At 72.5% G+C, this 230,686-nt stretch carries 186 protein-coding genes, 1 tRNA gene, 5 pseudogenes and 1 riboswitch (2 of these 193 only partly in view); of the genes and pseudogenes, 69 read left to right on the plus strand and 123 right to left on the minus strand.

Annotated features, from left to right (window positions below):
• The 4 genes in view from tal to pgl are tightly spaced (at most 4 nt apart) and all read left to right on the plus strand, a layout consistent with a single transcriptional unit that may run on beyond the window.
• Positions 1–331 carry the 3' portion of a transaldolase gene (gene tal, locus ACU6P3_RS07205; RefSeq protein ID WP_030753143.1) on the plus strand. It extends 788 nt beyond the left edge of the window, so only the last 331 of its 1,119 coding nucleotides appear in the window; its start codon lies off the left edge, out of view; its stop codon occupies positions 329–331.
• 4 nt (positions 332–335) lie between these two features.
• Positions 336–1,868, plus strand: coding sequence for a glucose-6-phosphate dehydrogenase (zwf, locus tag ACU6P3_RS07210; protein WP_344273850.1), 1,533 nt, complete (start codon positions 336–338; stop codon positions 1,866–1,868).
• Positions 1,865–2,902: a glucose-6-phosphate dehydrogenase assembly protein OpcA gene (gene opcA / locus ACU6P3_RS07215; RefSeq protein WP_447196397.1), complete on the plus strand. Its 1,038-nt coding sequence runs from the start codon at positions 1,865–1,867 to the stop codon at positions 2,900–2,902. The genes zwf and opcA overlap by 4 nt, the downstream gene beginning before the upstream one ends.
• Complete coding sequence (pgl, locus tag ACU6P3_RS07220; protein WP_447196398.1) at positions 2,899–3,681, plus strand: 6-phosphogluconolactonase; 783 nt, start codon at positions 2,899–2,901, stop codon at positions 3,679–3,681. The genes opcA and pgl overlap by 4 nt, the downstream gene beginning before the upstream one ends.
• A 113-nt stretch (positions 3,682–3,794) precedes the next feature.
• On the opposite strand, the gene ACU6P3_RS07225 is transcribed toward pgl, so the two are convergent.
• From ACU6P3_RS07225 to uvrA, 16 genes are all read right to left on the minus strand, one after another.
• On the minus strand, positions 3,795–4,634 hold the full coding sequence (locus ACU6P3_RS07225) for a poly-gamma-glutamate hydrolase family protein (protein ID WP_344273859.1): 840 nt from the start codon (positions 4,632–4,634) through the stop codon (positions 3,795–3,797).
• A 7-nt stretch (positions 4,635–4,641) separates the two neighbouring features.
• A complete protein-coding gene (locus ACU6P3_RS07230) occupies positions 4,642–6,240 on the minus strand; it encodes a PH domain-containing protein (protein WP_447196399.1) in 1,599 nt (532 codons plus the stop codon).
• Positions 6,237–6,734: a PH domain-containing protein gene (locus tag ACU6P3_RS07235; RefSeq protein ID WP_447196400.1), complete on the minus strand. Its 498-nt coding sequence runs from the start codon at positions 6,732–6,734 to the stop codon at positions 6,237–6,239. Before ACU6P3_RS07235 ends, ACU6P3_RS07230 begins: the two co-directional genes overlap by 4 nt.
• Positions 6,735–6,738: 4 nt before the next feature.
• Entirely contained in the window at positions 6,739–8,391 is a 1,653-nt protein-coding gene (gene pgi, locus ACU6P3_RS07240) for a glucose-6-phosphate isomerase (protein WP_447196401.1), read from the minus strand.
• 250 nt (positions 8,392–8,641) lie between these two features.
• On the minus strand, positions 8,642–8,977 hold the full coding sequence (locus tag ACU6P3_RS07245) for an RNA polymerase-binding protein RbpA (protein ID WP_078854845.1): 336 nt from the start codon (positions 8,975–8,977) through the stop codon (positions 8,642–8,644).
• 172 nt (positions 8,978–9,149) lie between these two features.
• Positions 9,150–9,380, minus strand: coding sequence for a preprotein translocase subunit SecG (gene secG, locus ACU6P3_RS07250; RefSeq protein WP_030753123.1), 231 nt, complete (start codon positions 9,378–9,380; stop codon positions 9,150–9,152).
• A gap of 229 nt (positions 9,381–9,609) precedes the next feature.
• Positions 9,610–10,386: a triose-phosphate isomerase gene (gene tpiA, locus ACU6P3_RS07255; RefSeq protein WP_352086174.1), complete on the minus strand. Its 777-nt coding sequence runs from the start codon at positions 10,384–10,386 to the stop codon at positions 9,610–9,612.
• 7 nt (positions 10,387–10,393) lie between these two features.
• Positions 10,394–11,605, minus strand: coding sequence for a phosphoglycerate kinase (locus ACU6P3_RS07260; RefSeq protein WP_447196402.1), 1,212 nt, complete (start codon positions 11,603–11,605; stop codon positions 10,394–10,396).
• A 108-nt stretch (positions 11,606–11,713) separates the two neighbouring features.
• Complete coding sequence (gap, locus tag ACU6P3_RS07265) at positions 11,714–12,718, minus strand: type I glyceraldehyde-3-phosphate dehydrogenase (RefSeq protein ID WP_030753115.1); 1,005 nt, start codon at positions 12,716–12,718, stop codon at positions 11,714–11,716.
• A 308-nt stretch (positions 12,719–13,026) separates the two neighbouring features.
• Positions 13,027–14,016 carry a DNA-binding protein WhiA gene (gene whiA / locus ACU6P3_RS07270; RefSeq protein ID WP_030753113.1) on the minus strand — a complete coding sequence of 330 codons (990 nt, stop codon included), beginning with the start codon at positions 14,014–14,016 and terminating at the stop codon, positions 13,027–13,029.
• On the minus strand, positions 14,007–15,047 hold the full coding sequence (locus ACU6P3_RS07275; RefSeq protein WP_447196403.1) for a gluconeogenesis factor YvcK family protein: 1,041 nt from the start codon (positions 15,045–15,047) through the stop codon (positions 14,007–14,009). Before ACU6P3_RS07275 ends, whiA begins: the two co-directional genes overlap by 10 nt.
• The gene (gene rapZ, locus ACU6P3_RS07280) at positions 15,044–15,994 is read right to left on the minus strand and encodes an RNase adapter RapZ (protein WP_030753106.1); all 951 of its coding nucleotides are present in this window, start codon (positions 15,992–15,994) and stop codon (positions 15,044–15,046) included. The genes ACU6P3_RS07275 and rapZ overlap by 4 nt, the downstream gene beginning before the upstream one ends.
• Positions 15,987–18,173, minus strand: a complete 2,187-nt coding sequence (gene uvrC, locus ACU6P3_RS07285) for an excinuclease ABC subunit UvrC (protein WP_447196404.1) — start codon at positions 18,171–18,173, stop codon at positions 15,987–15,989. Before uvrC ends, rapZ begins: the two co-directional genes overlap by 8 nt.
• Before the next feature lie 69 nt (positions 18,174–18,242).
• Positions 18,243–18,671, minus strand: a complete 429-nt coding sequence (locus ACU6P3_RS07290; protein WP_447196405.1) for a Rieske (2Fe-2S) protein — start codon at positions 18,669–18,671, stop codon at positions 18,243–18,245.
• Positions 18,672–18,795: 124 nt separating this feature from the next.
• Positions 18,796–19,647 carry an alpha/beta fold hydrolase gene (locus ACU6P3_RS07295; RefSeq protein WP_447196406.1) on the minus strand — a complete coding sequence of 284 codons (852 nt, stop codon included), beginning with the start codon at positions 19,645–19,647 and terminating at the stop codon, positions 18,796–18,798.
• Positions 19,648–19,783: 136 nt separating this feature from the next.
• The gene (uvrA, locus tag ACU6P3_RS07300) at positions 19,784–22,813 is read right to left on the minus strand and encodes an excinuclease ABC subunit UvrA (protein WP_447196407.1); all 3,030 of its coding nucleotides are present in this window, start codon (positions 22,811–22,813) and stop codon (positions 19,784–19,786) included.
• Between the two features lie 230 nt (positions 22,814–23,043).
• Here uvrA and ACU6P3_RS07305 point away from each other — a divergent pair, with 230 nt between their 5' ends.
• Positions 23,044–23,739, plus strand: coding sequence for a maleylpyruvate isomerase family mycothiol-dependent enzyme (locus ACU6P3_RS07305; RefSeq protein ID WP_447196408.1), 696 nt, complete (start codon positions 23,044–23,046; stop codon positions 23,737–23,739).
• Positions 23,740–23,749: 10 nt separating this feature from the next.
• Entirely contained in the window at positions 23,750–24,403 is a 654-nt protein-coding gene (locus ACU6P3_RS07310; RefSeq protein ID WP_447196409.1) for an MBL fold metallo-hydrolase, read from the plus strand.
• 142 nt (positions 24,404–24,545) lie between these two features.
• Here ACU6P3_RS07310 and ACU6P3_RS07315 read toward each other — a convergent pair whose 3' ends face one another.
• The 5 genes from ACU6P3_RS07315 to ACU6P3_RS07335 all read right to left on the minus strand — a co-directional run bounded on the left by ACU6P3_RS07315 (position 24,546) and on the right by ACU6P3_RS07335 (position 31,937).
• Complete coding sequence (locus ACU6P3_RS07315; RefSeq protein ID WP_447196410.1) at positions 24,546–25,535, minus strand: TerC family protein; 990 nt, start codon at positions 25,533–25,535, stop codon at positions 24,546–24,548.
• Between the two features lie 225 nt (positions 25,536–25,760).
• Positions 25,761–27,677 carry a TerD family protein gene (locus ACU6P3_RS07320; RefSeq protein ID WP_447196411.1) on the minus strand — a complete coding sequence of 639 codons (1,917 nt, stop codon included), beginning with the start codon at positions 27,675–27,677 and terminating at the stop codon, positions 25,761–25,763.
• Positions 27,678–27,885: 208 nt separating this feature from the next.
• Positions 27,886–28,500, minus strand: coding sequence for a TerD family protein (locus ACU6P3_RS07325; RefSeq protein ID WP_051765768.1), 615 nt, complete (start codon positions 28,498–28,500; stop codon positions 27,886–27,888).
• 155 nt (positions 28,501–28,655) lie between these two features.
• Positions 28,656–30,806, minus strand: a complete 2,151-nt coding sequence (gene uvrB / locus ACU6P3_RS07330; RefSeq protein WP_030753080.1) for an excinuclease ABC subunit UvrB — start codon at positions 30,804–30,806, stop codon at positions 28,656–28,658.
• Between the two features lie 204 nt (positions 30,807–31,010).
• Entirely contained in the window at positions 31,011–31,937 is a 927-nt protein-coding gene (locus ACU6P3_RS07335; RefSeq protein ID WP_447196412.1) for an MHYT domain-containing protein, read from the minus strand.
• A 308-nt stretch (positions 31,938–32,245) separates the two neighbouring features.
• Here ACU6P3_RS07335 and ACU6P3_RS07340 point away from each other — a divergent pair, with 308 nt between their 5' ends.
• The 5 genes from ACU6P3_RS07340 to ACU6P3_RS07360 all read left to right on the plus strand — a co-directional run bounded on the left by ACU6P3_RS07340 (position 32,246) and on the right by ACU6P3_RS07360 (position 37,456).
• A complete protein-coding gene (locus tag ACU6P3_RS07340) occupies positions 32,246–33,169 on the plus strand; it encodes a glycerophosphodiester phosphodiesterase (RefSeq protein ID WP_447196413.1) in 924 nt (307 codons plus the stop codon).
• A 58-nt stretch (positions 33,170–33,227) separates the two neighbouring features.
• Positions 33,228–33,785 (plus strand): methylated-DNA--[protein]-cysteine S-methyltransferase, encoded by a 558-nt coding sequence (locus ACU6P3_RS07345; protein WP_447196414.1) that lies wholly within the window; start codon positions 33,228–33,230, stop codon positions 33,783–33,785.
• 296 nt (positions 33,786–34,081) lie between these two features.
• Entirely contained in the window at positions 34,082–35,311 is a 1,230-nt protein-coding gene (fdhA, locus tag ACU6P3_RS07350) for a formaldehyde dehydrogenase, glutathione-independent (RefSeq protein WP_447196415.1), read from the plus strand.
• Between the two features lie 139 nt (positions 35,312–35,450).
• Positions 35,451–36,362 (plus strand): pseudouridine-5'-phosphate glycosidase, encoded by a 912-nt coding sequence (locus ACU6P3_RS07355; RefSeq protein ID WP_447196416.1) that lies wholly within the window; start codon positions 35,451–35,453, stop codon positions 36,360–36,362.
• Positions 36,363–36,553: 191 nt separating this feature from the next.
• Entirely contained in the window at positions 36,554–37,456 is a 903-nt protein-coding gene (locus ACU6P3_RS07360; RefSeq protein ID WP_447197795.1) for a carbohydrate kinase family protein, read from the plus strand.
• A gap of 27 nt (positions 37,457–37,483) precedes the next feature.
• Here ACU6P3_RS07360 and ACU6P3_RS07365 read toward each other — a convergent pair whose 3' ends face one another.
• The 3 genes from ACU6P3_RS07365 to ACU6P3_RS07375 form a co-directional block, all read right to left on the minus strand.
• Entirely contained in the window at positions 37,484–38,128 is a 645-nt protein-coding gene (locus tag ACU6P3_RS07365; protein ID WP_447196417.1) for a nucleoside/nucleotide kinase family protein, read from the minus strand.
• Positions 38,129–38,231: 103 nt separating this feature from the next.
• Entirely contained in the window at positions 38,232–40,907 is a 2,676-nt protein-coding gene (locus tag ACU6P3_RS07370; RefSeq protein WP_447196418.1) for an ATP-binding SpoIIE family protein phosphatase, read from the minus strand.
• A 438-nt stretch (positions 40,908–41,345) separates the two neighbouring features.
• The gene (locus ACU6P3_RS07375) at positions 41,346–42,074 is read right to left on the minus strand and encodes a winged helix-turn-helix transcriptional regulator (RefSeq protein WP_447196419.1); all 729 of its coding nucleotides are present in this window, start codon (positions 42,072–42,074) and stop codon (positions 41,346–41,348) included.
• Between the two features lie 84 nt (positions 42,075–42,158).
• On the opposite strand from ACU6P3_RS07375, the gene ACU6P3_RS07380 reads away from it, so the two are divergent.
• Entirely contained in the window at positions 42,159–43,370 is a 1,212-nt protein-coding gene (locus ACU6P3_RS07380; RefSeq protein ID WP_447196420.1) for a pyridoxal phosphate-dependent aminotransferase, read from the plus strand.
• A gap of 82 nt (positions 43,371–43,452) precedes the next feature.
• Here the strand turns inward: ACU6P3_RS07380 and ACU6P3_RS07385 are convergent, their stop codons facing one another.
• Positions 43,453–44,802 (minus strand): cytochrome P450 family protein, encoded by a 1,350-nt coding sequence (locus ACU6P3_RS07385; RefSeq protein WP_447196421.1) that lies wholly within the window; start codon positions 44,800–44,802, stop codon positions 43,453–43,455.
• A 314-nt stretch (positions 44,803–45,116) separates the two neighbouring features.
• Here ACU6P3_RS07385 and ACU6P3_RS07390 point away from each other — a divergent pair, with 314 nt between their 5' ends.
• Together ACU6P3_RS07390 and ACU6P3_RS07395 are read left to right on the plus strand one after the other, a co-directional pair.
• Positions 45,117–46,262 (plus strand): S1 family peptidase, encoded by a 1,146-nt coding sequence (locus tag ACU6P3_RS07390; protein ID WP_447196422.1) that lies wholly within the window; start codon positions 45,117–45,119, stop codon positions 46,260–46,262.
• A gap of 370 nt (positions 46,263–46,632) precedes the next feature.
• On the plus strand, positions 46,633–48,282 hold the full coding sequence (locus tag ACU6P3_RS07395) for a translation initiation factor 2 (RefSeq protein ID WP_447197796.1): 1,650 nt from the start codon (positions 46,633–46,635) through the stop codon (positions 48,280–48,282).
• A gap of 135 nt (positions 48,283–48,417) precedes the next feature.
• Here ACU6P3_RS07395 and ACU6P3_RS07400 read toward each other — a convergent pair whose 3' ends face one another.
• From ACU6P3_RS07400 to ACU6P3_RS07415, 4 genes are all read right to left on the minus strand, one after another.
• Positions 48,418–51,024 carry an NB-ARC domain-containing protein gene (locus tag ACU6P3_RS07400; protein ID WP_447196423.1) on the minus strand — a complete coding sequence of 869 codons (2,607 nt, stop codon included), beginning with the start codon at positions 51,022–51,024 and terminating at the stop codon, positions 48,418–48,420.
• Between the two features lie 46 nt (positions 51,025–51,070).
• Positions 51,071–52,318 (minus strand): SWIM zinc finger family protein, encoded by a 1,248-nt coding sequence (locus ACU6P3_RS07405; RefSeq protein ID WP_447196424.1) that lies wholly within the window; start codon positions 52,316–52,318, stop codon positions 51,071–51,073.
• Positions 52,315–55,437, minus strand: coding sequence for an SCO1167/SCO6262 family helicase (locus ACU6P3_RS07410; protein ID WP_447196425.1), 3,123 nt, complete (start codon positions 55,435–55,437; stop codon positions 52,315–52,317). The genes ACU6P3_RS07405 and ACU6P3_RS07410 overlap by 4 nt, the downstream gene beginning before the upstream one ends.
• Positions 55,438–55,752: 315 nt before the next feature.
• Positions 55,753–56,820: a slipin family protein gene (locus ACU6P3_RS07415; RefSeq protein WP_447196426.1), complete on the minus strand. Its 1,068-nt coding sequence runs from the start codon at positions 56,818–56,820 to the stop codon at positions 55,753–55,755.
• A gap of 383 nt (positions 56,821–57,203) precedes the next feature.
• Between ACU6P3_RS07415 and ACU6P3_RS07420 the strand changes: the two genes are divergently transcribed.
• On the plus strand, positions 57,204–57,599 hold the full coding sequence (locus ACU6P3_RS07420) for a hypothetical protein (protein WP_447196427.1): 396 nt from the start codon (positions 57,204–57,206) through the stop codon (positions 57,597–57,599).
• 77 nt (positions 57,600–57,676) lie between these two features.
• On the opposite strand, the gene ACU6P3_RS07425 is transcribed toward ACU6P3_RS07420, so the two are convergent.
• Both ACU6P3_RS07425 and ACU6P3_RS07430 read right to left on the minus strand, forming a co-directional pair.
• Positions 57,677–58,372, minus strand: coding sequence for a class I SAM-dependent methyltransferase (locus tag ACU6P3_RS07425; protein WP_447196428.1), 696 nt, complete (start codon positions 58,370–58,372; stop codon positions 57,677–57,679).
• 139 nt (positions 58,373–58,511) lie between these two features.
• The gene (locus ACU6P3_RS07430) at positions 58,512–59,459 is read right to left on the minus strand and encodes a polyphosphate kinase 2 family protein (RefSeq protein WP_447197797.1); all 948 of its coding nucleotides are present in this window, start codon (positions 59,457–59,459) and stop codon (positions 58,512–58,514) included.
• Between the two features lie 230 nt (positions 59,460–59,689).
• Here ACU6P3_RS07430 and ACU6P3_RS07435 point away from each other — a divergent pair, with 230 nt between their 5' ends.
• Positions 59,690–60,082 carry a DUF6343 family protein gene (locus tag ACU6P3_RS07435; RefSeq protein ID WP_447196429.1) on the plus strand — a complete coding sequence of 131 codons (393 nt, stop codon included), beginning with the start codon at positions 59,690–59,692 and terminating at the stop codon, positions 60,080–60,082.
• 38 nt (positions 60,083–60,120) lie between these two features.
• On the opposite strand, the gene ACU6P3_RS07440 is transcribed toward ACU6P3_RS07435, so the two are convergent.
• The 4 genes from ACU6P3_RS07440 to rpsA all read right to left on the minus strand — a co-directional run bounded on the left by ACU6P3_RS07440 (position 60,121) and on the right by rpsA (position 63,923).
• Entirely contained in the window at positions 60,121–60,498 is a 378-nt protein-coding gene (locus ACU6P3_RS07440) for a tetratricopeptide repeat protein (protein WP_030753018.1), read from the minus strand.
• A gap of 101 nt (positions 60,499–60,599) precedes the next feature.
• Entirely contained in the window at positions 60,600–61,220 is a 621-nt protein-coding gene (gene coaE, locus ACU6P3_RS07445; protein WP_447196430.1) for a dephospho-CoA kinase, read from the minus strand.
• A gap of 31 nt (positions 61,221–61,251) precedes the next feature.
• Positions 61,252–62,196 (minus strand): PAC2 family protein, encoded by a 945-nt coding sequence (locus tag ACU6P3_RS07450; protein WP_447196431.1) that lies wholly within the window; start codon positions 62,194–62,196, stop codon positions 61,252–61,254.
• Between the two features lie 221 nt (positions 62,197–62,417).
• Entirely contained in the window at positions 62,418–63,923 is a 1,506-nt protein-coding gene (rpsA, locus tag ACU6P3_RS07455; protein ID WP_030745545.1) for a 30S ribosomal protein S1, read from the minus strand.
• A 371-nt stretch (positions 63,924–64,294) separates the two neighbouring features.
• Between rpsA and ACU6P3_RS07460 the strand changes: the two genes are divergently transcribed.
• Positions 64,295–65,257 carry a class I SAM-dependent methyltransferase gene (locus tag ACU6P3_RS07460; protein WP_447196432.1) on the plus strand — a complete coding sequence of 321 codons (963 nt, stop codon included), beginning with the start codon at positions 64,295–64,297 and terminating at the stop codon, positions 65,255–65,257.
• Positions 65,258–65,261: 4 nt separating this feature from the next.
• Complete coding sequence (locus ACU6P3_RS07465; RefSeq protein WP_447196433.1) at positions 65,262–68,054, plus strand: ATP-dependent RNA helicase; 2,793 nt, start codon at positions 65,262–65,264, stop codon at positions 68,052–68,054.
• A 179-nt stretch (positions 68,055–68,233) separates the two neighbouring features.
• On the opposite strand, the gene ACU6P3_RS07470 is transcribed toward ACU6P3_RS07465, so the two are convergent.
• Together ACU6P3_RS07470 and polA are read right to left on the minus strand one after the other, a co-directional pair.
• Positions 68,234–70,042 (minus strand): lytic transglycosylase domain-containing protein, encoded by a 1,809-nt coding sequence (locus tag ACU6P3_RS07470; RefSeq protein ID WP_447196434.1) that lies wholly within the window; start codon positions 70,040–70,042, stop codon positions 68,234–68,236.
• A gap of 248 nt (positions 70,043–70,290) precedes the next feature.
• A complete protein-coding gene (polA, locus tag ACU6P3_RS07475; protein ID WP_447196435.1) occupies positions 70,291–72,999 on the minus strand; it encodes a DNA polymerase I in 2,709 nt (902 codons plus the stop codon).
• Between the two features lie 239 nt (positions 73,000–73,238).
• On the opposite strand from polA, the gene ACU6P3_RS07480 reads away from it, so the two are divergent.
• The 7 genes and pseudogenes from ACU6P3_RS07480 to ACU6P3_RS07510 all read left to right on the plus strand — a co-directional run bounded on the left by ACU6P3_RS07480 (position 73,239) and on the right by ACU6P3_RS07510 (position 82,767).
• Positions 73,239–75,527: an FdhF/YdeP family oxidoreductase gene (locus ACU6P3_RS07480; RefSeq protein WP_447196436.1), complete on the plus strand. Its 2,289-nt coding sequence runs from the start codon at positions 73,239–73,241 to the stop codon at positions 75,525–75,527.
• 237 nt (positions 75,528–75,764) lie between these two features.
• Positions 75,765–76,241, plus strand: a pseudogene (locus ACU6P3_RS07485) (hotdog fold thioesterase); the annotation flags it as partial.
• An 826-nt stretch (positions 76,242–77,067) separates the two neighbouring features.
• Positions 77,068–78,303 (plus strand): branched-chain amino acid ABC transporter substrate-binding protein, encoded by a 1,236-nt coding sequence (locus ACU6P3_RS07490; RefSeq protein ID WP_030745563.1) that lies wholly within the window; start codon positions 77,068–77,070, stop codon positions 78,301–78,303.
• Between the two features lie 105 nt (positions 78,304–78,408).
• Positions 78,409–79,338: a branched-chain amino acid ABC transporter permease gene (locus ACU6P3_RS07495; RefSeq protein WP_447196437.1), complete on the plus strand. Its 930-nt coding sequence runs from the start codon at positions 78,409–78,411 to the stop codon at positions 79,336–79,338.
• A gap of 5 nt (positions 79,339–79,343) precedes the next feature.
• Positions 79,344–81,116 (plus strand): branched-chain amino acid ABC transporter permease, encoded by a 1,773-nt coding sequence (locus tag ACU6P3_RS07500; protein ID WP_447196438.1) that lies wholly within the window; start codon positions 79,344–79,346, stop codon positions 81,114–81,116.
• 5 nt (positions 81,117–81,121) lie between these two features.
• Positions 81,122–82,054 (plus strand): ABC transporter ATP-binding protein, encoded by a 933-nt coding sequence (locus tag ACU6P3_RS07505; RefSeq protein ID WP_447196439.1) that lies wholly within the window; start codon positions 81,122–81,124, stop codon positions 82,052–82,054.
• Positions 82,051–82,767, plus strand: coding sequence for an ABC transporter ATP-binding protein (locus ACU6P3_RS07510; RefSeq protein ID WP_447196440.1), 717 nt, complete (start codon positions 82,051–82,053; stop codon positions 82,765–82,767). Before ACU6P3_RS07505 ends, ACU6P3_RS07510 begins: the two co-directional genes overlap by 4 nt.
• Before the next feature lie 94 nt (positions 82,768–82,861).
• On the opposite strand, the gene ACU6P3_RS07515 is transcribed toward ACU6P3_RS07510, so the two are convergent.
• On the minus strand, positions 82,862–83,548 hold the full coding sequence (locus ACU6P3_RS07515) for an ANTAR domain-containing response regulator (protein WP_447196441.1): 687 nt from the start codon (positions 83,546–83,548) through the stop codon (positions 82,862–82,864).
• A 98-nt stretch (positions 83,549–83,646) separates the two neighbouring features.
• Here ACU6P3_RS07515 and ACU6P3_RS07520 point away from each other — a divergent pair.
• A tRNA-Leu gene (locus tag ACU6P3_RS07520) sits at positions 83,647–83,721 on the plus strand.
• A 108-nt stretch (positions 83,722–83,829) separates the two neighbouring features.
• Complete coding sequence (locus tag ACU6P3_RS07525; protein ID WP_447196442.1) at positions 83,830–84,612, plus strand: transcriptional regulator; 783 nt, start codon at positions 83,830–83,832, stop codon at positions 84,610–84,612.
• 109 nt (positions 84,613–84,721) lie between these two features.
• Here ACU6P3_RS07525 and ACU6P3_RS07530 read toward each other — a convergent pair whose 3' ends face one another.
• Positions 84,722–85,474: an SIMPL domain-containing protein gene (locus ACU6P3_RS07530; RefSeq protein ID WP_447197798.1), complete on the minus strand. Its 753-nt coding sequence runs from the start codon at positions 85,472–85,474 to the stop codon at positions 84,722–84,724.
• A gap of 372 nt (positions 85,475–85,846) precedes the next feature.
• Here ACU6P3_RS07530 and ACU6P3_RS07535 point away from each other — a divergent pair, with 372 nt between their 5' ends.
• Positions 85,847–87,661 (plus strand): bifunctional metallophosphatase/5'-nucleotidase, encoded by a 1,815-nt coding sequence (locus ACU6P3_RS07535; RefSeq protein ID WP_447196443.1) that lies wholly within the window; start codon positions 85,847–85,849, stop codon positions 87,659–87,661.
• A 62-nt stretch (positions 87,662–87,723) separates the two neighbouring features.
• Here ACU6P3_RS07535 and ACU6P3_RS07540 read toward each other — a convergent pair whose 3' ends face one another.
• From ACU6P3_RS07540 to ACU6P3_RS07555, 4 genes are all read right to left on the minus strand, one after another.
• Positions 87,724–89,133, minus strand: a complete 1,410-nt coding sequence (locus ACU6P3_RS07540) for a lysine N(6)-hydroxylase/L-ornithine N(5)-oxygenase family protein (protein WP_447196444.1) — start codon at positions 89,131–89,133, stop codon at positions 87,724–87,726.
• 530 nt (positions 89,134–89,663) lie between these two features.
• A complete protein-coding gene (pepN, locus tag ACU6P3_RS07545) occupies positions 89,664–92,243 on the minus strand; it encodes an aminopeptidase N (protein ID WP_447196445.1) in 2,580 nt (859 codons plus the stop codon).
• A 307-nt stretch (positions 92,244–92,550) separates the two neighbouring features.
• Complete coding sequence (locus ACU6P3_RS07550; protein ID WP_447196446.1) at positions 92,551–92,931, minus strand: chorismate mutase; 381 nt, start codon at positions 92,929–92,931, stop codon at positions 92,551–92,553.
• Positions 92,918–93,856: a helix-turn-helix domain-containing protein gene (locus ACU6P3_RS07555; protein WP_447196447.1), complete on the minus strand. Its 939-nt coding sequence runs from the start codon at positions 93,854–93,856 to the stop codon at positions 92,918–92,920. The genes ACU6P3_RS07550 and ACU6P3_RS07555 overlap by 14 nt, the downstream gene beginning before the upstream one ends.
• A gap of 274 nt (positions 93,857–94,130) precedes the next feature.
• On the opposite strand from ACU6P3_RS07555, the gene ACU6P3_RS07560 reads away from it, so the two are divergent.
• Positions 94,131–95,972: a glycoside hydrolase family 35 protein gene (locus tag ACU6P3_RS07560; protein WP_447196448.1), complete on the plus strand. Its 1,842-nt coding sequence runs from the start codon at positions 94,131–94,133 to the stop codon at positions 95,970–95,972.
• 228 nt (positions 95,973–96,200) lie between these two features.
• Here ACU6P3_RS07560 and ACU6P3_RS07565 read toward each other — a convergent pair whose 3' ends face one another.
• Positions 96,201–97,013: a S1 family peptidase gene (locus ACU6P3_RS07565; protein ID WP_447196449.1), complete on the minus strand. Its 813-nt coding sequence runs from the start codon at positions 97,011–97,013 to the stop codon at positions 96,201–96,203.
• A gap of 502 nt (positions 97,014–97,515) precedes the next feature.
• On the opposite strand from ACU6P3_RS07565, the gene ACU6P3_RS07570 reads away from it, so the two are divergent.
• Positions 97,516–98,526, plus strand: coding sequence for a hypothetical protein (locus ACU6P3_RS07570; RefSeq protein ID WP_447196450.1), 1,011 nt, complete (start codon positions 97,516–97,518; stop codon positions 98,524–98,526).
• A gap of 132 nt (positions 98,527–98,658) precedes the next feature.
• The gene (locus ACU6P3_RS07575) at positions 98,659–100,290 is read left to right on the plus strand and encodes an ankyrin repeat domain-containing protein (protein ID WP_447196451.1); all 1,632 of its coding nucleotides are present in this window, start codon (positions 98,659–98,661) and stop codon (positions 100,288–100,290) included.
• 104 nt (positions 100,291–100,394) lie between these two features.
• On the opposite strand, the gene ACU6P3_RS07580 is transcribed toward ACU6P3_RS07575, so the two are convergent.
• The 8 genes from ACU6P3_RS07580 to ACU6P3_RS07615 all read right to left on the minus strand — a co-directional run bounded on the left by ACU6P3_RS07580 (position 100,395) and on the right by ACU6P3_RS07615 (position 111,895).
• Entirely contained in the window at positions 100,395–100,781 is a 387-nt protein-coding gene (locus tag ACU6P3_RS07580) for a barstar family protein (protein WP_447196452.1), read from the minus strand.
• A gap of 30 nt (positions 100,782–100,811) precedes the next feature.
• Positions 100,812–101,201: a guanyl-specific ribonuclease gene (locus tag ACU6P3_RS07585; protein ID WP_447196453.1), complete on the minus strand. Its 390-nt coding sequence runs from the start codon at positions 101,199–101,201 to the stop codon at positions 100,812–100,814.
• A gap of 169 nt (positions 101,202–101,370) precedes the next feature.
• Positions 101,371–102,921 (minus strand): DEAD/DEAH box helicase, encoded by a 1,551-nt coding sequence (locus tag ACU6P3_RS07590; RefSeq protein WP_447196454.1) that lies wholly within the window; start codon positions 102,919–102,921, stop codon positions 101,371–101,373.
• Positions 102,922–103,012: 91 nt separating this feature from the next.
• Positions 103,013–103,216 carry a cold-shock protein gene (locus ACU6P3_RS07595; RefSeq protein ID WP_015031667.1) on the minus strand — a complete coding sequence of 68 codons (204 nt, stop codon included), beginning with the start codon at positions 103,214–103,216 and terminating at the stop codon, positions 103,013–103,015.
• A 303-nt stretch (positions 103,217–103,519) separates the two neighbouring features.
• Complete coding sequence (locus tag ACU6P3_RS07600; RefSeq protein ID WP_447196455.1) at positions 103,520–104,263, minus strand: vWA domain-containing protein; 744 nt, start codon at positions 104,261–104,263, stop codon at positions 103,520–103,522.
• Positions 104,264–104,563: 300 nt separating this feature from the next.
• Entirely contained in the window at positions 104,564–106,024 is a 1,461-nt protein-coding gene (locus tag ACU6P3_RS07605; protein WP_447196456.1) for a glutamate synthase subunit beta, read from the minus strand.
• Positions 106,017–110,576, minus strand: coding sequence for a glutamate synthase large subunit (gene gltB / locus ACU6P3_RS07610; protein ID WP_447196457.1), 4,560 nt, complete (start codon positions 110,574–110,576; stop codon positions 106,017–106,019). The genes ACU6P3_RS07605 and gltB overlap by 8 nt, the downstream gene beginning before the upstream one ends.
• A gap of 590 nt (positions 110,577–111,166) precedes the next feature.
• The gene (locus ACU6P3_RS07615; protein ID WP_447196458.1) at positions 111,167–111,895 is read right to left on the minus strand and encodes a VIT1/CCC1 transporter family protein; all 729 of its coding nucleotides are present in this window, start codon (positions 111,893–111,895) and stop codon (positions 111,167–111,169) included.
• Positions 111,896–112,255: 360 nt separating this feature from the next.
• Here ACU6P3_RS07615 and ACU6P3_RS07620 point away from each other — a divergent pair.
• The 5 genes and pseudogenes from ACU6P3_RS07620 to ACU6P3_RS07640 all read left to right on the plus strand — a co-directional run.
• Positions 112,256–113,224, plus strand: a pseudogene (locus ACU6P3_RS07620) (ADP-ribosylglycohydrolase family protein); the annotation flags it as partial.
• Positions 113,225–113,800: 576 nt separating this feature from the next.
• A pseudogene (locus ACU6P3_RS07625) lies at positions 113,801–114,961 on the plus strand (ADP-ribosylglycohydrolase family protein); the annotation flags it as partial.
• A 58-nt stretch (positions 114,962–115,019) separates the two neighbouring features.
• Positions 115,020–116,288 carry an ADP-ribosylglycohydrolase family protein gene (locus ACU6P3_RS07630; protein WP_447197799.1) on the plus strand — a complete coding sequence of 423 codons (1,269 nt, stop codon included), beginning with the start codon at positions 115,020–115,022 and terminating at the stop codon, positions 116,286–116,288.
• Positions 116,285–117,169, plus strand: a complete 885-nt coding sequence (gene rbsK / locus ACU6P3_RS07635; protein ID WP_447196459.1) for a ribokinase — start codon at positions 116,285–116,287, stop codon at positions 117,167–117,169. Before ACU6P3_RS07630 ends, rbsK begins: the two co-directional genes overlap by 4 nt.
• Positions 117,166–117,966 carry an HpcH/HpaI aldolase/citrate lyase family protein gene (locus ACU6P3_RS07640; protein WP_447196460.1) on the plus strand — a complete coding sequence of 267 codons (801 nt, stop codon included), beginning with the start codon at positions 117,166–117,168 and terminating at the stop codon, positions 117,964–117,966. Before rbsK ends, ACU6P3_RS07640 begins: the two co-directional genes overlap by 4 nt.
• Before the next feature lie 296 nt (positions 117,967–118,262).
• On the opposite strand, the gene lgt is transcribed toward ACU6P3_RS07640, so the two are convergent.
• The 11 genes and pseudogenes from lgt to hisI all read right to left on the minus strand — a co-directional run bounded on the left by lgt (position 118,263) and on the right by hisI (position 127,774).
• Positions 118,263–119,318, minus strand: coding sequence for a prolipoprotein diacylglyceryl transferase (lgt, locus tag ACU6P3_RS07645; RefSeq protein WP_447196461.1), 1,056 nt, complete (start codon positions 119,316–119,318; stop codon positions 118,263–118,265).
• Between the two features lie 122 nt (positions 119,319–119,440).
• Positions 119,441–120,280, minus strand: coding sequence for a DsbA family protein (locus ACU6P3_RS07650; protein WP_447196462.1), 840 nt, complete (start codon positions 120,278–120,280; stop codon positions 119,441–119,443).
• 76 nt (positions 120,281–120,356) lie between these two features.
• The gene (trpA, locus tag ACU6P3_RS07655) at positions 120,357–121,169 is read right to left on the minus strand and encodes a tryptophan synthase subunit alpha (protein ID WP_447196463.1); all 813 of its coding nucleotides are present in this window, start codon (positions 121,167–121,169) and stop codon (positions 120,357–120,359) included.
• Positions 121,166–122,419: a tryptophan synthase subunit beta gene (gene trpB / locus ACU6P3_RS07660; protein ID WP_447196464.1), complete on the minus strand. Its 1,254-nt coding sequence runs from the start codon at positions 122,417–122,419 to the stop codon at positions 121,166–121,168. Before trpB ends, trpA begins: the two co-directional genes overlap by 4 nt.
• 217 nt (positions 122,420–122,636) lie before the next feature.
• The gene (gene trpM / locus ACU6P3_RS07665; RefSeq protein ID WP_447196465.1) at positions 122,637–122,873 is read right to left on the minus strand and encodes a tryptophan biosynthesis modulator TrpM; all 237 of its coding nucleotides are present in this window, start codon (positions 122,871–122,873) and stop codon (positions 122,637–122,639) included.
• A gap of 7 nt (positions 122,874–122,880) precedes the next feature.
• Positions 122,881–123,690, minus strand: coding sequence for an indole-3-glycerol phosphate synthase TrpC (gene trpC, locus ACU6P3_RS07670; protein ID WP_447196466.1), 810 nt, complete (start codon positions 123,688–123,690; stop codon positions 122,881–122,883).
• 197 nt (positions 123,691–123,887) lie between these two features.
• On the minus strand, positions 123,888–124,430 hold the full coding sequence (locus tag ACU6P3_RS07675) for a DUF2752 domain-containing protein (protein WP_447197800.1): 543 nt from the start codon (positions 124,428–124,430) through the stop codon (positions 123,888–123,890).
• A 152-nt stretch (positions 124,431–124,582) separates the two neighbouring features.
• Positions 124,583–124,822 (minus strand): annotated as a pseudogene (locus tag ACU6P3_RS07680) (HGxxPAAW family protein); the annotation flags it as partial.
• Positions 124,823–124,985: 163 nt separating this feature from the next.
• Positions 124,986–125,696, minus strand: coding sequence for a TIGR02234 family membrane protein (locus ACU6P3_RS07685; RefSeq protein ID WP_447196467.1), 711 nt, complete (start codon positions 125,694–125,696; stop codon positions 124,986–124,988).
• A gap of 72 nt (positions 125,697–125,768) precedes the next feature.
• The gene (locus tag ACU6P3_RS07690) at positions 125,769–127,280 is read right to left on the minus strand and encodes an anthranilate synthase component I (protein WP_447196468.1); all 1,512 of its coding nucleotides are present in this window, start codon (positions 127,278–127,280) and stop codon (positions 125,769–125,771) included.
• A 38-nt stretch (positions 127,281–127,318) separates the two neighbouring features.
• Complete coding sequence (gene hisI, locus ACU6P3_RS07695; RefSeq protein ID WP_447196469.1) at positions 127,319–127,774, minus strand: phosphoribosyl-AMP cyclohydrolase; 456 nt, start codon at positions 127,772–127,774, stop codon at positions 127,319–127,321.
• Positions 127,775–127,857: 83 nt separating this feature from the next.
• Between hisI and ACU6P3_RS07700 the strand changes: the two genes are divergently transcribed.
• Positions 127,858–128,490: a TIGR03085 family metal-binding protein gene (locus ACU6P3_RS07700; protein ID WP_447196470.1), complete on the plus strand. Its 633-nt coding sequence runs from the start codon at positions 127,858–127,860 to the stop codon at positions 128,488–128,490.
• Positions 128,491–128,655: 165 nt separating this feature from the next.
• Here the strand turns inward: ACU6P3_RS07700 and ACU6P3_RS07705 are convergent, their stop codons facing one another.
• From ACU6P3_RS07705 to hisD, 9 genes are all read right to left on the minus strand, one after another.
• A complete protein-coding gene (locus ACU6P3_RS07705; protein WP_447196471.1) occupies positions 128,656–129,612 on the minus strand; it encodes an alpha/beta hydrolase family protein in 957 nt (318 codons plus the stop codon).
• 273 nt (positions 129,613–129,885) lie between these two features.
• The gene (gene hisF / locus ACU6P3_RS07710; protein ID WP_447196472.1) at positions 129,886–130,653 is read right to left on the minus strand and encodes an imidazole glycerol phosphate synthase subunit HisF; all 768 of its coding nucleotides are present in this window, start codon (positions 130,651–130,653) and stop codon (positions 129,886–129,888) included.
• Complete coding sequence (locus ACU6P3_RS07715; RefSeq protein ID WP_030745690.1) at positions 130,650–131,087, minus strand: RidA family protein; 438 nt, start codon at positions 131,085–131,087, stop codon at positions 130,650–130,652. Before ACU6P3_RS07715 ends, hisF begins: the two co-directional genes overlap by 4 nt.
• Complete coding sequence (gene priA / locus ACU6P3_RS07720) at positions 131,084–131,908, minus strand: bifunctional 1-(5-phosphoribosyl)-5-((5-phosphoribosylamino)methylideneamino)imidazole-4-carboxamide isomerase/phosphoribosylanthranilate isomerase PriA (RefSeq protein ID WP_447196473.1); 825 nt, start codon at positions 131,906–131,908, stop codon at positions 131,084–131,086. Before priA ends, ACU6P3_RS07715 begins: the two co-directional genes overlap by 4 nt.
• Positions 131,908–132,543: an imidazole glycerol phosphate synthase subunit HisH gene (hisH, locus tag ACU6P3_RS07725; protein WP_344281450.1), complete on the minus strand. Its 636-nt coding sequence runs from the start codon at positions 132,541–132,543 to the stop codon at positions 131,908–131,910. The genes priA and hisH overlap by 1 nt, the downstream gene beginning before the upstream one ends.
• On the minus strand, positions 132,540–132,707 hold the full coding sequence (locus tag ACU6P3_RS07730) for a CG2302 family histidine operon protein (RefSeq protein ID WP_030745698.1): 168 nt from the start codon (positions 132,705–132,707) through the stop codon (positions 132,540–132,542). The genes hisH and ACU6P3_RS07730 overlap by 4 nt, the downstream gene beginning before the upstream one ends.
• A complete protein-coding gene (gene hisB, locus ACU6P3_RS07735; RefSeq protein ID WP_447197801.1) occupies positions 132,704–133,297 on the minus strand; it encodes an imidazoleglycerol-phosphate dehydratase HisB in 594 nt (197 codons plus the stop codon). The genes ACU6P3_RS07730 and hisB overlap by 4 nt, the downstream gene beginning before the upstream one ends.
• A 5-nt stretch (positions 133,298–133,302) precedes the next feature.
• Positions 133,303–134,400, minus strand: a complete 1,098-nt coding sequence (locus ACU6P3_RS07740) for a histidinol-phosphate transaminase (protein WP_030745704.1) — start codon at positions 134,398–134,400, stop codon at positions 133,303–133,305.
• Between the two features lie 74 nt (positions 134,401–134,474).
• The gene (gene hisD, locus ACU6P3_RS07745) at positions 134,475–135,797 is read right to left on the minus strand and encodes a histidinol dehydrogenase (protein ID WP_447196474.1); all 1,323 of its coding nucleotides are present in this window, start codon (positions 135,795–135,797) and stop codon (positions 134,475–134,477) included.
• A 328-nt stretch (positions 135,798–136,125) separates the two neighbouring features.
• Here hisD and ACU6P3_RS07750 point away from each other — a divergent pair, with 328 nt between their 5' ends.
• The 4 genes from ACU6P3_RS07750 (at position 136,126) to ybaK (ending at position 140,551) form a co-directional block, all read left to right on the plus strand.
• Positions 136,126–137,901 (plus strand): oxidoreductase, encoded by a 1,776-nt coding sequence (locus ACU6P3_RS07750; protein ID WP_447196475.1) that lies wholly within the window; start codon positions 136,126–136,128, stop codon positions 137,899–137,901.
• A gap of 266 nt (positions 137,902–138,167) precedes the next feature.
• Positions 138,168–139,196: a hypothetical protein gene (locus tag ACU6P3_RS07755; protein WP_447196476.1), complete on the plus strand. Its 1,029-nt coding sequence runs from the start codon at positions 138,168–138,170 to the stop codon at positions 139,194–139,196.
• A gap of 5 nt (positions 139,197–139,201) precedes the next feature.
• Entirely contained in the window at positions 139,202–139,942 is a 741-nt protein-coding gene (locus ACU6P3_RS07760) for an LON peptidase substrate-binding domain-containing protein (RefSeq protein WP_447196477.1), read from the plus strand.
• Positions 139,943–140,035: 93 nt separating this feature from the next.
• Entirely contained in the window at positions 140,036–140,551 is a 516-nt protein-coding gene (gene ybaK, locus ACU6P3_RS07765) for a Cys-tRNA(Pro) deacylase (RefSeq protein ID WP_447196478.1), read from the plus strand.
• Positions 140,552–140,605: 54 nt separating this feature from the next.
• Here the strand turns inward: ybaK and ACU6P3_RS07770 are convergent, their stop codons facing one another.
• The 4 genes from ACU6P3_RS07770 to ACU6P3_RS07785 all read right to left on the minus strand — a co-directional run bounded on the left by ACU6P3_RS07770 (position 140,606) and on the right by ACU6P3_RS07785 (position 144,811).
• The gene (locus ACU6P3_RS07770; RefSeq protein WP_447196479.1) at positions 140,606–141,268 is read right to left on the minus strand and encodes a DUF2567 domain-containing protein; all 663 of its coding nucleotides are present in this window, start codon (positions 141,266–141,268) and stop codon (positions 140,606–140,608) included.
• A 34-nt stretch (positions 141,269–141,302) separates the two neighbouring features.
• Positions 141,303–142,142: an ABC transporter permease gene (locus ACU6P3_RS07775; protein ID WP_447196480.1), complete on the minus strand. Its 840-nt coding sequence runs from the start codon at positions 142,140–142,142 to the stop codon at positions 141,303–141,305.
• A 142-nt stretch (positions 142,143–142,284) separates the two neighbouring features.
• Positions 142,285–143,265: an ABC transporter ATP-binding protein gene (locus ACU6P3_RS07780; protein WP_447196481.1), complete on the minus strand. Its 981-nt coding sequence runs from the start codon at positions 143,263–143,265 to the stop codon at positions 142,285–142,287.
• A 166-nt stretch (positions 143,266–143,431) separates the two neighbouring features.
• Positions 143,432–144,811, minus strand: coding sequence for an NYN domain-containing protein (locus tag ACU6P3_RS07785; protein WP_447196482.1), 1,380 nt, complete (start codon positions 144,809–144,811; stop codon positions 143,432–143,434).
• Positions 144,812–145,062: 251 nt separating this feature from the next.
• Between ACU6P3_RS07785 and ACU6P3_RS07790 the strand changes: the two genes are divergently transcribed.
• Positions 145,063–145,242 (plus strand): hypothetical protein, encoded by a 180-nt coding sequence (locus tag ACU6P3_RS07790; RefSeq protein WP_030745733.1) that lies wholly within the window; start codon positions 145,063–145,065, stop codon positions 145,240–145,242.
• A gap of 138 nt (positions 145,243–145,380) precedes the next feature.
• Here ACU6P3_RS07790 and dnaE read toward each other — a convergent pair whose 3' ends face one another.
• Entirely contained in the window at positions 145,381–148,923 is a 3,543-nt protein-coding gene (dnaE, locus tag ACU6P3_RS07795) for a DNA polymerase III subunit alpha (protein ID WP_447196483.1), read from the minus strand.
• Between the two features lie 407 nt (positions 148,924–149,330).
• Here dnaE and ACU6P3_RS07800 point away from each other — a divergent pair, with 407 nt between their 5' ends.
• The 5 genes from ACU6P3_RS07800 (at position 149,331) to ACU6P3_RS07820 (ending at position 153,281) form a co-directional block, all read left to right on the plus strand.
• Complete coding sequence (locus tag ACU6P3_RS07800) at positions 149,331–150,671, plus strand: DUF2252 domain-containing protein (RefSeq protein WP_447196484.1); 1,341 nt, start codon at positions 149,331–149,333, stop codon at positions 150,669–150,671.
• Between the two features lie 101 nt (positions 150,672–150,772).
• Positions 150,773–151,462: a hypothetical protein gene (locus ACU6P3_RS07805; protein ID WP_447196485.1), complete on the plus strand. Its 690-nt coding sequence runs from the start codon at positions 150,773–150,775 to the stop codon at positions 151,460–151,462.
• A gap of 126 nt (positions 151,463–151,588) precedes the next feature.
• Positions 151,589–152,404: a thioredoxin domain-containing protein gene (locus ACU6P3_RS07810; protein WP_447196486.1), complete on the plus strand. Its 816-nt coding sequence runs from the start codon at positions 151,589–151,591 to the stop codon at positions 152,402–152,404.
• Between the two features lie 206 nt (positions 152,405–152,610).
• A complete protein-coding gene (locus ACU6P3_RS07815) occupies positions 152,611–152,922 on the plus strand; it encodes a protein kinase family protein (RefSeq protein WP_447196487.1) in 312 nt (103 codons plus the stop codon).
• Positions 152,883–153,281 (plus strand): protein kinase domain-containing protein, encoded by a 399-nt coding sequence (locus ACU6P3_RS07820; RefSeq protein ID WP_447197802.1) that lies wholly within the window; start codon positions 152,883–152,885, stop codon positions 153,279–153,281. The genes ACU6P3_RS07815 and ACU6P3_RS07820 overlap by 40 nt, the downstream gene beginning before the upstream one ends.
• Here ACU6P3_RS07820 and ACU6P3_RS07825 read toward each other — a convergent pair.
• Positions 153,196–153,765: a dienelactone hydrolase family protein gene (locus ACU6P3_RS07825; protein WP_447196488.1), complete on the minus strand. Its 570-nt coding sequence runs from the start codon at positions 153,763–153,765 to the stop codon at positions 153,196–153,198. The two genes, ACU6P3_RS07820 and ACU6P3_RS07825, sit on opposite strands and share 86 nt — an antisense overlap.
• 165 nt (positions 153,766–153,930) lie before the next feature.
• On the opposite strand from ACU6P3_RS07825, the gene ACU6P3_RS07830 reads away from it, so the two are divergent.
• Positions 153,931–155,040 carry a mechanosensitive ion channel family protein gene (locus ACU6P3_RS07830; protein WP_447196489.1) on the plus strand — a complete coding sequence of 370 codons (1,110 nt, stop codon included), beginning with the start codon at positions 153,931–153,933 and terminating at the stop codon, positions 155,038–155,040.
• 56 nt (positions 155,041–155,096) lie between these two features.
• On the opposite strand, the gene ACU6P3_RS07835 is transcribed toward ACU6P3_RS07830, so the two are convergent.
• The 8 genes from ACU6P3_RS07835 to ACU6P3_RS07870 form a co-directional block, all read right to left on the minus strand.
• Positions 155,097–156,683, minus strand: a complete 1,587-nt coding sequence (locus tag ACU6P3_RS07835) for a Na+/H+ antiporter (protein ID WP_447196490.1) — start codon at positions 156,681–156,683, stop codon at positions 155,097–155,099.
• Positions 156,684–156,980: 297 nt separating this feature from the next.
• Positions 156,981–157,523: a GNAT family N-acetyltransferase gene (locus tag ACU6P3_RS07840; protein ID WP_447196491.1), complete on the minus strand. Its 543-nt coding sequence runs from the start codon at positions 157,521–157,523 to the stop codon at positions 156,981–156,983.
• Positions 157,520–158,461, minus strand: a complete 942-nt coding sequence (locus ACU6P3_RS07845) for an RluA family pseudouridine synthase (RefSeq protein WP_447196492.1) — start codon at positions 158,459–158,461, stop codon at positions 157,520–157,522. Before ACU6P3_RS07845 ends, ACU6P3_RS07840 begins: the two co-directional genes overlap by 4 nt.
• A gap of 127 nt (positions 158,462–158,588) precedes the next feature.
• Positions 158,589–159,284 (minus strand): signal peptidase II, encoded by a 696-nt coding sequence (gene lspA, locus ACU6P3_RS07850; RefSeq protein WP_447196493.1) that lies wholly within the window; start codon positions 159,282–159,284, stop codon positions 158,589–158,591.
• Positions 159,285–159,342: 58 nt separating this feature from the next.
• Positions 159,343–160,464 carry a TraR/DksA family transcriptional regulator gene (locus ACU6P3_RS07855; protein ID WP_447196494.1) on the minus strand — a complete coding sequence of 374 codons (1,122 nt, stop codon included), beginning with the start codon at positions 160,462–160,464 and terminating at the stop codon, positions 159,343–159,345.
• A 273-nt stretch (positions 160,465–160,737) separates the two neighbouring features.
• Positions 160,738–161,811 carry an alkene reductase gene (locus tag ACU6P3_RS07860; protein WP_447196495.1) on the minus strand — a complete coding sequence of 358 codons (1,074 nt, stop codon included), beginning with the start codon at positions 161,809–161,811 and terminating at the stop codon, positions 160,738–160,740.
• A gap of 320 nt (positions 161,812–162,131) precedes the next feature.
• Entirely contained in the window at positions 162,132–162,611 is a 480-nt protein-coding gene (locus ACU6P3_RS07865) for a MarR family winged helix-turn-helix transcriptional regulator (RefSeq protein ID WP_447196496.1), read from the minus strand.
• Between the two features lie 32 nt (positions 162,612–162,643).
• Positions 162,644–163,558 (minus strand): NADP-dependent oxidoreductase, encoded by a 915-nt coding sequence (locus tag ACU6P3_RS07870; RefSeq protein WP_447196497.1) that lies wholly within the window; start codon positions 163,556–163,558, stop codon positions 162,644–162,646.
• Between the two features lie 503 nt (positions 163,559–164,061).
• On the opposite strand from ACU6P3_RS07870, the gene ileS reads away from it, so the two are divergent.
• A complete protein-coding gene (gene ileS, locus ACU6P3_RS07875) occupies positions 164,062–167,214 on the plus strand; it encodes an isoleucine--tRNA ligase (protein WP_447196498.1) in 3,153 nt (1,050 codons plus the stop codon).
• A gap of 170 nt (positions 167,215–167,384) precedes the next feature.
• Here the strand turns inward: ileS and ACU6P3_RS07880 are convergent, their stop codons facing one another.
• The 16 genes and pseudogenes from ACU6P3_RS07880 to rsmH form a co-directional block, all read right to left on the minus strand.
• Positions 167,385–168,605 carry a DivIVA domain-containing protein gene (locus ACU6P3_RS07880; RefSeq protein WP_447196499.1) on the minus strand — a complete coding sequence of 407 codons (1,221 nt, stop codon included), beginning with the start codon at positions 168,603–168,605 and terminating at the stop codon, positions 167,385–167,387.
• A gap of 49 nt (positions 168,606–168,654) precedes the next feature.
• Positions 168,655–168,951, minus strand: a complete 297-nt coding sequence (locus tag ACU6P3_RS07885) for a YggT family protein (protein ID WP_030745779.1) — start codon at positions 168,949–168,951, stop codon at positions 168,655–168,657.
• 89 nt (positions 168,952–169,040) lie between these two features.
• On the minus strand, positions 169,041–169,652 hold the full coding sequence (locus ACU6P3_RS07890; protein ID WP_030745782.1) for a cell division protein SepF: 612 nt from the start codon (positions 169,650–169,652) through the stop codon (positions 169,041–169,043).
• Positions 169,653–169,776: 124 nt separating this feature from the next.
• A complete protein-coding gene (locus ACU6P3_RS07895) occupies positions 169,777–170,499 on the minus strand; it encodes a YggS family pyridoxal phosphate-dependent enzyme (RefSeq protein ID WP_447196500.1) in 723 nt (240 codons plus the stop codon).
• A 3-nt stretch (positions 170,500–170,502) separates the two neighbouring features.
• On the minus strand, positions 170,503–171,222 hold the full coding sequence (gene pgeF, locus ACU6P3_RS07900) for a peptidoglycan editing factor PgeF (protein ID WP_447196501.1): 720 nt from the start codon (positions 171,220–171,222) through the stop codon (positions 170,503–170,505).
• A 17-nt stretch (positions 171,223–171,239) separates the two neighbouring features.
• Positions 171,240–172,451, minus strand: coding sequence for a cell division protein FtsZ (ftsZ, locus tag ACU6P3_RS07905; RefSeq protein ID WP_447196502.1), 1,212 nt, complete (start codon positions 172,449–172,451; stop codon positions 171,240–171,242).
• A gap of 275 nt (positions 172,452–172,726) precedes the next feature.
• Positions 172,727–173,515: a cell division protein FtsQ/DivIB gene (locus tag ACU6P3_RS07910; RefSeq protein WP_447196503.1), complete on the minus strand. Its 789-nt coding sequence runs from the start codon at positions 173,513–173,515 to the stop codon at positions 172,727–172,729.
• Between the two features lie 14 nt (positions 173,516–173,529).
• Entirely contained in the window at positions 173,530–174,624 is a 1,095-nt protein-coding gene (gene murG / locus ACU6P3_RS07915; RefSeq protein WP_447196504.1) for an undecaprenyldiphospho-muramoylpentapeptide beta-N-acetylglucosaminyltransferase, read from the minus strand.
• Between the two features lie 6 nt (positions 174,625–174,630).
• A complete protein-coding gene (ftsW, locus tag ACU6P3_RS07920) occupies positions 174,631–176,118 on the minus strand; it encodes a putative lipid II flippase FtsW (RefSeq protein WP_447197803.1) in 1,488 nt (495 codons plus the stop codon).
• A gap of 403 nt (positions 176,119–176,521) precedes the next feature.
• Complete coding sequence (gene murD / locus ACU6P3_RS07925) at positions 176,522–177,931, minus strand: UDP-N-acetylmuramoyl-L-alanine--D-glutamate ligase (protein WP_447196505.1); 1,410 nt, start codon at positions 177,929–177,931, stop codon at positions 176,522–176,524.
• Positions 177,928–178,998: a phospho-N-acetylmuramoyl-pentapeptide-transferase gene (mraY, locus tag ACU6P3_RS07930; RefSeq protein WP_030745806.1), complete on the minus strand. Its 1,071-nt coding sequence runs from the start codon at positions 178,996–178,998 to the stop codon at positions 177,928–177,930. The genes murD and mraY overlap by 4 nt, the downstream gene beginning before the upstream one ends.
• A complete protein-coding gene (locus tag ACU6P3_RS07935) occupies positions 178,995–180,425 on the minus strand; it encodes a UDP-N-acetylmuramoyl-tripeptide--D-alanyl-D-alanine ligase (protein ID WP_344285565.1) in 1,431 nt (476 codons plus the stop codon). The genes mraY and ACU6P3_RS07935 overlap by 4 nt, the downstream gene beginning before the upstream one ends.
• Positions 180,426–180,579: 154 nt before the next feature.
• Positions 180,580–182,280: pseudogene (locus ACU6P3_RS07940) on the minus strand (UDP-N-acetylmuramoyl-L-alanyl-D-glutamate--2,6-diaminopimelate ligase); the annotation flags it as partial.
• 18 nt (positions 182,281–182,298) lie between these two features.
• Complete coding sequence (locus tag ACU6P3_RS07945; protein ID WP_447196506.1) at positions 182,299–184,299, minus strand: peptidoglycan D,D-transpeptidase FtsI family protein; 2,001 nt, start codon at positions 184,297–184,299, stop codon at positions 182,299–182,301.
• 4 nt (positions 184,300–184,303) lie between these two features.
• Positions 184,304–184,813 carry a cell division protein FtsL gene (gene ftsL, locus ACU6P3_RS07950; RefSeq protein WP_447196507.1) on the minus strand — a complete coding sequence of 170 codons (510 nt, stop codon included), beginning with the start codon at positions 184,811–184,813 and terminating at the stop codon, positions 184,304–184,306.
• Positions 184,810–185,766, minus strand: a complete 957-nt coding sequence (rsmH, locus tag ACU6P3_RS07955) for a 16S rRNA (cytosine(1402)-N(4))-methyltransferase RsmH (protein WP_447196508.1) — start codon at positions 185,764–185,766, stop codon at positions 184,810–184,812. Before rsmH ends, ftsL begins: the two co-directional genes overlap by 4 nt.
• A 640-nt stretch (positions 185,767–186,406) precedes the next feature.
• On the opposite strand from rsmH, the gene ACU6P3_RS07960 reads away from it, so the two are divergent.
• From ACU6P3_RS07960 to ACU6P3_RS07975, 4 genes are all read left to right on the plus strand, one after another.
• Entirely contained in the window at positions 186,407–186,970 is a 564-nt protein-coding gene (locus ACU6P3_RS07960) for a beta-class carbonic anhydrase (RefSeq protein WP_447196509.1), read from the plus strand.
• Between the two features lie 388 nt (positions 186,971–187,358).
• The gene (locus tag ACU6P3_RS07965) at positions 187,359–188,402 is read left to right on the plus strand and encodes an AAA family ATPase (protein ID WP_030745826.1); all 1,044 of its coding nucleotides are present in this window, start codon (positions 187,359–187,361) and stop codon (positions 188,400–188,402) included.
• Positions 188,402–189,835 carry a DUF58 domain-containing protein gene (locus ACU6P3_RS07970; protein ID WP_447196510.1) on the plus strand — a complete coding sequence of 478 codons (1,434 nt, stop codon included), beginning with the start codon at positions 188,402–188,404 and terminating at the stop codon, positions 189,833–189,835. Before ACU6P3_RS07965 ends, ACU6P3_RS07970 begins: the two co-directional genes overlap by 1 nt.
• Entirely contained in the window at positions 189,832–192,237 is a 2,406-nt protein-coding gene (locus ACU6P3_RS07975) for a transglutaminase TgpA family protein (protein ID WP_447196511.1), read from the plus strand. Before ACU6P3_RS07970 ends, ACU6P3_RS07975 begins: the two co-directional genes overlap by 4 nt.
• Positions 192,238–192,472: 235 nt before the next feature.
• Here the strand turns inward: ACU6P3_RS07975 and ACU6P3_RS07980 are convergent, their stop codons facing one another.
• From ACU6P3_RS07980 to ACU6P3_RS07990, 3 genes are all read right to left on the minus strand, one after another.
• Entirely contained in the window at positions 192,473–192,871 is a 399-nt protein-coding gene (locus tag ACU6P3_RS07980) for an SCO2097 family morphological protein (RefSeq protein ID WP_030745834.1), read from the minus strand.
• Positions 192,872–193,223: 352 nt separating this feature from the next.
• Positions 193,224–193,952 carry a methyltransferase gene (locus ACU6P3_RS07985; RefSeq protein WP_447197804.1) on the minus strand — a complete coding sequence of 243 codons (729 nt, stop codon included), beginning with the start codon at positions 193,950–193,952 and terminating at the stop codon, positions 193,224–193,226.
• Between the two features lie 321 nt (positions 193,953–194,273).
• Positions 194,274–194,846, minus strand: coding sequence for an SAV_6107 family HEPN domain-containing protein (locus tag ACU6P3_RS07990; RefSeq protein ID WP_447196512.1), 573 nt, complete (start codon positions 194,844–194,846; stop codon positions 194,274–194,276).
• Between the two features lie 370 nt (positions 194,847–195,216).
• On the opposite strand from ACU6P3_RS07990, the gene ACU6P3_RS07995 reads away from it, so the two are divergent.
• From ACU6P3_RS07995 to ACU6P3_RS08010, 4 genes are all read left to right on the plus strand, one after another.
• Entirely contained in the window at positions 195,217–195,990 is a 774-nt protein-coding gene (locus ACU6P3_RS07995; protein ID WP_447197805.1) for an ATP-binding cassette domain-containing protein, read from the plus strand.
• A complete protein-coding gene (locus tag ACU6P3_RS08000) occupies positions 195,962–198,226 on the plus strand; it encodes a YhgE/Pip family protein (protein ID WP_447196513.1) in 2,265 nt (754 codons plus the stop codon). Before ACU6P3_RS07995 ends, ACU6P3_RS08000 begins: the two co-directional genes overlap by 29 nt.
• 55 nt (positions 198,227–198,281) lie before the next feature.
• Complete coding sequence (locus ACU6P3_RS08005) at positions 198,282–198,890, plus strand: TetR/AcrR family transcriptional regulator (RefSeq protein ID WP_447196514.1); 609 nt, start codon at positions 198,282–198,284, stop codon at positions 198,888–198,890.
• Between the two features lie 282 nt (positions 198,891–199,172).
• Positions 199,173–200,756, plus strand: coding sequence for a phytoene desaturase family protein (locus ACU6P3_RS08010; protein WP_447196515.1), 1,584 nt, complete (start codon positions 199,173–199,175; stop codon positions 200,754–200,756).
• A gap of 169 nt (positions 200,757–200,925) precedes the next feature.
• On the opposite strand, the gene ACU6P3_RS08015 is transcribed toward ACU6P3_RS08010, so the two are convergent.
• From ACU6P3_RS08015 to thiO, 5 genes are all read right to left on the minus strand, one after another.
• Positions 200,926–202,080: a hypothetical protein gene (locus ACU6P3_RS08015; RefSeq protein WP_447196516.1), complete on the minus strand. Its 1,155-nt coding sequence runs from the start codon at positions 202,078–202,080 to the stop codon at positions 200,926–200,928.
• Positions 202,081–202,132: 52 nt separating this feature from the next.
• Positions 202,133–203,050, minus strand: coding sequence for a methylenetetrahydrofolate reductase [NAD(P)H] (metF, locus tag ACU6P3_RS08020; protein WP_051764925.1), 918 nt, complete (start codon positions 203,048–203,050; stop codon positions 202,133–202,135).
• Positions 203,051–203,246: 196 nt separating this feature from the next.
• Positions 203,247–204,041 (minus strand): thiazole synthase, encoded by a 795-nt coding sequence (locus tag ACU6P3_RS08025; protein ID WP_447196517.1) that lies wholly within the window; start codon positions 204,039–204,041, stop codon positions 203,247–203,249.
• Positions 204,042–204,047: 6 nt separating this feature from the next.
• Positions 204,048–204,257 (minus strand): sulfur carrier protein ThiS, encoded by a 210-nt coding sequence (gene thiS / locus ACU6P3_RS08030; protein ID WP_030745861.1) that lies wholly within the window; start codon positions 204,255–204,257, stop codon positions 204,048–204,050.
• Positions 204,254–205,621, minus strand: a complete 1,368-nt coding sequence (thiO, locus tag ACU6P3_RS08035) for a glycine oxidase ThiO (protein WP_447196518.1) — start codon at positions 205,619–205,621, stop codon at positions 204,254–204,256. Before thiO ends, thiS begins: the two co-directional genes overlap by 4 nt.
• Positions 205,619–205,732: riboswitch (TPP riboswitch) on the minus strand. (Overlaps the previous gene by 3 nt.)
• A 51-nt stretch (positions 205,733–205,783) precedes the next feature.
• Between thiO and ACU6P3_RS08040 the strand changes: the two genes are divergently transcribed.
• The 6 genes from ACU6P3_RS08040 (at position 205,784) to ACU6P3_RS08065 (ending at position 211,773) form a co-directional block, all read left to right on the plus strand.
• Positions 205,784–206,125, plus strand: coding sequence for an avidin-fold protein (locus tag ACU6P3_RS08040; protein WP_447196519.1), 342 nt, complete (start codon positions 205,784–205,786; stop codon positions 206,123–206,125).
• 108 nt (positions 206,126–206,233) lie between these two features.
• Positions 206,234–207,415, plus strand: coding sequence for an NAD(P)/FAD-dependent oxidoreductase (locus tag ACU6P3_RS08045; RefSeq protein WP_447197806.1), 1,182 nt, complete (start codon positions 206,234–206,236; stop codon positions 207,413–207,415).
• A gap of 158 nt (positions 207,416–207,573) precedes the next feature.
• The gene (locus tag ACU6P3_RS08050) at positions 207,574–207,939 is read left to right on the plus strand and encodes an Rv2175c family DNA-binding protein (RefSeq protein ID WP_030745870.1); all 366 of its coding nucleotides are present in this window, start codon (positions 207,574–207,576) and stop codon (positions 207,937–207,939) included.
• 87 nt (positions 207,940–208,026) lie between these two features.
• A complete protein-coding gene (gene thiE, locus ACU6P3_RS08055; RefSeq protein ID WP_447196520.1) occupies positions 208,027–208,728 on the plus strand; it encodes a thiamine phosphate synthase in 702 nt (233 codons plus the stop codon).
• Between the two features lie 217 nt (positions 208,729–208,945).
• On the plus strand, positions 208,946–210,913 hold the full coding sequence (gene pknB / locus ACU6P3_RS08060; RefSeq protein WP_447196521.1) for a Stk1 family PASTA domain-containing Ser/Thr kinase: 1,968 nt from the start codon (positions 208,946–208,948) through the stop codon (positions 210,911–210,913).
• 5 nt (positions 210,914–210,918) lie between these two features.
• Positions 210,919–211,773 carry a deoxyribonuclease IV gene (locus ACU6P3_RS08065; protein WP_447196522.1) on the plus strand — a complete coding sequence of 285 codons (855 nt, stop codon included), beginning with the start codon at positions 210,919–210,921 and terminating at the stop codon, positions 211,771–211,773.
• Between the two features lie 42 nt (positions 211,774–211,815).
• Here the strand turns inward: ACU6P3_RS08065 and ACU6P3_RS08070 are convergent, their stop codons facing one another.
• Complete coding sequence (locus tag ACU6P3_RS08070) at positions 211,816–212,448, minus strand: sulfite oxidase-like oxidoreductase (protein WP_447196523.1); 633 nt, start codon at positions 212,446–212,448, stop codon at positions 211,816–211,818.
• Between the two features lie 153 nt (positions 212,449–212,601).
• Here ACU6P3_RS08070 and bfr point away from each other — a divergent pair, with 153 nt between their 5' ends.
• Positions 212,602–213,081, plus strand: a complete 480-nt coding sequence (gene bfr, locus ACU6P3_RS08075; RefSeq protein WP_344283961.1) for a bacterioferritin — start codon at positions 212,602–212,604, stop codon at positions 213,079–213,081.
• 39 nt (positions 213,082–213,120) lie between these two features.
• Here the strand turns inward: bfr and ACU6P3_RS08080 are convergent, their stop codons facing one another.
• Both ACU6P3_RS08080 and ACU6P3_RS08085 read right to left on the minus strand, forming a co-directional pair.
• Positions 213,121–213,480: a (2Fe-2S)-binding protein gene (locus ACU6P3_RS08080; protein ID WP_447196524.1), complete on the minus strand. Its 360-nt coding sequence runs from the start codon at positions 213,478–213,480 to the stop codon at positions 213,121–213,123.
• A 193-nt stretch (positions 213,481–213,673) separates the two neighbouring features.
• Positions 213,674–215,026, minus strand: coding sequence for a class II 3-deoxy-7-phosphoheptulonate synthase (locus tag ACU6P3_RS08085; RefSeq protein ID WP_447196525.1), 1,353 nt, complete (start codon positions 215,024–215,026; stop codon positions 213,674–213,676).
• Positions 215,027–215,264: 238 nt separating this feature from the next.
• Here ACU6P3_RS08085 and ACU6P3_RS33595 point away from each other — a divergent pair, with 238 nt between their 5' ends.
• Together ACU6P3_RS33595 and ACU6P3_RS08090 are read left to right on the plus strand one after the other, a co-directional pair.
• Complete coding sequence (locus tag ACU6P3_RS33595; RefSeq protein ID WP_502996313.1) at positions 215,265–215,321, plus strand: trp operon leader peptide; 57 nt, start codon at positions 215,265–215,267, stop codon at positions 215,319–215,321.
• Between the two features lie 222 nt (positions 215,322–215,543).
• Positions 215,544–217,421: an anthranilate synthase family protein gene (locus tag ACU6P3_RS08090; RefSeq protein WP_447197807.1), complete on the plus strand. Its 1,878-nt coding sequence runs from the start codon at positions 215,544–215,546 to the stop codon at positions 217,419–217,421.
• A gap of 310 nt (positions 217,422–217,731) precedes the next feature.
• On the opposite strand, the gene ACU6P3_RS08095 is transcribed toward ACU6P3_RS08090, so the two are convergent.
• The 3 genes from ACU6P3_RS08095 to ACU6P3_RS08105 form a co-directional block, all read right to left on the minus strand.
• On the minus strand, positions 217,732–218,442 hold the full coding sequence (locus ACU6P3_RS08095; protein WP_447196526.1) for a response regulator: 711 nt from the start codon (positions 218,440–218,442) through the stop codon (positions 217,732–217,734).
• Positions 218,439–219,629 carry a MacS family sensor histidine kinase gene (macS, locus tag ACU6P3_RS08100; RefSeq protein ID WP_447196527.1) on the minus strand — a complete coding sequence of 397 codons (1,191 nt, stop codon included), beginning with the start codon at positions 219,627–219,629 and terminating at the stop codon, positions 218,439–218,441. Before macS ends, ACU6P3_RS08095 begins: the two co-directional genes overlap by 4 nt.
• A gap of 72 nt (positions 219,630–219,701) precedes the next feature.
• Positions 219,702–220,433, minus strand: a complete 732-nt coding sequence (locus ACU6P3_RS08105) for a lysophospholipid acyltransferase family protein (protein ID WP_234314726.1) — start codon at positions 220,431–220,433, stop codon at positions 219,702–219,704.
• 271 nt (positions 220,434–220,704) lie between these two features.
• On the opposite strand from ACU6P3_RS08105, the gene ACU6P3_RS08110 reads away from it, so the two are divergent.
• Positions 220,705–221,484 carry an alpha/beta hydrolase gene (locus ACU6P3_RS08110; RefSeq protein WP_447196528.1) on the plus strand — a complete coding sequence of 260 codons (780 nt, stop codon included), beginning with the start codon at positions 220,705–220,707 and terminating at the stop codon, positions 221,482–221,484.
• Positions 221,393–222,145 (plus strand): hypothetical protein, encoded by a 753-nt coding sequence (locus ACU6P3_RS08115; RefSeq protein WP_447196529.1) that lies wholly within the window; start codon positions 221,393–221,395, stop codon positions 222,143–222,145. Before ACU6P3_RS08110 ends, ACU6P3_RS08115 begins: the two co-directional genes overlap by 92 nt.
• A gap of 275 nt (positions 222,146–222,420) precedes the next feature.
• Here ACU6P3_RS08115 and ACU6P3_RS08120 read toward each other — a convergent pair whose 3' ends face one another.
• From ACU6P3_RS08120 to ACU6P3_RS08145, 6 genes are all read right to left on the minus strand, one after another.
• Positions 222,421–223,173 carry an endonuclease/exonuclease/phosphatase family protein gene (locus tag ACU6P3_RS08120; RefSeq protein WP_447196530.1) on the minus strand — a complete coding sequence of 251 codons (753 nt, stop codon included), beginning with the start codon at positions 223,171–223,173 and terminating at the stop codon, positions 222,421–222,423.
• 219 nt (positions 223,174–223,392) lie between these two features.
• Positions 223,393–224,334, minus strand: a complete 942-nt coding sequence (locus ACU6P3_RS08125) for an ROK family glucokinase (protein ID WP_447196531.1) — start codon at positions 224,332–224,334, stop codon at positions 223,393–223,395.
• 64 nt (positions 224,335–224,398) lie between these two features.
• Positions 224,399–225,007, minus strand: coding sequence for a DUF5304 domain-containing protein (locus ACU6P3_RS08130; protein WP_447196532.1), 609 nt, complete (start codon positions 225,005–225,007; stop codon positions 224,399–224,401).
• A 124-nt stretch (positions 225,008–225,131) separates the two neighbouring features.
• Positions 225,132–226,433 carry an ArsA family ATPase gene (locus ACU6P3_RS08135; RefSeq protein ID WP_447196533.1) on the minus strand — a complete coding sequence of 434 codons (1,302 nt, stop codon included), beginning with the start codon at positions 226,431–226,433 and terminating at the stop codon, positions 225,132–225,134.
• A 5-nt stretch (positions 226,434–226,438) separates the two neighbouring features.
• A complete protein-coding gene (locus ACU6P3_RS08140; protein WP_030745932.1) occupies positions 226,439–226,888 on the minus strand; it encodes an SRPBCC family protein in 450 nt (149 codons plus the stop codon).
• Positions 226,889–227,142: 254 nt separating this feature from the next.
• Positions 227,143–227,910 carry a metallophosphoesterase family protein gene (locus tag ACU6P3_RS08145; protein WP_447196534.1) on the minus strand — a complete coding sequence of 256 codons (768 nt, stop codon included), beginning with the start codon at positions 227,908–227,910 and terminating at the stop codon, positions 227,143–227,145.
• A 372-nt stretch (positions 227,911–228,282) separates the two neighbouring features.
• Between ACU6P3_RS08145 and ACU6P3_RS08150 the strand changes: the two genes are divergently transcribed.
• Positions 228,283–230,133: an AMP-dependent synthetase/ligase gene (locus ACU6P3_RS08150; RefSeq protein ID WP_447196535.1), complete on the plus strand. Its 1,851-nt coding sequence runs from the start codon at positions 228,283–228,285 to the stop codon at positions 230,131–230,133.
• A gap of 345 nt (positions 230,134–230,478) precedes the next feature.
• Here the strand turns inward: ACU6P3_RS08150 and ACU6P3_RS08155 are convergent, their stop codons facing one another.
• Positions 230,479–230,686 carry the 3' portion of a MerR family transcriptional regulator gene (locus ACU6P3_RS08155; RefSeq protein WP_447196536.1) on the minus strand. Its footprint extends 164 nt past the window's final position, so the window shows 208 of its 372 coding nt (coding positions 165–372); the start codon falls outside the window, past its right edge; the stop codon is at positions 230,479–230,481.

Below are 230,686 nucleotides of genomic sequence, written 5' to 3' on the forward strand. Positions count from 1 at the left end.
CCCGCTGTGGGCCTCGACCGGCGTGAAGGACCCGGCGTACAAGGACACCCTGTACGTCGACGAACTGGTCGCCTCCAACACGGTGAACACGATGCCGGAGGCCACCCTGGAGGCCACCGCCGACCACGGCACCATCACCGGTGACACCGTGCGCGGCACGTACGACCAGGCGCGCGCCGACCTCGAGGCGATCGCGAAGCTCGGGATCTCGTACGACGACGTCGTCCAGCTGCTGGAGGACGAGGGCGTCGAGAAGTTCGAGGCGTCCTGGACCGACCTGCTCAAGTCGACCGAGGCGGAGCTCAAGCGCCTCGCCCCTTCGGAGGGCTGAAACCTTGACCGCAACCCACGGAGCGAACCCGCTCCGTGACGCCGCGGACCGACGGCTCCCGCGTATCGCGGGGCCGTCGGGCCTGGTCATCTTTGGCGTCACGGGCGATTTGTCCCGGAAAAAGCTGATGCCCGCCGTCTATGACCTCGCCAACCGCGGTCTGCTGCCGCCGGGCTTCTCCCTCGTCGGCTTCGCCCGTCGCGAGTGGCAGGACGAGGACTTCGCGCAGGAGGTCCACGACGCCGTCAAGGAACACGCCAGGACCCCCTTCCGGGAGGAGGTCTGGCAGCAGCTCATCCAGGGGATGCGCTTCGTCCAGGGCGACTTCGGCGACGACCAGGCCTTCGAGAACCTGCGCGCGACGATCGAGGACCTCGACAAGTCGCAGGGCACGGGCGGCAACTTCGCGTTCTACCTCTCCGTTCCGCCGAAGTTCTTCCCCGAGGTCGTGCAGCAGCTCAAGAAGCACGGGCTGGCGGACCAGCACGACGGCTCCTGGCGGCGCGCGGTCATCGAGAAGCCCTTCGGCCACGACCTGAAGTCGGCCGAGGAGCTCAACGCGATCGTGCACGAGGTCTTCGCCCCGGACCAGGTCTTCCGGATCGACCACTACCTGGGCAAGGAGACCGTCCAGAACATCCTGGCGCTGCGCTTCGCCAACACGCTCTTCGAGCCGATCTGGAACCGGTCCTACGTGGACCACGTCCAGATCACGATGGCCGAGGACATCGGGATCGGCGGGCGCGCCGGTTACTACGACGGGATCGGCGCCGCCCGTGACGTCATCCAGAACCACCTCCTCCAGTTGCTCGCGCTGACCGCCATGGAGGAGCCCGCCTCCTTCGACGCCGACGCGCTGGCCGCGGAGAAGACCAAGGTGCTGGGCGCGGTGAAGCTGCCCAAGGACCTCGCCGAGGGGACGGTCCGCGCGCAGTACGCGGCGGGCTGGCAGGGCGGTGAGAAGGCCGTCGGCTACCTCGAGGAAGACGGCATCGACGCCAAGTCGAAGACCGACACCTACGCGGCGGTGAAGCTGCAGATCGACAACCGCCGCTGGGCGGGCGTCCCGTTCTACCTCCGTACCGGCAAGCGGCTCGGCCGGCGTGTCACCGAGATCGCGGTCGTCTTCCAGCGCGCGCCGCACTCCCCCTTCGATCACACGGCGACCGAGGAGCTGGGGCAGAACGCCCTGGTCATCCGGGTCCAGCCGGACGAGGGCGTGACCCTGCGGTTCGGCTCCAAGGTGCCCGGCACCTCCATGGAGGTGCGGGACGTGTCGATGGACTTCGCCTATGGCGAGTCCTTCACGGAGTCCAGCCCCGAGGCGTACGAGCGGCTCATCCTCGATGTCCTGCTCGGCGACTCGAACCTCTTCCCGCGCGTGGAGGAGGTCGAGCTGTCCTGGAAGATCCTCGACCCGATCGAGGAGTTCTGGGAGAAGAACGGCAGGCCCGCCCAGTACGAGGCCGGGACCTGGGGCCCGGCCGAGGCGGACGAGATGCTCGCACGAGACGGACGGAGCTGGCGCCGGCCATGAAGATCGACCTTACGGACACCACGTCCAGCAAGATCAACAAGGCGTTGGTGCAGGGCCGCAGGACGATCGGGACGCCCGCCGTCGGCATGGTCCTGACCCTGGTCATCGTCACCGACGAGGAGAACGCCTACGACGCGCTCAAGGCGGCCGACGACGCCTCCCGCGAGCACCCGTCGAGGAAGCTCGTGGTCGTCAAGCGGGTCTCGCGCTCGCCGCGGGACCGCGCCCAGGCCCGGCTCGACGCCGAGGTGCGGGTCGGCACGGACGCGGGCACCGGCGAGACGGTCGTCCTGCGCCTGTACGGGGACATCGTGGACCACGCCCAGTCCGTGGTGCTCCCGCTGCTGCTGCCGGACGCCCCGGTGGTGGTGTGGTGGCCGGTGAACGCGCCGACCGACCCGGCCAGGGACGCGCTGGGCAAGCTGGCACAGCGCCGGGTGACGGACACGTACGCGGCCGAGCACCCGGTCGAGGAGCTGACGGCCCGCGCCGACGTCTACACCCCGGGCGACACGGACCTGGCCTGGACCCGGATCACGCCGTGGCGCTCGATGCTCGCGGCGGCCCTGGACCAGGTGGACTGCGCGGTGACCTCGGTCGAGGTCGAGGGCGAGGAGTTCAACCCGAGCTGTGAGCTGCTCGCCATGTGGCTCGCGGACCGGCTGAGCGTGCCGGTCAAGCGCGCGGTCTCGGCCGGCCCCGGGCTGACGGCCGTACGGATGGAGACCACCTGCGGCCCGATCGAGCTGGACCGCGCGGACGGCTCGCTGGCGACGCTCTCCGTCGAGGGTCAGCCGGACCGGGGGGTGGCGCTCAAGCGGCGGGAGACGGCCGAGCTGATCGCGGAGGAGCTGCGCCGGCTCGATCCGGACGACATCTACGCGTCGGCGCTGCGGTTCGGGGTGCACCGGCTGGGCAGCGGGTCGCCGACGAAGGCGGCCGCGGGCGTGTCCGCCGGAGCGAACGGCACGTCCGAGGCGGCGGCCGAGCGGCCCACCCCGGCCACGGTCGCCAAGAAGGCGGAGTCGAAGTGAGCACTCCGCAACTGGTCGTCCACCGTGACAAGGAGCTGATGGCGCAGGCCGCGGCGGCCCGGCTGATCACGAAGATCGTGGACGCCCAGGCCGCCCGCGGCAGCGCCTCGGTGGTGCTGACGGGCGGGCGCAACGGCAACGGGGTGCTGGCCGCGCTGGCCGCGGCGCCCGCCCGGGACGCCGTGGACTGGTCGCGGCTCGACCTGTGGTGGGGCGACGAGCGGTTCCTGCCGGAGGGCGATCCGGAACGGAACGTCACCCAGGCGCGGCGGGCGCTGCTCGACTCCGTACCACTGGATCCGGCGCGGGTGCACGCGATGGCCGCCTCCGACGGGCCGTACGGCAGCGACGTGGAGGCGGCCGCCGCCGCGTACGCCGCGGAGCTGGCCGCCGCCGCGCGGCCGGAGGACCATGCCCAGGTGCCGTCCTTCGACGTGCTGATGCTGGGGGTCGGGCCCGACACCCATGTCGCCTCGCTCTTCCCGGAGCTGCCCGGAGTGCGGGAGACCGAACGCACGGTGGTGGCCGTGCACGGCGCGCCGAAACCGCCGCCGCTGCGTATCTCGTTGACGCTTCCCGCGATCCGCGCGGCGCACGAGGTCTGGCTGCTGGCGGCGGGCGAGGACAAGGCCAAGGCGGCGGAGATGGCGCTGTCGGGCGCGGGCGAGATCCAGGCACCGGCCGCGGGGGCCCAGGGGCGCGCGCGCACGCTGTGGCTGCTGGACGCGGCGGCCGCCTCGGCGTTGCCCCGTGACCTCTACCCCCCGGCCTCCGCCTGACCCGGGCCCCGGCCGGGCGAAGCCCCGGTCCGCCCCCGTAGCCGCGGGCGGACCGGGGCTTCGCGTCGTCGGCCGGGTGCCGCGCTTCTCGTCCGGGCGGCCGGGCCGGGCCGTCAGAGAATGGTCTGGGAGGCGCTCGTCTCCAGGCGTGCGACGGCCGTGCGCGCCGCGGCCACGAACCGGTCGAAGACCTCGTTGGTCGAGCCGGGCCGTCCCAGCCGGGTGAACGTACCGAACATGCTCCTGCGCAGTTCCGTCGTGATCTCCAGCTGACCGCCCTGTCCCAGGACCGTCCGATTGGCGATGTTCTGCGGATCCACCCCCGCGAGAGCACTGATCCGGGCCCCGTCGACCGTCTGGAACCCCGCGTCCTGGAACGCCGCGATCAGCCGGGACTTGAACTCCTCGTTACGGCCGCCCACGACGACGGCCTCGGGTCTGGACCCGGCGACGCCGGCCTGGGCCGCCGTGCACCCGTGCAGGCTCAGCACGTTGAGGCTGCCGCCCGCCATCGAGAGGGCGACCCGGTCGTCGCAGTGGGACGACGTGACGTGCATCGAGCCGTTGTCGCTGGAGAGCAGGCCCTCGAACATCCAGTAGTCGTGGACCGGGCCGCCCGCCGGGGTGACCTCGAACGTCGCCGGGTGGTAACCGGCGATCCCCAGGCACAGCTCCGAGGTGCCCGGTTCTATCCCGCCGCCGTGCAGGGCCATGATGGTCGTGCGGTGGAACGGGGCGACCGCGCTCGTGCTGTTGTCCGCCCTCTCGTGCCGCTTGTACCGCCGGCCGAAGTCGATGCCCTCCCGGCCTGCGAGCTTGGTGTAGAGGTCCGTGTTGGAGGCGTAGAGGTCGTCGGCCGCGAGAGCGGGCGCGGCGCCCGGCCCGAGCAGGGATCCGCTCACCGCGGCGGTGGCGAGAGCGGTGAGCACCGTACGACGGCGTGTAGTTGTCATACGGCAATCAACCATACGAACGGGACTGGGTACCAGACCGGACCAGGAAGGGCGCCAGCAGGCCCGGCACCGCCGACTCCGCGAAGGCGAGGCCCTCGCCTTCCGCCGCGTCGTGCACGCTGTACCCGCCCGAACCGGCCGCCGTCGTCGCCGTCAGCGTCAGCAGGCCCGCGCGGCGCTGGAAGACGGACTGCCTCACCCGCCAGCCGACCACACCGCCGCGCTGGAGGGCGACCGTCGTCCGGGCCAGCGTGCCCGAGCGCGTCACCAGGTACCGGCCGCTGAGGCCATGGCCCAGGTTGCGGTACGCGTCGAGGGCGAGCAGGACAGCGACCGGCAGCAGGACCACGGCACCGGCCGCCGCGACGTACAGCAGGACATCGGTCAGCAACAGGCCGAGCACCGTCAGGACCGCCACCGGCGCCAGCGCGTACCCGAGGGCCCAGCGCAGCCGCCGGCCCCGCGCCGCGCGCGGGTGCGGTATCAGGGTGGCGCCGCGCGTCGGGGAGACCGGCTCGCGCAGCACCCGGGCCGCGACCGTGTCCGCCAGCGTCCGGGGCGCGGCGGGCAGCAGCGCCTTGGCCTCCGTCCGCTCGTCCTCGTCCTCGTGGGCGAGGCCGGTGGCGACCGCGTCGACCCGGGCGGCACCGACCATGCGGACGCCGAGCGGCTCGACCACTTCGACACCCCGCAGCCGGCGCTCCTCGATGGAGACGGAGCGAGACGTCAGCAGCCCTCGACGGACGCGCAGGGTGCCGCCGGCCTCGCGCTCCAGCCGGTAGTTCCACCACATCTCGATCCAGAGGCCGAGCGCGCCCACGGCCCCCGCGAGACCCATGCCTGCCAGCAGTATCAGGCTGCCCCCGAGCACCGTGGTGGCACGGAAGAAGTCCCCCAGCCAGTCGAACAGCCGACTCTGCGCGCCGAACCACTCGCTGACCTGCAGCACTCCGCCGACCGCCGACGCGCCCAGCACCGGAGCGAGGAACGAGAGCGGCGCGTACCGGATCCACTTCCGGTCGAACGCGGCCAGGGCCCCCTCTCCGTACGCCCCGGACTCCTCGGTCGCGCGGGACAGCAGCTCGCGGCGGAGCCTTTCGCCCTCGGCCCGGGTGACCGGGTCGAGCTCCAGCGTGGACTCCCCGCCGGTCTGCTCGCCGGTGCCTATGCGGACCTTGACCAGTCCGAGGATCCTCAGCAGCACGTTGGCGGTCAGGTCCACGCTGCGGATCCGCTCGCGGGCCAGCGACCGGCGCTTGAGCAGGAACAGGCCCGTGTGCAGCTCGGCCCGCTCGGGTCCGACGCGGTAGTGCGTCCGGCGCCAGCGGACGTAGTCGCCGCCCGTGCCGACGCCGATCACCAGGCCGGCTCCGGCCAGCACCCAGGCGAGCACCTCGCCGAGCGGCATGCCGCCGCCCGCCATGCCGACCGCCGTCGGTACTCCGGCGCCGAGGACGACCCCCGCCGTGACGACCGCCGTGACCAGCAGGGTGCGCCGGTCCAGGCTTCGCCACCCCTCCTCGGGCGCTCCGTACGCACCTTTGTCCGGTCCGCTCTCCGGCACCTCGGCGGTGGACCCGGCGGAAGAGGGTGCGGGCTCGCTCATGTGGCGTCCCCCGGGGTGGCCTGGGTGATCCGGGTCAGCTGCTCGGCCAGTTGGGACGCCTGTTCGCGCGGAAGTCCCTTCATCCTGACCGCGCCCTTGGCCGAGGCGGTCGTGACGGTGACCGAGGAGAGCTTGAACATCTGCTCCAGCGGGCCGCGCACGGTGTCCACGGTCTGTATCCGGGACATCGGCGCGATCCGCCACTCCTGGCGGAAGAAGCCGGTGCGGACGTAGACCGCCTCGTCCGTCACCTCCCATCGGTGGACCGCGTACCACCACCGGGGTATCAGGGCGGCGCAGGCCAGCCCCAGCACGGCCAGGAGGGCGGCGGGGCCCAGCAACCAGAATCTGGCGGGGGCGATGAGCGCCCCCAGCAGACCGAGGGTGAACACCGGCCCCGCGGCCCACAGCAGCCACTGGGTGCGCCACCAGGCGATGGCACGCCGGTCCAGCGTGTTACGCGGCGGCCGGAGCCGCCATTCCCCCTGGGACATCGGTTCAGCGTCCTCGGATCTCTCGATAGGTGCTGACGAGCGCCGCGGTCGAGCTGTCGAGCCCCTCGCCCGCGGAGTCGCCGGTGAGGACCGGTTCGACCTCCTTGGCGAGGACCTTGCCCAGTTCGACCCCCCACTGGTCGAAGGAGTCGATGTTCCACACCGCGCCCTGGACGAACACCTTGTGCTCGTACAGCGCGATCAGCTGCCCCAGCACGGACGGGGTGAGCTCCGAGGCGAGGATCGTGGTCGTCGGGTGGTTGCCCCGGAAGGTCTTGTGCGGCACCAGTTCCTCCGCGACGCCCTCCGCGCGCACCTCGTCCGGTGTCTTGCCGAAGGCCAGTGCCTGGGTCTGGGCGAAGAAGTTGGCCATCAGCAGGTCGTGCTGCGCGACGAGCCCGGGCTGCAGGTCGGCCACCGGCCGCGCGAAGCCGATGAAGTCGGCCGGGATCACCTTGGTGCCCTGGTGGATGAGCTGGTAGTAGGCGTGCTGTCCGTTGGTCCCCGGCGTTCCCCACACGACGGGGCCGGTCTGCCATGCCACGGGGCTTCCGTCCCGCTCGACGGACTTGCCGTTGGACTCCATGTCCAACTGCTGCAAGTACGCGGTGAACTTGGACAGGTAGTGGCTGTAGGGCAGGACCGCGTGCGTCTGGGCGTCGAAGAAGCTCCCGTACCAGATCCCCAGCAGGCCGAGCAGCAGCGGCGCGTTCTCCTCCGGCGGCGCGGTGCGGAAGTGCTCGTCGACGAGGCGGAAGCCGTCCAGCATCTCCCGGAACCGGCCGGGGCCGATCGCGATCATCAGCGACAGCCCGATCGCCGAGTCGAACGAATAGCGGCCGCCGACCCAGTCCCAGAACTCGAACATGTTCGCAGGGTCGATGCCGAACTCCGCGACCTTCTCGCTGTTCGTGGACAGCGCCACGAAATGCCGGGCGACCGCCTCCTGGCCGGCCCCCAGGCCGGTCAGCAGCCAGTTACGGGCGGAGGTCGCGTTGGTGATCGTCTCGATCGTGGTGAACGTCTTGGAGGCCACGATGAACAGGGTCTCGGCCGGGTCCAGGTCCCGGACCGCCTCGTGCAGGTCGGCGCCGTCGACGTTGGAGACGAATCGCACCGTGAGGTCGCGGTCGGTGAAGGACCGCAGCACCTCGTAGGCCATCGCCGGGCCGAGGTCGGAGCCACCGATGCCGATGTTGACCACCGTGCGGATGCGCTTGCCGGTGTGGCCCGCCCACTCACCGGACCTGATCCGGTCGGCGAAGGCGCTCATCTTGTCGAGCACGGCGTGCACCCGCGGCACGACGTTCTCACCGTCCACCTCGACGACCGTGTCCCGCGCCGCCCGCAGCGCCGTGTGCAGCACGGCGCGGTTCTCGGTGGTGTTGATCCTCTCGCCCCGGAACATGGCGTCCCGCAGGCCGAACACGTCGGTGGCCGCGGCCAGTTCGCGCAGCAGCGTCAGCGTCCGGTCCGTGACCAGGTGCTTGGAGTAGTCCAGGTAGAGGTCCCCGACCTGGAGGGTGTAGTCGGTACCGCGCCCGGGGTCGGCGGCGAACAGCTCCCGGAGGTGTGTGTCACCCAGCTGCTCACGGTGTTCACCGAGCGCGCTCCACTCGGGCGTCCGATGAAGCCTGGTACGGCGTGTCGCGTTCATCTCGCCATCTTCTTTCTCGTACCTGCGTGCGTGCCCTGCTGCCCGACCAACCTAGTTGATCAGGGGTGCCGGGGAGGCGACGGCCGCCCAGGTCTCCTGGAGACCGTACGGGGCGGCACTGACAACGCCGGACCCGCGGTCGCGAGGCCGAGAGACGGGGAGCGCCGCCGGGGGCAGTGGGGACACCCTCGGAGGCGGGGAAGAAACGGTACGGCCGGACACCTGTCAGATGTCCGGCCGGAAACGTTGTCTACAGTTCGCCACGGAGTTTGGCGAGTGCCTCGGCGAGGATGGCCTCGCCGTCCGCGTCGCTGCGACGCTCGCGCACATAGGCGAGATGTGTCTTGTACGGCTCCGTGCGCGGCGGGTCGGGCGGGTTGTCCCGGTCCTGGCCGGCCGGGAATCCGCAGCGCGGGCAGTCCCACGTCTCCGGAACCTGTGCGTCACTGGCGAAGCTCGGCACCGTCTCGTGCCCGTTCGAGCACCAGAAGGAGATGCGCAGGCGGGGCGCTGACTCGCCACGCTCGGCCTCACCCATCGGCCCCGCTCCGACCCGGCTTCCCCGGATCGCGTTGCCACTTGCCACGGTCGTAACTCCCTGCGTGATGGTGCCGCAAAGCATCGAGTAGGCAGCTCCGCTGCCGGGCGCTCAAGTCTACGTAAGGCCCAACGCGCTTCCAGTGAAGGGAGTTACCCCCTTCGGCCCGGTGCGGAACCCCATGATAGGCCGCCCCCGCAGCGCCGTAGCGTACGGGCGCTCAGCTGTCCAGCTTCAGCAGCAGACCGAGCACGACGATGCACGCGAACCACAGCAGGCCGACCACCACGGTGATGCGGTCAAGGTTACGCTCGGCGACCGACGAACCACCGACGGACGACTGCATTCCGCCACCGAACATGTCGGAGAGGCCGCCGCCCTTCCCCTTGTGCATCAGCACCAGCAGCATCAGCAGCAGGCTGAAGACGATGAGGGCGATCGAGAACCCCATAACCACGGCTGGACCAACTTCCTCGGACTGCCAGCACCGACAGGACCGACAGGACGGATAGGGACATACGACAGGCACCGACGGGTACCGACGAGACGGGTGTCGACGACGAGTACGGACAACGGGGGCCGCCGCCACCTCCCGGCCGGCCCGGCCATCGAGGCCCGGCTCGCCGGACGGTGCCCACGCGGCCCCCGCCAGGGTACGACGGATCCGTGCTACCGCATACTCACTGGTCGCGGAAGCGCACGATCTTGACGAACTCGTCGGCGTCCAGCGCCGCACCGCCCACGAGGGCGCCGTCCACGTCGGGCTGCGCCATGATCGCGGCGACGTTCCCGGACTTGACCGAGCCGCCGTACTGGATGCGGACCTTGTCGGCCAGCTCCTGCGAGTACAGCTCCGCCAGCCGTCCGCGGATGGCCCCGCAGACCTCCTGCGCGTCCTCCGGGGTGGCGACCTCGCCGGTGCCGATGGCCCACACCGGCTCATAGGCGATCACGATGGACTCGGCCTGCTCGGCGGGCACGTCCTTCAGCCCGCCGTCGAGCTGGCCCAGGGTGTACGAGACCTGCTCACCGGCCTTGCGGACGTCCAGCCCCTCGCCGACGCACAGGATCGGAGTCAGGCCGTGCCGGAAGGCGGCCTTCACCTTCGCGTTGCACAGCTCGTCCGTCTCGGCGTGGTACTGCCGCCGCTCGGAGTGGCCGACGGCCACGTAGGCGCACTTCAGCTTGGCCAGCATGGGGCCCGAGATCTCGCCGGTGTAGGCGCCGGAGTCCTGCGCCGAGATGTCCTGGGCGCCGTACTTGATCTTGAGTTTGTCGCCGTCGACCAGGGTCTGCACGGACCGCAGGTCGGTGAAGGGGGTCAGGACGGCGACCTCGACGGCGTCGTAGTCCTTGTCCGCCAGGGCGAAGGCGAGCTTCTGGACGTGCGCGATGGCCTCGAGGTGGTTGAGGTTCATCTTCCAGTTGCCCGCCATCAGCGGGGTACGCGTACTCATGGGTGGGTCAGTCCTCCAGTGCGGCGAGCCCGGGAAGCGTCTTGCCCTCGAGGTATTCGAGGCTCGCGCCACCACCGGTCGAAATATGGCCGAATGCCTTCTCGTCGAAGCCCAGGGTGCGGACGGCGGCGGCGGAGTCGCCGCCGCCGACCACCGAGAAGCCCGTGGAGTCGACGAGCGCCTGGGCGACGGCCCTGGTGCCCTCGGCGTAGTCGGGGTGCTCGAAGACGCCCATCGGACCGTTCCAGAACACGGTCCGCGCGTCGGCGAGCTTCGAGGCGTACAGGCGGCCGGTCTCGGGGCCGATGTCCAGGCCCATCCGTCCGGCCGGGATGGCGTCGGCGGCGACCACCGCGGAGTCGGCGGGAGCCTTGGTCTTGAGGTCCGGGAACTCCTCGGCGACGCTCACGTCGACCGGGAGCACGAACTCCACACCGGTCTCCTCGGCCCGCTTCAGGTACTCCTGGACGGCCGGGATCTGGTCCTCCTGGAGCAGCGAGGTGCCGATCTCGTACCCCTTCGCCTTCAGGAAGGTGTACGCCATGCCGCCGCCGATCAGGATGCGGTCGGCCTTGCCCAGCAGGTGGTCGATGACGCCGAGCTTGTCGGAGACCTTGGCGCCGCCGAGCACCACCGCGTACGGCCGCCGGACGTCGTCCGTGAGCTTCCTGAGGACGCCGACCTCGGCGGCGATCAGACCGCCCGCGGCGTGCGGCAGGCGGGCCGGCAGGTCGAAGACCGAGGCGTGCTTGCGGTGGACGGCGCCGAAGCCGTCGCCCACGTACAGATCGGCGAGCTCCGCGAGCTGGTCCGCGAACGCCCCGCGCTCCGCGTCGTCCTTCGAGGTCTCGCCCGCGTTGAAGCGGAGGTTCTCGACGACGGCGACCTGTCCGTCGGCCAGCTCGGAGGCGACGGCCCGGGCGGAGTCGCCCACGGTGTCGGTCGCGAACGCCACCTCGGCGCCCAGGAGTTCACCGAGCCGGGCGGCGGCGGGCGCCAGGGAGAAGGCGGGGTCCGGGGCGCCCTTGGGGCGGCCCAGGTGGGAGGCGACGATCACGCGGGCGCCGGCCTCGGCGAGCCGGGCGATCGTCGGCTGGACGGCGCGGATCCGGCCGTCGTCGGTGATGGTCGTGCCGTCGAGCGGCACGTTGAGGTCGGCGCGGACGAACACGCGTTTGCCGGCGACCCCTTCGGCGAGAAGTTCGTCGATCGTCTTCATCTGCTGGGCTCCTTGGGAAGTCTGGACAGGCGAACAGGGCTCGAACCGCGCCGCATGTGCGCCGGCCGAGCCCTGTCCCTCATGTCGAGTTGCCTACCGGCCCCGGTCTCAGAGCCGGCCACCGACGAAGACGGTGAGGTCGACCAGACGGTTGGAGTAGCCCCACTCGTTGTCGTACCAGCCGACGATCTTCACGCTCTTGCCCTGAACCATGGTCAGGGAGGAGTCGAACGTGCAGGAAGCGGGCCAGTTGACGATGTCCGAGGAGACGATCTGGTCCTCGGTGTAGTCCAGGATGCCCTTGAGCTGGTTCTCCGCGGCCTTCTGGAACGCGGTGTTGACCTCGTCCTTGGTGACCTCGCGCTCCAGCTCGACGACCAGGTCGGTGACCGAGCCGGTGGGGACCGGAACGCGCATCGCGATGCCGTCGAGCTTGCCCGCCAGCTCCGGGATCACCAGGGCGGTGGCCTTCGCGGCACCGGTGGTGGTCGGGATGATGTTCTCGGCGGCGGCACGGGCGCGGCGCAGGTCCTTGTGCGGGAAGTCCAGGATGCGCTGGTCGTTGGTGTACGCGTGGACCGTCGTCATCAGGCCCTTGGCGATGCCGAAGTTCTCCAGGAGGACCTTGGCCATCGGCGCCACACAGTTGGTGGTGCAGGACGCGTTCGAGATGACGTGGTGGCTGTCCGCGTCGTACTTGTCCTGGTTGACGCCCATCACGATGGTGATGTCCTCGTCCTTGGCCGGAGCCGAGATGAGGACCTTCTTGGCGCCACCGGCGATGTGCTTCTCGGCGTCGGCCTTCTTGGTGAAGATACCGGTCGACTCGACGACGATGTCGACGCCCAGCTCCCCCCAGGGGATGTCGGCCGGGTCGCGCTCGGACAGCACCTTGATCGTGTGGCCGTCGACCGTGATCGTGTCGGCGGTGTGCGACACGTCGGCCTTGAGGCGCCCCAGGATGGTGTCGTACTTCAGCAGATGGGCGGTGGTCGCGGTGTCACCCAGGTCGTTGACAGCCACGATCTCGATGTCAGCACCCTGCTCCAGCAGCGCGCGGAAGTAGTTACGACCGATGCGGCCAAAGCCGTTGATGCCTACGCGGATCGTCACGAACCGATCTCCTCGTTAGGTACGCCGGGTTTCGACGCCGGCGAGTTGTATTGGGATGTCCCCGACCGGTTACGACCCTACATCTCCACCGGCCGCCGGGTGACATCGAGCGGCCCTCCGCATCGAAGGCCGTGCCGACCCGATGACGACGGCTGTCCGGACCGGCGCCGAGGCGTTCGTACCCGTCGGCGGCAGGCCGCGCTCCGGCGTCGCGCTGGGCGGCCGGGCGCCGCCGGGCGGAGTGTCGGGACGGGGCGTCGGGGCCACCGCTGTCAACGGGCGTGCGGACCGACGGCCGGCCCTGCCGCTCAGCCGACGAGGCCGTCGGCCAGTTCCTCGGTGAGGTTGGACTCCGTCCCCGGAATGCCCAGGTCCTGCGCCCTCTTGTCGGCCATGGCCAGCAGCCGGCGGATCCGGCCCGCGACCGCGTCCTTGGTGAGCGGCGGGTCGGCGAGCGCGCCCAGTTCCTCCAGCGACGCCTGCTTGTGCTCCATGCGCAGCCGGCCCGCCGCGGCGAGGTGCTCCGGCACCTCCTCGCCGAGGATCTCCAGCGCGCGCTGCACGCGGGCGCCCGCCGCCACCGCCGCCCGGGCCGAGCGGCGCAGATTCGCGTCGTCGAAGTTGGCGAGGCGGTTGGCGGTGGCCCGCACCTCGCGGCGCATCCGCCGCTCCTCCCAGGCCAGGACCGAGTCGTGCGCGCCCAGCCGGGTCAGCAGTGCCCCGATCGCGTCCCCGTCCCTGACGACCACGCGGTCCACGCCCCGTACCTCCCGGGCCTTGGCGGCGATCTGGAGTCTGCGGGCCGCGCCCACCAGCGCCAGCGCGGCCTCGGGACCGGGGCAGGTGACCTCCAGCGACGAGGAACGACCGGGTTCCGTCAGCGAGCCGTGCGACAGGAACGCGCCGCGCCAGGCCGCCTCGGCGTCGCAGGTGGCGCCGGAGACGACCTGCGGCGGCAGCCCCCGGATGGGCCGGCCCCGGCCGTCGACCAGACCGGTCTGCCGGGCCAGCTGGTCACCGCCGGTGATCACCCGTACGACGTAACGGCTACCGCGCCGCAGTCCGCCCGGGGCCATCACGACCAGCTCGGAATTGTGCCCGAAGATCTCCAGAATGTCCTTGCGGAGCCGACGGGCGGCGATGCTGGTGTCCAGCTCGGCCTCGATCACGATGCGGCCGCTGACCAGGTGCAGCCCGCCCGCGAACCGAAGAATCGCCGAGACCTCCGCCTTCCTGCAACACGTCCGGGTGACGGGGAGCCGGGCGATCTCGTCCTTCACCGCTGGCGTCATCGCCATGGGCCGATCCTTCCATGCATCCGAAAAATACGGTCGTACGCGGCTGCCAACAGCTCCGGATCGTGGACCGGGGAGCCGTCGGGCGCTGCCACCGGCGCCAGCTCGACCGCGGCACCGAACCGTTCGGCGGCATCGGCGAGGGACTCGCGGTCGGGCACGGCGGCCAGATCGGCCAGCACCACGTCCAGGGCGAGTTTAGGGGCGTGTCGCCCCAAAACCTCCAAATGACGCTGCGGTGAGAAGCCACTGGTTTCACCGGGCTGCGGCGCGAGGTTCAGCGACAGGACCCGGCGCGCCTTGGTCTCCACCAGCGCTTCGAGCAGCTCGGGCACCAGCAGGTGCGGGATCACCGACGAGAACCAGGAACCGGGGCCGAGCACCACCCAGTCGGCGTCCATGACCGCCTCGACCGCCTCGGGCACGGCCGGCGGGTCGTGCGGCACGAGGTGCACCGACTGCACCTCCCCGGGCGTGAGGGCGACGGTCGCCTGGCCGCGGACCGTCTCCACCTCCTCCGGGCGCCCGGGGTCGTGCCCCCGGACCAGCGCCTGGAGCTCCAGGGGCACGGCGGACATCGGCAGCACCCGGCCGTGCGCGCCGAGGAGCCTGCCGACCAGGTCGAGGGCCTGGACATGGTCCCCGAGCTGCTCCCAGAGCGCGACGATCAGCAGATTGCCGACCGCGTGCTCGTGCAGCTCGCCCTGGGACTGGAAACGGTGCTGGATCACCCGCGCCCAGGTCTGGCCCCAGTCGTCGTCACCACAGAGCGCCGCCAGGGCCTTGCGCAGATCGCCGGGCGGCAGCACGCCGAGCTCCTCCCGGAGCCGGCCGCTGGAGCCGCCGTCGTCGGCGACCGTGACCACGGCGGTCAGGTCACCGGTGATCCGGCGCAGCGCGGTCAGGGACGCGGACAGGCCCATGCCGCCGCCGAGGGCGACCACCTTGGGCTGGGCGCCGCGACCACGGCCCCGCGCGGACACCGCGGGCACGCCCCGGCGCACACGGCGCATACGGAAGGTGCGTCCGCTCACTCGCGCCCCATGTCCCGGTGCACGACCACGGTCTCGATGCCTTCGGTGGCGAGGCGCGCGGCGAGCTTCTCGGACATGGCGACCGAACGGTGTTTGCCGCCCGTACAGCCCACGGCGACGGTCACGTAGCGCTTGCCCTCCCGGCGGTAGCCGGCGGCGATCAGCTGGAGGAGTTCGGTGTAGCGGTCGAGGAACTCCTTGGCGCCCGGCTGGTTGAAGACGTAACCGGCCACCTCCTCGTTGAGTCCGGTGAAGGGACGCAGCTCGGGGACCCAGTGCGGGTTGGGCAGGAAGCGGCAGTCGACCACCAGGTCGGCGTCGACCGGCAGGCCGTACTTGTAGCCGAAGGACATGACCGTGGCGCGCAGCTCCGGCTTCTCGTCGCCCGCGAACTGCGCGTCCATCTTGGCGCGCAGCTCGTGGACGTTCAGGCTGGAGGTGTCGATCACCAGGTCGGCGTCGCCGCGCAGCTCCCGCAGCAGGTCGCGCTCGGCCTCGATGCCGTCGACGATCCGGCCGTCCCCCTGGAGCGGGTGCGGGCGGCGTACGGACTCGAAGCGGCGGACCAGGGCCTCGTCGGAGGACTCCAGGAAGACGATCCGCCGGGTGACCTCCTTCGCGTCCAGGTCGGCGAGGGACTCCCGGAGGTTGTCGAAGAACCGTCTGCCCCGGACGTCGACCACCACGGCGATGCGTGCCACGTTGCCCTGCGAGCGGGCGCCGAGCTCCACCATGGTGGGGATCAGCGCGGGCGGCAGGTTGTCCACGACGAACCAGCCGAGGTCTTCCAGGCATTTGGCCGCCGTGCTGCGGCCGGCGCCCGACATCCCGGAGATGATCACCAGCTCGGGGATGGCCGCCTCGACGGACTCGCCGGCCTCCTTCGTGGTGCCCGAACCCGTACCCGTACTCACGTGCCCTGCTCCGTCCCGGTCGTGCTCAGTCATGCGTCGTTCCCCCGTCGTCTTCCATGATCTCTCCTGTCGCCGTGTTCACGGCGGGCGCCGCCGGGGCGGCCCGGGCCAGGGCCAGGGCGACGGACTCGGCCGTCTTGCGGCCCACCCCCGGCACCTCGCAGATCTGGTCGATTGTCGCCTGCCGCAGCCGCTTGACCGAGCCGAAATGCTTGATGAGCGCCTGTTTCCTGGTCTCGCCGAGCCCGGTGACATCGTCCAGCGGGCTCGTCCTGACCCGCTTGGCCCGCTTGGCGCGCTGGTACGTGATGGCGAAGCGGTGCGCCTCGTCCCGGACTCGCTGGAGGAGGTAGAGGCCCTCGCTGGAGCGGGGCAGCACCACCGGGTCGTCCTCCTCCGGCAGCCAGACCTCCTCCAGCCGCTTGGCGAGGCCGCAGACCGCGACGTCGTCGATGCCGAGCTCGTCCAGGGCGCGCCGGGCGGCGGCGACCTGCGGCTGCCCGCCGTCGACGACGACCAGCTGGGGTGGATAGGCGAAGCGCTTGGGACGGCCGTCGTCATCGAGCGGCGAGACCGGTCCGCCGGGCGCCTCCGGCCCGGCGGGCGCGGCTCCAGCGGCGGGGTGATCCGCGCTCCGGGCGTCCCCGGGAGGCTGCGCTGTGGGGCCGGTCCCGCCCCCGGCGCCGACCTCGAGCCCGGCCCCGGCCCCCGCTCCGGCGTCACGGCCCGCCGCACGGGCGCTTCCCGCCATGGCCGCGACCTCCTCAGCCGGCTCGGGGCCGCCCTGGGCCTCGGCCCACTCCCCGGTCCGCTCCTTCTCCTGGAGATAGCGCCTGAACCGCCGGCTGATCACCTCGTGCATCGAGCGGACGTCGTCCTGCCCCTCGAAGGTCTTGATCTGGAAGCGGCGGTATTCACTCTTACGGGAGAGGCCGTCCTCGAAGACCACCATCGACGCGACGACGTCCTGCCCCTGGAGGTGCGAGATGTCGAAGCACTCGATCCGCAGCGGGGCGCTGTCCAGGCCCAGCGCCTCCGCGATCTCCTCCAGTGCCCGGGAGCGGGTGGTGAGGTCGCTGGCGCGCTTGGTCTTGTGCAGGACGAGCGCCTGCCGCGCATTGCGCCCGACGGTCTCCATCAGGTCCTTCTTGTCGCCGCGCTGCGGGATCCGCAGCGAGACCTGGGAGCCCCGGCGGTCGCTCAGCCACTGGGCGACCGCGTCCGTTTCCTCCGGCAGGGCCGGGACGAGGACCTCCTTGGGAACGGCGTCGCCGCTCTCCTCCCCGTACAGCTGCTGGAGCGCGTGCTCGACCAGGCCCGAGGTCTCGACCGCCTCGACCTTGTCGGTGACCCAGCCGCGCTGTCCGCGCACCCGGCCGCCGCGCACGTGGAAGATCTGGACGGCCGCTTCCAGCTCGTCCTCGGCGACGGCGATCAGGTCGGCGTCGGTGGCGTCGGCCAGCACGACCGCGTTCTTCTCCATCGCGCGGCGCAGCGCGCCTATGTCGTCGCGCAGCCTGGCGGCCCTCTCGTACTCCATGTCCTCGGCCGCCTCGGTCATCCGCTTCTCCAGCCTGCGGATGTAGGCGCCGGTGCGGCCGGCCATGAAGTCGCAGAACTCCTCGGCGAGTTCGCGGTGTTCCTCGGGCGTGACACGGCCGACGCAGGGGGCCGAGCACTTGCCGATGTAGCCCAGGAGGCAGGGGCGCCCGGTCCGCTCCGCGTTCTTGAACACCCCGGCGGAGCAGGTCCGTACGGGAAACACACGGAGCATCAGGTCGACCGTCTCGCGGATGGCCCAGGCGTGGGCGTACGGCCCGAAGTAGCGCACGCCCTTCTTCTTCGCGCCGCGCATGACCTGGACCCGGGGGAACTCCTCGTTCAGCGTGACCGCGAGGGAGGGATAGCTCTTGTCGTCGCGGTACTTGACGTTGAAGCGGGGGTCGAACTCCTTGATCCAGGAATACTCCAGCTGGAGCGCCTCGACCTCGGTGGAGACCACGGTCCATTCGACGGAGGCCGCCGTGGTGACCATGGATCGCGTGCGCGGGTGCAGACCCGCCAGGTCCTGGAAGTAGTTGGCGAGCCGCTGGCGGAGGCTCTTCGCCTTTCCTACGTAGATCACCCGGCGGTGGTCGTCGCGGAACTTGTAGACCCCCGGCGAGTCGGGGATCTGTCCCGGCTTGGGGCGGTAACTGGAGGGGTCGGCCATGTGGTCCACCCTACTTGCGGGGACCGACAGTCCGGCCGTACGGGACCGGCCCGCCCGGCCCGGGCGCCGTCAGCCCTGGGGCCCCGCGATGAGCCTGCCGCCCTTCGCGGTGACCGGCACCGCGGGCAGCGGTACGGTCGCCGGGCCGCGCAGCGCCTTGCCGGTGGTGACGTCGAACTTGCTGCCGTGGCACGGGCAGTCGCCCACGGTGCCCTCCAGCTTCTCCAGCAGGCAGCCGGCGTGGGTGCACTGCGCGCTGAACGCCTTGTACTCGCCCTCGGCCGGGCAGCTCACGACCAGGCGCTCTTCCCGGTAGAGCTTGGCGCCCCCGACCGGCACCGCGTCGGCCGCACCGAGGTCGACCGGCGCGGTGGGCGTGGGGGTCTCGGCGTGGCCGAGCTTGGACTCGGTGGAGCAGGCGGCCGCCGCCAGCCCCGCCGTACCGGCGAGCGCGGCACCCTTCAGCACGGTACGGCGCGGGGCGGAAGGGCCGGGCATGGGTGTCTCCACAGGTCGGAGCGGTCGGCGTGACGCGACGCCGGTGACATTCGCGACGATACCGGGGCCGTTCCGGCGCCCGACGGCCGGTCCCCCGGGCGAGGGGCTCGTGAACGAGGGGTTCTCAGGCGAGGAAGGCACCGACCGCCGACCGGAAGCCCTCCGGGTCCTCGGTCCAGGGCAGGTGACCGGCCCCGGCGAGCGTCGTCCGGCGTACCCGGGGAAGTACGCGCTCCAGGGAGTCGACCGCCCGCCGGGGCCGGATGTCCCGCTCCCCGTCGACGATCAGTACGGACACCTCCAGCGCGGCGCACCGCTCCCGCAGCAGGCCGGCCGAGCCCTGCCGCAGCTCCGCGCCGATGGTGGCGTTGCACTCGGCGTTCACCCCGAACCACGGAGTCGCCATGGCCTCGGCGTGCTCCCGGGCGAGGTCGCGGTCGGCGAAGTCCACCGACCACTGGAGGACCGCCAGCTCACGGTCCTCCGTCTCCGTACGGTCCGTGCCGCGGGCGCGCAGTTCTTCCCAGCGGGCCCGGTCCTCCCCCAGCACCCGGAAGAACGCGTCCTGGTACCGCGGGTGCCAGGTGGCGTCGTCGTCGATGCCCGTTCCGGAGACGAGGACGAGCCGGCTGACGCGCCCGGGATGGGCCAGGGCATAGCCGAGCGCCAGCCGAGCGCCCCAGGAATGGCCGAGCAGGGCCACCCGGTCCAGGCCGAAGTGGCGCCGTACGGCGTCCAGGTCGGCCACCGAACGGTCCACGCTGTACGGTCCGCGGCGCTGTGAGCGGCCGCAGCCGCGCTGGTCCCAGTGGTACACGCGGCGGCCCGTGAGCAGGGCGGCCGGTGCCTGGAGGGTGTCCCAGAGACCCGGACCTCCGTGGCAGAAGAGGACGGGCTCGCCCGGCCCGTCCGTTCCCCCGCGCCTGGTCCAGAGCCGGGTCCCGTCGTCGGCGAGCACCGCCGTCTCGTCGTCCATCCCGGCATTGTGCCGGGGCCGCGCCCAACGGCGGACGGAATTCCACGAGGCCGGGCGGACGGCCGGAAGCACGGACGGCCGCCCGCCGGGAATCCCGGGGCGGCCGTCGTCACGACGCCACTGCCTGCCGTGCCGGTCAGGAGCGACGGCGTGCGGCCGCCTTCTTGGAGACCGCTTTCTTGAGAGTCGGCTGCCCGGCCACGGCTTCCTCGGCCACCGTTGCCCTGACCGCCGTCTTCTTCGCCGCTGCCTTCCTGGTGACCGTCTTCCTGGCGGCCGCCTTCCGGGGCACGGCCTTCACCTGAGACGCGTCGCTGATCCGCTCGGCGTCCAGGATCTCCCGCAGGAACTTCCCGGTGTGGCTGGCGGGGACGCCCGCGACCTGCTCGGGGGAGCCCTCCGCGATCACCAGCCCACCGCCGCTGCCGCCTTCGGGCCCCATGTCGATCACCCAGTCCGCGGTCTTGATGACGTCCAGGTTGTGCTCGATGACGATCACCGTGTTGCCCTTGTCGACCAGACCCGACAGCACGTTGATCAGCTTGCTGATGTCCTCGAAGTGCAGACCGGTCGTGGGCTCGTCCAGGACGTAGACCGTGCGGCCCGTGGAGCGCCGCTGGAGCTCGCTCGCCAGCTTCACGCGCTGGGCCTCGCCACCGGACAGGGTCGGCGCCGACTGCCCCAGCCGGACATAGCCGAGCCCCACCTCGTTGAGCGTCTTCAGATGGCGCGAGATGGTCGGCACGGCCTCGAAGAAGCCCAGGGCCTCCTCGATCGGCATGTCCAGCACCTCGGCGATGGACTTGCCCTTGTAGTGGACCTCCAGGGTCTCCCGGTTGTAGCGGGCGCCGTGGCAGACCTCGCACGGGACGTAGACGTCCGGCAGGAAGTTCATCTCGATCTTGATCGTGCCGTCGCCGGCGCAGTTCTCGCAGCGGCCGCCCTTGACGTTGAAGGAGAAGCGCCCGGGGAGGTAACCGCGGACCTTCGCCTCCATCGTCTCGGCGAACAGCTTGCGCACGTGGTCGAAGACGCCCGTGTACGTGGCGGGGTTGGACCTGGGCGTCCGGCCGATGGGCGACTGGTCGACGTGGACGACCTTGTCGACCAGGTCGTCGCCGTCGACCCGGGTGTGCCGGCCGGGCACCGACTTCGCACCGTTCAGCTCGCGCGCCAGGTGCGTGTAGAGAATGTCGTTGACCAGCGTCGACTTGCCGGACCCCGAGACGCCCGTGACCGCGGTGAACACGCCGAGCGGGAACGAGACCTCGATGTCCTGGAGGTTGTTCTCCCTGGCGCCGTGCACGGTCAGCCGGCGCGCCGGGTCGAAGGGCCTGCGCAGGTCGGGGACCGGGATCGCCTTCTTGCCGGCCAGATACCGGCCCGTCATCGACTCCTCGTTGGCCAGCAGGCCCTTCAGGGGCCCGGAGTGCACGACCTTGCCCCCGTGCTCACCCGCGCCGGGGCCGATGTCGACCACCCAGTCCGCGACCTTGATGGTGTCCTCGTCGTGCTCCACGACGATCAGCGTGTTGCCCATGTCCCGCAGTCGGACCAGGGTCTCGATGAGCCGGTGGTTGTCGCGCTGGTGCAGGCCGATAGACGGTTCGTCCAGGACGTACAGCACGCCGACGAGGCCGGAACCGATCTGGGTGGCGAGCCGGATGCGCTGGGCCTCGCCGCCGGAGAGGGTGCCCGCCGCCCGGCTGAGCGAGAGGTAGTCCAGGCCGACGTCGACCAGGAACCTCAGCCGTTCGTTGACCTCCTTGAGCACCCTCTCGGCGATCTTCTTGTCGCGCTCGTTCAGCCGGAGTTCGGCCAGGAAGTCGGAGCAGTCGCTGATCGACATCCCGGAGACCTCGGCGATGGACTTCCCCATCACCGTCACCGCGAGGACGATCGGCTTGAGCCGCGTCCCCTCACAGGTCGGGCAGGGCACCTCGCGCATGTAGCCCTCGAAGCGCTCCCTGCTGGAGTCGCTCTCGGCCTCCGAGTGGCGCCGCTTGACGAAGGTGACCGCTCCCTCGAAGGCGGGCGTGGTGTAGGCGCGCTCACGCCCGTACCTGTTCCGGTAGCGGACCTCGACCTGCGTCTTGTGGCCGTACAGCAGGGCCTTTCTGGCCCGCTGCGGCAGCCCGGCCCAGGGGATGTCCGTACGGAACCCGAGCGCCTGGGAGAGGCCGCCGATCAGGCGGCCGAAGTATTCCTTCGTATGGCCGTGGGACCAGGGGTGGATCGCGCCCTCGTCGAGCGACCTCTCCTCGTCCGGAACGATCAGCTCCGGGTCGACCTCCATGCGCGTACCGATGCCCGTGCAGTCCGGGCAGGCGCCGAAGGGCGAGTTGAAGGAGAACGAGCGGGGTTCGAGCTCCTCGAACGAGAGGTCGTCGTACGGGCAGTACAGGTGCTCCGAGTACATGCGCTCGCGCTCGGGGTCGTCCTCGGGGAGGTCCACGAAGTCGAGCACGACCATGCCCCCGGAGAGACCGAGCGCGGTCTCGACCGAGTCGGTCAGCCGGCGCTTGGCGCTGTCCTTCACCGTGAGGCGGTCGACGACCACCTCGATCGTGTGCTTCTCCTGCTTCTTCAGCTTGGGGGGCTCGGCGAGCTGGATCGTCCGGCCGTCCACCCTGGCCCGGCTGTAGCCCTTGGTCTGGAGGTCCGAGAAGAGGTCCACGAACTCGCCCTTGCGCTCACGGACGAGCGGCGAGAGGACCTGGAAGCGGCTGCCCTCCGGCAGCTCCAGCACCTTGTCCACGATGGCCTGCGGCGACTGCCGGGAGATCGGCCGGCCGCACTCGGGGCAGTGCGGCTTGCCGATCCGCGCGAAGAGCAGCCGGAGGTAGTCGTAGACCTCCGTGATCGTGCCCACCGTCGAGCGCGGGTTGCGCGAGGTCGACTTCTGGTCGATGGAGACGGCCGGGGAGAGTCCTTCTATGAAGTCGACGTCCGGCTTGTCCATCTGGCCGAGGAACTGCCGGGCGTAGGAGGACAGCGACTCCACGTACCGGCGCTGCCCCTCGGCGAAGATCGTGTCGAACGCGAGCGAGGACTTGCCCGACCCGGAGAGCCCGGTGAAGACGATGAGTGAGTCACGGGGCAGGTCGAGCGAGACGTTCTTGAGATTGTGCTCGCGCGCGCCACGGACGATGAGACGGTCGGCCACGCCGGTCCGCACCTTTCTGAAGAGAAACAGGGGCGCTGCCCCCTTTCCCAGACTAGGGGGGTCGCCAGAGCGATGGACTGCCAATCGGCGGACCCGCCCGTCCCGGGGGCCGGGGCGGACATCCGCCTACATGCCAGGATGCCTCCTCCGAGCTTATAGCACGCACATTCGATTTACGGCCGCTCGTGGCTGTCTTCACCCGATCGAGTGGTGGCGCTAGGGTCGGCGCCATGACCGCACCCACGCCTGACCTGGCCTCCCTACGTGAGGCGACCGACCGGTTCCTCGGCGCGGCCGCCGAGCTGGACGACGCGGCACTCACCGAGCCGTCACTGCTTCCCGGCTGGAGCCGGGGGCATGTCCTGGCCCATGTCGCCCGGAACGCGGACGCGCTGGTGAACGTGGTGGAGGGGCGCCCGATGTACGCGGACGAGGCGACGCGGGACGCCGACATCGAGCGGGACGCCCACCGGCCCCTCGACGTCCACCTGGCCGATCTGCGTAACACCGCGGAGCGGTTCCGGCATTCCGTGACGGCGCCCGGCGGCTGGGGCCGGGTGGTCACCCTGCGCAACGGCGTGACGGACACGGTCGCCCGCCTGCCGTTCCGACGGCTGGTGGAGGTGGAGCTGCACCACGTCGACCTCGGGATCGGCCGGGCACTGGAGGACCTGTCCGACGAGTTCACCGAGCGGGAGATCGCCTTTCTCGCGGAGCGCTTCTCGGGGAACGGGGCGATCCCGCCGGTGACCCTGAGCGCACCCGACGGACGCACCTGGCGCACCGGCTCCACCGAGGCCGCGGCGGACGGCCCGCGGTCCGTCACGGGCCCGGCGGCGGACCTGCTGGGCTGGCTCGCGGGACGCCGCGACGGGGCGGCGCTGACCTGCTCCGGCGGCCCGCTGCCCACCCTGCCCCCGCTATAGGCTGATCCGCATGACGTACACCGGAGCGGTGAAGGTCGGCGGACCGGCGGATGTGCACGAACTGCCCGCCCTGATGATCTCCAAGGTCGCCGTCGGGCCCATGGACAACAACGCCTATCTCCTGCGCTGCCGGGCGACCGGCGAGCAGTTGCTGATCGACGCGGCGAACGACGCCGCCACGCTGTTGACGCTGATCGGTGACGACGGCCTCGCGTCCGTCGTCACCACTCACCGCCACGGCGACCACTGGCAGGCGCTCGGCGAGGTGGTGGCGGCCACCGGCGCACGTACGTACGCGGGCCGGTACGACGCCGAGGCCATCCCCGTCACCACCGATGTGCCGGTCGAGGACGGGGACACGGTCCGGGTCGGGGACGTGGCCCTCACCGCCGTCCATCTCGTGGGGCACACGCCGGGCTCGATCGCCCTCGTCTACGACGACCCGCACGGCCACGCCCATGTCTTCACCGGCGACTGCCTCTTCCCCGGCGGCCCGGGCAGGACGGGGAACCCCACCGACTTCGCGAGCCTGATGGACGGGCTGGAGGCCAAGATCTTCGGGCCGCTGTCCGACGAGACCTGGATCTACCCCGGCCACGGCAACGACTCCACCCTGGGCGCGGAGCGCCCGCACCTCGCGGAGTGGCGCGCCCGCGGCTGGTGACCCAGGAAGCGAAACACGCGTGCGGGGTGGGTGACAGCTCTGTCACCCACCCCGCACGCGCTTCGGTCACGGCCAGGACCGGCGGCCCCGCCCGGCCCCGGTCCGCACCGGAACCGGGGCCGGGCCTCGGAAGCCGGCCGGCTCAGGCGCCGATGCTGTCCTTGGCCGCCTTCTCGGCCGCCTCGCGCTCGGCCTGCTTCTTGGAGGCGATCAGGCTGGTGATCGTGGTGACGACGAGGACACCGCAGATGACCGCGAGCGAGACCGGGATGGAGATCTCGGGGACATGCACCCCGGTCTCGTGCAGCGCGTGCAGCACGAGCTTGACCCCGATGAAGCCCAGGATGACCGACAGCCCGTAGCTGAGGTGCACCAGCTTCTTCAGCAGCCCGCCAATGAGGAAGTACAGCTGCCGCAGGCCCATCAGCGCGAACGCGTTGGCCGTGAAGACGATGTACGGGTCCTGGGTCAGGCCGAAGATCGCGGGTATGGAGTCCAGCGCGAACAGCACGTCGGTGGTGCCGATGGCGAGCATGACGACCATCAGCGGGGTGAGCACCCGCTTGCCGTTCTCCCGGATGAACAGCTTGGTGCCGTGGTACTTGTCGGCCACGCCGAAGCGCTGCTCGATGGACTTCAGGAGGCGGTTCTCCTCGAACTCCTCTTCCTCCTCGTCGGAGCGCGCCTCCTGGATGAGCTTCCAGGCGGTGTAGATCAGGAACGCGCCGAAGATGAAGAAGACCCACGAGAAACTGGCGATGATCGCGGCGCCCGCCGCGATGAAGACCGCCCGCAGCACCAGGGCTATCAGCACACCGATGAGCAGTACGCGCTGCTGGAGGTGTGACGGCACCGAGAACTTCGCCATGATCAGTACGAAGACGAAGAGGTTGTCGACACTGAGCGACTTCTCGGTGATGAAGCCGGCGAAGAACTCACCGGACGCCTGGCCCGTACCGAAGACCATCAGGCCGAGGCCGAACAGCACGGCGAGGGCGATCCAGACGACCGTCCATATACCGGCTTCCTTGATCGACACGTCATGGGGCTTGCGCCCGATGAAGAAGTCGACGGCGATCAGGGCGGTCAGACCAAGAATGGTCGCCACCCACAGGTTCATCGAAACGTCCACTGCGCCTCCGGCGTCGTACGGCTACTGATCAGCGTCGTCGCTGCCGGAGGTCTCCTCCACCCGGGCGGCTCATGACCGCTCCCCGGGCCGACGCCCCGGGATCGATGGCGATCCGTATTGACGGGCACGTCGCGAGGCGGGAGTACTCCCCTCCGCTCTGAAGGAGAGTACAGGAACCACCAAGAAAAGGTAAAGAAAAAGGTAAAGACCTCTCAAGTGCGCAGGTCAGAGCCGTCGTGTCTGGCGTGCGGACGCCACATGGCCAAGGACGTCGAGGAGCACCCGGCTGCCGTTCGGCACGGCCGGCGGCTCGTAGGTCCACGCGTGACCGACCCAGGGATCGGCCAGGTGGTCGTCCGGCACCGGTGTGATCCGCAGCAGCGCCCGCCACAGCGGGTCGAGGACCGGCCCGTACGCACGCGCGTCCGCGCGGTCCGCGACCATCAGCAGGTGCACCCCGACCGCCGGCCCCTCGTCGGCGAGGTAGCGCAGCTGGGTCACGGCGCGGTCGTCGAAGCCGTGCGGGAAGTCGTTGACGATCAGCAACTGCTCGGCGGTGTCCAGATCGGACGGCAACGACTCGGCGGCCCCGCCGCGTATCGCCATCTGCACGAGGTCCACCCGCCGGGTGAGCCCCGCGAGGACGGCCGCCACTCCCCCGGCGCCCGCTCCGGGCGGCCCGGCCAGCACCCCCGCCCCGGTCAGCGGCGCCAGCGGACCGGCCGCCGTACCGACGGGGTCGATCACATGGACGCCGAACCCGCCGGGCGGGTGGACCGCGAGCAGCCGGCCGGCGACGCCGACCGCGGTCTCCATGGCCATCAGACGCAGCTGATCGCCGTCCACTGCCGCGTCTGCCCCGGAAGCGGTCCGGCCGCTGTCGACCCACAGTCCGCGCTCCAACGGCAGCCGCACCAGCATCGGGATCCGCAGGCCGGGCCGCTCCGGGAGATGCACGTCCCCGAGCCGCAGCGCCATCGGGTTCTCCGTCGGCACGCGGTAGGCGTGCCAGACGGGACTGTCCCAACGGGCGTAGGCGGGCGGCAGGGCCGGCTCGACGACCTCGGACTCGGCGACGAGCTGCGCGAGATCGCGGTCGAGCACCTCGCGGGCCCGTGCGACGAGCTGGTCGTGCTCGGCGCGGACCGCTTCCCGGGCGGCACCGCCGGCCGGGCCCGTACGGTGGCGGGGATCGGACAGGACACGGTCCAGTTCCCGGTCCATCCGGGACTCCGCGAAGCCCACGGCACTACGGAACGCGGCGACGCTGCGGGCCAGGTCCTCGAACATCCCCCAGACCTGGTTGTACAGGCGCTCGTCCATGGACCAGCCGGCGGCGTCGCCCGCGACCGGGCCCTCGGGCTGCCGCCGCGGGCCGGGCGGCACGGCCGGCGAAGGCGTTCCCGGGGGCCGCACGGACGCGGATGCGGGCGGCGTCGCGGGTGCCCGCGGTGGCGAGGTGCGGCGGCCGGGGTGGGTGTAGTCGATCGTCCCGCCCGCTCCGGCCTCACCGCCCGGCACGCCGATGTCGGCGCGGGCGGGCCCGGCCGGTACCGGCGCGCCGGGCAGAGGGGGCCGTACCGTACCGGTCACCCGCCGGGCGACCGTGGCCCGGATGTCCGCGGCGACCGCGGCGGCCCGGGACACCCCCTGGTCCGCGAGGAGTTCGGCGAGCCCGCCGGCGTATCCCTGGCCGACGGCCCTGACCTTCCAGGCACCGTGGCGTCGGTAGAGCTCGAGCGCGATGACGGCGGACTCCGTGTCCAGTCCGGTGAGGGTGAACGCGGCGATACCGGCCCCGTCGGCGTGGCTGACCGCGACGGAAGGGGCCGCTGTGGCGCCGAAGCGGCCGGGACCGCCGGCTTCCTCGGGGAGGGCGAGCAGGACACGCAGCAGGTGGACCCGCTCCGGAAGCGCCTCCAGGTCCACGTGGAAACGCGAGCCGACGGCGGCCTGCCGGGAGACCTCGACGCCCGGGAGCGCGGGCGCGCCGGGGTGGACGATCCACTCGGTGCCCTGGACGGCGCCCCGGGCGTCACCGAGCGAGACACAGGGCACCAACGGTGCCCCGGCCGTCACCCGTATCTCCAGTCGGGTCCCGGGCAAGGGGTGGTTCTGCCCCCGGACCAGTTCGGCCGTCATCGCCCCTGTCCCTCTCGTCACTATTCGTATGTCGGTCGTGGTCGTGGTAACCCGGTCGTCGGACGCCGGCCCGGATACCGGTGGTGAGGTACCGGCAGGCCGACGGGGCCCGCACGCGGCCGAACGGGGCGGCTCCCGGAAGCCCCGCCTCCGGGAGCCGCGTGTCCCGCGGACAGGCCGTGTCCGTCCGATCCCGCCGCGGTCGCGCCTACAGGTGCGGCAGGATCGACGGCATCAGGTCCTGGAACGTACGTCCGTTGGCCGGGTTGCCGAGCGCCGTCATCTGCCAGCCACCACTGACGCGGTGCACCTTCGCCATGATCTGCGCGGTGTAGTGGCCGCCGCCGTCGAGCGTGTAGCGCGCCAGCTCCTGGCCGTTGGTCTCGTCCACGATCCGACAGAAGGCGTTCTGCACCTCCTGGAACGTCTGGCCGGTGAACGAGTTCACCGTGAAGACGATCTGGTCGATGTGGACCGGGACGCGCTCCAGGTCCACGAGGACCGCCTCGTCGTCGCCGCCCTGTCCGGCTCCGCCCACCAGGTTGTCACCGGTGTGCCGCACCGAACCGTCGTCGCTGACGAGGTGGCGGAAGAAGACGACGTCGACCGGCTGCTTGTCGGCGAACAGCACCGCGGAGGCGTCGAGGTCGATCTCGCGGGTACGGGAGCCGAACAGGCCCCTGCGCGGCGCGGCCCGCCAGCCGAGCCCCATGCGGACCGCGGTCAGGGAGCCGCCGCCCTTCTTCTCCAGGCTGATGGCCTGCCCCTTGGTCAGATTGACCCCGGGGCCCCCGGGCGCACCACCCTTGGATACGTCCACCACGCGCCGTCCCCTCTCGAATGGTTCCCCCGCAACCGTCCGTATGCGGTTGCGCAGCACCCTACGCAGTGGGGTGGACGACGCAGGAGGCCCGGGCCGTTTTTGTGTCGGTCCTGCAACACATGTCGGCCGCGTCCCGCATCAGGTCTCCCGGTGTGTCAGGCCACCCCCGCCTCCCTCATCTGTCGCAGCTCCTTCTTCAGCTCGCCCACCTCGTCCCGCAGCCGCGCGGCGACCTCGAACTGCAGCTCGGCCGCGGCGGCCCTCATCCGGTCCGTCATCTCCTCGATGATCCCGGCGAGTTCGGCCGCGGGGCGGTCGGTGACCAGCGCGCCCGGGGCGGCGGCCTTACCGGCCCTCCCCGCCCTGCCACTCTGCGCGGCGGCCTTGCCGCCGAGGGAGGGGACGGGTGTCGCGGCCGGCTTGCCGTCCTTCGCCTGCCGGTAGCCGGTGCCGAGCAGCGCCTCGGTGTCGACCTCCTCGCGCGCGATGGTCGCGACGATGTCGTTGATCTTCTTCCGCAGCGGCTGGGGGTCGATCCCGCGCTCGGTGTTGTAGGCGATCTGCTTGGCGCGGCGGCGGTTGGTCTCGTCGATGGCCTTCTCCATCGCCGGGGTCATCTTGTCCGCGTACATATGGACCTGGCCGGACACGTTGCGCGCGGCCCGCCCGATGGTCTGGATCAGCGAGGTCCCCGAACGCAGGAAGCCCTCCTTGTCTGCGTCCAGGATGGCCACCAGGGAGACCTCCGGCAGGTCGAGGCCCTCCCTGAGGAGGTTGATACCGACCAGGACGTCGTACTCACCGGCACGCAGTTCGCGCAGCAGTTCGACCCGGCGCAGCGTGTCGACGTCGCTGTGCAGGTACCGCACCTGGATGCCCAGCTCCAGGAAGTAGTCGGTGAGGTCCTCGGCCATCTTCTTCGTGAGCGTGGTGACGAGGACCCGCTCGTCCTTCGCGGTGCGCTCGCGGATCTCGTGCACCAGGTCGTCGATCTGGCCCTCCGTGGGCTTGACGACGACCTCCGGGTCGACGAGACCGGTGGGGCGGATGATCTGCTCCACGAAGCCGTCGGAGCGGGAGAGCTCGTACTGGCCCGGGGTGGCCGACAGGTAGACGGTCTGGCCGATCCGTTCCTTGAACTCCTCCCACTTCAGCGGGCGGTTGTCCAGCGCCGACGGCAGCCGGAAGCCGTGGTCGACCAGCGTCCGCTTCCGGGAGGCGTCACCTTCGTACATGGCGCCGATCTGCGGCACCGTGACATGCGACTCGTCGATGACCAGCAGGAAGTCCTCGGGAAAGTAGTCGAGGAGCGTGTTGGGGGCGGAGCCGGGGGCGCGGTCGTCGAAGTGCATCGAGTAGTTCTCGATGCCGGAGCAGGAGCCGATCTGGCGCATCATCTCGATGTCGTACGTCGTGCGCATGCGCAGCCGCTGGGACTCCAGGAGCTTGCCCTGCTTGTCCAGCTCGGCCAGGCGGGCCTCCAGCTCCCGCTCGATCCCGTTGACGGCCTTCTCCATGCGCTCGGGGCCCGCCACGTAGTGGCTCGCCGGGAAGACGTAGAGCTGCTGGTCGTCGCTGATGATCTCGCCGGTGAGGGGGTGCAGGGTCGAGAGCGCCTCGATCTCGTCCCCGAACATCTCGATGCGGACGGCCAGCTCCTCGTAGACCGGGAAGATCTCGATCGTGTCGCCCCGGACGCGGAAGGTGCCGCGGGTGAACGCGGCGTCGTTGCGCGTGTACTGAATGTCGACGAACCGGCGCAGCAGCTGGTCCCGGTCGATCTCCTCGCCGACCTTCAGCGGGACCATGCGGTCCACGTACTCCTGGGGCGTGCCGAGGCCGTAGATGCAGGACACGGAGGCGACCACGACCACGTCGCGGCGGGTGAGCAGGGAATTCGTCGCGGAGTGGCGCAGCCGCTCGACCTCCTCGTTGATGGAGGAGTCCTTCTCGATGTAGGTGTCCGACTGCGGGACGTACGCCTCGGGCTGGTAGTAGTCGTAGTACGAGACGAAGTACTCGACGGCGTTGTTCGGCAGGAGCTCGCGGAACTCGTTGGCCAGCTGGGCGGCGAGCGTCTTGTTCGGCGCCATCACGAGCGTGGGGCGCTGGAGCCGCTCGATCATCCAGGCGGTGGTCGCCGACTTTCCCGTGCCGGTCGCGCCGAGGAGGACGACGTCCTTCTCCCCCGCGTCGATACGGCGGGCCAGGTCGGCGATGGCCGTGGGCTGGTCGCCGCTGGGCTGGTAGGGGCTGACGACCTCGAAGGGCGCCACCGTACGTTCGATGCTGGAAACGGGCCGCATGGATCCACCGTACGACCCCGCACTGACAGCCGGGTCCGGACGGCCCCGGGCGAGCCGCTCCCGGCGGCCCCGGCGGCTGCCGGCGGCCCTGACGGTTTCTGCCGCCGGAGGAGAGATCCTGGACGCCCGAGCCCGCCCCGGGGAGGAAACCGCCGCCGGGCCGGACGGAGCCGGCTCGGTACAGGGTCAGGGGTCGGTACGGGGTCAGTGGTCGTGGAGGTCCATACGGCCCTGGTGCGAGGCCCGGACTGCGGCCCTGCCTGCCGCGTCGCCGCGGTCGCGGGAGCGGGCCCCGGCCGCGTCGGTGACCCGCGGGGAGCGTGGCCGTATCCGCTGTGCGGGCACGCCGGTCCGCCCGCACGTCTCCGCCGCGGGGTTCCGGCCCGGGCGGTGGCCGCGGTCGCCGGCCACGAGGGCCGGGTCGACGAACACGGCCAGTCCGGCGAGCAGCAGGAAGAGGGTCGGACCGACCAGCATGGGGGCGAGCAGTTCGGCGGCCGGCACGCCCCCGGCCGCGGAGATGTCGTCCGTCAGGTGGACGGTGACCCCGGCCATGCCCATGTAGTGCATCCCGGTCACCGCGACGCCCATCACCAGGCTGGCGCCCACGCTCGTCAGCAGCCCGCGGCGCGAGGCGACGGTCCACAGCGCCGTGATCGCCGCCGCGACTGCGATCACCACGGAGAACACGACGGTCACGGTGTCGTACGAGATACGGCCGTGCAGGCGCATGCCGGCCATTCCGAGGTAGTGCGAGGTGGCGATACCGAGGCCCGTGATCGTGCCCCCGGTGATCAAGGCCATCGTGGTCGTACGGCGATAGCCGACGATGAAGATCCCGATGCCGACCATGACGATGGCGACGACGAGGCTCGCGACGGTCGTCAGCCGGTCGTAGCCGATGGGGACCTCACTGACCGAGAAGCCCATCATCGCGATGAAGTGCATGGTCCAGACGCCGGACCCGATCGAGGCCGCGCCCAGCGCGAGCGCGCCGGGCTTCCACGACCTCCGCACGCGCAGGGCCCTGGCGGTGCAGCGCAGGCCGAGCGCCCCGCCGAGGCAGGCCATGAGGAAAGCCGCCACAGGCGTGACAAGGCCGTAGCTGAATCCGTCGACTGTGCCCTGCATGGCGATACGTCCTCACCCCTTGTGCGCGTGCATACGGAAGCGCTGGCTCGGGGCGAGAGTAGGACGGCCGACCCGCTGAGCAAACCGCGGGCTGCCGATTTGTCGACAGGGGGGCGGCAAAAGCACGCTTCGCCACGGCTTTCCCCCGGCCTGCTTCACGTTTCCGGCACGGCTTCCCCATGCCCGGCCGCGCGCCGCCGCCCGTCCGCGCCCGTGGCTTCATATGGTGGCCAACCTTCGCCTGCCCGCTGTTGGCCGGGGCCTGGCACGCTCGGGCCGACCGTCCTTCCACGACGCGAGGAGTCCACGTGTACGCACGCGCATCGGTGACAACGGCCGCCGCCCTGCTGGCGATCACGGCGCTGGTCCTGCCGGGCACCGCCACGGCGTCCCCGGACCGGGCGGCCGCACCGGCCGCCGGGGCCGCCCCTGGCGCGGTCCCGGCCGCGAAGGGGGCCGGGAGCCCGCTGGTGATCGCTCACCGGGGAGCCTCCGCGTACGCGCCGGAGAACACCCTGGAGGCCGTAGAGGCGGCGGACGACCTCGGCATCGACTGGGTGGAGAACGACGTGCAGCGCACCAAGGACGGCCGGCTGGTCGTGATCCACGACGACAATCTCCGGCGGACCACCGACGTGGAGACGCTCTACCCCGACCGGGCGCCCTGGAAGGTCAAGGACTTCACGGCGGCGGAGATCGCACGGCTCGACGCGGGGAGCTGGTTCGGCGGTCGCTGGGCGGGCGCGCGCGTGCCGACGCTGACGCGGTACCTGCGCGCCCTGGAGGCGAACCGCCAGAAGCTGCTGCTGGAGATCAAGGCGCCGGAGCTGTACCCCGGCATCGAGAAGGAGATCCTCCAGGTGCTGCGCGAGGAGGGCTGGCTGGACCGCGACCACGTCCGGCGCCGGCTGGTGATCCAGAGCTTCAGCGCGGACAGCGTCCGCGCGGTGCACGAGCGGCGCCCCGATGTGACGACCGGATTCCTCGGCACCCCGGCGGTGGCGGACCTGCCCTCCTACGCCGCGTTCACCGACCAGATCAACCCCACGCACACCTCGCTCACCGCCGACTACGTGGCGGCGGCGCACCGGCTGAAGGGGGCGCACGGCAAGCCGCTCACCGTCAGCACGTGGACGGTCAACGACGCGGCGGGCGCGGTGCGCGTGGCCGGTTTCGGGGTGGACGGGATCATCACCAACAACCCTGACGTGGTGCGGGACGCGGTGGGCTGAGCACCGTCCGAGCCTCGTCGGCGCTCCATTGTCAGAGGGCGCCCGTACCGTGGTCCGTATGAACACCATCGGGCAGTCGTCCGGGCGGTCACGGGTGGAGTGGACGGTCGTGCCCAGCGGCATCGGCCCGCTGCTGCTGGCCGCGACCGACCAGGGGCTGGTGCGGGTCGTCTTCCACGCGGACGGGCGGGTACGGGACGGGGCGCTCGACGCGCTCGGTGACCGGCTGGGGGCGGAGCTCGTGGAGTCCGCCTCGGGCCGGCTCGCCGAGCCGATATCCGCGCTGTCGGCGTATTTCGCGGGCCGGCTGCGGGAGTTCGCGCTGCCGCTGGACTGGACGCTGTGCACGGGCTTCAACCGCCAGGTGCTGCGCGAACTGGCGACGGGGGTGTCGTACGGGACGGTGGTCGGATACGGCGACCTGGCCGGGCGAGTGGGCCGGCCGGAGGCGGCGCAGGCGGTCGGCGCGGCGATGGGGGCCAATCCACTGCCGGTGGTCGTGCCGTGCCACCGTGTGGTCGAGAGCGGCGGCGGGCTCGGCGGTTTCGGTGGCGGGCTGGAGACGAAGCGGCGGCTGCTGGCACTGGAAGGGGTCCTCCCGGAGCCGCTCTTCTGAGCGGGAGGCGCCGTCTTCTCCGCTTGGGGGCGCCGTGCGGTCTCGGGGAAGCGCACGCTTGTACGCCCTCCATACCGGGATTAATCTGATTTATGGAGCGCGACCGCGCGTACAGTCCGGTGAGTGGCGTGCGTGGGGTGGTAGCACGGCCTTCGGCCGGCCGGTCCTCCGCGGCTTTCAGACGGCCGGGCCGTCCGCGCGGTGGCGGGCTCTTCCCGCACAGAGATGCGCACGAGAAATACGCACAGACCGAGTGATCCACCGGACGGGTGGGTCCGAAGGGACGGCGAGCCGGCATGAGCGGAGGAAACAGGGCGGTCGCTTACATCAAGCCGGGTGAGGTGGACGTCAGGACCATCGACTACCCCACGCTCGAATTGAAAGACGGGCCGGGAGTGGCTCGCGACAACGTGGGCCGGGTCTGCCGGCACGGGGTCATACTCAAAATCCTGGCCACCAACATATGTGGCAGCGACCAGCACATGGTGCGTGGCCGCACCACGGCCCCCGAGGGCCTGGTGCTCGGACACGAGATCACGGGAGAAGTCGTCGAACGCGGTCCCGACGTCGAGTTCATCGAGGACGGGGACATCGTGTCGGTGCCCTTCAACATCGCCTGCGGACGTTGCCGCAACTGCAAGGAGCGGAAGACGGGCATCTGCCTGAACGTCAATCCCGCCCGCCCGGGCGCCGCGTACGGCTATGTGGACATGGGCGGCTGGGTCGGCGGCCAGGCGGAGTACGTGATGGTGCCGTACGCGGACTTCAACCTGCTCCGCTTCCCCGACCGGGACGCGGCCCGTGACAAGCTCCTCGACCTGACGATGCTGTCGGACATCTTCCCGACCGGCTACCACGGCGCGATCACCGCGGGGACGAAGGTCGGCTCCACGGTGTACGTCGCGGGCGCGGGTCCCGTGGGTCTGGCGGCGGCGGCAGCGGCGCAGTTGCTCGGTGCGGCGGTCGTCATCGTCGGCGACCTGAACGGTGAACGGCTGGCCCAGGCCCGTAGCTTCGGGTGCGAGACGGTCGATCTCACCCAGGGCGCCCTCGACGAGCAGATAGCCCAGATCGTGGGCGAGCCGGAGGTGGACGTGGCCGTCGACGCGGTCGGGTTCGAGGCGAGGGCTCACAGGCCCGACGCCGAGGAGGCACCGGCGACCGTGCTCAACTCCCTGATGAGAGTGGTCAGGGCGGGCGGCGCGCTCGGCATTCCGGGGCTGTACGTGACCGAGGACCCCGGAGGCGTCGATCAGGACGCCAAGACCGGGACGCTGAAGGTACGGCTGGGCCTGGGCTGGGCGAAGAGCCATGAGTTCACCACGGGCCAGTGCCCGGTGATGAAGTACCACCGTGAACTGATGATGGCGATCCTGCACGACAAGGTCCACATCGCCAAGGCGGTCAACGCGACGGTGATCAGGCTGGACGACGCCCCGCGCGGCTACGCGGAGTTCGACCAGGGTGCGAGCCGTAAGTACGTGCTGAATCCGCATGGCGCGCTGGACGGGGTGAAGGCCGCCTGACAGGCCTGCCCACGAGCCTTGCCCACGACCGGAGACCGCCGGGCCGTGATGGAACGGCCCGGCGGTCGCCGGCGGGGGAGCGGAATCGGATACGGCCGGTGACGTTTGCGGGCGTTCCGCGGGTGCCATGGATGGGGACATGCCAGACACCACGACAGTGCAACTGTCCCCCGACGTCCGGGAGGCGCTCGCCGCGCGTCGCCCCGTGGTCGCGCTGGAGTCGACGATCATCGCGCACGGACTGCCTCGCCCGCGCAATCTGGCCGTCGCCGAAGAACTGGAGGGCATCGTACGGTCCGCGGGCGCCGTCCCCGCGACCGTGGCCGTGCTCGACGGTCGGCCACATGTGGGCCTGAGCGGCGAGCAGTTGGAGCGGGTGGCCCGGGACGACTCCGTACGGAAGCTGGGGCAGCGCGACCTCGCGCCGGCTCTCGCACTGCGCGCGAGCGGCGCGACCACGGTGTCCGCCACGGCGTTCCTCGCGGCGCGGGCCGGGATCCGCGTCTTCGCGACGGGCGGGTTGGGCGGGGTGCACCGGGGCTGGACCGAGACGCAGGACGAGTCGGCCGATCTGCGACTGCTCGCCAGGACCCGGATCACGGTGGTGTGCGCGGGCGTCAAGTCGATCCTCGACGTACCGGCGACGCTCCAGCGGCTGGAGACCCTGGGCGTGGGTGTCCTCGGCTACGGCACGGACCGCTTTCCCGGTTTCTACCTCGCCTCGTCCGGTGAGCCCGTCGACTGGACGGTCCGTACGCCCGAGGAGGTGGCGGCGGTGATCGGCGCGCGGGACGCGCTGGGCGGACCGGCGGCGGCCCTGCTGGTGGCCAATCCCGTGCCCGAGTCGGAGCAGTTGGACCCGGACCTGCACGACCGGGTGCTCGGGGAGGCACTGGCGGAGTGCCGGGAGCGGGGCGTCGGGGGCCAGGCCGTCACGCCGTTCCTGCTGGATCAGTTGACGCGACGGACGGGCGGCGCGTCGTTGGAGGCCAACCTGGCGGCGGTGCGCGGCAACGTCCGGCTCGCGGCCCGGATCGCGGCGGCTCTGTGAGGCACGGAGGCGGACCGGCGGCAGCGCCCGCCCGCCCCGGGCCCCGGCCCGACGTACCGCGCCCCGCCCTACCGCGTACCCCTGCGTCTCCTGCCGGCACATCGTCTGCCCGTTTGTCGCGTGACGGCACATCGCGCGCCGATCCGCCGCGTACCGATCCACGGCCCGCCGACGGCCGCGCGGGCTCCGGGGTGGGCGCGCTCCTGGTGATCGGGGATGTGATCACGGACGTGGTCGCGCGCTTCGCCACCCCGCCGGCCCACGGCACGGACACGGCCGCCGAGATCCGTACACTGCCGGGCGGCGCCGGGGCCAACGCGGCCTGCTGGGCCGCCCACAGCGGGTGCGCGGACGTGCGACTGCTGGCGGGCGTGGGGGCGGACGCCCGGGACTGGCACGCGGAACGGCTGCGGCGAGCGGGGGTACGGGCCCGCCTCGTCGTCGACCCCCACGCCCCGACCGGCACGGTGATCTGCCTGGTCGACGCCTCGGCCGAGCGCACTCTGCTGACCGACAGCGGCGCCGCGCTGCGCCTGTCGCCCGCCGACTGGTCGCCCTCCCTGCTGGACGGGGCCGGCCGGCTGCACCTGTCCGGCTACCTCTTCTTCACCGGTTCCAGCCGGCGGCTCGCCCTCGTCGCCATGGAGGCCGCTCGGGAACGCGGTGTTCCGGTGAGTGTGGATCCCGCCTCGGCCGGCTTCCTCGGACGGCTCGGCCCGCACCGTTTCCTGACCGCTGTGGCGGGCGCGGAGACGCTGCTGCCCAACGCGGACGAGGCCCGGCTCCTCACCGGCCTGCCGGACGCGGCGCGGGCCGCCGCCGAACTGAGCCGACGGGTACCACTGGTCGTGGTCACCCTGGGCGCCGCCGGGGCGCTGGTGGCGGCGGAGGGCGAGGTGACGGCCCGGGTCCCGGCGCCACCGGCCCGTGCCGTGGACGCCACGGGCGCGGGCGACGCCTTCACCGGCGCCTTCCTCGCCGCCCGGCTGGCGGGTGCGGAACCGGCCGCCGCGGCGGCGGAGGGCTGCCGCGCGGGCGCCGTCGCGGTCACGCTGCCGGGCGGCCGGCCGGAGCCCGGTCGGCGCACCGCGTGACACGGGAGGCCGCCATCGCCATCGCCGTCATGCCTGTGCGAGCCCGCCCCAGGCCGGGTGGCGGGGATCGTCGGTCCGCACTACCACGTCGGCCGTGTCCGCGGGGGCCACCTCGTCCTCGTACCGCGCGAAGGCGGGCAGCGTCCAGCGGGCGCCCTCCTCGGTACGGCGCCGGAGCGCGGCCGGCGACAGGCGCAGGTGCACCGTGAAGTCGAAGGGGAACCAGTGCCCCAGCAGCAGTGGACCGTGCAGGAGCAGGACACCGCCGGGGGCCAGTGCGCGGCGGGGACTGCGGGTGGCGCGGTCGGTGGCCGGATCCCACAGGTCGGGCAGCACGCGCCCCGTTCCGTCCGGCTCCAGCGGGGTGAAGACCTCCCGCCAGAGTGCCCCGGTGTCGAACCAGCCGCTGTAATACGTCTCCGGGTCCTCGCGCCCGTACTCGTACCGCAGCGAGGCGGGCCGCAGAAAGTCTTCCGCGCCGACCACCAGCACCGCCCGGCCACGGACGCGCAGCGCCTCCGCGAGCGCGCGGGCCCGCTCCCCGGGTGCGGCGGCCGGTGCCCCGTCGACGGCGACGCGCAGCCAAGGGCCGCCGTCCGCCGTCTCGGTCCGCGTGATCCGACCGGCCAGGGCCTCGGTCAGCCGGTCCCACGTGATCGCTTCAAGTCGCATCCGTTCATCATCGTGCAGCCGTACGGAGGGAGGTCCGAGAGACGGAGCCCGTCGTCAAAGAGACGAACCTCGTCGTACGGGACGACGTCCCGGCCGCCCCGGGTCACAGCGCGGCCGACAAGAGAGCCGGCTCGCCCACCGGCAGCGTCTGCTCCGCCCAGATCGTCTTCCCGCCGACACCCTGCCGTGTGCCCCAGCTCCGGGTCAGCTGGGCCACGAGCAGCAAGCCGCGGCCTCCCTCGTCGAACACCCGGGCCCGGCGGAGGTGCGGCGCGGTGTTGCTGCCGTCGGAGACCTCGCAGATGAGGTTGCGGTCATGGATCAGCCGGAGCTGGATGGGCGCGCTGGCGTACCGGATGGCGTTCGTGACCAACTCGCTGACGACGAGTTCCGTGGTGAAGACGGCCTCGTCCAGCCCCCAGGCCGCCAGCTGGTCGGAAACGTTTCCGCGGGCCCGGGCCACCACCGCCGGATCGCGGGCCAGCTCCCAGGTCACCACCTGGCTCGCGTCGAGCGCGCGGGTACGGGCCAACAGCAGGGCGACGTCGTCGGCGGGGCGGGCGGGGAGCACCGTTTCGAGGACCGTGTCACAGAGCTCCTCCAGCGACGCGGCCGGCCGGGCCAACGCCTCGCGCAGCGCGGTCATCGTGTCGTCGGGTCCGCGCTCCCGCGAGTCGATCAGGCCATTGGTGTAGAGGGCGAGCAGGCTGCCTTCCGGAAGCTGGATCTCGGCGGTCTCGAACGGCAGGTTGCCGAGGCCGAGCGGGGGGCCGGCGGGCAGGTCGACGAACTCGGCATCGCCGTCGGGCCTGACCAGCACCGGCTGCGGATGTCCGGCACGGGCCAGGGAACACTTCCGGGAGACCGGGTCGTAGACCGCGTACAGGCAGGTGGCGCCGACATCGCCGGTGGTCTCCGCCGCGGCGCTCTCGGGGCTCGCGGCGTACTCGGCGCTTGCTGAACTTCCGCTGCTTCCGCTGCTTCGAGTGCTTCCGGTGCCTCCGCTGCTCCCGGCGCTCGCGGCGCTCGCGGCGTCCTCCCCGTCGGCGCCGCTCCGGCCGTTCGGCGCGTTCGGCGCGTCCGCTTCCTCGGCGGACACGCGGTTGACGAGGTCGTCGAGGTGGGTGAGCAGTTCGTCCGGGGGCAGGTCGACATCGGCCAGGGTCCGTACCGCCGTCCGCAGCCTGCCCATCGTGGCCGACGCCTGGAGGCCGTGGCCCACGACATCGCCCACCACCAGCGCGACGCGCGAACTCGACAGCGGAATCACGTCGAACCAGTCACCGCCCACACCGGCCCCCGAACCGGCCGGCAGATAGCGGAACGCGGCCTCGACCGCCGCATGCTGGGGCAACACCCTCGGCAGGAGGCTGCGTTGCAGAGTCAGCGCCGTGTCGCGCTCACGCGTATAACGGCGGGCGTTGTCGATGCAGACGGCCGCCCGTGCCGTGAGGTCCTCGGCCATGAGCAGGTCGTCCGGCTCGAACGGCTCGGGGGTACGGTGCCGCGAGAACGTGGCCGCACCGAGGGTGGTGCCCCGCGCGAGCAGCGGAACGGCCATCGTCGAATGAAAGCCGAACTTCCGTACGCTCCGCGACCGTTCCGGCGCTTGGGCCGCCCATTGACCGATACTGGGGTCCGTGACCCGGTTCATGATCCCGCGCTGTAGGAGCAGGCACTCGGCGGCCGGCGAGAAATCGGGATAGAAGTCCGTCTCCCCGATGGGCACGACCGCCTCCGGGCAGCCTTCCAGCACCGACCGGCAGGCGACGCGCCGGAGCATGACGTGGCCGGACAGCGGTCCGTCGGGCGGTTCGCCGCCGGTGCTGACGGTGGGGAGCAGATCGACGGTGACGAAGTCCGCGATCACCGGGACGGCGAAGTCGGCCAGTTCCTGCGCGGTGCGCACGATGTCGAGCGTGCTTCCGATACGTGTGCTCGCCTCGCTGACCAGGCGCAGACGACGGCGGGCGGTGTACTGCCGGGTCATGTCGTGGCCCGAGAGGATCACGCCCCGTACCCGGCCGTCGTCCTCGCCGCGCAGCGGGGCCAGGGAGACCGCCCAGGCCGACGCCCGGTCATGGCCCACGAGCCGGATGGGGAATTCGACGTACTGTGTCTCGCCCGACTCAAGGGCGCGCCGCATCCGCCGTTCCACCTCGTAGCCGTACGGGCCCCGCACGATCTCGGGCAGCCGGAGTCCGCGGATGTCGTCCTCGGCCAGGCCGAGGACCCGCTCCATGTCGTCGTTGACCCGCCGCAGCCGGAGTTGTTCGTCGTAGAGCGCCATCGTGCACGGGGAGCCCACGAAGCCCTTTCTGATCAGGTCGTCATCGCCTCTGACCGGCGCCCCACCGGTCAGAGGCGAGACAATCAGCCATTCATGAGCGACCCTGTCGGCCGGACCACCGCTTTCCGGCCCGGTCCCGGCGGCCCCGTCGGCCCCTGTCGTGCAATCGCCGCCGGCGCGGTCATCACGGCCGTCGTCACCACGGCCGTCGTCACCGTGCCCCGTGTCGATGGGATCGCCGTCGGCGCGCGCGCCGAAGTGCGCCAGCAACCGGACCTCGACGGGGGTGCCGTCCCGATGCAGCAGGGTCACCGTCCCGTGCCATCTACGTCGCTCCTCCGCCGGGCGGCGCTCCTCCACGGTGGGCGCCTTCCCCGCCAGCAGGACGGCGGCGGGCCGCCCCAGGATCTCCGAGGACTCGTAGCCGAGCAGGCTCCGCGCGCCCTCGCCCCATCCGGTCACAACGCCCCGCGCGTCCACGGTGGCCATGGCCGTGGACACCTCTCCGACAGGGCCACCGGGGTCTCCCCCGCTCATCGGCTCCTGGGGCCCCGGATGACCTTCCGGCTCGAAGCAGCCGTGCGGGCCGTGGCAGTCGCTCGACCCGTTCGAGCCGTTCGAGCCGTTCGAGCCGTTCGACCTACCCGGGCTGTCCGAGCCGCCGGATCCGTTCGAGCTGGTCAGCTCCTCCGACCGGATGGACCGAGAGTCCCCTGCGGTGTCCGGTCGCCTCATCGTCCCTCATCTCACCCTGCCGGGGGCCGGCCACCGAGGCGCTGTGATCACGACCCGGCGGACCGTCGCGGAACCGTCAGCACATACTGACGTCTTCAAGTATGACATCCGTCACAAAAACCCTATTCCCTCCCGACCGCCCCCCTGCGCGCCCGCCCTGTTGCCATCCATCACCACGCCACCCCGTCGCCCTCACTCCCCCCGCAGCAGCTTGGCGAGCACCCCCTCCCCCGTCACCTCGATCAGGCCGTCCCGCACGCCGTCCGGCACGCTCAACGAGCCCCCGGCCAGCGCGCGGCAGGTGTCGGCGTCCAGCGCGAGCCGGGCGTCGGGCCGCTCGACGGGACCCTCCCCGTACACCGGACCGCCACCACCGAGCCGTACATGGAACGCCCCCTCGTCCAGAACGACCTCCACCACCCCCTCATAGCCCCCGCCGGTCGCCGCGTCGCTCCACTCGACGCCCTCCAGGCCGGGCCGCTCTGGCCGCCCACACCCGGACCGGACCGACGGCCCCGACAGACCGGCCGACAACTCGCCCAGAACGGGGAGCAGCGGCACGGCGAACCAGTGGGCCCGCACGGCATCGGTGGGCCGGCGCTCCGCGAGCTCCGGGGCGCCCCACTCCGCGAGGGCGGTGAGAACCGGCAGCAGATCCCGCCCTCGCCCCGTCAGCTCGTACACGGACGCGGCGGCGGGCGGCGGCAGCCGACGGCGCGTGACCAGATCGTCACGCTCCATGTCCTTCAGGCGCGAGGCGAGCACGTCCGTGCTCACACCGGGCAGGTCGGCGTGCAGGTCGGTGTAGCGACGGGGGCCCGCGAGGAGCTCCCGGACGATCAGGAGGGTCCAGCGGTCACCCACGGCATCCAGGGCACGGGCGGCGGCACAGTACTGGTCGTAGCTTCGGCGGCGTGGCATGCGACGCAGTGTAGACATGTTGTTGGACTTTCCAAGCTCGCACTTGGTAAAACCAAGTATCGCATCGAATCTGGGAGGGCACGCATGGAGTTCCGGCAGTCGAGCAAGCTCAGTGAGGTCTGCTACGAGATCCGCGGCCCGGTGATCGAGCAGGCCGACGCGCTGGAGGAGGCGGGCCACAGCGTGCTGCGCCTGAACACCGGGAATCCCGCGCTCTTCGGGTTCGAGGCGCCGGAGGAGATCGTCCAGGACATGATCCGGATGCTTCCGCAGGCCCACGGCTACTCGGACTCACGCGGCATCCTCTCCGCGCGCCGCGCCGTCGCACAGCGTTACCAGACGCTCGGTCTGCCGGATGTCACCGTCGACGACGTCTTCCTGGGCAACGGCGTCTCGGAACTGGTCTCCATGGCCGTCCAGGCTCTCCTGGAGGACGGTGACGAGGTGCTGATCCCGGCGCCGGACTTCCCGCTCTGGACAGCGGTCACCACGCTGGCCGGGGGCCGGCCCGTGCACTATCTCTGCGACGAGGCGGCGGAGTGGTACCCGGACCTGGCCGACATGGCCTCGAAGATCACGGACCGGACGAAGGCCGTCGTGATCATCAACCCCAACAACCCCACGGGCGCGGTCTACCCACGTGAGATCGTCGAGGGCATCCTGGACCTCGCCCGCCGCCACCAGCTCATGGTCTTCGCCGACGAGATCTACGACCAGATCGTCTACGACGACGCGGTCCACCACAGCGCCGCCGCCCTCGCCCCCGACCTGGTCGTCCTCACCTTCAGCGGCCTCTCGAAGACGTACCGGGTGGCCGGTTTCCGCTCCGGCTGGCTGGTCGTCACGGGCCCCACACAGCATGCGCGCAGCTACTTGGAGGGGCTGACGATGCTCGCCTCGATGCGCCTGTGCCCCAACGCGCCCGCACAGTACGCCATTCAGGCCGCGCTCGGCGGCCGCCAGTCCATCCGGGAGCTCACCGCCCCCGGAGGCAGGCTGTACGAGCAGCGCAACCGCGCCTGGGAGAAGCTCAACGAGATCCCCGGAGTCTCCTGCGTGAAGCCGAAGGGCGCGCTGTACGCGTTCCCCCGCATCGACCCGGCTGTGCACCGGATCCACGACGACGAGCGGTTCGTCCTGGACCTCCTGCTGCGCGAGAAGATCCAGGTCGTCCAGGGCACCGGCTTCAACTGGCCGCGCCCCGACCACTTCCGCATCCTGACACTGCCGTACGCGGACGATCTCGACGCGGCGATCAGCCGCATCGGCCGTTTCCTGAGCGGGTACCGCCAGTAGCCACGAGGCCGGGGGCGGGCGGGGACGAATCGCGAGGGGCCGTGGGCCGCGACCCCACCGCGTCACGGGCCGGAAGGCCCCGTCAGTACCGTACGGGCAGCGCGAGCAGTCCCCGGGCCCGGGTCGAGGGCCGCCGGCGCAGTTCCTCGTACGGCACGTCGAGTTCCAGCCGCGGGAACCGCTCCAGCAACGCGGTGAGCGCCACCTCGGTCTCCAGTCGGGCGAGCGGCGCGCCCAGGCAGTAGTGGATGCCGTGGCCGAGGGCGACATGGCCGGAGGCGTCGCGGTCGAGATCGAGCCGGTCGGCGTCGGGGAAGCGCTCGGGGTCGCGGTTGGCGGCGGCGAGGGACAGCATGACGGTCTCGCCCGCCGGTACGGTCGCCCCGCCGATCACCACGTCCTCGACCGGGAAGCGACGGATCGCCAGCAGCGCGGGGCCCTCGTACCGCGCGAACTCGGCGACCGCCGCACCCGCCCTGCCGGGGTCCGCCCGCAGTGCCGCCATCTGGTCCGGGTGCCGCAGCAGCGCGAGGACGGAGTTGCCGATCAGCTGGACGGCGTTCTCGTACCCGGCGAAGAGGATCAGGAAGGCCAGGGACATCAACTCGTCCTCACCGAGCCCGTCCGCCGCACCGCCGGCGCCTGCCCCGGCCCATTCGTCACCGCCGTCATCGCCTTCTCCGCCGTCACCACCCGCTCCGGCGTCACCGTCGTCCCCGGCGTCGTCGCGCACCGCGATCAGCGCGGAGAGCAGGTCGTCGCCGGGTTCGGCGCGCTTGGTGGCGAGGAGTCCCGTGAAGAAGGCGAGCATGTCGCGGACGGCCTCCTTCGCGCGCCCGGGCCTGCTCGGATCGGGTGCGACCAGGGCATCGGTCCACTCGCGGAAGTCGCGCCGGTCCTCCGGCGGTACGCCCAGCAGCTCACAGATGACGACGATCGGCAGCGGAGCGGCGTACGAGGCGATCAGATCGGCACGCCCGGCGGGCAGGGCGTCCAGGAGTTCGTCGGCGGTGCGCCGGACCGGCCCCCTGAGCATCTCGATCCGCCCCGGCGTGAAGGCGCGTACGACGAGACGGCGGATACGGGTGTGGTCCGGCGGGTCCATGTTGAGCAGGTTGGCGTCCAGCGCGGGCGGCAGCTGGAAGCCGTGGTAATTGCCGGGCAGGGCATGGCGCTTGTCGAGCGAGAGCCGGGGATCGGCGAGCGCCCGCCGTACGTCCTCGTACCGGGTGACGAGCCAGGCGGGCCGTCCGTCGGGGCCGACGATCCGCCGCACGGGTGCCGTCTCGCGCAGCCGTTCGTAGACAGCGTACGGATCCGCGAGCAGTTCGGCCGTCGGGTCGTACAGAGGTTGCTCTCCGACCTGCCCAGGGGCCGACGGAGAAGGCTGCGAAGGCTGCTGATGAGGCTGCCCGGAGGTCGTGGTGGCCATGGGCTCCACCCTAAACAGCGCGACGGCGAGCGGCGGTTGACGCGTGATGGCCGAGGTGACGCGCACGCGAGCGGAGCCGACCGCCTGGAGAAGCGGTACGAACGCGGGCCGAAATGGGGTCAACCACCCGAGAGCGCCGCCGTTCCGCGGTGGCCGAGGCCTCCGATGCCGCTCGAAACCGGCCGAACTCCGGGGCGTTCATGGTCTGGACCTGTCAATCTCTTGTCGCTACGCTCCCGCTGTCAGCGCCAGAGAGCGCTCTCAGGCGCTTGTCGTTCCACCCCCACATGCTGGAACAAAGAAGGGCCACCCCCTTGAGACGCTCGACCGTGATACGCACCGGCCTGTCCGCGCTCCTTCTCCTCGGCACCTGGGCGACCGCCGGCCTCGCCCCCGCCACCGCCGCCTCGCCCGCTCCTGAAGAGCCGGCCTCCGCCGCCATGCTCACCGCCATGCAGAAGGACCTCGGGCTCACGCCGAGTCAGGCCGAGGCCCGACTGGCCACCGAGAAGACGGCCACCGCCGTCGAAGGCAAGGCGCGGCGCGCCGCCGGTTCCTCGTACGGCGGATCCTGGATCAGTTCGGACAGCGGCAAGCTGACCGTCGCCGTCACCGACCGCGCGAAGGCCGACGCAGTCCGGGCCACGGGCGCGACCGTCCGCCTGGTCGAGTACAGCGCGAGCCGGCTCGACGCGGCCAAGAAGCGCATGGACGGCCTCACGGCGCCGGACGGCGTCAGCAGCTGGGGCGTCGACCCCACGTCCAACCGCGTCGTCGTGAGCGTCGTCACCGCCCAGAAGAACGACAAGGACGTCCAGGCCTTCGTCGCCAAGGCCCGCGAGGCCGGCCCGGTGACCGTCGAGGAGATCGCCGCGCCGATCCGTACCACGGCCGCGGGCACCGTCGGCGGCGACCCGTACTACACGGGGAACGTGCGCTGCTCCATCGGCTTCTCCGTCCAGGGCGGCTTCGTCACCGCCGGCCACTGCGGCTCGGTCGGCGCCTCGGTGCGGGGCTGGGACAACACCTACATCGGCAACTTCCAGGGGTCGTCCTTCCCCGAGAACGACTACGCCTGGGTCAACGTCGGCAGCGGCTGGTGGACGGTCCCGGTGGTCCTGGGCTGGGGCACCGTCCCCGACGCTCTGGTCCGCGGCTCCAACGAGGCCCCGGTCGGCGCCTCGATCTGCCGCTCCGGCTCCACGACGCACTGGCGCTGCGGTGTCGTGCAGGGCAAGAACGTGACGGTCAACTACGGCAACGGTCAACTCGTCTACCAGCTGACCCAGACCAGCGCCTGCGCCGAGCCCGGGGACTCCGGCGGCGCCTACATCAGCGGTGACCAGGCCCAGGGCGTCACCTCGGGGGCCTCTGGCAACTGCACCACCGGCGGGACGACCTTCTACCAGCCGATCAACGAGATCCTCAACCGGTACGGACTGCGGCTGCACACCGCCTGATCCGGCCGTCCGGCCCCGCCCTTCCCGCCCTTCCCTCCCTGTCCTCCGTACGGGCCGGGCGGGGAAGGGCACCGGGAACAGGGAGCAACCGGGGTACGCCGGGCCCGCCCCGCCACCGGTGCTCGCCGGTGCGGCCGTCCGCGTACGCCGGGCATCCGCGTACGATCGTCCCCATGCCGCCGGAGCCACCGAACGAGTCCGCCGCTCCCGGAGCGGGCGACGGCGCGGGCGGGGGAAAGAGCGCATCCGGCCACACGGAGCGGCGTAGAATAGACCATTGCGATGGCAGCGGGCAGCGGGCAGCGGGCAGCGGGCAGCGGGCAGCGGGCAGCGGGCAGCGGGCAGCGGGCAGCGGGCAGCGGAGCTTTCCGTGCTGTACGCCGTACGCTCGGCGACCGCGCTGAACCGCCTCCTCGACACCCTCCCCGTCTTCTCCGGTGACGACCGGATCCGGCCGGTCTTCACACTCGTCCCCGGATCCGACTTCGGCACCGACGCCCTTGCCGCGCTCGATGAGGCCGGTGCCCGGACGATTCCCTGGTCCACCGCCGTACGCACCGAGCACGCGCTCGTCGTCGCGGCCAGTCCCAACGGCCCGCTGCACGAGCTGCGCGGTCCGCTCGTGCTGCTGCCGCACGGCGCCGGGTTCAACAAGCGGCTGCCCGACGCCTCGGACGACGACTCCGCGTCCGGTCTGCATCCCCGGCAGCTCCTGCGCGACGGCGAGCCGCTGGCCGCGCTGCACGCGCTCGCCCACCCCGGCCAACTGACCCGGCTGGCACGCGAGTCACGGGCCGTGGCGGCCCGGGCGAGGGTCGTCGGGGATCCGACGCTGGACCGGATGCTGGCGTCCCGCGGCCTCCGGGAGCGCTACCGCGACGCGTTGCGCACCGGCGGGCGGCGGCTCGTGGCCGTGGTGTCGACCTGGGGGCCGGAATCGCTGATGGTCCGCCGGCCCGGGCTGCCGGCGCGGCTGACCGCGGAACTCCCTCACGACGCCTACCAGGTGGCGCTCGTCGTCCACCCCAACGTCCACAGCGAGCTCGGCGCGTTCGAGCTGCGCCGACGGCTCCGTCCCGCGCTGGACGCCGGGCTGCTGCTCCCCCGGCCGTACGAGGAGTGGGCCGCGGTCCTCACAGCGGCGGACTGCGTCCTGACGGACCACGGGTCCGCCGCCCTGTACGCGGCGGCGCTGGACCGGCCCCTGATCGGCTGCTACGAGGGCGGCACGGAGCTGGTCCCCGCCAGCCCCATGGCCGGTCTTCTGGCGCACGTGCCACGGCTGACGGCCGACGCGGCGCTCGGCAGGCAGGTCGACGCCGCCGTCGCGGCATACCGGCCCGGTGACACCCGGGCGGTGGCGGACACGGCCTTCGCCGAGCGGGACCGGGCCCTGGAGCGTCTGCGGGCCCACTGTTACCGGCTGCTCGGCCTCGAACCGCCGGCCGGCGCCGTCACCGCCCGGCCCCTCCCCCTGCCCCGCGTCACCGGCGAGCGGCCGACGGCGCTCGCGGCGCTCACCGAGGTGCGCGGCACCACGGTCTCGGTCGCGCGGTACCCCCTGTCCCGCGGTCCGCACGGCGGCCACACGGTCGCCGAGTACGGACTCTCGTCCGTGAACGAGACGCGTGCCGCCGGGCTGCTCGTCCGCCGCGCGCGGCCCGCCACCGGCCCGGAGCCGCACGCGAGGGACGCCTTCTGGACGGCGGGCGGCTGGACGACGTCTGTCCTGGAGGAATACCCGGGCTGCCGTACGGCGGCGGCCGTCCTCACCCATGACCACGGTGTGCTCAGGCGTGCGGGGCACCGGGAGGCGCTGTCCGTACGGCTCGCGGCCCACGCGTCCCCGGAGCCGTGGGTCCGTCCCGATCCCGCCGCCGTGCTGTCCTGTGTCCACGCCTGGCTGGAGGCGAACGAGACCCCGGCGCTGCCCGTCTCCCTCGACTGCCTGGTGGGCGGCCGACGGACGACCGTCCTGCTGGCGTACGCGACCGAGACGGAGACGCACGCCGAGCTGTGACCCACCGCGCCAGGGCCGGGAACGGCCCCTACCGGTCCGCCGGTACCGGTCCGTGCTCCGCGCGGCGGCAGGCCGGCCCGGAGCTCCCGTCGCCGCGGGGACGCCCGCCGTGGCCCACGGACCGCGAACCGGGGCTCAGGCGTCGGGTGCCGCCGCCACGCCCGCACTCTGCCGCAGTTCACGGGCGCGGGTGCGGTGCTCCCGCGCCGTCGCCCTGTCGTCCCGCTCTTCGGCGAGGTCCGCCAGTTCCTCGTGCAGCGCCGCCTCGTCGTACGTGGAGCCGCGCCGCGCCTCGAGGGCGAGCGCCTCGCCCAGCACGGTGACGGCGCGGTCCACGTCGCCCGCCGCCCGGTGAACACGGCCCAGCTCGGCCGTCGCCCGTGCGGCCATCCGGTCGTGCCGCTGCTCGCGGGCCAGCCTGCACGTGGCCACCATCTCCGGCTCGGCCTCGGTCGGCCTGCCCGCTGCCCGCAGGCTCCTGCCGAGCAGGAAACCCAGGAGCAGGACACCGTACGCGTTGCCCCGCGCACGGTGGATGGCGCGTGACCGCTCGAAGTACTCGACGGCCCGGTCCGGCTCACCGCGCCAGGCGAGGAACTTCCCGCGGAACTCCAGGGCCGACGCGTGCAGGACCGTACCGGCCTCGACCGACTCCGCCGACCGCACGGCCTGCTCGGTCTCCTGGTCCGCCTCGTGCGCCCGGCCCGTCTTCCAGAGCGCCTGCGCCAGTTGGCAGCGCATCCGGATCAGCGCGTCGGGCCGTTCGCAGCGCAGCGCGGCGTCCCGGCCGAGCTCGAACGCCCTGATCGCGTCGTCGTGGTTGTGCTGGTCCTCGTAGTGCTTCCACAACGCCTCGCACAGCGCCCACGCGTGGTCGTCCTCACCCAGCTCGACCGCGATGCGCACGAATCCGTACAGCGCCTTGCGTTCCGTGTCGAGCCAGCGTCGCGCGGCTGCCCCGGACGCCTCGGGCGCCGGCCCGGACGTCCGGGACTCGAACGGCACGTCCGCTCCGTACGGCTGCTCCGGGACCGGCTCGGCCCGGCGCAGCCTGCCCTCGGCGATCGCCCGGTCGGCCCGCTCGGCCTGCCTGCGGTACCAGACGAGGAGCCGGCGCAGCCCCTCCCGCGGCTCGGCAGGGTCCCCGTGCCGGGCCGCGCAGCGAGCGGCGTGCGCGCGCAGCAGGCCCCGCAGGACCGACCGTCCGGGCCCGCGTGGCGGGGAGGGGGACGGGGACAGCAGCCCGGCGGCCGTCAGGTCGTCGAGCGCGTCGGCCGCCTCGTCCACGTCGGTCCCGATCAGCGCGGCGGCGGCCTCGGGCGTGATGTCGTAGCCCGGATGGTCCGGCAACAGCCGGTAGAGCCGGGCGGCGGGCGCGGCGAGCCCGCCGTAGGTGGCGTTCCACACCGCTTCCACCACGGGCAGTCCCCTCTGTTCGAGCTGCGCGGCCAGGTCCGCCGCCAGCCGCTCCGCACGCCGTCCCGGGCGCTCGTACAGCAGTGTCCCGGCCGCCCGCAGTGCGACGGGGAACCCGTCGCAGACCCGGGCGAGCCTGGTCAGCGACCGGTCCGGCTCGTCGGGCCGCACGGGGGCGGTGATCCTGCGGAGCAGTTCCATGCCGTGCTCGTGGGAGAGCGGCCCGAGGGCGAGCCCGAGGGCGCCGCGCGCCTCCAGGGCGGGCAGCCGCTCCCGGGCCGCGATCAGCACGACCGATTCGGCCGAGACCGGCAGCAGAGTGGTGATCTCGTCGGCGGACCAGGCGTTGTCGAGGACCAGCGCCAGGCGCGCTCCCTGGGTCCTCTCCTCGTACAGCCGCACCAGCCGCCGGTACTCCGCGGGGATCCAGCTCTCGGCCACCCCGAGCCGGCTCAGCAGGTGTTTCAGTACGGCGGCGAGGTCGAGGGAGCCGGCCGTCCGCCATTCGTCGAGGTCGACGTAGCGGGTCCGGAAACGGGGCTTGAGCTCATGGGCGAGCCGGACGGCCAGGGCGGTCTTGCCGATGCCGCTCACCCCGCTGAACACGACCGTCAGCGGGCGGGTCGGCGGACTCGACCGCTGCCTCTCCTCAAGGGTGCGCAGGACCGCCTCGCGCTCCGTGTCCCTGTTCTCGAACGGCTCTTCTTCCAGCGGCAGTTGATGTTCGAGAACGGCGATCGCCCCGGCGAGCCCGGTCCGCCCGGCGAGCTCGGCCCGCCCGGCGGTCGCGCCGCCCGACGCCGGGCCGCCCCGGCCGGCCGCGCCGACCGGCTCCGCGAGACGGTCCGGGCCGTACGCGTCGGGGGAACCGTGGAAGTGCAGGTGCTGGGTGAGGCTGCCGATCTCTCCCGCCTGGACGGCCGACCTCGCACGTACCTCACCGCCGAACGCCGTGCCGATGCGGGGGCCGGTGGGGCCGCTCGGGGCCCGGCCGGCCGGGTCGTCGTCGGGGCCGTGATCCAACTCGGCCAGCAGAGCGCTCAGTTCACCGGCGGCCGCCGGGTCGGCGCGCAGCGCGCGGCGCAGCCGGTTCCGCCACTCGGCCTGCAGCCCTTCGGCCGTCTCCTCGTCGTCATCCCGTCGCGCGGCGGTCAGTTCGCCCTGTGCCGTCTCCAGGTCGGACTCGATCGACTCCGGGCTCGCCGCCCCACGCCTGGCGAGGAACCGCGTCATCCGCTCACGCGCCCCGGCCCAGCCGTCCGTCGCCATCTGCTGGACGAGCGCCGTCGCGCCCGCCGTCGCCAGCGCCACCAACTCGGCTTCCACCGGGCCCCCTTCGACCGCTGATCGTTGGAAGGACAGAGCCTATCGGTCACCTCCCCAGCAGGGCAGTGAGCGCGCCCACGGGGTCGGTGTCCGGGGTCCCGCGCGGCCACCAGTCCTCGCGGTCGCGGTCGGACTCGTACCCGTACCAGACGCCGTCGCGGCCGAAGCGCAATTGGAGGGTCGAGGTGGAGAGCCGGTTGCGCCAGGGACGGAAGCCCGGGAAGTCGGCTGCCGCCAGGGCGGGCCGGGCCCGGTCGAAGGGGCCGGCGGGCGGGTCCCAGGGCTCTTCCAGGACCGCGAGTCCGGCGAGGCCGCCCTGGCGCCAGGCCGCGACGGCGCGCGCCAGATCGGTGGGCGTGCGGTCGAGGGCGCCGGCCAGGTCGCGGTAGAGGGCGCGGGTGGAGGCGGTGAGTCCGGATCCGGGATGGGCGGCGGCCAGCCGGACCGCGTCCTGCCAGGGGGTGAGCGCGCCGACCGGGTCGAGGCCGGTGGTGAGGAACGTATGCGCCCGGGACGCGGCTTCCGTGGCCAGGAGGTCCAGCGCCATCGGGTCGGGCGCGCCGGGCGCCTGCGGGTAGACGGGCGGGCGGCCGGGCCACGCCGGCGCGGGGAACGGCGGCGGCAACGCGGGGAGCGCCCTCGGCGCCAGGGCGGTACGCGCCTCGACGGACGGCATCGGCGGTGGCTCCGGGGGCCGTTCGGCGGCGGAGCGCGCGGCGTTGCGCCTGGTCAGATCGGCGAGGACCGCGCTCTCGCCCCGGCCCCGGATCAGGAACAGGACGAAGGGGTCCTCGTCCAGGAGCCTGGCCGTCTGGTAGCAGAGGGCGGCGGCGTGCTTGCAGGGGTAGCCGTCGTCGGGGCAGGAGCAGTCGGGGGTCAGATCGCCCGCGGCAGGCAGCAGGTCGGCGGCGGCGGCCAGACTGTGCGGCATCTCCTTGTCGAGCAGGGCGGCGATGTGGTCGGGGCGGGCGGCCGCCGCGTCGAGGAGGTCCTCCCAGTCGTCCTCGACCAGCGTGCGCAGCCGGATCTCCGTGCGGTACGGGCGCGGTCTGGAACCGTGGACGTACGCCACGACCCGGCCGGGCGTGACGGTGATCGCGTCGACCCGGCCGCGTCCGGCGTAGGCGCGGCCCCGCAGGAGGCGCGCGGGGTCCAGCGCGGTGTCCTCCATGGACTCCACCCAGGCGTTGCCCCACCAGGTGGCGGCGAAGTCGTCGTCCGGCTCCGGCCGGGGCGGCAGGGCGGGGAACGTACGACGGAGGTCGTCGTGCCGTGGTGTGCGCGCCGGGCTCATGACAGCCTCCGCAGGGAGACCAGGTCCGCCAGTTCCCGGTCGGTCAGCTCGGTCAGGGCGGCCTCGCCCGAGCCGAGGACGGCGTCGGCCAGCGCCCGCTTGGACCGGAGCATCTCGGCGATCCTGTCCTCGACCGTGCCCTCCGCGATCAGCCGGTGGACCTGCACCGGCTGGGTCTGCCCGATGCGGTAGGCGCGGTCGGTGGCCTGCTCCTCCACCGCCGGGTTCCACCAGCGGTCGAAGTGGACGACATGACCGGCCCTCGTCAGATTGAGGCCGGTGCCCGCCGCTTTCAGCGAGAGGACGAAGACCGGGACCTCGCCGGACTGGAACCTGTCCACCATGCGCTCGCGGTCCGCGACGGGCGTGCCCCCGTGCAGAAGCTGCGACGGGATCGCGCGGGCCGCGAGATGGGCGGAGAGCAGGCGGGCCATCGACACGTACTGGGTGAAGATCAGGACGGACCCCTCCTCGGCGAGGATCGTGTCGAGCAACTCCTCGAGCAGGGACAGTTTTCCGGAGCGGCCGGCCAGCCGGGTCCTGTCCTCCTTCAGATACTGCGCGGGGTGGTTGCAGATCTGTTTGAGGGAGGTGAGCAGCTTCATGACGAGGCCGCGGCGGGCGATGCCCTCCGCCGCCTCGATGGCGGCCATCGTCTCGCGGACGACGGCCTCGTAGAGCGACGCCTGCTCCCGGGTGAGCGCGACCGGGTGGTCGCTCTCGGTCTTGGGCGGCAGCTCGGGCACGATGCCCGGATCGGACTTACGCCTGCGCAGCAGGAACGGCCGGACCAGCCGGGACAGCCGCTCCACCGCGTGCTCGTTGTCCGCGTCCCTGACGCCGGCGTGCTTCGCGTTCTCCACGTTCTCGACGATGCGGGCGTGACGGGAGCGGAAGGCCTTGAGCGGGCCGAGCAGGCCGGGGGTCGTCCAGTCGAGCAGCGCCCACAGCTCGGACAGGTTGTTCTCGACGGGGGTCCCGGTGAGGGCGACCCTGGCGGGTGCCGGGATGGTGCGGAGCGCCTTGGCGGTGGACGAGAACGGGTTCTTCACGTGCTGTGCCTCGTCGGCGACGACCATGCCCCAGGTCTGCGCGGCCAGGGTGTCGGCGCTGGAGCGCATCGTCCCGTACGTGGTGAGGACGAAACCGTCCGTCACTCCCTCCAGGGTGCGTCCGGTGCCGTGGAAGCGGTGCGCGGGAACGCCCGGCGCGAAGCGGGCGATCTCCCGCTGCCAGTTACCGAGGAGGGAGGCGGGGCAGACGACGAGGGTCGGTGTCGGGCGCGCGCGGTGCAGGTGGAGCGCGATGACCGTGACGGTCTTGCCGAGGCCCATGTCGTCCGCGAGACAGCCGCCGAGACCGAGCGAGGTCATCAGGTCCAGCCACGCGAGCCCCTTCAGCTGGTAGTCCCGCAGGGTGGCGGCCAGCGCCGGTGGCTGCGGGACCGCGGCCGGGCCGGCGACCAGCCGGTCGCGCAGCGCCGCCAGCGCGCCGGCCGGGACGGCCTGAACCGTCTCGCCGTCGACCTCCGTGCTGCCGGTCAGGGCGACCGCCAGCGCGTCGACCGGCTCCAGCAGCCCCAGCTCGCGTCGGCGTGCCTTGCGGACGAGCGCGGGGTCGACCACCACCCACTGGTCGCGCAGGCGCACGATCGGCCGGTGCGACTCGGCGAGCGCGTCCATCTCCCGTTCGGTGAGCGGATCCCCGTCGAGGGCCAGTTGCCAGTCGAACCTGAGCAGTTCGTCGGTGTCGAAGAAGAAGGTGCCGTCCGTCGCCGTGCCGGGCGCGGGGCGGACGACCGCGGTGGCGCTGAGCGTACGGGCCAGCTCCCTGGGCCAGTGCACGGCGACCCCCGCGTCGGCGAGGCGGGCCGCTCCCGGGCCCAGCAGGTCGTAGAGCTCGTCCTCGGCGAGCGGCAGGGCGTCGGGGACGTCCCTCTCCAGCAGCCGGGTGAGGGGCGCCCAGACGCGGGCCGCGCGGCGGAGGGCGAGCATCGCGTCGATCCTGGCCCTGGGACCGAAGCTGTCGTCGCCGTGTCCGGCCCAGAGCCCGGCCGCGTCGACGACAAGGGTGGGGTCGGCCAGGCTGTGGATCTGGACGAGAGCGGTCCCGGCGCGCCGCGGAGCTCCACCGTCGTCCGGGCCGCCGCGTCCTGGCAGGCCCGACGTCACGTAGGCCCCTTCGGTCGCGTCGGCTTCCTCCGCCCCGTCCACCGCCCTGGTCCCCCGGGCCTGAGCGGGCTCACGCGCCGCCGCCACGGCGGCGGAGTCGAAGGCGTCGTAGGCGGAGAGGTCGAGACGCAGCGACACCCGTACTCCCGCGTCCATCCCGGCCGCCGCCTCCGCCGCCCAGGTCCTGGCGCCCGGAAGTCGCTGCGGGGCCCGCGCGGCGAACGGCGCTCCCGCCGCGAACGCGGCGGCCGGGGTGCGCGGGACGGAGTCGGCCACGGCGTCGAGGAACGCGCGCACCAGTGCTTCGGGGTCGGGCAGGCGAAGCCGCCGGTCCTCGGCGGAGAGGGAATCGGGGGACGGCTCCGGGGGAGGCGGCCCGGTGAGCGGCACCGCGTGTGCCTCCGGTGGCATCGCCGCGGCGATGGCCCTGAGCTGCGCGATGTCGTCGGCGTCGAGCGGTCCCGCCCGCCAGGCGTCATGGTCGGACGCGGTGAGCCCCGGGAGCAGTCTGCCGCGCGCGAGCAGATGCAGCGCGTGCGACGCGGCGGCGCCCCAGCAGGCCGCGGCCGGATGCGCGGCGCCGTCCCGGCGGGCGCGCACCAGCAGGGGCAGGGCGTCGGCCACGGGCAGCACCACCGCCGGAACGGCGCACGCGTGGGCCACGCCCTCCTGGAGCCGTACGACCGTCACCTCGTCCCGCTCCGGTCCCGTGGCGACCGGCCGCGCGGCACCGGGGCCGTCGACCGCGCCGTGCGAACCCGTCCGGCCTCCCGTCGCTGCCCGGCGCTCCCGCGGCTCCGCCGGCGGCGGCAGCTCGCCCTCGGGCGACCAGAACGCCACCCGGCCCTCGCGCGGCAGCCCGGCGGGCAGGAACACGGCGGCGCAGCGCACGAGAGCGTCCGGCGCGAACACCCGCGCGGGCCCGGACGCCGACACAGGCGTCGCCACGAGGGTGGAGGGGGCGGTGACGGAGGACCCGGAGGGGGGCACCTGAAGAGGCCCCGACGCGGGCGGAAGAGCCGGCGCGGCGTGCTCGGCCGGGCGGGCACGCCCGGCCCGACGTGCGGGGGTATGCACGAATCGCGGCATGCCCACAGACTCCCTCCCACATCGGGATCCGATTACCTCTGCGAGTCTAGGCGGGGGGTCTGACACTCGGTCCGCGCGCGGCATTCACGCAGCTCGGGGCGGGTTCGAGGACCGAAAAGCCTCCGCCCCGGCCGCGGTGGCCGGGGCGGAGGCCAGATGCCTCCCGTGGCGCCGTCACGGGGTCGTGAGCGGCGTCTGCCCCGCCGGCGTCTCCTCCTCCGAAGCGTGCGAAGGACCTGGAGCCGTCGGGGTACCCGGAGCGGTCGAGGTGCCCGGAGTCGTCGGGACGCCCAGCACGTCGGGCAGCCCGGCCGCGTCGCCCAACGGCCCGGCGGTCTGCGGCGGGCCGGCTCCGTCCGGCGGCTCCGAGGGGCCTCCGTCGGTGCCCGCTCCCACCGCTTCCGAACGGTCCGCCGGCTTCTCGACCGCCGCGCCGGACTCCACGGCCGCCGACACGTTCCGTGCCGCCTCGGCGGCCTCGGCCGGAGTGGCACGTTCGAGGAACCGGAGCAGTTCGACGGGGAAGGGCAGGACGAGCGTGGAGTTCTTCTCCGCCGCCACGGCGACCACGGTCTGGAGCAGCCGCAGCTGGAGCGCGGCCGGCTGGTCGGCCATCTGTGCCGCCGCCTCCGCGAGCTTCTTCGACGCTTGGAGCTCGGCGTCCGCGTTGATCACCCGCGCGCGGCGCTCCCGGTCGGCCTCCGCCTGTCGCGCCATCGACCGCTTCATCGTCTCCGGCAGCGACACGTCCTTGATCTCGACCCGGTCGATCTGCACACCCCAGCCGATCGACGGACTGTCGATCATCAGCTCCAGGCCCTGGTTCAGCTTCTCCCGGTTCGACAGCAGATCGTCGAGATCACTCTTTCCGATGATCGAACGCAGCGACGTCTGTGCCATCTGGGAGACCGCGAACCGGTAGTCCTCCACCCGGATCACCGCGTCCGCGGCGTCCACGACCTTGAAATAGATCACGGCGTCCACGCGCACGGTGACGTTGTCCCGGGTGATGCCGTCCTGGGCGGGCACCGGCATCGTCACGATCTGCATATTGACCTTGTGCAACCGGTCCACGAACGGAACGATCATCGTGAACCCGGGGCCTCGGATGTCCCTGCGCAGGCGCCCGAGACGCAGGACCACGCCTCGCTCGTACTGCTTGACGACCCGGGCCGCCGCCATGGCGTAGACCCCGCACGCGCACACGGCCGCGATGACGGCCACGATCAGTTCCTCGACCATGATGGGCCCCCTGACGCCGGACCGAGGTGGTGCTATTCACTACGGTATGCCCTGTTTGACCCGCTGGTCGAGAAACGGAACGCGGTCGTACGGCGCCGCCGGCACGGCGGGCGACGGGGGGGCGACGGCGGGCGACGGGGGGCGACGGGGGCGACGGCGAGGTCGGTACCGGGGCCGGCCCCCGGGTCCGCGGGGCGCCGCCCGCGGGGGTTCATCGGCGCTCGTTACCCCCGGCCGGCCGCGCATCTGGTGCCGCCGTGCGGCCGATCCGGCAGTGTGACATCACCGGCCGCCCCGGACCGCGCCGCCGACGCCCTCCGCGCCGCCCGGCCGGCCCCCGTACCACCGGCCCGCGTACACCGCGTACAGACGGAGGACCGCCCATGCCCGTGACCGATCACCCGTCGGGGGCCGGTCGTTCGCCCCGGGCCGAGCACCGGTCCCGGGCCGGCCATCAGCGGCTCCGCCTCGTCGTCGCGACGGCCTGCCTCGTCCTCACCATCGCCGGCTGCTCGGGGCTCGGCCGGACCGCGGTGGGCACCGTCACCTACGAGACGGAGCAGCGCAACCGGGTCACGGTGTCCAATCCGCTGGTCACGGGCTGCCACAGCATCGGGTCCACCGGAGCCCACACGGTCGCGAACCGCACCCTGCTCGACATGATCATGTACCTGACGCCAGACTGCACCGGCGAGCAGAACGCGTACATCGCCACCATGCAGTCCGACACGATCGCGCCCGGATCGGGGCCGTGGCGCAGCTACACCATCGTGCACTGAGGAAAAGCTCCCTCCACCCCCGCGGTCCGGTCACGGCGGGAGCGGACCGGACGGCCGGCGGCCCCGTCCCCGCGCGGCTACCTGGGCAGCGCCCGTACCCATGTCCCGTCGTCGGTGAGATACGTGTCGACCACCAGGCCCGCCTCGCCGAGACAGCCCTCGAACTCCTCCTCGCTCAGCGGCCGGGACAGGAACGTCTGGGTCCAGCGCGCGTCCGGGAAGACGTACTCGCACAGCAGGGAGTCCACCCCGTCACCCACAGGCTCGGCGGAGACGATCCGGATCGTGCAGCCGGCCCCCTCGTCCACCCGCTCCCTGGGCACATCGCTGTGCCAGTCCAGGCCCTCGCGCTGGATCAGCACGCACCCGTCGTCGGAGACATGCTCACGGCAGGCGCGCAACAGACCGTCACGCACCGATGTGTCGCCGACGTGCACCAGGAAGGAGGCGAGCATGACGACGTCGAACGTCTCCCCCAGGGACAGTGATTCGATAGGGCTCCGGACCGTACGGACGGCGCCCCTCACGCGCTCCAGCATCTCCGCCGACTCGTCCACGGCCGTCACCCGGAAGCCCCGTTCGATCAACGGGTGAGTCACCCGGCCCGCCCCGCTGCCCAGTTCGAGCAGGGACGCCCCGGCGGGCACGGCCGCCTCGACGACATCCGGCTCGCGGCCGACGGACAGCCGGGAGTAGAGGTCGACGGCACAGCCGTCCGGGGTGATGGCACCGGGTCCGGTGCCCTGGTGTCCCTCGCGCATGAGTCGGCTCATGCCTCCGCAACGCGCGGCTCCGGGCCCCGGTTCCCACGGACCGGCGCGACAGGAGCAGGCAAGCCCCCGGACCGGGCGGGGAGGCGGGCCGGCGCGGACGGCCCGGTCCCGCGCGGGCCCCGGGCAGGCCGTGCTGCCGCTACGTCTTCGGCCGCCGAGCGGCGGTGTGCGGGGCGGGCGGAGCGGGTTCGGTTGCCTCCGCCTCCAGTTCACGCCTGGCGGTGAGGAGGTCGCGGGCGGCTTGCTCGTCCACCGTCGGGTACTGGGGGTCGATGTCCGACAGGGCGTCGACCAGCACCGCCGCCGCGCAGATCCGCGCGAACCACTTCCGGTCCGCCGGCACGACGTACCAGGGCGCCCAGTCGGTACTCGTGGCCGACAGCATCTCGGAGAAGGCCTGCTGGTAGTCGTCCCACCGCCGTCGCTCCCGGATGTCGGCCGCGGAGAACTTCCAGTTCCTCTCCGGCCGGTCGATCCGCTTGAGGAACCGGGCGCGCTGCTCCTCCTTGGAGATGTTCAGCAAGATCTTCACGACCTTGAACCCGTTGTGGGTGAGGTATCGCTCCCAATGGTTGATCTCGCGGTAGCGGCGGGCCCAGAGTTTCGTCCCGCGCGGCCGGCCCGGCAGCTTCTGTCGGGCGAGGACCTCCGGGTGGACCCGGACGACCAGGACCTCCTCGTAGTGCGACCGGTTGAAGATGGCGATCTCGCCGCGCGCGGGAAGCCCGCGGGCGTAGCGCCACAGGTAGTCGTGGTCCAGTTCCTCGACGGAGGGCACCTTGAAGCTGCTGACCCGCACACCCTGCGGATTCACCCCGCTCATGACATGCCGGATCGTGCCGTCCTTGCCACCCGCGTCCAGCGCCTGAACGCAGAACAGCACCCCGTGGGTGCCCTGGGCGGCGAGCCGGGACTGGTAGTCGGCCAGCAGCGACACACCCGTGCGCAGCAGTTCGACACCCGCGCTCTTCTTCAGACCGGCGACGTAGCGCGGATCGAAGTCCTTGTCGATCACTACCTTCGAACCGGGCTCCACCCGCAGCGGGCGGATGAGCTCCGCGATGCGTTCCGCCTGCCTGTCCGCCATCGCCGACCAGCCCTTTCCACCGCTCACGGCGAGCGTCATGCCGTCATGTCCGGGTGTAGCAGCCACGTTCCGGCGCGCAGAGCGGACAGTCAACCGCATCGGCCCCATTCGCCTGACCCTCGGGCTCGGGCCGGGACCCGTCCCGAGCCCGACGCCGGAGAGCGGGGACCGCGCGGCCGGGTCAGCGACCGCGCTCGCGGGTACACCCACCAGTGGGAGGTGTGAGAGCCATGCGCACCGGAAGTGAGCCGGTCACCGCGCGCAGTCCGCTGCGTATGCGGTTCTGGCTGAGCGTATGGGGCCTGATCTGGACCGGGCTCGGTACGGCCGCCTTCTCCTTCGTCGGCCGGACGGGCTGGGCTGTCGCCTGCGGGGTGCTCTTCCTGATCGTGGCCACGGACATGGTCATGGTGGTGCGCCACATCCGCCAGGGGCCGCACTACCAGCCGGGACGCGACATTCCGCCGTACGAGCCCGACGAGGGCGACGGCCCCCGCCCCGGCGGGCACATTGGACCGGGCCCGGACGGCGGGCACGACCTGGGCCGGGCGTCGGATCCGGACCACGGCGAGCGCGCGGATCGTGGCGGACGCGCGGGGCGACGGCCGGGCCGGCGCGCGTAGACCCGTCGGATGTCCCTACCGAACCCGCGCGCCCGCCGTCATCCTTCGCCGTTCGCGTCCGAGTCGAAGCGCGCCGCCTTCAGATACTCGGGTTTGGGATCGAGGGCGGCCGCCAGGCGGAAATGCCGCTGGGCCTGCTCCGGGCGGCCGGAACGCTCGAAAGTACGGGCGAGGGCGAAATGCGCGAACGCGTTGTCCGGCTCGCGCTCCAGCACCAGCTCGAACTCCAGCTCGGCGGGTCTCAGTTGCGCCGACGCGAAGAACGCGCGAGCGCGCAGCAGGCGGGCAGCCGTGTTCTCCGGGTGGGCCGCGATCACCGAGTCGAGCAGTTTCACGGCCCCGCGCGGATCCCGCGCGGCCAGCAACTGCTCCGCCGCGCGATAGTCGATGACGTGGGTCTCCGGGCTCTCGGGCACGGTCGCATCCTTCCCTCGGTCCGCGCGTTCAACGCACCGTACGGCAGTGCTGTTCCACACGTACGACAGCCGACGGCCCGGCGGGGCCGGTGGACCGGTGGTCAGCCGCGCTCGGCGTGGCGGTCGGCCGCCACGCGTGCCGATGCCTCCCGCCAGACGGCCCTGACCTGCGGTTCCAGCCGCTCCAGCGGGCCGTCGTTGTCGATGACGACATCCGCGACGGCGCGCCGCTCCTCGCGGGTGGCCTGGGCCGCCAGCCGCTTGCGCGCCTCGGACTCGTCCATGCCGCGCAGCGTCACAAGCCGGTCCAGCTGGGTCGCGGGCGTCGCGTCCACGACCACCACCAGGTCGTACAGCCCCGCCATGCCGTTCTCCACCAGCAGGGGCACATCGTGCACCACGACGGCGTCGGGTCCCGCCGCCGCCTCCAGTTCGGCCGAGCGCGCCCGGACCAGGGGGTGCACGATCGCGTTCAGCGCGTGCAGCCGGTCCTGGTCCCCGAAGACGATGCCGCCCAGCCTGGGCCGGTCGAGGCGGCCGTCCGGGGTGAGGACATCGGTGCCGAACTCGGCCACCACGGCTTCCAGTCCCGGCGTACCGGGCTCCACCACCTCGCGCGCGATACGGTCGGAATCGATCAACACCGCACCATAACCGGCCAGCAGTCGCGAGACCTCGCTCTTGCCCGCTCCGATTCCGCCGGTCAGTCCCAACCTCAGCATGCGCTCAGCCTAAGGTCCGCCGCCATGCGCCTCAGGCGCCGCCCTCGCCTTCCCGCTCCGCCAGGAACCGCTCGAATTCACGGCCGATCTCATCGGCCGACGGCAGCTCCGTCGGCTCCGCGACCAGGTTGCCCCGCGTCTCCGCACCCGCGACGGCGTCGTACTGATGCTCGAGCCCCTGCACCATCGACACCAGCTCCTCGTCGCCCTCGCCCAGTTGCCGCTCGATCTCGGTCTGGGTGCGCTGCGCCTGGGTGCGCAGGGCGTGCGCGACGGTCGGCAGCACCAGGCCCGTCGCGGCGGTGATCGCCTCCAGGGCCGTCAGCGCCGCGTCGGGGTAGGCGGACCGGGCGACGTAGTGCGGAACGTGCGCCGCGACGCCGAGGACGTCGTGGTCCGACTCCATCAGCCGGTACTCCACGAGCGACTCGGCGCTGCCCGGAACCTGCGCCTCGTCGAAGGGGCTGCGGTGGCCCGGCATCAGGTCGGTGCGGTTGCCGTGCGGGGTGACGCCGACCGGGCGGGTGTGCGGGACCCCCATCGGAATGCCGTGGAAATTGACCGAAAGACGCACTCCCAGACGCTCCACGATCTGCCGGACGGCGAGCGCGAAGCGCTCCCACTCCACGTCCGGCTCGGGCCCCGACAGCAGCAGGAACGGCGCGCCCGTGGCGTCCTGTACGAGCCGTACGTCGAGCGTCGGCGTCTCGTACCCGGCCCAGCGGTCACGCCGGAACGTCAACAGTGGGCGGCGGGCGCGGTAGTCCACCAGTCTGTCGTGGTCGAAACGGGCCACCACCTGATGGGGCAGCGACTCCAGCAGGTTCTCGACGATCTGATCGCCGGTCTCGCCCGCGTCGATGTAGCCGTCGAAGTGGTACAGCATGACCAGGCCCGCCGACTCCTGCGCCAGAGCCATGTCGACAACGGCGAGGCCCTTGGGCTCCCATTCGTACAAACCCTGCGGATCAAGCACGGTTACCGCTCCTCCTCGATGTTCCTCTGGAGAACGCACCACGAGGCGCAAGCATTCCCCACGCACCGTGTAAAGACGCGTGTCGCGGGGAGTGGGCCTCACAGGTCCCACGGGCAATCCCATGGGTAAGGCCCGCTCCCCCGAGGGGAACGGGCCTTGCCTTGAGGGCCATCAGCTCCGTCGGATCCCAGGGGATCCGGGGAGCTCCCGGGGCCTGAGCGTCAGCTCTGGCCGCCGGCCAGCTTCTCACGCAGCGCGGCGAGCGCCTCGTCCGACGCCAGGGCGCCGGAGTTGTCCGCCGACTCCGAGGAGTACGAACCACCCGAGGCGGCCGGAGCGCTGCCACCGCCGGCGGGCGCGCCCGCACCCTCGGCAGCGGCGGCCTCGTCGGCCTCGCGGGACTTGATGACCTGGGCCTGGTGCTGCTCGAAGCGCTGCTGCGCCTCCGCGTACTGGCCCTCCCACGCCTCGCGCTGGCTCTCGTAGCCCGGCAGCCAGTCGTTGGTCTCGGGGTCGAAGCCCTCGGGGTAGATGTAGTTGCCCTGGTCGTCGTAGGACGCGGCCATGCCGTAGAGCGTCGGGTCGAACTCGACCGAGGCCGGGTCGCTGCCGAAGGACTCGTTGGCCTGCTTCAGCGAGAGGCTGATGCGGCGGCGCTCCAGGTCGATGTCGATGACCTTGACGAAGATCTCGTCGTTGACCTGGACGACCTGCTCCGGGATCTCCACGTGGCGCTCGGCCAGCTCGGAGATGTGGACCAGGCCCTCGATGCCCTCGTCGACGCGGACGAACGCACCGAACGGAACGAGCTTGGTGACCTTGCCCGGGACGACCTGACCGATCTGGTGCGTGCGGGCGAACTGCTGCCACGGGTCTTCCTGCGTCGCCTTGAGTGACAGGGAGACACGCTCGCGGTCCATGTCGACGTCCAGGACCTCGACCGTGACCTCCTGGCCGACCTCGACGACCTCGGAGGGGTGGTCGATGTGCTTCCAGGACAGCTCCGAGACGTGCACCAGACCGTCGACGCCGCCGAGGTCCACGAACGCACCGAAGTTGACGATCGAGGAGACGACACCGGACCGGACCTGACCCTTCTGGAGGGTCGTGAGGAAGGTCTGGCGGACCTCGGACTGGGTCTGCTCCAGCCAGGCACGGCGGGACAGGACCACGTTGTTGCGGTTCTTGTCCAGCTCGATGATCTTGGCCTCGAGCTCCTTGCCCACGTAGGGCTGGAGGTCGCGGACACGACGCATCTCGACCAGCGAGGCCGGCAGGAAGCCACGGAGGCCGATGTCGAGGATGAGACCACCCTTGACGACCTCGATGACCGTACCGGTGACGATCCCGTCCTCTTCCTTGATCTTCTCGATCGTGCCCCAGGCGCGCTCGTACTGGGCGCGCTTCTTAGAGAGGATGAGACGGCCTTCCTTGTCCTCCTTCTGGAGGACAAGGGCCTCGATCTCATCGCCCACGGCGACGACCTCGTTGGGGTCGACGTCGTGCTTGATCGACAGCTCGCGGGAAGGGATGACGCCTTCGGTCTTGTAACCGATGTCGAGCAGGACCTCGTCCCGGTCGACCTTCACGATGACGCCGTCGACGATGTCGCCGTCGTTGAAGTACTTGATCGTCTCGTCGATCGCGGCGAGGAAGGCTTCCTCGTTACCGATGTCGTTGACCGCAACCTGCGGGGTGGTGGCGGTGGTCTCGGTGCTGCTCGTCATGTGGGAAAGGGCTCCGGTTACGGACATTGAGTCGTAGGTACTGCTACGCCGTGAGCCCGTATCGCCTCTGCAGAAACCGGACAGCCTAGGAAGCACCGGCCCAACGTGGTGGGGAGTGGCGCCTCGACAACCGAGGGGTCTTACATACAGATGCGAGCGCGGCTGCTACGTCTGAGGCGCGCAAGCCCGCAGCGCAACCTTTAGCATACGGGGGCAGCCCGGCACGGTCAATGCGCGAAGGCGCACACCCGGGGCGGAACCTCACATAACCGGCACAACCCGCGTTCGATGAGGCCACGGCAGAGGTCTGCCGCGCCGCCACCGGCGCTCCCGATTCAACCACCTGCCAGCAGACTATGACGACGGAAACAATGATCCAAGAGCACGAATCCGCCGCGTCCGCGGCCCTCCCGACCGACGGCGCGACCGGCCCCGGAGCCGACCCCGCGGAGGCGCGGACGGCGCCCGGCTCGCGTCCCCCGACAGCACACACCCCGGCACTCGGCGCGGAGGCCGGCCCGGAAACCGACGCGGAACCCGAGGCGACCCGGCGCGCCAGCGGCAACGCGGAGAGCAGCCGGGCCAACCGGGGCTGGTGGGACAGGAACGCGGACGACTACCAGATCGAACACGGCACCTTCCTGGGTGACGACCGCTTCGTCTGGGGACCGGAGGGCCTCGACGAAGTCGAGGCCGGCCTGCTCGGCGACCCGGACTCCCTGCGCGGACGGGACGTCCTGGAGATCGGGGCGGGCGCGGCACAGTGCTCGCGCTGGCTGGCCGCGCAGGGCGCCCGGCCGGTGGCACTGGACCTCTCCCACCGCCAGCTCCAGCACGCGCTGCGGATAGCCGAGGGCCACTCCCTGGCGTTCCCGCTGGTCGAGGCGGACGCGGGCGCGCTGCCCTTCCGGGACGGGTCGTTCGACCTCGCGTGCTCCGCATATGGCGCGATTCCGTTCGTCGCCGACCCCGTGGCCGTCTTCCGCGAGGTGCGGCGGGTCCTGCGGCCGGGCGGTCGCTGGGTGTTCTCCGTGACGCATCCCGTCCGCTGGGCGTTCCCGGACGAGCCTGGCCCCGAAGGCCTCCAGGTGGCCGCCTCCTACTTCGACCGCACTCCCTATGTCGAGCAGGACGAGGCAGGACGCGCCGTGTACGTGGAACACCACAGGACGCTCGGCGACCGGGTGCGGGACGTGGTGGCGGCCGGCTTCCGGCTGGTCGACCTCGTCGAGCCGGAGTGGCCGTCCTGGAACACCCAGGAATGGGGCGGCTGGTCCCCGCTGCGGGGAAACCTGATCCCCGGCACGGCGATCTTCGTCTGCGAACGGGACTGAGCGGGTGATCCGTACCGACGCCCTCGGGGGGCTGCCCGTGCGCACCGCCCTGCCCGCGCTCGCCCGGGCCCTCGACGACCATGGCTGCGCGGTGCTGTGCGCGCCGCCGGGAACGGGCAAGACGACGCTCGTGCCGCCCGCGCTCGCGGGGCTGCTGGACGGGCCCGGGAGCGGAACGCCGGTCGGGGCGCCGGGGCCGGGGGCGGCGCCGGGCGGGCTGTCGCACGGTGGTCCCGTACGCCGCGTGGTCGTGGCCGAGCCGCGGCGCATCGCGGCGCGCGCGGCGGCGCGCCGGATGGCCTGGCTGCTCGGGGAGCGCGTCGGGGAGCGCGTGGGATTCACCGTGCGCGGGGAGCGGGTGGTGGGGCGCGACACGGTGGTGGAGGTGGTGACCACCGGTGTACTGCTCCAGCGGCTGCAGCGCGACCAGGAGCTCGCCGGGGTCGACGTGGTGATCCTGGACGAGTGCCACGAGCGGCATCTGGACGCGGACACGGTCGCCGCCTTCCTGCTGGACATACGTGCCACACTGCGGCCCGAGCTGCGGATCGTGGCGGCCTCGGCGACGACCGACGTGGCCGGGTGGTCGCGTCTGCTGGACGGCGCGCCGGTGGTGGAGGCGGCGGGCGCCACGCATCCGGTGGAGGTGATCCACGCGCCGCCCTCGCTGCCCGTACGGCCGCCGCACGGCATGCGGGTGGATCCTGCGCTGCTGACCCACGTGGCCTCGGTCGTCCGGCGGGCGCTCGTCGAACGGGACGGCGACGTGCTCTGCTTCCTGCCGGGTGTCGGGGAGATCGGCCGGGTGGCGAGCCTGTTGGACGGGCTGGGCGCCGAGGTGTTCCAGGTGCACGGGCGGGCTCCGGCCGCGACGCAGGACGCGGTTCTGGCGGGTGCCGCGCCGGCCGGGGACGGTGGCCCCGGCCGGCGCCGGGTGGTCCTGGCCACGTCCGTGGCCGAGTCGAGCCTGACGGTGCCGGGCGTCCGGATCGTGGTGGACGCGGGGCTCGCCCGGGAGCCCCGTACCGACCACGCGCGGGGGCTCGGCGCGCTCACGACCGTACGGGTCTCCCGGGCAGGCGCCCGGCAGCGGGCCGGGCGTGCCGGTCGCGAGGCCCCCGGGACGGTGTACCGCTGCTGGTCGGAGGCCGAGGACACGCGGCTGGTGCCCTTCCCCGCCCCGGAGATCAAGGTCGCGGACCTGACGGCGTTCGCGCTCCAGGCCGCGTGCTGGGGCGATCCCGCCGCGCGGGGACTCGCCCTGCTGGACCCGCCGCCGGCCGGGGCCCTGGCGGCGGCGCGCTCGGTCCTGACGGCGATCGGCGCGGTGGAACCCGCCGGAAGTTCCGAGAGCGCGACGGACGGCGGCCGGGTCACGGACAGGGGGGCGCGGATGGCCGGGCTCGGGCTGCATCCACGGCTCGCGCGGGCGCTGATCGACGGTGCGCGGCAGGTGGGCGTGCGCCGGGCGGCGGAGGTGGTGGCGCTGCTGAGCGAGGAGCCCCCGAGGTCCTACGGGGACGACGTGGCGGCGGTCTGGCGCGCGGTGCGACGGGGCGGGGACGCCTACGCGGCACGCTGGCGGCAGGAGGTACGACGGCTGTCAGCGGCGGTGTCGTCGCGGGTGGAGCGGGGCGAGCGGCCGGACGGAGCGCCCTATGGCGGTGCGACCGAAAGCGGAGCGACCGGCGGCCGAGCGGCTGTCGGCGGGAGGGCCGACGCGGCGACGGCCGCCACCGGCACGGCCGACGCCGGGGGGCACGTCGGCGGAAGGCGCGGCACCGAGGCGCACGGCGGCGAGGCGGCCGGCGCCGGGGCGGCGGGGCTGTCGGACGACGCGGTCGCCGGGCTGGTGGTGGCGCTGGCGTTCCCCGAGCGAGTGGCACGGGCCCGGGGCGAGGGCGCGTACCTGATGGTTTCCGGCACCGCCGCCGAGCCGGCCGGGGAATCGCGGCTGCGCGGCGCGCCGTGGCTGGCGGTGGCCGTCGCGGACCGGCCCGCGACGGCCGCGACGGCCCGGATCCGGCTCGCGGCCGTCATCGACGAGGACACCGCACGGTCGGCCGCCGGACGGCTGCGGGTGACGGGCGAGGAGGTGCGCTGGGAGGACGGCGACGTCGTCGCGCGGGAGGCCGAACGCCTCGGCGCGGTCGACCTGTCCGTACGCCCCCTGAACGCGCCGGAGCCGCGCCTGGTGCGCGCGGCCCTGCTGGAGGGGCTACGCCGTGAGGGGCTCGGCCTGCTGCGCTGGTCGCGGGAGGCGCGGGGGCTGCGCGAGCGGCTGGGCTTCCTGCACAGGGAGCTGGGCGCGCCCTGGCCGGACGTGTCGGACGGGGCGCTGCTGGCGCGCGCGGGCGAGTGGCTGGAGCCCGAACTGTCCGCGGCCCGCCGCCGAGCCGATCTGGCCGCGGTCGACGGGGGCCAGGCGCTGCGCCGGCTGTTGCCGTGGGCGAGCGGGGAGGCGGCCCGCCTGGACGAACTGGCGCCGGAACGCATCGAGGTGCCCAGCGGCTCACGGGTCCGGGTGGAGTACGGCGGACCGCAGCCCGTGCTGGCCGTGAAGCTCCAGGAGTTGTTCGGACTGCGCCGGACGCCGGAGGTCGCGGGCGTGCCGGTGCTGGTGCATCTGCTCTCCCCCGCGGGTCGCCCGGCGGCGGTGACGGCGGACCTGGCGTCGTTCTGGCGGGAGGGCTACCGGGCCGTACGGGCGGAGCTGCGCGGCCGGTACCCCCGCCACCCCTGGCCGGAGGATCCGACCACGGCCACGGCGACCCGCCGTACGAACAACCGCCGCTGAGGCGCCGGCGCGGGCGTCCCGTGCGCCACCGGCCTGCCGTACCCGCACGTACCGGGCGGGCGCCCACGCTCGTTGGCCCGCCCGGTACGGCGCCGGGCGTCGCCCGGCGCGCGGCGTCTCCCGCTGCCGACCGGCCGGACGACGCTGCTTCTCCGACACCGCCCTGGCCCGACGGGCCGTCAGGCGGCCGGTTCCCCGGTCGGCTCCTCGGACGGACCGCCGGCCGGTTCGCCGACGACCTTCAGTTCGATGGTCAGCGTCCCGCCGCCCTCGGTCTCCAGGCGCAGCAGGAACGTGCCCGTCGTGGTGTCGGCGAAGATCTCCGGAAGCCGCAGGACACCGTTCTCGTCGGTCGTGAGGCCGGTCAGCTCGCGGGTCGGACTGCCGTCGGCGCCCTTGAAGTAGGGGCCCTTGTCCAGCGGGGCGGCACCGTCTTCGGAGGTGATCACCGCGGTCGCCGCCACCTTCGGCGCGGCGGCCTGCCGGTACGTGGCCGTGGCCTCGACCCGGTCGGTGAACGCCGTGCCGGGCGCGGCCGTCAGAGCCGTGTCACCGCCGGCGGTCAGGGCGTCGGCCTGGCGGGCGGTGACGGTCGCCGTCTGGTCCAGGACCGCGACGTCCTTGACCGCGGCCGTGGCCCGTACGGTGAACTTCCCCGTCCGCTCGCCCGCTTGGAGGGTCAGCGCGGTCGCCACTCCGTCCTTGCCGGTGGGGACGAGGACCTGGAGCTTGCCGCCGGTGAACCGCGTGTCCGTGTCACCCACGATCTGGAAGCGCACCGGCACACCGGCGACGGGGCGGCCGTCCGCGTCCACGGCACGCACGGCGGCGCGCTCGGTGAACCGGCCTCCGGCCACGGCGGTGAGCGCGGCCTTGCCGGCCTTCTCGATGCGCTTGACGACGGGCGTCTCGGGCGTCTCGGGCTTTTCGGGTGTGCTGGGAGGGGTGGGCGTCTGGGAACCGCCGCCCGGAGGCGGCGTGGGGCCGCCGCCGGGGGTGGACGGGCCGGTGCTCCCGCCGCCCGGCTCGGGTGACGACGTGCCGGGGGCGCCGGGCTTGCCGGGGCTCGGCGAGGCGCCCGGCGTCGTGGCGCCGGGGGTCGAGCCCGCGCCGGGCGTCGGGCCGGTACCGGGGCTCGGCGACGGCGACGCCGACGGGCCGGGGTCGGCGGGACCGGTGCCCACGGGCAGCACGCCCGTGCCGTCCGGCACCTCGTGCGTGCCCTTCTTGTAGTACTCGAACCAGGTCAGGACCGTGTTCAGGTACTCCCGCGAGTGGTTGTAGCTGAGGATGGCCCGGTCGAGGTCGGCCTGGACCGACAGGTCGCGGCTCCCGGCGCACAGGTAGTTCGCCGCCGCGAGCGCCGCGTCGTAGATGTTGTTGGGATCCCTGCGACCGTCGCCGTTCGCGTCCTGGCCCCACTTGTCCCACGTGGACGGGATGAACTGCATCGGCCCGACCGCGCGGTCGTGCGCGGAGTCGCCGTCGAACTCCCCGTTGTCGGTGTCGGGGATGTTCGCGAATCCGTTGCCGTTGAGCACCGGGCCGAGAATTGGCGAGATCGTGGTGCCGCCCGCGTCCACCCGGCCGCCGCGCGCCTGGCCCGACTCCACCTTTCCGATGGCGGCGAGGAGTTGCCAGGGGAGGTTGCAGCCCGGCTTGGACTTCGCGAGTTCCTTCTCCGCCTGCTTGTAGGCGGCGAGCACCGTGGCCGGGATGCCCGCTTCCGCCGGCCCGGTGGCCGGCAGGTCCGTCGAGGTGCCCGGCTTGTCGGGCGTGGTGAGCGGCGGAAGCTCCGTGTAGTACGGGGAGTTGCCGGTGGCGGACGAGTCGGGCGGCGGGGTGTCGTCGGCCGACTGGGTGCCGCCGCCCGCGCCGGTGGGGAGGGCGCCGGGGGCCTGGGAGGCGGAGAGCGCCGCGACGGCGGCCGCGGCCACCGCCGTGGTCGTGGCGGTCCTGCGCAGTCGGCGGCCGAATTGAGCTGCCATGTGTCTGGTCCCTCCCCTGGCCGGCTGTTCGCGCTCCCCGCGCGAGACTCAGGCGACCCTACGTCAACTCCCGGCGCCGCACACCGATCGGTGACGGGTTTTCACCACTTCGCCACCGGGCAGTCCTCCGTATGCCGCGCGCCCCTCGCGCCGCCCTCCGGGCGAGGGCGTCCTCGTAGCGGCGGACACCCCGGCCCGGCGCGGTCGTCGGTACGGCCGCCTCGATACGGCGGTCCGGGTACGGCCCGTCAGTGCGCCGCCGACTCCCAGGTGTCCCCCACGCCGATGGAGACGTCGAGCGGCGCGCGCAGGTCGGCGGCCGCCGACATCTCGCGGCGCAGCAGTTCCTCGACGCGTTCCCGCTCGCCCGCCGCGATCTCCAGGACGATTTCGTCATGGACCTGGAGCAGCATCCGTGAGGTGAGCCCGGCCTCGGTCAGCGCGCGGTCGACCCTGAGCATCGCGACCTTGACGATGTCCGCGGCGGTGCCCTGGATGGGCGCGTTGAGCGCCATCCGCTCGGCCATCTCGCGGCGCTGCCGGTTGTCGCTGTTCAGGTCGGGCAGGTAGCGGCGGCGCCCCAGCATCGTCTCCGTGTAGCCCGTGGCCCTGGCCTCCGCCACCGCCCGGTGCAGGTAGTCCCGTACGCCGCCGAAGCGCTCGAAGAACGTGTCCATCAGCGCGCGCGCCTCGGCCGCCTCGATGTTCAGCTGCTGGGAGAGCCCGAACGCCGAGAGTCCGTAGGCCAGTCCGTACGACATCGCCTTGATCTTCCGGCGCATCTCGGGGTCGACGGCGTCCTTGCCCACGCCGAACACCTGGGAGGCGACGGTGGTGTGCAGGTCCTCACCGGAAGTGAAGGCGTCGATGAGCCCCTCGTCCTCGGAGAGGTGCGCCATCACCCGCAGCTCGATCTGGCTGTAGTCGGCCGTCATCAGCGACTCGTAGCCCTCGCCGACGACGAAGCCGCGGCGGATGGCCCGGCCCTCGTCCGTGCGCACCGGGATGTTCTGCAGGTTGGGATCGGTGGAGGAGAGCCGGCCCGTGGCCGCCACCGTCTGGTTGAAGGTCGTGTGGATGCGGCCGTCGGCGGCGACCGTCTTGATCAGCCCCTCGACCGTGACCCGCAGCTTCGCCTGTTCGCGGTGGCGCAGCATGATGACCGGCAGTTCGTGCTCGGTCTGCCCCGCGAGCCAGGCCAGCGCGTCCGCGTCCGTGGTGTAGCCGGTCTTCGTCTTCTTCGTCTTCGGCAGGCCCAGCTCGCCGAAGAGGACTTCCTGGAGCTGCTTGGGCGAGCCCAGGTTGAACTCGCGGCCGACGGCTCCGTGGGCCTCCTTGACGGCCTGTTGCACGGCGCCCGCGAACTGCTGCTCCATCGCCTCCAGGTGCGGCCGGTCGGCGGCGATGCCGTGCCGCTCCAGGCGGGCCAGCAGCGCGGAGGTGGGCAGCTCCACGTCCTGGAGCAGTCCGGTGGCACCGACCTCCTCCAGCCGCTGCGCGAACGCGTCCCCGAGGTCCAGAACGGCCCGGGCCTGTGCCATCAGGGCGTCCGCCTCGGCCTGCTCGTCGGCGCCGAAGGCGAGCTGTCCGTCGGCGGCCGGCGGGGCGAGCTCACGGCCCAGGTATTCGATGGCGAGGGCGTCCAGGTCGAAGGAGCGACGGCCCGGCTTGACCAGGTAGGCGGCCAGGCCCGTGTCCATCGTCACGCCGTCGAGCCGCCAGCCGTGTTCCGGGACGACCCGCATCAGCCCCTTCGCGTTGTGCACGACCTTGGGCCGGCCGGCGTCTGCCAGCCACGCGGCGAAGGCCCGCTCGTCCGCCTCGTCCAGCTGCGTGGTGTCGAACCAGGCCGCCGCCCCGTCGGCCGCGGCGAGCGCGACCTCGCTGACGCTGCCCGTGCCCAGCGCCCAGGCGTCGACCGTACCGACACCGAGCGGCCGCGTCCCGTGCTCGGCCAGCCAGGGCGCCAGCTCACCGGAGCCCAGCACCGCGCCGTCCAGCTCGACGCCCGCGGCCGGCGCCGGGGCCTCGTCCTCGGCGGCGCCCGGGTCCACGGCGAACAGCCGCTCGCGCAGGCTCGGATTGCGGATCTCCAGGACGTCCAGGACGCCCTTCACGGCCGCCCGGTCGTAGGGGAGACGCGCCAGCTCCCGCGCGCTCTTGGGCAGCTCGACGTCCCGCGCGAGCTCGGTCAGCCGGCGGTTCAGCCGGACCGACTCCAGGTGGTCCCGGAAGTTCTGCCCCGCCTTGCCCTTGACCTCCTCGGCGCGCGCCACCAGCTCGTCGAACGAGCCGAACTGGTTGATCCACTTCGCGGCGGTCTTCTCACCGACACCGGGGATACCGGGCAGATTGTCCGACGGGTCGCCGCGCAGCGCCGCGAAGTCGGGGTACTGGGTCGGTGACAGCCCGTACTTCTCCCGCACCTTCTCCGGGGTGAAGCGCGTCAGCTCGGAGACGCCCTTCGTCGGGTACAGCACGGTCGTGTGCTCGCTGATGAGCTGGAAGGAGTCCCGGTCGCCGGTGACGATCAGCACCTCGAAGCCCTCGGCCTCGGCCTGGGTGGCGAGCGTCGCGATCACGTCGTCCGCCTCGAACCCCTCGACCGCGAACCGGTCCGCGTGCATCGCGTCCAGCAGCTCACCGATCAGCTCGACCTGGCCCTTGAACTCGTCCGGGGTCTTCGAGCGGTTCGCCTTGTACTCGGGGAACTCCGCGGAGCGCCAGGTCACCCGGGAGACGTCGAAGGCCACCGCGAAATGCGTGGGCGACTCGTCACGCAGGGTGTTCGCCAGCATCGACGCGAAGCCGTAGATGGCGTTGGTCGGCTGACCGGTCGCCGTCGTGAAGTTCTCCGCGGGCAGCGCGAAGAACGCCCGGTACGCCAAGGAGTGCCCGTCCATGAGGAGCAGGCGCGGACGGTTTTCTGCGGTCTTCTTCGATGCTGTCTCGGCCACGCACCCGATCCTGCCACGCGCCACCGACAATCCCGACCACGGCGGCCCCCGTACGCACCGGATCCTCCCGGTGCGGCGGACGGAATCCTCCCCGCAGCGGACGGCGTCCTCCCGGGTGCGGGAACGCCTTCCGGGTACGGCCCGCCCGTTTGTCGGTGACGCGTGACAGGATCGGATACGTCGGTTACGCACGCGACGCGACGCACGGCGCGCGCACGCACAGCCCGAGGGAGAGCGTGATGGCCAGCAAGCCGCCCACCAGTGACCCGGTGCAGGACGCTCCGCGGGTCTCACCCCCGAAGCACGCGGCGGCCGGGATCCCCGCCGTCGCCCACTCGTTGCGCATCGCCCAGCAGCAGATGGGCGCGCGGCGCACGGCCCGCACCCTCCTCAAGGTCAACCAGAAGAACGGCTTCGACTGCCCCGGCTGCGCCTGGCCCGAGGGCGACCACCGGCACACGGCCGAGTTCTGCGAGAACGGCGCGAAGGCCGTCGCGGAAGAGGCCACCGTGCGCCGCGTCACCCCCGAGTTCTTCGCCGCCCACTCCCTGCCCGACCTGGCCACCCGCAGCGGCTACTGGCTGGGACAGCAGGGCCGGATCACCCAGCCGATGCTCCTGGAGCGCGACGCCGGGGGCGAGGCGGGCGACCACTACCGGCCGGTCAGCTGGGAGCGGGCCTTCGCGATCATCGCCGAGGAGCTGACCGCGCTCGACTCCCCCGACGAGGCTCTCTTCTACACCTCGGGCCGCACGAGCAACGAGGCGGCGTTCCTGCTCCAGCTCTTCGCCCGCGAATTCGGCACGAACAACCTGCCGGACTGCTCCAACATGTGCCACGAGTCCTCCGGCTCCGCGCTCTCGGAGACCATCGGCATCGGCAAGGGCAGCGTCTCGCTGGAGGACCTGCACCAGGCCGACCTGATCATCGTGGCCGGGCAGAACCCCGGCACGAACCACCCCCGGATGCTGTCGGCGCTGGAGAAGGCCAAGGCGTCGGGGGCGAAGATCATTTCGGTGAACCCGCTGCCCGAGGCCGGCCTGGAGCGGTTCAAGAACCCGCAGACCCCGCAGGGCCTGCTCAAGGGCACCTCCCTCACCGACCTCTTCCTCCAGATCCGTATCGGCGGCGACCAGGCCCTCTTCCGCCTGCTGAACAAGCTGATCCTGAACACACCGGGCGCGGTCGACGAGACGTTCGTCCGTGACCACACCCACGGCTACGAGGAGTTCGCCGCCGCCGCCGACGCCGCCGACTGGGACGAGACGCTGGCCGCCACCGGCCTGGAGCGCGCCGAGATCGAGCGGACCCTCGCCATGGTCCTGGCCTCCCGGCGCACCATCGTCTGCTGGGCCATGGGCCTGACCCAGCACAAGCACTCCGTGCCCACCATCCGCGAAGTCGTCAACTTCCTCCTCCTGCGCGGCAACATCGGTCGCCCCGGCGCCGGCGTCTGCCCCGTACGCGGCCACTCCAACGTCCAGGGCGACCGCACCATGGGCATCTTCGAACGGCCCGCCCCCGCCTTCCTCGACGCGCTCGACCGCGAATTCGGCATCACCTCGCCGCGTCACCACGGTTACGACGTCGTCCGGTCCATCGAGGCGCTGCGGGACGGCAAGGCCAAGGTCTTCTTCGCGATGGGCGGCAACTTCGTCGCCGCGACCCCCGACACGGACGTCACCGAGGCCGCGATGCGCCGCGCCCGCCTCACCGTCCACGTCTCGACCAAACTCAACCGCTCGCACGCCGTCACGGGCGCCCGGGCGCTGATCCTGCCCACCCTCGGCCGCACCGACAAGGACGTCCAGGCCGGCGTCCGGCAGATCGTCACCGTCGAGGACTCCATGGGCATGGTGCACGCCTCCCGGGGCAACCTCCCGCCCGCGAGTCCCCACCTGCTGTCGGAACCGGCCATCGTCGCCCGCATGGCCCGCGCCACTCTCGGCCCGGGCTCGGCCACCCCCTGGGAGGACTTCGAGAAGGACTACGCGCGCATCCGTGACCGGATCGCTCGCGTCGTCCCAGGATTCGAGGACTTCAACGCGCGCGTCGCCCGCCCCGGCGGCTTCCAGCTGCCGCACGCCCCCCGCGACGAACGCCGCTTCCCCACGGCCACCGGCAAGGCCAACTTCACCGCCGCGCCCGTCGAGTACCCCGCGCTGCCCGCGGGCCGGCTGCTGCTCCAGACCCTGCGCTCCCACGACCAGTACAACACCACGATCTACGGTCTGGACGACCGCTACCGCGGCATCGAGGGCGGGCGCCGCGTGGTCCTCGTGAACGCCGAGGACGCGGCCGAACTGGGCCTGGCCGACGGCTCGTACACCGATCTGGTCAGCGAGTGGAAGGACGGCGTGGAGCGGCGCGCCCCCGGCTTCCGGGTGGTGCACTACCCCACGGCGCGCGGCTGCGCCGCCGCCTACTATCCGGAGACCAATGTGCTGGTCCCGCTCGGCTCCACCGCCGACACGAGCAACACGCCGGCGAGCAAGTCCGTCGTCGTGCGCTTCGAGGCGGTGGGCTGACGGGGCCGACCCGCCGGTCGCGGGGAACGCGGCCGCCTCCGCCCGGGGACGCCCCCGGGCAGGGCCACGCCTGCCCGGCCGGCCGCGTACCGCGCAGGCCGTGTGCGTGCCGCGCCGGGTGCGCGGGTAGACCTCGCGCGTCCACCCGGACCGCCGGGGACACGACGGAACGCCGTGGCACGAAACGCGTGCCACGGAACGAACGGTATGACGAGCTGACGATCGGAGCCCGGGCCCATGGGCGAGCACACCCCCACCACGCTGCCGCAGGACATCGTCGACGAGTTCTCCGCGCTGGGCGTCGACCTGCCCGCGCTCTTCTCCGCCGGGCACCTCGGCACGCGGATGGGCGTGGAGATCGTCGAGGCGTCCGCCGAGCGGGTCGTCGGCACCATGCCGGTGGAGGGCAACACCCAGCCGTACGGCCTGCTGCACGGCGGTGCCTCCGCGGTCCTCGCGGAGACCCTCGGTTCCGTGGGCGCCATGCTGCACGGCCGCAGCACCAAGATCGCCGTGGGCGTGGACCTCAACTGCACGCACCACCGGGGCGTGCGCGGCGGCACCGTCACGGGCGTGGCGACCCCGCTCCACCTCGGCCGCGCCACGGCGACGTACGAGATCGTCATCTCCGACGAGCGGGACAGGCGGATCTGCACCGCCCGCCTCACCTGCCTGCTGCGCGACGCCGCCCCGGACGCCGGCGGCGACGCGGGCACCGCCCCGTCCCCGGGCCGTGGCACCGGCCCGTCCCCGGACGGCAAGACCGGCCAGGACCGGGATGGCGACGTGGCCGCGGGCGGCGGCACGCGCCTCTGACCCGCGCTCCCCCTCGTACGCGACACCCCCGCCGGGGCATCCCGCGCCCGGCCGGAGCGCTTCGGGCACGGCCGCCGGGCCGTCCGGTACGGCAAACGGGCGCGCATACGCGCGGATGGGGCAGGCGCCCGGCGGCTTACGGGCAGGCCGCCGGGGCGACTTTCCCGTGCCACCGCCACGCCCCGCCCCGCCCCGCACGCCAACCCATTACTTTACGTAATGCTTACCCCAGGGATCCTCGCGCGCCGTACGGTCCGGGCCTCCCCGCGCCACCACTCGTAAAACGCCCATCACGGCGCATGTGCGCGATTGCGGAAAAGTGCTGCGGAATGCCGGATTCCCTTTCCTGACCGTAACACTGCGTAATATAGATGCAATACAAAAAAGGAGGGGCGACTTCCCCCGCCACACTCCACCAGCCCATCCTTTTCGGACACCGATTCCGGCCAGGAAGGGCATTCCCCGCGCACGCCACCTTCACCGCCCGTCCTGCTGATTCTCACCATCCGGACCGCACGAACAACCCAAATCCACCTTTCCGTCCCGCGCAAACCCGGGTGTCATAACAAGAGCGTCACAGCATGGCCTGGACCACTCCTCCATTCCCGCGACCGCGCTTAGAGTCACCGCCAGTCACCGCGCCACCGGATTTCTCTCGGTCCGGCTTCCGGCGCGCGACCGGCGCCCCCGGGGAGGGAGCGCCCGTGCCCGGAAAGGACAGATCGTGCGGCACCGTTCCTTGTTCATGATCACCACCGCGGTCACCGCAGGGGCCCTCACCCTGTCGGCCTGCGGCTCCCGCGACGACAGCGGCTCGGACAGCGGTGGCGGCGGCACGACCGTTGTCATCGGCCTCGACGCGCCCCTCACCGGAGACCTCTCCGCGATGGGTCAGGGCATCAAGAACTCCGCGGACCTGGCAGTCAAGATCGCCAACAAGAACAAAGAAGTCGAGGGCGTCACCTTCAAGCTCGAGGCGCTCGACGACGTGGCCCAGGCCGCCACCGGCCAGCAGAACGCCACGAAACTCGTCGGCAACAACGAGGTCATGGGCGTCGTCGGCCCCCTGAACTCCGACGTCGGCCAGTCCATGCAGAAGGTCTTCGCCAACGCCAACCTGGTCCAGGTCTCCCCCGCCAACACCAACCCCGAGCTCACCCAGGGCAAGGACTGGCAGAGCGGCAAGAAGGTCCGCGGCTTCAAGACCTACTTCCGCACGTCGACCACCGACGCCATCCAGGGCCCGTTCGCGGCGCGGTACATGGTCAACGAGAAGAAGTTCAAGAAGGTCTACGTCATCGACGACAAGAAGACCTACGGCGCCGGCCTCGCCGCCACCTTCGCGGCCGAGTTCAAGAAGCTCGGCGGCGAAGTCGTCGGCACCGACCACATCAACCCCGACGACAAGGACTTCTCGGCCGTCGCCAGCAAGGTCGCGCAGGCCAAGCCCGACGTCGTCTACTACGGCGGCGAGTACCCCGCCGGCGCCCCCCTCGCCAGCCAGATCAAGAACGCCGGCGCCAAGGTCCCCACCGTCGGCGGTGACGCGCTCTTCAGCCCCGAGTACGTCAACCTCGCCAAGCAGAACGCCGAGGGCGACTTCGCCAGCTCCGTCGGCGCCCCGCTGGAAACCCTCGACACCGCCAAGCAGTTCATAGCCGACTACAAGGCCGGCGGGTACAAGGGCGGCTACGAGGCGTACGGAGGCTACTCCTACGACTCCACCTGGGCCATCATCCAGGCCGTCAAGGCCGTCGTCGAGAAGAACGACGGCAAGCTCCCCGAGAGCAGCGAGGCCCGCAAGCAGATCACCGAGGCCATGCAGAACGTCAGCTTCGAAGGAGTCACCGGCAAGGTCGGCTTCGACGAGTTCGGCGACACCACCAACAGGCAGCTCTCCCTCTACGAGGTCAAGAGCGGCAAGCACGTCTCCGTCTCCACCGGCGAGTTCGACGGCTGATCCCGGGCCCACAGCCAGGCCCACCCTGTAGCACCAACACCGCGCGGGGGCGCCACAGCGCCCCCGCGCGGCCGTATCTGACCACACCCCTTCGGAGGCCCCGCGGTGAACGATCTGCCGCAGCAACTTGCCAACGGCCTGCTACTCGGCGCGCTGTACGGACTCATCGCGATCGGTTACACGATGGTCTATGGCATCGTCCAGCTCATCAACTTCGCGCACGGCGAAATATTCATGATCGGCGGCTTCGGCGCGCTGACCGCCTACCTGTGGCTGCCGGCCGGCACCAGCCTGCTGTTCGCACTGCCCCTCATGATCCTCATGGCCATGGCGTGCTCCGTACTCGTCGCCATGGGCGCCGAACGCTTCGCCTACCGCCCCCTGCGCGGCGCACCCCGGCTCGCCCCGCTCATCACCGCGATCGGCCTCTCCATCGCACTGCAGCAAGCCATCTGGGCGTTCTACCCCGACGCCACCAAGTCCCGCCCCTTCCCCGAGTTCGAAGGCGGCCGGATCGACCTCGGCGCCTTCGCCATCGGACGCGGCGACCTCTTCCTCGTCATCGCCGCCCCCCTCTGCATGATCGCCCTCGGCCTCTTCGTCTCCAAGACCCGCACCGGCCGCGCCATGCAGGCCACCTCGCAGGACCCCGACACCGCGAAGCTGATGGGCATCAACACCGACCGCATCATCGTCACCGCCTTCGCCATCGGCGCCGCGTTCGCCGCCATCGCCGCCATCGCCCACGGCGTCAAGTACGGCGAGGTCAACTTCAAGATGGGCTTCATCGCCGGCCTCAAGGCCTTCACCGCCGCCGTCCTCGGCGGCATCGGCAACATCTACGGCGCGATGATCGGCGGCCTCGTCCTGGGCCTCGCCGAAGCCCTCGCCACCGCCTACATCGAGAACATCCCCGGCATGTCCCAACTGGGCGGCGGCGCCTGGAAGGACGTCTGGGCCTTCGTCCTCCTCATCCTCGTACTGCTGCTGAGGCCCCAGGGCCTCCTCGGACAACGCGTCGCGGATCGGGCGTGATACCCATGACCACCAACCAGACCCACACCATCGCCCCCGTCCTCCCCGTGCCCGCCACGGCAGCCCGGCTCACCGCCCTCGTCGGTGCCCTCGCCACGCTCGGCAGCACCTTCCTCGCCTGGACCTGGACCGCCGAATTCCCCGGCGACCTCACCGTCACCGGCTACCCCGGCGGCCTCCAGGTCCTCACCCTCACCGGCGCGCTCCTCACCGCCCTGTTCGCCCTCGCCGGCCACGGCGTCCGCGGCCTCGGCTGGCTCGTACCCGGCGGCAAGAACAGCCCCGTGCGGCTGCTCGCCCTCGGCACCTTCACCACCACCTGGTACGCCGTCCTCGCCATCGCCGTCGAACTCGGCGGCCTCGTCAACCTCGAACCCGGCGGCTGGATCGCCGCCGTGGCCTCACTCGTCACCCTCGTCGGCGCCCTCGGCCTCCCCGCCGACGTACCCGCCGAAAACCCGGGTCCCGCGTCCGGGTGGCAGCGCTTCACGCACGCCTTCAAAGCGCCCGCCCCCGGCAAGGCCGCGCCCCTGCCCTCCTGGGCCGAAATCCTGATCATCGCCGCCGCCTTCGGCATCGGCCTGTTCATCTTCACCTACGGCATCGACACGGAGTACGCCGAACTCTTCATCGGCTTCCTCCTCCTCATCGGCTTCGGCGCCCCGGCCGTCGCCCGCGCGGGACTCAACCGCCGCCTCGGCGCACTCACCGCCACCCACAAGAACGTCACCGTCACCGCGGCCTTCGTCGCCGCCTTCGCGTTCCCCTTCACCCAGAGCAACGACGCCTACGCCACCATCGGCGCCAACATCCTCATCTTCGCGACCGTCGCCCTCGGCCTGAACGTCGTCGTCGGCCTCGCAGGTCTCCTCGACCTCGGATACGTCGCCTTCCTCGGCGTCGGCGCCTACACCGCCGCCCTCTTCTCCGGCTCCCCCTCCTCCACCATCGGCATCCAACTCCCCTTCTGGGCCGCCGTCCTGGCCGGAGCCGCCGCGTCCCTCATCTTCGGCGTCGTCATCGGCGCCCCCACCCTGCGGCTGCACGGCGACTACCTCGCCATCGTCACCCTCGGGTTCGGCGAGATCTTCCGCATCGCCATGCAGAACATGGACGGCGCCTCCGGACCGGACATCACCAACGGTCCCAACGGCATCCCCAACATCCCCGACCTCGAACTCTTCGGGTTCAACTTCGGGGAACCCCACAACGTCCTCGGCGTCGAACTCGGCAGGTTCTCCAACTACTACCTGCTGATGCTCTTCTTCACGATCATCGTCGTGACCGTCTTCCGCCGCTCCGACCAGTCCCGCATCGGCCGCGCCTGGGTCGCCATCCGCGAAGACGAGACCGCCGCACGCGCCATGGGCATCAACGCCTTCCGGCTCAAGCTCCTCGCCTTCGCGCTCGGCGCCACCCTCGCCGGAATGGCGGGCACCGTACAGGCACACGTGACCTTCACCGTCACCCCCGCCCAGTACAAGTTCGTCGAAGCCGTGCCCCCCAACTCCGCGTTCCTCCTCGCCGCCGTCATCCTCGGCGGCATGGGCACCGTCAGCGGACCCCTCATCGGCGCCGCACTCCTCTACCTCATCCCCGCCAAGCTCCAGTTCATGAGCGACTACCAGCTGCTCCTCTTCGGCATCGCGCTCATCCTCCTCATGCGCTTCCGCCCCGAAGGGCTCATCGCCGACCGCAGGAAGCAGCTCGAATTCCACGAGACCGGCCAACTCGACGCCCCCAAAGGCGATATCGGCCTGAGCAAAGCAGGGGTGTGACCCACATGACCACCGACACCGTGACCCCCGCCGGCACCGGCACCCCCGTACTGCACGCCTCCGGCGTCACCATGCGCTTCGGCGGCCTCACCGCCGTCCGTAACGTCGAACTCACCGTCAACAGCGGCGAGATCGTCGGCCTCATCGGCCCCAACGGCGCAGGCAAAACCACCTTCTTCAACTGCCTCACCGGCCTCTACATACCCACCGAAGGAACCGTCTCCTACAAAGGAAAAGTCCTCCCCCACCGCTCCCACCTGGTCACCCAGGCCGGCATAGCCCGCACCTTCCAGAACATCCGGCTCTTCGCCAACATGACCGTCCTGGAAAACGTCCTCGTCGGCCGGCACACCCGCACCAAAGAAGGACTCTGGAGCGCCCTCCTGCGCGGCCCCGGATTCAAAAAAGCAGAACGCGAATCCGAAGCACGCGCCATGGAACTCCTCGAATTCACCGGCCTCGCCGCCAAACGGGACCACCTCGCCCGCAACCTCCCCTACGGCGAACAGCGCAAGCTCGAAATCGCCCGCGCCCTCGCCAGCGAACCCGGGCTCCTCCTGCTCGACGAGCCCACCGCGGGCATGAACCCCCAGGAGACCCGCGCCACCGAAGAACTCGTCTTCGCCATCCGCGACCAGGGCATCGCCGTCCTCGTCATCGAGCACGACATGCGGTTCATCTTCAACCTCTGCGACCGCGTCGCCTGCCTCGTCCAGGGCGAAAAACTCGTCGAAGGCACCGCCGAAGTCGTCCAGGGCGACGAACGCGTCGTCGCCGCCTACCTCGGCACCCCCTTCGAAGACGCGCCCGGCGCCGAAGAAGTCGCCGAAGTCGAAGCGGCCGAGGCGCACGCCACGGACCGCGCCCCCGGCCCGGACGGCACCACCGGCGCAACTGGCACCACCAGCACCACCGGCCCGGAAGGGGACCCGAAGTGACCGCACTCCTCGAGGTCGAAGACCTCAAGGTCGCCTACGGCAAAATCGAGGCCGTCAAAGGCATCTCCTTCACCGTCGACGCCGGCGAGATCGTCACCCTCATCGGGACCAACGGCGCGGGAAAGACCACCACCCTTCGCACCCTCTCCGGACTCCTCAAGCCCGCGGCCGGCCGCATCACCTTCGACGGCAAGCCGCTCGGCACCGTGCCCGCCCACAAAATCGTCGCCCTCGGACTCGCCCACTCCCCCGAGGGCCGGCACATCTTCCCCCGGCTCACCATCACCGAGAACCTCCAACTCGGAGCCTTCCTGCGCACCGACAAAGCCGGCATCGAAAAAGACATCCAACGCGCCTACGACCTCTTCCCCATCCTCGGGGAACGCCAGAAGCAGCCGGCGGGCACCCTCTCCGGCGGCGAACAGCAAATGCTCGCCATGGGCCGCGCCCTCATGTCCCAGCCCAAACTGCTCATGCTGGACGAGCCCTCCATGGGACTCTCCCCCATCATGATGCAGAAGATCATGAAGACCATCGCCGAACTCAAATCCGAGGGAATGACCATCCTGCTCGTCGAGCAGAACGCCCAAGCCGCGCTCTCCCTCGCCGACCACGGCCACGTCATGGAAATCGGCAAGATCGTCCTCTCCGGCACCGGACAGGACCTGCTCCACGACGAATCCGTACGCAAGGCATACCTCGGCGAAGACTGACCGCGAGCCGCGCACACGAGAGGGCCCGCCCCGGAACACCCCGGGACGGGCCCTCACACGTACGGAACGAGGATTCCTACCTCGACCTCTACCTCTAACCCTGGGCCTTGCCCTGGCCCTGGCCCTGGCCCTGGCCCTTGGCAGACTTCTTCTCGTTCGCGTCCTCGATGACCGCCTCGGCCACCTGCTGCATCGACATCCGCCGGTCCATCGACGTCTTCTGGATCCACCGGAACGCCGCCGGCTCCGACAGCCCGTACTGCGTCTGCAACACCGACTTCGCCCGGTCCACCAGCTTCCGCGTCTCCAGCCGCTGCGCGAGGTCCGCGACCTCCTTCTCCAGCGTCCGCAACTCCGCGAACCGCGACACCGCCATCTCGATGGCCGGCACCACATCGCTCTTGCTGAACGGCTTCACCAGATACGCCATCGCCCCCGCGTCCCGCGCCCGCTCCACCAGGTCCCGCTGCGAGAAGGCGGTCAGCATCAGCACCGGCGCGATGGACTCCTCCGCGATCTTCTCCGCGGCGGAGATCCCGTCCAGCACGGGCATCTTCACATCGAGGATCACCAGGTCCGGCCGGAGCTCCCGAGCCAGCTCCACAGCCCGCTCCCCGTCCCCGGCCTCACCGACGACCGCGTAGCCCTCCTCCTCGAGCATCTCCTTGAGATCGAGCCGGATCAGAGCCTCGTCCTCCGCGATGACGACACGTGTCGTCAGCGGCGGGACGTGGGACTTGTCGTCATCGTCGGCGGGCTGGTGCGACTCGGGGGCGGTCACGGGGGCTCCTCGTTCAGACAGGGTGCTGCTTCCCATGAGCGTACCGAGCTGCGGTAAAGTGAGCCCGAGCGGGGGACCCCGATCCCTTGCTTTCGGAGGCCCCAGTACTCCAATTGGTCAGAGAGGCCGCTCTCAAACAGCGGACAGTGTGGGTTCGAATCCCACCTGGGGCACTTTTCTTCTTTTCGAAGGTCGCAAAGCTACTGTACGCTGTCACTGAATCGGGTGAATCTGCCTCGGTTTGCCTGTCTCAGGGGGCGCCTTCGATCAAGGTCGGCTTTGTGTACGACCTCCACACGCGCCAACGAGTGCTTGCCCTGGTCGCCCAGGGGCGCAGCCTCAATGCCGTGAGCAAGGAAACCGGAGTATCGCGGGCGGCCATCCGCTCGTGGCAGATCCGTCCGGAACCCCTCCCACGCGCGGTCGGCCGCTCGGCCCCGTGCCCAAGGTGCCGCCCCGAGCCGGGGGCGCCGGCCGCCACCGCGTCGTACTCCTACCTACTGGGCCTCTATCTGGGCGACGGCTGTATCAGCCCGCACCCTCATGGGGGCGCCTACCTGCGCATCGCCTGCGCGGACGCCTGGCCCGGCCTCATCGACCGATGCCGGGAGGCCGTCGCGACCGTCCGCCCGGGGGCCCGGGTATCCGTCGTACCAAAACAGGGGTGCGTGATGGTGACCAGTTACGGGCGCCACTGGCCATGCCTGTTCCCGCAGGACGGGCCGGGCAGAAAACACACTCGGCCCATCGCTCTCGAACCCTGGCAGCAGACCGTCGTGCAGGCGCACCCGTGGGAGCTGCTGCGTGGCCTGGTCCACTCCGACGGTTGCCGCAGCATGAACTGGACCACGCGCGTCGTGCGCGGCGAGAAGAAGCGGTATGAGTACGCGCGCTACTGGTTCACCAACGTCTCCGACGACATTCGGCGGCTGTACACCGACACACTCGACGCGGTCGGCGTCGAATGGACACAGTGCACCCGTGCGGGCAGGCCTTACAACATCTCCGTCGCAAAGCGCGCCTCCGTCGCCCTCATGGACGCCCACATCGGCCCCAAGCACTGACCTCCGCGCCTCCACCCGGTCACCGCGGGCTGTCGGTCTCGCGGCCCAACCCAGGGGAGGGAGGCGGCGGACCGTGTCGCCGGACGGCGGCCTGGCCTCGCCGCGGACGTCATGCGCCGAGGTCGGGCGGAGTCATCGTGAAGCGCGCGTTCACCTGCGCGTAGACCGTCTGCCGCTGTGGTTCGAGGTCGAGTGCGGGCGCGGCGCCGCCTGGTTCGGCGGGACCTCCGTATCCCCTGGTGCGCAGTCCTCCGGGGGCGGGCGGGAGGCCGTATCCCTCGTTGTTCTCGGCTCCGAGGTCGGCGAGTTCGACCAGGGCGGCGAGGCGGGCGCCGAGGGCCGCGGCGTATTCGCGGGCGCGCTGGACGGCTTCCTGTACGGCTTGGCGGCGGGCTTCGCCGTGGGCCGGGGAGTCGGGGCGCAGGGCCCACCAGGGCCCGTGGACGCGGGTGAGGTCGAGGTCGGCGAGGCGGGTGGTGAGTTCGCCGAGGGCGGTGAAGTCGGTGAGTACGGCGGTGACGTGGACGGTGCCGTGGTAGGCGCGGACGCGCTCGTTCCGGCCGTGCCTGGTGAGTTCCGGGCTGATGGAGAAGGCTCCGGTCTCCAGTTTCTCGATGGCCGTTCCGTAGGACTTGACGAGGTCGAGGACGAAGGCGTTGCGCCGGGTGAGGTCGTCGAGGGCGGTGCGCCGGTCGGTGCCCCGGGCGCTGACGGTGATGCCGATCCTGGCGATTTCAGGGTCGGCTTCGAGGCGTGCGTGGCCGCGGACGGCGACCCTGGGCGCGTCGGGGGTGCCGTAGGGGAGGTACGGGGAGGTGCTCGTCGTCGTGTGTGTCGTCGCGGGCGTCCCGTCCAGCGGCATGCCGGCGGTCGGTCCCGTGGTCTCGTCGGTGGTCACGGGCGGCTCCCTCGTTCGGGGTCGGTGTGACGGTCGCTTTCGCGGACGTCCGTGTGTTCTGTGCGGGTTCCACTCTCGCACCCGGGTCGGACAGTCCGGTCCGGGGCGATCCGGCCCGGCCCCGGTCCGGCCCCGGTCCTGTCGGGTCCGGTCCTGTTGGGTCCGGTCCATGGCCTTCGCCTCGTACCGGAGCCTCGTACCGGCGTCGCGGCAGCCGGCCCGCCCCCGGCGTCCGTGTCACCTGATCGAAACCGGGCAAGGGTGTTGCCGTCCCCCGTGCCTGCGCCAGAATCTACGCGCGTTGTGCATCGACATGAGGACTTGAGGAGCTAAGAGATGCCGCTGAACCGTAGGACGTTCCTGGGGAGTACGGCTGTGGCCGGTGCCGGCGCGGCGCTGGCCGGGGGGATGGCCGCGCCGGTCCAGGCCGCCACCGCCGAGGGCATCGGCGCCGGCCGGGGGCGTCCGGACAAGCGGTACGCGTTCACCGTCATGGGGACGACCGATCTGCACGGCAACGTCTTCAACTGGGACTACTTCACGGACGAGGAGTTCGACGACGCGGCGCACAACGACGTCGGTCTGGCGAAGATCTCCACGCTGGTGGAGCGGATCCGGCGCGAGAAGGGCCGGCACAACACACTCCTGATCGACGCCGGGGACACGATCCAGGGCACCCCGCTGTCGTACTACTACGCCAAGGTGGACCCGATCACCGCGCGGAGGGGGCCGGTGCATCCGATGGCGCGTGCGATGAACGCGATCGGTTATGACGCGGCGGCACTCGGCAATCACGAGTTCAACTACGGCATTCCGTTGCTGCGGAAGTTCGAGGAGCAGTGTGATTTCCCGCTGCTCGGCGCGAACGCGCTGGACGCGAAGACGCTGCGGCCCGCGTTCGCGCCGTACGTCATCAAGAAGCTGCGGACGCCGTTCGGCCGGGAGGTGCGGGTGGCGGTTCTGGGGCTGACGAACCCGGGGATCGCGGTCTGGGACAAGGCGAACGTGCAGGGGAGGATGACGTTCCCGGGGCTCGAGGAGCAGGCGGCGCGGTGGGTGCCGAAGCTGCGGTCCATGGGCGCGGACGTGGTGTTCGTGGCGGCGCACTCGGGCACGAGCGGCACGTCTTCGTACGGTGACCAGATCCCGCACGTGGAGAACGCGGCGGCGCTGGTCGCGGAGCGGGTGCCCGGCATCGACGCGATCCTCGTGGGGCACGCGCATGCGGAGGTGGCGGAGCGCCGGGTGGTCAACAAGGAGTCGGGCAGGGAGGTCGTGCTGTCCGAGCCGCTGAAGTGGGGGCAGCGGCTGACGGTGTTCGATGTGGAGCTGGTGTGGGAGCGGGGCCGCTGGTCGGTGGAGTCGCTGGGCTCGCGGGTGCTGAACTCCAACACGGTGGAGGAAGACCGGAAGGTCACGCGGCTGCTCGCGGAGGAGCACCGCGAGGTGGTGGCGTATGTGAACCAGGTGATCGGGACGTCCACGGCGGCGATGTCCACGGCGGACGCGCCGTGGCGGGACGAGCCCGTCATCGATCTGATCAACCATGTGCAGACGGAGACGGTGAAGGCCGCGCTGGCGGGCGGCGAGTGGGCGGCGCTGCCGGTGCTGTCTCAGGCGTCGTGCTTCTCGCGCACGGCGGGGGTGCCGGCCGGCGAGGTGACGATCAGGGATGCGGCGGCGCTGTATCCGTTCGAGAACACCCTGGAGGCACGGCTGCTGACGGGGGCCCAGATCGCCGCGTATCTGGAGTTCTCCGCGCGCTACTACGTGAGGACGGCGGCGGGTGCGCCGGTGGACACGGCGAAGCTGACGAACGCGGACGGCATTCCGGACTACAACTACGACGCGGTGTCGGGTCTGACGTACGAGATCGACATCGCCCGGCCGGCCGGGTCGCGGATCGTGAATCTGCGGTTCGAGGGCAAGGAGGTGGATCCGGCGGCGAGGTTCGTGCTGGCGGTGAACAACTACCGGGCGAGCGGCGGGGGCAACTTCCCGCATGTGGCCGCGGCTCAGCAGGTGTGGGCCAACTCCGAGGAGATCCGCAACACGATCATCGCGTGGGTGCGGGAGGCGGGCTCGGTGGATCCCGGGACGTTCGCCTCGGTGGACTGGAAGCTGACGCGGGAGGGTACGCCGGTGTTCTGACCGTCCGCCGAGGTGACCGGGGCCGGGCGGTTTCCCGTTCCGGCCGTCGGCCGTTTCCCGGGTCAGCGTGCTTCCGTGAGCGGGACCATGCCCCTCGGTGTGGGCATCGAGGGGTTCCTGGTCCGCCCGTCCAGTCCGAAGCTGGTGAAGGCGGTGCGCCGGGGAAGGGCGTAGGGCTCCTTGCCGGTGAGGTGGTTGAGGATAGTGGCGCTGCGCCAGGCCGCGAGTCCGAGGTCGGGGGCGCCCACGCCGTGGCTGTGCCGTTCGGCGTTCTGTACGTAGACGGAGCCGGTGACGCTCTCGTCGAGCATGATCCGGTAGTGCTCGTCGACGCGGGGGCGTTCCGCGTGGTCGCGGCGCATGTACGGGTCGAGTCCGGCGAGGATCCGGTCGAGCGAACGCTCGCGGTAGCCGGTGGCGAGGACGACGGCGTCGGTGGTGAGGCGGGTGCGGGCGGCCTGCTGGGCGTGTTCCAGGTGGAGTTCGACGCGCGTGACGGCGACGCGTCCGGCGGTGCGGACGGAGACTCCGGGGGTGAGGACGGCGTCGGGCCAGCCGCCGTGGAGGGACCGCCGGTAGAGCTCGTCGTGGATGGCGGTGAGGGTCGTGTTGTCGATGCCCTTGTGGAGCTGCCACTGGCGGGGCACGAGGCCGTCCCGCACCTGCTGGGGCAGGGCGCGGAAGTATTGCGCGTAGTCGGGGGTGAAGTGTTCGAGGCCGAGCTTGGAGTACTCCATGGGCGCGAAGGCCTCGGTACGGGCCAGCCAGTGGATCCGCTCCGCTCCGACGGGCCTGGCCCGCAGCAGGTCGAGGAAGATCTCGGCACCGGACTGTCCCGATCCGATGACGGTGATGTGCCCGGCCCTGAGCAGCCGGTCGCGGTGTTCGAGGTAGTCGCCGGAGTGGATGACGGGTGCGGCGGGCGTGGCGACGAGGGGCTTGAGCGGGTCGGGGACGTAGGGCTCGGTACCGATGCCGAGGACGACGTTACGGGTGTAGACGCGGCCGAGGGCGTCGGCTTCTCCTTCGGGGTCGAGCCGGGTGAAGTCGACCTCGAAGAGGCCGTGCTCGGGGTTCCAGCGGACGGCGTCGGCCTGGTGCCCGAAGTGGAGTCCGGGGAGTTTCCGGCTGACCCAGCGGCAGTACGCGTCGTATTCGGCGCGCTGGATGTGGAAGCGCTCGGAGAAGTAGAAGGGGAAGAGCCGGTCGCGGGCCTTGAGGTAGTTGAGGAAGGTCCAGGGGCTGGCGGGGTCGGCGAGGGTGACGAGGTCGGCGAGGAACGGCACCTGGAGGGTGGTGCCGTCGATGAGCAGTCCGGGGTGCCAGCTGAAGGCGTTGTTCCGGTCGTAGAAGGCGCAGTCGATACCGTCGTGGAGGCCGTCGGCGAGGGCGGCGAGGGAGAGGTTGAACGGACCGATGCCGATGCCCACCAGGTCGTGGGGCCGGTCGACGTCTGTGGGGTGGACGGTCATCGGCGGGGCTGCCTTCCGCGAGATGGGGTCAGTGCTGCCGGCGTGTCGCGCGTCGTGCGGCCCCGGGGGCCGAGGGGCGGGGCCGGTGGGTGAGTCGGGGGGCGGTTGTCCGTACCGGTACAACGACCCGACGCGGTCGGCGGTACGGCCGCGGGGTGAAGGACGCGTGAAAATGGGCCACTTGGCCGTGTCGGCGCCTGGCGGAGGGGGCTGTGTGGGGTACCGCGCGCGGCGGGACGGCGGGTCCGGTACCGGCCGTAGGGGGCGTAGACGTGTGCGGATCGCCCGGGAGCGTGCGTTCACGCCCGGCGCGCCTGGGTCTGCGCCGTCGCGTGACTGTGAGCCGCGTGCACGCCGGTGCGTGCTGCCGGGTTCACGGCGGACTCACCGACGGGCGGCCCGTACTGTGCCCGACGCAGACGGGTACGGGCACGTGTACGGCACGTGTACCGGTACGTGTACGGATACGGTCGCGGGGCGGCCGGCGTCAGGCGCCCGGTGTCAGGCGCCCCGCCGTCATGCGTCCCGCGTCAGGCGGCGGCCGTCCGTACCCGCAGCGCGCGGCTGAGGTCGTCCAGCTGGTCCGCGAGCTTGCGGCGCAGCGCCGGGATCATCTCCGTACCGTCGAGGCATTCCCGCCCGAGGCGCAGCGAGGCGTCGTCGACGGCGTGCACCGGGAAGGCGTGGCGGCCGGCGGCCTCGGCGATGGCGGGGCCGCGCCGGTCGGCCAGGGCCACGGCGGCAGGGTAGAAGCGGGGCACGTACTCCTTGACGAGGTCGGCCTGTTCGGGCTGCCAGAAGCCTTGGGCGGTGGCGGTGAACAGGTAGTTGGACAGGTCGTCGGAGTCGAACATGCGGGCCCACGCGCGGGCCTTGGCGTCCGCGTCGGGCAGGGCGGCGCGGCAGTGCGCGGCGCCTTCCTGGCCGGTGGCGCTGGGGTCGCGGGCCAGTTCCGCGTCGATGGTGGCGTCGTCGAGCGCGCCGAGGGCGGCGAGGCGGGTGAGGACGCGCCAGCGCAGTTCGGGGTCGAGTTCGGGGCCGCCGGGGACGCTGCCGGTGTCGAGCCATTCCTGGATGGCGTCGGGCTGCGTGGCGGCGTCGATGAAGTGGCGCACGGCGGTCAGCCGCAGCCCGGGGTGGTTGCCGTCCTCGGTGCGGCGGATCAGGTCGCGGCAGAGGGAGGTGAGGGTGGCGAGCGCGGCCGGCCGGTGGTCGGGGCGGAGGTAGCGGTCGGTGATCTGGCCGGCGGCGAAGGCGAGGACACCCTGGACGACGGCGAGGTCGGTCTCGTGCGGCAGGTGGGTGCGGGCGGCGTCCAGGTAAGTGGTGGGGGCGAGGTCGCCGTCGCGGACCATGTCACGGGCGGCGTTCCAGACGACCGCGCGGGTGAGGGGGCCGGGGATGCCGGACAGGGCGCGGAGTGCGGTGTCCCAGGACGGGCCGTCGAGGCGGACCTTGGCGTAGGTGAGGTCGTCGTCGTTGAGGACGACGAGGGCGGGGCGGCGGCCGGCGCCCTCGAGGGTGCCGCCGGCGGTCACCGGGGCGTCGGCGGTCGCGTTGCCGGTCGCGTCGGCGATCGCATCATCAACGGCCTCGGCGGTCGAGTCGCCGGTCGCGGGCAGGTCGAGTTCGAACCTCTCGCGCGGGACGAGCCGCCCGGAGTCGACGACGTCGAGGTCATACGTCCCCACGGCGACGCGGTGCGGCCTGCTGCCGTCCCGTACGACGTCCAGCGACCACCGGGTGCCGCCGTCGGTGACGCGGGGGGTGAGGGTGTCGACGCCGGTGGTGCGCAGCCAGCGGCCGGCCCAGGCGTGAACGTCGCGGTCGGTGGCCCTGGCGAGGGAGTCGACGAAGTCGGCGAGGGTGGCGTTGCCGAACTTGTGCCGGGCGAAGTGGATGTTGATGCCGGCGAGGAAGTCCTTCTCCCCGAGCCAGGTGACGAGCTGGCGGAGGGCGGAGGCGCCCTTGGCGTAGGAGATGCCGTCGAAGTTGAGCATCGCGGACGCGGTGTCGGGGACGGCGGCCGGGTCGGGGGCGACGGGGTGGGTGGACGGGCGCTGGTCGGCGTCGTAGCCCCACGCCTTGCGGCCGATGCCGAAGTCGACCCAGGTGTCGGTGAAGCGGGTGGCCTCGGTGAGGATCTGGTAGCCCATGTACTCGGCGAAGGACTCGTTGAGCCAGATGTCGTCCCACCAGGTGAGGGTGACGAGGTCACCGAACCACATGTGGGCCATCTCGTGCGCGATGGTGACGGCGCGGGTCTGCCGTTCGGTGTCGGTGACGGCGGAGCGGTAGACGTACTCGTCGCGGAAGGTGACGAGTCCCGGGTTCTCCATGGCGCCCGCGTTGAACTCGGGGACGAACGCCTGGTCGTAGGAGTCGAAGGGGTACGGCTCCTCGAACTTCTCGTGGTAGCGGTCGTAGCAGGCTCGGGTGATGCCGAGGATCTCGTCGGCGTCGGCGTCGAGATGGGGCGCGAGGGAGCGCCGGCAGTGGATGCCGAAGGGCAGCCCGGCGTGCTCGGTGCGGATGGAGTGCCAGGGGCCGGCGGCGACCGCGACGAGGTACGTGGAGATGAGGGGCGTGGGCGCGAGGGTCCAGCTCCGTGCGCCGGTCTGCCGGGCCGTGCCGTTGCCGAGGACGGTCCAGCCGTCGGGCGCGGTGACGCCGATCTCGAAGACGGATTTGAGGTCGGGCTGGTCGAACGCGGCGAAGACGCGCTGGACGTCCTCCATGAACATCTGGGTGTAGACGTAGGTTTCACCGTCGGCGGGGTCGGTGAAGCGGTGCATGCCCTCGCCGGTACGGGAGTAGCGCATGTCGGCCTCGACACGGAGTTCGTGCTCGCCCGCGTCGAGTCCGGTGAGCGGGAACCGGTTCTCGGTGAGCGCGGCGGGGTCGAGGGCCCGTCCGTCGAGTATGACGGAGCGCAGTACGGCGGGCTTGAGCTCGACGAAGGTGTTCCCGGCGGACCGTGTCGTGAAGTTGATGACGGCACGGGAGTCGAAGGTGTCGTCGCCGGTGGTCAGGTCGAGGGCGATCGAGTACCGGTGGACTTCGAGGAACTGGGCACGGGCCTGCGCTTCGTCGCGCGTCAGTACGGACATGGAGCCATGCTGCCTCATGGGCCCTGGGGTACGCAGTCGGGTTCTGCCAGTCGGCACCCGGGTCCACGGCCCGGCTGCGCCGGGGTCCGCCGCCGGCCGGCGCCGGGGGCCGGTCCCGGTCGTTCGTCCCGGCCCCCGCCGGCGTGCGACCGGGCCCTGTCGGCGTGCGACCGGGCCCTGTCGGCGTGCGACCGGGTCCTGTCGGCGTGCGACCGGCCCGTCGCCCGGGTCCCGCCGGCGTGCGCGCCGGCGTGCGCCGGTCAGCGCCCCGTGCCGTCCGTCCGCCAGTGCCCCGGCCCGCCCGAGGTCAGCGCCCCGTGCCGTTCGCCGTCCCGTCCGCCGTACCCCTCCCCGCCCCCTTCGCCGTGCCGTTCCTCGTCTCGTCCGCGATCGTCTCGTGGTGGCGGATCACCTCCGCCACGATGAAGTTGAGCAGCTTCTCCGCGAAGGCGGGGTCGAGTCTGGCGCTCTCCGCGAGCTGCCTGAGCCGGGCGATCTGGCGGGTCTCGCGGGCCGGGTCGGCCGGGGGGAGGTGGTGTATGGCCTTGAGCCGGCCGACCTGCTGGGTGCATTTGAAGCGTTCCGCGAGCATGTGGACGACGGCCGCGTCGATGTTGTCGATGCTTTCGCGCAGGCGTTCCAGTTCGGCGCGTACGGAGTCGTCGGGGCCGGGCTCACTCGTGGTCATGGTGCGGCAGCTTAGACGGGGCGGGTCGGGGCGGCGGCGGGTGCTCAGGATGCGGGACGTCGCCCCCGGCCGCGCCGCCGGTGCCGGTCCCCGCGACCCCGCCGGGGGCCGCCCGTGCCTGCTGCGCCCGGAAGCGGACGGGCGGCATGCCCACCCGGCGCGCGAACAGCCGGGAGAAATAGGCCGGGTCGTCGTACCCGACGCGGCGGGCGACCGCCGCGACCGGCAGTTCCGTCGCCGCCAGCAGTTCCTTCGCCCGGCCCAGCCGGATGCTCAGCAGGTAGTCCTTGGGGCTGCGCCCGGCGGCCCGCCGTACCACCGTCCGCAGGGCGGCCGGTGTCATCCCGTGCCGGGCCGCGTGCTCCGCCACCGACATCGGCCGGCAGGCGTCGCGCGCCAGCGCGTTCAGCACCGGATCGCCCTCCGCGTCGGTGTCGGCGCGGGACCTGCGCAGGACGACGAGCAGTTCGTGCACGGCCGCGCCCGTCTCCACCTCCAGCAGTGGATTGCCGCGCCGGGCGGCGCCCGCGATACGGGCCACGACGGCCCGCGCGCCGGCCGCGTCGGAGAGCGGGACGACGGGCCGGTCCGGCTCGATGTAGCCGAGTTCGGTGTACGTGGCGGTGGCGGGGCCCGCGAAGTCGACGAAGCTCTCGTCCCAGCCGGTGCGCGGATCGGGGCCGTAGTGATGGGTGACCCCGGGGGTGAGCCAGAGCAGCGCCGGGGCGTTGACGGTGGTGCGCCGTCCGTCGGCCGTACGGAACCAGCCGCCGCCCGCGCTGATGACCACGGCCACATGGTGGTCGAGGGTGCGCGGGCCGACGGTCGGCAGGCAGCCGTGCTGGAGTCCGACGCCGAGGCAGACGAGGCCGAGCCGGTGGTGGGCCGGGCCGGGGGTGAGGTACCGCATCCAGGTGTCGTACATACACGTCCTCCGTCCCCGCCCCGAAGGCTGCCCGCCCGTGGTGACCGCTCGTGGTGCCCGCCCGTGGTCTCTCGCGCGGCGTCCGGTCCGCGCAGAATCCAAACAGAGCCGATCTTTGTCCATGGACCGTCTTCCCGCCAGGGGGAAGGCTGGAGGGCGCCACGGCGCACCGCGCGGTGCGCGGGACGAAGGGCGTCACTGATGTCGCGGACGCCACGCGACGTCACGGACGTCACGGACGGGGACCGACGGGACCGACGGGAGCGCGAAGACGGTGACTGACTTCACGGTGGGGGACAAGGATTTTCTGCTCGACGGCCGGCCGGTCCGGCTGTTGTCGGGCGCGTTGCACTACTTCCGGGTGCATGAGGCGCAGTGGGACCACCGGCTCGCGATGCTGCGCGCCATGGGGCTCAATTGTGTGGAGACCTACGTGCCGTGGAACCTGCACGAGCCGGGCCCCGGCCGGTTCCACGACGTGGACGCGCTCGGCCGGTTCCTGGACGCGGCGCACGAGGCCGGCCTGTGGGCGATCGTGCGGCCCGGCCCGTACATCTGCGCCGAGTGGGAGAACGGCGGGCTGCCCCATTGGCTGACCGGCCCCTTGGGGGCGCGGGTACGGACCGGGGACCCGGAGTTCCTGGCTCCGGTGGAGCGCTGGTTCCGCGAGCTGCTGCCCCAGGTGGTGGCGCGCCAGTGCGACCGGGGCGGCGGCGCCCCCGGCGAGCGCGGCGGCCCGGTGATCATGGTGCAGATCGAGAACGAGTACGGCAGTTACGGCTCCGACCAGGGGTATCTGCGCCGGCTCACCGAGCTGGTACGGGAGTGCGGGGTCACGGTCCCGCTGTTCACCTCGGACGGCCCCGAGGACCACATGATCAGCGGCGGGTCCGTGCCCGGACTGCTCGCGACGGTCAACTTCGACAGGCACGCGCGGGACGCCTTCGACGTGTTGCGCCGGCACCGGCCGACGGGTCCGCTGATGTGCATGGAGTTCTGGTGCGGATGGTTCGAACACTGGGGTGGTGAGCGCGAGGCACGGGATCCGGCGGAGGCGGCGGACGCGCTCCGCGAGGTCCTGGAATCGGGTGCGTCGGTCAACATCTACATGGCGCACGGCGGTACGAGCTTCGGCGGCTGGGCGGGTGCCAACCGCGCCGGTGAACTGAGGCTCGGTGCGCTGGAGCCGGACGTCACCTCGTACGACTACGACGCGCCGATCGACGAGGCGGGCCGGCCGACGGAGAAGTTCCGGCTGTTCCGGGAGGTGCTGGCGCGGTACGCGGACGAGCGGGACGGCCCGCTGCCTCCGGTTCCCGGCGCGCCGCCCGCGCTGGCCGCTCCCGTGGAGGCGGCGATCACGGAGTGGGCCCCGCTGGACGATGTCGTGAACACGCTGGGCGGGCCCGAGACGGAGAGCGTGGCGCCACCGTCGTTCGAGGACCTGGATGTCGACCGGGGGCTGGTGCGCCATCGGCTGCGCGTCCCGGGCCCGCGCCGGCCCGGTCCGCTCACGCTGCTGGGGCTGCGCGACCGGGCGGTGGTGTACGTGGACGGCGTGCGCGCGGCCTCACCGGCCGGCGTGCGCGCGGGCGGGCGGGCCCGGGCCGAGGACGATGTGTCCCTGCCGGACGGGGTGGCCGGTCCGGCGGACGTGGAGATCTGGGTGGAGTCGCTGGGCCGGGTCAACTACGGGCCGCGCCTGGGCGAGCTCAAGGGCGTCACGGGCGGTGTGCTGCACGAGGGACAGTTCCTGCACGGCGTACGGTCCCGCGGTCTGCGGCTCGACGCCCTCGACGACGCGGAGGCGGTGGGCCGGGTCCCGTACAAGCCGCTGCCGGCGGGGCTGCCGGTCGGCGAGCCGCTGACGGACCGTGGGCTGTACCGGGGGCGGTTCACGGTGCGGGGCGCGGGTGACGCCTCGCTCACCCTGCCCGCGTGGACCCGGGGCTTCGTGTGGGTGAACGGTTTCTGCCTGGGCCGCTACTGGTCGGTGGGGCCGCAGCGGTCGTTGCGGGTGCCGGGGCCCGTGTTGCGCGAGGGCGACGGGAACGAGCTGTGGGTGCTGGAGCTGGACGGCGCGGGCGAGGCGCGCGGGCGCCTCACGCCCGCGTAGGAGGGCGGTACGCCTGACACGGTGTGGGGTGCGGGGCCGAGGGGCCCCGCACCCCACACGTTCACGACGTTCACGCCTCTGCGAGCCCGCGCCTCGGCGGCTTCGCGCCTCCGTGACTCCGCGCCTCGCCGGGTGCGGCGGTGTGCGCGTGGGTCGCGGCCCTCGCGTCGGAGCGTGGCGTTCCTGCCGGAACGTTCATGCTGGGAACGTCCGGGCCAGGCGCCCGCGTCAGAGCGTGGCCGCGGCCGAGGCGATCTGCGAGGCGAAGGTCGAGACCTCGGTGTAGACGCCCGGATAGTTGGGCCGGGCGCAGCCGTTGCCCCAGCTCACGATGCCGACCTGGATGTACTCACCGGCGTTGTCCTTGCGGAACATGGGGCCGCCCGAGTCGCCCTGGCAGGTGTCGGTGCCGCCCGACGCGTAGCCTGCGCAGATCTCCTCCGCGGCTATGATGTCGCCGCCGTAGCTCGCGTTGCAGCTCGCGTCGGAGACGAACGGGACGGATGCCTTGAGCAGGTAGCGCTGCTGGGCGCCGCCCTCGGTGGCCGCTCCCCAGCCGGCGACGGTGAAGGTGCCGCTGTTGTACGCCGTGGTGGTGGCGATCTTCAGGGTCGGCAGGTTGATCGGCTGGGCGAGCTTGATCAGCGCCCAGTCCTTGCCCGCGCCGTTGTAGCCGGGGGCCTGGAGCACCTTGGTGGACCTGACCTTGATCGCGCTGGAGCTCTGGAGGTCGACGACACCCGCGGTGGCCGTGATGCTGGTGTTGTTGCCGGAGCCGCTGACGCAGTGCGCGGCGGTCAGGACGACCGTCGGGGAGTAGAGCGCTCCGCCACAGCCCATCGAGAGCCGGACCATGAAGGGGAATTCGCCCTGCGCGGCGCGGGTGCCGCCGACGACGGGCGGCGCGACCGGCGCGGCGGAGGAGGTGGCCTTGCCGTCCGGGGCGGGGGCGGCGGAGGCGGTGGTCGGCTGGAGGCTGACGGCGGCGAGGACGACGGCACCGGCGGCGGCACATCTCTTGAGGACGCCCAGAATGCTCAAGGGTCTGCCTTTCGTGGGGGAAGCTCGACGGAGGGGGGTTGCGCTGCTCGGTTGACGAGGCCCGGACGGATCCCGCGCAGGGTGTCATGGGCCCGACAAAAAGCTGATCCGGATTATCCGGAGAAGATCAGCAGAGTCACAAGAACAGACTTTCAGCCACCCGAAGGACGCATCCGCCAGCCATGGTCCGCTCATCGGACGGTTCTTCCGGGCTGTCACGCGGCCGCCCCGACACGCTCCGCCGAGGCTCCCGACGACCCCCGTATGGTGGGCGACGGTGCGCGCCCGGCCGCCGTCGCGGGACGGACGGGGGGAGAACGAGCCGCCGTTACGGAGGGGGCGAGGACGTGAGCGGGGACGCCGGCGGGAACGTGGGCACGGACAGGAACTCGGGCACGGGCGCGGAAGGGCGCACGGACACGGGCCGACGGGCCCGCACGGGCATGGGCAGGCACACGGGCACGGGCACGCGTATGAGCCCGCACCCGGAGGGGGCGGGGACGTGACGAACGGCGGGGACGTCGTCCACGGCTATCCGCACCTCGACACCGTCCGCTCCGCGATCACCGCGCTCTACCGGCGGCTCTCCCCCGACGGCATCCGCTCGTACGCGCCCAGCGTGGCCCCGGCCGATGTCGCCTTCTCCGACGCGGACGACCTCCACCTGGGCACCCAGCGCGTGGCCCACGCCCTGGTCCAGCAACTCCGGCTGCCGGACGCGCGCGTGATCGTGAGCTTCCACGAGATGCGGCACGCGGCCCATGTGGAACTGACCGCGGGGCCCGAGTACTTCATCGAGCTCAACAACCGCTTCCGCACCCACCGCAGGGACATCGGCGCCGCCCTCGCCCACGAGATCACCCATGTCCTGCTGCACCGGCTGGGGCTGTCCTTCCCGGGCACGCGCGACAACGAGATCCTCACCGACACCGCGACGACCTACCTGGGCGCGGGCTGGCTGCTGCTCGACGCCTTCCGCCAGGACCGCGACTCCAGCCAGAAGCTCGGCTATCTGACGCCCGAGGAGTTCGGTTACGTCCTCGCCAAGCGCGCGCTGGTCTTCGACGAGGACCCGAGGATCTGGTTCACCAGCCCGCAGGGCTACACGTCGTACACGAAAGGCCGGACCCGTGCCCTGCACGACGAACAGCAGCCGCCGCTGACCACGGCCGGCCGGGCGGGCCGGCACCGCTACGCCAGGGACCGCCGGCACGCGCTCGACCAGCCCGGCCGGCCGGCCGCGGGAGAGGCTCCGGCCCGCCCGGGCGCGCGGGAGACCGTGTGGGGGCCGGCACGCGATCTGGCCCGGGACATGACACGGGATGCGACGCGAGGCGTGGGCCGGGACGCCGGGCGGGACGCGGCGCCGCCCTACGCGTTCGAGCGGCTGCCGGACGGGCTGCGCGTCTCGTTCCCGTGCCCGACGTGCCATCAGCGCATCCGGGTCGCGGTGCGGGGGCGGGTACGGGTCCGGTGCGGACTGTGCGGGACGGTCCTGGACTGCGACACGTGACGACCGCGCACCCGGCCGTCCGCGGCGCGTCCGGCACGCGCACCCCCACCGGGCGTCCCCGCGGGCGCCTCCTCCGATCGCCCCCCTCGGACGCCTCCGCCGGACGTCGGCGGGGATACGTAGGCTCGACGCATGCACAACGAGCCGACACCGGGGACCGGGGAACTGTTCGAGGCGGTGTACGGGGGTGACAAGGACGCCGTCGTACGTCTGCTCCGCGCCGGGGTTCCCGTCGAGGCGGCCGACGCGGAGGGCCGGACCGCGCTCTACCTGGCGGCGGTCAGCGACGAGGCCGGACTGGTACGGCTGCTCCTGGCGGCCGGCGCCGACCCCGGCCGGCCGAGCGGTCCCGACGGCGGGGACCTGCCGCTGTGCGGAGCGGCCTGCGGCGGGCACACCGAGGTCGTACGGGCCCTGCTCGCGGCCGGCGCCCGGCCCGACGGCCGGGAGGAGTTCGGTTTCACCGCCGTTTCCTGGGCCGTCGTCCAGGGTTTCGCGGACACGCTGGAGACGCTGCTGGAGTACGGCGCCGATCCCGCCCTGCCGGGCCCGAACGGTGAGGCCCCGCTGCTGCTCGCCGCCCGCCGGGGCTCCACACCGTGCGTACGGGTCCTGCTGCGGTACGGCGCCGGCTCGGCCGAGGGCGCGCGGGAGGCGGCACTCGCGGAGGCGCTGCGCTGGACGGAGCTCGACGTGGAACGGGAGCTGCGGGCCGGGCTGCTGGACGCGTACGGCGACGGCTACGAGACGGTGGTGCGCCGGGTCGAGAAGGAGGACACGGAGACCGTCGTCGTGGAGCTGCTGCGGGGCGACGTGACCCTCGCGGGACGCGAGCAGGACACCGGGCACGCGGCCGTCGCGACGATCCTGGAGGCCGAGCTGGGCATCCCGACCGCGTTCGAGGCACTGGCGGCGCGGGCACTGGCCTGCGGAGACCCGGGCCGCGACGACTGGCGCGAGCCGGTGGAGGTGCTCTCGCGGCGCGGGGACGAGGAGACCTACCGCGCGGCGGCCGCCTGGTGCGCGAGCGAGGAACCGCTGCGGCAGACGTTCGCGGTGGAGGTGCTGGGGCGGCTGGGCCCGGGCCGGGACGGGGGAACGAACGGTCCGGGCGCACCGGCCGGGGAACGGGCCGCGCCGGACTCGGCGGGCGCGTCGAGCGCACCGGAAACGGAGGACGGGACGGGCGGGACGCCGGGCCGGGCCGGTGCGGGGAATCCGTTCACGGCACGGGTGGTGCCGCTGCTGCGGGAGTTGTCCCGCCGGGCCGTGGAGCCGGAGCTGGTCCGCGCGGTGGTGGCGGGCCTGGGCCGGCACGGCGATCCCGCCTCGCTGCCGGAGATCCTGCGGCACCGCGCCCATCCGGACCCGGACGTCCGGCGCGCGGTCGCGCTGGCGCTGACCGGGCCGCTGCCGGGTGAGGACCGGGAGGCGGTGCGCGCGCTGACCGTACTGAGCAGGGACGCGGACGGGTCGGTACGGGACCGGGCGGTCCTGGCGCTGGCGGAGGTGGCCGCGGACACGTACGAGATCCGCGAGGCGCTGGCGGCCCGGCTCAACGATCCGGACCCGGACACGGCCGCCGAGGCCGCCGGGGGCCTGGCGGCCCGGCGGGATCCACGGGCGGTGGAGGCGCTGGCCCGGATCCTCGCGGACGAGGACCCGGACGGCACCGCGCGGCGGACGGCGCTGGCCGCCGTACGGCACGTACCGGACGGACCTGAGCGCCGGCGGCTGGAGCGGACGCCGCCGAGGCGCCGTTGACGGGAAGGACCGTGGTCCGCCCGTGACGGGAAGGGCCGGCGGCCTGCCCGTGCCGGAAGGGGCCATGGCCCCGCCCGTGACCGGACCTGCCGGGCCCCGCCCGGTCAGAGCAGCCTGAGCACCCCGGGGGCCTTGTCCTCGATGAGCGCGACGAGTTCGTCGAAGACGGTGGGGCCCCGGCCGGCCCGTACCTCCTCCAGCCGGGCCCGGATGGCCGGCCGGTTGGTGGGGTGCGCGCGCTCCAGCCGCCGCTGGAGCACGCGCACGGTCTCGTCGCGGCCGAGCGCGCGCCGGGAGAGTTCGTGCCGGCGCCACTCGATGACGAAGTCGCCGTCGTCGGGCGTGCCGTAGCCGCCGCACAGGCAGTCGGCGAGCGCGTCGAGGTTGCTCCCGAAGTATCCGCCGGGCCCGTTCACCGCCTCGCCGATCACCTGCCAGAAGCGGTCCAGCCCGGTGACCTCCGCCCCGTCGATCACAAATGTCACCGTCATGGGACGGAGGCTACCTTCCGGTCGGTGCGGTCAGCAGCTGTACTTGACGAGCGAGAAGGACGCGTAGTGGTCCGAGGTGTAGTAGTCCTCGTTCGTCTTGTTGCCCGTCACGATGCGGCGGGCGCCACGGGTCGAGGAGCCGGGGGTCTTCACGGTGTACTCGTGGTAGTAGCCGGTGGACTGGCTGGGCAGGATGCCTTCCCGGTTCTGGAAGACGCCACCGTCCTGGGGGTACGGGAACGGCCCGCCGGCGTCGATCAGGTCGAGCGTGTCGTGGGCCTGGGACGGCAGGTTGGAGTAGCAGATGCTGCCGACCGCGCTGGGGGCCGCGGTGGCGGTGGCGGAGACTCCGCCGACCAGGAGCGTGGACACGAGCGCGGCGACACCACCGAGGGTGGCGAAACGTGGGGGAATTCGCATGCGTTCATGATGACGCGCGTAGACGTGTACACGTCAATGCCGGTCCCGTAAATTTTCAACCGGGCTCCGGAGCGGGCCTGGTCCCCCGCGCCGACGCGGTCGGCACAGGGAACCGGGCCCGTGCCAGCGGGCCCGGCCAGGCCCGCTGGCACAGTCCTCTGACCGGGCGTCAGGCCGCGGTGCGGCGCCCGCCCTCCGCGCCCCGGCCTCCGCGCCCCCGGCGCCGACGGCCACCGCGGCTGCCACGAGCGCCGCGGGAGCTCCCGCTCGCGCCGTCACCGGCCTCACCGTTCGCCGAGCCCGCCGGCCGCGACGGGCGGGTGCGCTTCTGCGGGGCGGGCGGCTGCGGCACCTCGATGGTGACGGGCACACCGGAGGGCTCCCGCGCCCCGGTGAGCCGCGTCAGTTCGTCGTCCGTCGACGTCACGCGGGCGGACTTGGGCGCGATGCCCGCGTCCGACATCAGCCGGCTGATCTCGCGCCGCTGCTCGGGCAGCACCAGCGTGACCACGCTGCCGGACTCCCCCGCCCTGGCGGTGCGCCCGCCGCGGTGCAGATAGTCCTTGTGGTCCATGGGCGGGTCCACGTTCACGACCAGGTCGAGATCGTCCACGTGGATGCCCCGGGCCGCCACGTTCGTCGCGACCAACGCGGTGACCTGGCCGTTCTTGAACTGGTCGAGCGTCCTGTTGCGCTGCGGCTGGGAACGCCCGCCGTGCAGGCCCGCCGCCCGTACGCCGCTCGCCAGCAGCCGCTTGACCAGCCGGTCCACCGAGCGCTTGGTGTCCAGGAAGAGCAGCACCCGGCCGTCGCGGGCCGCGATCCGGCGGGTGACCTCCTTCTTGTCCGTCTCGTCCAGGAGGTACAGCACGTGGTGCTCCATCGTCGTGACCGCTCCCTGGGACGGATCGACGGAGTGGACCACGGGATCGTGCAGGTACTCCCGCACGAGTCGGTCGATGTTGCGGTCCAGGGTCGCCGAGAACAGCATCCGCTGCCCGTCCGGCTCGACCTGCTTGAGCAACGCCGTGACCTGTGGCATGAAGCCCATGTCGGCCATCTGGTCCGCCTCGTCCAGCACCGTGACGGACACCTGGTCGAGCCGGCAGTCGCCACGGTCGATGAGGTCCTTGAGACGGCCGGGCGTCGCGACGAGCACGTCGCTGCCACGCCGCAGCGCGGCGGCCTGCTTGCCGATGGAGAGCCCGCCCACGACGGTGGTCAGCCGCAGGCCGACGGCGGTCGCGTACGGCGTCAGCGCGTCGGTCACCTGCTGCGCCAGCTCGCGCGTGGGCACCAGCACCAGCGCCAGGGGCGCGTGCGGCTGGGCACGCCGGCCCGCCGTGCGCGCGAGGAGCGCCAGGCCGAAGGCGAGGGTCTTGCCGGATCCGGTGCGGCCCCGGCCGAGGATGTCGCGGCCCGCGAGGGAGTTCGGGAGGGTCGCGCCCTGGATCGGGAACGGCTCGGTCACTCCCTGCTCGGCCAGCGCCTTCAGCAGCCCTTCGGCCATGTCCAGCTCGTCGAACGCGGTGACGGCGGGCAAGGCGGGGGTGAGCGTCTCGGGCAGCGCGAACTCCTGCGGGCGCGCCGGCACGGCACGGCGGGCGGACGCTTTCGTGCCGCCCTTCGCGCCTCCCTTCGCGGCTCCCCTGGCGCGAGGGGTCGCCGGACGCTTGCCGGCGGGGCGGGCAGGGCGGTCCTGCCGTTCGGATCGAGTCATGCGGGGCCTCCCTGGGCCTGTGGACAGCGCGAGCCGGGGCCCGCACCACGCAGGTGCGGGCCCCGGCTGCGGGGTACTACACGTCCCGAAATCAGGCCGGGAGGATGTTCTCCGCCTGCGGGCCCTTCTGGCCCTGGGTGACGTCGAACGTGACCTTCTGGCCCTCCTGGAGCTCGCGGAAGCCCGAGGTGGCGATGTTCGAGTAGTGGGCGAAGACGTCGGGGCCGCCGCCCTCCTGCTCGATGAAGCCGAAGCCCTTTTCCGAGTTGAACCACTTCACGGTGCCGTTAGCCATGTCATTCTCCTGAAACAGGTAGCAGAGCCGGAAATCCGCACCTCACGGATTCCTCGTCGCCGCGTTGAGCCCCATCCGGAGAAGCCGGCGCAAACAATAATGCGCCTGACGAACATGTTCCGTCAGGCGCACATAAAGTTCATGGGTACCAAAACTGCAACGCGCCCACCCTAACACGGCCCGCCCCGAGAGGGACGGCCCGCACTGAATCCACCCGTCCGCGCGGGGCGCGCCGTCGTCGTTCCCGCGCCGCAGAGTACGCACCGGCCCGGTTTCGCGGAGCGGAACCGGCTCGGCGCCGCGTCACCGTACGATGCCCAGGGCGCGCGCCTCCCGCAGCCAGTGGGGGAATTCGGCGACCAGCCGGTCGTACAGCTCCGCGTCGCTCATCCGGCGGGGATCCTGGCCCGCGTGGAAGAAGCCCGCGTTGTCGACGGGGCGTTTCCGGGGGACCGCCAGGTCGTCCAGTTCGCGCAGGAAGTCGAACTGGCGGCTCGCCGGGTCCCCGAAGCCGATGAACTGCCAGAACAGCGGCAGCCTGGCCGCCTTGCAGAGGTGGCGTTCGGCGGCGGGCTTGCTGATCGGGCCGCCGTCCGTCTGGAAGACCACCAGCGCCGGGGCCGTGGAGCCGCTGTCCAGGTAGTGGTCGATCACCGCGTCCATGCCCAGGTGGTAGCTGGTCCTGCCCATGTGGCCGAGACCGGCGACGATCTCGTCGATGCGGCCCCGGTGGTCGGCGAGGGAGATGTCGCTCTCGGCGTCGATGTCGGTCGAGAAGAACACGACCGGGACGATGCCGTCGTCGTCGAGGTTCGCGGCGAGGCCGAGCACGCGGTCGGCGAGCGCCTGGACCGTGCCGTCCCGGTAGTACTCCCGCATGGAGCCCGAGTAGTCCAGGACCAGGTAGACAGCGGCGCGTTGACCGCTCAGTCCGTATCTCGCCAGGGAGACACCGGCGCTCTTGTAGAGGCTGACGAGCGCGGGCGCGGTCTCCTCCACCTTCCGCAGGCTGACGGCCGGGCCGGCGGGCGGGGGCACGGTGACCACTCTCGGTCCCCTTCTGATCAGCCCGGAAGCGAGCAGGCGAGCGCGCGAGCGGGCAAGCGTACGGGCGGGCGACTGGAACCGTGATTATTCCACCGCCACCACACGCGCGACGGCGCCTGCCGTCGGTCCGGTCGGGGACTGGGGGCAGGCGCCGCTTTTCTCGCGGAGGCCCGGGAGACGCTCCCCGGGCCGACACCGCCCGTACGCCGTTGTACGGGAGTCTGCGATGTTCTCAGTTGTCTCGCGCCGCGGATCGGCGCGGCCTTCGCGGGACCGGTAGGCGTCCCGTGCGCAAGGGTCTCAGACCGTCAGCGCCCGGTCCGTCGGCCTGATCGGCGCCGGCAGGTCGCTCGCCCCGCTCAGGTACCGGTCCACGCCCCGCGCCGCCGAGCGGCCCTCGGCGATCGCCCAGACGATCAGGGACTGGCCGCGCCCCGCGTCACCCGCGACGTACACCCCGGGCACGTTGGTCGCGAAGTCCGCGTCCCGCGCGACGTTGCCGCGCTCGTCCAGCTCCAGGCCGAGCTGCTCGACCAGGCCGTTGGACCGGTCGGTGCCCGTGAAGCCCATGGCGAGCGTGACCAGCTGGGCCGGGAGCACCCGCTCGGTGCCCGTCTTCTGCTCCAGCTTGCCGTCCTTGAACTCGACCTCGATCATGTGCAGCGACTGGACGTTGCCGTCCTCGTCGCCTTCGAAGTGGGTGGTGGAGACGGAGTAGAGCCGCTCGCCGCCCTCCTCGTGCGCGGAGGTGACCTTGTAGAGCATGGGGAACGTCGGCCAGGGCTGGTGCGGGGCCCGCTCCTCGCCCGGCTTCGGCATGATCTCCAGCTGGGTGACGGAGGCGGCGCCCTGGCGGTGTGCCGTACCCACGCAGTCGGCGCCGGTGTCGCCACCGCCGATGACCACGACGTGCTTGCCCTCGGCGCTGATCGGGGAGACCGTCAGGTCGCCCTCGCGCACCTTGTTGGACAGGGGCAGGTACTCCATCGCGAAGTGGACGCCCTTCAGCTCCCGCCCCGGTACGGGCAGGTCGCGCGAGACGGTGGCGCCGGCCGCGACGACGACCGCGTCGTACCGCTTGCGCAGCTTCGCCGCGTCGATGTCCCGGCCGATCTCCGTCTCCGTACGGAACTTGGTGCCCTCCGCGCGCATCTGCTCGATACGGCGGTTGATGTGCGCCTTCTCCATCTTGAACTCGGGGATGCCGTACCGCAGCAGGCCGCCGATGCGGTCGGCCCGCTCGTAGACCACGACGGTGTGACCGGCCCGCGTGAGCTGCTGGGCGGCCGCCAGGCCGGCCGGGCCCGAGCCGATGACGGCGACGGTCTTGCCGGACAGGCGCTCGGGGGGCTGCGGGGTGACGTCGCCGCTGTCCCACGCCTTGTCGATGATCGAGACCTCGACGTTCTTGATCGTGACGGCGGGCTGGTTGATGGACAGCACGCACGCGGACTCGCACGGCGCCGGGCACAGCCGCCCGGTGAACTCCGGGAAGTTGTTGGTGGCGTGCAGCCGCTCGCTCGCCGCGGTCCAGTCCTCGCGGTAGGCGTAGTCGTTCCACTCGGGGATCAGGTTCCCCAGCGGACAGCCGTTGTGACAGAACGGGATGCCGCAGTCCATGCAGCGTCCGGCCTGCTTGCTGATGATCGGGAGCAGCGAGCCCGGAACGTAGACCTCGTTCCAGTCCTTGACGCGCTCCTCGACCGGGCGGGTCCTGGCGACTTCGCGCCCGGTGGTGAGGAAGCCCTTCGGGTCAGCCATTGGTCGCCGCCTCCATCATCTTCTCCGTGGTCTCGGTCTCCGAGAGACCGGCCAGCTCGGCGGCGTCCTTGGCGGCGAGCACTGCCTTGTACGTGGTGGGGATGATCCTGCTGAACCGCTCCACCGCGGTGTCCCACTCGGCGAGGAGCTTGTCCGCGACGGTGGAACCGGTCTCCTCGTGGTGGCGGCGCACCACGTCGTGCAGCCACCGCTTGTCGGTGTCGTCGAGGGGTTCGACGGCGGACAGGTTGCCGGCGTTGACGTTGTCCGGGTCGAGGTCGATGACGTACGCGATGCCGCCGGACATGCCGGCCGCGAAGTTGCGTCCCGTCTCGCCGAGGACGACGGCGTGGCCGCCGGTCATGTACTCGCAGCCGTGGTCGCCGACGCCTTCGGAGACGACCGTGGCTCCGGAGTTGCGGACGCAGAAGCGCTCGCCGGTGCGGCCGCGCAGGAACAGCTCGCCGCCGGTCGCGCCGTAGGCGATGGTGTTGCCCGCGATGGTCGAGTACTCCGCGAGGTGGTCGGCGCCCCGGTCGGGGCGGACCACGATCCGGCCACCGGACAGGCCCTTGCCGACGTAGTCGTTGGCGTCGCCCTCCAGGCGCAGGGTCACGCCGCGCGGCAGGAACGCGCCGAAGGACTGGCCGGCCGAGCCGGTGAAGGTGATGTCGATGGTGTCGTCGGGCAGGCCGGCGCCGCCGAACTTCCTGGTCACCCGGTTGCCGAGCATGGTGCCGACGGTCCGGTTGATGTTCCGTATGGCGATCTGGGCGCGTACGGGCTGGGCGGCCTCGGCGCTGTCGGCTCCGAGGGCGTCGGCGGCGAGCCTGATCAGCTCGTTGTCGAGGGCCTTCGCCAGTCCGTGGTCCTGCTCGACCGCCTGGTGGCGGACGGCTCCCTCGGGCAGCTGGGGTACGTGGAAGAGGGGCGCGAGGTCGAGCCCCTGGGCCTTCCAGTGGTTCACGGCCCGCTCGGTGTCGAGCAGTTCGGCGTGGCCGACGGCCTCGTCGAGGGAGCGGAAGCCGAGTTCGGCGAGCAGTTCGCGGACCTCTTCGGCGATGAACTCGAAGAAGTTGACGATGTACTCGGCCTTGCCGGAGAACCGCTCGCGCAACACCGGGTTCTGGGTGGCGATGCCGACCGGGCAGGTGTCCAGGTGGCAGACGCGCATCATGACGCAGCCGGAGACGACGAGCGGCGCGGTCGCGAAGCCGAACTCCTCGGCGCCGAGGAGCGCGGCGATGACGACATCGCGGCCGGTCTTGAGCTGGCCGTCGGTCTGCACGACGATCCGGTCGCGCAACCCGTTGAGCAGCAGCGTCTGCTGGGTCTCGGCGAGGCCGAGCTCCCAGGGGCCGCCCGCGTGCTTGAGGCTGGTGAGCGGCGAGGCGCCCGTACCGCCGTCGTGGCCGGAGATCAGGACCACGTCGGCGTGGGCCTTGGACACACCGGCGGCGACGGTGCCGACACCGACCTCGGAGACCAGCTTCACGTGGATGCGGGCCTGCGGGTTGGCGTTCTTGAGGTCGTGGATCAGCTGGGCGAGATCCTCGATGGAGTAGATGTCGTGGTGCGGCGGCGGGGAGATCAGCCCGACCCCGGGGGTGGAGTGCCGGGTCTTGGCGACCCACGGGTAGACCTTGTGGCCGGGCAGCTGGCCACCCTCGCCGGGCTTGGCGCCCTGCGCCATCTTGATCTGGATGTCGTCCGCGTTGACCAGGTACTCGCTGGTGACGCCGAAGCGGCCGGAGGCGACCTGCTTGATGGCGGAGCGGCGGGCCGGGTCGTAGAGCCGCTCCGCGTCCTCACCGCCCTCGCCGGTGTTGGACTTGCCGCCGAGCTGGTTCATGGCGATGGCGAGCGTCTCGTGCGCCTCGCTGGAGATCGAGCCGTACGACATGGCGCCGGTGGAGAAGCGCTTGACGATCTCGGAGGCCGGCTCGACCTCGTCCAGCGGGACGGGCGCGCGGTCCGAGGTGACGTTGAACAGGCCGCGCAGCGTCATCAGCCGCTCGGACTGCTCGTTCACGCGCTCGGTGTACTTCTTGAAGATGTCGTAGCGGCGCGAGCGGGTGGCGTGCTGGAGCCGGAAGACGGTCTCGGGGTCGAACAGGTGCGGCTCGCCCTCGCGCCGCCACTGGTACTCGCCGCCGATCTCCAGCTTGCGGTGGCTCGCGGAGATGCCGGAGGCGGGGTAGCCCTTGGCGTGCCGGGCGGCGACCTCCTGGGCGACGATGTCGAGCCCGGCGCCGCCGATCTTGGTGGCGGTGCCGTTGAAGTACTTGTCGACGAAAGCCTGGTCCAGGCCGACGGCCTCGAAGACCTGCGCGCCCCGGTAGGAGGCGACGGTGGAGATGCCCATCTTGGACATGACCTTCAGCACGCCCTTGCCGAGCGCGTGGATCAGGTTGCGGATGGCCTGCTCGGGCTCCAGGCCCTCGATGAACGTGCCGGCGCGGACGAGGTCCTCGACGGACTCCATGGCGAGGTACGGGTTGACGGCGGCGGCGCCGTAGCCGATCAGCAGCGCGACGTGGTGCACCTCGCGTACGTCACCGGCCTCGACCAGCAGTCCCACCTGGGTGCGCTGCTTGGTGCGGATGAGGTGGTGGTGGACGGCCGCGGTGAGCAGCAGGGAGGGGATCGGGGCCTGCTCGGCGTCGGAGTGCCGGTCGGAGAGCACGATGATCCGGGCGCCGCCGTCGATGGCGGCGTCGGTCTCGGCGCAGATCTCCTCGATGCGGGCGGCGAGCGCCTCGCCGCCGCCGGATACCCGGTAGAGGCCGGAGAGCGTGGCGGCCTTCATGCCGGGCATGTCGCCGTCGGCGTTGATGTGGACGAGCTTGGCCAGTTCGTCGTTGTCGATGACGGGGAAGGGCAGGGTGACGCTGCGGCAGGACGCGGCGGTCGGCTCCAGCAGGTTGCCCTGCGGGCCGAGCGAGGAGCGCAGCGAGGTGACCAGCTCTTCCCGGATGGCGTCCAGCGGCGGGTTGGTGACCTGCGCGAACAGCTGGGTGAAGTAGTCGAAGAGCAGCCGGGGCCGGGCGGAGAGCGCGGCGATCGGCGAGTCGGTGCCCATGGAGCCGATGGGTTCGGCGCCGGTCCGTGCCATCGGCGCGAGCAGGACGCGCAGTTCCTCCTCGGTGTAGCCGAAGGTCTGCTGGCGGCGGGTGACCGAGGCGTGCGTGTGCACGATGTGCTCGCGCTCGGGCAGGTCCTCCAGCTCGATCTCGCCGGACTCCAGCCACTCCTGGTAGGGGTGTTCGGCGGCCAGGGACGCCTTGATCTCGTCGTCCTCGATGATGCGGTGCTCGGCGGTGTCCACGAGGAACATCCGGCCGGGCTGGAGGCGGCCCTTGCGGACGACCTTGGCGGGGTCGATGTCGAGGACGCCGACCTCGGAGGAGAGGACGACGAGTCCCTCGTCGGTGACCCAGTAGCGGCCGGGGCGCAGGCCGTTGCGGTCGAGGACCGCGCCGACCTGGGTGCCGTCGGTGAAGGTGACGCACGCCGGGCCGTCCCAGGGCTCCATCATCGTGGCGTGGTACTGGTAGAACGCACGCCGGGCCGGGTCCATGGAGTCGTGGTTCTCCCACGCCTCGGGGACCATCATCAGCACCGAGTGCGGCAGCGACCGGCCGCCGAGGTGGAGCAGTTCCAGGACCTCGTCGAAGGAGGCGGAGTCGGAGGCGCCGGGCGTACAGAGGGGGAAGATCCGCTCCAGCCTGTCCGCGCCGAAGAGCTCCGAGGCGAGCTGGGACTCGCGGGCGCGCATCCAGTTGCGGTTGCCCTGAACGGTGTTGATCTCGCCGTTGTGCGCGACGAAGCGGTACGGGTGGGCGAGCGGCCAGCTCGGGAAGGTGTTGGTGGAGAACCGGGAGTGGACCAGGGCGACGGCCGTCGCGAAGCGGCGGTCGGACAGGTCGGGGAAGAACGGCTCCAGCTGACCGGTGGTGAGCATGCCCTTGTAGACGAGGGTCCGGGCGGAGAGGGAGGGGAAGTACACCCCGGCCTCCCGCTCGGCGCGCTTGCGCAGCACGAACGCCTTGCGGTCGAGGGCGATGCCCGTGCTCGTGCCGTCCGCGACGAACAGCTGGCGGAAGACGGGCATGGTGGCCCGGGCGGTGGCGCCGAGCAGCTGCGGGGCTACGGGGACCTCGCGCCAGCCGAGGACGTCCAGGCCCTCCTCGACCGCGATCGTCTCGATGCGTGAGACGGCCTCGGTCGGGTCGGAGGCCGGCAGGAAGCCGGTGCCGACGGCGTACGCGCCGGCCTCGGGAAGGGCGAACCCGGCGACCTCGCGCAGGAACGCGTCGGGCACCTGGAGCAGGATTCCGGCGCCGTCGCCGGAGTCGGGCTCGGACCCGGTGGCGCCGCGGTGTTCGAGATTGCGCAGTACGGTCAGCGCCTGCTCCACCAGCACGTGGCTGGCAACACCGGTGAGGGTGGCCACGAACCCGACGCCGCACGCGTCGTGTTCGTTACGGGGGTCGTACATCCCCTGGGGGGCGGGGCGACCGTCCATGGGCGACCAGGCGTCGGAACGCATCGGCTCTCCCGTCGTCGTCGTGGCATATGCGATAAACCGAGGGACGACGTTGGCCCTCCAAGAAATTTCACGCAGGTTACATGATGGAAAGCTGCTCGAAAAGCGGATAGCTCAGTCCAGCATGCGGACACCGCGGTGGCGGTGAACTGGGGGGCGCAGACGGACTGACCGTCATTCGTCGTCCGGTCGGCAGCGGGGGTGGCGCGGAGCGGGCTTCGTTGCCCGCAGCGCCTTCGGCTCATGCCCGGCGATTGCGGATTCGAAACCGCCGGGTAACAGGAAGATGTGGCGCCAGACATAAGTGTCGCACCCCGGCGGTCGAAACGCGCCGGGACGTATGTCACAGGGTGGGCGCTTCGCCCGGTGACCGCAAGGCTTGACACGGGCACGGACCGGGCCTCGCGGGTTTCGCCAGGTCCTGGGCGCGGCCGGGTGCGGGAGGGTGCTTCGTATGCCCCGCGCACAGCACCGGCACACTCCTCCCCCGCGCGCATCATCCGAAACACGTGCCGCCGGAAACACACTGCACACCGCCGAACACACCGCGTGGCCCGCCCGTGCGAGCCGGGCGGGCATCGTGAGAGGACCTCTCAGACCGCGGCGCCGAACAACGCGCCCAGCCCGTACGTGATCGCGGCGGCCGTACCGCCGAGGGCCAGCTGGCGCAGCCCGCTGTACCACCAGCTGCGCGCGGTCACCCGCGCCACCAGCGCGCCGCAGGCGAACAGCCCGGTCAGCGCGAGCAGCACCGCGGGCCACAGCGCCGTGGCACCGAGGAGGTACGGCAGGACGGGCAGCAGCGCGCCCAGGGCGAAGGAGCCGAACGACGACACCGCGGCGACCAGCGGGGACGGCAGGTCGTCGGGGTCGATGCCCAGTTCCTCCCGGGCGTGGATCTCCAGTGCCTGCGCGGGATCCTTCGACAGCTGCGCGGCGACCTCGCGCGCGAGGTCGGGCTCCACCCCGCGCGAGACATAGAGGGCGGCCAGCTCCGCCATCTCGTCGGCGGGGTGTTTCCGCAGCTCACGGCGTTCCACATCCAGCTCGGCCTGGACCAGCTCGCGCTGCGAGGCGACCGAGGTGTACTCGCCCGCGGCCATCGAGAAGGCACCGGCCGCGAGCCCGGCGAGCCCGGTGATCACGATCGTCTGCTGGGACACCGCGCCGCCGGCGACCCCGGTCATCAGCGCCAGATTGGAGACCAGCCCGTCCATCGCGCCGAACACCGCCGGGCGCAGCCAGCCGCCGTTCACATCGCGGTGCGTGTGATTGTCGCGGTGCGCCTCGTGAAGCGTCGCCTCGGTCTCGATGATGGCCATGTCTCTCCCTCCGCGAGCGGGGGCACGAAGCCCGCGCCGAGCCGGTTCCCGCCACTCCCAACGCTTCGAAACTACGCACGAAAAATCGCTCTCGCCAGCAAGGAAGGCCGTACTTACCAGGCCTGACACAGCGCCGACAGCACGGTCCACGGCACCGCGCGGCGGCCATGCCGACCGGGTGACGGGGGTGACTCCCCGGACTCCTCGCCCCGCGCGCGGGGCACAGATCGGGGGAAGGACTGGCTCGCGCGAAAGGGCCGCACGATGGAGCTGACCGCACGCGCCTCGGGTGTCGAAGCCGATGCCGCCGAGGGCGACAGGGCGAGCGGCGGGGCGAGCGGCCGGGCCGGTGCCCGCTCCGTGGCCGTACGCCGGGACCGGGCCCGTGGCGCACTGCTCGGCCTGGCCGTCGGCGACGCGCTCGGGGCCCCCGCCGAGAACATGCGCCCTTCCGAGATCCGCCGCCGCTGGGGCCGGATCGAGGGGTTCGTGGCCGAACGTCCGGCGGGCACGGACGACACCGAGTACGCGATCTTCTCCGGGCTGCTGCTCGCGCGGCACGGCTCGGCGCTGACCGTCGCGCATGTCGAGAAGGCGTGGCACCACTGGCTGGCCGACCTGGACGAGGGCCCGTTCCGGGGGGCGGGCTTCAGCGAACGCGGCACGCTGGAGAACCTCAGACGGGGCCTGGCCGCGCCCATCACGGCCCAGCACCGGCACGCCTGGAGCGACGGGCTGGCGATGCGCGCCGCCCCCTTCGGCGTGTTCGCCGCGGGGCGGCCCCGGGAGGCCGCGCGGCTGGTGACGGTGGACGGCGGCGTGAGCCACGACGGCGAGGGCATCTACGGCGGCCGGGCGGTCGCGGCGGGGGTGGCCGCCGCGATGACGGGCGCCGGGCCGGACGCGGTGGCCGCGGCGGCCCTGTCGGTGGTGCCGATGGACTCCTGGACGTCCCGTTCGCTCCGCCGCGCGGTCGTGGCCGCACGCCACGAGTACCCGGACCCGCTCACGGCGGAACGCGCGGTGCGCTCGGCGGTGGTGATCGGCGGCTACCCCTGGACCGACCTGGCGCCGGAGGCGGTGGGCCTGGCCTTCGGCGCCTTCGCGGTGGCGCGCGGCGACTTCCGTACGTCCGTGCTCACGGCCGTCAACATGGGCCGCGACGCCGACACCACGGCGGCCGTCGCGGGTGCCCTGGCGGGCGCGCTGGCGGGCGCCCGGGCGATCCCGCCGGAGTGGTCCTCGGTCATCGGTCCGGCACGGGGGAGCTGTCTCCCCTCGATGCGGGGCTACCACGTCCTGGACATCGCGGACCTGCTGACACCGGACGACGACGATGAGCTGACGCCGGACGACGACGATGACGCGGGCGACGGCACGGACGATGACCCGGACCACGACGCGGGCGATGACGCGGCCGAGCGCGGGGCGGCGTCCGCCGGACCGGCCGCCCCGCCGCCGCCCGCCTCCCCCGCGGCCGCCCCCGGCCCGGATGTGGCCGACGCGGGCGGCCGGCGGACGCGGACCCGTACGCGCCCGCCCCTGCCCCCGCCGAGCGCCACCGGCGTGCCGGCCGCTCCTTGCGCGGGCGTCGACTCCCACCCCACATCCCACGTCACACCGTTCACCAGGACCGATACCCGCACCGCCCCGGCCACCGGGTCCGGGCCCCGCACCACGCACCACGTCGGTACCGCCCCGCTCACCGCCCCCGCGACGGTGGCGCACCCGACAGCGGAGAACCCGTCGGTGGAAGACCCGTCGGCGAAGGACGGCGTGCCTGTCCCCCGGGCCCTCGCCCCGGCGTCCGGCACCCGCACCGCCCCGGCCACCGGGCCCGAGGGCCGGCGCGTCGAGGGGCTGCTCCTCGGGCTCGCCGCCGGGGACGCGGCGGGGTGGCCCGCCGCGCGGCACCGGGCCGCCCGGATGCCCGAGTGGACCCGTCGGCTCACCCGTGAGCTGGACACCTTCGCCGAGCAGAACGCGACCACCACCCTCCCCGTCCCCATCGCCCTGAACCAGCCGCCCGAGCCTCTTCGACTGGGGCCCGCCGACGACGCCGAATGGGCCGCGTTCACCGCCCGGTCCGTGCTCGCCGCCGGGGCGGAGCGCTTCGCCGGCCTGCCCGCCGGCCACCGGCTGCGGGCCGCCGTCGACCTCGCCTGGCACGCGCTGGCCGCCGAGATCGCGGCCGCCGCCGCGCGGGCGCCCGAGGTCGAGTCCGCCGTGCTGCCCCTGCGCGCCCGGATCTCCGTACGCGCGGGCCTCGGCAACCTGGCCACCGGTCTGCGCCCGCCGGCCACCGGCCACGACAATCCGCACTACTTCGACGACGCCGCCTGCGTCCGGGCCGCCGTCCTCGCCGTCGTCCACCCCGGCGACCCGGCGGCGGCGGCCGAACTCGCCGAGTTCGACGCCCGCTACACCCAGGACGGCGACGGGGTGCACGGCGCCCGGGCCATGGCCGCCGCCGTGGCCGCCGCGCTCGGCGGCGCGGGCGCGGAGTCCGCCGTCGCCGCCGCCCTCGCCCAGCTGCCCGGCACGACCGAGATCGGCCGCAACGCCCGCCACGCCATCGCGCTCGCCGAGGGCCGTACCGCCGCCGGGCACGCACCGGGGCCCGGCGCGGCCTTCGCCCTCGTACCGCTGCTGGAGCACCAGATCGTGGACCACGTCTACAGCTACGGCATCGCCGCCGCCGAGACCGTCCCCGTCGCTCTCGCCCTGGCCCTCGCCTCCGGCGGCAGCGTCTCGGGGGCCGTCCCCGCCGCCGCCTGTCTGTCCCGGGTCGCCGATTCCGCGCCCGCCCTCGCCGGCGCCCTGACCGGCGCCCTCGGCGGCGGCGACTCCGTACCCGCGGCCTGGCGGGACGCCTGCCGCACCCTCGCGGGCTGTGCGCTCCCCCGACTCGCCGGCACCGACCTGGTGGAACTCGCCGGGCTCCTGACGGCGGGGGAACCGGCCACCCTGATGGGACAATTCGGGCATGACGCTGATCAGTCCGCCACCGGCTCCCGAACCGTCCCCTCCCCCGGCGAGCAGCCCGGCCAAAGCCCCCGCGCATAGCCACGCGACCGGCTCCGTGACCGACCCGGCGGGCGGCTCCGCGACCGGCCCCTCGGCCATGCCGTCACTCGCCGACCGCGTCGCCGGCTGTCTGACCGGCGCGGCCGTCGGCGACGCGCTCGGCGGCCCCGTCGAGGGCTACTCCCCCGAGCAGATCGTCGAACGCCACGGCGGCCGGGTCACCGGCATCGTCGGACCGTGGCACGAGGACTGGCGCACCGCCCGCCCCCTCGCCCCATACCACAAGGGCGACGGCCACGTCACCGACGACACATTGATGACGCATGCGCTGATCCGGGTGTACGAGAAGGTGCGTGACCACCTCGACGCGCACGCCGTCGCCGCCCACCTGGTCCCCGACCTGATCTCCACGCCTCGCTGGATCCCCGAACTGGAGGCCGAGGCGCTGCCCCTCCAGCGGCTGTTCCTCGCCGAGAAGTGGCTGGTCACGCGGTTGCACTACGGGCACGTCGACCCGCGCGAGGCAGGCACGGGAAACATCGTCAACTGCGGCGCGGCCATGTACATGGCTCCGGTCGGCCTGGTCAACGCCGCCGACCCGGCGGCCGCGTACGCCGAGGCCCTCGACATCGCGGGCGCGCACCAGTCCTCGTACGGCCGTGAGGCCGCCGGGGTGTTCGCGGCCGCGGTCGCCGCCGCGTGCCTGCCCGGCGCCACCCCGGCCGGCGTGGTCGAGACGTGCCTGTCGTTCGCGAAGGACGGTACGCGCGCCGCGATCGAGGCGGTGTGCGACGTCGCCGCCCGGCACCGCGACGCCGAGTCCGCGCAGCGCGGACTGCGGGCGGCCATCGCGCCGTTCGACACCGTGGGGCCGCACTACCGCAGCCCGTCCCTGGGCGCCCGCCGCCCCTCCCGGCTGCACTCCGTCGAGGAACTGCCCATCGCGCTCGCCATGTTGCTGATCGGTGCCGGGGACGTCCGCCGCACGGTGCTCGGCTCGGTCAACTACGGGCGCGACTGCGACTCGATCGCCACGATGAGCGGCGCGCTCGCGGGGGCGCTGGGCGGCGAGGCCGCCGTTCCCGAGGAGTGGGCGCGGGCCGTCGCCGAGGCCAGCCGCCTCGATCTGCGCGGCCCGGCGCGGGCGCTGACGGAGGTGGCGTACGAGGTCTTCGCCCGGGACACGCGACGGCGCCGGGCACACGAGGACGCGTTCGCCCGGCTCGTGGCCGCCGACCGGCCCGGCCGGCCCGACCGGTCCGGCCGGCCGGGCCAGGACGCCCGCGAACCCTCCACCGCACCGGACAGCGCGCCACCGGCCCCCGGCGCGGCGGCCGGGCACCGGGTAGAGGCCCCTCGCGCATGACCGGCATCGTGGTGCTCGGCAGCACCAACATGGACCTCGTCGTGTACGCCGCGCGCACCCCGAAGCTCGGGGAGACCGTCACGGGCCGCGAGTTCCGCACGGTCCCCGGCGGCAAGGGCGCCAACCAGGCCGTCGCCGCCGCCCGCGCCGGCGGGGAGGTCGCGATGATCGGCGCCGTCGGCGCGGACGGCTACGGCGAACGGCTACGGCACACCCTCGAGGCCTCCGGCGTCGACACGGATCTGCTCCGTACCGCGGAGGGCCCCTCGGGCACCGCCCATATCGTCGTCGACGACGAGGGCGGCAACGCCAAGGTCGTCATCCCCGGCGCGAACGGGACGGTCACCGAACTGGGCCCCGGCGACGAAGCCCTCATCGAGACCGCCGGCACCCTGCTCCTCCAGCTCGAACTGCCCCTGAGCGCCGTGCAGTCCGGCGCGGACGCGGCCCGGCGGCACGCCGTGCGCACGGTCCTCACCCCGTCCCCGGCCCAGCCCCTGCCGCCCGAACTCCTCGCCGCCGTCGACCTGCTGGTCCCCAACGAACACGAGGCGGCCACGCTCACCGGGGTCGCCGACCCCCGGTCGGCGGCGGAGTCCCTGCTGCGGCAGGTCCCGGAGGTCGTGATCACCCTGGGTGCGGCGGGCAGCCTGTACGTCGCGCGGGACGCGGAACCCGTCCGCGTACCCGCACCCCCGGTCGCCCCGGTCGACAGGACGGGCGCGGGCGACACCTTCGTGGGCGCGCTCGCCGTCGCGCTCGGCGAGGGACGCCCGATGCCCGAGGCCCTGCGGTGGGCGACGGCGGCCGCTGCGCTCTGCGTCACGCGTCCCGGCGCCTCCACGTCCATGCCGTACCGCCCCGAGATCGAGGACGCGTGACCGTCAAGACGCCGCTGACCTGGCTGTACGTGCCCGGAGACCGGCCGGACGTGGTGACGAAGGCGCTGGCCAGCGGCGCGGACGTGGTGATCGTGGACCTGGAGGACGCGGTGGCGCCTGAGCGCAAGGAGTACGCGCGGCGGGCCACCGCCGAGTTCCTCCGCGAGCCGCACCCGGTGCCGGTGCACGTCCGGATCACCGACGAGCGCGACGTACCGCCGCTGGCCGCCCTGCCCGGGCTGGCCGGACTACGGCTGGCCAAGGTCACCCACGCGTCCGACATCCACCGGGTGGCGGTGCGCGCGCCCGACGTCGCGCTGTACGCCCTGCTCGAATCGGCGCTGGCCGTCGAGCACGCCCACGCGATCGCCACCGCGCACCAGGCGGTCCGCGGCATCGCCCTGGGCGAGGCGGACCTGCGGGCGGACCTGGGGGTCCGGGACGACTCCGGGCTCGACTGGGCGCGCGGCCGGGCCGTGGTCGCCGCCCGCGCGGCGGGCCTCGCGCCCCCGGTCCAGTCGGTGTACCCGGACGTGCGCGACCTGGACGGCCTGGCAGCCTCCTGTGTCCGGGGCCGCGCCCTCGGACTCCTGGGCCGCGCGGCGATCCACCCCCGCCAGCTCCCGGTGATCGAGGACGCCTACCGCCCCACCCCCAGGGAGGTGGCGGAGGCGGAGGAAGTCGTCGAGGCGGCGGCATCGGACGGCGGCGCGCTGGCGATGAGGGACGGCCGCTTCGTGGACGCGGCGATCGTGGCGGCGGCGAGGAGGACGCTCGCGCTGGCGAAGCGGGACTGAGGCTTCCCTCCCGACACGCCGGGCAAGGGGCGCGAGACGGAGTGAGCGGGCCGGGCGCGGGGGGGCCCGCCGGCGGGCGCCGCCTCAGGCACACCGCGCCGCCGGGAGAAGCCGGGCGGTCGAGACCGGCCGCGCGCCACGCGCCATGGGTGGGTCCCGGCCGCGCCCGGGCCGGCGCGCACGGCGTCCGCCGGGCGCGGCACCGGGCGCGGGCCGGCCTACGCCGGCGCGGGACCACGCGCGAGGGCCGCCGGACCGGAACGGTCCGACGGCCCCCTGGCGCCATCAGCTCGGTGTCAGCTCTTCTCCGCCGTCTCGGCCCCCGCGGGGACACCGTCGCCCTTGCCACCGGCCTCGCCGGCCGCCTCGCCGGCCTCGTCGGCGGTGCCGGTCTTCGCGGCGGCCTTCGTGCCGGGCCGGTCACCCTGGCCCTCCTTGTCGGCCTTGTCAGCCTTGTCGGGCTTATCGGCCTTCGTTCCCGCCGTGTCGTCCTCGGCTCCACCGTCGGCCACCGGCCCGGCGATCCCCTCGGCCGTGCCCGTCTCCGGTTCCACGACTTCCTCGCGCCCCGGCCGCACCCGCGCCGAGATCACGATGTAGGTGACCGCCAGCAGGAAGACCAGCGCCGCCGTCCAGACGTTCAGCCGCAGACCGAGGATGTGGTGCGCCTCGTCGACCCGCATGTACTCGATCCAGCCGCGGCCCACGCAGTACGCCGCGACGTAGAGCGCGAAGACCCGGCCGTGCCCCAGCGTGAAGCGGCGGTCGGCCCAGACGACCAGCAGCGCGACGCCCACGCACCACAGCGACTCGTACAGGAACGTCGGGTGGTACAGGCCCGCCTCGCGGTTCGGGGCCGCGCTGATCTCCAGCGCCCACGGCAGGTCCGTCGGCTTGCCGTAGAGCTCCTGGTTGAACCAGTTGCCCCACCGCCCGATCGCCTGCGCCAGGACTATCCCGGGCGCGATGGCGTCCGCGTAGGCGGGGAGCGGGATCCCGCGTCGGCGGCAGCCGATCCAGGCCCCGACCGCGCCCAGCGCGATCGCGCCCCAGATGCCGAGGCCGCCCTCCCAGATCTTGAAGGCGTCGACCCAGTTCTGACCTTCGCTGAAGTACAGCTGGTAGTCGGTGATCACATGGTAGAGACGGCCGCCGACCAGGCCGAAGGGCACCGCCCAGACGGCGATGTCGGCCACCGTGCCGACTTTGCCGCCTCTGGCGACCCATCGCTTGCCGCCGTACCAGACGGCGACGAAGACACCGATGATGATGCAGAACGCGTAGCCACGCAGCGGGAGCGGTCCGAGGTGGAGGACTCCGGTCGACGGGCTGGGAATGTAGGCAAGGTACATGGCAGGACCGACGCTACAGTGCCGGACGGGCCCCGGGGCAACCCGTCCGGCAACTTCTGCGTAACGGGCCGTGCGCACCAGCTCGCCGGTGGTCCCCGTCCGTGGGTCCCGCGGTCCCCTGGCTACGACGCCTCGGGCGCCGTCGGCCCCGCCGCGCCCGGGGTCCCCCGCTTCTTCCCCTCGTTCGCCCGCGCGACCCACTTCTTCAGATTGGCCGGCGTGATGTTCTCGTTGCCCTTCTTCGGGAACACCGCCTCCCCGTTCAGCAGCACGGTCGGCGTCCCCGAGAAGTCACCCTTCCGGAACGCCTCCGCCGACTTGTCCACCCAGTCGTCGTGCGTGCCGTCCTTCACGCACTTCTCGAATCCGGGCGCCGTCCGGAGCCCGTCCACCGTGTCCGCCAGCTCCAGCAGCCGGCCGTTCCTGGCGAAGGCGTCGTCCGTCTCCGGCGGCTGGTTCGCGTACAGCAGGTCGTGGTACGGCGCGAACTCGCCGGCGTCCTGGGCGCAGGCCGCGGCGTTGGCGGCGCGCAGGGAGCCGCTGCCGCCCATGTTGCCGTCGATGAGCGTGGCCAGGTGGTACTCGACCTTCAGCTCGCCGGACTTCTCCAGCTCGTGGATCGTGCTCCGGTACGCGTTCTCGAACTGGGCGCAGGCCGGGCAGCGGAAGTCCTCCCAGACCGTGAGCGTGGACGGCGCGTCCTGGGCGCCCACGGTGATCGCCAGGTTGTCGTCGCCGTTCGCCCCCGAGGGCGCGCTCACCGGGCCCGCCGCGCCGGCCTCGCTCCGCTCGCCGATCTCGGCGGCGACCAGCCCGCCGGCGCCGACCAGCCCGAGCACACCGGCCACCACCGCGCCGGCGACCAACGCGCGCCGGCGCTTCTCGCGCGCCTTGTCCGCCACTCGTTCCCGCTGGAGCCGCTCTCGCGCGCTCCTCTTGCCCTCACGCTTGTTGTCGCTCACGCCCACAGCAACGAACCGGGGAGGCGCCTGCGCACCTCCCCGGTCCCAGGTCCACCCGTACGGGTGATGCCGCCCGTCAGCGCTTACGAACGCCCTCGGCCAGCTCGCCCGCCAGCTCCCGTACGGCCTCGACGCCGGCCGCCGCGTCGGGCGCGTCCAGGATCCGCTTCACGAACGCCGAGCCGACGATCACGCCGTCGGAGAATCCGGCGACCTCCGCGGCCTGCGTCGCGTTGGACACCCCGAGCCCCACGCACACCGGCAGCTCCGTGGTCGCGCGGGTGCGTTCCACCAGGTTCCGGGCCTGCTCGCCGACCGACTCACGGGTGCCGGTGACGCCCATCAGGGACGCCGCGTACACGAAGCCGGTGCCCACGGCCGTGATCTTCGCCAGCCGCTCGTCCCGGCTGCTGGGAGCCACCACGAAGACGGTCGCCAGACCGTGCTTCTCGGCGTGTTCGCGCCAGCCCGCGGACTCCTGGACGGGCAGGTCCGGCAGGATGCATCCGGCGCCGCCCGCCTCGGCCAGCTCGGCGGTGAAGCGTTCGACACCGTACCGGTCGATCGGATTCCAGTACGTCATCACGAGGACCGGCTTCCCGGTCGCCTCGTACGCCTCCCGGACCGTCCGCATCACGTCCGCGATCTTCACCCCGCCCTTGAGCGCGATGTCGTCGGCGGTCTGGATGACGGGCCCGTCGAGCACCGGGTCGCTGTGCGGCAGTCCGACCTCGACGACGTCCGCGCCGCCCGCGAAGGCGGCCTTCACGGCCTCGATCCCCCCGTCGACGGTCGGGAAGCCGGCCGGCAGGTACGCGATCAGCGCGGCCCGGTCCGCCGCCTTGGCACCCGCCAGTGTGTCGTTCAGCAGCTGGATGTTCCCGCTCACTTCGTGCCCTCCCCCGACGCGCCCTCGGCGTCGTACAGCCCGAAGTAGCGGGCGGCCGTGTCCATGTCCTTGTCGCCGCGCCCGGAGAGGTTGACGACGATCAGGCCGTCACCGCCGAGTTCCCGGCCGATCTCCAGCGCGCCGGCCAGCGCGTGCGCGCTCTCGATGGCCGGGATGATGCCCTCGGTGCGGGACAGCAGCAGCAGCGCCCGCATGGCGGCGTCGTCCGTCACCGCCCTGTACTCGCCCCGCCCGCTGTCCTTGAGGTAGGCGTGCTCCGGGCCGATGCCCGGGTAGTCGAGGCCCGCCGAGATCGAGTACGGCTCGGTGATCTGGCCTTCCTCGTCCTGGAGGACGTACGAGCGGGAGCCGTGCAGGATGCCGGGCTCACCGGCGGTCAGCGTGGCGGCGTGCTCGCCGCTGTCGATGCCGTGTCCGGCCGGCTCGCAGCCCACCAGCCGCACGTCCGGGTCGGGGAGGAACGCGTGGAACAGCCCGATCGCGTTCGACCCGCCGCCGACGCAGGCGACGGCCGCGTCGGGCAGCCGGCCGGCGCGCTCCAGGACCTGGCGCCTGGCCTCCACGCCGATGACCCGGTGGAAGTCACGCACCATCGCCGGGAACGGGTGCGGTCCCGCGACGGTCCCGAACAGGTAGTGCGTGTGGTCCACATTGGCGACCCAGTCGCGGAACGCCTCGTTGATGGCGTCCTTCAGGGTGCGGCTGCCGGACTTCACGGCCACGACCTCGGCGCCGAGCATCCGCATCCGGGCGACGTTGAGGGCCTGGCGCTCGGTGTCGATCTCGCCCATGTAGATCGTGCAGTCGAGCCCGAACAGGGCGCACGCGGTCGCGGTCGCGACCCCGTGCTGCCCGGCGCCGGTCTCGGCGATGACCCGGGTCTTGCCCATCCGCCTGGTCAGCAGCGCCTGGCCGAGCACATTGTTGATCTTGTGCGAGCCGGTGTGGTTCAGGTCCTCCCGCTTGAGGAAGACCCGGGCGCCGCCGGCGTGCTCGGCGAACCGCGGCACCTCGGTGAGCGGACTGGGCCGGCCCGTGTAGTGGACCATGAGGTCGTTCAGCTCGGCGGCGAACGCCGGGTCGGCCTTGGCCTTCTCGAACTCGACGGCGACCTCGTCGACGGCGGCGACGAGCGCCTCGGGGATGAACTTGCCGCCGAATGCGCCGAAGTACCCCTCGGCGCTGGGGGTCCGACCCTCTGGGTCGGGCAGGAAAAACTCGCTGGACACGCCAGATCTCCTCGAAAAGCAACAGATCAACGGATCAGGGACGACGGTGTGCGCCGTCGGCGCGACGCCCCCGGTACGAGGGCGGGTGAGCGGGGCGGCCGTCCACGGGACGCCGGTGCGCCCGTGTCCCTCCGGCCTCGTCGGCCGGCCGGCGGCGCGGCCCCCGGTCCCGACCGGGCGCGGCGTCACACCTCGGCGACGCCGTCCGTCCCCGCTCTCACGCCGGGACGCCGCGACGCCATCGCATTCCGTTGACCTGACCGGGCTCGTCCCCGATCACGTACCGCACCCGGCGGCCGTGCACGCGGCGCGCGGGGGCACGGCAGCCGCGCGGCCTGCAACCGCGGGCGAGCGGTGCGTGCGGCAGCGGCGCGAGCGCCGGCGGTACGCACCCCGAGGCGCCCGGCCGTACGGATACGGCGGGCTGGGAGCGTACGGCGACGGCACGGGCCACGGCGGAGTCAGTCCCTCCCCTGCCGCAGCGCGGGGTGCGCGCCCGCCGCGACCAGGTCGGCCACCGCCGCCTTCGGGTCGCGGCCGGTGACCAGCGACTCGCCGACGAGCACCGCGTCGGCCCCGGCGTTGGCGTAGGCGATCAGGTCGTGCGGCCCGCGCACGCCGGACTCGGCGACCTTCACGATGCCCGCGGGGATCTCGGGCGCGACCCGCTCGAACGTGGAGCGGTCGACCTTCAGCGTCTTCAGGTTCCGCGCGTTCACCCCGATGACCCGCGCCCCGGCGGCCACGGCGCGCTCGGTCTCCTCCTCGTCGTGCACCTCGACGAGCGGGGTGAGTCCGATCGACTCGGCCCGCTCGATCAGGGACACCAGCGCGGGCTGCTCCAGCGCGGCGACGATCAGCAGGACCACGTCCGCACCGTACGCCCGCGCCTCCCACAACTGGTAGGAGGTGACGATGAAGTCCTTGCGCAGGACCGGGATGTCGACCTTGGCCCGTACGGCCTCCAGGTCGGCGAGCGAGCCGCCGAAGCGCCGCTGCTCGGTGAGTACGGAGATGACGGCGGCGCCGCCCGCCTCGTAGTCGGCGGCGAGACCCGCCGGGTCGGCGATCGCCGCGAGCGCGCCCTTGGACGGGCTGGAGCGCTTGACCTCGCAGATCACCTGGACGCCCTCGCCGCTCAGCGCCGCGGCCCCGTCCTTGGCCCGGTGGGCCTTGGCCGCGCGGTCCTTGAGCTCGTCGAGGCCCACGCGTGCCTGCCGCTCTGCGAGGTCGGCGCGGACGCCTTCGATGATCTCGTCGAGCACACTCACGCGAGGGGCCCCCTTCCGGGACGGTGATGTGGAAGCGGCGCCGGCCCGGCCGGGGCGCGGATCCGCATCGGGTACGGAGGTGGTCGGGCCGGCCACGGGATTTTCGGCCACGGGGCCGGGACCAGCCATGTCGATGCTAGCCGGAAGCGGCCGAAGGACTCGCATCCGGTGCGCCGAGCATGCCATGACCTGGTGCTTCAGGGCGCGAGCGACGAGCCGAAGGGGAGATTTCTGACCACCGTGAAGAGCAGGATCGTCCCGCCGAGCGTCCACCACCAGACCGGCTTCTGGGGGACGCGCACGGGCAGCCGCCGCCAGGCCCGCACCAGCCAGAGGACCCAGAAGACGGCGAAGACGGCGTACCCGACGACGGCCAGGGCGTTGTCGCCCAGGGCGGTGACGAGGTCGCCGTGCGCGACGGCGTGGGCGCTGCGCAGCCCACCGCAGCCGGGGCAGTACAAGCCGGTCAGGGCGTAGAGGGGGCAGACGGGGTAGTGGCCGGGCTCGTTCGGATCGACCTGGCCGACATACGTCCAGGCGGCGGCGATCCCGGCGAGGGTGGCGGCCGGCGCGGCCAGTCGCCGGGCCCGCGAGGCCGCGGGGCGCGGCCCGGACCGGGGCACCGGGGGATCCTCCGGCCGGCCGTGCGGCGGGTCCGGCGGGGCGCTCGGGCCGCCGACGGCCGCACGGCGGCCCGGACCGGGGCCGCCGTCGGGAACCGGCGCGGTGGGGTCTGGCATGGCGTCCACCCGGTGATTGTCGCTGCTCGTGCGGGGCGGCGCGGCCGGCTTCGCCGGGAAGCGTCCGCCGCCGGTCAGACCGCCTGGGAGGCCGCGGCCTCGGCCGCCGGGGCCTCACCCTTCGGGGCGCCGCCCCGGGCGGACCGCTCGACCTGCGCGCGGGTGGCCTCGGCCCTGGCGCGGACGACCGCCTCGGACTCCTTCGGCATGCCCAGGCCGGCGGCCTTCATCGCCAGTCCGACGACACCACCGGCCACCACGATCGCCATGCCGGCCCAGAACCCGAGCGTGTTCGCCGCCACCATGAAGACTCCCGCGACGCAGAAACCGACGAAGGAGATGATGACACCGGTCCAGGCCGCCGGGGTGTGTCCGTGGCTGCTGCCCGCCATGAGTTGCTCCTTGATGCTGTAGCGCTGTGTGAGTCGGACGCTCACGGCACATTGTCCCGCATGGTTCACCCGTACAGACCCGCGGGTCCGGGTGACGCGACCCACAGCACCACGCCGCACGCCCATGGCCGGGTGCGTGCGGCGTGAGGTGTGGCCCGCGGCCCTATCGCGTGGTGTCCGTGGTGTTCGTGGGACCCGCCGGGTCCGTCGGGTCCTCGCCCCGGTCGAGCGCCTTCCACAGGTCCTCCGGGCGGTCCGGGTCCACGGCGGGGGGCCGGCGGCCGGGCCCGCCACGGCGCCCGGCCCGGCCCGTCGCGCCCGGCGCCGTGCCGCCCGTCCGTTCGTAGCGGCCGGACATGGCGGGCCAGCGCGGGCCGAAGCGCAGGGCGAGCAGGCCGGCGAGGAGTATCAGCGCGCCGCCGGCGGCCGTCACGTACGGCCACGCGGTGCGGCTGAGCGCGTCGATCGTGGCGGCGGCGTCGCCGGTGGTCCGGGCGGCCTGCTCGTCCAGGGCCGTGCTGTTGGAGGCCCCGAGCACGGCGGCCACCGCCGCGCCGGCACCGCTCAGCGTGAGCAGGGCGGAGACCAGCAGCCGGCCCGCCCCGCGGACGGCGAAGACGGCGACCAGCGCGGCGAGGCCCACGATGGCGAGGGCCGCCGGGACACCGGTCACATCACGGCCGTCGGCTCTGAGCGGCAGGGTGCCGCCGCCCACGGCCACGGTGCCCTGCGCCCAGGTCTGGCCGGAGGCGATCAGCACGACCGCGGCGCCGACGGCACCGAGCAACAGGGCCACCGCGAGGCTGCGGCGGCTGCTCTTGGCGTCCGCCGCCGGGGCGGCGGTGCGGGGCTGGGATTCGGGTGCGGCACTCACACCCCCACTATCCCTCACGGCTTCCGGAGGCCCGTCGCCCCGGTCCGGGACCCACCCGGGGGCGGTTCCCGGTCAGGCGCCGCCGAGCCGGTTCGCGGTGTGCACGGCGCGCAGCACCGCCGCCGCCTTGTTGCGGCACTCGGTGTCCTCGGAGACCGGGTCGGAGTCCGCGACGACGCCCGCCCCGGCCTGCACGTACGCCGTACCGTCGCGCAGCAGCGCGGTACGGATGGCGATCGCGGTGTCGGAGTCCCCGGCGAAGTCGAGATAGCCGACGCAGCCGCCGTACAGGCCCCGCCGCGTGGGCTCCAGTTCGTCGATGATCTGCATGGCGCGCGGTTTGGGGGCGCCGGAGAGGGTGCCGGCGGGGAAGCACGCGGTGAGGACGTCGAACGCGGTGCGGCCCTGGGCGACCCGTCCGGTCACCGTGGAGACGATGTGCATCACGTGCGAGTACCGCTCGACGGACATGAAGTCGACGACCTCGACGCTGCCGGGCTCGCAGACCCGCCCCAGGTCGTTGCGGCCGAGGTCGACCAGCATCAGGTGCTCGGCGCGTTCCTTGGGATCGGCGAGGAGTTCCTCGCCGAGGGCGTGGTCCTCCTGCGGGGTGGCGCCGCGCGGCCTGGTCCCCGCGATGGGGTGCAGCATCGCGTGCCCGTCCTCGACCTTGACCAGCGCCTCGGGGCTGGAGCCGACGACGTCGAACCCGGATCCGCCGTCCTCGGGGGCGGGGAAGCGGAAGAGGTACATGTACGGGCTGGGGTTGGTCGCCCGCAGCACCCGGTAGACGTCCAGCGCGCTCGCGCGGACCGGCGTCTCGAAGCGCTGGGAGGGCACGACCTGGAACGCCTCGCCGGCGCGGATGCGCTCCTTGATGTCCTCGACGGCGTCCTGGTACGCGGCGCCGCCCCACAGCGCGGTGTACTCCGGCAGCGCCGACTCGGGCAGCGCGGTGGGGGCGGTGGGGGCCGGTTCCGCGAGGTCGGCGGCCATGGCGTCGAGGCGGGCGACGGCGTCCGCGTACGCCTCGTCCACCCCCGTGTCGAGGTCGTTGTGGTTGATCGCGTTGGCGATCAGCAGGACGGTGCCGTCCCAGTGGTCGAGCACGGCGAGGTCCGAGGTGAGGAGCATGGTCAGCTCGGGCAGCCGCAGGTCGTCGCGCGCGTGGTCGCCGATCTTCTTCTCCAGGCGGCGGACGATGTCGTAGCCGAGGTAGCCGACCATGCCGCCGGTGAAGGGCGGCAGGCCGGAGGCCAGGTCCCGGGGGGTGTGCAGGGTCTCCACGGTCGCGCGCAGGGTCGCCAGCGGGTTCCCGTCGACGGGGACGCCGACGGGCGGCGTGCCGAGCCAGTGGGTGCGGCCGTCGCGCTCGGTGAGCGCGGCGGCGGACCGTACGCCGATGAAGGAGTAGCGGGACCAGGAACGGCCGTTCTCGGCGGACTCCAGCAGGAAGGTGCCGGGGCGTTCCGCGGCGAGCTTGCGGTACAGGCCGACCGGGGTGTCGCCGTCCGCGAGGAGGCGCCGGCCGACGGGGATGACACGGCGGTCCACCGCCAGCTTGCGGAAGGTCTCGAGGTCCATGGCCGCAGACCCTACTCCGTCATCGGGGCCGGTCCCGGTCACCGGCCCAGCGGCAGGACGTCCGCGTCGAAGCAGGTGCGGTCGCCCGTGTGACAGGCGGCGCCCACCTGGTCGACCCGGACGAGCACGGTGTCCCCGTCGCAGTCGAGCGCCACGGACTTGACGTGCTGGACGTGGCCGGAGGTGTCGCCCTTGACCCAGTACTCCTGGCGGCTGCGGGACCAGTACGTGCACCGGCCGGTGGTCAGGGTGCGGTGCAGCGCCTCGTCGTCCATCCAGCCGAGCATCAGCACCTCGCCGGTGTCGTACTGCTGGGCGATCGCGGGGATCAGCCCGTCGGCGCCGCGCTTGAGCCGGGCGGCGAGGGCGGGGTCGAGCACGGCGCCCGGGGCCGGCTCGGCGCCCCCGTGGCGCGGGGCGGCCGCTGCGGGCTCGGCGCTCCGGTCGGCTGCCGGGGTGCCGCCGGACGCGGAATCGGTCGTACGGCTGGTCATACGGTCATTGTGCCGGGTCCGCGCGGCTCGTGGGCGGGGGGTCCACTGGGCGGACCGCACCGGGCCGCCGTAGGCTTGCGGGCATGTCGACCCATGCCAAGCGTGAACGACTTCTGCTAGCCGACCTGTTGGAGGCGGCCGGCCCGACCGCCCCGACGCTCTGCGAGGGCTGGCTCACCCGTGATCTCGCCGCCCATGTGGTGGTCCGCGAGCGCCGCCCCGACGCGGCCGGCGGGCTGCTGGTCCCCGCGCTCAGGAACCGTCTGGAGCGGGTGACGTCCGAGTATCTGGCGAAGCCGTACGAGGAGCTGGTCCAGCTGATCAGGACGGGCCCGCCGCGGATGTCCCCGTACGGGATCAAGCAGGTCGACGAGGCGGCGAACACGGTCGAGTTCTACGTCCACGCCGAGGACGTCCGCCGCGCGCAGCCGGACTGGACGCCGCGCGAGCTGGACCGGGTGTTCGCGGACGCGTTGTGGTCCCGGCTGGAGAAGGGCGGCCGGATGATGGGCCGCAAATCCCCGGTGGGCCTGGTGCTGCGCCGCCCGGACGGCCGGACGGTGGTCGCGCACCGCGGCGCGCCCGTGGTGACGGTCACCGGGGAGCCGTCGGAGCTGCTGCTGTTCACGTTCGGCCGGCAGGGCGCGGCGAAGGTCGCTCTGGAGGGCGACGAGGACGCGGTGGCCAAGGCGCGGACGGCGAAGCTGGGCATCTGAGCGCGCGGCGCGCCGGCCGGGACGGCGGGAACGGCGGGAACGGCGGGAACGGCGGGAACGGCGGAAAAACGGACAGGGACCCGCGCGGGTGGGTGCGCGGGTCCCCGTCGGCGCGCCTACGCGTGCGAGCCGGCGGCCGGCGCGTGAAGGAGCGCGCGGGCACGCTCAGGAGGTGTGCGGGCAGTTCCCCCGGTACTCCTCGACCGTCGTGCTCGGCCGCGGCAGCGGGCACAGGAACTTCTCGTACCGGGTGTCCTTGTCGATGAACCGCTTCAGCCAGGACACGCTGTATTTCGCGATCGTGGTGTTCGCCGTGGTCGGGGTGGAGTGGGTGGCGTTGTTCAGCTCCAGATACGCCTTGTCGAGCGTGGCCGGCAGCGACTCGTAGAACGGTTCGGAGTACGAGGAGACGGGTGCCACGATGTCGCCGTCGGCCCCCACCAGCAGGGTGGGCGTCCGCACCTCGGGCCAGGTCTTGTCCGCGTTCCAGCCGGTCAGCGGGATGGCCGCCTTGAGCGACGTACGGGTTTTCGCGGCCTCCAGCGCGCCGCCACCGCCCATCGAGTGGCCCATGACCCCGAGGCGGTTCCGGTCGATCCGGCCGCTGACGGGTGAACTGCCCGTCAGGTAGTCGAGTGCGGCGAGGAGTTGGCGGCCCCGGCTGTCCGGGGCGTCCAGGGTGGTGATGGTGTCGATGGTGAGGACGACGAAGCCCTGGGAGGCGAGTCTCGGCCCCAGCCAGGACACGCTGGACTGAGTGCCGGTGAAGCCGGGCGAGATGGCCACGGCTCCGAAGGTGCCGTCCGCGGTCCGGGTCGGGTAGTAGACGGTGCCGCCGCCGAACCCCTTGACGGACGCCGAGGCGACGGTGGTCCGCGAGACGGCGTACGGGCCGGTGGCGGCCTCGACGCTCGCCGCGGTCGGCGCGGGGCCGCGCTGGTACGGGTTGCCGGCGGCCCGGGCCTCGGACGCGCCCGGGACGAGCGCGGCGATCAGGCCCGCGCTCGCCACCGCGGCCCCCCATAAGCCCCGGACGGTACGGACCCGGGCACGGACACGGCCGGCGGCGGGTGGTGGTGGTGCGGAGAGGCTGGTGGGGAGGTGTGCGGAGGGCTGCTGCATGACGGGCGTCCTCTCGGTCGTGGCGGGGCCACGCCGACGGGCATGTGGGGTGGGTGCGCCGGAGTGGGATCGCCAGTTTGGAGGGCGTTCGTCGCTGTCACCATCCGCTCGACGGGCGGAAATCGGCGAGTTCACCGGTTTTGTTGAACGACACGTCAAGGAGTTGACGGGGACGAGGGCAAGGAGCGGAGGGAGGGACGGGCCCGACCGTGTCGGAACCGCCCCCTTGCGGCGTTCACCCCGTCGGCCGTCGGCCGGCGAGGAGGACGCGCGTCACCGGACCGGGTGCCCCGCCTCCCGCAGCGCCCGCTTGACCTCGGAGACGCGCAGGTCCCCGAAGTGGAAGACGGACGCGGCCAGTACGGCGTCGGCGCCCGCCTCGATCGCGGGCGGGAAGTCGGCCGACCGGCCCGCGCCGCCCGAGGCGATGACGGGAACGGACACGTGCTCGCGGACGGCCGCGATCATCTCCGTGTCGTAGCCGTCCTTCGTGCCGTCCGCGTCCATCGAGTTGAGCAGGATCTCCCCCGCGCCCAGCTCGGCGGCCCGGTGCGCCCACTCGACCGCGTCGATGCCCGTGCCCCGGCGGCCGCCGTGCGTGGTGACCTCGAAGGACACCGTCCCGGACGCCGAGACAGTCCGCCGCGCGTCCACCGAGAGCACCAGCACCTGGCGGCCGAACCGTTCGGCGATCTCCCGGATCAGCTCGGGCCGCGCGATGGCCGCCGTGTTGACGCCGACCTTGTCCGCGCCCGCCCGCAGCAGCTTGTCGACGTCCTCGGGGGTGCGCACTCCCCCGCCGACGGTGAGCGGGATGAAGACCTGCTCGGCGGTGCGGCGCACCACGTCGTAGGTGGTCTCCCGGTCACCGGACGAGGCGGTGATGTCGAGGAACGTCAGCTCGTCGGCACCCTCCGCGTCGTACAGCCTGGCCATCTCGACGGGGTCGCCCGCGTCGCGCAGGTTCTGGAAGTTGACGCCCTTGACGACCCGGCCGTTGTCCACGTCCAGGCAGGGAATGACCCGTACGGCCAGACTCACGCCCCACCTCCGCGGTGGCTCTCGTCCTCGTCACGCCCGCCCCGGTACGCCTCGACCTCGACCTCGACGACCAGGCTCGGGTCTATGAGCCCGGCGACGACGACCATCGAGGCGGCCGGGCGTACGGCACCGAAGAGGTCCTTGTGCGCGCGGCCCACCTCGTCCGCGTCCCGGACGTGGGTGATGTACATGCGCGTGCGCACCACGTGCTCCGCGCCGAGGCCCAGCTCCTGAAGTGCCTTGACCGCCACGCCGAACGCCGTCGACGCCTGTTCGTACGGGCCGCCCTCGGCGATCCGTCCGTCGACCACGGAGGTGCAGCCGGCCACCAGGACCAGGCCGTTGGGCAGTTCCACCGCGCGGGAGTAGCCGAAGGCCTCCTCCCAGTGCGCGCCGGAGGAGACCCTCCGTACCGCTGCCACCGCGTCGCTCATCCGGACACCTCGGAGTCGGCCGGGACACCGGGCGCCTCGGCCGCCCCGGACGTCCCCGCCACCACGGCGAGCGCCTCCTCCAGGGTGAACGCCTTGGCGTACAGGGCCTTGCCGACGATGGCGCCCTCGACTCCCGCGGGCACCAGCGTGGCGAGCGCGCGCAGGTCGTCCAGCGAGGAGACCCCGCCGGAGGCGACGACCGGCTTGTCGGTCGCGGCGCAGACGTTCCTGAGCAGCTCCAGGTTGGGGCCCTGGAGCGTGCCGTCCTTGGCGATGTCGGTGACGACGTACCGGGCGCAGCCCTCGGAGTCCAGCCGTGCCAGCGTCTCGTAGAGGTCACCGCCGTCCCGGGTCCAGCCCCGGCCGCGCAGCGTCGTGCCCCGGACGTCGAGGCCGACCGCGATCCGGTCGCCGTGTTCCGCGATGATCCTGGCGACCCACTCGGGGGTCTCCAGCGCGGCGGTGCCCAGGTTGACCCGGGTGCAGCCGGTGGCGAGTGCGGCGGCGAGCGAGGCGTCGTCGCGGATGCCGCCGGACAGCTCGACCTTGATGTCCATGGCGTCGGTGACCTCGGAGATCAGCTTCCGGTTGTCGCCGGTGCCGAAGGCGGCGTCGAGGTCGACCAGGTGCAGCCACTCGGCGCCGGCGCGCTGCCAGGCGAGGGCGGCTTCCAGCGGCGAGCCGTACGAGGTCTCCGTACCGGACTCGCCGTGGACGAGCCGGACGGCCTGGCCGTCGCGGACGTCGACGGCGGGGAGGAGTTCGAGCCGCGACGGGCCCGACACGTTCGAGGGATTCGGCTGGGAGGACTCAGCGGACATCAGAGGGTTCCGATCCAGTTGGTCAGCAGCTGCGCGCCGGCGTCGCCGGACTTCTCGGGGTGGAACTGCGTGGCCCACAGTGCCCCGTTCTCGACGGCGGCGACGAACGGCTCGCCGTGCGTGGACCAGGTGACCCGGGGGGCCCTGATCTTCGGGTTGGTGACTTCGAGACTCCACTCGTGCGCCGCGTAGGAGTGCACGAAGTAGAAGCGGGCGTCCCGGTCGAGGCCGGCGAACAGTTCGCTGTCGCCGGGCGCCTCGACCGTGTTCCACCCCATGTGCGGGACGACGGGGGCCCTCAGCGGTCCGACCGTGCCGGGCCACTCGTCCAGGCCGTCGGTCTCCACGCCGTGCTCGATGCCGCGCTCGAAGAGGATCTGCATCCCGACGCAGATCCCCATGACGGGCCGTCCGCCGGCGAGCCTGCGGCCCACGATCCAGTGCCCCCGGGCGGCGGTGAGCCCCGCCATGCAGGCGGCGAAGGCCCCGACGCCGGGGACGAGCAGCCCGTCGGCGTTCATGGCGCGGTCGAAGTCACGGGTGATCTCGACCTCGGCGCCGGCCCGCGCGAGGGCGCGCTCGGCGGAGCGGACGTTGCCGAACCCGTAGTCGAAGACGACGACGTTCTTGGTCATGTCCAGAGCCCCTGGATCCGCAGCACACCGGCGAGAAGACACAGTCCTGAGCAGAGCGCTAGCAGCACGATCACTCCCTTGGGGAGATTCTGCTTGGAGAAGGAGTACACGCCCCCGGCGAGGAACAGTCCCAGCACGATCAGAACGGTCGAAAGACCAGTCACAGCGCGCCCTTCGTCGAGGGAAGAATCCCCGCCGCGCGCGGGTCGCGCTCCGAGGCGTAGCGCAGGGCCCGGGCCAGCGCCTTGAACTGGCATTCCACGATGTGGTGCGCGTTGCGCCCGTACGGGACGTGCACGTGCAGCGCGATCTGGGCCTGCGCGACGAACGACTCCAGGATGTGCCGCGTCATCGTCGTGTCGTAACCGCCGATCATCGGCGCCATGTGCTCCGGCTCGGTGTGCACCAGGTACGGCCGTCCCGACAGGTCGACCGTCACCTGCGCGAGCGACTCGTCCAGCGGCACCGTGCAGTTGCCGAAGCGGTAGATGCCGACCTTGTCGCCGAGGGCCCGCTTGAAGGCGGCGCCCAGCGCGAGCGCGGTGTCCTCGATGGTGTGGTGCGAGTCGATGTGCAGATCGCCCTCGGTCTTCACCGTGAGGTCGAACAGCCCGTGCCGGCCGAGCTGGTCGAGCATGTGGTCGTAGAAGCCGACCCCGGTCGAGACGTCCACGACGCCGGTGCCGTCGAGGTCGATCTCCACGACGACGGCGGTTTCCTTCGTACTGCGCTCCACGCGGCCGACGCGGCTCATGCGGTTCATGCGCGCTGCTCCTTCTTCAAGTCACGTACCGCGTCGAGGAACGCGTCGTTCTCGGACGGGGTGCCCGCGGTGACCCGCAGCCAGCCCGGTACGCCGTTGTCACGGATGAGGACCCCCCGGTCGAGGATCCGCCGCCACGCCTCGTGGGCGTCCTCGAAGCGGCCGAACTGCACGAAGTTCGCGTCCGACTCGGTCACCTCGTAACCGGTGGCGCGCAACTCGGCGACCAGCCGGTCCCGCTCGGCCTTGAGCTGCTCGACGTACCCGAGCAGCGTATCGGTGTGTTCCAGCGCGGCGAGCGCGGTGGCCTGGGTGACGGCCGACAGGTGGTACGGCAGGCGCACCAGCTGGACGGCGTCGACCACGGCGGGGTGCGCGGCCAGGTAGCCGAGGCGGAGACCGGCCGCGCCGAACGCCTTGGACATCGTGCGGGACACGACCAGGTGCGGGCGGCCCTCGATCAACGGGAGCAGGGAGGGACGGTGGCTGAACTCGACGTACGCCTCGTCCACCACGACCAGTGACGGCCGGGCCGCCTGCGCGGCCTCGTACAGGGCGAGGACGGTGTCCGCGTCCACGGCCGTGCCCGTGGGGTTGTTGGGGGAGGTGATGAAGACGACGTCGGGCCGGTGCTCGGCGATCGCGGCGACGGCCGCCGCCCGGTCGATCGTGAAGTCCTCGTTGCGCGGGCCGGAGAGCCAGCCGGTGCCGGTGCCCCGGGCGATCAGGCCGTGCATCGAGTACGAGGGCTCGAAGCCGATCGCCGTGCGGCCGGGGCCGCCGAAGGTCTGGAGGAGCTGCTGGATGACCTCGTTGGATCCGTTGGCCGCCCAGACGTTCGCCGCGGTCAGCGGGTGGCCGCCGGTCCGGCCGAGGTACGCGGCCAGGGCCGTGCGCAGCTCGACCGCGTCCCGGTCCGGGTAGCGGTTGAGCCCCCGGGCGGCCTCGCGGACCCGCTCGGCGATGCGCTCGACGAGCGGCTCGGGCAGCGGGTACGGGTTCTCGTTGGTGTTGAGCTGGACGGGGACGTCGAGCTGGGGGGCGCCGTACGGGGACTTGCCGCGCAGCTCGTCCCGTACGGGCAGGTCGTCGATACCGGGGGAAGCCGGGGAGGGGTCGTGTCGGCGGGAGGGGCCGGTGCCGGAGGATCCGCGGGAGGGGTCGGTGCTCACGTGCCGGGCACCTGCCATCCGAAACGCGCCTTGAGCGCCGCACCGTGCGCGGGCAGGTCCTCCGCCTCGGCGAGGGTCACCACGTGGTGGGCGACCTCGGCGAGCGCGTCCCTGTCGTAGTCCACGATGTGGATGCCGCGCAGGAACGACTGGACGGACAGGCCCGAGGAGTGGCACGCGCAGCCGCCGGTCGGCAGGACGTGGTTGGACCCGGCGCAGTAGTCGCCGAGCGAGACCGGGGCGTACGGGCCGACGAAGATCGCGCCCGCGTTGCGCACCCGCGCGGCCAGCGCGGCGGCGTCGGCGGTCTGGATCTCCAGGTGCTCGGCCCCGTACGCGTCGACCACCCGAAGACCGTCCTCCAGCGAGTCGACCAGGACGATGGCCGACTGCCGGCCGGAGAGCGCGGGGACCACCCGGTCCTCGATGTGCCGGGTCGCGGCGACCTGCGGCTGGAGTTCCTTCTCGACCGCCGCGGCCAGCTCCGCCGAGTCCGTCACCAGGACGGCGGCGGCCAGCGGGTCGTGCTCGGCCTGGCTGATCAGGTCGGCGGCGACGTGCACCGGGTCGGCGGTGTCGTCGGCCAGGATCGCGATCTCGGTGGGGCCGGCCTCGGTGTCGATGCCGATCCGGCCGGTGAAGTAGCGCTTGGCGGCGGCGACCCAGATGTTGCCCGGGCCGGTGACCATGTTCGCGGGCGGGCACTCCTCGGTGCCGTACGCGAACATCGCGACGGCGGTGGCCCCGCCCGCCGCGTACACCTCGTCGATCCCCAGCAGCGCGCACGCGGCGAGGATCGTGGGGTGCGGGAGGCCGCCGGACTCGGCCTGGGCCGGCGAGGCCAGGGCGATGGACCCGACGCCCGCCTCCTGCGCCGGCACCGCGTTCATGATCACGGACGAGGGGTAGACGGACCGGCCGCCGGGCGCGTACAGCCCGACGCGCTCGACCGGCACCCACTTCTCGGTGACCGTGCCGCCCGGCACGACCTGGGTGGTGTGCTCGGCGCGGCGCTGCGCGCGGTGGACGAGCCGGGCCCGGCGGATCGACTCCTCCAGGGCGGCCCGCACGGCCGGGTCGAGCCCGTCGAGGGCGTCGGCGAGGGCGCGCGCGGGCACCCGGATCCGTTCCAGCCGCACCCCGTCGAACTTCTCCGCGTACTCGATCAGCGCCGTCGTGCCCCGATGGTGGATGTCCTCGCAGATCGGCCGGACCTTCTCCAGGGCGGCTTCCACGTCGAAATCGGCTCGGGGCAGCAGGTCGCGCAGGGCGGCACCCTCGGGGAGGGCGTCGCCACGCAGATCGATTCGTGAGATCACGGTGCCAATTCTCGCAGACCGGCTCAGGGCCCCGGGCCCGCGTATCACTGGCTGATACATGTCCCGGGCATCACTCTTCACCACTAGCGTTCAGCGGGTCACTCAGCGGGCACAACGCTGGTAAGGACCACTCGTGGCCAGGCGGTATGACCACCGTCGCCGGCTCGGACGGCCCCCTGGCAACGCTGACAACGCTGACAACGCTCACAAGCGGACAAGCACTCTCGACCTCGACCCGGACCAGCTCGACTCGACCAGAGCACTTCAACCAAACAAAGGCACGCATTTGTGCACTTTTGTGCGCATACGGGGAAGCGGAGGCCCGGCGGTGACCGAGCCGCAGAACGACGAATCTCCCGACTGGCTCAGCGCGGCGGAACTCGGCATGTGGCAGTCGTTCCGCAACGGCAGCACGTACGACCTGAGCACCTCGGACCCCTTGCTGGACGACCCCTTCTCGGCCCGCCCTTGGGGCACGGAGCGCAGTGTGCGCGCCCGGGTGGTGGCGCTGCTCCTGCTGAGCGGCCCGGCGGCGCTGCCCGGCCGGGTCGCGGCACTCAAGCTGCGCGGTGTACAGATCACCGGCACGCTCAACCTCGCGGGCGGCACGGTCGCCCCGTACGTCGAGCTGAACGAATGCCGCTTCGAGAACGAAGTGGTACTGCCCGAGTCGCGTTTCACGACCCTGCGCATCGCCGGCTGCGCGCTGCCCCGGCTGGAGGCGGCCCGGCTGCACACGGAGGGCGACCTGCACCTCCCGCGCTGCCGGGTCGAACGGGGTATCCGGCTCACCGACGCGCAGATCGGCACGGATCTGCTGATCAGCCAGATCGAGGTGCACCCGGACCGGCTGGGCCGGGCGATCACGGCCGACGGGATGACCGTCGCGCAGGACCTCCAGGCCGATCAGATCGAGACCTACGGCGAGCTCAGCCTGCGCGGCGCCAAGATCGGCGTCTCGCTGAGCCTGCGCGGCAGCCGGCTGCGCGCGGCCCAGGGCAAATGGGCTCTGAACGCCCCGCAGCTGACCGTCGAGCGCTCGCTCTACCTGACGGGCACGTGGGTGAGCGAGCAGACCGGCCGGCCCTGGGCCACTCCCCCGTACGGCGTCGGCCTCGGTATGGGCACCGGCCCCGGACCCGCCCTCCCTCACGACCGCCGCCACACTCCCGACCGGGGTCAGGACCGCGGACGTGGTCCGGGCGCAGGCCATGGTCCGGGTACCGGCCTCGGGCCCGGGACCGGCTCGGGATCGGGCCCCGGCTCGGGCCCGGGCCCCGGAGTCGGCTCCGGTGCCGCGTCCCCTTATGGCACCCGGCTCCAGCACTTCGAGTGCCGGGGCGGGGTTCGGCTGGACGACGGCCGGTTCGGGGACGCGGTCGACCTGGACAAGGCACGCTTCGTCCTGGACCCGGAGGAAGAACTGTCACTGCGCCGGATCGTCACCCCCGAGCTGCGCTTCACCTGCGAGCGGGTGGAGGAGGGCCGGGTCGTGCTCAGTGGCGCCAAGATCGTCACCCTGGTCGACATGTCGACCAGCTGGCCCGCGCCCGGCGGCCTGGGGATGGGCGGCTTCGTGTACGAGAACCTGGTTCCTTTCGGCCACTTCCCCCTGCTCCGGCGCCTGGAGTGGGTCGCCGCGGCGACGCCCGAGTACTCGCCGGAGCCGTACGAACGCCTCGCCCAGGTCCTGCGCAACAGCGGCGAGGACGCGGACGCGCGCGAGGTACTCCTCGCCAAGCAGCGGCGCCGCCGGGAGACACTCCCGCTGGCCGCCAAGCTCTGGGGCTACCTCCAGGACTGGACGGTCGCCTACGGCTACCGCCCGGGCCGGGCGGCCCTGTGGATGGCGGTGCTGTGGGGCGCGAGCACGGTCGCCTTCTCCCGGCACACCCCCGAGGCCATCAGAGGAGAGGAGCACCCGGAGTGGAACCCGGCCCTGTTCTCCCTGGACCTGCTGGTCCCGGTGATCAACCTGGGCCAGGACGGCTACTGGCTGCTGCGGGGCGGCTGGCAGTGGGGAGCGGCGATGCTGGTGCTGCTGGGCTGGATCCTGGCGACGACGGTGGCGACGGGGGCGACACGACTGCTGCGCAGGAGCTGACGCGCGGGGCCCGCGGGAGCGGAGGATGTCCGCAGCTCGTGCGGCCCGTCCAGGAGCTGACGCGCGGGCGCGCCGGGGCGGGACCCTGCGCGGGTTCCGCCCGGGTTTCCGCCCTCGCGTCCCCTCCCGGCCCCTTCCCCTCCTTCCGGCCCCTTCCGGCCGCCACCGCGGATTTTGCCTCGCCTTGACCCGGACCAGGACAACCTTTCCGCCGATATCAAAACTTCACAGACATTCTGTGGCGCCGCGGCCCCCCGCCCTTTTCAATGGTCCGCACCATGTCTCTGCTGCGTGCCCTGATCAGCACCGCCCGCATGATCCGGCACACCCCCCAGCTCGCGGCCGGGCTGCCGCCGGACGACGCCGTGCTGCTCGACGCCCCCGACGAGCGCCTCGCACCCGCGCTCGTCTCCGCCGCGTACGGCGAGTACGACCAGGCCGCCAAGCTGCTCGCCACCACGCGCGAGTCCGCCGAGTGGGAGGACCGCGACCGCTGCGTACGCCGTCTCGCCGCCTTCGCGCACAGCCGCGACGCCTGGCTCGTGGCCTGGCTGCGGGCCGCGCCGCGGGACCCGGACGCGCTGCTCGTACGGGCCGAGCTGGCCGTACGGCGCGCCTGGGAGTCACCGGCCCGCGCGGAGCGCCTGCGGGAGACCGGCCCGCTGATCGACGCGGCGGCCGACAAGGCGCCCCGTGACCCGGTGCCCTGGCGCGTGGCACTCGACCACGCGCGCGGCACGCACGCCTCCCACTCGGCGTTCGAGTCCCTGTGGGCGCAGGCCGTACAGCGCTCCTCACACCACTACGGCTGCCATGTGTCCGCCCTCCAGTACCTCTCCGCCGAGTGGTACGGCTCGCACCGCGAGTGCTTCGACTTCGCCGAACAGGCGGCGTACGACGCGTTGCCCGGTTCGCTGATCCGGGCGCTGCCGGCGCGGGCCGCCTTCAACCAGTTGCAGAGCGGCGAGCCCACCTCCGTGCAGGCGGAACGCATCGACGCCGCCGCGGACCTCGCCGTCGAGGTGTCCGCCGGGTACGAGGCGGGCGATCCGTGGCCGGCCGAGGTGCGCAACCTGCTGGCGTACGTCCTGATCGAACGGAACCGATGGAACGAGGCGCTGGAACAGTTCCGGCTGATCGGCCCGTACGCGACGTCGTTCCCGTGGAACCATCTGCACGAGGATCCGCTCGGCCGGTTCCTCGCGACCCGGGACGGCACACGGATCGAGGTGGCCTCTCAGACGCCTCTGTGGAACCGGGACGGCCGGAGACGGCCCCACGGCCACTACGCTTGACCGCTGTGACCACCGCTCGCCTCCCTCTCTTCCCGCTCAAGACGGTTCTGTTCCCGGGCCTCGTCCTTCCGCTGAACGTCTTCGAGGAGCGGTACCGCGCCATGATGCGCGAACTGCTCAAGACGGACGAATCCGAACCGCGCCGCTTCGCCGTGGTCGCCATCCGCGACGGCCACGAGGTCGCGCCGACGGCCCCCGGCATGCCCGACGGAACGACCGCGCCCGAGGCCGGACCGACCGCCGGCTTCGGCGCGGAACCGCTCGAAGCGTTCCACCCGGTGGGCTGTGTCGCCGACGCGGCGACGATCCACGAACGCCCGGACGGCACCTTCGAGGTGATGGCCACGGGAACGACCCGGGTGCGGCTGCTCTCCGTGGACGCGAGCGGCCCCTATCTGACCGGCGAGGTCGAGGAGCTCCCGGAGGAACTGGGCGAGGGCGCGGAACCGCTCGCGGAAGGCGTGCTGCGCGCGTTCCGCTCCTACCAGAAGCGTCTGGCCGGAGCCCGCGAGCGATCGCTGTCCATGAGCGACGAGCTGCCCGCGGAGCCCTCCGTGGTGTCGTATCTGGTCGCCGCCGCCGCCGTGCTCGACGTCCCGTCCAAGCAGCGGCTGCTGGAGGCGGCGGACGTCGCGACGCGGCTGCGCGCGGAACTGAGGCTGCTGCGCGCGGAGACCGCGGTGATCCGTCACCTGCCCTCGCTGCCGGCCGTCGAGCTGACCAAGGCTCCGACCAATCCGAACTGAGCGCGAAGACCACGGGGATGACCGGGCGATGGCCGGGCCGAGGCCGGGCCGAGGCCGAGCGAGAAGAACGACGCGTACGAGGGAACGGGCGACGTGGCGAAGAAGCCGAAGAAGCAGCAGCAGTCCGGGGGAACACCGGCCACGGTCGCGCTGACCGCGGCCAGTGCGGCGTTCACCCTGCACGCGTACGAGCACGATCCGGCGTCCGCTTCCTACGGCGAAGAGGCGGCCGAGGCGCTGGGCGTCTCCCCGGAACGGGTCTTCAAGACGCTCGTCGCGGACGTCGACGGCGAACTGACCGTGGCGGTCGTCCCGGTCGCCGGTTCACTGGACCTCAAGGCGCTCGCCTCGGCGGTCGGCGGCAAACGCGCGACGATGGCGGACCCGGCGGCGGCGGAGCGTACGACGGGCTATGTGCGGGGCGGGATCTCCCCGTTGGGCCAGCGCAAGCGGCTGCGGACGGTGGTGGACTCGTCGGCCGAGGCGTACGAGACGGTCTGCGTCTCGGCGGGGCGGCGGGGGCTGGAGGTGGAGCTGTCCCCGAAGGACCTGACGGGGCTCACATCGGCGGTGGTGGCGCCGATCGGCCGGGAGGGGCGTGCCGTTTGAGGGTCGGCCGGCGGACGTGGGCGGTCGGGGCTCATCGGGAACCCGGGGCGTACGTCAGCCGGGGTGGGGCGGGTTCTCGGGCTGGGGGGCGGGGGGCGGCGGTGCGGTCCATTCCGGTTCCGGGTCCTTCGGGCCGAACACGGCCGTCAGCGCCAGGTGGACCACCATCGCCGCCAACGGCCACGACAGCAGCGCCCCCTTCGCGTTCAGTTCCAGCGGGGCGTCGAAGGTGACCCCCTTGCCCGCCTCCTGCGCGTGGGCCAGCACGTCCGGTGTGGGGCCGAGGCGGCTGCCGAACTGCCAGGCCAGTACCGCGCCCAGCAGCCCGCCCAGCGCCAGGGCCAGCACCAGCGGGATACCGCCGTGCCGGCGGAGGACGAAGACCAGCGCTCCGCTCACCACGCCGAAGCCGAGGGCCAGCAGGGCGAAGATTCCGTCGGCGGCGATCGCCTCCTCGCCCTCCGTGTCCTTGAGGAAGACCGCCGTGCTGTCCGAGACCAGCGGGACCTTCGGGGCGAGCCACAGCCAGAGCGCGCCGAGCAGCAGTCCCAGGAGCGTGACGGCCACCAGCACCACGGCGGCCTGGAGCACCTCCGTCCTCAGGTCGGGGCCCTCGTCCCCGGTCTCCGTGACGGGACAGGGCGTGGCACCGCCCGGCGGCGTCTGCCACGGGCCGTCGTGCCGGGGTTGGTGGGGTGGCGTCAGAGGTGCGGTCACCCCGACATCGTGCCAGGCCCCGCCGGGTGGTGCCTCATCGGACCGCTGCCCGCCGGTACGCCCAGGTCGCCACGGCCAGGGACACGACACCGACGACCGCGCACACGCCGAGATCGAGCGCGACGGCCGACCAGTCGGGGTGCTTGTCGAACGTACGGGCGAGGGCCTCCACGCCGTACGTGGAGGGCAGCAGGTCGCGCGCGTAGGTCACCGGGCCCGGCAGCCGGTCCGCCGGCAGCACGCCCAGCAGGAGCGCGGCGGACATGCCGAGCTGGCCCAGCAGCGTCGCCAGTTCCTGGCGGGGCGCGAGGAGGCCGAGGGCGGCGCCCAGGCCGGCCAGTGCCGCGCCCGAGAGCGGGATGACCGCGGCCAGTACCCACAGGTGACCGAGCGGCAGTTGGAAGAGCACGCTGCCGGTCACGGCGGTCACGGCGGTGCCGGGCACGGTGAAGGAGGCGTACGCCCCGGCCGCGCCGAGCACCACGGCGGCGGGCGGCACCGGCAGGGTGGCGTAGTGGTCCAGGCCGCCGCCGGCCCGTAGCTGGCCGAAGTACTGGGCGAGGAGGTTCAGTGCCACGAACGCCACGACCAGCACGCTCGACCCGGCGACCACCGCGCGGGCCTCGTCGCCGCCGTCGACCACGCCGCGCATCAGCACCATGATCCCGACGGACTGGAACGTCGCCACGAAGAGCAGCGGGATCCGGGCGACCCGGGCCCGCGACAACTGGGCGCGGTAGACGGCGGCGAGCGAGGGCAGCAGCCGGGCGCGGGGCGCGAGGGGGGCGGGATCGCCGTCGGCCGTCCGCCGGGCCGGGCCGTCCGCCGCGGTCCCGGGCTTCCCGGCCACGGCCTCCACGGGCACGATGCTCACCTGGCGCTGCTCCTGTTCGCTGCGTACGTGTCGGACGGGCGGGCGCGGGGCGCGCGGGCCGCCGCGGTCCTCCACCTTGTCATGGCCCCCTGCCGGGCCGGGCGGCCCGGTACGCTCCGGGCCCCGTGGCCCCCTCCCGTACTCATGCCTTCACCAGCCCGTTCGCGCGCCCGCCGAGCGCCAGGTAGACGTCCTCCAGGCTGGGCGTGGCCAGGGTGAAGTCGTCCAGGGCGGCGAACGCCGCTCCGCCGGTCACCGCGGCGACGGCGGCGCGCGCCTCGTCCGGGGCGAGCCGCAGGACCCAGCGCCGCCCGGACTCCTGCGCCGACGCGCGCAGCGCGGCGACCTCCGGGACGTCCAGCGGGGCCCGCTCCCGCCACACCAGCTCGACCCGGACCTCGCCCGCCACCCGCTCCTTGAGGCCGGCGGGCGTGTCGCAGGCGATCACCCGGCCGCGCTCCAGCACGGCGACGCGGTCCAGGACGGTCTCGGCCTCGATGACGTTGTGGGTGACGAGCAGAACGGTCGTGCCGCTCTCGGCCCGCCGCCGGTCCACCGCGGCCCAGACCGCGCGCCGGGCGACGGGGTCCATGCCGGTGGTGGGCTCGTCCAGGACGAGTACGGACCGCTCGCCGACCAGTGCGGCGGCGAAACAGGCCAGTCGGCGCTGGCCCCCGGAGAGCTTCTTGAGCGGGCGCCCGGCGAGTTCGGTGAGCCCCAGCTCCCCGAGCACCGCGTCCCGCTCGGCACGCGCCCGCCGTGCGCCGAGCCCGCGCAGCCGGCCGGTGGTCTCGGCGGCGAGCGCGACGGTCAGCTCGTCGAGTGCGGCGGACTCCTGCCCGAGGTAGCCGATGAGCCGGGCGGCGCGCTCGGGGTGGCGCACGAGGTCGTGGCCGAGCATGTCGACGGTGCCGGAGTCGGGCCGCATCAGGCCGGTGAGCTGGCGTACGAGGGTGGACTTGCCGGCCCCGTTCGGCCCGAGCAGACCGAAGATCTCACCGCGCCCGACATCGAGACAGACCCCGTCAGTGGCCCGCACGGCGGGGGTCGCGGGAGTACCGCGCCGGCCGCGCGCGGCGGGGTACGTCTTGACCAAATCGCGCACCACGCAGACCGTTCTCACGATGACCGACCATACGGCCTCCCGTCGGGACCGGACGGCCCGGGGTGCGGATGCGGGCCCGTCCGCGGCGTGGCGCGGCAGACCGCGCGGGCCCGCGTCGTGCCGCGCGAGTACCGGGTGATCAAGGCCCTGCACCCGACGGCCGTCCCGGTGCCTCCCACGGCCCCTACGGCACGTCCGCCGCGGCCCGTACGTCGATCTCCCGCCAGAACCCGGCCCTGATCGCGTACCTGTCGTGCTCGTCGATCTGGTCGTCCTTGTGGGCCAGCAGTCCGAACCGCGCCGCGTACCGCAGGAGTTCCCCGTCGATGCGGTGCGGCACCCGCGGGTAGAGCGCGGAGAGCTTCTGCACCTGGCTCGCGTCCGTCAGCCGCTCCATCCACCGGCGGGCGAAGACCTGGCCGACCTCGAACGGGTCGCCCCCGACCGTGGTGATGTCCTCCTCCCGGTCGGCCCAGCGCTGTTCCGCGCTGGTGAGCTGGGCCAGGGTCGGCAGGGACGCCGTGTCGGGCGGCTCTCCCGCGGGACCGCTTCCGGGCCGTTCGACCCAGCCCTTGTCGGAGGACCAGCGCAGGGTGGCGCCCGTGGGCGCCGGGGACTGCGGCGGCTGCGGGACCGCGGGGCCCCGTAGTCCCGCCAGGTCCTTGGGCGTGGGCACGCCCCGGCCGCCGGACGTCACCGCCGGGCCGTCCCCGCCGTGCTCGGCGAGGGGCTGCTGGACCGTGCCGTTGCGCCCGGCCGGCCCCGGCGCCCCGGGAGCGGCCGACATGCCCGGGGCCGTGGCGCCCTGCCCGGTGACCGCGCCGTTGCCCCCCGTGCCCTGTCCGTCCGACCCGGCCCGCGCCTCCGCGCCGCCCCGCGCCGCCTGCGCCCGCGCCTCGGCGACCCGTTCCGCGGACGCCGCCAGTGCCGACTCCGGCAGCGGTGCCGAGAGGATCGCCGCGATCTCCGGGCGCGGCACGGGCGGTGGCGCGCAGACACCGGCCGGATCCTTCGCCCGTACCGCCTTGGTGATCCACGCGCGGTCGAGCACCCGCCGCTCGTCGGCCTCGGCGACCAGGTCCTCGGACTGGTTGTAGTCACCGTCGGCGGCCTGGACGGCCCACAGGTGCACGGCCACGCCGTGTTCCTTGGCGGACATCAGGCCGGGCAGCAGATCGCCGTCCCCGGTCACCAGCACCACGTCCGAGCAGGCGCGGTTCCGGGCCAGTTCGGTGAGTTCGGCGTGCATCGCGGCGTCGACGCCCTTCTGCGCCCAGCGCCCGTCGCTCCGGGTGAGGGCTCCCAGCCGTACGGTGACGCGGGACATCACCCGCAATCGGCGGTGTTCGGGCTGGGGAACCCGGTCGGGCGCGCCGTCGAACCAGTAGATGCGGAGCAGCGGCCGTTCGGTGTCGGCCTCGGCGCGCTCGCGCAGGCCCTGGATCAGGGCGGTGTGGTCGACGGTGATCCGGGACCGGGCCGGCTCTCCCGCGAGGAGACTCGCGGCGGCGCCCAGCAGATATCCGGCGTCCACCAGGACGACGCAGCGGTCCACGCGTTCCACCTTCTTTCGGGAACCTCGAAATCGGGAGGTGGTAGTTCGGAAGTCACGAGGGGTTTCCTTCGAGTCTGCCCGACGGCAAGAGGCTTGACGTCCGGAACTCGATCATCGGCGTGGCGCATGTCTCACGCCCGTCACCGACGACAACCCCCGCGAGGCGCCGCTACGGACGGCAATGATCCACAATGCGGGGACTACCCGCCTGTGTGACGCTGTACCCGGCCTGGTCCCCACTCATCGCAGGAGGCGCCACCATGGCCAAGAACAAGAACCGGGATCGCGGCGGTAAACAGCACCACCGGTCGACGTCGGAACGGACGGGCGGGAGCCCGAAGTCCTCGTCGACGGAGGAACGGGCCGAGGAGCGGCTGACGAACATCACACCCGCGGATGTGGAGCGCAAGGGGCGCCGGCGGCGTTTCGGCCACAACTGACGGCGGGGCCGCGAGCCGGGAGACACAGCGAGTACACGAAGGGGAAGAGGGGCGCGCCCACCCGTTGCCGGGCGCGCCCCTCCGCGCCGTTCCCTCGGTCGCCCGTGCCGTTGCCGCGACCGCCGGCACCGTCCCCTGCTATCCCGCGAGACAGCTGGGGCCCAGCAGCACCTTCAGATCGCCGAAGAGCGCGGGGTCGGGCTGCACCCGGTGCCGGTCGAGCCTGAGCACCGTGGTCTTCCTGGCGCCCTGAAGCTTGATCCGGACCTCGGAGTTGCCCCGGTGGTGGCTGAGGATCTCGCCGAGCCTGCTGACCATCGGCGGGGTGACCTTGACCGTGGGGATGGTGATCGTGACGGGTGCGTTGCTGCCGGCGGACGACAGGTCGGGGACGGACAGTTCCATGGCGACGAGGCGGGGGATGTCCTCGCGCTTGTCGAGGCGGCCCTTGACGAAGACGACGGTGTCCTCGACGAGCTGGGTGGAGACGAGCTGATAGGTGGCGGGGAAGAACATGCACTCGATGGAACCGGCGAGGTCCTCGACCGTGGCGATGGCCCAGGCGTTGCCCTGCTTGGTCATCTTGCGCTGGAGGCCGGAGATGATGCCGCCGACGGTCACCACCGCACCGTCCGCGTGCTCACCGCCGGTGAGCTGCGCGATCGCCGCGTCGGCCTTGTCCGACAGGACGTGTTCCAGGCCGAAGAGCGGATGGTCGGACACGTACAGGCCGAGCATCTCCCTCTCCTGCGCCAGCAGATAGGCCTTGTCCCACTCGACGTCGGAGAACTGCACGTCGAGCCCGAAGCCCGGCTCGTCCGCTCCCGTGTCGTCGCCCATGCCGCCGAACAGGTCGAACTGCCCCTCGGCCTCCTTGCGCTTGACCTGCACCACGTTGTCGATCATCGGCTCGTGGTGGGCGACCAGGCCCTTGCGGGTGTGGCCCATCTCGTCGAAGGCGCCGGCCTTGATCAGGGACTCGATCGTCCGCTTGTTGCAGACGACCGCCTCGACCTTGTCGAGGAAGTCCGGGAAGTTCGCGTACTTCCCCTTCGCCTTTCGGCAGCGGATGATCGAGTCCACCACGTTCTGCCCCACGTTCCGGACCGCCGTGAGACCGAACAGGATCACGTCGTCACCCTGTGCGGCGAAGTTCGGCTGCGACTCGTTGACGTTGGGCGGCAGCACCTTGATGCCCATGCGCCGGCACTCGTTCAGGTAGACGGCCGACTTGTCCTTGTCGTCCTTCACCGACGTCAGCAGCGCCGCCATGTACTCGGCCGGGTAGTTCGCCTTCAGGTACGCGGTCCAGTAGGTGACCAGTCCGTACGCGGAGGAGTGCGCCTTGTTGAACGCGTACCCGGCGAACGGGACCAGCACGTCCCAGAGGGCCTGGATGGCCTCGTCCGAGAATCCCTTCTTCTTCGCGCCCTCCTGGAACAGGACGAAGTTCTTCGCCAGTTCCTCGGGCTTCTTCTTGCCCATCACCCGGCGCAGGATGTCGGCTTCGCCGAGGGAGTAACCGGCGATGATCTGGGCGGCCTTCTGCACCTGCTCCTGGTACACGATCAGGCCGTGAGTGAGGCCGAGGACCTCCTTGAGGGGCTCCTCCAGCTCCGGGTGGATCGGGGTGATCTCCTGCTGGCCGTTCTTGCGCAGCGCGTAGTTCGTGTGCGAGTTCATGCCCATCGGGCCCGGCCGGTACAGGGCCGAGACGGCGGAGATGTCCTCGAAGTTGTCGGGCTTCATCAGCCGCAGCAGCGACCGCATGGGCCCGCCGTCGAACTGGAAGACGCCGAGCGTGTCGCCGCGGCAGAGCAGGTCGTACGTCTTGGGATCGTCCAGGGGGATCGACAGCAGGTCGAGTTCGACGCCCTTGTTGGACTTCACCATCTTGACGGCGTCGTCCATGATGGTGAGGTTGCGCAGGCCCAGGAAGTCCATCTTCAGCAGGCCGAGCGACTCGCAGCTGGGGTAGTCCCACTGCGTGATCGTCACCCCGTCGGTGTGCCGGACCCAGACCGGGACGTGGTCGGTGATGGTCTCGCTGGACATGATCACGCCGGCCGCGTGCACACCCATCTGCCGGACCAGGCCCTCCACACCCTTCGCGGTGTCGATGACCTTCTTCACGTCCGGCTCGTTCTCGTACATCGACCGGATCTCGCCGGCCTCGGAGTAGCGCGGGTGCTTGGGGTCGGTGATGCCGTTGAGGTCGATGCCCTTGCCCAGGACGTCGGCGGGCATGGCCTTGGTCAGCCGGTCGCCCATCGCGTACGGGTACCCCAGCACGCGGGCGGAGTCCTTGATGGCGTTCTTCGCCTTGATCTTGCCGTACGTGCCGATCATGGCGACCTTGTCGGCGCCGTACTTCTCGGTCACGTACCGGATGACCTCACCGCGCCTGCGCTCGTCGAAGTCGATGTCGACGTCGGGCATGGAGATGCGCTCGGGATTCAGGAACCGCTCGAAGATCAGCCCGTGTTCGATCGGGTCGAGGTCGGTGATCCCCATCGCGTACGCCACGATCGAACCGGCCGCCGAACCACGCCCGGGGCCGACCGCGATCCCGTTGTTCTTCGCCCACATGATGAAGTCGGCGACCACGAGGAAGTACGCCGGGAACCCCATCTCGATGATGATGCCCATCTCGTACTCGACCTGCTTGAGCCGGTCCTCCGGAATCCCGTTCGGGAACCGGCGGGCCATGCCGCGCATGGTCTCCTCGCGGAACCAGGTCGTCTCGGTGAACCCATCCGGCACGTCGAACTTCGGCATCAGGTCGCGCTTTTCGAACATGCCGCTGTCGTCGATCTGCTCGGCCACCAGGAGCGTGTTCGCGCACCCCTGCTGCCAGGCGTCCGAGGAGTCGATCGCGTACATCTCATCGGTCGACTTCAGGTAATAACCCGTCCCGTCGAACCGGAACCGGTCGGGATCGGACAGGTTCTTTCCCGTCTGAATGCAGAGCAGCGCATCGTGCGCCGTCGCCTCGTGCGCGTACGTGTAGTGCGAGTCGTTCGTCACCAGCGGCGGGATGCCGAGCTTGCGGCCGATGTCCAGCAGCCCGTCGCGCACCCGCCGCTCGATCTCGATCCCGTGGTCCATCAGCTCCAGGAAATAACGGTCCTTGCCGAAGATGTCCTGGTATTCGGAGGCCGCCTTCAACGCCTCGTCGTACTGGCCCAGCCGCAGCCGGGTCTGCAGCTCGCCCGAGGGGCAGCCGGTGGAGGCGATCAGCCCCTCCGACCACTTCGCCAGCGTCTCCTTGTCCATCCGGGGCCACTTCTGGAGCCAGCCCTCCGCGTACGCGTCGGAGGAGAGCCGGAAGAGATTGTGCAGCCCGGTCTTGTTCGCCGCCCAGATCGTCTTGTGCGTGTAACCACCCGAACCGGAGACGTCGTCCCGCTTCTGGTGCGGCTGGCCCCACTGCACCTTCCGCTTCAGGCGCCGCGACTCCGGCGCCACGTACGCCTCGATCCCGATGATCGGCGTCACGTTCGCCTTCTTCGCCGAGTGGAAGAAGTCGTACGCGCCGTGCAGGTTGCCGTGATCGGTCATGGCGATGTGCGTCATGCCCATCTCGTTGCACGCGTCGAACATGTCCTTCAGCCGCGCGGCACCGTCCAGGAGCGAGTACTGGGTGTGCACGTGCAGGTGCGTGAACGGCGGCTTGGTCACGGCGGGGGCCTCCAGTGGAACGGCTGGCACGAACGGTCGGACGACCCGTCGGGCACGGAGCCCGTCAGGCGGTGGGACAAACGGGCGGGTGGCGGAACAGGCGGTTGAGCAGGCGGTTGTACGGGCGGATCCCCTGGCCGGAACCCGGGCTCCGGCTCCGCGGACGGTCCGGGGAGCACTGGGGGGACAGCGTCGAAGTCTACGACCTGACACCGACGACCGGGCCGCCGGAGGGCGCCGGTGGGACGGCCCGCGCGGACCGTGATAAGAGGCGCGACCTCCAGGGCCCGCGGAAGCCGGGCGGCGGGCACTCGCGGGCCACTTCGGGCGTTGGCCCCACTGGGAGGGGCCTGGGCTCCGTCCGCGAGAATCCGATCCCATTGTCATGCACCAGGAGGCACCCAGCGATGTCGGTCCCGCGACCTGTAGGAGCAGCTGACGAGCAGCGCGGCGAGGAGATCCTCGCCGTCTTCGACACCGCCTTCGGTGAGCTGCTGGCCGCCGATCCGGCAGCCTTCCGGGTGAAATTCAGGAAGATGGCCGCCTCCGCGTTCGCCTTCTACCGGGGCACGGCCTGCCTGTTCTACTACGACCTGGAGCGCGAGCGCGCCGCCACGGGGGACACCGGTCCGTTCCTCGACGAGCGCACCGGCCGGGTGTGGATCCACGGCGATCTGCACGCCGAGAACTTCGGTACGTACATGGACGCCAACGGCCGGCTGATCTTCAACGTCAACGACTTCGACGAGGCGTACGTGGGCCCGTTCACCTGGGACCTGAAGCGCCTCGCCGCCTCCCTCGCCCTGGTCGGCTACACGAAGGCGCTCAGCGACGACCAGATCACCGCCCTGGTGGAGATCTGCGCGGGCGCCTACCGGGAGCGGATCCACGCCCTGGCCGCCGGCGCCAAGAACGACGAGGTGCCGCCCTTCACCCTGGACACGGCGACGGGGCCGCTGCTGGACGCGCTGCGTTCCGCGCGCTCGCGCACCCGCTTCGGGCTGCTGGACTCGATGACCGAGATACGGGAGTACGAGCGCCGGTTCGCGGCCGGCGGCGGCTCCGTCGAGCTGGACGCGGCCACCCGGTACAAGATCCTCGCCGCTTTCGACGGCTATCTGGAGACGCTCCCCGAGTCCAGCCTGCACCGCCCGGACTCCTACCGTGTGAAGGACGTCGTGGGCCGGCGCGGGGTCGGCATCGGCTCGGCGGGCCTGCCCTCGTACAACATCCTCCTGGAGGGCAACAGCGACGCCCTGGAGAACGACGTGGTGATCTACATGAAGCAGGCGCAGACCCCGGCGGTCTCCCGGCACACCACCGACGGCGCGGTCCGCGACTACTTCCAGCACGAGGGTCACCGCACGGTGATCTCGCAGCGGGCGCTCCAGGCGCACGCCGACCCCTGGCTCGGCTGGACCGAGCTGGACGGCGCGGGCCAGCTGGTGGCGGAGGTCTCCCCGTACGCGGTGGACCTGGACTGGTCGGACCTGGACGACCCGGAGGAGATCTCGGCGGTGGTCGCCGACCTCGGCAGGGCCACGGCCACCATGCACGCGTCCGCGGACGACGAGAGCGGCCACTCCCTGGTGCCGTTCTCCACGGAGCGCGCCATCGACGCCGCCATAGCCGCCGACGAGGACGGTTTCGGCGGTCTGCTGGTGGACTTCGCCCATTCCTACGGGGCGCGCGCCCGCGCCGATCACCAGATCTTCGTGGACCTCTTCCGCAACGGACGGCTCGGCTGACGGCCTCCCCTGGGCGGGGCCATGCGGCATCTTGTCGTATGACCGTTTTCGTATGACCTTTTAAGGACCGCTTACCCCCGGTCATGGCACACTCGGCGGCGATGGGCATATCCGGAACGCGACTCAGAGCGGCGCGGGCAGCACTCTTCACGGCACTGGTCGTGACGCTGTCCGCCGGCTCCCACGTGTTCCTCTCCCGGGCCCCGCTGCCGCTGCCCGTCGTCGCCGCGATCAGCGCGGCGGTGTTCCTGGTCGCCTACGCGGCGGCGGGGCGCGAGCGGGGCTTCTGGCGCATCGCCGCCCTGGTCGTCCCGCTGGAGCTGGCCGCCGACACAGTCTTCACCAGCGGCCAGCGGGTCTGTTACGGCCCCTCCGGCGGCCCCGTCACGGGATCCCTGCGAGCGGTCGGCCTCGACGTGCTGTGCGGCGGGGGCCGGTTCGGTACGCCGCTGCCGGGGGTGGCCCCCGCCGACGGCCCGGCGGCCACCGTGCTGAACTCCGCCGACCCGGCCCTGCCCTGGCTGCTGCTGGCGGCACACGTCTCGATCGGGCTGGCCGCCGCCCTCTGGCTGCGCCACGGCGAGTCCGCGCTGGCCGGGCTGGTACGGGCCGCGGCCACGTCCGCGTTCCGGCCGCTGCTCCTCGCGGTCGCCGCCGTCACGGGCACCATCCGCGGGGCCGTACGGCGCGGGGCCCGCCCGGCGTCCCGGCCGCGCCCGGCCCGTACCGCCTTCTTCGTGCACTCCGTGGGACGGCGGGGGCCGCCGCCCGCCGCGCTCGGCTCGTACTGAGCAGGAAGCCCGTACCGAGCAGGGCGCTGTCCCCGCGTCCCCCGTCCACGCCGGATCCCGCGTCCGGCCCCGGACCCCACACGGCCCGCGTCGGCGGAGCCATGCCATCACACGGAGTGAACCACCATGAGCGCACGGAACAAGCAGGCCAACAAGTCCGCCGCCCGTGAGCGCCTGCGCCAGGAGCGCGAGCGGCAGGCGAAGAAGGACAGGATCCGCCGGCAGCTGGTCGTCGCGGGCTCGGCCGTCGTCGTCCTCGCGATAGCCGGCGGCGTCGGCTACGCGGTCGTCCAGGCCAACAAGCCCTCGCACTGGGAGGCGGTGAAGGAGGAGAAGAACGTCGTCGCCCCGAAGAACACCGAGGGCACGGACGGCACGACCGTGGTCCTCGGCAAGGCGAGCGCCAAGAAGACCCTGGAGTTGTACGAGGACCCCCGCTGCCCGGTCTGCGCGAGCTTCGAGCAGTCGGTCGGCAAGACCCTCCAGAACGACCTCGACGCCGGCAAGTTCAAGGTCAAGTTCATCGGCGCGACCTTCATCGACAACTCCGACAACGGGGAGGGCTCGAAGAACGCCCTGTCCGCGCTGGGCGCCGCGCTCAATGTGAGCCCGGAGGCGTTCCTGGAGTACAAGGCCGCGCTCTACTCGAAGAACTTCCACCCGGAGGAGCAGGACGACAAGTTCGCCAAGGACAGCTATCTGATCCAGGTCGCCGACTCGGTGAACGAGCTCAAGGGCAACAAGGCGTTCCAGAAGGACGTCGAGCAGGGCACGTACGACGCCTGGGCGATGAAGATGTCGGCCGTCTTCGACAAGAGCGGTGCCGGGGGCACGCCGACGCTGAGGATGAACGGCCAGAAGCTCACCGCCGAGGGCAGCGACAGCCCGCCCATGACGGTGGAGCAGTTCAACGCCGCCGTCGACAAGGCGCTGAAGGCTTAGAGGTCGCGCGATGGGTGGGGCGGCGTCGCGTGCCGATGGGCGGCGCCCGGCGGCGTTGTCGTCGGTCCACGACGCTCCGCGTCGCCTCCCTCCTCCGCCTTGCCGGACTTGCCCCTCGACCCGCTCCTTCCTCCACCCCACCTGTCGCGCGACCTCTTAGGGTCCTTGTCCTCGCCGTACGCCCGTTTCGCCCCGCCCGTCCGGCCGTGACGCGTCATGATCCCGGGCGGGGCGTACCGGTCGCGCGCGTCCCGCGCGAACGGGTGCCGCGCGAGGCCCGTGCCCTGGCACGGCTCAGCCACCCGCATGTGGTGACGATCCACCACATCGTCGACGAGGGCACGTTTCCCTGGCTCGTCATGGAGCTGCTGCGCGGCGAGTCGCTCCAGAGCCGGCTCGCCCGGGGCCCCTGGAGCCCCGCGACGTCACGCCCCGTACCGACGGCAGCGCGGTCCTCACGGACTTCGGCATCGCCGCCCTGCCCGACTCGTCCTCGCTCACCCGGACCGGCGACCTGATCGGCTCCCCCGATTACATCGCGCCGGAACGGATCCGGGGGCGCGACGACGATCCCGCCTCCGACCTGTGGTCGCTCGGGGTGGTGCTGTACGTGCGCGTGGAGGGCGCCGGCCCGCTGCGCCGCGCCACGGCACTGGCCACACTGGCCGCCGTCCTGGACGAGCCCGTCCGACCGGGGCCCGGTCGGGTCCCGAACCCCAGGGCCCCGAACCCCAGGCCGGCCCCTCTGCCGGCCAGGACGGGACCCGAGCCGTCAGGTCGGGCCTCGGCCGTCAGAGCGAGTCGAGGAAGCCGAGCGCCGTGCGCCAGGTCGCCTCGGCGGCGTCCTCGTCGTAGTCCGGCAGCTCCGGGTCGGTGAAGAGGTGCCCGGCGCCCGGGTAGCGGAAGACCTCCACGTCGGCCCCGGCCTGCCGCATCCGCAGGTACCAGGCCGTCAGCCAGTCGTGCGGCTCGAACGCGTCCGGATCGGCCACGTGCAGCTGCACGGGCAGCTCGTCGACGGACGCGTTCTCCGCGATGTCGGACGTACCGTGCAACAGCAGCAGCCCGCGCGCCTTCTCGTCCCCGAGCGCCAGGGTCTGGGCGACCGACCCGCCGAGCGAGAAACCCGCGTACACGAGACCGCGTTCCGAGTACGGCGCGGCGGCCAGGATCGCGCGCCGCAGCAACTCCTCCTTGCCGATCCGGTCCTTGAGCTCCCTGCCCTCCTCGACCGTCTCCGCTGTTTGTCCCTCGTAGAGGTCGGGCACGCGCACGTCGTGGCCGGCGGCCCGCAGCCGGTCGGCCGCCTCGTGCACAGCGGGGCGAAGGCCGTAGACGGAGTGGAAGAGCATGATGTCCATCCCGTCATCCTGCCAGGCCACGCCCACCCGGCCGGTGCCGCCCGCACCGGCCTGAACCGGGCCCGAACCCACCTGCCCTGACCGAACCTGACCGACCGAACCGCACGGGAGTCAGACCGAACCGGACCGGACCGAACGGCACCGGCACGAACCGACCGAGGAGCCATGGAAAATCTTCTGCGCCCGCTGACCGTGCTCGGTGGCTCGATCCTGCTCACCGTGGCGCTCGGCTGGATCGCGGACAAGCTGCTCACCCGCGTGGACGCGCGCCACCCGGAGACCCCGCTGTGGGGACTGCTGCGCCGCTGCCGACTGCCGCTGCAGGTGGTGCTGGGCACGGCACTGCTGCGCGGCTCCTACCGGGCCGTCCGCTGGGACCTCGTCGAACAGAACCGGGCCGTGATCGGCCAGGGACTGTCGTTGGTGCTCATCGGCGCGGGTGCCTGGCTGGTCGTACGGATCGTGTCCGCGGCGGTGGAGTCGACGTACGCCCGGTACGCGTCCTCGACCCGTGACCCGGCCCGGCTGCGCCGGGTCCGTACCCAGGTCACGCTGATCATGCGGATCATCACGGCCGTCGTCGCGGTGGTGGCCATCGCCGCGATCCTGCTGACCTTCCCCGATCTGCGCTCCGTCGGGACCTCGATGCTCGCCTCCGCGGGCATCATCGGCATCGTGGCCGGTGTCGCCGCGCAGTCCACCCTCGGCAACCTCTTCGCGGGGTTCCAGATCGCGTTCGGGGACATGGTGCGCATCGGCGACACGGTGGTGGTGGACGGCGAGTGGGGCACGGTCGAAGAGGTCACGCTCACCTTCCTCGCCGTACGCACCTGGGACGAGCGCCGCATCACGATGCCGGTGTCGTACTTCACGAGCAAGCCGTTCGAGAACTGGTCGCGCGGCGGGGCCCAGATGACCGGCACGGTCTTCTTCCACCTGGACCACTCCGCGCCGGTGCCGCTGATGCGCGAGAAGCTCCACCAGATCCTGCTGGAGTGCGCGGCCTGGGACGGCAGGGACTGGAGCCTGGCGGTCACGGACAGCACGCCGAGCACGATGGAGGTGCGCGCGGTGGTCACGGCGAAGGACGCGGACGACATCTGGACGGCGCGCTGCGCGGTACGGGAGCAGATGCTGGCCTGGCTGACCGAGCACCATCCGTACGCCCTGCCGCGGATCTCGACGGCACCGGCCGCGAAGGTCCCCCCGCAGGGCCGGCTGCCCACGCCGGTGGCCGAGGAGGACACCGGCACGCCGCGCACGGGCCGCGGCTGAACGAAACGGGGCGGCCGGGCGCTTCCCCGGACGCCGTGCTCGCGCGGTCTACGGCGTCAGTGCATGCTGCGTACGTCCAGCTGGCGCAGCACGCGGTCCACCACCTCGGGATCCGCCCCGGGCTCGTTGCGGGCCGAGAGCACCTCGTGGCGCGCGGCGGACATCATCTCGCGCTGGATGCGCTGGACGGCCTTCACCCGGCTCACCCGCTTGGCGACCCACTCGCGCCGTTCGTCGTCGGCCAGGTCGGGACTGATCCTGAGCCCGATGTCCACCGCACCGCGCAGCAGCCGCTCGCTGATGTCCTCGGGCAGGTCCTCGACCTCCTCGATCTGCTTGAGCCGGTTCTTGGCCGCCTTGGCCGCGCGGACCGCGAGCGCGTGCTCCAGCTCGCGCTCGGCGTTCGTGTCCGCCCGTACGCCGAGCTTGCGGACCAGCCAGGGCAGGGTGAGCCCCTGGACGACCAGGGTGGCCATGATCACCGAGAACGCGATGAAGATGATCTCTTCCCGGCCGGGGAACGGCTTGCCGGCGTCGGTCTCCAGCGGGATCGCCAGCGCCAGGGCGACCGAGGCCACCCCGCGCATCCCGGCCCACCACATGACGACCGTCTCTCGCCAGCTCGTCGGGATGTCCTCGGCGTAGTCGCGGAGCTTGTGCATCCGCTTGGCCAGCCAGGTCGCGGGCAGCAACCACAGCAGCCGTACGAGCACGACGACGCCGACCACCGCGGCGCCCCAGCCCAGCATCTCGTGGGCGCGGCCGTCCGCCGCGCCGAAGGCGTTGTGCAGCTCCAGTCCGATCAGTCCGAACGCGACGCCCGTCACGAGCGTGTCGACCACCTGCCAGAAGGAGTTCCCGGCCAGGCGCCCCATCACGTCGTCGGCGTCCGCCGTGTGCGTGGCGAGGAAGAGCGCGGTGGTCAGGACGGCGAGGACGCCGGAACCGTGCAGCTCCTCGGCCAGCACGTAAGCGACGAACGGTACGAGCAGCGAGAGGCCGACCTGGAGCGTGGCGTCCCCGAGCAGCGACATCAGCTTGTTGGAGAGCCAGCCGAGCGCCAGCCCCACCGCCACGGCCACCACCGCCGAGAGCACGAGCGAGCCGACCGCGCCGGGCCACGAGAACGTGCCGCTGACGACCGCGGCGATCGCCACGTGGTAGAGGACGATCGCGGTGACGTCGTTGAACAGCCCCTCGCCCTCCAGGATCGAGACCAGCCGCCGGGGCAGTCCGAGGGCGCCGGCGACCGCGGTCGCGGCGACCGGATCGGGTGGTGCGACGAGCGCGCCGAGCGCGACCGCGGCGGCGATCGGCAGGCCCGGCACCATGGTGTTGGCCACGGCCGCGACGGCGGCCGTGGTCACGAACACGAGCGCGACCGCGAGCAGGAAGATCGGTCTGACGTTGGCCGTGAACTGCCGCCAGGACGTGCGTTGCACGGCCGCGTAGAGCAGGGGCGGCAGCAGCAGCGGAAGGATGAATTCCGGCGGTACCTGCACGTTCGGCACGAACGGCAGCAGGGCCAGGACGATCCCCAGGAGCGTCATCAGCACCGGCGAGGGCAGCCCCAGCCGGTCCCCGAGGGGAACCGTCAGCAGGGCTCCCAGCAGCAGCACGACGAGCAGTGCCAACTGGTCCACGGGGCGCCCTCCGGTGCTCGGGGTCTCGGTGCCGGCGAGCGCCGGTCCCCGGTCCGGGTACCCAGGTTTCCGGAACCCGCTTCCGGTGTCCGCGGCAGATCACGGAGGATCACAGGGAACCGCGGGGAGTCGGCGCCTCCAGCCGTCAAGCCTGTCATGCGCCGCACCCGGAACCGGGCAGGGGGTGCCGGGAATCAGGTCAAGGCGGTGAGCGACGGAAAAGCGGAACGCGGAGACCCCCGGAGCGCGCCGCGTACGCGAAGTACGCCGAGTACGCGAAAGCCCGGGGAACGGAAGTCAAAGCTCCCGGCGCATCGCCCGGTGCGGCATGTCCGCGTCGAGGAACTCCGGTCCGTACGCCACGTACCCCAGCCGCTCGTAGAAGCCCAGCGCGTGCGACTGCGCGTGCAGGTCCACCGCCGCGAGCCCGCGCCCGCGGGCCGCCTCCTCGACCGCCCGCACCAGCGCCGCACCGATACCGAGCCCCCGGGCCGCCGCCGTGACGGCGAGCCGACCCAGCGAGCCGACCGCCGGGTCCCCGCCGGTCCGGTCGGCGGCGCCGGGCCCGTACAGCAGCCGCCCGGTGCCCAGCGGCTGTCCGTCGGCGCGGACGGCCAGCACATGGACGGCGTCGCCGTCGCGGCCGTCGTACTCCAGATCCTCGGCGACGCCCTGCTCGACGACGAAGACCTCCTTGCGGACCGCGAAGCACGCCTCGAGGTCCGCCGGGCCGACGGCGACCCGTACCGTGTGACCGAGCCCGGCACCGGAGGTCTGCTGTACGGGCCCGGCACCGGGCGCGACCCCGCTTCCGCCCCCGTCCGCCGTCGCGGCGCTCACGCGCTGCTCTCCGCCCGGACCCGGTCCAGTGCCCCCTGGAGATCGTCGGGGTAGGAACTGGCGAACTCCACCCAGCGCCCGTCCGCCGGGTGCTCGAAGCCCAGCCGCACCGCGTGCAGCCACTGCCGGGTCACGCCGAGCCTCTTGGCCAGGGTCGGGTCGGCGCCGTACGTCAGGTCGCCGACGCACGGGTGCCGGTGGGCGGACATGTGCACCCGGATCTGGTGCGTACGGCCCGTCTCCAGCTTGATGTCCAGCAGCGACGCCGACCGGAACGCCTCGATCAGGTCGTAGTGCGTGACCGACGGCTTTCCGTCGGCGGTGACGGCCCACTTGTAGTCGTGGTTCGGGTGGCGGCCGATGGGCGCGTCGATCGTGCCGCTCATCGGATCCGGGTGCCCCTGCACCAGCGCGTGGTAGCGCTTGTCGACGACCCGGTCCCGGAACTGCGCCTTGAGCAGGGTGTACGCCCGCTCCGACTTGGCGACGACCATCAGCCCCGAGGTGCCGACGTCGAGCCGGTGCACGATGCCCTGGCGTTCGGACGCCCCGGAGGTCGAGATGCGGTAGCCGGCCGCGGCGAGGCCGCCGATCACCGTCGTACCGGTCCAGCCGGGGCTCGGGTGCGCGGCCACTCCGACGGGCTTGACGATCACGACGATGTCGTCGTCGTCGTGCACGATCTCCATGCCCTCGACGGGCTCGGCGACGATCTGGACGGGCGGGGCCGCGCCGGGCATCTCCACCTCCAGCCAGGCGCCGCCGTTCACGCGCTCCGACTTCCCGACGACGGAGCCGTCGACCTGGACCTTCCCGGAGGCGGCCAGCTCCGCCGCCTTCGTACGGGAGAACCCGAACATCCGGGCTATGGCGGCGTCGACACGCTCGCCCTCCAGGCCGTCGGGCACGGGCAGGGTTCTGATCTCCGGAAAGCTCACCCGTCGAGTATGCCTTGTCCGCCTCCCCCGACGATCCGGCTCCCCGATGATCCGGCTCCCCCGGACGGTCCCGGACCGCCCGGGGGAGCCGGCACGGTCCCGGCGGCCGGTGCCGGGGCCGCCCCGGTCAGTCCTTGTGGACGGTCCCGTCGGGGTCCAGGCCCCGGAACGACAGCAGCACGATCAGGATGCCGCCGCACACGACCGCGGAGTCCGCGAGGTTGAAGACCGCGAAGTGCGCGGGCGCGATGAAGTCCACGACGGCGCCCCGGAACACCCCCGGCGAGCGGAAGATCCGGTCGGTGAGGTTGCCCAGCGCGCCGCCCAGCAGCAGGCCGAGCGCGAGCGCCCAGGGCAGGCTGTAGAGCTTGCGGGCCAGCCGGATGATCACAAGCACCACGGTCGCCGCGATCACGGTGAAGACGACCGTGTACGCCTCGCCCATACCGAAGGCCGCGCCCGGATTGCGGATCGCCTCGAACCGAAGCAGGTCACCGATCACCTGGATCGGCGGGTGGTGCTCCAGCTTCTCCACGACGAGCATCTTGCTGCCGAGGTCCAGCAGGTAGGCGATCACCGCGACGACGAAGAGGGCGAGGATCCGGCGCTTCCCCTTCGTCGGCGCCTCCTGTTCCCCGGCCCGCCCGTCCGGCTCCTCGGCCGCGCGCTCCCGTACCTCCGGCTCCGCCGAACGGTCCGGTTCGGCCGGCCGGCCCTGCTCCGCGGGCCGGTCCGCTTCCTTCCGCCGCTCCGGCCGGCCGGCGGCCCCCGCGGCCTCACCGTCCACGTCGGGCGTACCGATAACGCGCTCCGCCTCTGCCACCTGAGTCCCTCAACCTAGGCACCTGTGAAGCACGAGGGTACGTCACACCTCCGCGCGCTCAGCCTCGACGTTCCTGTTTCTGCTTGTCCTCCACACAGAGCGTGGCGCGCGGGAACGCCTGCATCCGGGCCTTGCCGATCGGATTCCCGCAGACCTCGCAGAGGCCGTACGTACCGGCGTCGAGCCGCAGCAGCGCCCGTTCGGTCTGCTCCAGCATCTCCCGCGCGTTGGCCGCGAGCGCCATCTCGTGCTCGCGCGTGATGTTCTTCGTGCCGGTGTCCGCGTCGTCGTCGCCCGCGCCGTCCCCGGAGTCGCGCATCAGCCCGGCGAGAGCGGTCTCGGACGAGGCGATCTCGTCCGCCAGGCGGTGGAGCTCGTTCTCCAGCTCGGTCCGTGCCTCAATGACCTCCTCCGGGGTCCACGGATCCTCCTCGGGCCGGACGGCCAGTTCCTCCGGGGGCGCCGCGCCGGCCCGTGCCGTGGGCACCGCCGTCCCGGCCACCGAGGTCCGCCGGCCGGCCGCGGCGCTGTCGCCGCCCGTGGTCTTCTTGATTCCCACAGTCCTGGCTCCCGTCTCTTCCGCGGCCTGGGCCGCCCCCTCGGCCGCGGGCGCGGCCTGCTTCGCGGTTCCGCCGGTGCCCGCCGCGCGGGCCGCCGTCCTCCTGGCCGCGGACGTACGCCCGGCCGCCGTGCGGGCCGGCGCCTTCCGCACCCCGGCCTTCTTCGCCACAGCCTCCTCGACCGCCGTCCGCGTCGGCGTGTTCGTGGTGACCTTCGATCCCTTCGGGCCCGTGGCGGGCGTCGAGGTCTTCGGCGCCGCCGGGGTCTTCGGGGCTCTCGGGGCTTTCCGGCCGCCCCCGGCCGCGGTTTCCCCGGCGGGCGCCGCTTCGGCCGGTGCCGCCCTGGCCGGAGCCGTCTTCTTCGCCACCGTCTTCCCGGACCTGACCGCCGGCTTCTTCGCCGGGGCCTTCTTCGCCGGAGCTTTCTTCGCGGAGGGCTTCTTCCCGGGCGCCTTCTCCGCCGCCGCCTTCTTCGCGCCGCGGTCCGCCGCGCCGTGCGCCGGGGCACGCGCCGTGTTCGCCGCGCCGCGCTCCGTCGCCGCCTTCCGTGCCGCGGTCGTCTTCTTCGCGGCGGTCTTCTTCGCCACCATCACCGCGGCCCCTTCACATGTGGTGATCACGCTCGCGAATCGTGCTGGGACGATAAATCGACACCAGCCCCGCGGCAACGGGGCACGCCGCCGGTCCGGCCCTCCCCCACAGCGTGACAAGACGAGCCTGCCTCCGTTGTTCCCAGCTCCCCGCCGGGTAATCCGCCGCCGGACCACCGTGAACTCCGGAACGGCCGGTGTGACCATTCGGGTCATACGTTCGGCTGTACGGCACCTCCGGCGGCTGGGGTGCGTCGACGGCCACCGGGACCAACGGGAGAGCCCGGCGGGCTACGGCACGTCTTACAGACGCGGGTAGTCGGTGTAGCCGTGGTGGTCGCCGCCGTAGAAGGTGGAGGGGTCCGGTGTGTTGTAGGGGCCATGGGCGGCCAGCCGGGCGGGGAGGTCGGGGTTGGCGAGGAACAGCGCGCCGAAGGCGATCATGTCCGTGGTGCCGTCCTGGATGAGGCCGAGGGCGTCCGGGCCGGTGGGCTCGGGGTGGGTGAACGGGTTGAGGATGAACGTGGCGGGCCAGGTTTTGCGCAGGCGCGTGGTCAGTGTCGGGTCGGCGCCTTCGATCATGTGCAGATAGGCGAGGTTCAGATCGCCGAGCCGGCTGACCAGGGTGGTGTAGGTGTTCTCCACGTCTGCCGCGTCCGTCTCGGCGATGTCGTTGTAGGGGTTGCCGGGCGAGATGCGGAAGCCGGTGCGGTGGCTGCCGATCGCTTCCGCGACGGCGGCGGCCACTTCCAGGCCGAAGCGGACCCGGCCGGTGACGTCGCCGCCCCAGTCGTCGGTGCGCCGGTTGGCATTGGGTGCGAGGAACTGGTGGATCAGGTAGCCGTTGGCACCGTGGATCTCCACGCCGTCGAAGCCGGCGTCGATCGCCTTGCGTGCCGCGTCGGTGAAGTCGGTGATGGTGCGGGTGATGGCGTCGGCGTCCAGCTCTCGCGGGGTGACGAAGTCCATCGGTCCCTGGTGAGTGAAGACCTGGCCCTCGGCGGCGACGGGCGAAGGGGCGACGGGGCTCAGTCCTTCGGGAAGCAGGCTGGGGTGGCCGATGCGGCCGGTGTGCATCAGTTGCGCGAAAATCACGCCGCCGTTGAGGTGGACGGAGTCGGTGACCTTGCGCCAGGCGGCCACCTGCTCCGGCGAGTGCAGGCCCGGGGTGTCGGGGTATCCCTGACCGACTGCGGAGGGCTGGATTCCCTCGGTGACGATGAGGCCCGCACTCGCGCGCTGGCTGTAGTAGGTCGCCATCAGGTCGGTCGCGGTGGCTCCCGGTCCGTAGGCCCGACTGCGGGTCATCGGCGCCATCACGACGCGGTTGGCCAGCGACCGGCCGGCCACATCGATCGGGGTGAACGCGTTCGTCATGGGAATCTCCCTGCTTGCGGAAAAGGATGGAAGAGATGGGCCGGCTGCGGCGCCGGCCGCTCTGCGGGCAGTTCTCGCGCACCGGCCGGAACGGCGGGTTCCGCGCCCATGTGGCACCGGCGGGCCCGTGGTGCGCCGGCGTGCGTACACGTGCGTTCCTCAACCGCCGCGGCGATGCGCCACTCGTACGCGGCGGTCGAGGGGTCCTGCGGAGGGTTCTTGCCGCCCCGAGCGGAGCGAGGGCTGCCCTCGGGGCGCCCTGGCTCCGCTCGGGGCAGGAGGCGGTTGGCCCGGCGAGTGGGCCGCCTGGCAGTGCCTCATCACCTGGTGGGTGCCTGTCGGCCGAGGTCCCTGATCGAATTCTCGATGGTGTGCGCGCACGTGGTGAACATCTCGACCTGGTCAGGGGTCAGGTCGCGCACGGAAATCTGCTCCAGGGTGCGCCACATGTCGGCGATGGGCTCCCGCAGGGCGCGGCCGGCGTCGGTGAGGCTGACCACCATGACCCGCCGGTCGTGGGGAGCGGGCTCCCGGGTGAGCAGTCCGGCCTCCTGCATGCGGCGTAGTGACTTGGAGACGGTGGAGTGGTCGAGGCCGACACGCTCCAGCAGTTCGGCCTGTGTCCGGCCGTCGTGGTCGAAGAGCTGCATCAGCAGCAGCTCCTGTCCCGGGTGCAGGTTCAGGGCGCGCAGCATGGCGGCGGCGTGGGCGCGGTGGGCGCGGGCGAGCTGGAAGACGGCGTAGCTCAATCGCCCGTCGCGCGCCGCGTTCGGCAGCTCCGATGAGGTGGTGTCGGGCATTGCCGCTCCCTTACAAGAGTGGGGGTGATCGGTCAGTTGACGGTGAGGACGAGCTTGCCGCGGTTGTGGCCGGCGTCGCTGGCCTGCTGCGCCTTGGCGGCGTCCGCCAGCGGGTAGGTGGCGCTGAGCGTGGTCACCAATGTGCCGTCGGCGGCCTGCTGGGCCAGTTCGGCCAGCCGCGCGGCGGAACGGCGCTGCGGACCCTCGGCGAAGACGATGCCGAGTTCGCGGGCACGGAAGTCGGCGGTGGTGACGATCCGGTCGGTGCCGCCACGCAGGATGACGGAGTCCTCCAGTGCGCCCTTGCCCGCGGCGTCGAAGACAGCGTCCACCCCTTCGGGGGCGAGCTCGCGGACCCGCTGGACCAGGTTGTCTCCGTAGACCAGCGCGGTCGCGCCGAGCGAGGTGACGTACTCCTGGTTGGCGGCTCCGGCAGTGCCGATGACGCGGGCGCCGCGTGCGACGGCGAGCTGGACGGCGATGGTGCCGAGCGCGCCGGACGCTCCGTGGATCAGCAGCGTCTCACCCGAGGTGACGTCGAGCAGGTCCAGCACGCGTTCGGCACCGTCGCTCGCCACGGGCAGGGCGGCGGCGTGAGCCCAGTCCAGGCCGGCCGGCTTGGGCGCGAGGACGGCCGCGGACGCCAGGGCGTACTGGGCGTAGGAGCCGGTGTCGGACCAGCCCAGGACCTCGTCCCCCACCTTCAGGTGGTCGACGTCCTCGCCGACGGCGTCGACCACACCGGCGATCTCCCCGCCGGGCACGGCGGGCAGCGTGGTGGGGAAGATGGCCTCCATGACACCGGAGCGGATCTTGCCGTCCACCGGGTTGACACCGACAGCCCGTATCCGCACACGGACCTGGCCGGGGCCGGGCCGAGGAATGTCGATCTCCGCCTCGCGCAGGACCTCGGTGCCGCCGAACGCGTCGAAAACAATGGCCTTCATGGCAGTGGTCTCCTCGAGTCGCATATCGCGCCGGCCACTTTCTGTGGCCAGCCACATAAAAGTAGCACCGATTATGTGGCTAGCCAAGTAACTCCCGAGGAGACCCCTGGGGGATCCCGGAGGCAACCCCGTCCAGGGGTGAAGGATCGTTTGACGCACACCTCCCGCCGCCTCCGCCGCAAACGGGTCGGCCCCGGTCCGCCCGGCCCCGTACACTGGGCCGAGCGAGAGGCGTGGATGGGGACGAGTAGCGTCGTACGCGGCCATGAGCGACCCGGGGACGGTGCGAGCCCGGGGGCACAGCGCGAGGTGAAGCATCACCCCGGAGCCGCCGGAAGAAAGCCAGGGTGCGACCAGGACCCGGGTGAGTAGAACCGGCGTCGCGACCCCAATGAGGGGGCCACGGGCAGCGCCTGCCCGGGGCCAAGGAGGGTGGTACCGCGGGAGCGCAGCTCTCGTCCCTCCGACGGAGATGACGCAGTTCCGCCGGAGGAAGCCGCCCGATGACATCGCAGACCCCACCCCAGTACCGCCAGGTGCCCGCCCAGGTCGACCTGCCCGCGCTGGAGCACGCCGTGCTCGACTTCTGGCGCGAGAGCAAGATCTTCGACAAGAGCCTGGAGCAGTCCGAGGGCCGCCCCGAGTGGGTCTTCTACGAGGGGCCGCCGACCGCCAACGGCATGCCGGGCGCCCACCACATCGAGGCCCGCGTCTTCAAGGACGTCTTCCCCCGCTTCCGCACGATGCGCGGCTACCACGTGGCCCGCAAGGCCGGCTGGGACTGCCACGGCCTGCCCGTCGAGCTGGCGGTGGAGAAGGAACTGGGCTTCACCGGCAAGAAGGACATCGAGTCGTACGGCATCGCCGCGTTCAACGCCAAGTGCCGCGAGTCGGTGACCCGGCACACCGACGCCTTCGCCGAGCTCACGACCCGCATGGGCTACTGGACCGACCTCGACAACGCGTACCGCACGATGGACCCGGAGTACGTGGACTCCGTCTGGTGGTCGCTGAAGGAGATCTTCGGCAAGGGCCGGCTGGTCCAGGACTACCGCGTCGCGCCCTGGTGCCCGCGCGACCAGACCGGGCTGTCCGACCACGAGCTGGCGCAGGGGTACGAGACGGTCGTCGACCCGTCCGTGTTCGTCCGCTTCCCGCTCACCTCCGGCCCGCTCGCGGGCGAGGCGGCGCTGCTGGTGTGGACGACCACGCCGTGGACACTGGTGTCGAACACCGCCGTGGCCGCGCATCCCGAGGTCACCTACGTGGTCGCGACCGACGGCACGGAGAAGCTGGTCGTCGCCGAGCCGCTGGTGGCCAAGGCGCTGGGCGAGGGCTGGGAGACCACGGGCGAGACCTTCACCGGCCGCGAGATGGAGCGCTGGTCCTACCAGCGCCCCTTCACCTTCGTCGACTTCCCGGCGGAGGCCCAGTTCGTCGTCAACGCCGATTACGTGACGACCGAGGACGGTACGGGCCTGGTCCACCAGTCCCCGGCCTTCGGCGAGGACGACCTCAAGGTCTGCCGCGCCTACGGCCTGCCGGTCGTCAATCCGGTGCGCCCGGACGGCACCTTCGAGGAGGGCCTGCCGCTGGTCGGCGGGGTCTTCTTCAAGAAGGCCGACGAGGCGCTGACGGAGGACCTGCGCGATCGCGGCCTGCTCTTCCGCCACGTCCCGTACGAGCACAGCTACCCGCACTGCTGGCGCTGCCACACCGCGCTCCTCTACTACGCGCAGCCGTCCTGGTACATCCGTACGACGGCCGTCAAGGACCGGCTGCTGGAGGAGAACGAGCGGACGAACTGGTTCCCCGACTCGGTCAAGCACGGCCGCTACGGCGACTGGCTGGACAACAACGTCGACTGGGCGCTGTCCCGCAACCGTTACTGGGGCACCCCGCTGCCCATCTGGCGGTGCGAGGAAGGCCACCTGACGTGCGTGGGCTCGCGTGCCGAGCTGACCGAGCTGACCGGCACCGACCAATCGTCGCTGGACCCGCACCGCCCGTACATCGACGAGGTGACCTTCACCTGCACCGCCGAGGGCTGCTCGCTGGAGGCCGTACGGGTGCCCGAGGTCATCGACGCCTGGTACGACTCGGGCTCGATGCCGTTCGCGCAGTGGGGCTACCCGTACAAGAACAAGGAACTGTTCGAGAAGCGCTACCCGGCGCAGTTCATCTGCGAGGCGATCGACCAGACCCGGGGCTGGTTCTACACGCTGATGGCCGTCGGCACGCTGGTCTTCGACAGGTCCAGTTACGAGAACGTGGTCTGCCTCGGCCACATCCTCGCCGAGGACGGCCGGAAGATGTCCAAGCACCTGGGGAACATCCTCCAGCCGATCCCGCTGATGGACCAGCACGGCGCGGACGCGGTCCGGTGGTTCATGGCGGCCGGCGGCTCGCCGTGGGCGGCCCGCCGCGTGGGGCACGGGACGATCCAGGAAGTCGTGCGCAAGACGCTGCTGACGTACTGGAACACGGTCGCCTTCCAGGCGCTGTACGCCCGTACGTCCGGGTGGGCGCCGAGCGAGGCCGACCCGGCGCCGGCCGACCGGCCGCTGCTGGACCGCTGGCTGCTGAGCGAGCTGCACGCGCTGGTCGACCAGGCCACGCAGGCGATGGACGCGTACGACACCCAGCGCACCGGCAAGCTGCTCTCGGCGTTCGTCGACGACCTCTCCAACTGGTACGTGCGACGTTCGCGCCGCCGCTTCTGGCAGGGCGACAAGGCCGCGCTGCGGACGCTGCACGACGTGGTGGAGACCGTCACCCGGCTGATGGCGCCGCTGACGCCGTTCATCACGGAGCGGGTCTGGCAGGACATGATCGTGCCGGTCACGCCGGACGCGCCCGAGTCGGTGCACCTGGCCACCTGGCCGGAGGCCGACCTGGCGGCCGTCGACCCGGCGCTGTCGACGCGGATGGCGCTGGTGCGGCGGCTGGTGGAACTCGGCCGGGCGACCCGGGCGGAGTCCGGGGTGAAGACCCGCCAGCCGCTGTCCCGCGCCCTGATCGCGGTGACGGGCTTCGAGACGCTGTCCGACGAACTGCGCGCGCAGATCACCGAGGAGCTGAACGTCTCCGCGCTGGCGACGCTGTCCGAGGTGGGCGGTTCGCTGGTCGACACGACCGCCAAGGCGAACTTCCGCGCGCTGGGCAAGCGCTTCGGCAAGGGCGTGCAGGCGGTGGCCAAGGCGATCGCCGAGACGGACGCGGCGGCCCTGTCGGCGGCCCTGCGCGAGGGTACGGCGTCGGTGACGGTGGACGGCGAGACGGTCGCGCTCGCCCCGGACGAGGTGATCATCACGGAGACGCCCCGGGAGGGCTGGTCGGTCGCCTCCGACTCGGGCGCGACGGTCGCCCTGGATCTGGAGATCACCCCGGCCCTCCGCCTGGCGGGCCTGGCCCGCGACGCGATCCGCCTCATCCAGGAGGCCCGCAAGAACAGCGGCCTGGACGTGGCGGACCGGATCGACGTCCGCTGGTCGTCGCCGTCCGAGGAGACGGCCAAGGCGCTGACGGAGCACACGGCGCTGATCTCGGAGGAGGTCCTGGCGACGTCCTTCGCACCGGCCGACGCGGACGACACCTACGGCGAGCCGTTCGAGGACGAGGGCCTGTCCCTCACCTTCCGCCTCCGCAAGGCCTGACGCGGCGGCCCGGGGCGGGCCCACCACGGTCCGCCCCGGGACCGGTTCGACAGCGCGCCGCCACGCGAAAGCCTCGCGCCACCGACAAGGGCCGGGCCCGGGGTTCCACACCCCGGGCCCGGCCCGACACTTCGCCGCCGACGGCTACGCGAACACGTCGCGGGCCCTCGTCAGTTGTCGTCCTCGTCGATCAGGAAGCCCCGCATCGGCGACGGCGCCTGCTGCATCGGCTGCGGCGCCTGCGGCCGCACCGGTGCCATCGGCTGGGTCATCGCCGGGGACATCTGCTGCTGGCCGCCGTACGACGGACCCGAGGGACCGGAGTGGCCGCCCATGGACGGGTTGCCGCCCATGCTGTGCCCCATCGCTCCGGCGCCGGCCGGTGCCATGGACGGGGCCGGCGACGGCGGGAGCGACGCGGCGGCCGGCTGGGACCGCGGCGGTGCCAGCGAGTCGTCCGCCTGGGTCTCCAGCTGGCGCAGCTGGCTCTCCAGGTAGGACTTCAGTCGCGTGCGGTACTCGCGCTCGAAGCCCCGCAGGTCCTCGACCTTGCGCTCCAGCGTCGCCCGCGCGGACTCCAGGGAGCCCATCGCGACACGGTGCTTCTCCTGCGCGTCCCGCTCCAGCGCGTCGGCCTTGGCGCGCGCGTCACGCTCCAGGCCCTCGGCGCGGCTGCGCGCCTCACCGACGATCTTGTTGGCCTCGGACCGCGCCTCGGCGATCGCCTGGTCGGCCGTCTGCTGCGCGAGCGAGAGCACTCGCGCGGCGCTGTCGCCGCCGGGACCGCCCTGGCCGGGCTGCGGGAGCTGCGGACCGCCGTGGCCGCCCATGGGCCCGCCCATCGGGCCGCCGAGCGGGTTGCCCTGCTGCTGCATGGGACCGCCCTGACCCATCGGGCCCGGACCGCCCTGACCCATCGGGCCGCCCTGCTGCTGCATGGGACCGCCCTGACCCATGGGGCCGCCCTGCTGCATCGGACCGCCCTGGCCCATCGGACCGGGGCCGTGCTGCCCCTGCGGACCGGGACCGTGACCCTGCGGGCCGTGGCCGCCCGGTCCCGCGGGAAGCTGGGGCGCGCCACCGGGCAACTGCGGCGGACCCATCTGAGGCTGCTGCCCCTGCGGCGGTCCGGATATGGCGGCGGGCACCGGGCCCCCCTGCCGTTCCTGCGGTTCGGGCGGCTTGCGCATGCTCTGTTGCTGTTGGTTCTGCGCGGCGGCGCGCGTCGCGGCGGCCAGCTTCGCGCGCAGGTCCTCGTTCTCACGGAGCAGGCGGGTCAGTTCGGCCTCGACCTCGTCGAGAAAGGCATCGACCTCGTCCTCGTCATAGCCTTCTCGGAGGCGGACGGTCGTGAACTGCTTGTTCCGCACGTCCTCAGGGGTCAACGGCATCTCTACTTCACCTCTACGTAGTCGTCGGCAGCCGGCAGGACCGTATCGCTCACATTCCCCTCGCGATATTGCTCACGAGCGAGATCAGGAGGTACACGATGATCATCAGAATGAAGAAGGACAGGTCGAGTGCCACGCCCCCGAGACGCAGCGGCGGGATGAACCGCCGCAGAAGCTTGAGCGGTGGATCGGTGACAGTGTAGGTGGCCTCCAGAACGACCACCATCACCTTGCCGGGTTGCCATGAGCGCGCGAACTGGAAGACGTACTCCATGACCAACCGGAAAATCAGCACGATAAGGAAGCACATCAGCGCGATGTAGACCACCTGTAGTGCGATGCCCATCCCGCTGCTTCCCTCTCCCCTGGTCCACTCTGTCCGGTCTCGTGACGGGCCTTTCCCGCCGTCCGACCGGGTTGTTCCCGGTGTTGCTCTCAGCTCTGGTTGAAGAATCCGCCCTCTGCGATGCGGGCCTTGTCCTCCGCCGTGACATCGACGTTAGCAGGAGACAGCAGGAACACCTTCTGCGTCACGCGCTCAATGCTGCCATGGAGACCGAAGACAAGTCCCGCGGCAAAGTCGACAAGTCGCTTCGCGTCCGTGTCGTCCATCTCCGTCAGATTCATGATCACCGGGGTGCCTTCGCGGAAGTGTTCCCCGATCGTACGGGCCTCGTTGTAGGTCCGCGGGTGCAAGGTGGTGATGCGGTAAGGCTCCCGCTCGGACACGACCTTGGGCATGATCACCGGTGCGCTCTTCTCCAGGCTGGGACGGTCGGGTGTGATAGATGCCACGGGTGCGATTCGCGCGGGTCGTCCACTTTCCGCCGCTAGCGGAACCGGCTCGCGCTCGCGCTGCGCGGGCGGTTGGACCGCACGCACCGGCTCCTCCCGCTCCGGCTGGTGCACCGGCTGGTGGCGCCGGTGGTCCCGCTCGGGTTCGGGCTCGGGTTCGAAGTCGTCATCGGGGTCGAAGCCCCTGCCGTCGTACCCATCGTCCTCCACGAGGCCGAGGTAGACCGCCATCTTGCGCATCGCGCCGGCCATGCTCTGAGTCCTCCGCTCTGTGGTGGATCGGCATCGTCACCAAGTGCCCGCGATCCACTGGGTCTGCCCGCTTCTTGGCGGAAATGACCATATTTTCTGCTGTGGTCCGACTTGCTTCGCGACGTTACCCGAGCCCGGGTCGGACTCCGAGTACCGCCGTACCGATGCGCACATGTGTCGCCCCGGCCCGGACGGCCTCCTCGAGGTCCGCACTCATCCCCGCCGAGACCATGGTCGCAGCAGGATGGTCCACGCGCATACGGGACGAGACTTCCACCAGCCGTTCGAAAGCCGCCCGTTGCCGTCCCGCGTACGGTCCGGCCAGCGGTGCCACGGTCATCAGACCGCCGAGCCGCAGCCCCGGCGCGTCGGCCACCGCCGCCGCCAACTCCCCGACCCCGTCCGGCGCCACGCCCCCGCGCTCTCCGCGCGCGCCGGACCCGGCGTCGAACGCCACCTGGATCAGACAGCCCAGTTCGCGCCCCGTGCGTTCGGCCGCCGCGGACAGCGAGGAGATGAGCTTGATCCGGTCAACGGACTGCACGACATCCGCATAACCGGCCACGGAACGTACCTTGTTCGTTTGCAATTGCCCCACAAAGTGCCAGGTAAGTGGCAGATCCGCACAGGCGGCCGCTTTGGGCGCGGCGTCCTGGTCGCGGTTCTCCGCCACGTCCCGGACGCCCAGTTCATGGAGCAGCCGGACATCGCTCGCGGGGTAGGTCTTGGTGACGACGATGAGCGTCACGTCCTCGCGCGCCCGGCCGGCGTCGGCGCAGGCGGCGGTGATGCGCTCCTCGACCGCGGCGAGATTCGCGGCGAGTTCGGCCCTGCGGTCCGTCGTCATGTGCTATCGGTCCAGCCAGACGTAGCCGGCGAGCCGCCCGGTCGTGCGGTCGCGGCGGTACGAGTAATGATCGTCGGACTCGCGGGTGCACACGGCGGACCGCTGCCGGTCCGCCACTCCCAGCGCGTCGAGTTGTGCGTGCACCCCGGCGACGACGTCGACGGCGGGAGTGCCCCAGCTCGTCTCGGCCCGAGCCGCCGGCACGGTGGCGGCGACCTCGTCGCGCAGCGCGGCGGGGACCTCGTAGCAACGGCCGCAGACGGCCGGCCCGGTACGGGCCACGATCCGGGACGGCTCGGCGCCGAGCCCGGTCATGGCCTCGACGGCGGCGGGGACGACCCCGGCGACCAGGCCGGGCCGGCCCGCGTGGGCGGCGGCGGCGACCCCGGCGACCGGGTCGGCCAGCAGGACGGGGACGCAGTCCGCGGTGAGGACGGCGAGGGCGAGTTCGCGCCGGACGGTGACGACCGCGTCGACGGCGGGGACGTCACCGTCCGTCCACGGCTGTTCGACGACGGCCACCTCGCGGCCGTGCACCTGGTTCATCCACACGACCCGGGCCGGGTCGAGGCCCAGGGTCTTCGCCGCGAGTTCACGGTTGGCCCGTACCGCGGCGGGGTCGTCACCGACCGCACCGCCGAGGTTGAGCCGGTCATACGGAGCGGCGCTCACCCCGCCCCACCGGTCGGTGAAGGCGAAGTGCGCGCCACTCGTGGAAAACACGGTCTCGTGCGTGGTTATCACTTCAGGAAGTCCGGCACGTCCAGTTCCTCGGCCTGGCTGTCCTGGTACGGACGGGCCGGGGGCACCTGGGGAGGCGGCATCGGGGAGAACGCGGACTCGCCGACCACCGGGGCGGAGTCGACCCGCTCGGGGCCCTCCTCGCGGGGCGGTACGGTGCCCAGGCCGCCGGCCGACCGGCCGGTGTCGGACCGGGGCGGCGCGGGCTGCTCGTCACGCTTGCCGGAACCGGCGCCGAGCACGGTCTCCCGGCGGGCCGGCGGCTGTCCGCCGTCGAAGCCGGCCGCGATGACGGTGACCCGTACCTCGTCGCCGAGGGCGTCGTCGATGACGGCGCCGAAGATGATGTTGGCCTCGGGGTGGGCGGCCTCGCTGACCAGCTGGGCGGCCTCGTTGATCTCGAACAGTCCGAGGTCCGAGCCGCCGGAGATGGAGAGCAGGACACCGCGGGCGCCGTCGATGGAGGCTTCGAGGAGCGGCGAGGAGATCGCCATCTCCGCGGCGGCCACCGCGCGGTCGTCACCACGGGCCGAGCCGATGCCCATGAGGGCCGAGCCCGCCTCCGACATCACGGACTTGACGTCGGCGAAGTCGAGGTTGATCAGGCCGGGGGTGGTGATGAGGTCCGTGATGCCCTGCACACCGGACAGCAGGACCTGGTCCGCGGACTTGAACGCGTCGAGCACGCTGACCTGGCGGTCCGAGATGGACAGCAGCCGGTCGTTGGGGATGACGATGAGGGTGTCGACCTCTTCGCGGAGTTCGGCGATGCCGTCCTCCGCCTGGTTCGCGCGACGGCGGCCCTCGAAGGTGAACGGGCGGGTGACCACGCCGATCGTCAGGGCGCCCAGGGAGCGCGCGATGTTGGCGACGACGGGCGCGCCGCCGGTGCCGGTGCCACCGCCCTCGCCGGCGGTGACGAAGACCATGTCGGCCCCCTTCAGGACCTCCTCGATCTCCTCGCGGTGGTCCTCGGCCGCCTTGCGGCCGACCGCCGGGTTGGCGCCGGCGCCCAGGCCGCGGGTGAGTTCGCGGCCGACGTCGAGCTTGACGTCGGCGTCGCTCATCAACAGGGCCTGCGCGTCCGTGTTGATCGCGATGAACTCGACGCCCTTGAGGCCGACCTCGATCATCCGGTTGATGGCATTGACACCACCGCCGCCGACACCGATGACCTTGATGACTGCGAGGTAGTTCTGCGGTGCTGCCACGTCGAAGGCCTCTCGCCTCGATTTACGTGTCGCCGCTCCGCCGTGGGGCGCCGCGACGACTGATGCCGATGGGACGGTCCGAAACGCCGACCCAAACCCTAACGTTGAAGTTGAGGGTTACCAGTGTGTCCGTTTCCTGGACTCTTCCGAACAGGACACTAAGTCGACAAGCGGCGCACGTTCAACGAACACGCCGAACCTCCCGTTTTTCTTTTCACCCTATGTGATCACCCATAGCGCTGACCAACCAGGGTGCTGGCCAGCACATATACGCGTCAACTCCGCGATGCCGCCGGTGCGGTGGGGGCACTCACGTCGAAGTGCCGTGCCCGCGGAGCGGCCTTCATGAGGGCGGTGAGCGCACGGGCCTTGGCCGGCCCGTCCTCGCCGCTTCCCCACATGACCGTACGTCCACCGGTCAGTTCCAGGGAGATGGAATCGAAGGAACGGACCAGCACGACGCGGGTGTCCCGGGCCACTTTCCCGGGCAGGCCCTCCCTTACGCGCACGGCTTCCCGGGTCAGCCGGGCCGGCCCGAAACGCTGCCGGCCGGACGGCGGGCTCAGGGCCGTCCTGAGCAGCGGGACCCCGTCGGGCGCCCGGTCCACCGTGGCGAAGCGCACACCGTCGGCGTCCATTTCGATGAACTTCGCGTCTTTTTCGATCAGCAGGACCGGCTGCCGTTCGGTCACTTTCAGTCTGATTGTGTGCGGCCAGGAGCGCTCGACATCGACCGAATCAATACGGGGCAGCTTGCGCCGCAGCCGGTTCTCGATCCCGTCCGTGTCGACGGAGACGAGCGGCGAGCCCACCGGGACGGCCGCCACGGACTCGACCTCGGAGCGGGTGAGCACCTCGGTGCCGGAGGTGCTCACCCGCTCCGTACGCAGCCAGTCGGAGCCGTACAACAACCAGGTGCCGCCCGCGAACAGGGCGAGGGAACCGGCCAGTACGATCATCACCCGCCGGCCGGGGAGCCGGAACCGGCGCTCGCGCGGTTCCTCGGAGCCGCCGGACTCGCCCTTCGGTCGCGCACCGCGCTCGGCGGTCGTCGGTCCGGCCACGCTCCCCTGCCTCCCTACGCCTGACGGCGTGCTGCGATCGCCTCGTACACCATGCCGACAAGCAGTTCATCGGCGTCCCGGCGGCCGAACTCGGCGGCCGCGCGCGACATCTCGTACAGCTTGTGCGGATCGGCGAGCACCGGGAGCACGTTGCCCTGCACCCACTCGTGTGTGAGCTCGGCGTCGTCGACCAGCAGTCCGCCGCCGGCCTTCACCACCGGCTGGGCGTTGAGCCGCTGTTCGCCGTTGCCGATGGGCAACGGGACGTAGGCGGCGGGCAGCCCGACGGCGGAGAGTTCGGCGACGGTCATCGCGCCCGCGCGGCAGAGCATCATGTCGGCGGCGGCGTACGCGAGGTCCATCCGATCCACGTACGGTACCGGGATATAAGGCGGCATACCGGGCATGTTGTCCACGCGCGGCAATTCGTTCTTCGGGCCGACCACGTGGAGGATCTGGATCCCGGAGCGCTGGAGCACCGGAGCGACCTGCTGCACCACCTCGTTGAGCCGGCGCGCGCCCTGCGAGCCGCCGGAGACCAGCAGTGTGGGCAGGTTCTGGTCGAGGCCGAACGCGGCGCGCGCCTCGGGGCGCACGCGGGCCCGGTCGAGGGTGGCGATCGTGCGGCGCAGGGGAATGCCGATGTAGCGGGCGCCGCGCAGCTTGCTGTCCGGGGTGGAGACGGCCACGCCGTTCGCGTACCGCGAACCGATCTTGTTGGCGAGACCGGGCCTGGCGTTGGCCTCGTGGACGATGATCGGCACGCCGAGCCGCTTGGCCGCCAGATAGCCGGGCAGCGCGACATAGCCGCCGAAGCCCACGACACAGTCGGCCTTGGTGCGCTCCAGGATCTGCTCGGCGGCCTTGATGGTGCCGCGCAGCCGCCCGGGGACGGTGATGAGTTCGGGGGTCGGTTTGCGCGGTAGCGGTACGGCGGGGATCAGCCCGAGCTCGTACCCCCGCTCCGGTACGAGCCTGGTCTCCAGTCCGCGCTCCGTGCCCAGGGCCGTGATCCCCACGGTCGGATCCTGCCTCCGCAGGGCGTCCGCGAGGGCGAGCGCGGGCTCGATGTGGCCGGCGGTCCCCCCGCCGGCGAGTACGACATGCACCGAAATTCACCGCTCTCCGGACGGACGCTTCTTGACGCGCCGTCTCATCGTCTTCCATCTCACCCCGGCCCGCTTCCTGCCGAAGACAGGCTGGCGCATGGCCAGGGCCGCTTTCGCGGCGGGATCCTCTCGCGCGAACGCGATCAGCAGCCCGATAGCGAACATGGTCGGCAGCAGGGCCGATCCTCCGTAGGAGAACAGCGGGAGCGGGACTCCGGCGATCGGCAGCAGACCGAGCACCGCACCGATGTTGACCACGGCCTGGGCCGTGATCCAGGTGGTCACGCCACCCGCGGCGTACCTCACGAAGGGATCCTCCGTGCGTCCGGCCACGCGGATACCCGCATAGCCTAGAGCCGCGAACAACGCGAGCACCGACAGCGTCCCCGCCAGTCCCAGTTCCTCCCCGGTGATGGCGAAAATGAAGTCGGTGTGCGGTTCGGGCAGTTGCCCCCACTTTTCCACACTCGCGCCGAGGCCGGATCCGAACCATCCGCCCGACGCCAGGGCGTAGATTCCGTGTACGGCCTGCCAGCACTCGCCCTCGGGGCCCAGGTCCTTGGCGAAGACACAGTTGAACCGGGACAGCCGGTTCTCGTTGGACTTGATCAGCGCGAAGCCGAGCAGCGCCACGACGACCAGCACCCCACCGAACAGCCGGGTGGGCGCGCCGGCCAGCCACAACAAGCCGAAGAGGATGGCCGTGAGGATGATCGCCGTCCCCATGTCCCCGCCGAGCATGATCAGTCCGAGCAGCATGAACGCGCCGGGTACGAGCGGGACGAGCAGGTGCTTCCACTGGGTCAGCAGCTTTTTGTCCTGTTTTCTGGCAAGCAGATCAGCACCCCAGAGGATCAACGCCAGTTTGCCGAACTCGCTGGGCTGGAGCTGGAACGGGCCGCCCAGGTAGATCCAGTTCTGGTTGCCGTTGACCGAACGCCCTATCCCGGGGATCTGCACGAGCGCCATCAGGAAGACGGAACCGACCAGGAGCGGATAGGCCAGCGCGCGGTGGAGTTTGACCGGCATGCGGGAGGCCGCCAGCAGCAGGAGGGCGCCCAGGAGCACGGCCACGAACTGCTTGCGGAAGAAGTACGTGGACGGCAGTGACAGCTGGAGCGCGTAGATCATCGACGCGGAGTAGACCATCACCAGGCCGAGCACGGTGATCAGCAGCGCGCTGCCGAGGATCAGGTAGTACGCGGTCAGCGGCCGGTCCCAGGTGCGGCGCGCCCGCTCGTACAGTCCGCGGGGCCCGTTCCGGCGCCTCGGCTTCGGGGGGCGGGCGGCGCCGCCCGGGCGGCGTGGGGCGGACTGACGGCCGGCGGGTGACGGGCCCCGGCCGCCGGGGGCGGCCGGTCCGCGGGCCGGGCCGGACGCGCTGCCGCGCTCCGTGCCCCGCCCGGACTCCGCCCGGCGTCCGGCGGGGCGGCCGCCGTCCGGGCCCGCGGCCGGGCCCCGTGCGGCGCTGTCGGCGCCCGGCGGGCCGGCCAGGACGGGTGTGCCCGCGAGCGCGCTGGCGAGGCCCCAGGTGCGGACCACGGGCCGTGGCTCGGGGCGGCGGGGTTCGCGGGGGCGCGGGTCGCGGGGACGGGCGCCGGGGTCGGCGCGCCGTGGCTCCGCGGGATGCGGGCGGTCCGCGCGGTGCGGTCCGCCGTCGCGCGGCCCGCGCTCGTGCGGGTCCTGCTGCCGCGGGGCCGGATGGTGCGGCTCCCGGTGCCACGGGCTCGCGTCGTGCGGGTCCCGGTGCCCCGGATCCCGGTCAGCGGTGTCGTCGGCCGGCATCGTCGCTGTCCCCTCCAGTCGGGCCTGTCGCGGCGGCTGCCGGGTGTCCGGCGCCCTCCGGAGGTACGGCCCGTGCCGCGGCCCCGGACGGCTCAGCACGGCACGGGGCCGGTCAGGCGTGCTCGGCGGCGAGTGCGCTCACCGCGTCCGCGAACGCCTCGCCTCGCTTGTTGTAGTTGGCGAACATGTCCATCGAGGCGCAGGCCGGGGCCATCAGGACCGTGTCCCCCGGCTGTGCGAGCCGTGCCGCTTCGCGGACCGCCGCCGACATCGCCCCAGTGTCGGTCCGTTCCAGGTCCACGACCGGGACCTCCGGGGCGTGTCGCGCGAGGGCTTCCCGGATCAGGCCTCGGTCGGCGCCGATCAGGACCACACCGCGCAGCCGCTTCGCGGAGGCCGCGACGAGTTCGTCGAAGGCCGCTCCCTTGGCGAGGCCGCCCGCGATCCACACGACCGGGTCGTAGGCGGCCAGGGACGCCTCCGCGGCATGGGTGTTGGTGGCCTTGGAGTCGTCGACGTAGGCGACCCCCGCGACGTCCGCGACGTGTTCGATGCGGTGCGGGTCGGGCCGGAAGGCACGCAGTCCGTTTCGTACGGCCTCGGGCTCGACGCCGAAGGCGCGCGCGAGGGCCGCCGCCGCGAGCGCGTTGGCGATGTTGTGCGGGGCCGGCGGCTCGACGTCGGAGACCTCGGCGAGTTCCTTGGCCTGTGCCCGGCGGTTCTCGATGAAGGCGCGGTCCACCAGGAGGCCGTCCACGACGCCGAGTTGGGACGGCGCCGGCGGGCCGAGGGTGAAGCCGATCGCGCGGCAGCCCTCCACCACGTCGGCCTCGCGCACCAGGTCCTCGGTGACGGGGTCGGCCGCGTTGTAGACGCAGGCGACGCTGTTGCCCTCGTAGACGCGGCCCTTGTCGGCCGCGTACGCCTCCATCGAGCCGTGCCAGTCCAGGTGGTCCGGCGCGAGGTTGAGCACCACGGCGGAGTGGGCGCGCACGCTCGGCGCCCAGTGCAACTGGTAGCTGGACAGCTCGACGGCGAGGACGTCGTACGTCTCGTCACCGGTGACCGCGTCCAGCAGCGAGACGCCGATGTTGCCGACGGCGGCCGTCCGCAGCCCGGCCGCTTCGAGGATCGAGGCGAGCATCCGGACGGTCGTGGTCTTGCCGTTGGTGCCCGTGACGGCGAGCCAGGGCGCGGCCCCCGGCCCGCGCAGCCGCCAGGCCAGCTCCACGTCGCCCCAGATCTCCGCCCCGGCCGCCGCGGCGGCCGTGAACAGCGGTTTGTCCGGCCGCCAGCCGGGGGCGGTGACGACCAGCTCGGTGCCCTCGGGCAGGGTCGCCCCGTCCCCGAGGCGCACGGTGACACCGAGCGCCGCCAGGTCGGCGGCCTGGGCGCGGGCCCGTTCGTCGTCCCCGTCGTTGACGACGGTGACCACCGCGCCGAGACCGTGCAGCACCCGGGCCGCCGGGATCCCGGAGACCCCGAGACCCGCGACGGTGACCCGCTTGCCCTGCCAGTTCACTTCTCTGCCGCCCAGCCCGCGTAGAAGAGCCCCAGTCCCACGATGACGCACATGCCCTGGATGATCCAGAAGCGGACCACCACAAGGACCTCGGACCACCCCTTGAGTTCGAAGTGGTGCTGGAGGGGAGCCATCCGGAAGACCCGCTTCCCGGTCAGCCGGAACGAACCGACCTGGATCACCACGGACATGGTGATCATCACGAAGAGTCCGCCGAGGATGGCGATCAGGAATTCCGTCCGGGAGCAGATCGCCAGGCCGGCGAGCGCGCCGCCGAGCGCGAGCGAACCGGTGTCCCCCATGAAGATCTTGGCGGGCGAGGTGTTCCACCACAGGAAGCCGAAGCAGGAGCCCATCAGGGCCGAGGCGACGACCGCGAGGTCGAGCGGGTCCCGTACCTCGAAACAGGCGTTGGGATTGGTGAGGGTCATCGCGTTGACGCAGGACTCCTGGAACTGCCACAGCCCGATGAAGGTGTACGCCCCGAAGACCATCACCGAGGCGCCGGTCGCGAGGCCGTCGAGCCCGTCCGTGAGGTTCACGCCGTTGGACATCGCGAGGATCATGAACAGCGCCCAGACCACGAACAGCACCGGGCCGATCGACCAGCCGAAGTCGGTGACGAACGACAGCTTGGTCGAGGCGGGCGTGAGCCCCTGGGAGTTGGAGAACTGGAGCGAGAGCACCGCGAACGCGATGCCGACGATCAGCTGTCCCGCCATCTTCGCGCCGGCCCGCAGACCCAGCGAACGGCGCTTCACGATCTTGATGTAGTCGTCCAGGTAGCCGACGAGGCCCATGCCCGCCATCAGGAAGAGCACCAGCACACCCGAGATGCTCGGGTCCTCTCCGGTGATCACCTTCGCCAGGGCGTACGCGACGAGCGTGGCCGCGATGAAGGCGATGCCGCCCATGGTGGGCGTGCCCTTCTTGCTGCCGTGGGTGCGCGGGCCGTCGTCCCGGATGAATTGCCCGTACCCCTTGCGGGCCAGGAGCTTGATCAGCAGCGGCGTACCGATCAGGGTCAGGAAGAGCCCGATGGCTCCCGCGAAGAGGATCTGCCTCATCGGCCGGCGACCTCGCCCTCGGTGGCGTTCTCCAGCAGGGCCTGGGCGACCCGCTCAAGCCCGGCCGACCTCGAAGCCTTCACCAGCACGACGTCTCCCGGACGCAGTTCCCCGCGCAACAGGTCGACCGCCGCCTCAGCGTCGGACACGTGCACCGACTCCTCACCCCACGAACCCTCGTTGTAAGCGCCCAGTCGCAGCCAGGACGCTTCCCTGCCCCCGACTGCCACGAGCTTGCTGACGTTGAGCCGGACGGCGAGCCGTCCGACCGCGTCGTGCTCGGCGAGCGAGTCGTCCCCCAGTTCGGCCATGGGGCCGAGCACCGCCCACGTACGGCCCCCCCGGGCCTGTGAGGCACCGCCCATGGCGGCCAGCGCGCGGAGCGCCGCCCTCATGGATTCGGGGTTCGCGTTGTAGGCGTCGTTGACGATCGTCACGCCGTCCGAGCGCTCCGTGACCTCCATACGCCAGCGGGAGAGGGTGCCCGCTTCGGAGAGCGCGACGGCGATCTCGTCGACGGACATGCCCAACTCATGGGCGACGGCGGCCGCGGCAAGCGCGTTCGACACGTGGTGCTCACCGTACAGCCGCAGCGTCACGTCGCTGCACCCGGAGGGTGTTCGAAGCCTGAACGCGGGCTGTCCGGTGGCGGTGAGGCGCACGTTCTCTGCCCGTACGTCTGCTTCGCCCGACTCTCCGAACAGGAGGACGCGGGCGCTCGTCCGTGATGTCATGGCCCGGACGAGCGGGTCGTCGGCGTTGAGGACCGCCACTCCGCCGTCGGCCGCCGCGGGGAGGGATTCCACCATTTCGCCCTTGGCCTGGGCGATCTGCTCCCGGCCGCCGAATTCGCCGATGTGGGCCGTGCCGACGTTCAGGACGAGCCCGATCCTGGGCGGGACGAGTCCGGTGAGGTAGCGGATGTCGCCGATGTAGCGCGCGCCCATCTCGAGCACGAGGTAGCGGGTGTCCTCCTCGGCCCGCAGCGCGGTGATCGGCAGGCCGATCTCGTTGTTGAGGTTGCCTTCCGGCCACACGGTGGGCCCGCGGCGCTGGAGCAGCTGCGCGATCAGGTCCTTGGTGCTGGTCTTTCCGGCCGATCCGGTCAGCGCGACCGCGGTGGCGCCGAGGCGTTCCACGACGGTGCGGGCGAGCGCGCCGAGGGCCTGGACGACATCGTCGACGACGATGGCGGGGGCGCCGACGGGCCGGGTGGCCAGCACGGCCACCGCGCCCGACGCGACGGCCGCCGCCGCGTAGTCGTGGCCGTCGACGCGGTCACCGGCGAAGGCGGCGAAGAGGCTGCCGGGCCGTACCGCGCGGGAGTCGTACACCACGGGTCCGGTGACGCGGACGGCCGGATCCGGTATGTCGTGCGGCTGCCCGCCGACGATGGCGACGATCTCGGCGAGGGAGAGGGCGATCACTGGGTCATCCCTGACTGTTGTTCTCGGGGCCGGGCTCGTGGTGCGGCCCGGGGCGGTGACCCGGGCGGAGGCCGGGGCGGGGCTCCGCCGGGTGCTCGGGACGGTGCTCGGTGCGGTAGTCGGAACGGTGCTCGACGCGGTGTTCTGTGCGGTGCTCGGGCGCGTGCTCGCGGCGCAGGGAGCGCTCGATGGCCGTGCGCAGGACCTCGCGGTCGTCGAAGGCGCGGACGACCCCGGCGACGTCCTGGCCCTGCTCGTGGCCCTTGCCCGCGATCAGGACGGTGTCGTCGGCCTCGGCGAGGCCCACCACGGCGGCGATGGCGGAGGCCCGGTCGGCGTCCACGAGGACGTCGCCCCGCTCGTGCACGGGCACCTCGGCGGCGCCCGCCAGCATCGCGGCGAGGATCGCGAGCGGATCCTCCGAGCGCGGGTTGTCGGAGGTCAGTACGGCGGTGTCGGCGAGCCGGGCCGCGGCGGCGCCCATCGGGCCGCGCTTGCTGACGTCCCGGTCGCCGCCGCAGCCGAGCACGAGGTGGATCCGGCCCTTGGTGACCTTGCGCAGGGAGCGCAGGACCGATTCGACGGCGTCCGTCTTGTGGGCGTAGTCGACCACGGCGAGATACGGCTGTCCCGCCTCGACGCGCTCCAGGCGGCCCGGCACCCCGGGCACGGCGGCGATGCCGTCGGCCGCGGTCTGCGGGTCGATCCCGGCGACGGCGAGGGTGGCGATCGCGGCCAGGGTGTTGGCGACGTTGAACGGGCCGGGCAGCGGCGCCTCGGCGGTGACGCGCTCGCCGTCCGGGCCGACTGCCGTGAACGTGGAGCCGTGCGAGCCGACCCGGACGTCCTCGGCGCGCCAGTCGGCGTCCGGGTGGCCCTCGGCGGAGAACGTGGTGAGCGGGACGGTCGCCTCGGTCAGCAGCCGGCGGCCGTACTCGTCGTCGAGGTTCACCACCCCGGCGCGGCTGCGCCCGGGGGTGAAGAGCCCGGCCTTGGCCTGGAAGTAGTCCTCCATGCCGGAGTGGAACTCCATGTGCTCGGGGCTGAGGTTGTTGAAGACGGCGACGTCGAACACACAGCCGTCGACCCGGCCGAGGACCAGGGCGTGGCTGGAGACCTCCATGGCGACCGACTCCACGCCGCGTTCGCGCATGACCGCGAAGAGCGCCTGGAGGTCGGTGGCCTCGGGGGTGGTGCGCTCGGACTTGATGCGTTCGTCGTCGATCCGCATCTCGACGGTGCCGATGAGCCCCGTCCGGTGGCCGGCGCCGCGCAGCCCGCCCTCCACGAGGTAGGCCGTGGTGGTCTTGCCCGAGGTACCGGTGATCCCGATCTGGAGCAGGTCCGCGCCGGGCCGCCCGTAGATCTCGGCGGCCAGTTCCCCCATGGCGCCACGCGGGTCGGGCACGACCAGGACGGGCAGCCCGGTGGCCGCCGCGCGGTCGGCGCCGGCCGGGTCGGTGAGGACGGCGACGGCTCCCAGGTCCGCCGCCTGGGCGGCGAAGTCGGCGCCGTGCAGCCGGGCACCGGGCAGCGCGGCGTACACGTCGCCAGGTCGCACCGCCCGCGAGTCGTGCGTGATGCCGGTCGCCTCCCCCGGGCCGGTCACCTGCCCGTGGGCCGGGGTCTCGGCGCCCAGCCGGGCGGCCAGCTCCGTGAGCGGCGTGGGGTGGACCCGCTCCGGGCGGGGCGTCCCCGGCCGGTTCGCGGCGGCGTCCTGGGGGGTGGTTCGGTCTTGATCAGCGTGTGGCACGGCGGTGAGCGTACCGGGCCGTACGGGCAGCGAGCCACGTGAGGGGGGCTCGTGCGCGGCGGGATCGTGGTGGTTCCCGGAATCGGGGGTGATGGTTGTCACTGGGTGGTTCCCTGGGGGTCACTCGCCGGGTTTGAAGGTGACCGGCAGCCGGGCGGGTTTGCTGCCGGTCGGTTCGACCCGCAGCGTCTTGAGAGCGAACTCCATGACCTTCTTGTAGGTGGGACCGCAGATCTGGCCGCCGAAGTGGCTGCCCTTGGTGGGCTTCTGGATGGCGCAGTAGACGGTGATCCGCGGGTCGTCGGCGGGGGCGAAGCCGGCGAACGAGGCGGTGTAACCCCGGTAGACGCCCAGTTCCGGATCGACCCGGTTGGCGGTGCCGGTCTTGCCCGCGACGCGGTAGCCGGGGATGCGGGCCTTGGTGCCCGTGCCCTCCTCGTCGCCGACGACCGACTCCAGCATCGTGGACACGGTCTTCGCGGTCTTCTCGCTGACCACCCTGGTCCGCTCGGGGGCGGGCGCCGCGGTGAAGCGCCCGTCGGGTCCCGTCGTGCCGCGCACCAGCGTGGGTTCGACCCGTACGCCGCCGTTGGCGATCGTCGAGAAGACCGAGGTGGCCTGGACGGCGTTGAGCGAGAGGCCCTGGCCGAAGGGGATCGTGTACTGCTGCGAGGTGGACCAGTCCGCGGGCTTCGCGAGCAGGCCGCGGGTCTCCCCGGGGTAGCCCAGGCCGGTGGGGCGGCCGATGCCGAACCTGGTCAGGTACGAGTGCAGGACCTTGTTGGCCTCTGCCTGGGTCCTGCCGAGTTCGCCGGTGGCCATGATGGTTCCGATGTTGCTGGACTTGGCGAGGACCCCGTTGAGCGTCAGGTACCAGGTGGGGTGGTCGACGTCGTCCTTGAAGAGGCGGTCGCCGCGGTGCAGCCGGTTGGGGACGACGACATGGGTGCCGGGGGTGGCGGCCCCCTCCTCCAGCACGGCGGCCATGGACATGACCTTGCTGGTGGAGCCGGGCTCGTAGGCGTCCTGGAGGGCCGCGTTGCCCATGGCGGCCGCGTCGGCCTCGGAGAGGTCGTTGGGGTCGAATCCGGGGGCGTTGGCCATGGCCAGGATCTCGCCGGTCCTGCTGTTCTGGACCACGACGTAGCCGCGTTCGGCCTTGGACTCCTTCACCTGGTCGGCGATGGCCTTCTGCGCGGCCCACTGGATGTCCCGGTCGATGGTCAGCTCGATGTCCGAGCCGGGTACGGCCGGTTTCTCCCGCGAGCCGGCGGTGGGCACGCGACGGCCGCCGGACTGGGCGTAGCTGATCTGGCCGTCCTGGCCGGCCAGCTCCGTGTCGAGCATGGACTCGACGCCGCCGGCGCCCCGGCCGGCCGCGTTCACGTACCCCAGTATCCCGGCGGCGAGGTCGCCGTTGGGGTACACGCGCTTGCTGCTGGCGTCCTGGAAGACGCCGGAGAGCACGCTCACGCCGGAGCCGCCGTCCGCCTTGGCCTTGCTCGCCTTCCGGGCGAGCACGTTCTTCAGGTCCTTGATCTGGTTCCAGACCTGGGGCGTCTGGCGGCGCGCCAGGACGGTGTAGCGGGACTTGGGGGTCTTGAGCTTCGCCACGAGACCGGCGCGGTCCACGCCCAGTATCGGGGCGAGCAGTTCGGCCGCCTGCTCGGGGGCGTCGGGGACCTTGGTGAAGTCGCGGGTGAACATGAACGGGTCGGCGGTGATGTCGTACGCGTCGACGCTGGTGGCGAGCGCGATACCGGCCCGGTCGGTGATCTCGCCGCGCTCGGCGGGGACGGTCTGGGTGTAGTAGCGGCTGCGCTCCGCCTTGGCGGCGAACTCGCTCGCGTCGACGGCCTGCACCTGGAGCAGCCGGACGACGAACGCCAGCATGACGAGGGTCAGGCCGAGGCCGATCAGCCGCAGCCGGGGGCGGGGGCTGCCGAGCCGGATCCGGCGGGGGCCGCGCGCGCCCGGGCGCGGACGGCGGGGCGCCTGCGCCGGGCGTACGGTGGCGGGCCGGGGGCGGCCGCCGTTCCCGGGCCGCGCGCCGCCGGAGCGTTCGGGTCCGGAGCGGGCGGGTCCGGGCACGCGGCGGCGCGGTGGTTCCTTGGGAGGCACTGCGTCACCTGCCGGGTGTCGTAGGGACCGGCTCGCCGGATGTCCGGGGCGGGGTGCCCCGGGGTGCGTCGTCGGCCGGGGAGCCGGTGGGCGCACCCCCGGCCGTGGGCGCCCCGACGCCGCCCATCGGGGACTGCCGCCCGGACGCGGTGGCCTCGCCGGTGACACCGCGCACGGTGCCGGCGGGGTCGAGGAAGAGCGGGCTGCCGCCGGGCACCATGCCGAGCCCGCGGGCCCGCCGCTCCAGCGCGTACGGTGCGGAGGCGTTGTCCACGTCCCGCTGCAGGGCCTGTTCCTCGTCGGTGAGGTCAGTGGTCTGCTTCTTGAGGTCGCTGAGCCGGAACGACCCCTCGTTGAGCGCGGAGTTCAGCAGCAGGAGGCTGATCAGACCCCCGCCGAGGAGCAGCACGACCAGCAGGACGAAGGGGGTCCGGGCCGCGGAGCCGGCCCCGGAGGGCATCAGCTGGGCGAGCCGCGCGGCCCGCCCCCTCAACTGCTTGGCCGGTCCGCTCACGGAGCGTCCTCCCTGATGCGCCGGGCCCCCCGCAGCCGGGCCGGGGCCGCCCGCCGGTTCTCGGCGATCTCCTCCTCCGTGGGGAGTTCGGCGCCGCGGGTGAGCAGTTCGAGACGGGGCTGGTAGCGCTCGGGAACCACGGGCAGCCCCGGCGGGGCACTGCTGGCGGCGCCCGCCGCGAAGACCTGCTTGACCAGGCGGTCCTCCAGCGAGTGGTACGAGAGCACGGCGATGCGGCCGCCCACCGCGAGGCTCGCCACGGCCGCGGGGACGGCCCTCTCCAGGATGGCGAGTTCACCGTTGACCTCGATGCGCAGCGCCTGGAAGGTGCGTTTGGCGGGGTTGCCGCCGGTGCGCTTGGCGGCTTGCGGGAGAGCGTCGCGGATCAGCTCCACGAGCCGGGCGCTGTGGCTGAAGGGCCGCTTCTCGCGCTCCTTGACGATGGCCGACACGATGCGCTTGGCCTGCTTCTCCTCACCGTACGCGCGCAGGATCCGCACCAGTTCGCCGGGCGGGTAGGTGTTGAGGACCTCGGCGGCGCTGACACCGGCCGTCTGGTCCATGCGCATGTCGAGCGGGGCGTCCTGGGCGTAGGCGAAGCCGCGGTCGGACTCGTCGAGTTGCATGGAGGAGACGCCGAGGTCGAAGAGGACGCCCTGGACGCGCTCCACGCCGAGACGGGCGAGGACGTCGGGCAGTTCGTCGTACACGGCGTGCACGAGCGTGGCCCGGTCGCCGTACGGGGCGAGCCGCTCGGCCGAGAGCCGCAGCGCCTCCTGGTCCCGGTCGAGCGCGATCAGCCGGGCGGAGGGGAAGGTGGCGAGCAGTGCCTCGCTGTGCCCGCCGAGGCCGAGGGTGCAGTCCACGACGACCGCGCCGGGCTCGGCGAGGGCGGGGGCCAGCAGGTCCAGGCAGCGCTGGAGCATGACGGGCACGTGACGGACCTGGTTCATCACGGGCGCACCCCCGGGGCGGGTACGAGGCTCGCGCGGAGCGGGCCGGGCCGTGTCCGGGAAGTCCCGCCGGCCCGGCGGATCGCCGCGGGGCGGTGCCGGGGTCCGTGGGCGGTGGCGCGGGCGCGCCGGCGCCCGCCCGCCGTACCGGACGGGCCGGGCGTGCCTTCCGTACGGCGCTGCGCGGGCGCGCGGCCTTCCGTGACTCGCTCGCTGCGCTCGCTCATGCGCCCTCTCAGGATCCGGCGCGGCCGTCCGTGCGGCCGGGTCCCCGCCCGCTCAGAAGGGGAGTGGTCCGCCGTCGCCGGAAAGGGCGTCGGCCGACCGCCGAGCGGGAGGAGGCCGAGCCGCACGTAGGGCCGCGACACGCGGGAATGTCCGGGATGCGTCGGGTTGCGTTCGGGGTGTGTCCGTGAACTTCGCGCCACTTTAGTCCACTCGTCCGTCCGGTCAATCAACCGGCCAGCGCGTCGCCCGGGTCACGCCCCACTCGACCGCGAACGGCACATTTCACCCGTTCGACACCGCCTGCGCCACCCGTGTGGACTACCTCACACCCCGTGACGTTGACGCTCCTTGTGCCGCCTTCGTCCCGTTCCCCGGCAGCCCTCGGCGCCCCGCGACCATTACCGTCGTGGGTATGCCGACTTCCGCACACCTTCCCACCGACTCCGACGGATCCCCCGCCGGCCCCGCCAGGACCGGCGGGACGGTCACCGACCGACTCGTCGAGGCGAACCAGCACTACGCCGCCGACTTCACCGACCCCGGGATGGACGCGCGGCCCGTGCTGCGCGTCGCCGTGGTCGCCTGCATGGACGCGCGACTCGACCTGCACGACGCGCTCGGGCTCTCGCTCGGCGACTGCCACACCATCCGCAACGCGGGCGGCGTGGTCACGGACGACGTCATCCGCTCCCTCACCATCAGCCAGCGGGCGCTGGGCACCCGCAGCGTGGTCCTCATCCACCACACCGGCTGCGGTCTGGAGAGCCTCACCGAGGACTTCCGGCACGAGCTGGAGATGGAGGTCGGCCAGCGGCCCTCCTGGGCCGTCGAGGCGTTCCGCGACGTGGACCAGGACGTCCGGCAGTCGATGCGGCGGGTACGGACCTCGCCGTTCCTCCCCCACACCGATGACGTCCGCGGCTTCGTCTTCGATGTGAAGACGGGCCTGCTGCGGGAGATCGAAGCGGCGGACTGACCTTCGCCGGAACCGCGCTCACGCCCGCCCGGAACGTTTCGCGCACGTCCCGCCGACGGCCTCGACCGCGCACCGGCGGAGCCTCGGCCGCGCGCCGGCGGAGCCACGGCCGCGCCCTGGCGGGGTGCTCGCGCCCACCACGCCGGGGCGCCCCTTCACAGCCGTCGAGGGCCGGTTTCCCGCCTCATCAAGGCCAGAAAAACCGCAATACCGGCATAACGCACCCAGTTATCCACAGGCGAGTGACACGAAGCGGTAACGGCAACAAGAATGCAGCTGTGACAACGCCCCGGACGCGTCCGGGTGGACGGGCGGGCGGTGTCCGTGTTCTGGGTGGGCCGGGCCGTCTGACGGAGCCTCGGCCCGGGGAAAGGGCCGAGGAGGGCCGGTGACGACCTATGACGATCGTGCGAGCCGCACAGATCTGACCGCCACTGCGGAGCGTGTCCGCACATCGGTGGAGGGTGTGATCGAGGGCAAGCCCGAGGTCGTACGGCTTTCGCTGACCGTACTGCTCGCCGAGGGACATCTGCTGATCGAAGATGTTCCCGGTGTGGGCAAGACCATGCTGGCCAAGGCGCTGGCCCGTTCCATCGACTCGTCGGTGCGGCGGATCCAGTTCACCCCCGACCTGCTGCCGTCGGACATCACGGGTGTGTCGATCTATGACCAGCAGCGGCAGGACTTCGAGTTCAAACCGGGCGCGATCTTCGCCCAGATCGTGATCGGCGACGAGATCAACCGCGCCTCCCCCAAGACCCAGTCGGCACTGCTGGAGTCCATGGAGGAGCGTCAGGTCACCATCGACGGGCAGTCGTACGAGCTGCCCAGCCCGTTCATGGTGGTGGCCACGCAGAATCCGGTGGAGATGGAGGGTACGTATCCGCTGCCGGAGGCGCAGCGCGACCGCTTCATGGCCCGGGTGTCGATGGGCTATCCCAGCGCGGAGGCCGAGGTGCAGATGCTGGATCTGCACGGCGGCGTGTCCCCGCTGGACGACCTCCAGCCGGTGGCCCACGCGGCCGACATCGTGAAGCTGATCGACGAGGTGCGCGCGGTCCATGTGGCCGCCTCCGTGCGCAGATACGTGGTCGAGCTGGTCGGCGCGACCCGTAACCACCCGGACCTCCGGCTCGGTGCGTCCCCGCGCGCGACGCTCCACCTGATGCGGGCCGCCAAGGCCGCGGCCGCGCTGGCCGGCCGGGAGTACGCGCTGCCCGACGACGTGCAGTCCCTGGCGGTGGCGGTGCTCGCGCACCGGCTGCTGCCGACGGCCCAGGCCCAGCTGAACCGCCGCACGCCCGAGGAGGTGGTGCGGGAGATCCTCGGGCGCACGCCCGTGCCCACGGCGGACGGCGGCCGGGCCCCGGGGCCGGGACGCGTGCCGGGGCCGCATGTCTACGGCCGGCAGCCCGGCGCGCGGCGGCTGTGATGGAGGCCGGCGGGCCGTGGCGCCCGGAGGGCCCGCACGGCGCGGAACGCGGCGGGGAGCGCCGGGGAGAAGGGGACAGGGAAGAGGCAGGAGAAGGGCGCGGGAACAGGGACACGGGCGGGCCGCGGGCCGCGCTGTCCGGACTGACCACGCGCGGCCGGTCGTTCCTCGCCGCGGGCGTCGCCGCGGGGGTCTGCGCCTATGTGCTCGGCCAGTCCGACCTGCTGCGGGTGGGCCTGCTGCTGGCCGCCCTGCCCCTGATCTGTGTCGCGGTCCTGTACCGCACGCGCTACCGGGTCACCGGCAGCCGGCGACTGTACCCCTCGCGGGTGCCGGCCGGTTCCGAGGCGCGCGTCCACCTGCGGATGGACAACGTGACGCGGATGCCCACCGGGCTGCTGATGCTCCAGGACCACGTGCCCTACGTCCTCGGCCCCCGGCCCCGCTTCGTCCTGGACCGGGTGGAGCCGGGCGGCCGCCGGGAGGTGTCCTACCGGGTCCGTTCCGACCTGCGCGGGCGGTACCCGCTCGGACCGCTCCAGCTCCGGCTGAGCGATCCGTTCGGGATGTGCGAGCTGACCCGCTCGTTCAGCGCGTACGACACGCTGACCGTCATCCCGCGCACCGAACCGCTGCCCCCGGTGCCGCTCGTGGGCGAGTCCGCGGGCTACGGCGACGGGCGGCAGAGTTCGCTGGCGCTGGCGGGCGAGGACGACGTGATCCCCCGCGGCTACCGCTACGGCGACGACCTGCGCCGGGTGCACTGGCGCTCCACGGCCCGCTACGGCGAGCTGATGGTGCGGCGCGAGGAGCAGCAGCAGCGGTCGGGGTGCACGGTGCTGCTGGACACCCGGCGCGTCGCCTACGCGGGAGCGGGCCCCGGTTCCGCCTTCGAATGGGCGGTGTCGGGCGCGGCCTCCACGCTGGTGCACATGCTGGAACGGGGCTTCGCGGTCCGGTTGTTGACCGACACCGGCAGCTCCGTACCGGGCGAGGGGGCGGGCGGCTTCGGCGGGGCGACCCCCGAGTCCGCCGATTCGGCCGGGCTGATGATGGACACCCTCGCGGTGGTCGACCACTCCGGGGAGGACTCCCTCTCCCGCGCCTACGACGTCCTGCGCGGCGGTGCGGAGGGGCTGCTGGTCGCCTTCTTCGGCGACCTGGACGAGGAGCAGACCGTGGTGGCGGCGCGGATGCGGCAGCGCTGTGCCGCCGCCGTCGCGTTCGTGCTCGACAGTGCCGACTGGGTGCGGGGCTCCGCACCGGACGACCGGGCCGAGGACCGGCTGCGGCGGCTGCGCGAGGCCGGCTGGACGGCGGTCGCCGTGCCCTCGGGGGCGGCCCTGCCCGACCTGTGGCGCCAGGCCGCACGGCAGCGCTCGGAATCGGCGGTCACCGGCGCCGCGTCGGCTTTCACCGGAGGATGGTCATGAGCGGTCCGGGACGGCTGGCCCTGTGCGCCTTCGCCGCCACCCTGATGGCGGCGGGCTCGCTGGTGCCGCTGGTCGACAGGGGCGACTGGCTGGTGCGGGCCGCCTTCATGCTGGCGGTCCTGGGCGCGGTCGGCGCGCTGGCGCGGCGGGTGCCGCTCGCCCGGCCGCTGACCGTGGCGCTGCAGGCCATGACCGTGCTGCTGATGCTCACCATGGTCTTCGCCCGCGACGAGGCGCCGCTCGGTTTCCTGCCGTCCCCGGGTGCCTTCCAGGAGCTCGGCGAGTTGCTGACGGCGGGCGGCCAGGACGTCGGGCGCTATGCGATACCGGCGCCGGCGACCGACGGCATCGAGCTGATGCTGATCGGCGGCGTCCTGGTCATCGGGCTCGCGGTGGACGCCCTCGCGGTGACCTTCCGCAGCGCGGCGCCGGCCGGGCTGCCGCTGCTCGCGCTCTACTCGGTCGCCTCGGGGCTGTCGGGCGGGGCCGGGGGCCGGCTGTGGTTCCTGCTGGCGGCCGGCGGCTACCTGCTGCTCCTGCTGGCCGAGGGCCGGGACCGGCTCTCCCAGTGGGGCCGGGTGTTCGGCGCCCCGGCGCGGGAGCCGGGCCGCTTCGCGGTCTTCGCCGGCTCGCCCCGGCGCGCTCCGGTCCGCACCGGCCGCAGGATCGGGGTGGTGGCGCTGGGCGTCGCGCTGGCCGTCCCGGCGGCCCTGCCGTCCCTGGACGGCGGACTGCTGGCGAACGCGGGCCGGTCGGGCGGCTCGGGGCTGGGCGGCGGAGGCACCATCTCCGCGGTCAATCCCCTGGTCTCGCTCCAGAACAACCTGAACCAGCCGGAGAACCGGGAGGCCCTGACCTACCGGACCAACGCGCGGGACACCCAGAACCTGTACCTGCGGATCATGGCACTGGACAAGTTCGACGGGACGTCCTGGCGGTTCTCCCAGCGCAAGGTGGAGGACGTGCCGGACCGGCTGCCCGGCGCGTCCGGGCTGGGCCCCGGCGTCGGCACCGAGGAGATATCGACCAGCATCTCGGCCGCGGGCTGGTACCGGCAGAACTACCTCCCGATGCCCTATCCGGCGACGCGGGTGCGGATCGACGGCCGCTGGCGCTTCGAGCCCGAGGGCCGGACGCTGGTGGGCGACCGCGGGCAGTCCACGCAGGGCGCGACGTACAAGGTCGACAGCCTGCTGGTGAACCCGACGAGCGAGCAGCTCGCCTCGGCGCCGCCGCCCCCCGCCGACCTGCTGGAGGAGTACACACGGGTCCCGGCCGGCCTGCCGGGTGTGGTGCGGTCGACGGCCCTGGACGTCACCGAAGGCGCGGCGAACAACTACGAAAGGGCCGTCAGGCTCCAGGACTGGTTCGCGCTGGACGGCGGTTTCACGTACGACACCGAGGTGGACTCGGGCACGGGCATCACCGCGATCACCCGCTTCCTGGAGAGGAAGGAGGGATTCTGCGTCCACTTCTCCTTCACGATGGCCGCGATGGCCCGCACGCTGGGCATACCGGCGCGGGTCGCCGTGGGCTTCACCCCGGGCACGCCCAAGCCGGACGGCAGCATGTCGGTCGGTCTGCGGGACGCGCACGCCTGGCCGGAGCTGTACTTCGAAGGGGTCGGCTGGACCCGCTTCGAGCCGACGCCGAGCCGGGGCAGCGCGCCCGACTACACCCGTCCCGAGACGCCGACGGACACGCCGAGCGCGGAGAGCGGCGCGGAGACCGACCCGGCCGAGACGCCGTCGGCCGAGCCGTCCGGCTCGCCGAGCTGCCCGGCGGACTCCGGGCGGCCGGAGGCGTGCGGCAGCGCCGCGCCGGGTGCGGCCCCGCCGCCCTCGGATCCGGGCTTCCCGTTCGGGACGGTGCTGCTGAGCGTTCTGGGAGCGCTGGTCGTGATCACGTTGCCGCTGCTGCCACTGCTGTGGCGGACCAGGGCCAGGGCCCGCCGCCTGGGCTCCGGCGGCCGGACGAGCGCGGCCACCGCCGACACCGCGGCCCGGACGCTGGCTGCCTGGCAGGAGATCACCGACACCGCCTGGGACCACGGCATCCCGCCCGACGACGCGCTCACCCCCCGCAAGGCGGCGGACCGGCTGGTACGGCTGGGCCGGCTGGAGGGGGACGCCGCGCAGGCGGTGCACCGGGTGGCGGGCTCCGTCGAGCAGGTGCTGTACGCGCCGGAACCCCGCCCGGCGCCCGGCCTGGCGGACGACGCCCGGCGCGTCCGCGAGGCCATGGCGTCCTCCGTTCCCCGCCGGGCCCGCCTGCGGGCGCTGTTCGTCCCGCGCTCGGCCGTACGGGTGATCTGGTCCGCCTCGGAGCGGTGGCAGGCACTCACGGCCCGCCTCCGGGACGTCCGCCTGTCGCTGCCGCGCAGGCTGCCGGGGGCGCGCTGAGGTGTGTGGAGGACGCGTGGCCGCGGGACGCGCTCGCGGCTGTCGGTTCCCCTCCCGGCGCTTTCTTCCGTGAACCGGGCCCGGGACCGGCTCCGGGCCCGGTTCCGGCGGCCCGGTCCCGGAGCCCGGAGCCGGTCCCGGTACGTTGGGATTCGCGGCGGTGCACGCCTGGCCGGGCACGACCCGGACACGGCTGAGGGGCGAACGCGTCACGCGCTCGCCCCTCAGCCGTGGCTCACTGGCCCTGTTCGTCCCGGCGGCGCTGCCACCGCTGCTCGATCCGGTTCATCACCGAGCCCCGCTGCCCCCGTGGTCGGCGGCCACCGGCCTGTGGTCCGCCCGAGGACTGCTGCTCGCCCGGCTTCGGCGCCTTGCGCCAGCCGGTGACCGCAAGGACCGCGCAGCCCAGCATGACGAGGAACCCCACCACACTGATCCAGATCTGCTGGGCGACCATTCCGGCCATGAGGAGCGCGATTCCCACCAGGAAGCCTGCGACCGCCTGATAGACCCGTCGCCGGGTGTATGTACGCAGCCCGCTTCCCTCAAGCGCTGTCGCGAACTTGGGATCTTCGGCGTACAGCGCTCGCTCCATTTGCTCGAGCATTCGCTGCTCGTGCTCCGAGAGCGGCACGGAGTCCTCCTCGTCGTCGGTCGCGGGGGGCGACCGGTATGCGGCCCCTTCAAGGATAGGCAGGGATTCGCCCCCGTGAAACCCGCCCTCAATGCCATTCAGTCAATCCGGGCCGCCATGTCGGTTCGGCCGTTGAAGCGTTGATTCCCCAACCGTCGAACCGTCATGCCGGACGGCGTACCCCGATCATACGGCGCCCGGCGCGTCGCCGGGGGGCCTGTGGCGCACTCCATGTGCGGTCGCGACGCTGATCAGCCACCCTATGGCCTTTTCGGCCGCCTTTGGGAAGCCTTGGGCGGCCGTCTCTCGGCCACCGGCCCGGGACGGGCCGGAGCCATGCAGCGGGCTCCGGTCAGCTCCGCTTCTCGCCCAGTACGTGCAGTTGTGTGGCGACGGACTGGAACGCGGGCAGTTCGGCCGCCGCCTCCTCCAGCCGCAACAGGGCGTCCAGGGCACCGGGCTGGGTGTCCACCAGGCCGCCGGGGACCAGGTCGGAGAAAACCCGGACGCCGTGCACCGCCTCGACGGCCGCCCCGGCGTCGCCGACCAGGTCCGTGAGTTGATCGGCCGTGAAGCGCCGCGGAACGGGATCGCCCGCGCCCCAGCGGCCCGCCGGGTCCGCCAGGGCCTGCCGCGCCTCGGCGAAGTGTCCCGCCAGCGCCCTGGCCAGCACCGCGCCGCCCAGGCCCGCGGCGAGCAGGCTGAGCGCCCCGGCCGGCCGCAGCGCGTCCACCGCGTTCCGCAGGCCCTCGGCCGGATCGTCCACGTACTCCAGCACCCCGTGGCACAGCACGGCGTCGAACCCGCCGCGCCCGACCACCTCGAAGAGGCCGCGGATGTCACCCTGCACCCCCCGGACGCGGTCGGCCACCCCGGCCTCGGCCGCCCGGCGCTCCAGCGCGAACAGCGCGTTGGGGCTGGGGTCCACGACGGTCACCCGGTGCCCCAGCCGGGCGACGGGCACGGCGAAGTTGCCCGTGCCGCCCCCCGTGTCGAGCACGTCGAGGACCGCGGTCCCGGCGGTCTTGACCCGGCGGTCGAGGGCGGCCTCGAGGACCTCCCAGACCACGGCCGTACGCAGGGGGCCGCGAGGGCGGGAGGGCGTGTCCCCGCCGAAAGCCGCCGCGGCGCCCGAAGCACCCGAGACGCCCGACGTACCCGAGGCGCCGGAAGCGCCGGTGGACCCGGAAGACGCGGAAGCACTGGGGACGCCGGAAGCACCGGAAACGGGGGAAGGGTCCGACACGGCAGTGACTCCTTGGCGCGGTGCCGCCCCGGGCGCCCGGGGCGGTGGAACTGTGCGGGCTCGTCACCACCCTATTGCCTCGGCCTTCCCTCCTGGTCAACGGCCGCGTCCCGCCGAGCCGCCCGGCCACCTCCCTCCCCAGCCGGGCCGGCCGGGTCAGCCGGCCGCGTCACCCCGCTCCGCCGGGCCCGGGCGGCGCGGCGGCGCCCCGCGCTCGCCGGAACCACCGCGCGGCCGGGGCAGGGCCGGCTCCGGCGCCAGCATCCGCTCCACCAGCCGCAGGAACATGGCCGCCGAACGCAGCAGGTCGTCCGCGTCGCGCCCCGTCGCCGCGCCCCGGATGCCCGCCTCCGCGCGCGCCCTGCGCTCGGCGCCCGCGGCGAACAGGGCGCTCCACTCGGTCAGCTCCGGCGCGATCTCGGGCAGGACCTCCCACGCGCTCCTGATGCGCCGCCGCCGCGTGGCCGGCTCGGGCCGGCCCCGGGCCGCGAGCACGGCGGCGGCGGTGCGGAGGGCGGCGAGATGGGCGGTGGCATAGCGCTCGTTCGGCACGTCCAGTCCCCCGGCCTCGGCCAGCCCGGCCCGCGCCTTGGCGAGCAGGTCGAGGGCGGCGGGCGGCGCCGTGGCACGGCGCTGGACGGGGTGGACGTCGTTCGGCGGTCCGATCAGTGCGGGGGCAGGGCCGTCGGTACGGCGGCGACGCGCGGCGCCGGGGTAGGTGCCGGCCATGACGGAACCTCCTGTCGTCGTGTGACGGCGCTGTGGCCGTGTGTGTCCATCGTGCGGGCCGCCACTGACAATCGGCTCCGACCAGGGCCTTTGCCTCGAACACCGACACGGGTTAGTTTTTGCACTGACTAGTCAGTACAGTTATTGCATGAGCCGGGGAGGTCCCGTGGGCGATCGGAACAGCGAGGGAAACGGCGGGAACGACGCACCCGACGCACCCGACGCACCCGCCGGAACCGACGCACCCGACTGTGCCGGCGGCCGCGGGGACGGCGGGCGCCACGGACACCCCGGGGACGGGGACCCCGCGCCGGCCGCGGCCGCCGGCCTCACCGGGACGGCCGCCGGTCTCACCGCGGAGGACCTCGGGGTGAAGGGCCCGCGCGGCTGGGTGTTCCGCCATCTGCGGTTCGAGGCCGCGCCCGGCGCGCTCGTCGCCGTCGAGGGCGACCCCGGCTCCGGTCGCACCTGTCTCCTGCTGACCCTCACCGGCCGGATGCGCCCCACCGAGGGCCGCGCCCGGGTCGGCGGGGCGGCCCTCCCCCGGGCCATGGGGTCCGTGCGCCGCTTCAGCGCTCTCGGTCCCGTGCCCGGGGTCAACGACCTCGACCCCGCGCTGACCGTCGCCGAGCACCTGCGCGAACGCGAGCTCCTGCGGAGCCGTTTCGGCGGCTCGCCCCGCGCCCTGCTGCGCCCCCGCGCGGAGCGGGCCGCCGAGGCCCGGCGCCGGGTCTCGGCCGCGCTGACCACCGCCGGTCTCGACACCGACGCCCTGCCCAAGGGCGAGCGCACCCACGTGCGCGACCTGGAACGTCTGGAGGCGCTGCGCCTCTCCGTGGCCCTGGCGCTGATCGGCGGTCCCCGGCTGCTCGCCGTGGACGACGTCGGCCCGGGCCTCTCCGACACCGGCCGCGCCGAAGCCTGGCGGCTCCTGCGCGCGGTCGCCGACGGCGGCACGACCGTCGTCGCCGCGTGCGGCGGGACGGCCCCCGAGGAGGCGGACACCGTCATCCGGCTCAGGACGGCGCGCAGGGCACGCACAGCACCGCCGGCACCGCCGGCCGGCCGAGCGGAACCGGACCACCCGACCCCACGGACACAGGAGGACACGGCCGATGCGCTCGCCGAAGCTCGCCGCGCTTGAGCTCAAGCGGTTCGGCAGGGGAAGACTGCCGCGCGCCGCGCTCGTCGCCGTCACCCTGCTGCCCCTGCTCTACGGCGCGCTCTACCTGTGGTCCTTCTGGGACCCGTACGGCCGTCTCGACCGGATCCCCGTCGCCCTCGTGAACGACGACGAGGGTGCCACGGCCGACGGCCGGAAGATCGCCGCCGGCGACGAGATCACCCGGGGTCTCCTCGACAGCAAGGTGTTCGCCTGGCACGAGGTCGACGCGGCCGAGGCCCGCCGGGGCGTGGAGGACGGCTCGTACTACCTCTCCCTGACCATGCCGGCCGACCTCAGCCGGCGCATCGCCTCGAGCTCCGGCGACGCGCCCGGCACCGGCGCGCTCCAGGTCCGCACGAACGACGCCAACAACTACATCGTCGGCCAGATATCCCGGACCGTGTTCGCCGAGGTGCGCACCGCCGCGTCGACCGACGCCTCGCGTTCCTTCCTGGACAGGATCTTCATCTCCTTCTCCGACATCCATGACGCCACCGAGCGCGCCGCCAAGGGCGCCGACCGGCTGGAGCGCGGCATCGGTGAGGCGAAGAAGGGATCGAAGGACCTCACGGCCGGACTGCGGACCGCCAAGGACGGCAGCGGCGACCTGGCGGACGGGCTGACCAGGCTGGACGAGGGCGCGGCCGGCCTCAGGACCGGCTCCCGGCAGGTCGCGGACGGCACCCAGGAACTCGCCGACAAGGTGGGCGCGGTGGCGGGCGGCATCCGTCCGTACCTCAAGGACAACGGCAAGGCGGTCGGCGACTCGGCCCGGTTCGTCGCGGACTCCGCGCAGGCGGTACGGGACGACCTCGACCGCCTCGTGACGTCCGCGCCCACCGTCGCCGCCGAGGCGCGCCGGGCCTCCGACGACGTGAACTCCGTCTACGAGACGCGCTGCGAGGCCCGTACCGGCGAGACGGAGACGAGCGGGACGGCCGACGCGACGGCCGGTGCCTCGGCGTCCGGGACGAGCGGCCCCGGCACGGCAACCGTCCCGGAACCGGACCCGGACTCGGCCCCCGGCGCCTCGGCCGCCCCTTCGCCCGATGCCCCCGCCACCCCCGGCGGCCCCACCGATCCCACCGGTCCGGCCGCCCCCACCGTCTGCGCCTCCCTCGAACGTGCCAGGAACGCCGCCGCGTCCGTGGCCGACGTCGCCGGTGACATCAACTCCCTGGTCCAGGACAACAGCGGCGACCTCGGGAAGCTCGACGGTCGGCTCGCCACACTGAAGCGGCAGGCGACCGCGCTCGCCGAACGCGCGCCCCACCTGGACGAGGATCTGGAGACGGCCGTCACCAAGATCAACACTCTCAACGCGGGCGCCCACCGGGTCGCCGAGGGCGCCGAGCGGGTGCACACCGGCCTGAGCGACGCGCGGAAGGGCTCCGCCTCGCTCGACACCGGCATCGGTGACCTCTCGTCCGGCGCCATCTCCCTCGACGGCGGCCTGTTCAAGCTCGCCGACGGCTCGACCGAACTGGCCGGCGGCCTGAACGACGGTGTGGACAAGATCCCCGACTACGACCGGCGGGAGCGGGACCGCCGTACGGACGTGATGGCCGACCCCGTCCGGCTCGCGTCCCGTTCCCTGCACGCGGCGCCCAACTACGGCACCGGTTTCGCCCCCTACTTCATCCCGCTCTCCCTCTGGGTGGGCGCGATGGTGGCGTACATGCTGATCCAGCCGCTCAACCGGCGTGCCCTGGCCGCCGGTGCCGCCGCCTGGCGGATCGCCCTGGCCGGCTGGCTGCCCGTCGCGGCGATCGGACTGCTCCAGGCCGGCGCGCTGCTGTCCGTGCTGCACTGGGCGATCGGCCTGGAGTTCGCCAGGGCCGCCGGGACCGTCGGCTTCCTCGCCCTGGTCACCTGCTGTTTCACGGCGATCGTCCAGTGGCTGAACGCGCGGTTCGGACCGGCGGGCCGGATCCTGGTCCTCGCCCTGCTGATGCTCCAGCTCACCTCGGCCGGAGGCACCTATCCCGTGCAGACGAGCCCGGGGTTCTTCGCCGCCGTCCACCCCTTCCTGCCGATGAGTCATGTGGTGGAGGCCCTGCGCAGGCTCATCACGGGCGGCGGGACGGGGCCGGTCTGGCAGGCCTGCGCCGTACTCGCCGCGTTCACCCCGGGCGCGCTGGCGCTGACCGCCCTGTCGGCCCGCCGCAAGCAGGTGTGGACGGTGGACCGGCTGCATCCGGAGCTGAGCCTGTGAGGGCCGGTGGCCGGATCACCGGCGCGCGGAGCGGCGACCTGTGACAATCATCGCCATGGACAGCAGCAGCACCCGCCGCCAGGCCACCCGGCAGAAGCTCTACGAGGCCGCCGTGACCCTGATCGCCGAACAGGGCTTCTCGGCCACGACGGTGGACGAGATCGCCGAGCGGGCCGGGGTCGCCAAGGGCACGGTCTACTACAACTTCAAGAGCAAGACGGAGCTCTTCGAGGAACTGCTGCGGCACGGTGTCGGTCTGCTCACCTCGTCCCTGAGGGAAGCCGCCGAGGCGACGGCGGAGCGGGGCGACACCCGGGTCGACGCGCTCGACGCGATGATCAGGGCGGGGCTCGTCTTCATCGACCGGTATCCGGCGTTCACCCAGCTGTACGTGGCCGAGCTGTGGCGGACCAACCGGGCCTGGCAGTCCACGCTCCTGGTGGTGCGTCAGCAGGCCGTGGCCGTCGTGGAGACCGTGCTGCGGGAGGCCGTCGAGGGCGGCGAGCTGAGCGACGAGATCGACATCCCGCTGACGGCCGCCGCGCTGGTGGGGATGGTGCTGGTGGCGGCCCTGGACTGGCAGGCGTTCCAGCCGGAACGGTCGATGGACGACGTCCACGCGGCGCTGTCGCGGCTGCTGCACGGACGGGTCGGCGGCCGCTGAGACGACGAAAAGACGCCGGCCCGGTGAAGCTCAATCCCCCTGAGCCTCACCGGGCCGACGCGCACCCCCGTTCCGTCGGGGGAACCGCACCGTTCCGCCGCCCCGTGTCGGCGGTGCCGGTGCCGCGCCCCTTCCGTGGTCTCCACTCTCCCGTCCGCGCGGGCCGGCTCCCATCCGCGCTGCTACTCATCTCGCCCCCTAGGTACGGGTACTCACCCCTCCGTACTCCGCCCCGGTCCCGGCGGACAGTCTCCTGGCCGGCGGACAGTAGAGTTTCCGGCCATGGCACGGATTGCGGTGATCGGCGCCGGGATGGGCGCCATGGCGGCGGCCGCCCGGCTGGCCGTGGCAGGCCACCGGGTGACGGTGTACGAGCGGACGGCGACGTACGGCGGTTCGCTGGGCAGGTTCGAGCGGGACGGTTTCGTCTTCGACACCGGTCCGGGACTGCTGCACCTGCCGGCGGTCTACCGCGACCTGTTCGTCAAGACCGGCAAGGAGCCCCTGGAGCGGTGCGTCCGGCTGGAGCAGGTCGATCCGGCGAGCCGCCACGTCTTCGCCGACGGTACGGACCTGAGCCTGCCCAACGCGTCGCGCGGCGGCGTGGTCGCGGCCCTGGACGCGGCGCTCGGCGCCGGGGCCGGCGAGCGGTGGGGCGCGTTCCTCAACCGGGCCGGGGACGCCTGGGACCGTTCGCGCCGGCCGCTGCTGGAGGAGCCGCTGCGGGCGGACCTGGAGGCGCTCGGCCGGGACCCGTATCCGGCGCCGCGACGGCGCAGGCTCCTGCGCCCCGCCCGGCGGGCGTCGACGGTCGCGGAGGTCGGTGCCTGGGAACTGGCCGATCCCCGGCTCGCCGCTCTGCTGGGGTGGTACGCCCTGAGCTACGGGCTCGACCCACGGCGCGCACCGGCGAGCGCGGCCGTCCTGCCGTATCTGGAGCAGACCTTCGGCAGCTGGTATGTCCGGGGCGGCATGCGGGAGTTGGCGCGCGCGCTGTACGAGAGGTGCCTGGCGCGCAAGGTCGAGTTCGTCTTCGACGCCGAGGTGGCCCGGATCGTCGAGAAGGACGGCACGGTCACCGGCGTCGAGTTGGCGGACGGCACGGCCGCGGCGGCCGACCGGGTGGTCGCGGGGATCGCGCCGGGACGGCTGCTGGAGCGCGCGCCGTACGGCGAGGGGGACGACGTGGCGCCGCGCGTACCGCCGCCCGGCGCGGCCGGCGAAGTCGGCCCCGTACCCGGGCGGTTCACCGTTCTGCTGGCCCTGCGCGGCGCCCGTGAGGCCGGTGCGGCCCACCGTACGGTGGTGCACTCCCCCGACACGGACGGCGAGGCGGCAGAGGTCTTCGCGGGCCGGCCCGCCGGTCGGCCCACCGTCACGGTGCTGCGGCCCGACGACCCGGGCACGCGCCCCGAGGGCCATGAGGCGGTCACGCTCACCGCGACCGTCGCGCCGCACGGCGCCGCCGGTTCCGCGAGTGCCGCCGGTCCCGCCGGTTCCGCGGGCGGGGGCGGCTCCGTCGACTGGACCGACGCCGCGCTGCGGGAGAGTTACGCGGACGTGCTGGTGGCGGCCGCCGGAGCGGCCGTGCCCGGTCTGGCGGAGCGGCTGCTGTGGCGGGAGGTCGGGACACCCGCCGACACGGCGGCGCGGACGGGCGCCGACGGCGGTTCGGTGCCGGCGCCCGCGCTGGCGGGGGCGGGCGGCCGGCTGCTGCACCGGGCGAACTCGCCTGCCGGGCCTGCCGGGCTTTATCTCGCGGGCGGCTGGGCGCATCCGGGCGGCGGGCTCGCCCACGCGGGGATGTCGGGCGCGCTGGTGGCGGGCCTGATCGTCGAGGGAGCGGACTTCCGCGGCTCGCGATGAGCACTGCCCCGGGCGGGCGGGCCTCCTGACGGCCCGTCTGCCGACAGAGCCCGTCAGTCCGCCGGGCGAGCCGGGTGGTCAGCACCCCGTCGGCACCGCGGATGCACGGGGCGCCGTCGGCACCGCGGATGCCGGGACGCCCGTCGGCGCCGCGGGTGTCCGGACGCCGTCAGTACCGCGGGTTGTTGTTCCGGTCGTCGTAACCGTTGTCGCCGTTGCCGTATCCGGGCTGCTGGGGCTGTCCGTAGGGCGTCCGCGGCGGCTGGTCCCCGGTGGCGGTGGGGTCCGAGTCCCGCTGGTGCGGGACCCAGACACCGCCGGGCGGGGTGTCACGGGCGTACGGGTCCTGGCCCGGCCCCACGTAGGGGTCGGCGTACTGCTGCCGGCCGCCGAAGCTGTCGTAGGCGTCGTACGAGCCGTAGTCCTGGCCGTAGCCCTGGCCCTGGCCCTGGCTGTGATCGGCGGGGCCCCCGGGAGCGGCGTACTCGTCGGCGTACCCGCCGTACTGCTGCCGGTCCGTGCCGTAGTCGTACCGCGCCGCGTACGAGTCCTGACCGGAGTGACTGGAGTGACCGGAGGGACCGGACTGGCCCGCGTAACCGGAGTCACCGGGGTGACCGGAGTAGCCGGACGACTGGTAGCCGTCGTAACCGCCGTGGGCCTGCGCCGCATAGACGTCCTGTCCGTACGGGTCCTGGCTCCAGCCGTTCCCATAGCCGTCCCCGTAGCCGTGCGACTGCGCCTGCCCGGCCCGCGCGGCGGCCGTGTCGTCGTCACGGTAGACGCCGTACTGGCCGGTCTCGTCCGGCATCGGCTGCGGCGCGTACACGGGGGCGGCCTCCGAAGCGGCGCCCGCGGCGGCGTCGCCGTCGGCCTTGTCCGTACCGGCACCCGTGCCCGTGCCCGTGCCCGAGGCGTCCGGTAGCGACTCGAAGGCGGCCGTGGTCTCCAGCGGCGACTCCGCCTGCTCGTACTCCAGCCCCGTGACCTCCAGCGAGGGCTCACGCTCGGCGGCCTTCGCGTTCCCGCCCTTGCGGCGGCGGCTGCTGCCGCTGCCGCCCGACGGCTTGCCACCGCGGATCGCCCATCCCGTGGCGAAGCCACGGCGGAAGGAGAGCGTCACATACGTCTGGCCGACCGCGAACGCGGCCGCGCCCAGGCCGATCACATAGATCGAGGGGATCAGCACCCCGACGACCACGCCCAGGAAGCCGCCGAAGGCGAGCAGCCGCCAGCGCAGCCGCGCCTTGTACTGGAGCAGCACCTCGCCCAGCAGCCACAGCGCCACGATGCCGAACGCGATATAGAGGACCGTCCAGCCCATGTCCGCTCCTCTCATACGGCCACCGCCTCGGAGGAAGGGCGGTTACGGCCGGCTACGACTGCCGGTGCAGTCCGAGATTTTCGTAGATTTCGAGCGTCGCCGTGGAGTTGTTGAGCGTGATGAAGTGCAGGCCGGGAACGCCTTCCGAGAGCAGTTCGGCGCAGAACTCCGTCGCGAACTCGATGCCAATGGAGCGTACCGCCGCCGGATCGTCCTTGACCGAGAGGATCCGCTCCCTCAACTCCGGTGGGAACACCGCCGTGCTGAGTTGCGGGAGCCGCTCCAGCATCCTGATGCTCGTGACCGGCATGATCTCGGGAATGATCGGTGTCGCGCAACCGGCGGCGGCGACCCGGTCGCGCAGGCTCAGATAACCCGCCGGCTCGAAGAACATCTGCGTGATCGCGTAGTCCGCGCCCGCCCGGCACTTGTCGACGAAGTGCCGGATGTCGCTGTCCCAGTCGGCCGAGCGCGGATGCATCTCGGGAAAGGCCGCCACGCCGACGCAGAAGTCACCCGACTCCTTGATGAGCCTGACCAGTTCGGCGGCGTACTCGACGCCCTCCGGGTGTCTGACCCACTCGCCCATGGGGTCGCCGGGCGGGTCGCCGCGGACGGCGAGGATGTTGCGGATCCCCGCGTCGGCGTACTGCCCGACCATGTTGCGCAGTTCGGCGACGGACTGGCCGACCGCCGTGAGGTGCGCCACCGGCGTGAGGGTGGTGTCGGCGGCGATCCGCTCGGTGGCCCTGACGGTGCCCTCCCGCGTCGATCCGCCCGCGCCGTAGGTCACGGAGACGAAGCTCGGCGCCACGGCCTCGACCCTGCGCAGCGCGTTCCAGAGGTTCCGCTCGCCCTTCTCGGTCTTGGGCGCCCAGAACTCGAACGAATACGTGGTCTTCCCGGTCGCGAGAAGATCACGCACGGTCGGTGCGTGATCCGATCTGGTCGAAGCTGTGCCGAGGGCCATACGGGCAGGTTATCGAGGGTGCGGCGGCCCCCCAACCACGAGGGGCGATTTGCCGGGATCACCCGCTTTACTGTCACTCTCTGGTCACTCATTGGCCATCTACGGCTACATTGCACGAGTACCTCTACAGCACAGTAAGGACTCATCCGTTCACGCTTCGCGCATGACCGGTCAGGACGAGTCTTCCGCGCTTCGCTCAGAAGGCCGGGCGCTCCGGGTCCAGCGCCGCCACGCCTTCCGTCGGTGAGGACGCCGTCGCGAAGTGCCGGCGCGGGATACGGCCCGCTCGCCACGCCAGACGTCCTGCCTCCACCCCGTGCCGCATCGCCGCCGCCATCAGCTCGGGCTCCCGCGCCCGGGTCACGGCGGAGGCCAGCATCACCGCCGCGCAACCCAGCTCCATGGCGAGCGCCGCGTCGGACGCCGTTCCCGCGCCCGCGTCCAGGATCACCGGCACGCTCGCGTTCTCCACGATCAGCTGGAAGTTGTGCGGATTGCGGATGCCCAGTCCTGAGCCGATCGGCGAGCCCAGCGGCATGATCGCGGCACAGCCGACGTCCTGCAGTTTCCGGGCGAGCACGGGATCGTCGTTGGTGTACGGCAGGACCGTGAAGCCGTCGTCGACCAGGGTCTCCGCCGCGTCGAGCAGTTCGACGGGGTCCGGCAGCAGCGTCCGTTCGTCCGCGACGACCTCCAGCTTGATCCAGTCCGTGCCCAGCGCCTCGCGGGCCAGCCGGGCCGTGAGGACCGCCTCACCCGCGGTGAAACAGCCCGCGGTGTTGGGCAGGGCGCGGATGCCGAGCCGGTCGAGCACGGACAGCACCGAGCCCTGGACCGTGGGGTCGAGGCGGCGCAGGGCGACCGTGGTGAGCTCGGTCCCGGAGGCGGTCAGGGAACGCTCCAGCACGTCCAGGCTGGGCGCTCCGCCCGTTCCCATGATCAGCCGGGAGGTGAGGGTGGTGGTGCCGATGAGCAGCGGATCGTCCGCCATGACGGGTCAGCCTCCTTGTACGGCCGTGAGGACTTCGACGCGGTCGCCGTCGCCGAGCGGGGTGCCGGCCCAGCGGGTGCGCGGAACCACCGTCTCGTTCACGGCGGCGGCCACCCCCGAGGGCGCGGTGGTGAGGGTCGCGACCAGGTGGTCGAGGGTGGTGGCGGCGGCCAGTTCACGTGGCTCGCCGTTCACGACGACCGTGATGCCGGTCATGGGGTCTGCTCCTGTCGTGCGGACGGTACGGCGGCCCCGGACGACGCGATGGCCCCGGGCGGCGGGCCGGAAGCCCGGGGCGGCGGTGAGGCGGACGGCGATGAGGGAGACGGCGATGAGGGAGACGGCGGAAAACGGCGCGGGCTGAACGGCCGGGCCTCCTCCGGCAGCTCCCCGTCGGTCAGTACGGCGGCCATCACCTCGCCGGTGACGGGCGTGAGCAGCACCCCGTTGCGGTAGTGCCCGGTGGCCAGGTGCAGGCCCGGGAGCGCCGTCGGCCCGAGGAGCGGCGCGTTGTCCGGCGATCCGGGGCGCAGCCCGGCGCGGGTCTCGGCGAGGGGGAGTTCCGTGATGCCGGGGACCAGCTCGTGCGCGTCCCGCAGCAGCTCGTACACCCCGCCCGCGGTGACCGTCGTGTCCCAGCCGAGGTCTTCGCTGGTGGCTCCGACGACCAGTTCGCCGTTCTCGCGCGGTACGAGGTACAGGTGGCCACCGCGCACCACGGCCCGGACCGTACGGGACAGGAAGGGGGCGTACGGCGCCGGCACGGTCAGCCGTACGACCTGGCCCTTGACCGGCCGTACCGGCGGGACGACCTCCTCCGGCACGCCGTCGAGCCGGCCGCTGAGGCTGCCGCCCGCCAGCACGACCTGGTCCGCGGTGAGCACGCGTCCGCCGGCCAGGACGGCCCCCGTGGCCCGGTCCCCCGTGACGGTGAGCCGGTCGGCCCAGGCGCGGTGGAAGACCACCCCGGCCCGCTCGCACGCGGTGACCAGGGCCGTCGCCAATCGGCGGGGATCGATCTGGTGGTCCCCCGTCACCCGCACGCCGCCGCGCACCCCGGGCGCGAGCATCGGTTCCAGCCGTCGGCACTCGCGCCCGGTCAGCCACTCCGCGTCCAGCCCCAGACTCCGCTGGAAGTCGTGGAGTTCGCGCAGCTGGGCCCGGTCGTCGGCGTCGAGCGCGACGGCGAGGGTGCCACAGGCGCGGTAGCCGGTGTCCCGGCCGCTCGCCGCCTCCAGTTCGGCGACGAAGTCGGGATAGCGCTCGGCGGAGGCGAGGTTCAGGCCCAGCAGCGTCTGCTCGCCGTAGTGCGCCTCGGTGACGGGGGCGAGCATGCCGGCCGCGACCTGTGCCGCGCCGCCGCCGGGCTCCGGGTCCACGACCGCGGTCCGCAGCCCGCGCCGCGCCGCCCGCCAGGCCGTGACGAGCCCTATGATCCCGCCCCCGACGACCAGGACGTCGGAGCCGGTGGTGACGCGCGCCGACCGGCCGCCGTGCGATGACGGGGTGTCCTGCGGTGACGGGGTCTCCCGTGATGACCGGCCGCCGTGCGCCGACCCGCTGTCGTGCGATGACCGCATGGGCGTCCAGCCCCTCCCTTCGCCGGCATGACCCGGATCAGGTTCGTACGGTCGGAGGCCGCCTCAGCCTCCCTCTCAGCCCGCTGCGCCCGGGCTCCCGCGAGGTAGTGTCGTCGCCCAGGGTAACGCCCTGTCCCCGTCTGCCGTAAAGGAGCAATCACCGTGGCCCGTTCGCTCGACGGTCGTGTCCTGTCCCCGGTCGCCGACCAGGCGCCGGGGCAGGTGGGTACCGCCACCCGCTTCGTCTACCACGAGGAGGAGGGACGGATCTGGGCCGAGTACGAAGGCGGCGACGTGGTCCGCGGCCATCTGGTCGGGACCCGCGCGGGCGACCGGCTGGACTTCCGCTACGTCCAGCTCAAGCGGGACGGCGGCACGTCCTCCGGCCACTGCGTCTCCACCGTCGTGGACCTCCCCGACGGCCGGGTGCGGCTGGACGAGACATGGGAGTGGGAGTCCCAGGAGGGCAGCGGGACGAGTGTGGTCGAGGAAGTCCGCTCCTGACGTGACGTCAATTCTTGTGAGGTGGAACCGGTGAGCGAGCGGCCGGACCAGAGGGATCAGCAGGCACGGGCCGCTGCGGGCCGGCACGTGGTGGTCGTCGGCGCGGGCATGGCGGGCGTCCAGACCGCGGTGGCCCTGCGGGAACGGGGATACGGCGGCCGGATCACCCTGATCGGTGCCGAGCCACACCCGCCGTACGACCGGCCGCCGCTGTCCAAGGCGGTGCTGCTCGGTCAGACGGACAGCCCGGCTTTCGACGTCGACTTCGCGGCGCTCTCCGTGGAACTCCGGCTCGGGGTCGAGGTGACCGGCCTGCGCCCGGACGCGCGGGAGATCGACACCGACGCCGGGCCCGTCCCGTACGACGTGCTCGTCCTCGCCACCGGCGCCGAGCCGGTCCGGCTGCCCGGCACCGAGGGCGTGCCGGGCGTGTACACGCTCCGCACCCTGGACGACGCCGAGCAACTGCGTCCCGTACTGGCGCGCCGGCGGGCGACCGTGATCGTCGGGGCCGGGTGGATCGGCGCGGAGTTCGCCACGGCGGCCCGCGCGGCCGGGTGTTCCGTGACGGTCGTCGAGGCGGCGGACGTGCCCTTCTCCGGCGCCCTGCCCCCGGAAGTCGCCGCCCCCATGGCCGAGTGGTACGCCGAGAGCGGCGCCGAACTGCTCACTCGGGCGCGCGTGGCGTCGGTCGCGCCGGGCGGTCCCGGCGAGCCCGGGGCGGTCGCGCTCGCGGACGGCCGGCTGCTGCCCGCCGAAGCGGTGGTCGTGGGCATCGGCGCGCGCCCCGCGACGGGCTGGCTCACGGGCTCGGGCATCGCGCTCGAACCGGACGGCTCGATCACGGCGGACGACCGGCTGCGGGCCTCGCTGCCCGGGGTGTACGCGGTGGGCGACTGCGCCTCGTTCCCGTCGGCCCGCTACGGCGAACGGCTCCTCGTCCACCACTGGGACAACGCGCTCCAGGGACCGCGCACGGTCGCGGCCCAGGTGACCGGCGAGACGGAGCGGCGCTACGACCCGGTGCCGTACTTCTGGTCGGAGCAGTTCGGCCGGTTCGTGCAGTACGCGGGTCACCACGCGGCGGCCGACGCCCTGGTGTGGCGCGGCGACCCCGCGGAGGCCGCGTGGTCGGTGGTCTGGCTGCGGGACGGGGTGCTGGTGGCGCTGCTCGCCGTGGGCCGGCCCCGGGACCTGGCGCAGGGACGCAAGCTGATCGAGGCGGGGGCGCGGCTGGACCGGGAGCGGGCCGGGGACCCGGCCGTACCACTGCGCACGGCGGCGCTCTGAGTCGGGCGCCCGCGCGGTGGCGCCTCGTGGAGCGGCCGGGCACAGGACGGGCGGGCACAGAGCGGTTGCCTGCGGGGCACATCCGCTCATGTCGCACGACGCCCCCCTGCGGGGTGCCTTGAGTACCGTCTGTCAGTCACAGGTGGCAGGCTTGTCCTGTGACCGAGATTGACGCAAAGATCGATGCTCTCGTCCCCGCCTGGCTCCATCTGCCGGACATCGCGGACATGCTCGACGTCGAGGTGACGCGGGTGCGGCAGCTGGTGAAGGAAGGCCAGCTGATCGCGGTGCGCCGCGGTGAGAACAGGACCCTTCAGGTACCCGCCGCCTTCATCGACGGCAGCAAGGTCGTCAAGGGGCTCGCCGGGACCCTGACCCTGCTGAGGGACGACGGCTTCACCGACGAAGAGATGCTGGAGTGGCTCTTCACCCCCGACCCGAGTCTGCCGGGCACCCCCGCGCAGGCGCTCGGCGAGAATCGCGGCACGGAGGTGAAGCGCCGCGCCCAGGCGCTCGCCGTCTGACGACCTCACCACCAGCGGTGCGCGGCGGGTCGGCATCGCCACCCGCCGCGCGCCGCCGACCGCCGACCCGAGGGGGGACGTTTTCCCATGCCCGCATCCGTATCCGAGGCGTCGACCGCCGCCGTACCGGGAGCGCGCACGGCCCGCGCGCCGCTCGCCGACGCCCGTCTCTACCTGTGCACGGACGCCCGTAAGCGCCAGGGTGACCTGCCCGAGTTCCTGGACGCCGTCCTGGCGTCCGGTGTGGACGTCGTGCAGCTCCGGGAGAAGGGCATGGAGGCCGCCGAGGAGCTGGAGCACCTGGAGGTCTTCACGGACGCCTGCCGCCGCCACGGCCGGCTGCTCGCGGTGAACGACCGGGCGGACGTGGCGCACGCCGCCGGCGCCGGCGTGCTGCATCTGGGCCAGGGCGACCTGCCCGTTCCGGCCGCCCGCGCGATCCTCGGGGACGGGCCGCTGATCGGCCGTTCCACGCACGCGGAGAGCGAGGCGGCCGCGGCCGCCGTCGCGCCGGGCGTGGACTACTTCTGCACGGGCCCCTGCTGGCCCACTCCGACCAAGCCCGGTCGCCACGCGCCCGGCCTCGGCCTGGTGCGGTACGCGGCGTCGCTGGCCACCGAGCGGCCCTGGTTCGCGATCGGCGGGATCGACGCGGACAACCTCGACGAGGTGCTGGACGCGGGCGCGCGCAGGATCGTGGTCGTGCGGGCGATCACCGACGCCGAGGACCCGGCCGCGGCGACGGCGGCCCTGGCCGCGCGCGTACGGGAGCGTGCCGAGTCGGACTGAGCGGGACGGCGGGGAGCGGCCGGACGCGCCCGCACACCGACCGCGGGCGACACGTCCGCGTCCAGCAGGCCGCCGCGGCTCGGGCCCGTGCGCCGGGCGCACCGGGCCACCGACACCACCGGGCCGCGACCGGCACCGCGCCCGGCGCGTCACAGCTCCGCTGCGGTACCGCTACCGCCCCGCCTCCCTGTCCTTCCCTGCTCGTAGACTCGGGCCCGTGGACACGACCCTTCAGGACCCCCTCGTCGGGCAGCTGCTCGACGGCCGTTATCGCGTCGACGCGCGCATCGCCGTCGGCGGTATGGCCACGGTCTACCGGGCCGTCGACACCCGGCTCGACCGTGAGCTGGCCCTCAAGGTGATGCATCCGAACCTGGCCACCGACGCCTCGTTCGTGGAGCGGTTCATCCGGGAGGCCAAGTCGGTGGCCCGGCTGGCGCACCCCAACGTGGTCGGGGTGTTCGACCAGGGCGCGGAGGGCGCGTACGTCTACCTCGCGATGGAGTACGTCGCGGGCTGCACGCTCCGTGATGTCCTGCGGGACCGCGGCGCGCTCCAGCCACGCGCCGCGCTGGACATCCTGGAGCCCGTGCTCGCCGCGCTCGGCGCCGCGCACCGGGCCGGGTTCGTGCACCGGGACATGAAGCCCGAGAACGTGCTCATAGGGGACGACGGCCGGGTGAAGGTCGCCGACTTCGGGCTGGTCAGGGCGGTCGGCGACGTCACGAACAGCACGGGCACCGTCCTCGGCACGGTCTCGTACCTCGCGCCGGAGCAGATCGAGTACGGCGAGTCAGACACCCGGGTCGACGTGTACGCCTGCGGGGTCGTCCTCCACGAGATGCTGACCGGCGCCAAGCCGCACGCGGGAGACACTCCCGCGCAGGTCCTCTACCGCCATCTGAACGAGGACGTCCCGCCGCCCTCGGCCGCCGTCCCGGGCCTCGCCCCGGAGCTGGACGAGCTGGTCGCGGTGGCCGCGGCCCGGGATCCCGGGGCCCGGCCGTACGACGCGGTCGCCCTGCTCGCGCTGGTGCGCCGGGCCCGTGCCGCGCTCGACGACGCCCAGCTGGACGCCGTACCGCCGCGGGCCAGGCAGGAGCCGGCGGACGGCGCGGGGGGAGCCGACGGGGGACGGGCCGGTACGGGCTCCGAGAGGCGTACGACCGTCATCCCGCGCATCCTGCCCGCCGAGGAGGTGCCGGAGGACACCTCCGTCAGCCACACCGCCCGGCTGGAGATGGAGCCCCCGGACGGCGCGGTCCCGCCGCCCCGCGGGCGTGGACCCGGCCGGCCGGGTCCACGCCGGGGGGTACTCGTGGCGGTCGCCGCGGTCCTGCTGGTCCTCGGTATCGGCACCGGTGTCTGGTACATCAACTCGGGCCAGTTCACCCGGGTCCCGTCCGTCCTCGGCAAGACCGAGGCGGCGGCGCGCGAGCGGCTCTCCGACGAGGGCCTCGGCACGGAGGTCGCGAAGGACTTCAGCGACACCTACGAGCGGGGCACGGTCATGCGTACCGACCCCGAGCCCCGCGCCAGGATCCGGGGGAACGGCACGGTGACGCTCGTGATCTCGCGCGGCCCTGAGATCGTCCAGGTCCCTGACCTGGCCGGCCTGGACCTGGCCGGGGCCAGGCAGGCCCTGAAGAAGGCCGGGCTCGCGCCGGGGCTGGTGACCCGGTCCTTCGACGAGAACGTCGCGCAGGGATCCGTGATCCGCTCGGCGCCCGCCGCCGGGACGGACGTACGGCCCGACTCCGGGGTCGCGCTCACGGTGAGCCGGGGCGCGCCCGTCGACGTGCCCGATGTGACCGGCGAGACGGCCGACGACGCCACCGCCACGCTCAGGGAGGCGGGGCTGCGCGTCAAGATCGCGCCGACCCGCGTCGAATCCCCCGAGGACGCCGGGTCCGTCGCCCGCCAGTCCCCCGCCGAGGGCGGCCGGCTCGCCCAGGGCGACACCGTCACCCTGACGCTCTCCAAGGGCCCGCGCATGGTCTCCGTACCCGACGTCACGGGGCGGTCGGTCGACGAGGCCACGGGCACGCTGGAAGCGGCGGGCTTCGAGGTCGAGGTCAAGCGCGGTTTCCCGTTCTTGAGCGACTCGGTGTCGGAGCAGTCCGTCCAGGGCGGCGAGCGAGCCCCCGAGGGCAGCACGATCACACTCAGGACCAAGGGGCTCTAGGACCGATGCGCAACCCTGTCGGGAGCCATGTACCGGTGGCCGGCGGCCTGGCCAGGACGGGCCTGGCGTACGCCCGTGACCTGGGCGCCGAGACCGTCCAGGTCTTCGTCGCCAATCCGCGCGGCTGGGCCACGCCCACCGGGAACCCGGCGGAGGACGAACGGTTCCGCGCGGAGTGCGCGGCCGACGGGATCACGGCGTACGTCCATGCCCCCTACCTGATCAACTTCGGCTCGCACACCGAGGCGACCGCCGAGAAGTCGGTGGATTCGCTGCGGCACAGCCTGCGCCGGGGGCGGGAGATCGGCGCGCTGGGCGTGGTGGTGCACACCGGTTCGGCGACCGGCGGCCGGCCCCGCGAGGTGGCCCTCGCGCAGGTACGGGAGCGGATGCTGCCGCTCCTGGACGAGCTCACCCACGACGACGACCCCTTCCTGCTGTTGGAGTCGACGGCCGGGCAGGGCTTCTCGCTCTGCTCGCGGACCTGGGACTTCGGCCCGTACTTCGAGGCGCTGGACGCCCACCCGAAGCTGGGCGTCTGCCTGGACACCTGTCATGTCTTCGCGGCCGGGCACGACCTCACCGGGCCGCACGGGACGGGCCAGACCCTCGATCAACTGGTGGAGACGGTCGGGGCGGGCAGGCTGAAGCTGATCCACGCCAATGACTCGAAGGACGTGGCGGGCGCGTTCAAGGACCGGCACGAGAACATCGGCGCGGGCCGGATCGGCGAGGAGCCGTTCCGTGCGCTGTTCACGCACCCGGCGACCGAGAACGTCCCGCTGGTGATCGAGACCCCGGGCGGCAAGGCGGGGCACGCGGCGGACGTGGAACGGCTGAAGAAGCTGCGCGACGGCTGACGCGCCCCGTGCGACGGGACGCGCCGCCCCGGGGGGCCTGCCCTACAGCTCGGGCCCGTCCCCCGGCCGTTCCTGGTAGGTGTAGCGCTGCTCGGCCCAGGGATCGCCGATGTTGTGGTAGCCGCGCTCCTCCCAGAAGCCCCGCCGGTCCGCGGTCATGTACTCGACCCCGCGCACCCATTTGGGCCCCTTCCAGGCGTACAGCGCCGGAACGACGAGCCGAAGCGGAAAGCCGTGCTCCGCGGTGAGCGGTTCGCCGTCCTTGTGGGTCGCGAAGATCGTACGGGCCGAGAGGAAGTCGGACATCCGGAGATTGGAACTGAAGCCGTACTCGGCCCACACCATGACGTGCGTGGCCTCGGGCGCGGGCGGCGCCAATTCCGCGACCGTACGGGCGGGAACACCGCCCCATTCGGCCCCCACCATGCTGTACTTCGTCACACAGTGGAGATCGGCGACAACAGTGGAGAAAGGGAGCGCCGAGAACTCCTCGTGGTTCCAGCGGTGTTTGTCCCCGTCGGCCGTGGCACCGAAGACCCGGAATTCCCAGCGCTCCGGCCGGAACTTCGGTACGGGCCCGTAGTGCGTGACCGGCCAGCCGCGCTGCAGCCGCTGTCCCGGTGGTAGCTCCGGACGTTCCGGCTGACGATTCTCCCGGCTCTCCGGCTGACCCATGCCTTACATGGTGACAGACCGGGAGGGGTGGTCACGACCAGGTCAGCACCAATACGGTCAACTCATACTAAGCATGCACTTACTGGACGACATCCGGTCACGGTGCGAAGATGCGCGCATCCCGCCCGTCACCCGTGGAAGGAGCCGTGCGCGATGCAGGGCGATCCCGAGGTCATCGAATTTCTCAACGAGCAGCTGACCGGCGAACTCACCGCGATCAATCAGTACTTCCTGCACGCCAAAATGCAGGAGAATTTCGGCTGGACGAAGCTGGCCGCGTACACCCGGTCCGAGTCGTTCGACGAGATGAGGCACGCCGAGACGCTCACCGACCGGATTCTCTTCCTGGAAGCCCTGCCGAACTACCAGCGGCTCTTCCACGTGCGCGTCGGCCAGACGGTCACCGAGATGTTCCGGGCGGACCGGCAGGTCGAGGTGGAGGCGATCGACCGCCTCAAGCGCGGTATCGATGTCATGCGCTCCAAGGGGGACCACACGTCCAAGCGCATCTTCGAGTCGATCCTCGCGGACGAGGAACACCACATCGACTACCTCGACACCCAGCTCGAGCTGGTGGAGAAGCTCGGGGAGCCGCTGTACATCGCGCAGGTCATCAAGCAGCCGGACAGCTGACCCACCGACCCGGCCGCGGGCGGAGCGGCACCGCGCCCGTCAGGCCGCCTCGGCCGGACCCGACCATCCGTACGCGGTCTCCGTGAACGTGGAGTCGCCGCACGCGGAGTCACTGGACGCGGACTCGGCGAACGCGGGTTCCGCGGAGCCGTCGGGCAGGGCGACGGAAGCGGCCGGCGGGACGGGCTCGGCCGACGACGGGAGCGCCGCGGACCGGTCGAGCAGTTCCCGGCTCGGGCAGCCGCCGCGGCCGAGGATCGACTGGATGCGGCGTACGCACGATCCGCAGTCGGTGCCCGCCTTGCTGGCGGAGGCTATCCGGCGGGGGGTGCAGGCACCGGCCGCCGCGTGTTCCCTCACCTGCGCCTCGGTGATGCCGAAGCACGAGCAGACGTACACGCGCACCACCTCCCTGCGGGCTCGGTCGTTCGGCCGGATCAGCCACCCCGGAACCCGGTGAGGCCAACCTAACCTTACCTGCCGCCCCGGAGGCACGAAAGCCGGGTAAGCGCCGATGGGGCACGGATCACATGGTTTCCCATGGATCTGTGCCCCGTCGTCACGGTTCGCCCGGACCGTACCGGGCCGTACCTCACTGGTCGCGGTACATCTCCGCGACCAGGAACGCGAGGTCCAGCGACTGGCTGCGGTTCAGCCGGGGGTCGCAGGCCGTCTCGTAGCGCTGGTGCAGATCGTCCACGAAGATCTCGTCGCCCCCGCCCACGCACTCGGTGACGTCGTCGCCGGTCAGCTCGACGTGGATGCCGCCCGGGTGCGTGCCGAGGGCCTTGTGGACCTCGAAGAAGCCCTTGACCTCGTCCAGGACGTCGTCGAACCGGCGGGTCTTGTGACCCGAGGCCGCCTCGAAGGTGTTGCCGTGCATCGGGTCGGTCACCCAGGCCACCGTGGCGCCGGAGGCCGTGACCTTCTCGACCAGCTCGGGGAGCTTGTCCCTGACCTTGTCGGCGCCCATCCGGACGATGAACGTCAGCCGGCCCGGCTCGCGCTCGGGGTCGAGGCGGTCGATGTACGTCAGCGCCTCGTCGACCGTCGTCGTCGGGCCGAGCTTGATGCCGATCGGGTTGTTGATCTTCGAGGCGAACTCGATGTGCGCCCCGTCCAGCTGGCGGGTGCGCTCGCCGATCCACACCATGTGGCCCGAGACGTCGTACAGCCCGCCGGTGCGGGAGTCGACCCGGGTGAGGGCGGACTCGTAGTCGAGCAGCAGCGCCTCGTGGGAGGCGAAGAACTCGACCGTGCGGAACTCCGCCGGGTCGGTGCCCGCCGCCTTCATGAAGTTCAGCGCGTTGTCGATCTCGCGGGCGAGCTGCTCGTAGCGCTGGCCCGAGGGCGAGGACTTCACGAAGTCCTGGTTCCAGGCGTGCACCTGGCGCAGGTCGGCGTAGCCGCCGGTGGTGAAGGCCCGGACGAGGTTGAGGGTCGCGGCGGACGCGTGGTACATCCGCTTCAGCCGCTCCGGGTCCGGGACACGCGCTTGCTCGTTGAACTCGAAACCGTTGACCGAGTCGCCCCGGTAGGTCGGCAGCGTCACGCCGTCGCGGGTCTCGGTGCTCTTGGAGCGCGGCTTCGAGTACTGCCCGGCGATCCGGCCGACCTTCACCACCGGCACGGCCGCGGCGTAGGTGAGCACGGCGCCCATCTGGAGCAGCGTCTTCAGCTTGTTGCGGATCTGGTCGGCGGAGACCGCGTCGAAGGCCTCGGCGCAGTCACCACCCTGGAGCAGGAACGCCTCGCCGCGGGCCACCGCGCCCATCCGGGCGCGGAGCTGGTCGCACTCGCCCGCGAAGACGAGCGGCGGATAGCTCTCCAGCTCGGCGACGACCTCGCGCAGGGCTGTCCGGTCGGGATACTCCGGCTGCTGAGCAGCGGGCAGACCTTGCCATGACGGCACGTGGGTGGCGGGGTTCTCAGCGTTCACTGTCACGCGTCCAGACTACGAGGTCGGCGTCCGTGGCCCTGGCACGGCTCACAGTGTGGAACGTACACGCTCGAAATGGTGCGGGACACGGCTTTCTCCACGTGTGCGCTCACGTTCCCCGGCTCGCCGGACAACCGCCTGTTGCCCGGCCCGCCCCCGCCCCGTGCCGGAGCGCGTCGCACGCCTCCGCCCACCCGTCCGCCAAGGACGCCGCGCACCGGCCGTATGCGCTAAGGTGCCGGTCATGTTCGCGCATTCGCACCAGACCTGGTGGTGGCCCGCTCGTCCGGCGGCCCACTGATCATCGCGCGCACAAGCATCGCGAAGGCCGCCCGAGGGGCGGCCTTCAGTGTTTTCCGGGTCGGATGCCGCCCCGGAGAAGCGGGCCGTTCCTCCCCCGGCGTTCAGGACTCCGGAAGGAACACCGCACGTGTCCACGCACACCGAGAACACCGAGAACACCGCGATCGGCACCGCCGCCGACGCCGCCACCGCCGACGCCGTCCCGGACACCGCCGCGCTCATCGGCAGGCTGCCGGCCGACGACTGTCCGCCCTTCGCCCTGCTGCGCCGCCGTACGCCCGGCCGGGACCACGACACCGTCGAGCTCCTCCTCGGCCCCGTCCACGAGGCGGACCGGCTCGCCGATCTGCCCTCCGGTGACCGCACCGCGCTCGCGCTGGTGCCCTTCCGGCAGATCCGGGAGCGTGGCTTCGAGGTGCGGGACGACGGTACGCCGCTGGCCGTCCTGGTCGCCGACGAGACATACGACCTGCCGCTCGACGCCGTCCTCGACGCGCTGCCCCGGCACGACGTACGGGTCGAGGACGGCGGCTTCGACATCGACGACGCGCGGTACGCGGAGACGGTACGGCGGGTGATCGACGAGGAGATCGGCCGGGGCGAAGGAGCGAACTTCGTCGTGCGCCGGACCTTCGAGGGGCGCGTCCCCGGCTACGGCAGGGCCGACGCGCTGGCCTTCTTCCGGCGGCTGCTGACGGGCGAGCGCGGCGCCTACTGGACCTTCGTCGTCCACACCGGCGAGCGGACCCTCCTCGGGGCCAGTCCGGAGGTCCACGTCCGGATGAGCGGCGGAACCGTCGTGATGAACCCGATCAGCGGCACCTTCCGCTACCCGCCGGAGGGACCGACACCGGAGGCGCTGCTGGAGTTCCTGGGCGACCGCAAGGAGACCGAGGAGCTCTCCATGGTCGTGGACGAGGAGCTGAAGATGATGTGCGCCGTCGGCGACCGGGGCGGGGTGGTGATCGGTCCCCGGCTCAAGGAGATGGCCCACCTCGCGCACACGGAGTACGAGCTGCGGGGCCGGTCCTCGCTCGACGTGCGGGAGGTGCTGAGGGAGACGATGTTCGCGGCGACGGTGACGGGGTCGCCGGTGCAGAACGCGTGCCGGGTCATCGAGCGTCACGAGCCGGGCGGACGGGGGTACTACGGGGGCGCGCTCGCGCTCGTCGGACGGGACGCGGGCGGCACACAGACCCTCGACTCCCCGATCCTGATCCGTACCGCCGACATCGACCGCGACGGCGGGTTGCGGGTGCCGGTCGGGGCGACGCTCGTACGTCACTCCCGGCCGGAGAGCGAGGTCGCGGAGACCCACGCCAAGGCGGCGGGGGTGCTGGCGGCCCTGGGGGTACGCCCCGGCCGCCCGGGCGCCGAGTCCGGCCGCCCGCGGCTGGCCGACGACCCGCGGGTACGGGCCGCCCTCGACGCCCGCCGCGCGGACCTCGCCCCGTTCTGGCTGAAGATGCGCACGGAACGAGTCGCGCCGACCGGCCACGCCCTGGTGATCGACGGGGAGGACGCGTTCACCTCCATGCTGGCGTATCTGCTGCGGTCCTCCGGCCTGGAGGTGACGGTACGCCGCTACGACGCCCCGGGCCTGCGCGAGGCCGCGCTCGGTCACGGCGGACCGGTGATCCTGGGCCCCGGCCCCGGCGACCCGAGGGACACCGCCTCCCCGAAGATGCGGTCGCTGCGCACGCTGACGAAGGACCTCCTCGGGGCCGCGGACCGGCGGGAACACGGCGTGCTCGGCGTCTGCCTCGGCCATGAGCTGATCGCGGCGGAACTGGGCCTGGAACTCGTCCGCAAGCGGGTCCCGCACCAGGGCGCGCAGACGCGGATCGACCTGTTCGGGCAGGCGGAGACGGTCGGCTTCTACAACAGCTTCACCGCGCGCTGCGACGAACCGACGGCCCGTGCGCTGGTCTCCCGAGGCGTGGAGGTGAGCCGCGATCCGGAGAGCGGGGAGCTGCACGCGCTGCGGGGCGCGGGCTTCGCGTCGGTGCAGTTCCATCCGGAGTCGGTGCTGACGGTGGGGGGCGGGGCGATCGTGGACGAGCTGCTGCGGGTGTGCCGTCGAGGTCTGGTGCGGTAGCCGCCTCCCGGCTGGGGGGTGGTGGGCGCGGGGCCCTGCGGGGCGCGGTGCCGGCCGGCCGCGGATGCGGGGGCCGCTGCGCGGTGCGGGTGCGGGATGCGGTGGGTGCGGAGCCACCGCATCCCGCACACCCCCGAACCGGGCCGGAGGCCCCCCGCCGTGCGGCCGGCGGACCGGGGGGGCGGCGGGCCGGGGGCGTCAGCCCACGGGGTGGGGTCCGGGGCACCGCCCCGGTTGTGGGAAGGGGCGGGGAGGGGAGCAGCCCGCCGCAGGCGCGTCCGCACCGTCCGACGGCCCCCGCCGGGAGGCGTCACGCGTCGTCCAGGCCCCGCTCGATCGCGTACCGCACCAGCTCCACCCGGTTGTGCAGTTGCAGCTTGCCCAGCGTGTTCTGCACGTGGTTCTGCACCGTGCGGTGCGAGATGACCAGACGCTCGGCGATCTGCTTGTACGACAGCCCCTTGGCGACCAGCCGCAGCACCTCGGTCTCGCGATCGGTCAGCCGGGGCGCGGAGGGCTCGTCCGGGGCGGTCGGGGCGGGTTCCGAGGCCAGCCGACGGTACTCGCCGAGGACCAGGCCCGCGAGGCCGGGGGTGAAGACCGCGTCGCCGACGGCCGTCCGGCGCACCGCGTCGATCAGTTCCACCGTGCTGGCCGACTTGACGAGATAGCCGGTGGCGCCCGACTTCACCGCTTCCAGGACGTCCGCGTGCTCGCCGCTCGCGGAGAGCACGAGCACGCGCAGCCCGGGCAGCGTGCCGACCAGTTCCTTGCAGACCTCGACACCGGGCATCCCGGGGAGGTTGAGGTCCAGGACGAGCACCTGCGGGCCGGTGGCCTTCGCCCGCCGCACCGCCTGCGGGCCGTCCCCGGCGGTCGCGACCACCTCGCAGCCCGCGGCGTCCAGGTCGCGTGCGACGGCGTCCCGCCACATGGGGTGGTCGTCGACCACCATGACCCTGATCGCCGGTCCGGTGGCCCCCTCCGGCGCCTCCGTGCTCGTCGTGCCCGGCTGGTTCATCGTTCCGCCTTCCCCCGTTCCTTCGGGACCTTCAACTCGACTTCCGTCCCCTGCCCCGGCACCGAGATCAGCTCGGCGGTCCCGCCGAGGTCCCGCAGCCGGCCGCGGATCGAGAGGGCGACGCCCATCCGCCCCTCCCCCTCCGCCTGGGCGAGCCGGCCCTCCGGGATGCCGGGGCCGTCGTCCCTGACGGTCACGATCACCTCGTCCGGCCAGTCCTCGACCAGGATCCAGGCGCGGGCGTCGGTACCCGCGTGTCTGTCCACATTGTCCAGGGCGGCACCGACAGCGGCCGCCAGTTCCCCGGCCGCCGACGGTTCCAGCAGGACCGGGGTGCCGGGTTCGGCGTAGCTGACCCGGGCGCCGGCGTACGGCGAGAGCAGCGTGCGCAGGTCGCACGGGCCCGGCCCGGCCGTGTCTCCGGGCCCGGCGCCGCCCCCCGGCTCGGCGGCGGGTGTGCCGCGGTCGGCCGCGGTCCGCGCCGCGGGGACCGGCCCGCCCGAGACCAGGGTCCGCAGCGCGACCTCCTGCTCCCCCGCCATCCGGCCCAGCTCGGCGGCCTCGCCGCCCAGCGCTGTGCCCCGCCGCTGCACCATCGCCAGCACCTGGAGCACGCTGTCGTGGATGTCGCGCGCCAGCCGCTCCCGTTCCCGGGTCGCCGCCTCGATCTCCAGGGCGCGCGCCAGGGTGCGCTCGGAGGCGCGGGCGACCTCGACCACGTATCCGATGGCGATCGAGGCGACCCACACCAGGAGGACGTTGTGGAGGGTGTCCCAGCTGGGGTGGGCCCGCTCGACGAGGTTGGCGGCGGCGACGAACGACGACGCGACGGCGGCCCAGCGCCAGCCGCCCTTGAGGGCGAAGGCGAGCACCGAGCCGGCGGTCCATATCGACGGCAGGGTGGGCCCGTCGATCTCCTGGGCGTGCGCGTCGGCCAGCGGCGTGAGCAGGATGCCGGTGAGGGCGACGACCAGGTCGGCGACGAGGAACCGCTTGGTGCAGCTGACCGCGTTCGCCACCCGGGGGAGGGTGGCGAGGGTCCAGACGGCCAGGAAGGAGAGGAAGCAGGCCGCGACCCACGGGCGCTCGAACTTCTCGCGCTCGAAGACGAAGAGCAGCACCGCGTAGACCATGGTCAGCGGACGGTAGGCGCGCAGCGCCTGCCACAGTGGCTGCTCGACCGACATGGATCCCCCCCGTTTTTCGAGGCGCGGTCCGCCTCCGGGGGGCGCGGCCACCCGGGACGTCCGGCCCGGGCCCTACTTCTCCGCGGGCCCCGTCGGTCCCGTGGTCCCCGACGCCTTCTGCTCCTCCGCGAGTTGGCGTTTGGCCGCGGTCGCGTAGACGTCGACGTACTCCTGACCGGACAGTTTCATGATCTCGTACATGACCTCGTCGGTCAGCGAGCGGAGGATGAACCGGTCCCCCTCCATGCCCTGGTAGCGGCTGAAGTCCAGCGGCTTGCCGATCCTGATGCCCGGTCGCATCAGCTTGGGCACCACCTTGCCGGGGGGCTGGATCTTCTCCGTGTCGATCATGGCTACCGGGATGACGGGCGCCCCGGTGGCGAGGCAGACGCGGGCCAGGCCGCCCGGCTTGCCGCGGTAGAGGCGGCCGTCGGGCGAGCGCGTGCCCTCCGGGTAGATGCCGAAGAGCTCGCCCCGCTCCAGGACCTTTATCCCGCTCTGGATGGCCGCCTCGCCCGCGCCGCGCGCGCCCGAACGGTCCACCGGAAGCTGGCCCACACCCTTGAAGAAGGCCGCGGTGAGCCTGCCCTTCACGCCGGGCGAGGTGAAGTACTCGGCCTTGGCGATGAAGGTGACCTTGCGGTCGAGTACGGCCGGGAGGAAGAACGAGTCCGAGAAGGAGAGGTGGTTGCTCGCGAGGATCGCCGGCCCCTCGGCGGGAACGTTCTCGATGCCCTCCACCCAGGGCCTGAAGGCAAGCTTCAGCGGCCCTCCGATCGAGAACTTCATTGCGCCGTAGATCAACTCGGGTGCCTCCTGTGTGCTGTCGAACAGACCTTAACCCGTGGGCGGCCCGGCCTCTCCTTCCTGTACGCCCTGCGGACCTGGTCGGTGTCGGTCCGGTCGCGTACGGTGAAGTAGTCCTCGGGGCAGTCGCGTCCGCGCTCGGCGGGCTTCCGTGCTCCGCGCGTCCCGCGCCCTGCCCCTCGGACCCGCACGTCCCCGGACCCCACGACTTCCGCGAACCTCCTACGCGTGCCCCTGCTCATCCCCTACCCACGAACAGGAGACCCTGGTGCCGGTCCTTCCTGGAGCCGAGCCGTACCGCCACGAGGGCGGAGAGACCGGCGTGCTTCTCTGTCACGGATTCACCGGTTCCCCGCAGTCGCTGCGCCCTTGGGCGGAGTATCTGGCCGCGCGCGGGCTGACGGTGTCCCTGCCGCTGCTCCCCGGGCACGGCACCCACTGGCACGACATGCAGGCCACCGGCTGGCAGGACTGGTACGCGGAGGTGGACCGGGAGCTGCGGGAGCTGCGGGAGCGGTGCCGTCAGGTCTTCGTCTTCGGGCTGTCGATGGGCGGGGCGCTGACGCTGCGGCTGGCGGCGAAGCACGGGCCGGCCATCAGCGGCGTCGTGGTGGTCAACCCGGCGGTGAAGCTGCACGGCGTGGCGGCGCGGGCGCTGCCGGTGGTCCGGCATCTGGTGCCGTCGTCGAAGGGGGTGGCGAGCGACATCGCCAAGGAGGGCGCGGTGGAGCTGGGGTACGACCGGGTGCCGCTGCACGCCGCGTACTCGCTGCGGAATTTCCTCCGGCTGGTGGACACGGCGCTGCCCCAGGTCACCCAGCCGTTGTTGCTCCTGCGCAGCCCGCGGGACCATGTGGTGCCGCCGGCCGACTCGGCCCGGGTGCTGGCCCGGATCTCCTCGCTCGACGTCCATGAGGTACTGCTGGAACAGAGCTACCACGTGGCGACGTTGGACCATGACGCGGAGCGGATCTTCGAGGAGAGCTACGCGTTCGTCGGCCGGCTCGCTCCGGGAGTCGCGAAGAAGGGGAGCACCAGCGGTGGCTGAGCATGACGCGGACCGCGAGCCGCAGCCGATCGACGAGGACGCGGCCTGGGCGGCGATCGTCGCCGGGTACGGGGAGGAGCCCCCGGACCCGCCGGGCGCCAAGCCGTTCAAGTCGGTGGAGGACCTCGCGCTGCTGGAGGGCGAGCGGAACGGTACGCCCCCGGACGCGGGCCCGGCCGCGGGCTCCGGTGCGCCGGGGAACGGCGAGAGGGGGAAGGGCCTCGACAAGGACTCCGGCGACGCCGACGGCGGATCCGCCGGGTCCGCCGACTCCTCGGGGGCGTCCGGCCCTTCGGACACCCCGAAGCCGGCCCTCGGCAGCTCGATCGTCTTCGCACCCGGTGTGGGCGGCGCGGGCCCGCGCGACTACACGCCGGCGGAGCCGCGCGACGACGACCTCGACGAAACGGACGAGGGGCACTTCGTCCCGCCGGAGCCGCCGCCGCTGCCCGAGGCGGACGTGACGGCGAAGTTCGCCTGGCTGGCGGTGGTCGGTGGCCCCGTGCTGATGCTGATCGCCGTGATCGTCGGCTGGGAGATGACCTGGTGGCTGACGACGATCTGTGTCGGCGGCTTCATCGGCGGCTTCGGGACGCTGGTGGCGCGGATGCAGCAGGACGACGACGAGACCGACGACCCGGGGCGGGGCGCGGTGGTCTGACGGGGCCGCCGGGCCGCGCCTGACGGCCGGGCGGCTCCGCCACCCGCGCGTACGGGCGGCCGGGGAGGTCGCCAGGCGCGGCCGGCAGTCCCGCCCCGCGCGTACGGACGGCGGACCGGACCGGCGGGCCGCGGGCGCACGCGCCCGTACAGGACCGCCGCACGGAGCGCTCCCGTACGGTTCCGCGGGCGCCCGGCCGTACCCGCCGCGTACGGTCCCCGCGCGGCCCGGCAAACCGTCCCGGCCGGCGCCGCGCCGTGGGCTCTCCGTGGCGGTCAGCTCACCGGTACGCGGAGCGCCGCCAGGACCGGGAGGTGGTCCGTCGCCGTCCTCAGGTCCTGGCCGAACAGCCCCCGCAGGCCGGTCGGCACGCCGCAGCCCAGGACCTCGATGCCCGGCGTGGCGAAAATCGCGTCGATGCGCTGGTGCGGCGCGGCCGCGGTCGATGTGAACTCCCCGCCCCACGGCGCCGTCGCCCAGCAGTCCTGGAGCTTCCCCGCGAGCAGCCGGAAGGCGCGTCCGCCCGGCCGCTCGTTGATGTCGCCCCCGGCGACCGCGTACGGGACGTCCAGGGCCGCCAGCCGTTCGAGCAACAGGCCCGCCTGGGCGTACCGTTCCGCGGCGGCAAGACTGAGGTGGCAGCTCAGCAGCCCGACGCGGGCCCGGCCGATCCGCACCACCGCGGTCGCGAAGCCACGCTGGTGCAGGCCGGGCGTGCGCGGCAACAGGACGTCCTCGGTCCGCTCCACCGTGGCGCGCAACGAGCACAGCAGCAGCGGCCCGGCTGCAGGCGCGCCGCCGCCGAGCACGACGAGGCCGGTGCGTGCGGCCAGCCGGGCCGCGTGCTTGCGCCAGCGGAAGAACCTCGGCGCCTCCTGGACGAGGACGAGGTCCGGCGCGCAGGCGAGAATCACCCGGGCCAGCGCGTCGCGGTCGTCGCGCATCGAGCGGATGTTGTAGCTGAGGACCCGGACCACGGCCGAACCGTCCGGATCTGTACGGGACTCGGGCAGCGGGAACGTTGCCATGATCACACCATACGAGGGGCCGGGCGGACCGGCCTCCCCGGCAGCCCCCGGTACCGGCCCCGACGCCGCGCCCGGTACCGGAGAGCCCGGGAAAGCCGCCACGCCCGCCGCTCCCCCACCGGGGGCGACGGGCGTGGTCGTCCGATCGACGGATCACCTCGGGTCAGCCGTCGGCCGCCCGGCTGCCCCGCCGGGCGGCTCCGCGGCGGACGCCGCCGTTCAGCCCTGTCTCGCCAGGTCGGCCGCGCCCACCAGCCCGGCCTTGCCACCCAGTTGCGCCGCCAGGACCTGCGCGTGCGGGCGCCACTCACCGCCGATCAGCCAGCGGCGGAAGGACTTGCGGATGGGGCCGAGGACCAGTTCGCCCTCGTCCGAGACACCGCCGCCGACGATGAAGGCCGACGGGTCGAACAGCGAGGCCAGGTCCGCCAGGCCGGCCCCCGCCCAGCGGGCCAGTTCACGGAAGGAGTCGACGGCCACCGGGTCACCGGCGCGCGCCGCCTGGCTGATGTGCTTGCCCTCGATGCCTTCCGGCGTGCCGGTGCCGAGGCCGAGCAGGATCTCCGCGCTCTCCGGCGTCGCGTTGGCGCGCTGGCGCGCGTACCGGACGAGGGCACGGCCGGACGCGTACTGCTCCCAGCAGCCCTGGCTGCCGCAGCCGCACAGCAGGCCGTCCGGGACCACCCGGATGTGCCCGAACTCCGCCGCCACGCCGAAGCGTCCGCGCCGCAGCTTGTTGCCGATGATGATGCCGCCGCCCAGGCCGGTGCCGAGCGTGATGCAGATGACGTCCTCGTGGCCCTTGCCCGCGCCGAACTTGTACTCGCCCCAGGCCGCCGCGTTGGCGTCGTTCTCCACGACCACGGGCAGGCCGACCCGCTGTTCGACCTTGTCCTTGAGCGGCTCGTGACGCCAGTTGACGTTCGGGGCGAACAGGACGGTCGCGCGCTTGTCGTCGACGTAGCCGGCCGCGCCGATGCCGACCGCGTCGATCTCGTGCCCCTCGCCGGCACCCGAGACGGCCGTGCAGATCGCGTCGACGATGCCCTCCGCGGTCTGCGGGGTGGGCACCTTGTGCGTCTCCAGGATGGTGCCCTCTTCGTCGACCACTCCGGCCGCGATCTTCGTACCGCCGATGTCGACGCCGATGGTGAGTCCCATGAATCCCTCAGTTCCGGTCGAGCCCCGCTACCGCCACCGTACCCGAGGGGGGAAACCCGACCGGTCAGTCCAGGTCGATACGGCCGTCCGGACCTGGGCCTTCGTCCCTGGGGTCGGTGGGGTCGCCCGCCTTCTTCGAGTCCTGGGGGCCGGGCGGGCCGTGTGTGCCGCGCGCGTCGCGCGGGCCGTCCGACGCGTCCGTGCCACCGGCCGGCCCCGGGGGCTCGGTGGGCTTCATGGACCGAGTGTGCTCGGTGGGCTCCGTGGGGCCTTCGGTTCCCGAGGGACCCGTGCTCCCCGAGGACCGGGTCCAGCGGGTCTCCTGCGTCTCCACCACGGACCGGTAGGCCGCGAGGAGTTCGTTGCCCGCCGCCGCGAGGTGGTCGAGGACGTCGGGGTTGCGCTCGATGACCGGTTCGACGGCCGCCTTGGCCTGGTCGACGAACTGCCGCACGGCCCCCTGCGCCGCCACCCCGAACAGCGGGCCGGGCAGCGCCGCGACCTTGTCGGCGACCGCGTCCACCAGCTTGCGCAGCTCCTCGGCGGCCGACCCCGGCGGCCGGCCGTAGACGGCGCGGCGGCGGGCCCGCTCGGCCTCCAGGTCCTCGGCGCAGGCCGTGGCCCACGCGTCCGCGTCGCCGGCGGGGCGCCCGCCTGCGTCCGTATCGCTCATGGAGTACTCCCGCGTCGAAAGGGACAGGGCCGGTGCCGATCCCGAGCCGGCGTCCGGGTGTTCGGGCGCGAGGACGCGGGTTCGGCAGGTCTCGTCCCTTCCGACGGTACCCGAACGGCGGCGTTCAGTGCGGGCGCGGCCACAGAGCGGGGTCGGGCGCGAACCTGACCCGCAGCTCTCCGTCGGTGAGGGCCGCGCCGGTGACCGTGCAGCGGCGCAGGGCGGAGGTCAGCGGAACGACGCGCCGGAACCGGCCCACGGTCAGCAGGAGTTCGTCGTCCCGCCGCACCAGCGACAGCTCGCTCTTGACCGCGCCGGGCAACGGCAGGCACCAGAGAAGGAGGTTGTCCTCGGCGAGCCTGTCCTCCGTCCGCCACGGCGGATCGGCGAGGCCCGGTGTCACGGCCGGGGCGGGCTCGGTGCCGGCCCCGGGCACGACCCCGGGCCCGTCCCCGGCGCTCCCGCCCAGGTCGCGGTCCAGCCGCACCAGGTCGTCCCGGCCCTCCGGGTCCCGGCCGAGGTGTCCGGCCTCGCGGACCGCCGTCCCGGGCCCCCACTCCTCGTACCACTCCTCCAGGCACTTGCGTTGCTGGGCGGCCAGCGTCGCGAGCCAGGGGCCGGTGGCGTCCGGCGGCAGCGTGCGGTTCGCGACGAGCGTGTCCACGCGCAGGCCGTACAGCGCGAGTCCGGTACGGGCCGTGCGCAGCGCACGCGCCGCGGCCGGCCCCGGCTCCGCGACCAGCCGTACGGTCGTCGCCCGGTCCTCGATCAGCGCCTGCACGGCGGCCAGCTCGGCGTCCCGGCGCGCGGCCGTCTCGTACAGCCACTGCGCGGGCATCGGGACCCCGGCGAGCTGGGCCATCATCGGGCGCAGGGCGCGGGCCGCCTGCCTCTCGCGCGGCAGCAGCCGACGCAGATAGCGGCGCAGTTGCTCGGGCAGGGCGAGGAGGGGCAGGGCGTCGTCCAGCGGCGGCAGGTCGACGACGAGGGCGTCCCAGCCGCCGCCTATGGCCCGGTACAGCGCCTGGAGCAGGGCCGACCGGTCGCTGCCCGGCAGTTCGGTCAGCTCCTCGTCGGTGAGCTTGCGGGCACCGAGCAGGTCGAGCAGGGTGGCCGCGCGCTCCTGGAGGGCGAGGAGTTCGGAACGGAAGTGCTCGCCTGAGTCGGTCCGCGCGGCCCACAGGCCGGGGGCCACCTCGGTGGGTCCGTGGCCGGCCCCGGACGCCGTGCCCGGGGCGGTCCCCCCGGCCGGGACCGGCCCCGCCTCGGCGCCCAGGGTGCCGGGCTCGGTGCCGAGGAGTTCGCCCAGCGGGTCGGCGGAGAGCAGCAGCGTGCGCCCGCCGGCCCGGGCGAAGGCCAGGGCGGTCGCCGCCGCCACGGTGGTACGGCCCGCGCCGCCGGTGCCGGTGACCAGGACCGTACGCATGGGGCTCAGGCTCCCGGGGCGGATTCGACGCGCTTCTTCAGACCGGCCAGGGCGCGGTCGATGATGACCTTCTCGGCCTTGCGCTTGATCATGCCGAGCATCGGGATCTTGACGTCGACGGTGAGCCGGTAGGTGACCTCGGTGCGCGTGCCGCCGTCGACCGGCGCGAGGAAGTACGAGCCGTCCAGCGCGCGCAGCATCTGGGACTTCACCAGGGTCCAGCTGACCTCGTCCGGCCCCTTCCAGGTGTAGGCGAGGGTGTGGTCGTCCTTGATCGCCCCGGCGTCCAGCACCAGCCGGACCTGCTCGGCGCGGCCCTCGGCGTCGGTGACGAGCACCTCGGCCTCCTTCACCTCACCGGTCCACTCCGGATAGCGGGCGAAGTCTGCGATCACGCCCATGACGTCGGCCGGTGCCGCCTCGATCGTGATGCTCGAACTGGTGTGTTCCGCCATCGCCGTGCTCCTCGGATGCTGGGTACGCGGGGTGAAGGCTATCGCGAGTGCGCGGGCGCCCCTTTCAGGGTTACCTCTCGACGCCCGTCCAGGCCGCCGGACAGGGGATTTCCGGTCACCGCACCGCACCGCCCCGGCCGGGAGCGGCGCGAGCCGTCACGTGCGCGGCAGCCACGGGCACGGCGTCACCGGCACGGCGCCACCGTCGGGTCGCGTCGCCGGGTCGTCACGGCGCCGTCACCCTCATCACGCCGTCACCACTGAAGCGTCCAGGGCCGCCCGGTCGAGGCGAAGTGGCCGACGTTCACGCATTCGGTGCGGCCGACGCGCATCCGCCGCGCCAGCGGCTGGTGGACGTGACCGAAGAGCGCGTACCGCGGCTTCGTCCGCCGGATGGCCGCCAGCAGTGCGCCGCTGCCGCGCTCGAAACGGCGCGCCACGGTGTCGTACGTCAGTTCCGGCAGGTCGGGCGGGATGTGCGAGCACAACACGTCGACCTCGCCGAGCGCCTCGACCTTGGCCGCGTACTCCTCGTCGGATATCTCGTACGGCGTGCGCATGGGCGTACGGAGCCCGCCGCCGACGAATCCGAAGACGCGGCCGCCCAGCTCTACGCGCTCGCCGTCGAGCACGGTCGTACCCGGCCGCGCGTACTCCGGCCAGAACGCCGGTATGTCGACATTGCCGTAGGTGGCGTACGTGGGGGTGGGGAAGGCGGCGAACAGCTCTTCGTACTGGCGGCGCACCGCCTGCTGGATCGCGGCCATCGGCTCGACCCCGAGGTCCGCCCACAGTCGTGCGGCGAAGTCGCGGGCCTCGCCGAAGCGGCGGGCGGTGCGCAGCTCGACGATCCGGTCGGCGTTCTCGGTGCCGAAGAGGTCGGGGAAGATGCCGCGCGAGTGGTCCGCGTAGTCGAGGAAGAGGACGAGGTCACCGAGGCAGACGAGCGCGTCCGCGCCGTCCGCCGCCGCCGCGAGGTCGCGCGCGTTGCCGTGTACGTCACTGACCACGTTGATCCGCATACCGCGGTCACCACCGTCCCTCATGTCACCACTGCCTCGTACGTCATCGCCGCCTTGTACGGCGATCACCCTAGAACGCGGGTCCTCCGGCCGGTAGGGCGGCCGGACCTGCGATTCCTTCCGCACGGTCCGGCAGGTGGACTACGCTTCGCGCAGCGATGTCCTCGCATGTATGGCCACGGTGTGACCGTCGTGTGGCCATACGTGTGACCCGGAGAACATCTGACAGGTCCCCCTATCGGATGCTGGTACCGATGGGTAACGTCCGGGCAGTCCCGGCGTGCTCAGGTCATCGAGCACCCGACCGATCGATGGACCAGCCGTCGTGTACACAGAAGCGGTGACGCCGGCGCCCGGTGAGGAGCAGCAGTCTTGCGCGAGTTCAGCCTTCCGGCCCTGTACGAGGTCCCCTCGGACGGCAATCTGACGGATCTCGTCCGCCGCAACGCGACACAGCACCCCGATGTGGCGGTGCTGGGCCGCAAGGTCGGCGGTGTCTGGACGGATGTGACGGCGGCGCAGTTCCTCGCCGAGGTACGGACCGTGGCCAAGGGGCTGATCGCGGCGGGCGTCCGGCCGGGCGACCGGGTCGCGCTGATGTCCCGGACTCGCTTCGAATGGGTGCAGCTCGACTTCGCGATCTGGACCGCGGGCGGGGTGACCGTCCCGGTGTACGAGACGAGTTCCGCCGAGCAGTTGCAGTGGATCCTCGGGGACTCGGGCGCGGTCGCGGCGATCGTCGAGAACGACGGGCACGTGGCGACGCTGGAGTCGGTCCGGGCCGCGCTGCCGGACCTGCGGAAGGTCTGGCGGATCGAGCCGGGCGACGCGTCCGGCCCAGACGGTCCGGACGGCTCGGACGGTTCGGACGGCCCCGGCGCCATCGCCGAACTGACCGCCCTCGGCGCGGACATCACGGACGCGGAGGTCGACGAGCGGGCCGCGACGGCGAAGGCCGACGACCCGGCCACCATCGTCTACACCTCGGGGACCACCGGGCGGCCCAAGGGGTGCGTACTGACGCACCGCAGCTTCTTCGCCGAGTGCGGCAACGCGGTGGAACGGCTCAAACCCCTCTTCCGCACCGGCGAGTGCTCGGTCCTGCTGTTCCTGCCGACCGCGCACGTCTTCGGGCGGCTGGTGGAGGTCGCGGCCGTGATGGCGCCGATCAAGCTGGGCTGCGTGCCGGACATCAAGAACCTCACCGAGGACCTGGCCTCCTTCCGGCCCACGATGATCCTCGGTGTGCCGCGCGTCTTCGAGAAGGTCTACAACGCGGCGCGCGCGACGGCGCAGGCGGCGGGCAAGGGCAAGATCTTCGACCGGGCGACGCGGACGTCCGTCGCGTACAGCAGGGCGCTGTCCACGCCCCGGGGCCCGTCCCTCGGCCTGAAGGTCCGGCACAAGGTCTTCGACGTCCTCGTCTACCGCAAGCTGCGCGCGGTGCTCGGCGGCAACGGCGAGTACGCCATCTCCGGCGGCGCCCCCCTCGGCGAGCGCCTGGGCCATTTCTTCCGGGGCATCGGCTTCACGGTGCTGGAGGGGTACGGCCTCACCGAATCCTGCGCGGCCACCGCCTTCAACCCGTGGGACCGCCAGAAGATCGGCACGGTCGGCCAGCCGCTGCCGGGCTCCGTCGTGCGGATCGCCGACGACGGCGAGGTGCTGCTGCACGGCGAGCACCTGTTCGCGGGGTACTGGAACAACGACGAGGCGACGGCCGAGGCCCTGTCCGAAGGCTGGTTCCACACCGGCGACATAGGGACGCTGGACGAGGACGGCTACCTCACGATCACCGGCCGGAAGAAGGAGATCCTGGTGACGGCCGGGGGCAAGAACGTCGCACCGGCGGTGATCGAGGACCGCATCCGCGGCCATGCCCTGGTCGCGGAGTGCATGGTGGTCGGCGACGGCCGCCCGTTCGTGGGCGCCCTGGTCACGCTCGACGAGGAGTTCCTCGCCCGCTGGGCGAAGGACCACGGCAAGCCGGCCGACGCGACCCCGGCGGCCCTGCGCCTGGACCCTGAGCTGCTGGCCGAGATCCAGCGGGCGGTGGACGAGGGGAACGCGGCGGTCTCGAAGGCGGAGTCGGTACGGAAGTTCCGTGTGCTGACGGGGCAGTTCACGGAGGAGGCGGGGCACCTCACGCCGTCGATGAAGCTGAAGCGGAACGTGGTGGCGAAGGACTTCGCGGAGGAGATCGAGGCGATCTACCAGCCCTAAGGGCTGTCCCGTAATCCCCGGCGGGCGCACGACGACAGCTACGGCACCTCGCCGCGTTGTCGGAACGCCCGAATACATCCAGTATGCGGGCGCCCCTCCGCCTTGCGATGCACCGCATCTGACGCCGCGCGCTGATCCCCCGGGGATTGCGGGACAGCCCTTAGGTGTATTGCCGGACGACTCCGACAACGCAGCGAGCGGGCGTGCCAGGCGTCGCCGGCCAGGCGGGACTTTCGAAACACGCCCTGGCCGGGCCCGCGCGGAGGCGGGGCCCGCCGGACCCGCGGTCCCGGACCGCCGCGGGCCCGCCTCCTCGCGCCGGGCACTCCTCACGTGGACGTCTCCTCACGCGGGACGGCGCTCGTCCCACTCCGGCCAGTCCTCGGTGGCCTCGGTGATGAGGCCGTCGAGCCGGTCCCGGGCGCCCTTCAGGTCGTCGATCTGCCGGTCGATACGGTCCCGCTCGGTCACCAGCCGGTCGAGCATCGGCGGCGATGTCCGCCCGGCGGAGAGGCACGGCAGCAGGTACAGGATCGTGCCGCTCGACAGCCCC

It is taken from the genome of Streptomyces hebeiensis (genome assembly GCF_052983195.1).

What these genes read in the sequence shown, in the direction of transcription:
- ACU6P3_RS07890 (WP_030745782.1), bottom strand. Translation starts at nt 169,652, where the DNA reads ATGGCCGGCGCGATGCGCAAGATGGCGGTCTACCTCGGCCTCGTGGAG.
- ACU6P3_RS07870 (WP_447196497.1), bottom strand. Translation starts at nt 163,558, where the DNA reads ATGAAGGCCATTGTTTTCGACGCGTTCGGCGGCACCGAGGTCCTGCGC.
- rapZ (WP_030753106.1), bottom strand. Translation starts at nt 15,994, where the DNA reads ATGACTGAGCACGACCGGGACGGAGCAGGGCACGTGAGTACGGGTACG.
- ACU6P3_RS07825 (WP_447196488.1), bottom strand. Translation starts at nt 153,765, where the DNA reads ATGGACATCATGCTCTTCCACTCCGTCTACGGCCTTCGCCCCGCTGTG.
- ACU6P3_RS07480 (WP_447196436.1), top strand. Translation starts at nt 73,239, where the DNA reads ATGGCCAGCAAGCCGCCCACCAGTGACCCGGTGCAGGACGCTCCGCGG.
- ACU6P3_RS07975 (WP_447196511.1), top strand. Translation starts at nt 189,832, where the DNA reads ATGAGCGGTCCGGGACGGCTGGCCCTGTGCGCCTTCGCCGCCACCCTG.
- ACU6P3_RS08065 (WP_447196522.1), top strand. Translation starts at nt 210,919, where the DNA reads ATGCGCAACCCTGTCGGGAGCCATGTACCGGTGGCCGGCGGCCTGGCC.
- ACU6P3_RS08010 (WP_447196515.1), top strand. Translation starts at nt 199,173, where the DNA reads ATGGCACGGATTGCGGTGATCGGCGCCGGGATGGGCGCCATGGCGGCG.
- ACU6P3_RS07580 (WP_447196452.1), bottom strand. Translation starts at nt 100,781, where the DNA reads ATGACGGTGACATTTGTGATCGACGGGGCGGAGGTCACCGGGCTGGAC.
- ACU6P3_RS08095 (WP_447196526.1), bottom strand. Translation starts at nt 218,442, where the DNA reads ATGAACCAGCCGGGCACGACGAGCACGGAGGCGCCGGAGGGGGCCACC.
- ACU6P3_RS07885 (WP_030745779.1), bottom strand. Translation starts at nt 168,951, where the DNA reads ATGGGCATCGCACTACAGGTGGTCTACATCGCGCTGATGTGCTTCCTT.
- hisI (WP_447196469.1), bottom strand. Translation starts at nt 127,774, where the DNA reads ATGACCAGCCGTACGACCGATTCCGCGTCCGGCGGCACCCCGGCAGCC.
- ACU6P3_RS07605 (WP_447196456.1), bottom strand. Translation starts at nt 106,024, where the DNA reads ATGGCTGACCCGAAGGGCTTCCTCACCACCGGGCGCGAAGTCGCCAGG.
- ACU6P3_RS08145 (WP_447196534.1), bottom strand. Translation starts at nt 227,910, where the DNA reads ATGCGGATCAACGTGGTCAGTGACGTACACGGCAACGCGCGCGACCTC.
- ACU6P3_RS07585 (WP_447196453.1), bottom strand. Translation starts at nt 101,201, where the DNA reads ATGCGAATTCCCCCACGTTTCGCCACCCTCGGTGGTGTCGCCGCGCTC.
- ACU6P3_RS07715 (WP_030745690.1), bottom strand. Translation starts at nt 131,087, where the DNA reads ATGAGCGACGCGGTGGCAGCGGTACGGAGGGTCTCCTCCGGCGCGCAC.
- ACU6P3_RS08135 (WP_447196533.1), bottom strand. Translation starts at nt 226,433, where the DNA reads ATGCGTACGGTCCTGGTCACCGGCACCGGCGGCGCGGGCCGTACCACC.
- pgi (WP_447196401.1), bottom strand. Translation starts at nt 8,391, where the DNA reads ATGAACGCGACACGCCGTACCAGGCTTCATCGGACGCCCGAGTGGAGC.
- bfr (WP_344283961.1), top strand. Translation starts at nt 212,602, where the DNA reads ATGCAGGGCGATCCCGAGGTCATCGAATTTCTCAACGAGCAGCTGACC.
- ACU6P3_RS07310 (WP_447196409.1), top strand. Translation starts at nt 23,750, where the DNA reads ATGACGTACACCGGAGCGGTGAAGGTCGGCGGACCGGCGGATGTGCAC.
- ACU6P3_RS07470 (WP_447196434.1), bottom strand. Translation starts at nt 70,042, where the DNA reads ATGGCAGCTCAATTCGGCCGCCGACTGCGCAGGACCGCCACGACCACG.
- ACU6P3_RS07320 (WP_447196411.1), bottom strand. Translation starts at nt 27,677, where the DNA reads ATGACGGCCGAACTGGTCCGGGGGCAGAACCACCCCTTGCCCGGGACC.
- ACU6P3_RS07365 (WP_447196417.1), bottom strand. Translation starts at nt 38,128, where the DNA reads ATGCGACTTGAAGCGATCACGTGGGACCGGCTGACCGAGGCCCTGGCC.
- ACU6P3_RS07860 (WP_447196495.1), bottom strand. Translation starts at nt 161,811, where the DNA reads ATGACGAACGCGTTCACCCCGATCGATGTGGCCGGCCGGTCGCTGGCC.
- ACU6P3_RS07430 (WP_447197797.1), bottom strand. Translation starts at nt 59,459, where the DNA reads ATGGCGGACAGGCAGGCGGAACGCATCGCGGAGCTCATCCGCCCGCTG.
- ACU6P3_RS08005 (WP_447196514.1), top strand. Translation starts at nt 198,282, where the DNA reads ATGGACAGCAGCAGCACCCGCCGCCAGGCCACCCGGCAGAAGCTCTAC.
- pepN (WP_447196445.1), bottom strand. Translation starts at nt 92,243, where the DNA reads ATGTCCGTACTGACGCGCGACGAAGCGCAGGCCCGTGCCCAGTTCCTC.
- ACU6P3_RS07505 (WP_447196439.1), top strand. Translation starts at nt 81,122, where the DNA reads ATGACCACCGACACCGTGACCCCCGCCGGCACCGGCACCCCCGTACTG.
- thiS (WP_030745861.1), bottom strand. Translation starts at nt 204,257, where the DNA reads ATGACCGGCATCACGGTCGTCGTGAACGGCGAGCCACGTGAACTGGCC.
- ACU6P3_RS08025 (WP_447196517.1), bottom strand. Translation starts at nt 204,041, where the DNA reads ATGGCGGACGATCCGCTGCTCATCGGCACCACCACCCTCACCTCCCGG.
- ACU6P3_RS07535 (WP_447196443.1), top strand. Translation starts at nt 85,847, where the DNA reads ATGCCGCTGAACCGTAGGACGTTCCTGGGGAGTACGGCTGTGGCCGGT.
- ACU6P3_RS08125 (WP_447196531.1), bottom strand. Translation starts at nt 224,334, where the DNA reads ATGGGACTCACCATCGGCGTCGACATCGGCGGTACGAAGATCGCGGCC.
- ACU6P3_RS07755 (WP_447196476.1), top strand. Translation starts at nt 138,168, where the DNA reads ATGGTCCGCACCATGTCTCTGCTGCGTGCCCTGATCAGCACCGCCCGC.
- thiO (WP_447196518.1), bottom strand. Translation starts at nt 205,621, where the DNA reads ATGCGGTCATCGCACGACAGCGGGTCGGCGCACGGCGGCCGGTCATCA.
- ACU6P3_RS07895 (WP_447196500.1), bottom strand. Translation starts at nt 170,499, where the DNA reads ATGACGACGGACCGCAGGGCCGAACTCGCCGCGAATCTCGCCGCGGTC.
- mraY (WP_030745806.1), bottom strand. Translation starts at nt 178,998, where the DNA reads ATGAGGCAGATCCTCTTCGCGGGAGCCATCGGGCTCTTCCTGACCCTG.
- ACU6P3_RS07690 (WP_447196468.1), bottom strand. Translation starts at nt 127,280, where the DNA reads ATGGACCTCGAGACCTTCCGCAAGCTGGCGGTGGACCGCCGTGTCATC.
- ACU6P3_RS08115 (WP_447196529.1), top strand. Translation starts at nt 221,393, where the DNA reads ATGACGCGGAGCGGATCTTCGAGGAGAGCTACGCGTTCGTCGGCCGGC.
- ACU6P3_RS08070 (WP_447196523.1), bottom strand. Translation starts at nt 212,448, where the DNA reads ATGGGTCAGCCGGAGAGCCGGGAGAATCGTCAGCCGGAACGTCCGGAG.
- thiE (WP_447196520.1), top strand. Translation starts at nt 208,027, where the DNA reads ATGCCCGCATCCGTATCCGAGGCGTCGACCGCCGCCGTACCGGGAGCG.
- fdhA (WP_447196415.1), top strand. Translation starts at nt 34,082, where the DNA reads ATGAGCGGAGGAAACAGGGCGGTCGCTTACATCAAGCCGGGTGAGGTG.
- priA (WP_447196473.1), bottom strand. Translation starts at nt 131,908, where the DNA reads ATGTCCGCTGAGTCCTCCCAGCCGAATCCCTCGAACGTGTCGGGCCCG.
- ACU6P3_RS07970 (WP_447196510.1), top strand. Translation starts at nt 188,402, where the DNA reads ATGGAGGCCGGCGGGCCGTGGCGCCCGGAGGGCCCGCACGGCGCGGAA.
- ACU6P3_RS07830 (WP_447196489.1), top strand. Translation starts at nt 153,931, where the DNA reads ATGGAAAATCTTCTGCGCCCGCTGACCGTGCTCGGTGGCTCGATCCTG.
- tpiA (WP_352086174.1), bottom strand. Translation starts at nt 10,386, where the DNA reads ATGAGTACGCGTACCCCGCTGATGGCGGGCAACTGGAAGATGAACCTC.
- ACU6P3_RS07385 (WP_447196421.1), bottom strand. Translation starts at nt 44,802, where the DNA reads ATGGCCACCACGACCTCCGGGCAGCCTCATCAGCAGCCTTCGCAGCCT.
- ACU6P3_RS08140 (WP_030745932.1), bottom strand. Translation starts at nt 226,888, where the DNA reads ATGGCGGAACACACCAGTTCGAGCATCACGATCGAGGCGGCACCGGCC.
- gltB (WP_447196457.1), bottom strand. Translation starts at nt 110,576, where the DNA reads ATGCGTTCCGACGCCTGGTCGCCCATGGACGGTCGCCCCGCCCCCCAG.
- ACU6P3_RS07960 (WP_447196509.1), top strand. Translation starts at nt 186,407, where the DNA reads ATGCCGACTTCCGCACACCTTCCCACCGACTCCGACGGATCCCCCGCC.
- ACU6P3_RS07700 (WP_447196470.1), top strand. Translation starts at nt 127,858, where the DNA reads ATGTCGACCCATGCCAAGCGTGAACGACTTCTGCTAGCCGACCTGTTG.
- ACU6P3_RS07630 (WP_447197799.1), top strand. Translation starts at nt 115,020, where the DNA reads ATGCCGTCACTCGCCGACCGCGTCGCCGGCTGTCTGACCGGCGCGGCC.
- ACU6P3_RS07990 (WP_447196512.1), bottom strand. Translation starts at nt 194,846, where the DNA reads ATGGCCGGCACCTACCCCGGCGCCGCGCGTCGCCGCCGTACCGACGGC.
- ileS (WP_447196498.1), top strand. Translation starts at nt 164,062, where the DNA reads ATGACATCGCAGACCCCACCCCAGTACCGCCAGGTGCCCGCCCAGGTC.
- ACU6P3_RS07415 (WP_447196426.1), bottom strand. Translation starts at nt 56,820, where the DNA reads ATGGTCGAGGAACTGATCGTGGCCGTCATCGCGGCCGTGTGCGCGTGC.
- ACU6P3_RS07345 (WP_447196414.1), top strand. Translation starts at nt 33,228, where the DNA reads ATGAACACCATCGGGCAGTCGTCCGGGCGGTCACGGGTGGAGTGGACG.
- ACU6P3_RS07355 (WP_447196416.1), top strand. Translation starts at nt 35,451, where the DNA reads ATGCCAGACACCACGACAGTGCAACTGTCCCCCGACGTCCGGGAGGCG.
- lgt (WP_447196461.1), bottom strand. Translation starts at nt 119,318, where the DNA reads ATGTACCTTGCCTACATTCCCAGCCCGTCGACCGGAGTCCTCCACCTC.
- ACU6P3_RS07460 (WP_447196432.1), top strand. Translation starts at nt 64,295, where the DNA reads ATGATCCAAGAGCACGAATCCGCCGCGTCCGCGGCCCTCCCGACCGAC.
- ACU6P3_RS07800 (WP_447196484.1), top strand. Translation starts at nt 149,331, where the DNA reads ATGTCGGTCCCGCGACCTGTAGGAGCAGCTGACGAGCAGCGCGGCGAG.
- ACU6P3_RS07420 (WP_447196427.1), top strand. Translation starts at nt 57,204, where the DNA reads ATGCCCGTGACCGATCACCCGTCGGGGGCCGGTCGTTCGCCCCGGGCC.
- ACU6P3_RS07615 (WP_447196458.1), bottom strand. Translation starts at nt 111,895, where the DNA reads ATGGCCATCATCGAGACCGAGGCGACGCTTCACGAGGCGCACCGCGAC.
- uvrC (WP_447196404.1), bottom strand. Translation starts at nt 18,173, where the DNA reads ATGGCCGACCCCTCCAGTTACCGCCCCAAGCCGGGACAGATCCCCGAC.
- macS (WP_447196527.1), bottom strand. Translation starts at nt 219,629, where the DNA reads ATGTCGGTCGAGCAGCCACTGTGGCAGGCGCTGCGCGCCTACCGTCCG.
- ACU6P3_RS07550 (WP_447196446.1), bottom strand. Translation starts at nt 92,931, where the DNA reads ATGACCACGAGTGAGCCCGGCCCCGACGACTCCGTACGCGCCGAACTG.
- hisB (WP_447197801.1), bottom strand. Translation starts at nt 133,297, where the DNA reads ATGAGCCGCGTCGGCCGCGTGGAGCGCAGTACGAAGGAAACCGCCGTC.
- ACU6P3_RS07675 (WP_447197800.1), bottom strand. Translation starts at nt 124,430, where the DNA reads ATGCCAGACCCCACCGCGCCGGTTCCCGACGGCGGCCCCGGTCCGGGC.
- ACU6P3_RS08000 (WP_447196513.1), top strand. Translation starts at nt 195,962, where the DNA reads ATGCGCTCGCCGAAGCTCGCCGCGCTTGAGCTCAAGCGGTTCGGCAGG.
- ACU6P3_RS07790 (WP_030745733.1), top strand. Translation starts at nt 145,063, where the DNA reads ATGGCCAAGAACAAGAACCGGGATCGCGGCGGTAAACAGCACCACCGG.
- ACU6P3_RS07260 (WP_447196402.1), bottom strand. Translation starts at nt 11,605, where the DNA reads ATGAAGACGATCGACGAACTTCTCGCCGAAGGGGTCGCCGGCAAACGC.
- rbsK (WP_447196459.1), top strand. Translation starts at nt 116,285, where the DNA reads ATGACCGGCATCGTGGTGCTCGGCAGCACCAACATGGACCTCGTCGTG.
- ACU6P3_RS07405 (WP_447196424.1), bottom strand. Translation starts at nt 52,318, where the DNA reads ATGAGCCCGGCGCGCACACCACGGCACGACGACCTCCGTCGTACGTTC.
- ACU6P3_RS07375 (WP_447196419.1), bottom strand. Translation starts at nt 42,074, where the DNA reads ATGCCACGCCGCCGAAGCTACGACCAGTACTGTGCCGCCGCCCGTGCC.
- ACU6P3_RS07865 (WP_447196496.1), bottom strand. Translation starts at nt 162,611, where the DNA reads ATGCCCGACACCACCTCATCGGAGCTGCCGAACGCGGCGCGCGACGGG.
- ACU6P3_RS07235 (WP_447196400.1), bottom strand. Translation starts at nt 6,734, where the DNA reads ATGTCCCAGGGGGAATGGCGGCTCCGGCCGCCGCGTAACACGCTGGAC.
- ACU6P3_RS07435 (WP_447196429.1), top strand. Translation starts at nt 59,690, where the DNA reads ATGCGCACCGGAAGTGAGCCGGTCACCGCGCGCAGTCCGCTGCGTATG.
- ACU6P3_RS08045 (WP_447197806.1), top strand. Translation starts at nt 206,234, where the DNA reads ATGGCGGGCGTCCAGACCGCGGTGGCCCTGCGGGAACGGGGATACGGC.
- ACU6P3_RS07880 (WP_447196499.1), bottom strand. Translation starts at nt 168,605, where the DNA reads ATGCCGTTGACCCCTGAGGACGTGCGGAACAAGCAGTTCACGACCGTC.
- ACU6P3_RS07230 (WP_447196399.1), bottom strand. Translation starts at nt 6,240, where the DNA reads ATGAGCGAGCCCGCACCCTCTTCCGCCGGGTCCACCGCCGAGGTGCCG.
- ACU6P3_RS07805 (WP_447196485.1), top strand. Translation starts at nt 150,773, where the DNA reads ATGGGCATATCCGGAACGCGACTCAGAGCGGCGCGGGCAGCACTCTTC.
- ACU6P3_RS07575 (WP_447196451.1), top strand. Translation starts at nt 98,659, where the DNA reads ATGCACAACGAGCCGACACCGGGGACCGGGGAACTGTTCGAGGCGGTG.
- ACU6P3_RS07335 (WP_447196412.1), bottom strand. Translation starts at nt 31,937, where the DNA reads ATGCAGGGCACAGTCGACGGATTCAGCTACGGCCTTGTCACGCCTGTG.
- rpsA (WP_030745545.1), bottom strand. Translation starts at nt 63,923, where the DNA reads ATGACGAGCAGCACCGAGACCACCGCCACCACCCCGCAGGTTGCGGTC.
- ACU6P3_RS08130 (WP_447196532.1), bottom strand. Translation starts at nt 225,007, where the DNA reads ATGAGCGATACGGACGCAGGCGGGCGCCCCGCCGGCGACGCGGACGCG.
- ACU6P3_RS07530 (WP_447197798.1), bottom strand. Translation starts at nt 85,474, where the DNA reads ATGCCGCTGGACGGGACGCCCGCGACGACACACACGACGACGAGCACC.
- ACU6P3_RS07305 (WP_447196408.1), top strand. Translation starts at nt 23,044, where the DNA reads ATGACCGCACCCACGCCTGACCTGGCCTCCCTACGTGAGGCGACCGAC.
- ACU6P3_RS07810 (WP_447196486.1), top strand. Translation starts at nt 151,589, where the DNA reads ATGAGCGCACGGAACAAGCAGGCCAACAAGTCCGCCGCCCGTGAGCGC.
- ACU6P3_RS07555 (WP_447196447.1), bottom strand. Translation starts at nt 93,856, where the DNA reads ATGTACGACACCTGGATGCGGTACCTCACCCCCGGCCCGGCCCACCAC.
- ACU6P3_RS08015 (WP_447196516.1), bottom strand. Translation starts at nt 202,080, where the DNA reads ATGGGCTGGACGGTCCTCTATATCGCGTTCGGCATCGTGGCGCTGTGG.
- ACU6P3_RS07705 (WP_447196471.1), bottom strand. Translation starts at nt 129,612, where the DNA reads ATGCAGCAGCCCTCCGCACACCTCCCCACCAGCCTCTCCGCACCACCA.
- rsmH (WP_447196508.1), bottom strand. Translation starts at nt 185,766, where the DNA reads ATGAACCAGGTCCGTCACGTGCCCGTCATGCTCCAGCGCTGCCTGGAC.
- ACU6P3_RS07295 (WP_447196406.1), bottom strand. Translation starts at nt 19,647, where the DNA reads ATGGACGACGAGACGGCGGTGCTCGCCGACGACGGGACCCGGCTCTGG.
- ACU6P3_RS07425 (WP_447196428.1), bottom strand. Translation starts at nt 58,372, where the DNA reads ATGAGCCGACTCATGCGCGAGGGACACCAGGGCACCGGACCCGGTGCC.
- ACU6P3_RS07380 (WP_447196420.1), top strand. Translation starts at nt 42,159, where the DNA reads ATGGAGTTCCGGCAGTCGAGCAAGCTCAGTGAGGTCTGCTACGAGATC.
- opcA (WP_447196397.1), top strand. Translation starts at nt 1,865, where the DNA reads ATGAAGATCGACCTTACGGACACCACGTCCAGCAAGATCAACAAGGCG.
- metF (WP_051764925.1), bottom strand. Translation starts at nt 203,050, where the DNA reads ATGGCCCTCGGCACAGCTTCGACCAGATCGGATCACGCACCGACCGTG.
- ACU6P3_RS07590 (WP_447196454.1), bottom strand. Translation starts at nt 102,921, where the DNA reads ATGACTCGATCCGAACGGCAGGACCGCCCTGCCCGCCCCGCCGGCAAG.
- coaE (WP_447196430.1), bottom strand. Translation starts at nt 61,220, where the DNA reads ATGCTGAGGTTGGGACTGACCGGCGGAATCGGAGCGGGCAAGAGCGAG.
- secG (WP_030753123.1), bottom strand. Translation starts at nt 9,380, where the DNA reads ATGGGGTTCTCGATCGCCCTCATCGTCTTCAGCCTGCTGCTGATGCTG.
- hisH (WP_344281450.1), bottom strand. Translation starts at nt 132,543, where the DNA reads ATGACCAAGAACGTCGTCGTCTTCGACTACGGGTTCGGCAACGTCCGC.
- ACU6P3_RS07500 (WP_447196438.1), top strand. Translation starts at nt 79,344, where the DNA reads ATGACCACCAACCAGACCCACACCATCGCCCCCGTCCTCCCCGTGCCC.
- ACU6P3_RS07225 (WP_344273859.1), bottom strand. Translation starts at nt 4,634, where the DNA reads ATGACAACTACACGCCGTCGTACGGTGCTCACCGCTCTCGCCACCGCC.
- ACU6P3_RS08120 (WP_447196530.1), bottom strand. Translation starts at nt 223,173, where the DNA reads ATGGCAACGTTCCCGCTGCCCGAGTCCCGTACAGATCCGGACGGTTCG.
- ACU6P3_RS07595 (WP_015031667.1), bottom strand. Translation starts at nt 103,216, where the DNA reads ATGGCTAACGGCACCGTGAAGTGGTTCAACTCGGAAAAGGGCTTCGGC.
- ACU6P3_RS07540 (WP_447196444.1), bottom strand. Translation starts at nt 89,133, where the DNA reads ATGACCGTCCACCCCACAGACGTCGACCGGCCCCACGACCTGGTGGGC.
- whiA (WP_030753113.1), bottom strand. Translation starts at nt 14,016, where the DNA reads ATGGCGATGACGCCAGCGGTGAAGGACGAGATCGCCCGGCTCCCCGTC.
- ACU6P3_RS07290 (WP_447196405.1), bottom strand. Translation starts at nt 18,671, where the DNA reads ATGCCCGGCCCTTCCGCCCCGCGCCGTACCGTGCTGAAGGGTGCCGCG.
- ACU6P3_RS07370 (WP_447196418.1), bottom strand. Translation starts at nt 40,907, where the DNA reads ATGGCCACCGTGGACGCGCGGGGCGTTGTGACCGGATGGGGCGAGGGC.
- uvrB (WP_030753080.1), bottom strand. Translation starts at nt 30,806, where the DNA reads ATGCGGCCCGTTTCCAGCATCGAACGTACGGTGGCGCCCTTCGAGGTC.